The sequence below is a fragment of the Mesorhizobium sp. 113-1-2 genome, from assembly GCF_016756475.1.
GTDB classification, from domain to species: Bacteria; Pseudomonadota; Alphaproteobacteria; order Rhizobiales; family Rhizobiaceae; genus Mesorhizobium; species Mesorhizobium loti_C.
Genome location: NZ_AP023242.1, coordinates 1,079,189 through 1,299,040, shown reverse-complemented (window position 1 = coordinate 1,299,040; position 219,852 = coordinate 1,079,189). Strand labels below are relative to the sequence as shown.

Below are 219,852 nucleotides of genomic sequence, written 5' to 3'. Positions count from 1 at the left end.
CCCATCTTCTTGTGGTCATAGCCGGCCGAGCCGCCGCTGGCGAAGGCATCGTCGAGCCAGAAACCATGCTTCTCGGAGATGGCGTTGGCGGTGTCGGAGAAGGTCGCCGTGCCCTTGTCGGCGGCGACGACGAAATAGGGATCGTCCTGGTCGCGCCTGACGACGCCGGCCGGCGGAATGACACCGTCGAGGCCGATATTGTCAGTGATCGACAAAAGGCTGGAGACGAAGTTCTTGTAGGCCGAGGTGCCGGCCTCGAAGATGGCGTCGCGGCTTCCGCCCGTCGGCAGACGCTTGGGAAAGAAGCCGCCCTTGGCGCCGACCGGCACGATGACGGCGTTCTTGACCTGCTGCGCCTTGACCAGGCCGAGCACCTCGGTGCGGTAGTCCTGGGCGCGGTCCGACCAGCGCAGGCCGCCGCGCGCCACCGGGCCGAAGCGCAGGTGCACGCCCTCGACCTCGGAACCGTAGACGAAGATCTCGCGCCATGGCCGTGGCGCCGGCAGTCCCTCGATCGCCTGCGATTCGAGCTTGATCGCCAGCGACTGGCCCTTCTCGTTCGTATCGGCAACGAAATGATTGGTGCGCAGCGAGGCTTCGATCAGATTGAGGTAGCGGCGGATGATGGTGTCGTCGTCGATGTTGGGCACATCCTCCAACGCGTCCTTGATCTTGGCCTTGAGGTGCTTTGCCGCCACCACGCCCTCGGTCTGCGCCGTCGGCCCAAGCCTTGCGATGAACAGCGCATGCAGGCCGCGCGCGATCTCGGGATAGCGGTTGAGCGCCGCGGCGATGAAATCCTGGCTTTGCGGAATGCCGACCTGCTGCAGGTAGCGGCCATAGGCGCGCAGGATGGTGATTTCGCCGGACCACAGGCCGGCGGTCTGGGCAAGGCCATTATAGCCGTCATTGTCGACGTCGCCGCGCCAGACAGCGAGGAATGCGTCCTCGAACAGCGCCCCATGATCGCTAAGGTCGATCGGCTTGCCGTAGGCGTTCTCAAGCTCCATGTCGTGGATGAAGACCATGCCGGACGGACCGTCGCCGACCTCGAAAGTGCGCTCGCTGATGACACGGAAGCCGATGTTTTCCAGCACCGGCACACGCCGCGACAGTGCCACCGGGCTGCCATGGTGATAGATCTTCAGCGCCGCCTGGTGCGGCTTCTGCTCGGCATGGCGGTAATAGTCGATGGCGATCGGATTCTCGGCGCTGATTTTTGCAATGCGCCCGGCATCGGCCAGCGCCACCGCGGCGCTGAACGTATCGCGATAGCTTTCCGGCAGCCTTGCGGCGATGGCCTTCAACGCCTGGTCACCGCCGTCGGCATCCGCCGCGTCGGAAAGGGCGTCCTCCCAGGTGCGCACGATGTCGCGGATCGCCGCTTCGATCGTCGCCTGCTCGACCTTCGGCGTCTTGCCACCGGAGCGGCCGATGATGAAATGCACGCGCGCCAGCCCGCCTTCGGGGAAGGCCGGGTAATAGGCCGACAGCCGGCCCTCGAACACGGTTTTCAGATAGGCGCCGATCTTCTCGCGCACGACGCTGTCGTAGCGGTCGCGCGGCACGAAGACGAGGATCGAGACGAAGCGGTCGAACTGATCAGCGCGCACCAGCGCCCGCACACGAGGCCGCTCGACCAGGCCGAGAATGGCCGCGGCATGCTTGCGCAGGATCGGCACCGGCACCTGGAACAGTTCGTCGCGCGGATAGCTTTCCAGCACGTTGATCAGCGCCTTGCCGGAATGGTCGTGCCGGTCGAAGCCCGACTTGGCGATGATGGTCTCGGCCTTGGAGCGCAGATACGGGATCTTCATCACCGAGCGCGTGTAGGCGGTCGAGGTGAACAGGCCGACGATGCGCAGTTCGCCAGCAAGCGCGCCCTTCGGGGTATAGGTCTTGACGCCGATGTAATCGAGATAGATGCGCCTATGCACGGAAGACTTGGCATTGGCCTTGGTGACGATCAGCGGCTCCGGTCCATGCAGGAAGGCGCGAATCTCAGGCGTCGTCGTCACCGCTTCGGTGCCGCGCCGCAGCACCAGCACATCGGGATCGGAGAGGATGCCGAGGCCGGGCTTGTCGGCGCGCTCCAGATTGCCGCTTTCCTCGCCGCCTGAGTATTTGAACTCGCGCATGCCGAGGAAGGTGAAATTGTCGTCGCGCAGCCACTCCAGGAAGGCGATCGCCTCGGCGACGCTCTTCTTGTCGAGCGGCACCGGCGAATAGCGGAATTCCGAGATCGCCTGGTCGAGGCGGGCGAGCATCGGCTTCCAGTCGTTGACGGCGGCGTGCACCTGGCCGAGCATCTTGCGCAATCGCTCGGTCAGAGCGTTCGCCGCCTCCGCCGTCAGCCGCGGTATATGGACGTGGATGACGCTCAGCCGGTCGTGATTGCTGTCGTCCCTGGCGAAATTGCCGTCGCCGAGGATTTCCTCGACGCCGTTCTTGCCGTGGCGGACGGTGATGACCGGGTGGGTGACCAGGGTCGGTTCGCCTGATGTCTCGGTGATCTCGCCCAGGATGGAATCGAACAGGAACGGCATGTTGTCGTTGACGACGGTGATGACCGTGACCGGCCGACCCTCGCGAACGACGCCCGAATCGGTCTCGACGGCAACGACGCACTCACCCTTCTTGTGGCCGGCGACTGCCTGGCCGGCAAGTTCGGCGGCACGTGCGAGGTCGGCCGCCTCATAGGCGGCGATGTCTTCGGCCGGCGCGCGGGCGAGCAGGTAATCGGCAAGCCTGGCTGGCCTTTCCTCGGTCTTTGCCGCTGATGAGGCTTTTTTCTTCGGCTTCGCTGCGGATTTCACGCTGGCCATGACGCTATTCCCTCCCGTCGAATGCTTTTACGACTATCGTAGCAGATGACCGCTGTTTGGCGACAAAGGTTTGACGGCTTGCCAAGAATTATCCGAATTCGGCGGCAAGCCACCGCCCAAAGAGGAGAAACGCCCCATGACCGGCAAAATCACCGCACTCGATCTGGCCTCGGGAGAGTTGAGCGAGGCGACGAAAACCTATTTCGCCAAATGCGAGGAGAAGCTCGGCCTCGTTCCCAACGTGCTCCAGGCCTATGCCTTCGACGACAAGAAGCTGCGCGCCTTCACCGACATGTACAACGACCTGATGCTGGGCGAATCAGGCCTGTCGAAGCTGGAGCGCGAGATGATCGCGGTCGCCGTCTCTTCGATCAACCATTGCTACTACTGCCTGACCGCGCATGGCGCCGCGGTGCGCCAGCTGTCCGGCGACCCGGCGCTCGGCGAGATGATGGTGATGAATTTCCGCGCCGCCGATCTCTCGCCGAGGCAGGCCGCGATGCTCGAATTCGCCGTCAAGCTGACCGAGGAGCCGGCCAAGATCGTCGAGGCCGACCGGGCGGCGCTTCGCAAAGCAGGCTTCAGCGACCGCGACATCTGGGACATCGCCTCGACCGCGGCCTTCTTCAACATGTCGAACCGGGTGGCGGCGGCGATCGACATGCGGCCGAACGACGAATACCACGCCATGGCGCGATAGCGGATCCCATCGAATGGCCCGTCGCGCTGCACATTAGCGACAACGCATTCTCGTTGCTTCTCCGCCGGTTTGGTCCGATGATCGGCAGGCGGCATGACCGCATGCCGGTTCGATGCCGCTCATCAAGGGAGGAGAACATGGCGAAGTTTCTCTATGTCTATCATGGCTCCGGCAAGATGCCGACGAGCGAAGCCGAGCGAAAGGCGATGACCGACGCCTGGACAGGCTGGTTTGGAAAGCTCGGTTCGGCCGTTGTCGACCCAGGCAATCCGGTCGGAATGTCGAAGACCGTCCTGCCTGGCGGCAAGATAGAAAACAACGGCGGCAGCAACCCGACCGGCGGCTATTCGATCATCGAGGCCAAAGATATCAACGACGCCGCCGAGAAGGCCAAAGGCTGTCCGATGCTGGCCATGCCGAACTGCAACGTCGAGATCGCACCGATCATCAATATGATGGGCTAACGTCGCCTCAGGATCGCGCCGCGATAGCCGCCGCGGCACCGGCCATCGTCGTGGCGCTGATCCGGTTGGCGATCTTCATGGCGCGCTTGCTTTTCAACAGCTTGCGCGCCTGCGAGGCGGCGAGCACCCAGGCGAGATCGATGGCGATCAGCACCACGGCCATGGTCGCCGTCAGTTCGACCCAGCCGACGATGCTGACCGAAGCGAGGTCGATGATGGTCGGCAGCAGCGCCAGGTAGAACATCATGATCTTGGGATTGCCGAGCGTCACCGCCATGCCGGCGAAGAACAGTTTTATCGCCGAATCCTCGCGCGGCATCTCGCCCTCTTTGGCATCGACAGGCGCTGTCCACATCTTCCAGGCAAGGTAAGCGAGATAGGCGACGCCCACCCATTTCACGACAACAAAGGCGAGGTGAAAAGTCTGCGCCACCACAGCCAGTCCGAACACCGCCAGCGATAGCCAGATGCCCTCGCCGATCCACATGGCGAGCAGGAACGGAAACACATCGCGAAAACCCTTCGAGATGACGCGTGCGACGAGTGCGGCGATCGACGGGCCGGGCGAACCGGCGGCGACGAACAAAGCGGCGGCGAAGATCAGGAGCGAGGTGAGGTGCATGGCACTGCCTTCCAAGCGGTTGAAGGGCGGACGATATCCGATCGACATCACCGCTTGCAACGTCGGCGGCAGCAGATCCCGGACCGGCTCCGCATTCGGCCCATGCCCTTGACTGCCATGCCTGACTTGCAGTCAGGTTGATCTTGCCCTGCAGGCGGAGGAGGAGTTTTCGTGGTTGTGCAAAGTTGGCGCAAGGTCGTTCGACGGCTCTCCATTCTGGCTGTCCTGGTAGCCAGCATGGCGCTAAACGGAGCGCCCCAAGCCGTAGCATCGTCGAGGAAGCCGCCGAAATATGATCACGTCGTTGTCGTGATCATGGAGAACCACAGCTTTGAGCAGATTTCACTGGCGAGACGAGCTGCTCCCTATTTGAACAAGTTGGCAAAAGGCGGCGCGCTGTTCGATCGATCCTATGGAGTTGCTCATCCCAGCCAGCCCAATTACTTCGCGCTGTTCAGCGGCTTGACACAGAACGTCCATGACGATGGCATGCACGCCTTTGCTGCGCCGAACCTGGCCGCTCGTCTTCGGGCTCACGGCAAGACATTTACGGGCTACGTCGAAGCCGGATCGCCGCGAAAACATAATCCGTGGGAATCGTTTGCCGACGCGAAGGGATCTGAGAAGTCTCTTGCCCACCTCCCTCGCGACTACGAGAAGCTACCATCCGTCAGTTTCGTGATCCCCAATCTCGAAAATGACATGCATGACGGCACAATAGAGACGGCTGACACTTGGTTGAGAACTCACCTTGGAGGCTACGCCGCCTGGTCGAAGAAAAACAACAGCCTTTTGGTAGTGACCTTCGATGAAGACGACTACCATACAGAGAACCATATATTCACTGTATTCTACGGATCCGGAATCGAATCAGGACGTTACTCGGAAAGGATCGATCACTATTCGGTCTTGCGAACCATTGAAGACATAGAGAGCATACCCCCCTTGGGCACCAGTGTCATCAGAAGGGTGATCGCAAGTGGCTGGAGCCGACGGTAATTTCGCGCTGGACATGTCACAAGCACCGATCGCCGGCGTCGTCGCTCCTCCCCATCGTCTCGACAATCGGTCGGCTCCAAACACGTTGGAAAGCCATCATTCGTTTGAAGCCATTGGCACCCTTGCAGTCCTCATTGGCTACGGCTAGAAGGGCCGCCGCGAAACAATCTCGAGCTTCACTTTGCCTCAGTAACCGCCGGTCTCGTCAACTCCCCCGACACACCTGATGGCGCCGCACTCGCGGTGCCTGTTTTATGTTCATGTGTTCCTCTGGGCGGCGGTTCGAGACCGGTTTGGCACCGCTGAACCGCTGTCGCGCGCTTTCCGCCAGCGACACCTGACTTCAAGAATCTCCGCAGCCTACCGCCACGCCGCGCCCGCAGGGGCATCTCGATCGTGCCGACCTGATGAACTTCCCGATGGGAAGGGCTTACCGGCATGTCTTCTACTGTGCGCATCCACTGGGCGATCACGCCTCAAATCGCACCGCAACCCCTGATCAACTGCAATCGCTGCGGCGGTGTGAAGGCCTATCGCTGCAGCGGCAAATTCCGCGTCAACGCCAACGGCAAGCGCATTGACGTCTGGCTGATCTACCGCTGCGTCACCTGCGACAATTCCTGGAATTTCGGCATTTTCGAACGCAGCAACCGCCGCGACATCGAACCGGCGCTGCTTCAGGCGCTCGAAAGCAACGATCCGGGGCTGGCGCGGCGCCATGCCTTCGACATCGTCGCTCTGCGCAACCAGGTGGGGCGTGTCGAGGAGTTTCCCGATGTCGCCGTGCACAAGCGGTTGCTCGACGGTGCCAGGCAAAGCGCGGCGGTTCTGGAACTCCGGCTTGGGTTGGAAATGCCGACATCACTCCGGCTCGACCGTCTGCTTGCCAATGAACTCGGCATTGCGCGCTCGCGGCTCCAGGCGCTGGAGGAGCGGCGCCTGCTGGTCGTCGATCCGGACGGCGCCAAAGCCTTGCGCAAGCCGGCCCGCGCGGGAACAACAATCCACGTCGCCCTGGCCGGCGAGCCGGACCACGAAGCGATCATCCGCGCGGCCGGCGGATGAACGAAAGAGGGCGGAGCACTTGATGCTCCGCCCTCTCAGAAATCGTCAGAAGAAAAATTACGCCGCGCCGACCGCCTTGGCCGACTTCTCGAAACGCTTGCGCTCGTTCGGATCGAGGTAGAGCTTGCGCAGGCGGATGGTCTTCGGCGTCACCTCGACCAGTTCGTCGTCCTGGATCCAGGCCAGCGCGCGTTCCAGCGTCATGCGGATCGGCGGGGTGAGCTTGACCGCCTCGTCCTTGCCGGCGGCGCGGATGTTGGTCAGCTTCTTGCCCTTCAGCACGTTCACTTCGAGGTCGTTGTCCCTGGAGTGGATGCCGATGATCATGCCCTGATAGACCTTGACGCCCGGATCGATGACCATCGGGCCGCGATCTTCCAGGTTCCACATGGCATAGGCGACGGATTCGCCCTGCTCGTTGGAAATCAAAACGCCGTTGGTACGGCCGGGCAACTCGCCCTTGTAGGGCTCATAGGCATGGAACAGCCGGTTCATCACGGCGGTGCCGCGCGTGTCGGTCAGCAGCTCCGACTGGTAGCCGATCAGGCCGCGCGTCGGCGCGTGGAAGACGATGCGCTGGCGGTTGCCGCCGGAAGGGCGCAGTTCGACCATCTCGGCCTTGCGCTCCGACATCTTCTGCACGACGACGCCGGCATGTTCCTCGTCGACGTCGATGACGACTTCCTCGACCGGCTCCAGCAATTCGCCGTTCTCGCCCTTCTGCATAACGACGCGCGGACGCGACACGGCGATTTCAAAGCCTTCGCGGCGCATCGTCTCGATCAGCACGGCCAGCTGCAATTCGCCGCGGCCGGAGACGAAGAACGAATCCTTGTCGGGCGATTCCTCGATCTTCAGCGCGACATTGCCTTCGGCCTCGCGCAGCAGGCGGTCGCGGATGACACGACTGGTCACCTTGTCGCCTTCGGTGCCGGCGAGCGGGCTGTCATTGACCAGGAAGGACATGGTCACGGTCGGCGGATCGATCGGCTGCGCATGCAGCGCCTCGGTCACCGCCAGATCGCAGAACGTGTCGGCGACGGTGCCCTTCGACAGGCCGGCGATGGCGACGATGTCACCCGCCTGGGCTTCCTCGATCGGTTGGCGCTCGAGGCCACGGAAAGCCAGTATCTTCGAGATGCGGCCGGTTTCGATCTGGGTGCCGTCATGGTGCAGCACCTTGACCGCCTGGTTGGCCTTCAGCGTGCCGGATTCGATGCGGCCGGTGATGATACGGCCGAGGAACGGGTTGGCTTCCAGGATGGTGCCGATCATGCGGAACGGGCCGGGATGGACGGTCGGCGCCGGCACATGCTTGATGACGAGGTCGAACAGCGGCGCCAGCTGCTGGTCCTTCGGGCCTTCCGGATTCTCGGAGACCCAGCCGTCGCGGCCCGAACCGTAGAGGATCGGGAAGTCGAGCTGCTCATCGGTGGCGTCGAGCGCGGCAAACAGATCGAACACCTCGTTGACGACCTCGACATGACGGGCGTCCGGGCGATCGATCTTGTTGATGACGACGATCGGCTTCAGCCCGACCTTGAGCGCCTTGCCGACGACGAATTTGGTCTGCGGCATCGGGCCCTCGGCGGCATCGACCAGCACGATGGCCGAATCCACCATCGAAAGGATGCGCTCGACCTCGCCGCCGAAATCGGCGTGGCCGGGGGTGTCGACGATGTTGATGCGGGTATCCTTCCAGTCGACCGAGGTCGCCTTGGCCAGGATGGTGATGCCGCGTTCCTTTTCGAGGTCGTTGGAATCCATGGCGCGCTCGGCGACGCGCTGATTGTCGCGGAAGGAGCCGGACTGCTTCAAAAGCTGGTCGACAAGGGTGGTCTTTCCATGGTCGACGTGCGCGATGATCGCGATATTACGGAGTTTCATGTTCTGGGTCTCGGAAGCGTTGCAGGCAGCAGGCCAAAGGCGCTGCCTCTTTCGGTTGCGCGGCTCATACAGGGTTTTTCGCAGTTGCGAAAGGGGAAGCGCGACACCAAATACTCATCAAATCTTAAGCATCTGCGTGTGAGATGATTTTGTTAACCAAGGCGGGAACCTTTTGAGGGCCCGGGCAGTTCGACCGTCATGACCGATAAACTCAACCGATTTTGGCCGCTCATCGCTTCGGTGGCCTTTGCCTTGCTGCTGGCGGCCAACGCCGCGCAGTCGGCTGCCGCGACCCAGAAAGGCGCGCGCGCTGTTGCGCAGTCTGACACCCAGACCGCCGAACAGGCCTTTGCCGATGCGCCTGACGGCGTTGACCCGATGGTGACGGGACCGGTCAGCGCCGCCTTCAAGCAGCGCCAAGCCGCTGCCAACTGCGACAGCGCGGTGTGGCCGAACATTCCGATAGTCTGCTACCCCGACTGACGATTGCCAGCGCTTACGCCGATCGCACCGGATCGAGAGTGACCTTGTAGAGTTCGTTGTCGTCGCGATCCATCAGCCGCACGGTCATCTGTTCGCTGGCGCCGCTGATATCCACCAGCCCAAAGAACTGCAGGCCCGCCGATGGCGGCAGGTTCTGTCCCTGTTCGGCGGTCGGCGCCTTGATGAATTTCAGCTCCGGACCGAAGGTCATGTCGAGATCGTTGGGGCCGAAGGTGCCGGCGTGGATCGGGCCGGAGACGAATTCCCAGAAGGGGTTGAAATCCTGGAACTGCGCCTTGTCTGGGTTGTAGTAGTGCGCGGCCGTATAGTGCACGTCGGCGGTGAGCCACACCGTGTTGGTGACGCCGGCAGTCTTGATGAAGCGCAGCACGTCGGCGAATTCCATCTCGCGGCCCTTCGGCTTGCCATTGTCGTTGTTGCTGACGGCTTCGAAGCCGACCTTCTTCGCCGCGTCGTCCCAGACCACGAGGCTGAGCGGCATGTCGGCGGCGATGATCTTCCAGGTCGCCTTGGAGTTGGCCAGTTCCCGCTTCAGCCACTTCGACTGCTCCTCGCCGATCATGCGCGACTGCGGTGTGAGGGTTTCCTGCAGGTTCGGGCCGTTCGGGCCGCGATAGGAGCGCATGTCGAGGAAGAAGACGTCGAGCAGCGGCCCGTGCGAGATCTTGCGGTAGACCCGGCCCGGTTCCGCCGGCTCGTAACGGATGGTGGTCATCTCGTGGAAGGCGCGCGCCGCCCGCGCCGCCAGCACGTGGATGGATTTTTCCTTGTAGCGGTCGTCCTTGCCAAGGTCCTTCGAGTCCGACCAGTTGTTGAGCACTTCGTGGTCGTCCCACTGGTAGAAGGTCGGGCAGATGGCGCTGAGTTCCAGCACGTTCTTGTCCATCATGTTGTACTTCCACTGGTCGCGGTATTCGTCCAGCGTCTCGGCAACCTTGCGTTTGCCGTCGATGAGCACGACGTTCTTCCACTTGCCGCCTCCGGGCAGGTCGACCTCGTCCTTCATGGCGCCGTCGGCATAGATGGTGTCGCCCGAATGCAGGAAGAAGTCCGGCGTGTGCTTGGCGATGGTGGCGTAGGTTTTCATGCCGATCTCATCGATGCCCCAGCCCTGGCCGGCGGTATCGCCCGACCAGGCGAACTTGACATCGCGCTTCGAGGCCGGCGCTGTGCGGAAGCGGCCGACGATCGGCTCGGAGACGGCGTTGACGTCGGCGAGATCGGCCGCAACCATGCGATAGAAGATGTCCTGATCGGAGGCGAGATCGGTGAGCAGCCGCTTCACCGTGTAGTCGCTGGCAGGCGAGGTATCGAGCGGCGCCAGACGCGTCGCATTGGCAAAGCTTTCCGCCGACGAGACCTCGAACATGACGCGCGCCGGACGATCCGTGCGCGTCCACACCATGCCGCTGGAGGCATCGACGTCGCCGGACTGGACGCCATGGGTGAAGGCCGGACGCTGGCTCGCGCGGGAATAGTAGGGCAAGGCGAGGCCCGAGGCGCCGAGGAGACCGGCAGCGCTCGCGGAGGTGACAAAGGCGCGGCGGGTCATCGAAAGCTTGTTCATGGCTGTCTCCTGGATGGCTTTGAACGTCGCCATCAAGGTCCGGCCTCAATGTTTCAGCCGCATCTCGGAACCATGAAGTTTTGATAACAGTGAACAGGCCAGGCAGCCTCGCAACAAAACCGGGCGGCTTGGTCGTCAGGCCACCCGGTTTGAGGTTTGGATATTGCAATCGGCAGCGAAGGTGTGTCGAGATTCAGGTCAGGCCGAGTCGAAAACGGTGGTTTCCGAGAACCGGAGCGGAGCGTACTCAAAGTACGTGAGCACCGGAAGCGCAGGAAATCACCGTTTGCAGGCCGGCATCACCTGAATATCGGCGCGCCTTAAGCGGCCTGCGGTTCCGGATCGAAAGCCGGCCGGCTGGTGTTGATCAGCAACGAGATACAGGCCGCCGCGATGGCCGTCATGCCGGCGATCAGGAAGGCCAACTCGTAATTGCCCTGCAGCTCGCGCATGGTGCCGCCGAAGGCAGCCGCTGCCGCGGCACCAACTTGGTGGCCGGCAACGATCCAGCCGAACACGATCGGCCCGCTGCGGTCGCCGAACGCCTCGTTGGCGAGCCGCAGCGTTGGCGGCACGGTGGCGATCCAGTCGAGGCCGTAGAGCACGGCGAAAATGATCAGGCTGGTCGCCGAGAAGCCGGAATAGGGCAGGTAGATCAGCGACAGGCCGCGAATGGCATAGTAGACGCCGAGCAGCTTGCGCGGGTCGAAACGGTCGGTGAGCCAGCCCGACAGCGTCGTGCCGATCAGGTCGAAGATGCCCATCATCGACAGCAGGCCGGCGGCCTGCACCTCGCCGATGCCCATGTCGCCGCAAAAGGCGATGAGATGCGTGCCGACCAGCCCGTTGGTGGTGAACCCGCAGACGAAGAAGGTAGCGAACAAGTACCAGAACACCCGTGTGCCGGCGGCGCGGCGCAGCGTGTTGAGCGTATGCGCCAGGAAATTACCTTGCGAGGCGGGCGATGTCGGCGGCACGTCATCGGCCTCGGCGCCATAGCGCACCATGCCGATCGAGGCCGGCCGCTCCGGCACCAGCAGCCAGACCAGCGGTATCATTGCCGCCGTGGCGACCGCGACTGCAACGGCAACCGGCTGCCAGCCGCCCGATTGCGCCAAAGCGGCTATCAACGGCAGGAACACCAGCATGCCCGACGCACTTGAGGCCGACATCAATCCCATCACCAGGCCACGATTGGTCTTGAACCAACGATTGACGATGGTAGCGCCAAGCACGCTGGCGACCGCGCCGGAGCCGATGCCGGAGAAGACGCCCCAGGTGATGAAGAGATGCCAGGGCTTGGTCATCAGCAGGCTGAGCGCCGTCGAACCCGACATGACCAGCAGCGAGGCAAGCAGCGTGCGACGCAGACCGATTCTTTCCATCAGCGCGGCGGCGAACGGGCCGGTCAGGCCATAGAGCAGGATGCCAACGCCGGCGGCCAGCGAGATGACGTCGCGCCGCCAGCCAAAACTGTTTTCCAGCGGCAACATCATGACCGAGGGTGCGGAACGAAGCCCGGCCGCAACCAGCAGGCAGAGAAAGATGACGCCGACCACGACGAAAGCGTAGCGCTGGCCAAACGGACGGGATTGAGCTATCATGTTACTTACCGGTACGTTGCAAGATGGGAGCCTGTATACGTACCGATCGGTAACATTGTCAATCGAGTCCCATGATGCCAACTGACAAAAATATTGAACTAACCATCAGCGACGGTCATGCATCGGCGCCGCCGAAGGCTGCCAAGAAGATCCTCGACGTGGCGTATGACCTTTTCTACCGGCGCGGTATCAGGGCGATCGGCGTCGACGAGATCGTCAAACGGGCCGGCGTCACCAAGCCCAGCCTCTATCGCAGCTTCCCTTCCAAGGACGAGTTGGCCGCTTCCTATCTTCGGCAATACGATCGTGAATATTGGGAACGTTTCGACGAGGCGGTCAAAGCCCATCCGGGCGACCCGCGCGCGCAGATCAAGGCTTTCCTGACCCGCATCGGCAAGCGCACGCAAGTGGCGGACTATCGCGGCTGCGGCATGACCAACGCGGCGGTCGAATATCCCGACCACAGCCATCCGGCCCGCGTGGTGAGCGAAGCCAACAAGCAGGAGCTGCGCCGCAGGCTGCGCGCCATGGCCGCCGCGATGGGGGCGCAGGACCCCGACACGCTGGGCGACGGACTGCTGCTCCTCATCGAAGGCGCCTATATCAGCGGCCAGCTGTTCGGCCTCGGCGGTCCGGCACAGTCGGTCGCCCGCAACGCCGATCTGCTGATCGAAGCGAGCTTGAAGAAATAGCGATTGGCGGTACGCTGCTCCGGCCCGAACCGGAGGTGCCCGCCATGCGTGCCGTTCTGATCCCGCTTACCCTCGCCGGTCTCTGCCAGGCAGCCCATGCCGGCGACATATCGAGCGCCTACACCGATCTCGACTCGAAGAAGGATTGCGTGACCTATGCGCAGGCCGATGAGGGCGATGGCGACTGGGCCGATCTCGCCTGTTCGGGCTATCGCGGCTACCCTGTGCTGATCGCCTATGACGACGCCCGCGAATCGCTGTTCTACGGTTTTCCGCCGGGCGGAGACATGACGTCCGTCTGGGAGAGTTTTTCAGGCTTCAATTCGTCCGGAGCCAAGGTCGAATGGCGCATCGAAACCAATGGCGACAAGGCCGTGCCCTTCGCGGTCATCCACCGCCGCACGATCAGCAATGGCGAGGATCAGAACAAATCAACGGATGTGCTGCTCGTCGCCAAGGTCGGCCAGATGGACGCGCGCGAAAGCTGCACCGTCGGCCTTGTCCTGGCCACCGGCAACCCGCAAGCCAACGACCAGGCGCGAAAACTCGCCGACGAGAAGGCGCGCACCTTTACCTGCGGCAAGGACCGGCACACCGTCATCGGCAACGTGCCGGCTTTCGGCCGGGTCGATAACTGACTATTTGCTCTTCTTCGCCCGTTCGATCGCGTCGACGATCATCTTCTTGGCATATTTGGAATCGTGCCAGCCTTCGATCTTGACCCATTTGCCGGGCTCGAGATCCTTGTAGTGCTCGAAGAAGTGCTGCACCTGCTGGCGGGTGATCTCGGGCAGGTGCGTGTATTCGGTGACGTTCTCGTAGCGCAGCGTCAGCTTGGGCGACGGCACGGCGATGACCTTCTCGTCCTGGCCGGCATTGTCTTCCATCACCAGCACGCCGATCGGCCTGACATTGATGACGCAGCCCGGCACAAGGGCGCGCGTGTTGCAGACCAGCACGTCGATCGGATCGCCATCGCCCGACAGCGTGTGCGGCACGAAGCCGTAATTGCCGGGATAGCGCATCGAGGTGTGCAGGAAGCGGTCGACGAACAGCGTGCCGGCCTCCTTGTCCATCTCATACTTGATCGGCTCGCCGCCGATCGGCACTTCGATGATGACGTTGACGTCTTCAGGCGGATTCTTTCCGGTGGCTATGGCTTCAATGCGCATGGATTTGTCCCTCTCTCGGTTGGGAGGAGATAGCGGGCGGCGCAGAATGGTGCAATGCGGCGAATGGTGCTCGCGCACGTCAGTCGAGACGCGATGGCATCCAACGCGTTCAATCATTAGCACAAGATGTTTCAGCGGCGTGATTTCACGGGGATGCGCACCGCGTACCGGCCTAGCTTTCCACGATCATCTCCGGGCAATCATTCCCAGACGAAGGCGACCTTCTTCAGCGCTTTCTGCTCGAAGATCTCGACACCCTCGGCAACGTCGCGGCCGCCGGCGCCGGCATAGAAGGCCAGCGCGTTCTGGTTGTCTTCCAGCGCCCACACCACCATGCCTTTCAGGCCATGGTCGGCCAGACGCGCCCTGGCTGCCGAAAACAGCCGCCGGCCAAGACCGATGCCCTGATATTCCGGGCGCAGGTACAGTTCGTAGATCTCGCCTTGCTGCTTGAGTTCCCGGGCGCGGTTCTTGCCGATCGTCGCATAGCCGGCGATCGTGCCGCCGATTTCGACGACTAGAACGGTGGCGGCGCGGCGAATCGCATTCGCCCACCAGTCGGCGCCGCGGCGGTTGATCATCGACGTCAGCGTACGATGCGGAATGATGCCGGAATAGGCGCCGCGCCAGGCTTCCAAGTGCACTTCGGCAATGGCGCCTGCATCGCGCGGGTCGGCTTTCCGGATGTCGATCGTCAGCGTATTCATGATTTGTTAACCATAAACCCGCGTCGCCCGATTGCAAGAGTCCGGGCGGCCCGCCGGCCGCTTTCTCACAGCCGATCCTGACATTGCTGACATCGGGCAAAAGCCGTCCGGAAACAGGCCGGATCGGCAAAATGGTGTCTACCAGCAGGCTCTCAGATTTCGACCAGATGGTCGTCTAGCTCGTTGGTGTCGCCCGAGGTGACCGGGAAATGCTCGGCCAGCACCGCCCCCACCTGCTCGATCGCCTTGACGAAACCATCGGCAAGCCGGTCGTCGCCGGCGTGCGCCGTGAGGTCACGCACCACGCCATCCCAAACATGCTGGCCGACCTTGGCGTCGATGCCGGAATCGGCGACCACCTCGGCATAGCGTTCGACGATCGAGACGAAGACCAGCACGCCGGTGCGCGCCGTCGTGCGGTGGACGTTGCGGGCGAGGAACTGCTTGACCGCGTTGGCGTGCGCCGCCTGATAGCGCAGCCGCCGTGGCACCATGTGGATGCGCAGGCCGGGAACCGCCCACAACAGGACCAGCACGCAGGCCAGCGCCAGCAATTGGGCGATGACGAAATGCGGCAGGCGGATGGTGAGCCACCAGGCTTCCAGCCCATAGGCGACGGCGAGGCTGACGACCAGCATGCCCAGCGTCGCCATCAAGGCGGCGGGGGCGAAATAACCGTTGCTGGCATGCGCGACGACGCAGTAGATCTCGCCGTCGGTTTTGGTTTCCGCGGCGCGGATCGCATCGGCGATGCGTTCGTGATCTTCGGGACTGATCGGTCGTGTTGCCATTGTCTCACCAGCTTCCTGAAGAACCACCACCACCGGACGAACCGCCGCCGCCCGAGAAACCGCCGCCGCTGCTGCTCGACCCGGACGACCAGCTGCTGCCGGAACTCCCCGAAGACCAGCCGCTGCTTGACGACCCCGATGTCCAGCCGCTGGAACCCGACGACGATCCGCTTGGCCCCCGGCCGTAGCGAAACGTCATGCCCAGCCATTTGTATACGCCCGGTGACAGTTTTGTGCCGAACATCGGCGGCAGGAACGCCATCGCCAGGCCACCGAAGAACATCGTCGCCCACAGGATCAGGAAGATCACGACAATCGGGTCCACTGGGTTGCTGTTGTCGGCGGGATTGCGCTTGCCGCGCGCTTCGAGCTCCTCCGGATTGCCGTCCAGCACCATCACCATATCGTCGACGGCCTTGGAGATGCCGCCGGAGAAATCGCCTGCGCGGAACGCCGGCACCATGTCGTTTTCGATGATCAGCTTGGTGTGCAGGTCGGTCAGCGTGCCTTCCAGCCCATAGCCGACCTCAATGCGCATCTTGCGGTCGTTCTTGGCCACCAGCAAAAGCACGCCGTTGTTCTCACCCGCCTGGCCGAGCTTCCAGAAGCGGAACAGCCGGTTGGCGTAGGGTTCAATCTCCTCGCCGTCGAGGCTGGGGATCGTCGCGACGACGATCTGGTCGGAGCCCTTTTTCTCGAAATCCGCGAGTTTTTGCGTCAGCGCAGCCTTGGTCCCGGCATCGATGATGCCGGCATTGTCGACGACACGGCCGGTCAGTGCCGGCAACTCGGCGGCGAAAACCGCGAAGCAGGACAAAAGCAGCGCCAGCGCCGACAAGACAGCATGGATCACCGGGTTAAAATGGCCGGGCCTCGAAGGGTTGATGGTGCGTGTCGTCATGCCGTCACCAGCTTCCCGAGGAGCCGCCACCGCCGGACGAACCGCCGCCGCCGGAAAAGCCACCACCGCCGCCACCTGAAGACCAGCCACCGCCGGAACTGCCCGAGGACCAGCCGCCACTAGAGGAGCGCCGGCCAGGCTCGAAGGTCATGCCGAGCCAGCGATAGCGCCCTGGGCCGAGCTTCTGGCCGAAGATCGGCGGCAGGATGGAGGCCGCGATGCCGCCGAAGAAGATGACCGCCCAGATGCCGATGAACACCGCGAAGAACAGATTATCGGTATTGAACGGTGCTTTCTGGTTGCGCTCGCCGCGCGCCACCAATTCCTCAGGATTGCCTTCCAGCACCATGACCATGTCGTCGACGGCCTTCGAGATGCCGCCGGAGAAATCGCCGGCGCGGAAGGCCGGCACCATGTCGTTTTCGATGATCAGCTTGGTGTGCAGGTCGGTCAGCGTGCCTTCCAGACCATAGCCGACCTCGATGCGCATCTTGTGGTCGTTCGGCACGACCAGCAGCAACACGCCATTGTTCTCCTTGGCCTGGCCAAGCTTCCAGAAACGGAACAGCCGGTTGGCGTAGGGTTCGATCTCCTCGCCGCCGAGGCTGGGGATGGTCGCGACGACGATCTGGTCGGAACCCTTGGTCTCAAAGGCGGCAAGCTTTTGCGTCAGCGCCGCCCTGGTCCCGGCATCGATGATGCCGGCATTGTCGACGACACGGCCGGTGAGGGCGGGAAGGTCGGCGGCGATGGCGGCTAGGGGGAGGAAAAGGAGGCCGGCAAGAAGGCAAAGAAGGGTGAGGTAAGCGCGAGGCCCCCCTCTCTGTCCTGCCGGACATCTCCCCCTCAAGGGGGGAGATTGGACGTCACGCCGGCCTTCGCCAATCACCGACGCAGAAGGATGAGCGACGCGTTCGAAACTGCCAATCTCCCCCCTTGAGGGGGAGATGTCCGGCAGGACAGAGGGGGGTGTTTGCACGCCAGCGGTCCGTCTTGTGGCAAAGAGACACTCAGCCGATTTCGCGAAATTACCCGCCCTGCTTCGTGCCGAAATCGACCTTCGGCGGCTGCATCTTGTCTTCGTCGACGGTGAAATTGGCGAAGGGTTCGTTGCTGCGGAACCAGAAGGTCGCCCACAGCACGGACGGGAACGTCTTCAACGTCAGATTATAATCCCTGACAGCCTGGATGTAGTCTCGCCGCGCCACCGCGATGCGGTTCTCGGTGCCCTCGAGCTGGGCCTGCAGCGCGAGAAAGTTCTGGTTGGCCTTGAGGTCGGGGTAGGCCTCCGATACCGCGATCAGCCGCGACAGCGCACTGGTCAGCCCGGCCTGGGCATCCTGGAACTTCTTGAGGGCTTCGGGATCCTTCAGCGTTTCCGGCGTCACCGTGATCTGCGTCGCCTTGGCGCGCGCCTCGACCACCGCGTCGAGCGTGTCCTTTTCATGCGAAGCATAGCCTTTGACCGTCTCGACCAGATTGGGGATGAGGTCGGCGCGGCGCTGATACTGGTTCAGCACCTCGCTCCAGGCCGCCTTGGCGTTTTCCTCCGCCGTCGGGATCGTGTTGTAGCCGCAGCCGGCAAGCAACGGCAGCACGATTGCCATCATCAGGAAGGCGGGCAGCGTGCGGAGTGATGGTCGAGCAAGGCGCTGGGCAAGCATGATGGGGTCCCTCGGTAGAAGTTGCATGCGAAGCATTACCACAATCAGCGCGCAAGAAAACGGCCACGGGCGGCAACCGCCGGCCCGGAACGCCCCGCGCCGCGCAAGGCCCTGTGATTGGCCGCACGAACGCGATAAGGTCCGGTCAAAACGGGACATCATCCATGGCAGGGCGCCAGGACAGCGACAGGGAATCACGCCGCATCCTCGAGCGCGTCGCGCAAGAGACCGATCCGGCCGGCACCTCCTTCGTGGCACGGACGACGAAAGGCGTGCGCGACCATGTCGCCGCCGCCGACGCCGACCGCGCGGATCCGATCGAAGTCTGGGGAACGCGCATTGGCAGGATACTAGGCCTGCTTCTGGCGCTGGGCCTGATGGTCTGGCTTGTGCTTTTCCTCACCCGGGGCAGCTAGGAATCAAAAAACAATGAGCGCCGAAAAACCCGACGCGCCGCGTGCGGTCATCGTCATTTCCAGCCATGTCGCCCGTGGCTCGGTCGGCAACCGTGCCGCCGTCTTCGCCCTGGAGACGCTGGGCTTTCCGGTCTGGGCCGTACCCACGGTCATCCTGCCCTGGCATCCCGGCCATGGGCGGGCGACGCGCATCGTGCCGCCACTCGACCAGTTCAAGGCGCTGATGGCCGATCTCGAGCGCGCGCCATGGCTGGGCGAGGTCGGCGCCGTGCTGTCGGGCTATCTCGGCGAAGCCGGCCAGGCCGAGGCCGTCGCTTCGCTGGTCGCCACGGTCAAGGCCAGGACGCCGGACGCCGTCTACATCTGCGATCCGGTCATGGGCGATTCCGGCGGTCTCTATGTGCCCGAGCCCACCGCCGCCGCCATGCGCGACCGGCTGATGCCGATCGCCGACATCGCCACGCCCAACCGCTACGAGCTGGAATGGATGGCCGGCGCGCCGCTGCCCGACCTGAAATCGGTGATTTCGGCAGCACTTCATGCCGGGCCGTCGACGATGCTGGTCACCTCGGCACAGTCGATGATGACCGGCGGCACCGGCAACCTGCTGCTCGACGGCACCCAGGCGCTGCTCGCCGAGCACCGGCTGATCGACAAGCCGCCGAACGGCCTGGGCGACCTGACGGCGGCCGTCTACCTCGCCCGCATCCTCTCCGGCCAGCCGCCAATCAAGGCGCTGCAGTCGACCACGGCGGCGGTCTACGAAATCCTGGCGCGCACGGCCAAACGCGGCGGCGACGAACTGCAGCTCGAAACCGACGCACAGAGCCTGTCGCACCCGATGGCCATGGTGCAGCTGCGCCACCTCACACATCCGGGGCGGGACCGCCGGGCGTGATCTCTGAGGTCGCGCTTGTCGGCGCCGACGGCTGCAAGGCCGGCTGGATCGCGGTGCGGCGCAACCCCGGTTCGACACCCTCGGTCGAAATCTTCGCCAGTTTCGCGGCACTGGTTTCGGCAGTACCGGACGATGCGGTTGTCGCCGTCGACATGCCAATCGGCCTGCCCGAATTTTCCAGCAAAGGCGGACGCGGACCGGAAGCGCTGGTCAGGCCGCTGCTCGGGGCGCGCCAGTCCAGCGTCTTTTCGATCCCGTCGCGCGCCGCGCTTTATGCCGATACCGATGACTTCACCACGGTCGAAGCCTGGTATGCCGCGCATCGCAGGGCAAGCGAGGTGGCCAGGGCCACATCCGACCCGCCGCGCGGCGTTTCGATCCAGGCCTTCGGCATCTTTTCGAAAATCCGCGAAATCGACGCCTTGCTGATCGCGCGGCCCGATCTGCGCGGCCGAATCTTCGAATCGCATCCGGAAGTCGCCTTCTGCCGCCTGAATGGCGATCAGGCGATGCAGTTGCCGAAAAAGATCAAGGGCGCCGTCAATCCGGCCGGCATGGCGGAGCGCAAGACGCTGCTGTGCCGGCACGGCTATGTCATGGACTTCCTCGACCAGCCCCCGCCCCGCGGCGCGGCCGCCGACGATTTCCTCGATGCGGCCGTCATGATGCTGATCGCCGGCCGAATCGCCAGCGGCAAGGCCAGGCCGTTTCCGGATCCGCCGCTCACTGACGGTTTTGGCATACCGGTCGCCATCTGGGCATGACAATATTGGCGGACGTCCCGCTTATGCGCATGGCATTTATAGCTAGCCCCCACAATTCTGCATTGCTCGCGACAGGCTTTTACCGTTAGAGCCTTCTCGACCGCAAAGAGCTGCCGCCTCCAACCCCGGAAAGGCCTTAGCCGCCCATGCCTCATCTCCCCGACCATCTCCTCGCCGGCTACCGCAATTTCATGAATGGCCGCTACCTCACCGAGAGCGGCCGCTATCGCGAGCTCGCCCGCGAGGGGCAGGCCCCGGAGACGATGATCGTCGCCTGTTGCGACTCCCGCTCGGCCCCCGAAGCGATCTTCGACGCCGGGCCAGGTGAACTCTTTGTGCTGCGCAATGTCGGCAATCTGGTGCCGCCCTACGAGCCGGATGGCGAGTTCCATTCGACCTCGGCGGCGCTCGAATTCGCGGTACAGAGCCTGAAGGTCAAGAACATCGTCGTCATGGGCCACGGCCGCTGCGGCGGCATTCGCGCCGCGCTCGACCCCAATGCCGCGCCGCTGTCCCCCGGCGACTTCATCGGCAAATGGATGAGCCTGATCGCTCCGGCTGCCGAAACGGTCTCTTCCAGCACCTTCATGACAGCAACGGAGCGCCAGACAGCACTCGAGCGCATCTCGATCCGCTATTCCATCGCCAACCTCAGGACCTTCCCCTGCGTCTCCATCCTCGAGGGCAAGGGGCGGCTGTCGCTGCATGGAGCCTGGTTCGACATTTCGACCGGCGAACTCTGGGTGATGAACAAGGAGACCGGCGATTTCGAGCGGCCGGTGCTGGAATGAACTGTAAGGCGCGCCATGTGATGAACGTCCGCTCGGTCGTTTTCACGGCGGCCGCCCTGCTGATCGCGATTGTTGCCGCCCGCGCCGATGATGGCGCCGTCATCAGCCGCTGGTATTCGGCGCTGCTGGTCGCCGACCGCACCGAACTCGCCGACCTGCTTGCCGACGACGTCCGCATCAAGCTCGATGACCTCGGCATCGTCCAGAGCAAGCAGGAATTCATCGCCTCGCTCGATGAATGGAAAGGCGCGGTTGCAGGCGCCGCGATCCGGCACCGCATCGAGAAGAGCGAGGGCGGCGTCACCACGGTGATCGCCTGCTACGACTTCCCCGACAATGACATGCTGATGCAGGAAACCTTCGCGGTGACCGACAACCGCATCACCGCCAGCTCGCAAGCGGCCATCGCCGAAAACTGCGAAGCCTATTGAGGCGTATCGGCCAACTGCCATATTGCGGGCCTGCGGCCTGCGCCCTACATCGGTGACATCCCTCCTTGATGCCCAGCGAAAGACCCTCCATGCCCTCTCCGAAAGCCGTCAACCTCGCCGCTCATCCGCTGACCACGTGGCAGGGGCCGCTCGGCCTGCCCGACTTTGCCCATATCGGCGACGACGATTTCTCCCCGGTCTTCGACGCAGCGCTGAAAGCGCATGAGGTCGAGATCGAGGCGATCGCCGGCAACAAGGATGCAGCGACCATCGAGAACACGCTTGAGGCGCTGGAACTCGGCGGCGAAGCGCTCGATCATGTCTCGTCGATCTTCTGGTGTCGGGCCGGCGCCTACACCAACGACGCGATCCAGGCGCTGGAGCGCGACATTTCGCCAAAGATATCGAGACACTTCTCGGCAATCTCGATGAACGAGAAACTCTTTGCCCGCATCGACGACCTCTACCAGCGCCGCGAGAGCCTTGGCCTCGACGCCGAGACCTTGCGGGTGCTGGAGAAGACCTGGAAAGGTTTCGTCCGCTCCGGCGCCAAGCTCGATGCCGAGGGCAAGAAGCGGCTGGCCAAGATCAATGAGGAACTGTCCTCGCTCGGCACGACTTTCGGCCAGAATGTGCTGGCCGACGAGCGCGACTGGGCGCTGTTCCTCGACGTATCAGACCTTGCCGGCCTACCGGATTTCCTGAAAAGTTCGATGGCCGAGGCCGCCGAGATGCGCGGCCAGAAGGGGCGCTACGCCGTCACTTTGTCGCGCTCGATCTACGAGCCGTTCTCGACCTTCTCTGAACGCCGCGACCTGCGAGAGATCGCCTTCAAAGCCTTCACCATGCGCGGCCAGAATGGCGGCGCTTCCGACAACACGTCAGTCGTGCGCGACATGCTGAAACTGCGCGCCGAAAAGGCCAAGCTGCTCGGCTACGCCTCCTTCGCCGCGCTGAAGCTCGACGACACCATGGCGAAGACGCCGAAGGCGGTGCACGACCTGCTCGATCCGGTCTGGGAAAAAGCGCTGGAGAAGGCCGCAGCCGACCAGAAGGAGTTGGAGCGGCTGGCAACGGAGGCCGGCAGCAACGAAAAATTCGCCGCCTGGGACTGGCGCTTCTACCAGGAAAAGCTGCGCGCGGAAAAATTCGCTTTCGACGAGGCGGAGCTGAAACCCTATCTGCAGCTCGACCGCGTCATCGACGCCTGCTTCGATGTCGCGACAAAACTCTTCGGCATCACCTTCGAGGAGAAGAAGGGCATCGTCGCCTGGCACCCCGACGCGCGTGTCTTCGTGGTGAAAAACGCCGATGGCAGCGAGCGCGGCCTGTTCCTCGCCGATTATTTCGCGCGGCCCTCGAAGCGTTCCGGCGCCTGGATGAGCGCGCTGAAGTCCGGTTATAAGCTTGGCCACGGCTCGAAGCCGGTGATCTACAACATCATGAACTTCGCCAAGCCGCCGGCCGGCGAGCCGGCACTGCTGTCGGTCGACGAGGCGAAGACGCTGTTCCACGAATTCGGCCATGCGCTGCACGGCATGCTGACCGACGTCACCTGGCCGTCAGTGTCCGGGACTTCGGTCAGCCGCGATTTCGTCGAACTGCCCTCGCAGCTCTACGAACACTGGCTAACCGTCCCGGCTGTGCTGGAAAAACATGCGCTGCATGTCAAGACCGGCAAGCCGATGCCAAAGGCGCTGCTCGACAAGATGCTGGCCACGCGCACCTTCGGCGCCGGCTTCGCCACGGTCGAATTCACGTCTTCCGCCTTGATGGACATGGCCTATCACGCCCGGCCCGATGCCCCACAGGAACCGCTTCGTTTCGAAGCCGAAACGCTCGATAAGCTCGACATGCCCGACACCATCGCGATGCGCCACCGCACCCCGCATTTCGGCCATGTCTTCTCGGGCGACGGCTATTCGGCCGGCTACTATTCCTACATGTGGTCGGAAGTGCTGGACGCGGATGCCTTCGCCGCCTTCGAGGAGACCGGCGATCCCTTCAACCCGGCACTGGCCGAACGGCTGAGGAAGAACATCTACGCCGCCGGCGGCTCGAAGGACCCGGAAGAGCTCTACACCGCATTTCGCGGCAAGATGCCGTCGCCGGAAGCAATGATGGTGAAGCGCGGGCTGGTGTAGCGCCAGCCTTTCCCTTCTCCCCCTGTGGGAGAAGGTGGATCGGCGCGCAGCGGCGAGACGGATGAGGGGTGTTCCAGCGGAGTGAGGCGTTGGCGAGGAAAGCAGTCATGGCTTTGCGAGCGATGGCGCCAAGCTGGAACACCCCTCATCCGACCTCGCTTCGCGAGGCCACCTTCTCCCACAAGGGGAGAAGGAAGAACCCTACACCTTCCACGGATCCGCCACCCTTGGCCACACCGGCCGCGTCAGCTTCCTGTAGTCCGTCACCGCCGGATTACTAGGATACGAACTCGGCGCGGAGACATAGATGATTTCCGCCGCGATCGGTTCGAAGCCGGCATAAAAATGGTTGGTCGATTTGATCAGCAAGATATCCTTGCTCATCGGATCGACGCCGATATTGGAGAAAATGTCCGGCTCGAAGGTCTGCGTACGGTTGGTGTTGAGGATGATGTCGACCTCGGTGCCTTCGATCCGGATGAGTGCGGTCGGCCCGAGCGTCACCCGGCTCGGCCCGAAACTCTGCCAGCCCTCGACGACGGCCTTCAGCACCTTGACGCGCGCGTCGATCGGCTCGCCAGCCAATGGCCCGGCTTTACCGCCAAAGCGCAGATCGATGACGGCTCCCTCGCCCGCCGCCTGACAGAAGGTCACGGCGATCGGATCCCAGATCGTCGCCACGCCGACATTGTTCAGGCCACGTTCCAGCATGGCGCGCAGCACGACCGTACCGTCGCCGGCAACGCCGCCGCCGGGATTGTCCCAGATGTCGGCTAGCACCACCGGCTTGCCCGGATTTTCGGCGCGAACAGCCAAGGCGCGATCTATGCCGTCCTCGGTGCTCAGCATCGTCATCGCCGTCTTTTCGCGCAAGGCATAGAGCTCGCGTCCCAGCCGCTCCGCCAGCGCGTCACCCTTGGCCTTGTCATTGTCGGTGACGACAAGGATGCGCGTGCCCATTTCCGGCACGTCGGCGGCCATGAAGCCGTGGACGACGGAGACCGACAGCACGCCGTCCTTGCCGTGCAGCGCTTTGATGCGGTCGACGAAGGAGCGCATCGGCTCGCGGCTGGTCGGCAGCACCTGGATCATGCGGCAGTCGAAGGTCGAGATGACAGGTTTGATCTCACCGCGCGCGGCGGCCAGCCCCAGCTCGACGACATGCTCGCCGCGTTCGTAGAAATCAGTGTGCGGGAATTCAAGGAAGTAGGCCATGATATCGGACGCCGCCACGCGCTTTGGCGTCAGATGGCTGTGCGGGTCGAACTCGGAAGCGACCACCACATCCGGTCCGACGATTGCCCGCACACGTTCCAGCAGATCGCCCTCGCAATCGTCATAGCCTTGCGCCACCATGGCACCATGCAAGCCGAGGATAACCGCATCGACCGGCAGCGCCGCCTCGAGCTGGCCGAGAATCTCGTCGCGCAGCGCCTCGAAGGTCTGGCGCTGCACCAGACCGCCGGGCTCGGCCCATGTGGCGGTGCCTTCGATCACGGTCAGGCTTTCTTTCGCCGCACGCCGCCGCAAGGCGACGATCGGCGAGGAGCACAGCGTCGGCGTGTCCGGATGCTTGCCCGGCCCGGCATAGAACGCCATCTCGAACGAGGCCCGGTCGGTCGGCACCGGCGAGAAGGTGTTGGTTTCCGTCGCCAGCGAGGCGGTGAAGATGCGCATACAAGCTCCGTGGAATGCTAAGTCTATTTGACGGCCCCGAGCGCCAGGCCTCGGACCAGGTAGCGCTGCAGCCAGATGAACAGGATCGCCACCGGCAAGGTCGCCAGCAGCGTCGCCGCCATGACGTGATGCCACTCGATCGTGTAGCGGCCGGCGACCAGGGAAAAGACCTGGATCGGCAGCGTGTAGCTTTCCTGGCTGCGCAGCATGGTCAGCGCCACGACGAATTCGTTCCAGGCGTTGATGAAGGTGAAGATCGCCGTCACCGCGATCGCCGGCAGGCAGAGTGGCAGGAACACTTTGCGCAGCGTCAGCCAGCGGCCGGCGCCCTCCATCCAGGCGGCTTCCTCGAGATCGCGCGGAATGGTGTCGAAATAGCTCTGCAGCATCCACACGGTGAAGGCGACGTTGAAGGCCATGTAGATGAAGCCGAGCGCCGTGGTCGATTCGACCAGCCCCCAGGCGGCCATCAGCCGGAACAGGCCGAGCACCAAGACGATCGGCGAGATCATCTGCGAGATCAGCAGGAACTGGCGGAAGGCGCCATAGCCGGCAAAGCGAAAGCGCGACATGGCGTAGGCAGCGGGAACGGAGATGAGGATGGCGCCGACCGTGGCGATGACCGAGACATAAAGCGAATTGGCCAGCGCCTGGCCGAAGCCCGTCGCCACCCACATGTCGGAGAAGTTGGACCAGCGGAACTCGCTCGGCCACCATGTCGGCGACAGCACCTCCTGCCGTGGTTTGACCGCGGTCAGGAACATCACCGCGAAGGGAAAGAGCGTCACCACGATCAGCGGCGCCAAAAGCAGCCAGGCGATGACGGTGCGCTTGAGCTTGCTGGTCATGCGCGCTGCTCCCGCATCGCCAACCGCACATAGATCATGGTGAAGACCAGCAATATGGCGAACATCACCAAGGACACCGCGGAGGCTTCGCCGAGTTTGCCGATGCGGAAAGCGAGCTTGTAGAGGTGGGTGACCAATATGTCGGTCGAGTTGGCCGGGCCGCCCTGCGTCATCACCCAGATGATCGGGAACGAATTGAAGACGTAAATGGTGTTGAGCACGATGGCGATGTTGATGAACGGTTTTAAGAGCGGAAAGGTGATCTCGCGGAACTGCTGCAGCGGCGTCGCCCCTTCGAGCGCCGCCGCCTCGTAGAGATCGTCGGGGATCGACGACAGGCCGCCGAGGAAGATCGTTGTCGTGAACGGCACCGTCACCAATATGCCGATCAGCACCTGCATCGGGAACGCAGTCTCGGCGCTGGCCAGCCACTGGATGTTGTGATCAATCAGGCCAAGCCCGAGCAGCGCCGAATTCAGCATGCCGCTTTCGCCGCTGAGTGCCCAGCGCCAGACCACCGCCGTCATGGTCAGCGACACCGCCCAGGGCAGCATGATGATGACGCGGGCGATGCCGCGGCCATAGAAATCGGTGTTGAGGATCATCGCCACCGGCACCGACAGCAGCAGCGCGCCGCCGACCACCAGCACGGTCCACAGGCCGGTGCGCCAGAGTGCAGCGACGAAGTCGGGATCGGCTGCGAGTGTCGCGAAATTGGTGAGCCCACTGAACTCGCGCAACTGGCCGAAGCGGTTGACGTCATGCGTCGAAATCTGGATCAGGTCCCAGACCGGCCAGAAGATGACGACCGCCGCCAGGAACAGGCTGGGCAAGGTCAGGAGATAGGGCAGGAAACGATTTTGCATCGGCTGACCTGGCTGGCGAATCCAAAATTCGCAACGGCAAGATGTGGCGCGCCCCGCCTGAGTCTGGGGCGCGCCACGGGGCGCAGGGAGATACGCCCTATTTCTTCAGCACGGCATTGGCCTTGGCCGCCGCGTCCTTCAGGCCTGCCTCGGGGTCGCCGCCGAGATAGATCTTCTGCATGGCGTCGGACGTGATCTGGGCGACTTCTTCCCAGCCCGGAATGACCGGCGCGAAGCGGGCGTCGGGCAACAGCGCGGTGAAGGCGGCGAGATCAGCATTGTTGACGTAATAATCCATCTTGGCCTCTTCCTTGTTCACAGGCAGGAAGCCTTCGCCTTGCGTGAACTTGGCGCGCTGCTCCGTGGTGAACAGGAAGTCCATCAGCTTCCAGGCCTCATCCTTGTTCTTGGAGTTCTTGAACATGATCATGGAATCGGTGACGCCATAGGTTCCGCGCGCGCCGGTCGGGCCGGCCGGAATGGCGGCGACGCCATATTTCAGGGTCGGGGCCTCATCCTTGATCTGGTTGGACAGGAAGGGCGCGGTGATCATCATGCCGACCTTGCCCTGCTTGAACAGGTTCTGCACATCCTCGCGGTTGTTGGAGGTGACGCCGGGCTCGGTCAGCCCCTCGTCGATCATCGACTTGTAGAGCTTGGCGGCTTCCAACGCGCCCGGCGTGCCGAGGCCCGACGTGCCGTCCTTGTTGAGGATCTCCGTGCCTTGCGACCACATGGCGTAGTAATAATAGACGTCGGTCTCGATCTCCTTGCCCTGCAGGCCAAAGCCGAATGCGCCGGTTCCCAGCGCCTTGATCTTGCGCGCATCGTCCTGCAACTCGATCCAGGTTGCCGGCGGCTTGGCGATACCGGCCTTCTCGAACAGCTCCTTGTTGTAATACATGGCGCGCGCCGAGGCGGCGATCGGCAGGCCGTAGGTCTTGCCGCCCATGATCGAGGGCGACAGGAAGGTGTCGATGAAGCGGCCTTTGAATTCCGGCGTGATGTAGCCGTCGAGCGGCTCGGCGACATCCTGCTGGACGAAGTCGATCAGCCAGCGTGTGCCGATGATCGACAGATCCGCATTGGTGCCGGCGGTGATGTCCGTGGTCAGTTTCTGCAAAAGCACATCCCACGGCACCACTTCGAACTTGACCGTAATGCCGGGGTTCTTCGCCTCGAACTCCTTCTTGACCGCTTCGAAATACGGACCGGTCTTGGCGCTGTATTCGGCGACGGTGACGCGCACTTCACCTGCATTCGCCTGCGCCGCGAGGGCCAGCATGCTCATTCCGGCCATCAGGCCGACAGTCCATTTGGCAAGGCTCATCTGATCTCTCCCATTGTTCCGTGCATTTGCGCTCCTTGTGCCGATGGCTGGCACAAGATTTATGTGACTTTCCTACATTATCGAGGAATTCAGCGCATGCAAGCGGATTATCATGTTGCTTAATTACATTCCTTTCAGTAGCCTGCCGGCATCTGCCAGACCTGCGGGAGGAGCAAGCGCCGTGGTTTCGAAAGCCGAATTCGAAGGCCGCACTGTCGTCGTCACCGGTGCCGGCGGCGGCCTCGGCTCGGCGATCGTCGCGTTGCTGGCGGGCAGGGGCGCCCGGGTGGTCGGCTGCGACCAGTCGCAGGAGGCGGTGGCAAGCCCGCACCTTGCCTCGCGCCACGTCTTCAACCTTCTCGACCGGGCTTCGATCGAGGCAGGGATCGCCGCCGTGCTGGACAAGGACGGCGCGCCCGACATCCTGATCAACAATGCCGGCTGGACGCGCGCCGAGACGATTTCCGCGCTCAATGCCGACAGAATAGAGCACGAGCTCGACCTCAATCTGACCGGTGTGATGACATTCGCCGACCCTATCGCCAAGGCGATGGCCGCGCGCGGGTCAGGCAGCGTCGTCTTCATCTCCTCCGTCAACGCCATCGCGCATTTCGGCAATCCGGCCTATGCCGCGGCCAAGGCCGGCATCAACGCCTATGCCAAGGCGATCGCCGTCGAGCTTGGCCGCAGCGGCGTGCGCGCCAATGTCGTCTGCCCCGGATCGATCCGCACCGCCGCCTGGGACCATCGCCTCGCCAAGGACCCGGAAATCCTCGGCAAGCTCAAGCGGCTCTATCCGCTCGGCCGCATCGTCAATGCCTCTGAAGTGGCCGAAGCCGTGGCTTTCCTTGCCTCGGAGCGCGCATCGGGCGTAACAGGCGTGGTGATGCCCGTGGATGCGGGGCTGACCGCCGGCTGCCTGCCGTTCATCGACGACATATTGGGAGCGTGACCATGACCGACGTCCTGTTTCGCAACCTGTCGAAATCCTTCGGCCAACACAGGATCCTCGAGAACATCGATCTCGATATCAAGACTGGCGAATTCGTGGTGCTGGTCGGCCCGTCTGGCTGCGGCAAATCCACCTTGTTGCGCATGCTGGCCGGCCTGGAGACGATCAGCTCGGGCGATCTTCTCATCGGCGGCACACGCGCCAACGATTTGCCGCCGCAGCAGCGCAACATCGCCATGGTGTTCCAGTCCTATGCGCTGTTCCCGCATTTGAAGGCCTCGGACAATATCGGCTTCGGCCCGAAGATCCGTGGCGAGAGCCGCGCCGCGATCGACGACAAGGTCAAGAAGGCCTCAGGCGTGCTCAACCTCTTCTCCTATCTCGACCGTTATCCGCGTCAGCTCTCGGGCGGCCAGCGCCAGCGTGTCGCCATGGGCCGCGCCATCGTGCGCGAGCCGTCGGTGTTCCTGTTCGACGAGCCGCTCAGCAATCTCGACGCGCAATTGCGCGTGCAGATGCGCACCGAGATCAAGGCGCTGCACCAGCGGCTGAAATCGACCATCGTCTATGTCACCCACGACCAGATCGAGGCCATGACCATGGCCGACCGCATCGTCGTGATGGATCGCGGCCGAATCCAGCAGGTCGGAGCACCACTCGAACTCTATGACAAGCCGGCCAACAAGTTCGTCGCCGGCTTCCTCGGCTCGCCATCGATGAGCTTTGTCTCCGGGGCCCTCAAGACAACGCCCCAGAAAAGCTGGTTCGAATCGGCGGGTGGCGGGCGGCTTGCGCTTGCCGGCAAGGCAGCATCCGCGGGCAATGCGGTAGAGGCCGGCATTCGGCCCGAGCATTTCATCATCGGTGAAGCCGCCGACGCCATGGCGCTCAAGGTGGATGTCGTCGAGCCGACTGGCTCCGAAACCCATGTCTATGGCGCGATCGGCGCGGATACTGTACGCGCCGTGTTCCGCGATCGGGTACCGGTCAGGCCAGGTGACCTGCTGCCGGTCTCGGTCGATCCCGGCAACATCCATCTGTTCGACAAAGCGACGGGCCTGCCGCTATAAGGCCTACCCCTGCGAAGGCAATGGCATGAAGACGAAGCGACAAACATGATGACGAAAACACGGGCATGAAGACGCCGGCCGACATCATCACGCGGCTGCAGCTGATGTCGCAGGACGGCACCAAATCGGACCGCCGGCTGGCGAGCCTTGTGCTCTCCGATCTCGATTTCGCTTCCAAGGCGGCGATCTCCGAGATTGCCGCGCGCGTCGGTGTCAGCGAACCGACGGTGACCCGCTTCTGCCGCAATCTCGGCTGCGAGGGGCTGCGCGACTTCAAATTCTATCTGGCGCAGGCCATCGCCATCGGCGGCCAGTATCTGTCGCCCGAGCCGCTGAGCCGCGACGCGCGTGAGCAGCGCATCGCCTCGGCCATCACCGAAGCCGCGATCTCGGCCATCCAGCGCGCCAGCGAGAACCTCGACATGACGACGCTGGTCGCCGTCGCCGAGCGGCTTGCGACGTCGGGCAATGTGCTGTGCATCGGTTCCGGCGGCATCTCCTCGATGATGGCGACGGAGATGCAGAACCGGCTGTTCCGGCTCGGCCTGCCGGTGCTGGCGCAGATCGACGGCCAGTTGCAGCGCATGTACGCCGCCGTCGCCACTCCGGACACAACCGTGGTCGCTTTTTCGGTGTCCGGCTATGCCCGCTCGGTCATCGAGGCGGTGCAGGTCGCCCAGCAATACGGCGCCACCACGGTCGCCATCACCGCACCCGATTCGGCGCTGGCCAAGGCCGCAGACACGGTCATCCATTTGCAGCCGCTCGAGGACGGCAACATCTACAAGCCGACATCGTCGCGCTACGCGCTGCTGGCAATCGTCGACATGATCGTGACATCGGTTGCCGAGACGCGCGGCCCGAAGGTGCTGGAGAATTTGCGCCGCATCAAGCAGAGCGTGAACACGCTGAAGGTTGATGATCCACGGCTGCCGCTGGGGGATTGAGTGCGACCGGGGTGATTGCGCCGAGCTAAGGCCCCCTCGGCAAACCGGGCTTCGGGCCGAGCGCCTCAACCCGCGGCGCCAGCGCCTCCGGATCACCCGCGACATGCAGCGTCTTGAGCCGCGCCGTGCCACCCGCGACCACCGAAACAGCCGACGCCGGCACACCCAGCGCCTTGGCGACCAACTTCTCCAGCGCTTGATTGGCGGCGCCGTTCTCCGGCACGGCACGGACCCGCGCCTTGAAATGGCTTCGCCCGTCCGCCGATGTTTCGACGCCTTCCAACCTGTCCACGGAAGATTTTGGCGTCAGCCGCACGAACAGATCGATGCCGTTCTCGCGGGTACGAAAGCATGAACTGGCGGCGGAGCTCACATCGGGCCGATGCCAAACAGCGGCTGGACGGTGTAATTCAAGAACACGCTGATGAATGTTAGCGCCAGCAGCAGGACGATCGGCGAGATATCGACCCCGCCGAGATCGGGCAGGAACCGGCGGATCGGCCGTAACGCCGGCTCGGTCAGCCGATATAGCATGGTACCGATCGAATTGACGGCCTGGTTGCGCGAATTGACAACGTTGAACGCGTAGAGCCAGGAGAAGATGGCCGCGCCGATTATGATCCACCAATAGATGTTGATTGCGGTATGCAGCGTGTAAAAAACTGCGATCATCTCTTGCTCCTTGCGAATGCGCGACATGTAGCCACTGCCGGCCCGACCGGCAAGGGCCGGCCATGTTCCGCACGGCAGGCGGCGATTGGTGAGGGGGAAATTTCGGCAAAACGCCGCCTTGACAGAAATCCGCCGCGCCCGATAAATGCGCCATCCGTTGGACGGGGCTGTAGCTCAGCTGGGAGAGCGCGTCGTTCGCAATGACGAGGTCAGGAGTTCGATCCTCCTCAGCTCCACCATCGGATCATCTCGAAGTTTTGGTTGTCTCTGACAGATAGGGCCGCCCGCGCACAGGGCAAGGCGTGCTCGATTGGCACCGCATCCTGACGCCTGTTCATTGATCTTGTCGCGCGCGCTACCCAATTCCCGGGCACGACAGGTTCACTCGGCAGTATCCTCCTTGTGGTGCCGTCCCTGTTCCTCGACCGCTTTCAACCGCACGACTGAAACCGAACAAAAGGCCCGCGCCACGACTTTGGTCGAGACGCTGCCAAGGTGCCGGCGAATTGCCGAGGAAGACCGGGCACCGACGACGATATGTCCGACGTCGTTGTGCTCGGCATAGTTGAGGATCGCATCGGCGGGGCTGACAGCCTCCAGCACGTGATAGCTGATGCGGTCCTCCGGCATATGCAGCGGATGCGCCCAGTCCTTCAATGCCACGAGCCGCTTCACGTAGGCCGAGCTTCCTGATTCGTCAGTCGCCGGCGTGTCGCCGATGATCTCGGTCTTCAGCACAGTCACGCAGGCCAGCCAGGAATCCTCCCTCGACGCTAGCACACGCGCGGTTTCATTCAGTACCTCGCGTGCCAGCGCATCGCTTCCGTTGGCCAGATCGACGGCGGCGAGGACAATTGATGGCCCAGCTTGCCCCCTCGGACCTGCCGGTCTTCCCACAAGCGATTTGTCGTCCACCTTGCGAAACAGATTGGCGATCGCGGCCCACATCCCCTTCTCCGGGCGCGCGCGCCCCTTGGCCACCACGACCTGGTCGGGGTTCCGGAGATCGGAGAGGACATGCGCCGCCTCGCTATATCGCCGAGACCTGTCCACCTCCATGCACCGCAGGATGATGGCCTCCAGCCAGCGTGGGATGGCGTCGTTGATGTCTCGCGGCGGCCTGGGGGCATGATAAAGCCTGCGCTTCATGCCGGCGAAAGTCGCCGGACGTCCGAACGGCTCTTCGCCGGTAGCCAGTTGATAGAGGATGCAGCCCAGCGCAAACAGGTCGCTTGCCGGATCGGATCTCTCGCCGAGCACCTGTTCAGGTGAGATATAGGCGGCGGTGCCCATCGGCACGGAGCTTTCCGCGCCGAGAAGATCGGGGAGCTCCGCGTGCCGGGCGAGCCCGAAGTCGAGCAGCACCACGCCGCGCGTGGCAAGGATGATGTTCTCGGGCTTGAGATCGAGGTGAACCACCTTCTGCCGATGCAGGGCGGCGAGCGCCTTGGCGATCTCGACCCCGAACCTTGTCACCTCGTCCGCTGGCCGTGGCGCATTGCCGATCTCGTCCGCCAGGCTCCTCCCGGTCACGAACTCCATCGCTATGTAGGGAACGTCGGCGAGGCTGCCGGATGCGGCGAAGCGCGGAACATGCGGCCCCGTCAGGCGCTTGAGGATCAGCTCTTCCGTCTCGAAGCCGAGAATGACGGAAACATCGGCACCCGGATCGAGAAAGGGGATTTTCAGCACAAGCGGGAAATCAAACCGCGGATTGGTCGCCCGCCAGACTCCCGCCATGCCACCGGACGGAAGCCTTTCCACCAACTCGAAACCATCGATCTCCGTCCCTGCTTCAAAGCGCTGCATCGATCGTCTCCAGCAAAACTAGCGGCCGATCTTCAACCGCATGCCGAGCCACGCCGGCAGACCGGCGACCTTGATCTTGCGTTCCGTCTCTTCGTGATCATAGGGAACCCGCACCATGGTGACCTCGCGTCGATCCGTATCGACAACAGCAAAGCACGCCGCCGGATTGCCGTCGCGGGGTTGGCCGACCGCGCCGACGATCACCACATGCCGCGCAAGAGCGGACAAAGGCGCCGCCACATTGTCCAACGGCTGAAAATGGATCGGCCGGCGGCCGGGCAGCGCATAGTAGACGGCTGGCATGTGGGTGTGGCCGCAGAAAATGAAACGAGCGTCGCTTGAAGACAGGCAGCGTTCCGCCGCGTCGACGTCGCGTATGTAAAGCCATTTTGCCGGCCGCTCCGCGCTGGCGTGCACATACAGTCGGTCTTCGGATTGCAGCGAAAGTGGCAGCCGCGCCAGGAAATCGAAATGCGCTGGTGCGAGGCGCTCGCGGGTCCACTGGACGGCGAACCGTGCGTTCTCGGTCATGTCGGTCCGGTTCAGCACCACGGCCTCGTCGTGGTTGCCAAGAACGCAAAGCGCGCCCTGAGCAATCAGGCCAGCAGCTTTCTCGACCACATGGACGGGATCAGGCCCATAACCAACCAGGTCGCCCAAGAGTACCAGCTGGTCTGGCCCAACCTTGTGCACAGCATCGAGCACCGCGTCTAGCGCCTCACGATTGGCATGGATGTCGGACAGGATCGCGACGCGCATTCGACATAATTCCGACGACGGGCAACCATCGCAAGGCACTTGCCACGAATGATTTGATCCGGCTCAGTATCACCATGCTCGCCGCCAGGCTGGAAAACCAGACCCCGGCCACGAGGCTGCCCACCTATTGCACATTGCGGACGATCCAGGCCAAGAGGCCTTTGTCTATGCGAGGGATGCCGGCGCGCTGCCTGATCAACTCGGCGGCATACTCTTCCCGTGACTGCCTGGATACGAACCCCTGTTCGACCGCCGTCTTATAGGCCGCCCGCAAGGCATGAAAATCCTTCGTACACAGAAGCGGTCTTGAATCCCCTTTTCCCATATGGATCAATCTTACGACGGACGTGGGTAGCCCCAGCCCTCGACCAACCCTAGCGTCATCACGACGCGAAACCTTTGACTTGAATCAAGCTCGGCCAGCCGGGGAGGCGGTAATGTCCTGCATCAACCGTCGCTCTGTGGAGGGCAGGCGTCTGGTGGCTTCATGCGCTACGGCGTTTGCCGCCGCGATCGCACGATATTTCGTGCGGCAACGTCCATCGAATCAGGATCAATGGTTCTGCGCCTGGCGCATTGAGCAAAGGGGCGTCAATTGGACTTATGGCGATGGCCGCTGCCGGAATCGGCGCTATTTTTTTTGAAAGCCATCCCATTAGACTGGCGTTCTCAAATCAGTTTTTTCTGTGTGTTGTGACAAGGCGTTTCGGCGGGGGCGACCGAAGGCGCTATATGGATTCCTGAGTCGAAATGAAGAATTCGCCTGTGAAAGCAAAGACGTGTCCATTCGCGAGAACCTCGCTGCAAATCTCAGACGGCTCTGCAAGGACCATGCCTCCGTTAGCGCGGTATGCCGTGAGTTGGGTATCAACCGCACGCAGTTCGAGCGTTACCTGCAGGGGCAGACCGTACCGAACAAGGCCACTGCCAAGCTGATCTGCGACTACTTCCGCATCGACGAAGCGGAACTCTACCAGGACCCTGGTGCCCCCGAGCCCAGGGACCCCGGCCTGCCGCCGATTTCCGAAAGCCTGTTCAACCAGATGATCCGCCCACCCGCGCCATCGATCGCGGGCGGCACCTATTTCACCTACTTTTCGATCCCGGCCCGTTCCGACCTCTTGATGCGGTCGGTGACCTTCGTGCGGCGCGAAGCCGAACTGGTCACATTCCGCCGGGTGACCGGATGGTCAGAGCGCCGTGGCTCCACATGGGCGCGGGCGCGCGGCAACCACTATGGCGTGGCGATCTCGCGCCTGAACTGGATCTATTTCAGCGGCGTCAACCGACGCCAGACCGGCGAACCCTCGCTGATCTCCGTGCAGTGGGCGCCCATCTCCGAACCGGTGCTGATGGGCAAGGCCATGCTTCTGACCGAGGCTGGACCGGCATTCGTATCGGTCATCATGCGGCAGGATATGTCCGGTATCCGGCCACGACATGCGATCCGCATGGCGCATGTCATCAAGCTTGACGATCCGAGCATCGATCAGCTCGTCGTCAGCCTTGCCCGGGACGGGTTGGGCTAGCTGTCCGGTTACGCTAAATAAGAATAAGAATATCCCGAAAAAGCGTATGCTAGCGACTGCCTACTCCATATCTGAGCAAAATCGATATTTTAGACTTTAACGCCAAGAAAGATATTTTAGACCACGTTGTCTTTACTACAATTTTAACAAACCATTAACTCTTTCGACCTTACCTTTCTTCACGCAGATCCCGCTGTGGGGATCTTTCAACAGATCCCACTGGGGGGTCGGGAAAGGGACGAAAATGGCCAAAAAAGTGAACAATGCCCCGAAGCTGACGGTCGCCGCAGGCACGCAGACCGTCTTCTTCTCGCAGGGCATGCACTACAACAAGCGCTGAAGTCGTTCGGCGCCGATCGGCTCTTCGCTTGTCGGCGCCTCACATTCGCAAACGGCATTCAGCAACATGAAAATGCGCTCTTCAAAAACGCTTGTTTTCTATCCCGGGACCAACAAGGTCACGGCCTGCAACTTCCTGACCAGAAGCGTCTTCGAATGCAGCCCCGAGGTGATCGGCCTTCTTGCATCCTGGGACGAATGGGCCTCCACAGCGGAAATCGCACGCACCCACGGATGGTCGAAATCCGACCTCAATGCCGTCGTCCCGCAGTTGCTTGATTTTTCCGCACTGGTCACCGCCGGTTCGCCGCTGGCCGAACAGGAAACGAAATTCTCAGGACAGTGGAACTGGGGCATCCCGACCGCGCTGATGCATTTCTGCGTCCAGGACTCGGAGTTCATGACCATTGAACAGGCCGAGGCACGCCAGATCGAACGCGCCGGTCACGTCGCTCAGCCCGACCTCCTGCTCAAGAACGCCACGGGTGCCATCCGGCTGCCGAACGCACTCGACGACAACGAACTTCTGAGCCTGATGGCGCGGCGCCGCACCAACCGCACCGCGGCCGCGCCCACCATCACCGCGCAGCAGCTTTCCGACTGCCTGTTCGCCGGCATGGGTATCACCGGCGAAACCAGCAACTGCGTCGGGGCCCTGCCGCTTGGCATGACCCCTTCGGGCGGCGCGCGGAACCCCTATGAGGCCTATGTGGTTGCGCTTGGCGTCGAGGGTCTGGAGCCCGGCGTCTATCATTATTCGGCCGCCGATCACGACCTCGGCAGGATCTCGGCCAACCATCTGCCGAAGATATCCGAGCTGGTCGGCGGGCAGGAATGGGCTGACGCCATGCCGTGCCTGATCCTGCTTTGCGCCAGGCTCGACCGCACCATGTGGAAATATGAGGATGCCAACGCCTATCGCGTCGTGCTGATCGAGGCCGGCCATATCGGTCAGAACATGATGCTGGCGGCGACCAGGCATGGCCTGTCGGCCTGCCCGACGGCAGCGCTCAGCCATTCGGCGATCAAGCGCCTTCTCGGCCTCGACCGCCTCACCGATGCACCCATCTACGCGTTGACACTCTCGACCCCGGAACCAAGCCCGCATTCGGCGGGTCAGTCGATTAATTAGCCGTTTTATTATGTCTGTTGTAGCCGGTACGCGTTCCCTGAGTTCCACCCAGATGACAGGAGAGGCACGTGGCAAATCAGTCCCTACGTCAGTCAGAGATCGATAGCCTTCAATACATCGCGACGATGAGCAATGAGCTGGTGCAGATGGCTGAAGCAAGCCGTTTTCCCATGATCTCTTATCTGCTCGGCATGGCCTATGCCGAAGCCTTCGATGTCCTGCGCGGCGCGCGGCCGGCAAGGCATGCCCAGCTCAGCGGCAACCCGATGCATTCCAAGCCGAAGGAAAACCACGCTCAGCCAAGGAGGGCGTAGCGGATGCAGCCGTCAGCCATGTGCGCGCCGGCGGGCTCTTCGCCGAACCGGTGGGAGACGCTGTGTGCGCTGCAAAGCCTGTTGCCGCTCCTGAAAAAGGCCGCCGCCGACCTTGACCGGCCCGACATGGTCTACTGGTTCGCGCAGGCCGACGCCGGGCTTGCCAACATCATCAGGGGCCGGCCATCCGATGCCGAGGCGATCCCCGCCTTGATCGCCCGCAGCCCGCAAATGGACTTTATGCATAAAGATTTGAGGGGGCCCCACCAATGAACATGATCGCACCCATCAGGAGCGCCGACGCCAGGGACAGCGTCTTTGGCCGGCTCCAGGCCCTGATCGCCAGCCGGCCGGCATCGCCGGATGCCGCACGCGTCGAGGCCCGGCAACTGATTTCCCTGGCGATGGCCGACACCTGGCAGGCCGACAGCCTGTGGGGCGCGGCGGACGCCTTTCACGCCCATTTCGATTTCATGATGCAGACCATTGGGATCGATGGCGCCGACGATCCGAACCTCAGGATCCTGCGCACGAAATGCCGCTTCTACCTGGAGCAGGTCGAAGCCCTGTGCCAGTCAATGAGCCACTGACTGCGGTTCTTACGGAGGTCGCACGCTACCAGTATTTGGTCGCGCCAAGCCCTTGCTCTAATTCCGCAAATTGAACACGAACGGCGCCGTGCGGCTGACGCGCGCGCCGAGTTCCGGCGGCGGTGCCGGCACCGTTGCGCCCTGCAGCACGGCGAGCGCGGCGCGGTCGAGGTCAGGATCGCCCGAAGAACGGGCCACGCGGGCCGACATCACCCTGCCGGATGCATCCACCGTGAAGGTCACGTTCACATTGCCCTGCGCGCCCCTGGATTTCGCGGCACTTGGATAACGCTTGTGCCGATTGATCCATACCGTCAGCCGGGATTCCCACTTGGCCGGGCTGACGCCTGAAACCCCGGCCGCCGATTTCGGCGCGGCCGCCCTGGCCGCCGGCTTTGTCTCGGCGCTTGCGGTGGCAACGGTCTTTGCCGGCTCGGCCTCTTCCTTCTTTGGCCGCGGCTTGGGCTTTTCGACCGGCTTTTTCGCCTTGGCCTGGACCGGTTTCTTTTCCTTGGGCTCCTCAACCGGCTTTGGCTGCGGCAGCGGAACGACGACCTCTGGCGTCAGGGCCTCGGCGATGTCGGGAATGACCGCATCCGGCGGCGGCTGGCCGACCGGTTCGGCCTCGGCTGTCTCGGTCGGCTCGGTCTTGTCGGGCGGCACCGTTTCCGGTTGCTCGACGGTCGGCTCGGCCTGTTCGGCGACTTTCTCGGGCTTGGCCTCAGTGACCTTTTCGGTCTCCTCGACGGGTTTGGTCTGGTCGGGCATCGCCGCATCCAGCATCGCGGCCTGTACGGGCACCGCCGGCGTCACCACCATCGGCGCCATTTCGATCACCGGGGCCGGCGGCGGCCCGCCATCCATCTCGATCGGACTGAAGCTCTGCACCGCATAGGCGACCGCGACATGGGCGCCAAGCACCAGCACCGCCGCACCCGTCCACAAGCCAAGATCGCGCCAGCCGAAGCGCGACAACTGCATCGTGGGCAAGGCGGCGGACTGTCTCATGGCGCGGCCGTTCCCGCTGGAGCGGGTGCCGGTGCATCGGCCGCGGGCGCCGTCTCCAGCCCGACCAGTGCGATCTTCAGATAGCCGGCGCCGCGCAGCAGGTTCATCGCCTCCATCAGGTCGCCATAGGCGACCGCCTTGTCGGCGCGCAGGAAGATTCGCGTCTGCTTGTCGCCCTTGGTCTTGGCTTCCAGCGTCGCCGCGAAGGCCGGACGCGGCACGCTGTCGTTGCCGATCGCCAGCGTAAGATCATCCTTCAAGGTCAGGAACAGCGGCGTTTCGGGCCGGGGCGCCGGCGTCGCGGTCGAGCCCGGCAAGTCGACATTGACGTCCACCGTCGCCAGCGGTGCGGCGACCATGAAGATGATCAGCAGCACTAGGATGACGTCGATGAAGGGCGTGACGTTGATCTCGTGGCTCTCCTCGAGATCGTCGTCCATGGTCTGTCGGATTCTGCTTCCCATGGCGTCGCTACTCCGCCGCCAGCGCCGTCGCCGGCGCGACCGTGCGGAAATCCAGGTCACGGCTGACCAGCCTCTCGACGCCCGCCGAGGCATCGGCGAGTATCTGCCGGTAGCCGGCAATCGAGCGGGCGAAGACGTTGTAGATGACGACGGCCGGGATCGCCGCGACAAGACCCATCGCAGTGGCCAGCAGCGCTTCGGCGATGCCGGGCGCGACCACGGCCAGATTGGTGGTCTGCGCCTGCGAAATGCCGATGAAGGCGTTCATGATGCCCCAAACCGTGCCGAACAGGCCGACGAAGGGTGCCGTGGAACCGATCGTCGCCAGCATGCCGGTGCCGCGTGACATGCGCCGCGACGCTGCCGCCTCGATGCGCGACAGGCGCGAAGAGACCCTTTCCTTCAGCCCGTCGCCACCGACATGGTCGAGCGCCCCGGCCGAAAGCGCGGTCTCTTCCTCGGCCGCCCGCACCAGAAGCGCGCCGGGGCCGCCGCTACGGTCGAGCGCGCGGCTGGCCTGCTTCAAGGTGGCGGCCTCGCCGATCGCGCGGACGGCACGGCTGATGCGCAGCTTGCCGCCGAAAATCTCCAGCGATTTGGCCAGCCATATCGTCCAGGTGACAAGCGAGGCGAAGGCCAGTCCGACCATCACCGCTTTCACGATGATGTCGGCGGCCATGAACATGCCCCATGGCGACAGATCGTGCGGCAGGCTCAGCTCCATCGCCCCCGCGGGCGCGGCCCCGGTCGGTGCCGCCGGCGCCATGGTGGCCGGTGCTGCAGCCGCCGGTGTGGCAGGCGCTGGTGTGGCAGGCGCTGGTGTAGAGGGTGCCGGTGCGACAGGCGCTGGTGCGAGTGGAGCAGCAGGTGCCATCGCTGTGGGCGCGGCGGGTGCCTCGACTGCCGGGGCAGCGCCAGCCGGCTGTTCCTGGGCCGTGGCGCTGCCGCCTGCCAGGATGACGGATGCGACCAACGCCGCCAACAAACTGGTTCTAGACAACAGCTTCTTCCTTGTTCTGACAGCGGCCAGCCGCTTTCCGTTTCCTGCCGCCTACTGCACATAGCCGACGGGTTGGCCGGTGACGGGATGCGCGAACACGCCCATCTCCACGCCGAAAATGCCTTTCAGCACGTCGCCCCGCATGATTTCGCCCGGTGTGCCGCGGGTCAGCAGCTTGCCGTCCTTCAGCGCGATCAGCTCGTCGCAATAGCGCGCCGCCATGTTGGGATCGTGCAGCACGACGACGACGCACAGGTCGCGTTTGCGGCTGAGTTCCTTGACCAGCCCCAGCACCTCGACCTGATGGGCGATGTCGAGTGCTGAGATCGGCTCGTCGAGCAACATGACGCCGGCATTCTGCGCCACCAGCATGGCAAGCCAGGCGCGCTGGCGCTCGCCGCCGGACAATTCATCGACCAGCCGGTCGGCAAAACCGTCCATGTCGGTCAGCGCAAGCGCCTCCTCGACATGGCGCCTGTCTTCCGCGCTGAAGCGGCCGAGCGCGCCATGCCAGGGATAGCGCCCGAGCGTCGCCAGTTCGCGCACGGTGAGGCCGGTTGCGGCCGGCGTCGTCTGCGGCAGATAGGCGAGCGCGCGGGCGAGCTCACGGGCGCCCCATTGCGGCAGCGGCCGTTTGGCGAAAGTGATGGCGCCCGAGCTTGCCGGCTGCTGGCGGGCCAAAAGCTTGATCAGCGTCGACTTGCCCGAACCATTGTGACCGATCAGCCCGTAGACGCGCGAGCGTTGCAGTTCGAGCGAAACCGGACCGAGCAGCGTCCGCTCGCCGACGGCAAACCGCACCGCGTCGATATGAAAGGCCGTCTCGGCTCCAGCCACGGTCATGGTTCTTCTCCGGTGCGGCCGCCCGCATTTCCAATTTCTGGCCTCGGCGGTCCGATGCCCGGTTGACTATGAAACATGACCTTACTAGTCAACATTGAAGATGACTGCAACAATCAACAAATCGTCGTGGCAGTCAATATCGCGGCGAAATTCGCAAAGGCGGGGGCGCAGCGGATGATCACTGGACGGGAACCGATCTGGCGGAGTGAACCTGTGCGCAAGGGCCTGCTGATCGCAACGACACGCCGCTGATCGAGACGCCGCAGTCGATCTCGGTGATCACCCAGGACTAGATCGAGGCGCAGGCGATTGACAATCTCGGCGGCGTCCTGCGCTACACGCCCGGCGCCACCGGCGATCTCTACGGCACCGACAATCGCGGCCTCGGCCTGCTACTGCGCGGCATTTCGAACGCCAATGAACCTAAAATCAGCTTTTGCTCTTATGTGCGGGTTTCAAGGCTTGGATGCAGGAACTATCAGAATTCAGGACATTTCAGTTTCGGCAATGTCTAGGGGTCGGCGAGAGGTTTCCACCTGCGATAGAATAGCTGGCATCAAACGGCACATGCTGCCGCGTGGCATGCCTCGCCCCAAAGCCCGCCAGCGGAGCCAGCGGGCTTGAGTATGAGGTGTCCATATCAGGGTCAGCTTAGAAACGTCGCCGATGCCGCCAACCTGACAGTCGCGCTATCAGTCGTCACCCCCGCCACCCCCGCCACCGTCTCCACCACCGCCACCGCCGCCGTTGTCGCCCCCTGTATGGTCGCCGTCATGGTGGTCACTGCCGTCATGACCGGAGTTCTCAGCCTGATCGTCGTCACCCTGTTGCTGGCCGGCGGTGACACTGTCGTCGCTCTGGTCGCCGTTGCTGGCTTCGCTTTCGACCGCATTATCGTCGTTCTGTTCGCCGGTGCTGGCATCCTGGCTTTCATGATTGGATACGATGGCAGTCGCTGGACCACCGTGATCGGAGACCTGATTTGCGAATGCATTCGCCGTCACGAGAACGCCTAGAACACCGACCGAGGACGCTAATAGCAAGGGAAACGTTTTCATCGATTCCTCCAATATAGCTTCCCACCCCACCGTGACCGAATCGATTTATTGGCCAGCGTATATTACCACTCACTTAAGTGCAGAGAAGCAATTTTAGCGACAGCTAAAGCTGAGAGTGCATGTCGCGAGCGAGCTCGGGCCCAGCGGGTACCGCTGGCAAGGCTCGCACCAGGACCCGATCCATGCCGACGGCGTCTATCGGCGGCTTCATGACGCCCAGCATCTGGTATCGGCGCATTGAACGATTATGGTTGGTCGAAAACAGGGAACCATCGATGATCAGGGCAACACCCTTCGACTACCCCTATGACGGCAGGCTGGTGGCCGAAAACACCGCACTTGTCGTCATCGACCTGCAGCAGGATTTCCTGTCGACCACGGGCTACTTCGCCCGAAAGGGATATGACCCCTCGCCGCTGCGGGCGATCCTGCCGACGGTGAACCGGCTGATATCAGCCGCGCGCAGGGCCGGGGTGAGGATCATCCACACCAGGCAGGGCTATCGCGCCGACATGGCCGACATGACGCCTTACGAGAAATGGCGCCGCAAGCGCTCCGATCTCGACGGCACCGATGTATTGCTGCGCTCGGGCGCGGGGTTCCAGATCGTCCCGGAGATCGATGTCGCGCCCGATGACATCATCGTCGACAAGACCTGCAACAGCGCCTTCACCTATACGGATTTCGAGCTCGTGCTGCGCGCGCAAGGCATCACGCATCTGATGTTTTCCGGCTGCACGACCGACGTTTGCGTCCACACCACGCTGCGCGAGGCCTGCGACCGCAATTTCCAGTGCCTGACGATCTCGGATGCCTGCGCCAGCGGCGACAGACAAGCCCACGAGGCGGCGCTTCACATGGTGACGGTCGAGGACGGTGTCTTCGGCGTGTTAGCCGATTCAGCCGCCGTCATCGACGGCCTGTCGCGGCTTGGCGGCAGGCGTCACGCGGACGATTGATCGGCTTCAGCCTGCTGCCAGCGTCTCCAGCCCGGAGCGAGGCGCATAGGCCCCCGGCTGGAAGGCATCCTGTTCGCGGCGCGCCAGCGAATTGCGCAGCAGGGCGATCGTTTCGCGGCCGACTGTCGCGATCTCGCGCGGCGTGTCAACGCCGACGATCATGAACTCATCGATCCCGAGCCCGGCATAGGCAAGCAGCGACAAAGCGACCTGGGCCGGCGGCCCGGACAGGTCGACCGCCTTGTGGCCGGCGGCCGAAGCGCCTGGGTGAATCCGCACCGGAAGCGCGAAGCGCAGCTTGCCGGCCCGGCCATGTTCGGCCGCGGCGCCACGCACCCGCTCCATCAGCTGCCGGACCTCGTCGATCGAGCCCGGCGCCAGTTCGAAGACATCGGCATGCCGGCCGGCCACTTTCAGCGCCGTTCCAGACTGTCCACCCATGCGGATGGTCAGGTCCGCGCCGTGCGGGCCTTTGCGCGGCACGTAACCGCCCTTGATGCTGTAGAAGGCGCCTTCGTGATCGAAAGGCCGGTCGTTCGACCACAGCCGCTTCAAAAGCACCAGATATTCGTCGATGCGCTGCCAGATGACGCCATGCCCGACCGGCCGTGTCTCGGCGTCGTCGTCGTTCAACGGCTCGCTGATCATCCTGAGCGCCAGCCGTCCGCCGCTCTCCCTGTCGATCGACGCCAACTGGCGCGCAGCCACCGTCGGGTCGATCACGCCGGCCCAATGGGTCAAAACGACTTCCAGTGACGCGGTGCGATTGAGCACCTGGGCACCAAGATCCATATTGGTCAGCAGCCCGGCCGGATCGTCGACGACGATCTTCTGGAAGCCGCCATCCTCGATCAGCCCGAGCTTGGTCGCGGTCTCGGCGAAGTCGTAGAAGAAGGGAACGGCGGCATCGGCGGTCTTGCCGGGGACATGGGTGAATTCGATCGGCATTGTCATCTCCTCCATCGCTGGAATCATGGATGCGGTGAAATTCGAAACACGGCCGCGCGCAAACGCACCGGGATCCGGTTCATTCAACTCCGATTGCCTTGATACAGCGGGGCAACTAACCCCTGTCGATCCTGTGCCTTAGGGAATGAGGCCCAGAACGACGGCCCCGGTGAACACGAACGCAAGGGCAAAGACGAGATAGGCGAACGCTCCGGCATAGGCCGGGCGAAAGGTCTGGGCATTGGCCAGCCTCTGGCCGCTGCTGTCAGTCTGAGCGTTCTGGATATAGGACATATCGACCTCCGTCTCGCTGGTTAATCTATAAAACTTGTAGACTTTGTCGATTGCTATTTTTGAGCGATAGGCAGAATAATTTTCTCATTTTTGATGTTAAATTGGTCACCAATTGCTGGGATCGCCTGTCGCGCGATCGATCGGCGGGCCATTGGCCTTGCTCTCAGGCGCGGCCGAATGGACCTATGTCCTTGTTTCCGCTGCACCCAATTCGCCCATTGGCTGCCTGGTGCGGGCGCGATAGCATCACCCAACAAGCAAAAAGCGAAATGGGTCGAACAGGGGAACAAAATGGGCGAAAGACTGGCCGGCAAGGTCGCCATCATCTCGGGCGGCGCGACGGGTATGGGCGGGGCAGCCTCGGAACTGTTCGCGGCGGAAGGCGCCAAGGTAGCGATCATCGACCGCAACGGCGATGCGGCCGCCGCCACCGCAGCGGCGATCCGCGCGCGCGGACACACAGCCGAGCATTTCGTCGCCGACGTATCCGACGAAGCGCAGGTTCAGGCGGCGGTGAAGGGCGCGGCGGAAAAACTCGGGCCGGTCACGGTGCTGTTCAACCATGCCGGCACCATCGTGATAAAGCCATTCCTGGAGACGACGGTGCAGGAATGGGACTGGCTGCATGCCGTCAATGTCCGCTCGATGTTCCTGATGACGCGTGCCGTGCTGCCCGGCATGATCGCGGCCGGCGGCGGCTCGATCGTCTGCACCTCGTCGATCTCGGCGGTGGCGGCGACACCGAACGAGGTGCTCTACGACACCACCAAGGGCGCCTGCCACATGTTCGCCCGCGCCATCGCGGTGGAGTTCCGCGACCGCAACATCCGCTGCAACGCCGTCTGCCCCGGCTTCATCCGCACGCCACACGGCCTGCGCGAGGTCGCCGATTTGGGCAAGCTCGGTGTCGATGTGTCAGATGCCGCGCTGGCGGCGCAGCAGGGGCGCATCGGCGAGCCGGAAGAGGTGGCGAAGGCGGCGCTGTATTTGGCGAGCGACGAGTCCAGCTTCGTCAACGGCGCGCATCTGTTCGTGGACAATGGCTTTACGGCGATGTGAGGCCTTTTCCTCGCCCCCACGGGAGTGGGGGAGAGGTGGCTCGGCGAAGCCGAGACGGAGAGGGGGATGGCGCAATCCTGTCCGAGAGTAGATTTCAAGAAATCCCTTCCAACCGTCGGCGCCGGCCCCCTCTCCGACCGCTTCGCGGCCACCTCTCCCCCGCCCATGGCGGGGGCGAGGAAGCCCAAGCCCTCTACCGCTCTTCCCTACGAAACGGCTTCAACAACGCCGACGGCGCCACCGCGTTGCGCGACATCACCGCCATCGCAACGATGGTAAAGATGAAGGGCAGCATCAGGAACGCTTCGTAAGGGATATGCCCGAGCCCGCTCGCCTGCATGCGCAATTGCAAGGCATCGACGAAGGCGAACAGCAGCGCGGCACCCGCCGAGCGCCACGGATCCCAGCGGCCGAACACGACCAGCGCGATAGCCACCCAGCCGCGACCGGAGACGACGCCGAAGGTGAAGGCGTTGAACTGTGCCATCGACAGGAAGGCGCCGGCCAGTCCCATCAGCGCACCGCCGAGGATGACGGCCTGGAAGCGTGTGGCAATGACGCTGACGCCGGCGGAGTCCGCTGCGCGCGGGTTCTCGCCGACCATGCGCACCGACAGGCCCCAGGGCGTGCGGTAAAGCACGAAGGCGGCGAGCGGGATGGCCAGGATCGCCATGTAGACCAGCGCGAACTGGTTGAACACAGCCGGCCCGAGCACCGGAATGTCGGACAGGATGGGTATCGGCAGCGTCTGAAAACCCTTGATGCTCGGCGGCACCGATTGCTGGCCGAAGATCAACCGGTAGAGGAAATAGGCAAGGCCCGACGAAAACAGCGTGACGCCGATGCCGCAGACATGCTGGCTCAGGCCCAGCGCCACCGTGAACAGCGCATGCAGCGCGCCCATCAGCATGCCGGTCAGCACCGCCACCAGCACGCCGAGCCACAGGCTGCCGCTGAGGCTGGTGGCGGTGAAGCCGGTCATGGCGCAGAGCAGCATGATGCCTTCGATGCCGAGATTGAGTACGCCTGCCCGCTCGGAAAACATCTCGCCCAGCGTGGCGAAGGCCAGCGGCGTGGCGATGCGGATGATGGCGGCCAGGAAACCAACCTGGAAGATCTGTTCGAACACCACGCTCATGATGCTGGTCCAACGCGGCGGATGCGATAGGCGGTGAACAGCAGCGCGACCAGCATGGCGAGCAGTGCGGTGCCCTGGATGACGTCGCTGAGGAAAGCCGGCACGCCGGTCGCCCGCGACATCGCCTCGGCGCCGGTCATCACGGCGGCAAGGAAGATCGCCGCCGGCACGACACCGAGCGGATTGAGTCGCGCCAGCATGGCGACGACGATGCCGGAATAGCCGTAGCCCGGCGAAATGTCGCTCATCACCTGGAAATGCACGCCGCCGACTTCGCCGACGCCGGCAAGCCCCGCCAGCGCGCCGGACAGCAGCGCGGTCGAGAGCAGCACACGCTCGACGTGGATGCCGCCATAGCGGGCGGCTTCCGGATTTTCGCCGGTGACCCTGATCCTGAAGCCGAGCGTCGTGCGCGCGATCAGGAACCAGATCAACGGTGCGGCGATCAGCGCCACGATGACGCCGAGATGCAGTCGCGTGCCTTCGATCAGCACCGGGAAATTGGCCGAATCCTCGATCGGCGGCGAGATCGGATAGCCGCTGAAACTATCTTTCCACGGCCCCTCGATCAGCGCCATCAGCGCATAGTAGATGACCGAGTTGAGCAGCAGCGAACTGACGACATCGTCGACTTTGAATTTGACCCGCAGCGTCGCCGGCACCAGCGCAACGGCGGCACCGGCAGTTGCACCCGCCACGGCCATCAACAGCATGGCGAGCAGCCCCGGCATTGGTATGGCGCCGACAAAACAGCTGGCGACCGCACCGGCCAGCAATTGCCCCTCGGCGCCGATGTTCCAGAATTTTGCGCGGAAGGCGACGGCGACCGCCAGCCCGGTGAAGATCATCGGTGCGGCGCGCACCAGCGTTTCAGTGATTGCGTAGCTGTCGCCGAGCGAAGCCGTGAACATCACGCCGTAGGATTCGAGCACGCCCGCACCCGCCAGCGCGATCAGGCCGCTGCACAGCACAAGCGTCGCCGCGATCGCCACCAACGGCAAAGCGAGATTGAACCAAGTCGGCGTCGAGGTGCGGACTTCCAGGCGAAACATCAACCGTGCCCCTCCGCCCCGGTCATCAGCAGGCCGAGCCGCGCGATCGTCGCGTCAGTGCTGTCGAGCGTGCCGACGATGCGGCCCTCATACATCACCGCGATCCGGTCGCAGAGCACCAGCAGCTCTTCCAGATCCTCGCCGATGACGATGATGCCGCAGCCGTTGGCCCGCATGTCGAGGAACTTTTCATGGATGAAACGGGCGGCACCGATGTCGAGGCCGCGCGTCGGCTGCGAAACGATCAGCACCTTCGGATCGAAGGCGAGCTCGCGCGCCAAAAGCGCCTTCTGCAGGTTGCCGCCCGACAGCGCCCCGGCACGCGTCATCGGCCCGGGACATCTGATATCATAGGCCTTGATCTGTTCTTCGGCAAAGGCGCGGATCGCATCGGGCTTGAGCAGGCCTTTGCTACTGAAGGCGGCGGTGCCAATGCGCGGCAGCACCATGGAATCGGCGAGCGGCAAATTGGTCACCAGACCCGTCGTCATGCGGTCTTCCGGGATACGGCCGAGACCAAGCGCCTGCACCTCGCGCGGCGAGAACCGCGTGACCTTCTGGCCGGCGATCGTCATCCGGCCGGCATCGGGCGCACGCACGCCGGAGATAACCTCCGCCAGCGCCCGCTGGCCATTGCCCGACACGCCGGCAATGCCGAGGATTTCGCCGGCACGGACGGCAAGCGAGACGTCGCGCAGCACCATGCCCGCATGCTTTGACGTGGAAATGCCGTCGAGCGTCAGCACCGCCGCCCCTGGTGTCGATGGCCCCCTTGCCGGCGGTACGATCTCGTGGCCGCACATCAGCTCAGCCATGGCGGCCGACGTCGTGTTGGCCGGATCGGCGACGCGGCCGGCGACGCGGCCAAGCCGCAGCACCGTGCAGCGATGCGTCAGCGCACGCACCTCGTTGAGCTTGTGCGAGATGAAGATGATGCCGAGGCCCTGGGCCGCCATCGAGCGCAGTGCCGAGAACAGACCGTCGACCTCGCTCGGCGCCAACACCGCCGTCGGCTCGTCGAGTATCAGGAGCTTCGCGCCGCGAAACAACGCCTTGACGATTTCGAGCCGCTGCTGCTCGCCGACCGACAGCGCCGAGACCGCCAGGTCGGGATCGAGCGTCAGCCCATGCTGGCGGCCGATTTCAGCCAGCCGCGCCAGCCCGCCGGCGCGATCGATCCGTCCCGATTTGCCCGGGATGCCGATCAGCAGGTTTTCCAGCACGGTGAGCCGTGGCGCCAGATGAAAATGCTGGTGCACCATGCCGATGCCGGCGGCCAGCGCATCGGCCGAACTGGTGATCCGCACCTTCTTGCCCTGGATGAGTATCTCACCGGCATCCGGCGCATAGGCGCCGAACAACACGTTCATCAGCGTCGTCTTGCCGGCGCCGTTCTCGCCCAGCAGGCCGAGGATTTCACCGGGCGCGACGCTGAGGTCAACAGCCTCGTTCGCCTTGACGGCGCCAAAGCTCTTGGTGATGCCACGCATTTCGATGAGTGGGGCGGGCGTCGGCAAGGGGGCATTTCCCGTTGAGAGGTGGCGTTGAAGCAGCTCCTCACCCTCCCCCTTGTGGGGAGGGTCGGCTCGCACTCGCAGCGAAGCGGAGATTGCGAGACGGGGTGGGGGTGCGGCGCTGAAGACCCCCACCCCGATCCGCTTCGCGGATCGACCCTCCCCACAAGGGGGAGGGTAAAGAACTCAATCCGAAACCGGCGTGTTCTCATCCACGTCGACGCGGAAATTGCCCTCAAGAATCTCGGCCTTCTTCTTCTCGACCAGATCCTTGACCTCCGCAGGCAGCGTCTTGTCGAACTTGTGGTAGGGGGCGAGATAGGAGCCACCCTTGGCCATGCGCGAGAAATCGCCATAGTCCTGCGCGGTGTAGACGCCGGCCTTGACCAGCTTGATCGCCTGTTCGACCGTTGGGTACATGTCCCACACCGGGCCGGTGATGACCGTGTCGGGGCCGAGGCTCGACTGGTCCGACATGTTGGAGATGGCGAGGATCTTCTTCTCGACCGCCGCCTCGATGACGCCGAAGCGCTCGGCATAGATGACGTCGACGCCGGCGTCGATCTGCGCGACCGCGGCTTCCTTGGCCTTCGGCGGATCGAAGAAGGAACCGATGAAGGCGACCTTCTTCTTGACGTTCGGATTGACCTCCTTGGCGCCGGCGAAGAAGGCGTTGACCAGACGGTTCACTTCCGGAATGCCCATCGCCGCGACCGCACCAACCGTGCCCGACTTCGACATCTTGCCGGCGATCATGCCGGAGAGGTAGGCGGGCTCATGGATCCAGTTGTCGAAGACGCCGAAATTGGGTTCCGCCGGCCCAGCGCCGGAGCCGAACAGGAAGGCGGTCTTCGGGAACTGCTTGGCCGTGCGGCGCGATTCACGCTCGGCGGCGAAGGCATCGCCCAGCACCAGCTGATAGCCGCCTTGCGCATATTCGCGCATGACGCGGCTGAAGTCGGCGGTCTGCACCTTCTCGGACCATTTGTAGTCGATGCCGAGTTCCTTCTGCGCCTTCTGCAAGGCGACATGGATCTGGTTGTCCCATGGCTCCTCTATCGGCGTGGCGAAGATCGCCGCCACTTTCAGCTTCTTGTCCTTGGCGAAAGCCGCGCCCGGCAGCATCGCGGCAGCCAGGCCAAGCGCGCCGAGCTCCAGCACGTTGCGCCGCGAAATCCCTTCGCGTGTCGACGAAAATTTGTTCTTCCGGTTTTCCATTGCATTCCCCTCTGTTCGACAGCCGTGTCGAGCCGGCTGTTCCTAGAAATGTCAGACGGGGAACTATGGAACGGGTGTGGACTTTTGTCCACATGGTCAAATTTGGTGGACCTGATCAGATCTCCGATCTGGCCAACCAAGAAAGGGTCTTTGCTCAGGCCCGTTCGAGCGCGATGGCGATGCCCTGGCCGACGCCGATGCACATCGTCGCCAGCGCATAGCGGCCGCCGCGCTCACGAAGCTCCAGCGCCGCCGTGCCGGAGATACGCGCGCCCGACATGCCCAAGGGATGGCCGAGTGCGATGGCGCCGCCATTCGGGTTGACGTGCTCAGCATCCTCGGCAATGCCGAGCTGGCGCAACACGGCGATGCCTTGCGAGGCGAAGGCTTCGTTGAGCTCGATGACGTCGAACTGTTGCGGCGTCAGGCCAAGCCGCGCGCACAGTTTTTGCGTCGCCGGCGCCGGGCCGATCCCCATGATGCGCGGCGCAACGCCGGCGGCAGCGCCACCGAGAATGCGGGCGATCGGCGTCAGGCCGTATGTCTTCACCGCCGCTTCCGAAGCAACGATCAGCGCCGCCGCGCCGTCATTGACGCCGGAGGCATTGCCGGCGGTCACCGTGCCACCTTGCCGGAACGGCGTCGGCAATTTGGCCAGCGCCTCCACCGTGGTGCCGGCCCGGGGATGCTCGTCTTTCGAAACCACCACCGCATCGCCCTTGCGTTGCGGGATGGTCACCGCGGTGATCTCCTTCGCCAGCCTGCCATTGGCCTGTGCTGCGACCGCCTTGTCCTGGCTGCGCACCGCGAAAGCGTCCTGGTCTGCGCGCGAGACGGAAAAATCCTCGGCGACATTCTCGCCGGTTTCGGGCATCGAATCGACGCCGTACTGCTTTTTCATCAGGGGATTGACGAAGCGCCAGCCAATGGTGGTGTCGTAGATCTCGGCATTGCGCGAAAACGCCGTGTCGGCCTTGGGCATGACAAAGGGCGCCCGGCTCATCGATTCGACGCCGCCGGCAATCATCAGCTCCGCCTCGCCGGCCTTGATGGCGCGCGCGGCGATGGTCAGCGCATCCATGCCCGACCCGCACAGCCGGTTGACGGTCGAACCCGGGATTTCCTTCGGCAGGCCGGCCAGGAGCAGCGCCATACGCGCCACGTTGCGGTTGTCCTCGCCGGCCTGGTTGGCGCAGCCATAGACGACGTCGTCCACCGCCTGCCAGTCGATGCCGGCATTGCGCTCGACCAAAGCCTTCAGCGGGATAGCGCCGAGATCGTCCGCGCGCACCGAAGACAGCGAACCGCCGAAGCGGCCGATCGGCGTGCGGATATAGTCGCAAATATAGGCCTCGGCCATGTCATGCAGCCTTTGCTTTTCCGGTTCCCTCATGCGCCGCCTTGGTGCGGGCCTGCAGGTCGCGCAATGTATTGAGTTCGAGTTCGCTTGGCGCCGGTGTTTCGTCAAGCGCCTCGGCGAACTTAACCACCCAGCCACAGCTCTCCTGCACCTGCTGGCGGGTGACGCCGGGATGCAGCGACACGACGGTGAATTCCTTGGTCACCGGATCCGGCTTCCAGATGGCAAGGTCGGTGATCAGCAGCGTCGGACCGGCGGTGTCGATGCCAAGCCGCTGGCGGTGATCGCCGCCCTCGCCATGGCCGAAGGAGGTGAAGAAGTCGATCTTTTCGACCATGCCGCGCTTGGTCTGCGCCATGGTGATGTAGATCTCCTTCGACGAGGTCGCGATCTCCGGTGCGCCGCCGCCGCCGGGCAGCCTGGTCTTGGGATGGAAATAGTCGCCGATCACCGTGGTGTTGATGTTGCCGAACTTGTCGAGTTGTGCCGCGCCGAGGAAGCCGATCGAGATGCGGCCGCCCTGCAGCCAGTAGCGGAACATTTCCGGCACCGCGACGGTGGTGACGGCGGTCTCGCACAATTCGCCATCGCCGATCGACAGCGGCAGCACGTCGGGCGCCGTGCCGATCGTTCCGCTCTCATAGATCAGCGTGATGTCGGGCGCATGCGTCAGCCGCGCCACATTGCAGGCGGCGGACGGCGCGCCAATGCCGACGAAGCAGACATCGTCATTCCGCAGCGCGCGGCTGGCGGCGATGGTCATCATCTCGTTGGGGGTGAAGCCCAAAGGGTTCTGATTGTCGCTCATGCCGCTTTCCTCAGATGGTCGACCCGGGCCGCGAAGTCATCGGCGTTCTTCTCAATGACATTCGCCTGAATCCAGGTCAGGAATTTTTCGCGGTCGGCGGCGATCTCGTCCCATTCGAGATAGGCGGCGTTGTCGCGCGCATAATAGCCATGCGCGTAGGACGGGTGCGAACCGCCCGGCACGACGGAGATCGCCGCGATCGTCCAGCGCGGCAGCACGGTCAGATTGGGGTGCAGATCGTCGAAATTGTCGACCACTTCCTCGACCGTCACCACGGCGCGCTTGGCCGCCAGCACGGCTTCCTTCTGGATGCCGATAATGCCCTCGACCAGCACATTGCCTTTTTTGTCGGCCTTCTGCGCATGGATGAAGGTGACATCGGGCCGGATCGAAGGCACGGCCGCCAGCACCTCGCCGGTGAACGGACATGTGACCGACTTGATGTTGGGATTGACCGTGGCAAGGCCAGCGCCGCGATAACCGCGGAACACGGCGCAGGGCAGTCCGGCCGCGCCAGCCTCATAGGCATTGGCCATGCCGGCATGGCTGTGCTCCTCGACCTCGATCGACCGGGGAAAACCGTTCTCTATGGCATCGCGCGCGCGCCGCAGCAGGCCGACGCCGGGATTGCCGACATAGGAGAAGATGATTTTCTTCGCCATGCCCATGCCGATCATCTGGTCGTAGATCAGGTCCGGCGTCATGCGGATCAGGGTCAGGTCGCGAAACCCCTGGCGGATCGCCTCATGCGCTGCCGCCGTCGGGATCAGATGGGTGAAGCCTTCGAAAGCGACGGCGTCGCCATTGTTCAAATTCTCGGCCACGGCCTGTTTGAGCGGCAGGAACTTGACCATCGATCGGGCTCCGGATTCAAAAAGTTCGTATTGCGAACATTTGTTTTACATAGGATACTTTCTAAGCTATCCTATGGTGCGGAGTCAATCCTGGCGACGATACCGTTTTGGCGGAGGTGAAATGGACGAAGAGGCTGCTTCCCGTGACCATGTCGGCTCGCTGGAGCGCGGCCTTGCCGTGATGGAGATCCTCGCCCGCCACTCCTCCGGCATGACTCTGACCGAAATGGCCGAGGAGGCCGGCCTGACCCGTGCCGGCGCCCGCCGCTTCCTGCTGACGCTTGTCGCATCAGGCTATGCCACTCAGGACGGCCGTATGTTCTCGCTGTCGCCGCGCCTGCTGACCGTCGCCCGCACATGGCTCGGCGGCGGCTCGCTGTGGAGCTTCGCCGCGCCGATCATGCGGACCGTTGCGGCACAACTGAACGAGGCCTGCTCGGCGGCGATCCTGTCGGGTCAGGATGTCGTCTATGTCGCCCGCATTCCCGGCCGCCGCATCCTCAGCGTGTCGCTCGATATCGGCACCAGACTGCCGGCCTATTGCACCTCGATGGGCCGCATGCTGCTCGCCGGCCTGGCGCCAGAGGACCTCGACAAATTCCTGCGCCAGGCGACCATCGAGAAACGGACGCCGAAGACGATCACCGACATCAGGCCGCTGGCCGAGGCCATCGGCAAGGCGAAGGCGAACGGCTTTGTGATCGTCGACGAGGAACTGGAGCTTGGACTGCGCTCCATCGCCGTGCCGATCCGCGACCGCGCTGGCAGCACGGTCGCGGCCATCAACGTCTCGACCCAGTCGGCGCGATTTTCGGTCGCGGAGATGGAACGGGAAATCCTGCCGGCGTTGCTTGAGGCCAGGCAGCGCATCGAGGATTTCTTCGTGGTCTAGGTCGCTTCTCGCGACCTCAATGCTTGATGCGATCCCGCATCGCGTACCACAGCATGCCCAGCACATAGAGCGGTCCGCGTAGCGCCGTGCCGCCGGGGAATGGCATCGGGGTCAGCGTCGAGAACAGATCGAGCCGTGAAGCATCCCCGGCAATCGCTTCGGCCAAAAGCTTGCCCGAGAGCGTCGACAGGATGACGCCCTTGCCGGAATAGCCGTGCGCGAAATAGACCTCGCCATAGTGCCCGACATGCGGCAGCCTGGATGTCGTCACCGACACCAGCCCGCCCCAGGCGTGATCGATGCGGCAACCCTTGAGCTGCGGAAACGTCGCTTCCATGTGCGGCCGCACGAAGCCGGCAATATCGGCCGGCGGCGATGGCGTGTAGCGCTCGCCGCCACCGAACAGCAGCCGCCCATCCGCCGACATGCGGTAGTAATTGACGACGAAGCGTGTGTCCGACACCGCGACATTGGCCGGGATGACGTTGCGTTTGCCCTCCAGCGGCTCGGTGGCGACGATGTAGTTGCCGACCGGCATGATGCGGCTGTTGACGCGCGGCTCCAGCCCATGCAGCAGCGCGTCGCCCGCCAACACGATATGCTTGGCCCGCACCGAACCCTTGGCCGTCGAGACCCGTATCGAAGGCTCGCGCTCCAGCTTCACCGCCACCGAATTCTCGTGGATGACGACGCCGGCGGCCGCGGCTGCGCGGGCAAGGCCGAGTGTGTAGTTCAGCGGATGCATGTGGCCGCCAAGCGGCTCGTACATAGCGCCACGATAGGGCGTGTCGACCTTGGCGCGTGCGTCCGCGGCCGACAGGATCTCGACGTCACGGAATTTCATCACGCTCTCGAGGCACTTTGCTTCGTCCTCGAGGTCTTTAAGATCGGAGCCGTTGACCGCGCCGACCAGATGGCCGGTGAGTCTCAGGTCGCAATCGATGGCATGGCGCTCGATGATGCCGAGCACCAGGCCGCGTGCTTCGAAGGCAAGGTCGAACAGCACCTTCGCCCGCTCCGGCCCGTAGAGCTTGACCAGGCCCTTGGCGCCCTTGCGCAGGCCGGGGATCATCTGGCCGCCATTGCGCCCCGAGGCCCCCCAGCCGATCTTGCCGCCTTCGAGCAGCACCACCTTCAGGCCGCGCTCGGCGGCGTGCAGGGCGGCGGACAGGCCGGTGCAGCCGCCGCCGACGACGACCAGGTCGGCTTCGACATCGCCGTCAAGCGCCGGATGGTCCGGCGCCGGATTGGCGGTGGCGACATAGTAGGATTTGCCGATATCGAGACCGGAATTGAAACCCGTTGAAGATGCCATGATCACACCTTCAGCAGCAAATGATCGCGTTCCCAGCTCGTCACCACGCTCTGGAACAGGTCGAGCTCGACGCTCTTGACGCGCAGATAGGTCTGGAAGAAATCCTCGCCGAGCAGCTTGCGCATCGGCTCGCAAGCCGTGAAGCGGTCGAGCGCCTCCTCCATGGTTTTCGGCAGCGTGCTCTTGATCTTGTAGGCATTGCCCGTGGCTTCCGCCGAGCGCGCCAGTTTCTGCTCGACGCCGAGATAGCCGGCAAGCAGCGATCCGGCGATCGCCAGATAGGGATTGGAATCCGCGCCCGGCAGTCGGTTCTCCACACGTCGCGCCGAGCGGCCACCGGCCGGCACGCGCAGGCCACAGGAGCGGTTGTCGTGCGACCATTCGATGTTGGCCGGCGCGCTGTGGTTCGGCCTTATACGGCGGAACGAATTCACGTTGGGCGCGAACAGCGGCATGATCTCCGGCACGTATTTCTGCAGGCCGCCGATAAAATGGCCGAACATCTCGGTGTCGGCGTCGTCGGCGCTGGCAAACAGCGCGTTGCCCGCCTCATCGATGACAGACATGTGCAGGTGCATCGAGCTTCCCGCCTGCGCCGCGATCGGCTTGGCCATGAAGGTGGCGTGCATGCCGCATTGCTGCGCGGCCTGGCGCGTCAGCCGCTTGAACAAAAGCACCTGGTCGGCCAGCGGCAGCGCATCGCCATGCAGGAGATTGATCTCCAGCTGCGCCGTGCCCGATTCATGGATCAGCGTGTCGAGCGGCAGCCCGGCGGCCGCGGCATAATCATAGACGCGCCTGATCACCGGCTCGAATTCTTCCAGCGCCGCCATGTCATAGGGATGCTGCACGCCCTCGGCGCGGCCATTGGCGCCGACCGGCGCGGTCAGCGGCTTGTCCGGATCGGGGTTGGGCGCGGTGAGATAGAATTCGACCTCCGGCGCCACCACCGCACGCCAGCCGCGCTGGCGGTAGAGATCGAGCACGGCGCGCAGCACATGGCGCGGCGAGGCCATCCACGGCCTGCCGTCCATGTGGAAAGCGTCGGCGAAAACATAGGCCTTCCCCGCCCCGGCGCCCGGCGCCAGGCACAGCGTCGAGACGTCAGGCACCATGCGCATATCCGGGTCCGAATAGGCAAAGCCCTCGTCGATCGAGCCGGAATAGCGGCCATCGATGCTGACCAGGAAGGCGCTGCTCGGCAAATAGAGCGCGTGGTCTTCCAGCGCCTTGAGGAATTTGGCGGCCGGCAACGCCTTGCCGCGCAGCACGCCGTTCATGTCGGGCACCAGGCATTCGACCTCGTTGATTCCGTGCTGGGCCAGCCAGGCTTTGGGATCGTTGGTCGCGGTGTTCGTGTTCTTATCGAGCATTTCGTTCAAGTCCGTATCAGAGAGAGTATGGCTTGCGCGGCCACGTCCGTTCCGGGTTTCAGCGCCATCTGGGCTGCATTGTCCCTCAGGCGGGCGCGCATGGCGTCGTCGGCCAACAGGCCGAGAATGGCTCTCTCCAATACTCCTTCGGTCCAGCCGTCACGGCCGATATGGTCGCCGGTGCCGGTCTCTTCGGCGCGGCGCGCATTGTCGTGACCGTCCCAGCAATAGGGCATGATCAGCGACGGCACGCCGAAGCGCAGCGCCTCGCAAAAGCTGTTGTTGCCGCCATGGTGGATGAACAGGTCGGACTTCGCCACCACGGAGGGCTGTGGAAACCAGGCGTCGAGATAGACATTGTCGGGAACCGCCCGATAGGCATCGCGCAGGCCGCCGACATTGACAATGAAGCGCGCCGGCAGCCTGTCGAAAACGGCAAGCATGCGCTCGATCAGCCCGACATCCATGGCGCCAAGGCTGCCGAAAGCGACATAGACCAGCGGCCCCTTGTTGCGCGGAAACACCGGCACCTCGAACGGCCCTTCCGAGCGCACACAACCTTCGAGATAGACGAAGCGTTCGGGGTCGAGTGGCTCGGCGCGCTCGCGCCGCACGATCGCCGGCGTCAGCAGCAGGTTGAGGTCGGGCGAGCTTTCGAGGAACAGGCCCTTGGGTAATGGTGCCAGGCCGGCATCCCCGCGAAAACGGTTGAAGCGGTCATGCGCCGGCGCCGAGGCAGAGAGATAGCGGGCCTCGAACGCCCCGCGTTGCGGATCGTCGGCAGCCATCCCTGAGAGGTAGGGCGGTACTTCCGCGTCGGGCAACTCGGTCTCGGCGCAGGAGACGACGCGCACCCAGGGGCAGCCGGCGGCGGCGATCGCCGGGAACATGATGACATTGTCGAGCACCACCGCGTCCGGCTTCAGTCGCGCCAGCAATTGGCGCAGCGGCGCCTCGGCATTGACCGCCGTGTCGACGATCGCCTGCCAGGTCGGCGCGACATAGGTTTCGAGCTGGTCGATCGGGCTGAGCCTAAAATGCGGCAGGTGCCGGCGCACGAAGGCCTGCCAGTAGCTCTGGCGCTCGCTGTCGCTCAGCGGCTCGTCGGTCGGCAGCTGGTATTCCTGGAAACCGTAGTCGGCAAAGACGCCGGAGAAACCGGCATGGCAGATGAAGACGGGCCGGGCGCCCCGCGCCCGCAAGGCCTGCGCGATGCCGACGCAATTCAACGCGGCGCCGAAGCTGGCTTCGGGAAACAGCGCGATGGTCGGGCTGGCTTTGCGCGTCAATTAATCCTCTTCATTCCGGCCGGCTGATCATGCCGAACAGGGCGGGCGCCCCGCGGCTCGCCGCTTGCGGTCGCTGGTTGCGGGAGAGCCGCAGGTGGATGCGAAGCAGATCGGCAGCCACCTCATACTGCCGGCTTTCGAGATGGTCGAGTATGTTCAGATGTTCCAGCAAGGATTGCCGCAGCCGGAAGACATTGACGCCGGCATAGATGCCCGGCAGCCGGCGCAGGCGGAGATGATCCGCCAGCGCGTCGGCGATGAAACGGTTGGCGCAGCCCTCGGCGATCATGCCGTGGAAATCCATGTCCAGCCGCTGGAACTCGCGCGTGTCGAACGCGGCATCCGGCAGTGCCGACAAAGCGTCCATGCCCTGGCGCAACGCGGCCGCCCGCGCGCCGTCCAGCCGGAAGCCCGGCGTCAGGATCGCCGCCGGCTCCAGCAGCAAGCGGAATTCATAGCTTTCGCCTTGCGCCTCGGGATCATCGGGCGTGCGCCGGAAAAGCCAGGACTGGCCGGGCGCACGGTCCAGCAGATTCTCTTCGGTCAGTTTATTAAGTGCCTTTAGTACCGTCTTGCGCTCGGCACTGTACCGCCGCATCAGCCCGGCGGCGGTCACCGTCTGGTCCAGCCTGCGCGCCGAGCGGTCGCGCAGGATCGCCTCGGCGAGTTCGTCTTCCTCCGCGCTGGGAAGCTCGGTGGCAATGGCCGGCTGCGCGGCGAGGTCGATCGCCAGGTGATAACCGGTATCGGCCTCCCAGCGCACGACGCCGCGCTCCGCCAGCAGGCTGAGCGCGGCCCGCACCGGCGTGCGCGAGACATTGCACAGCGAGGCGATCTGCTGTTCGGGCAGGCGCGCGCCAGGTTCGAAGCCGCGCTGGCGCGCCACATCCAGGATGCGCTGCGCCAGATCGAGATGGTTGGTGCGAGGTCGTCGGGCTGCGGCTTGCATATGTGGTCTCGGTGGGCGGACGTGGCCGTTAAGGTTTGACCGATCGGCCTCGCGGACGCAATCGGCCAGATTCCTCGGTCGCCCAGATTCCTGGGTCGCTCGACAAATTATGGATTGACGTACTTTTTTCTGCAATAGTACTGTCTGCGCAATCGGCGAGAAAAAGACCGAGGGAACAGGATCGAAGGCAGCGGCATCAGTCGCGCCGGTCCAGCACAGAATTCGACGATCAACCGGAATGGGAGTCTGCCATGACCGCTACCAGCCCGCGGCGCCGTGCGCTCAAGCTATCTTCAATCGCTCTCGGCCTTGCCCTGACGCTGTCTGCGCCGGCGATGGCCGCCGGCCTCGTCATTTCCAACTGGGACGGCTACATGGCGCCCGATGCCATGGCCGCGTTCAAGACCGCGACCGGCGTCTCCGGCGAAGTGGTGGTGCACGCCACCAATGAGGAGATCATGGGCAAGCTGATTGCCGCCGGCGGCAAGGGCTATGACGTTGTCTTCGTCTCCTCGCCCTTCGCCGAGGTGCTGAACAAGCTCGGCCTGACCGAGCCGGTGGACCACGCCAAGATCCCCAATCTCGCCAACCTCTACCCGGAAGCGACCAAACTGCCGCACGATGTCGGCAACAACTTCTCCGTGCCCTACACCTGGGGCACGACCGGCCTCTGCTACCGCTCGGACCTCGTCAAGACGGCGCCGACGAGCTGGAGCGACCTGCTCGCGCCTTCCGACGCACTGAAGGGCAAGACCACCATGCTGGCGACCGATCGCTGGCTGCTGGCCGCCGGCCAGCTCGACAAGGGCTTTTCCGTCAACGAGACCGATCCGGCCAAGATGGCCGAGGTCAAGGACCTGCTGATTTCGGCCAAGAAGACCCTGCTCGCCTATGACGACACCACCTTCTATTCCAAGCTGGTGTCCGGCGAGGCGCTGATGGTGCAGGCCTGGGACGGCTGGTGCAATTACGGCATCGCCGAGAAGCCGGAGATCAAATACGTCATCCCGAAGGAAGGCTCGGACCTCTGGGTCGACACGATGGTGGTGATGAAGGCGTCCGAGCACAAGGACGACGCCTTCAAGTTCATCAACTTCATGCTCGACGCCAAGAACCACGCCTGGGCGGCACAGAACATCGACTACAAGGTGCCGAACAAGCCGGCGATGGAAAGCCTGCCGGCCGATTTCCTGGCCAAATTCCCCAACATGGCGATGCCTGTGGCCGACCTCGTCAAGTTCGAACAGCTACGTGACGTCGGCGAAGCCCAGCGCGACTATTCCAAGATCGTCAGCGAGATCAAGGCCGCGCAGTAAGGACTGTTCCAACGGCATCCTGGAATTAAGCTTGCGTTCCGTGTCGCCCCCCTCTGGCCTGCCGGCCATCTCCCCCTCAAGGGGGGAGATTGGCTGTGGCATCGCCTTCGCTAACCTCCAATGCTTGAGGATGACCGCAACGCCAAAGCTGCTAATCTCCCCCCTTGAGGGGGGTGAGGCGTGGTCCGCGCAGCGGACGGAAAGCCAATTGCTTGGCTTTCCGAATGACGAACGCCCGGAGCGAAAGCGAAGGGCCGGGCCCGGCAGGGCAGAGGGGGGTGCCGCTTGACGCGACCATCCCGCTCTTCCCTCCTGATGGCCCCGGCGCTGGTCTGGTTGACCGCGCTGATGGTGGTGCCGTGTGCGCTGGTGCTCGCGCTCGCCTTCTTTCGGCGCGGCATCTATGGCGGCATCGACTACACCTTCACGCTGGAGAATTTCGGGCTGGTCTTCGACCCGCTCTATGCCGGCATCTTCCTCAAATCGGCACGCATCGCCGGCACCGCCACCTTGATCGCGGTGGTGATCGGCTATGCCGCCGCCTACGCCATCGCGGCGGCACCGCGCCGGTGGCAGCCGGTGTTCCTGTTCTTCGCCGTGCTGCCGTTCTGGTCCAACTACCTGATCCGCACCTATGCCTGGATCGTGCTGCTCAACCGCGAGGGCCTGATCACGCAGTTGCTGCGCTGGGTCGGCTATACCGGCGAGCCGCCCTCGATGCTCTACACCGAAGGCGCCGTCATCGCCGGCCTGGTCTACAACTATCTGCCCTTCGTCATCCTCGCCTGCTACGCGCCGCTGTCGCGCCTCAACCCCGAACTGGCCGAAGCCTCGCGCGACCTCGGCGCTTCCGCCGCCACCACATTCCGCCGTGTCATCCTGCCGCTGACCGTGCCCGGCATCGCCGCCGGCGCGGTCTTCGTCTTCGTATTGTCGATCGGCAATTTCGTCACCCCGGCGCTGCTCGGCGGCGGCCGCTTCCAGATGATCGGCAATCTCGTCTACGACCAGTTCCTGACCGCCAATGACTGGCCGTTCGGCGCGGCGCTCGCCATGGCGCTGATCGCCATCATGCTGCTGGTGCTGATGGCACAGGCGCTCGCCGCCGATCGCGCCGCGGGGCGTGCGGCTGAGGCCAAAGGCGATGCCGATGGCTGAGCGCTCCCCTGCCACGCGGCGCACGCTTTGGCTGGTGCTCGGCCTCGTCTTCGCCTTCCTCTACATCCCGATCGCCGTGCTGGTCGCACTGTCTTTCAATGAAGGCGGCTTGCCCACGGCATGGTCGGGCTTTTCGCTGAAATGGTATGTCTCGCTCGCCCACAATTCCGCGATCCTGTCCGCCGCGCTCAACACGCTGATCGTGGCGCTGGTCTCGACCGCAATCGCCACCTTGCTCGGCACGTTGCTGGCGATCGGCGTCGAGATGCGCCGGCAATATGGCAAGGGCCTCGAAGCCCTGATCTTCGCGCCGATGATCATCCCCGACATCGTGCTGGCGATCGCATTGCTGTCGTTCTTTTCCATGCTCAACCTGACCATGGGCCTGCACACCATCATCCTTGCCCATGTCGTCTTCAACCTCGCCTTCGTCTGCTCGGTGGTGCGCGCCCGGCTGAAGAGTTTCGACTGGTCGATCGTCGAGGCCTCCGCCGATCTCGGCGCCTCCGCGCTCACCACCTTCCGGCGGGTGACCTTACCGGTGATCCTCCCGGCGGTGATTGCCGGCGCCCTGCTTGCCTTCACGCTGTCGGTCGACGAGTTCATCATCGCCTTCTTCACATCAGGCGCCGGCCGCGCCTCGACCACGCTGCCGATGCAGATCTACGCTATGATCCGCTTCGGCATCACGCCGGAGATCAACGCGCTGGCGACCATCGTCATGGCGGTCTCGATCACCGCGCTGACCCTGTCGCAGCGGCTCAACCGGGGGATCATCGGCCAATGAGCGAACCGCGCACGCTGCTGGCCATCGATCATGTGTCGAAGACTTTCGGCCGGGTCACCGCCGTCGATGGCATCTCGCTCGATATCCGCGAGAACGAGTTCTTCGCGCTGCTCGGCCCCTCCGGCTGCGGCAAGACCACGCTCTTGCGCATGCTGGCCGGCTTCGAGACGCCGAACGACGGCCGCATCCTGCTCGACGGCAAGGACATCGCCAAAGCCCCGCCCAACAAGCGGCCGGTCAATCTGATGTTCCAGTCCTACGCGCTGTTCCCGCATATGAGCGTGCGCGCCAATGTCTCCTACGGCCTGGAAATGGAACGTCTGCCGGCTAAGGAAATCCGCTCCCGCGTCGACGCCATCCTGGCGACCACAGAACTCGTCCCTTTCGCCGACCGCAAGCCGGAGCAATTGTCGGGCGGCCAGAAGCAGCGCGTCGCCTTGGCACGTGCCCTGGTCAAACGGCCCCGGCTGCTGCTGCTCGACGAACCGCTTGGCGCGCTCGACAAGAAGCTGCGCGGCGCCATGCAGCTTGAGCTGAAGCGCCTGCAGCATGAGGTCGGCATCACCTTCATCATCGTCACCCACGACCAGGAAGAATCGCTTGTGATGGCCGACCGCATGGCGGTGCTGAAAGACGGCAAGCTGCTGCAATGCGACACGCCACACGCGGTCTACGAGCATCCGGCCGACCGTTTCGTCGCCGACTTCATCGGCGTCATGAATTTCATACCGGGCAAGGCGTCGGCCGATGGTGTGGTGGCCGCGAATGGCGCGCGCATTGCCGGCAAGGTCCCCGCAGCGCTGACACCTGGCGCATCGGCGGTCGCCTCGGTGCGGCCCGAACGCATCCGGCTGTTTCCCGAGGCTCAGACCGCCAACCGCACGACCGGCACGGTCGAGGCGTTGGCCTATCAAGGGCTGGACCTGCAGCTGCATGTCCGCACGCCCTTGTCGCCCAAACCGTTCCTGGTGCGCGTCACTGCCGATGCCGCCGACCGCAGGCCGGTTTCGTCAGGCGACAAGGTCGAACTCGGCTGGGATGCCGCCGATGTCAGAATTTTCGCAGAATAGGAGAAGCCTGATGGCGCAGAAGACGATCGCGTTTTTTCCAGAAGCCGCTTACGGCCCGGCGCTCAATTCCGTCGGCATCGCGCAAGCCGTCGAGGCGCGCGGCCACAAGGCCGTGTTCCTGTCCGATCCCGGCTTCGTCGAGGTCTACCGAGGCTACGGTTTCGAGGCGCATCCGGTGAACCTCTCCGAACCGATGCCGCCCGAGCAGATGGCGAAGTTCTGGGAGGATTTCATCAACGGCCACATCCCTAACTTCCGCAAATCGCCCTACGACCAGGTCGACAACTACGTGAAGGATTGCTGGACGGCGATCGTCGACAGCGCCAAATGGGCGCAGAAGGATTTGCCGCGCGTGCTGGCCGCCATCAAGCCTGATGTCATCTGCGTCGACAACGTCATCCTGTTCCCGGCCATCAAACAGTTCGGCAAGCCGTGGGTGCGCGTTATCTCCTGCTCGGAAAACGAGATCGAGGACGAGGACATCCCGCCGCATCTCTCCGGCTGCGGCGAGAACGACCATGCCGGGCATCAGCGCTATCGCGATCATTTCAACGCGGTGATCAAGCCGATCCATGACGACTTCAACACCTTCCTGAAGGCCAACAACGAGGCGCCCTATCCGATCGGCCAGTTCTTCGAGGCCTCGCCCCATCTGAACCTGCTGCTTTATCCCGAGGCGGCGAAATTCAAGCGCCGCCATCCGCTCGACCCGGCGAAATTCCAGTATCTCGAAGGCTGCGTGCGGCAAGAGAAGCCTTATGCGGTACCGACCTTCGCGAAAAACAATGACGGGCCGCTGCTCTATGTCTCCTTCGGCAGCCTCGGTGCCGGCGATGTCGAGCTGTTGAAGCGCATCATCGCCACGCTAGACAAGACGCGCTACCGCGCGCTGGTCAATGTCGGCGGCTACAAGGATCAGTACACGGATGTGCCCGGCAACGTCATCGTCGAGAGCTGGTTCCCGCAGCCTTCGGTGATCCCACAGGTCGATGCGGTGATCCACCATGGCGGCAACAACTCGTTCACCGAGTGCCTCTATTTCGGCAAGCCCGCCATCATCATGCCCTATGTCTGGGACGGCCACGACAACGCCACCCGGGTCGAGGAAACCGGCCACGGCTTCGGCATGCCGCGCTACGACTGGACCGATGCCGAGCTGGTCGCCAAGATCGAGACCTGCCTGACCGACCCGAAGATGAAGGCGAAGCTGGCGAAGACCTCGGCGCAGATGCATGCGCAGAACGGGCAGGAGAAGGCCGCGGGTTTGCTGGAGGCGTTGCTGTGAGCACGATGTTTGAGATGTCGAGCCAAGGCACCCCCCTCTGGCCTGCCGGCCATCTCCCCCTCAAGGGGGGAGATTGGATGTCGCGACCGCTTTCGCCGATTTCCAACGCTGAAAAAGGGGCGCCGAAACCAAAGCTGCCAATCTCCCCCCTTGAGGGGGAGATGGCCGGCAGGACAGAGGGGGGCCTCGTAGGGCGGCAACAGATCGGAGTTGAGCATCATGATCATGGAGCACGTCCATGACCTCGTCTGCCCCGCACCTCCACCAGGCTTCCATCCGCACCGATCTCGTCGACTGGGGCGCCCAGCCCGACGCGCTCGATGGCGCCTCGCATTCCACCGGCAAGCTTGTGCACAAAGGTCCGAACAACCAGCCGGAATCCGGTATCTGGGTGTGCACGCCGGGCCGCTGGCGGCTCTCGATCCCGCGTGACGAATTGTGCCATTTCGTCGCCGGCCGCGCGACCTACCGGTCGGATGTCGGCGAAGTGATAGAAGTGTCGGCTGGGACCGTGGTCATGTTCCCCGCCGGCTGGACGGGCGAGTGCACGGTGCATGAGACCATGCGCAACGTCTACATGCTGGCCTGACCGAGGAACTGATATGCCGACACCGCACTGGCCAAAGGCCTCAATCGTGGAACTGGACGACTGGGGCGCGGGCAGCAACACGCTTGCCGGCGCGCCGCGCGCCTCCGGCAAGATCCTGTCGCAGAATCCGGACGGGTCGAGCGAATGCGGCCTGTGGTCCTGCACGCCGGGCACCCGCAAGGTCACCTTCGGCGCCGACGAGTTCTGCCACTTCCTGTCGGGTCACGGCAGCTATGTCCACGAGAACGGCGAAGAGATTCCGGTCGAGGCCGGCACGCTCGTGTTCTTCCCCGCCGGCTGGACCGGCATCTCCATCATCACGCAAACGCTGACCAAAGCCTTCATGTGCCGGTGAGCACTTTTTCAAGGAAATCGATATGACCACGCCCATCATGCAATCGCCGCTCGCCATCACTGATCTCGTCGACTGGGGCGTCATCCCGACCATGATCGAGGGTGAGTCGCACACTTCGGGCAAGCTGCTCTACAAGGGACCGGAAGGTCGTTCCGAATGCGGTCTGTGGGTCTGCACCCCCGGCAAATGGCACTGCCACGTCACGCGTGACGAGTTCTGCCACTTCCTCGAAGGCCGCTGCACCTATGTGCACGAATCCGGTGAAGTCATCGAGATCGAGCCCGACACGGCGGCCTTCTTCCCACAGGACTGGAAAGGCGTCTGCACCGTCCATGAGACCATCAAGAAGGTCTACATGATCCGCTGAGCCTTTCCGATAATTCTACCCTGCCGGACACCTGACGCGGCTTTCTGCGCTTCCGGTGCTCACGGACTAAATGTCCGCTGCGCTCCGGTTCTCGAAAGCCACGCCATCTGCCTCGGCAGGGCGAATTCTCAAAAAGGCTCCCCACGTGGAGGAGGACGAAAATGCATTTCTCCCCTGACCGGCCGACCTTCTTCGTCAATCCGGACTACCGGCCGATGGCCGGTGCAAACAAAGCAGTGATCGATCCGGCAACGCTGGAGACTGTCGGCGCCATCGCCGCGGCCAGTGATGGCGAAATCGAAGCCGTGCTCGCCGCCGCGACCAATGCGCAAGCTACCTGGAAAAAGCTCGACGCCAAGAGCCGGGCAAAGCATCTGCACGCCGTCGCCAATGCCATCGAGGCGGCGGATTTCACCCGTTGCGCCGAACTGATGGTACGCGAGATGGGCAAGCCCTATCCGGAAGCCATCGGCGAGATCGCCAATTGCGCGCCGATCTTCCGCTACTATGCCGAGATGGCGCGCGACGATGCCGGCAAGGTCGCCGGCACGACGCAGGCCGGCTCGTTCCAATATGCGCGCTACGAGCCCTACGGCGTCTCCGTCCACATCATGCCCTACAATTTTCCGATCCTGCTGATGTGCTGGACGGTCGCCGCCTCGCTCGCCGCCGGCAATGCCTGCATCATCAAGCCGGCCGAGGCGACGACGCTGTCGACACTGGAGTACATGACCGTGTTCCGTCCGCTGCCGGAAGGCCTGGTCTCCTGCCTGCCCGGCGCGGCCGCGACCGCCCAGGCGCTGATCGCTTCCGATCGCACCCACGCGGTTGCCTTCACCGGCTCGGTCGCCGCCGGCAAGGCGGTAGCAGTGGCCTGCGCGGAACGCATGAAGCCTTGCGTCATCGAGGCCGGCGGCAGCGATCCGCTGATCATCAGCGAACACGCCCCGCTCGACGTCGCGGCGGCCGGCAGCGTCACCGCCGCCTTCCACCTCACCGGCCAGGTCTGCACCTCGGCCGAGCGCTTCTTCGTCGTCGACGCCGTGCATGACCGCTTCGTCGAATTGTTCGCCGAAAGGACACGCGCGCTGCGCATCGGCAACGGCATGGACAAGACCGAGATCGGCCCGCTGGTCAGCGAGGCGGCTCGCGCCAAGGTCATGCACTTGGTCGATGACGCCATTCGCAACGGCGCCAAGGCGGTCACCGGCGGGCGCATCCCGCCGGCGCACAACACCGGCTGGTTCTACGAGCCGACGATCCTAACCGGTGTCACGCCTGACATGGCTATCGTGCGCGAAGAGTGTTTTGGCCCGGTCGCCGCCATCTGCCGTGTCAAGGATTTCGACGAGGCGATCCGGCTTGCCAATGACAGCCCGTTCGGGCTCGGCGCCTCGGTGTTCACCACGGACCTGGCCGAAGCGCATGAGGCGGCCGAGCGGCTCGAGGCCGGCATGGTCTGGGTCAACAACCCGCTGATCGACAATGACGCCTTGCCCTTCGGCGGCTGGAAGGCGTCAGGACTCGGCCGCGAACTCGGACGCCAAGGCCTTGACGCCTTCCGTCGCTCGAAAATGGTCATCATCGACCACAAGCCGGCGATCCAGGACTGGTGGTATCCCTACCCCGACAGCTGGTTCCGCGAGACCGGCGGCCGCAAGCACGTGTGAGGAGATGCAGCGCGGTCTCGCCGCGCTGCTCAAAAGGCTTATGCCTCGACGCGCGGATTCGACAATCGCCCTCACCTTCAGCGGGCGTTTGATCAGTCCGTCGCCTCGACCTCCCAGGAGCCGGTCTCGGCCATTCGCTTCAGCAGCGGGGCCGGCTTGAACACGTCCTTGCCGGTCCGCTGGTGCCAGTAGTCGAGCCGCTCGACGATCTTTGCCGCCCCTTCCAGGCCGGCCCAGAACATCGGCCCGCCCTTGCCGATCGGAAAACCGTAGCCATTGACCCAGACGACATCGATGTCGGAGGCGCGGGCCGCGATCTTCTCCTCGAGGATTTTCGCCCCCTCATTGACCAGGGGATAGAGCGTACGCTCTATGATTTCGTCAGCGCTGATCGCACGCGGCGCGATGCCGCGCTCGGCGGCCTTTTCACGGATCAGCGCGTCGACCTCAGGATCGGGAACGCCCGCCCGTGCGCCAGCCTCATAGAGATAGAAGCCCCGGCCGGTCTTCTGGCCGAAACGGCCCTGTTCGCACAGCGTGTCGGCGATGACGGCCGTCAGGCCGCGCGCCTTGCGGTTGCGCCAGCCAATGTCGAGGCCGGCCAGATCGCCCATCTGGAACGGCCCCATCGGCCAGCCGAAATCGGTGAAGGCCTTGTCGATCTGGCCGGGTGTCGCGCCCTCCAGCAGCAGCGCTTCCGATTCCGAACCGCGCGCTGCCAGCATGCGGTTGCCGACGAAGCCGTGGCAGACCCCGACGACGACCGCCACCTTGCCGATCCGCCGCGCGAGATCGACCACGGTCGCCAGAGCATCCGGCGCTGTCTTGTCGGCCCGCACGATCTCCAGCAGCTTCATGACATTGGCCGGTGAGAAGAAATGCAGGCCGAGCACATCCTGCGGCCGCGAGATCGAGGCGGCGATCTCATTGATGTCGAGATAGGAAGTGTTGGTGGCAAGGATCGCACCGGGCCTGGCCACGGTGTCGAGCTTGCCGAACACCTCCTTCTTGACCGCCATGTCCTCGAACACCGCCTCGATGATCAGGTCGCACTCGGCGAGATCGGCATAGTCGGTCGAGCCCTTGAACTGCGCGAGCCGCTGACGCTTGGCATCTTCGGTCAGGGAGCCGCGCGAAACGGAGACGGCATAGTTCTTCTCGATCGTGCCCAGCCCGCGCTGCAGCGCTTCCGCGCTGGTTTCCAGCAAGGTGACCAAAAAACCGCCATTGGCGAACGCCATGGCGATGCCGCCGCCCATCGTGCCGGCGCCGATCACACCGACGCGTGCGATCCTGCGCTTAAGTGTATCCTTGCCGGGAAGTTTTGCCGCCTCACGTTCGGCGAAGAACAGATGGCGCTGCGCGCGCGACTGGTCGCTGGCGACCAGTTTGACGAATAGCGCGCGCTCCGCCGCCAGCGCTTCGTCGAAGGGCAGCGTGAGGGCGTTGCGAACCGCTTGCGCGCAGGCGATCGGTGCCTCCAGCCCGCGCGCCTTTTTGGCGAGCTCCGCCGCCTCGGCATCGAAAGCCGCGAGGTCGGTTTCCCCAAGCTCGTCATTGCGATCGCGTACAGGCGTGAAAGGACCACCCTTGCGGGCGATTTCGCGGGCAAAGTTCACGGCGTGCGTGGTCAGATCACCTTCGAAGACGGCATCGACGAGCCCGGCGGCATGCGCTTCGGTCGCGCCGATCGGCGTGCCGGAAACGATCATCCTCAGCGCCTTCAGCGCGCCGACAAGACGCGGCAGCCGCACCGTGCCGCCGCCGCCCGGCAGCAGGCCAAGTTTCACCTCCGGCAGGCCGAGCTTGGCGCCGGCATCGGCAACGCGGAAATGACAGCCGAGCGCCAGTTCCAGCCCGCCGCCGAGCGCCGTGCCGTGGATGGCGGCGACTGTCGGCTTGGCGATGGTCTCGAGCGTCACGATCAGGGCGCGCAGGTCCGGCTGCTGCACCGGCTTGCCGAATTCCGTGATGTCGGCGCCGGCGACAAAGGTCCGGCCGGCACAAGCGATGATGATGGCCGTGACCGAGGCATCGTCGCGCAAGGCAACCAGCGCCTGCATCAGCGGCTCGCGGACATGGAAGCTCAGCGCGTTGACCGGCGGGTTGTCGATGGTGACGATGGCGACGCCATTGTCGTTCACGACACTAACGGAACTGGACAAGCGGAACCCTCCCGAGGCGAACTGCGATCGCGGAAGGGTTTACTAGGGCGCGCCGCGAATGGGAACCCGCTGTTGGGCTGGCCTAACGATTGTCCGGGAGCTCGGCGTCGACGTGATCCTTCACGCTACCGCACCGCCTTCTCGCCACCCGCCGCCGTTATCACCCCGACGATAATCAGTCCCGTCAGCAGCAGCCGCACGCCGGCGCTGACGCCGAACGTGTTGAGCATGGTCAAAAGCAGCACCAGAAACAGCGCCGCGCCCCAGACGCCGGGCACGTTGGCCTTGCCGCCGGCGACCGACGTGCCGCCGATGACCACGACGGCGATCGAGGCGAGCAGGTATTCATTGCCGATATCGACATTGGCGCCCCTGAAATAGCCGGCGAGCAGCGCGCCATCGATGCCGCCGAGCGCGCCCGACAGCGTGTAGGTGAGGAAGCGGATGCGGCCGACATTGACGCCGGCGAGCCAGGCGGCGCGTATGTTCTGGCCGATCGCCAGCACCGAGCGGCCATAGATCATGCGCTGCAAGGCGATGGCCGCGCCGATTGTGAACAGCACGGTGAGGATCGCCAGCACCGGAATGCCCAGCACCTGCCAATTGGTGAAATCGGCAAAGCCCGGCGGCGGCTTGATCTGCAGTCCACGGCCATAGCTGATGTCGATCGACTGGATGATGAAGCTCGCCGACAAAGTGGCGATGATCGGTGGAATGCGCAGCGCCCAGATCAACAGGTAATTGACCGCGCCGATCGCCGCGCCGCAGGCAAGCGCAGCCAGCAGCCCGACCACGATCATGGAATCGCTGCCGGCCATCACCTTCATGGCCACCGCACTGGCGAGCCCGATATTGGCCGGCAGCGACAGGTCGACATTGCCCGGGCCAAGCGTGATGACGAACATCTGGCCAACACCGACGATGACGGTGAACACGGCAAGCGACAATGCCGCCGTGACCATACCGCCGGCGCCATAGCCGCCGGTGAAGGCGATCGTCGCCAGCCACACGACAAGCGCGCCGAGGAACGACCATATCCAGGGTTTGCCGGCCAGCGATCTAACCAGAATCATCGCTCACCTCTCCCTGCGGCTGATCAGCACCCGCGCCGCCAGAACGATGATGAGGATGGCGCCATTGGCGGCCACCTGCCAGTCGGGCGGAATGTGCATGAAGGTGAGCAGCGGCGACGCGGCCAGCGCCAGTGTCAGCGCGCCGATCACCGCGCCGATCGGCGACACTCGGCCGCCGACGAATTCGCCGCCGCCGAGGATGACGCCGGCGATCGAAAGCAGCGTATAGCCATTGCCGATATTGGCATCGGCCGAGGTGGTGATGCCGATCAGCGCCATGCCCGACAGCACGCCGAACAGCCCGGCCAGCGCGAACAGCACGATCTTGGTCTTCAGCAGCGACCAGCCGGCGCGCTTGAGTGCGGCCGGATTGCCGCCGGAGCCGCGCAAGATCACGCCATAGGAGGTGCGCATCAGGCCGAAATGGACGACGAGCCCGATCAGCAGCGCCGCTATGATCGGGAAGGGAATGAGAGGTGGCTTGAAGGACATGATCGCCAGCAGCCAGTCCGGCGCCTTGCCGCCGGGCTTGGGCAGGACGAGGATCGCCAGCCCCTGCCACACGAAACTCATGCCGAGCGTGACGACGATCGACGGCAGATTGCGCAGATGGATCAGCGCGCCAAGCAGCGCATAGATGCCGATCGATCCGAGCAGGATGGCGACGCCGATGAGCGGCGCGTCCTTCAGCCAGGTCGCGGTGACGCAGCCAACGAAACCGACGAAGGTGCCGATCGACAGGTCGAGCTCATTGCCTGCAATGACGAACATCTGCGCGATCGTCGCCAGCGCGATGGGGATCGCCAAGTTCAGCATCAGGCTGAAGCCGAAATAGCTGATGGCGCGCGGGTTGAGCCAGGCGATGGCGGCGAGCACCAATGCCAGCGACAGCGCCGGCAGCAGCCCGCGCAGCAGGCGGGCACGGGCCAGCGCGCCACGCTCGGCGGAACTCCTGGCAGTGGTGTCGAGACTGGCGGCGGTCATGTCAGGCCGCGTCGCCGAACGAGGACTGGATGATCTTCTCTTCCGTCAATTCGTCGCGGCCCAGATTGGCGACGATGCGGCCGTTCTTGAAGACATAGACATGGTCGCAATTGTCGAGCTCTTCGGTTTCCGTCGTGTACCAGAGGAAGGTGCGGCCGCGGCCAGCCTCCTCGCGCACGAGGTCGTAGACTTCCAGCTTGGTGCCGATATCGACGCCGCGCATCGGATCGTCCATCAACACGATCTGGGCATCGGAGCCGAGCGCGCGGGCAAACAGCGCCTTCTGCTGGTTGCCGCCCGACAGCGAAAAAATGTTGTTGTTCATGTCGGGCGTGCGGATGCCGATTTTCTTCTGCCAGGTCTCAGCAAGTTCGGCCTCGCGCCGCGGCGAAATCAACAGCCCGTTGCGCAGGCGCGCCAGCGAACGGATGCCGATATTTTGTGCGATCGACCATTGCGGGAAGATGCCATCCGACTGGCGGTCGCCGGCCACCAGCGCCACCGGCGCGGTCACCTCGATGCCGGTCCTGGCGCGCGAGGCGGCAGCGAAGATCGCCAGCAACAGGTCGGTCTGGCCGTGTCCCGCCAGCCCGGCAAGGCCGATGATCTCGCCGGTGCGGGCGACAAGGTCAGCGCCGTCCTTCTGCGCGGCGGGACGCGCCCGCACCCGCAACGGGCCGGCTGCCGGCTTGGCGGCGGCAATCTCGGCGGCGATCTTCTGGCGCGCTTCCGCGCCGCCCATCGCCGTCACCAGCCGGTCGCGGTCGAAGGCATTTGCCGCATCGGCGACGACCACCTTGCCGTCGCGCATCACCACGATGCGGTCGGCGTTTTTCAGCACCTCGCCCAGCACATGCGAGATCAGGATGCAGCTTTTGCCGCCGGCAATGAAACGGCGCACGAAGGCCAGCAACTGACCTGATGTATGCGCGTCAAGCGACGAGGTCGGCTCGTCGAGAATGACGAGGTCGAGCCGATCCTGCGTCACCGTAAAGGCGCGCGCCACCTCGACCATCTGGCGCCGGCCGATGGAGAGATCGCCGACAATGTCCCAGGCCGAGATGCCATGATCCGGAAAGATCTCGTCCAGCTTGGCGGTGATCAGTGCTGCCGCCTTGCGCCGCCAGCCGAAGCCCGAGAGCGAGGCGTGGTTGATGCGGGTGTTTTCGGCGACGCTGAGATTGGGGCACAGCGACAGTTCCTGGAACACGCAGCGTATGCCGAGTTTCTGCGCCCGCGACACCGAGTAGTTGTCCTCGCTGCCGCCATGCACGCCGATCTTGCCGCTGTCGGGCGTGAGCGTGCCCGCCACCATGTGCATCAGCGTCGATTTGCCGGCGCCATTGTGGCCGACCAGGCCGACGCATTCGCCGGGCCGGACATGGAAATCCACCCCGCCCAGCGCGCGAACGGCGCCGAAATGTTTTTCGGCGCCGTTCAGTCTGATGATGTCAGCGTTCCCTTCAGGCATGCCTAGAGATATCCGCGCGATGGTACGAAGGGCAACACTGGCGCGACATTCACTTGATATTGGCCTTGATCGCCGCGAGGGCGTCTTCCTGCGTGTATTCGTGCGTGGCGACCCCGCCTTCCTTGATCTTCGGCAGGGCCGCCTCGAAGTCGTCCTGGGTGAAGGCGAGATACGGCACCAGCAGGTCGTGCGGAATGTCCTTGCGGCCATCGAGCACCTGTTGTGCAACCCAGAAGGCGAGCGACGACACGCCGGGCGCGATCGAAGCCGACCAGGTCTTGTAGCCGTCCTTGTCCTTCTGTTCCTTCCACCACTTCAGCTCGTCCTGCCGGTTGCCCATGATGATGGTCGGGCGCGGCTTGCCAGCGGCGGCGAAAGCCTGTGCGGCGCCATAGCCGTCACCGCCCTGGTCGACGATGCCGACGACATCGGGCAATGAGGGCAGGATGGTCGCGACCGCTTTCTGCGCCGTCGTCTGGTCCCAGTCGCCGGTCACCGAGCCGACGATCTTGAATTCGGGATGGGCGGCGACGCCTTCGAGGATGCCGGCATGGATGGCATCGTCGATCGACGTGCCGGCCAGGCCGCGGATTTCCAAAAGGTTCCCGCCCTTCGGCTGGAATTTGGCCATCTGCTCGACTTCCTGCTTGCCCATATCCTTGAAGTCGACGACGACGCGGTAGGCGCAGGGCTCGGTGACGGTGCCGTCGAAGGAGACGACGACGATGCCGGCATCGCAGGCCTGCTTGATGGCGCCGTTGAGCGCATCCGGCGAGGCGGCGTTGATGACGATGGCGTCATAGCCCTGCAGGATCAGGTTCTGCACCTGAGCCGCCTGCGTCGGCACTTCCTTGTCGGCGGTGGTGAAGATGTCGGCCGCGCCGACGACCTTGTCTTCGACCGCCTTCTTGGTGACGATGCCATAGCTGTCGAGCATCGCCTGCCGCCACGAATTGCCGGCGTAATTGTTGGAGAATGCGATCTTCTTGCCGCTGGTGTCGGCAAGCGCTGTGCCCGAGGCCAACATAGCCGTCAGCGCACCCAGAACGAGCAGTTTCTTCATATGATTTCCTCCCAAAGTTGCTAGTTTCGCCTGATGATCGTTATGCCCAGTCCCTGTTTTTTATCTATTGTCAGACAAATTCAGACGAACCGCAAGCTGTCAACTGCAAAGCTTGTCATGCCTTCGATCAACTTGCGGTGCGATGATTGAAAAAGCCGCCGGCCCATGGTCTAGGAGCACGACAGGAGGCCAATTGATGGCAGTAACGCCGACCGTTGCCATAGGCGCGCCCGGGATACCGGCACGCTGGACATCAAGCGCCAAGAGTGGCGTCGGCACCGCGTTTTCAGCCAAGAGCCCGCTCTGGTTCACGATCAGTCACGGCATCTTGAACGAGATCTACTATCCGCGTCTCGACAGTGCCTGCACGCGTGACATGGAGCTGATCGTCACCGGCCCCGGCGGCTATTTCTCGGAAGAGAAGCGCGACGCCGCGCACGCTGTAGCGCCTTTCGAGGACGGCGTGCCGGGCTACAGGCTGACCAACACCGCGACAGACGGCGCCTACCGTATCGAAAAGCGCATCATTACGGATCCGAAACGGCCTGTCCTGCTGCAAGAGATTGCATTCGTACCGCTGAAAGGCTCAGCGACCGACTACCATGTCTACGCGCTGCTTGCGCCGCACCTCGTCAACGCCGGCATGGGCAACACGGCCTGGGCCGGCGAACACAAGGGCCAGCGCATGCTCTTCGCCACAGGGCGCGGCGTCTCGCTGGCGCTGGTTTCCTCGCTGCCCTGGAAAGCCTGTTCGGCCGGCTATGTCGGCTTCTCCGACGGCTGGCAGCAATTGCAGAACGGCGGTGCGCTCGATCCTTCCTGCCAGCGGGCGGAAGACGGCAATGTCGCGCTGACCGGCGAGATCGGCTTCTCGGCCGACAAAACCACGGCCTTGCTGGCGCTTGGCTTCGGCGCGTCGCCGGAAGCAGCCGCCGACCTGGCGCTGGCCAGTCTCAAGCAGGGTTTCGACGCCGCCGCGCAAACCTATGTCGAGAACTGGCGGACATTTCAGGGCGGGCTCGAGAAGCTCGATCGCCACACCGCCTCCGGGCTGAACACCTATCGTGTGAGCACGGCGGTTCTGGCCTTGCATCTGTCGGTCACAAGACCCGGCGCTGCCGTTGCCAGCCTGTCGATCCCCTGGGGCTTCAACAAGGGCGACGACGATCTCGGCGGGTACCACCTGGTCTGGCCGCGCGACCTGGTCGAGACCGCCGGCGGTTTCCTCGCCGCCGGCGACGGCAAGCAGGCGCTGCAGATCCTGACCTATCTGCGCTCGATCCAGCAGCCGGACGGCCACTGGCCGCAGAATGTCTGGTCAAACGGCACCCCCTATTGGCCCGGCATCCAGATGGATGAATGCGCCTTTCCGCTGCTTCTGGCCGACACCTTGCGTCGCGCCGACCATCTGCCGCGCGCAAAACTCGCTGATTTCCTGGCCATGATCGAAAGCGCGGCCTCCTATATCGTGCGCAACGGCCCCGTCACCGGCGAGGATCGCTGGGAGGAAGACGCCGGATACAGCCCGTTCACGCTCGCTGTCGAGATCGCCGCACTGCTTGCCGCCGCCGACATGCTGGATGTCTTCGGAAAGAATGAGCCGGCAAACTATTTGCGCGAAACCGCCGATTGCTGGAACGATCAGGTCGAACGCTGGACCTATGTCACCGGCACTCAACTCTGCATCGATGCAGGCGTCGGAGGTTACTATGTCCGCATCGCGCCGCCGGACGATGCCGGCGTCGCTGCGCCGAAGGACGGCTTCGTGCCGATCAAGAACCGGCCGCCGGGCGACACCGACAAACCGGCGGAAGCCATAATCAGCCCCGACGCTTTGGCCCTGGTCCGCTTTGGCCTCAGGGCGGCCGACGATCCGCGCATCGTCGATACGGTCAAGGCCGTCGATGCCCTCTTGCGTTGCGATCTGCCGCAAGGCCCGGTCTGGTACCGTTACACCAGTGACGGCTATGGCGAGCACGAGGATGGCACGCCTTTCGACGGCACCGGCCGGGGACGCGCCTGGCCCCTGCTCACCGGCGAGCGGGCGCATTACGAACTTGCCGCCGGCCGCAAGGACAAGGCCTCGGAGCTGCTCGATACCTTCGAGCGCTCGGCGGGTATAGGCGGGCTGCTGCCGGAACAGGTCTGGGACAGCCCGGATGTGCCGGATCGCGAGCTGTGGCTGGGCAAACCGTCCGGCAGCGCCATGCCGCTGGTCTGGGCGCATGCCGAGCACATCAAGCTGTTGCGATCGCTGCGCGACGGCGCGGTCTTCGACATGCCGCCGCAAGGCGTCGAGCGCTACATCAAGGGCAAGACAAGCTCGCCGCTCAGAATATGGCGCTTCAACAACAAGATCCGCTCCATCCCCGCCGGCAAGGTTTTGCGCGTCGAACTTTCGGCGCCCGGCGTTGTCCATTGGAGCAGTGACAATTGGCTGACGATCCAGGACCACAAGACCGGGGAAAGCGCTTTCGGCGTCCATCTGGTCGACCTGCCGGTCGCCGGACTGGTAGCGGGAAGCACCCTCGTCTTCACATTTTTCTGGCCCGATGCGATGCGTTGGGAGAATGTCGACTTCAGCGTCGGCATTGACGCATCATGATTAAGCGGGGCCGATAGATTTGTTCTTTCCTCAAACAATCGGGACGAAACCATGCAGATCGGAATGATGGGACTGGGCCGGATGGGCGCCAACATGGTGCGCCGCCTGATGCGCGACGGCCATGAATGCGTCGTCTACGACATCAACCCCGCAAGCGTCGCGGCCCTGGTGACCGACGGCGCCCTGGGGGCGGCATCCCTGACGGAATTCGTCGGCAAGCTCGCCAAGCCGCGCTGTGTGTGGCTGATGCTGCCGGCGGCGATCACCGGCAAGATCATGGATCAGGTCGCGGACTTGATGGAGCCTGGCGATATTGTCATCGACGGCGGCAATTCCTACTATCACGACGCCGTCGACCAGGCCGCGAAACTGGCCAGCAAGGGTATCCATCTAGTCGATGTCGGCACCAGCGGTGGTGTCTGGGGCCTGGAGCGCGGCTACTGCCTGATGATCGGCGGTCCCGACGTGGCGGTGCAGCACCTCGATTCGGTCTTCGCCACGCTGGCGCCGGGCGCCGATGCCGGCGCGCCGACCCCGGACAAGGCCGCAGGCACCGCGCCCTTCGGCTATCTGCATTGCGGACCGAGCGGCGCCGGCCACTTCGTCAAGATGGTTCACAACGGCATCGAATATGGCGTCATGGCCGCCTACGCCGAAGGCATGAACATCCTGAAGTCGGCCAATGCCGGCAAGCGGCAGCGCACCGCGGACGCCGAGACCAGCCCGCTGGAAAACCCGCAATATTACCAGTTCGACATCGACCTTCCCCAGGTGGCCGAGGTCTGGCGCCATGGCAGCGTCATTGGCTCCTGGCTGCTCGATCTCACCGCCGGCGCGCTGAAGAGCGATCCGGGCCTGGCGCAGTTTGGCGGCCGGGTCTCGGATTCGGGCGAAGGCCGCTGGACGCTGAAAGCGGCGATCGACACCGGCGTGCCGGCGCCGGTGCTGTCCTCGGCGCTGTTCGACCGTTTCTCCTCGCAAGGCGAATCCGAATTCGCCGACAAGCTGTTGTCCGCCATGCGCTATGCCTTTGGCGGCCATGTCGAGAAGCCGAAGGCCGGCAAGTGACGCCGAAGCGGGAGACGCACGCATGAGCCAGGAACGGTCCGACACGCTGGTGCTCTTTGGAGCCACCGGCGACCTCGCCCACAAGAAGATATTTCCGGCACTTTACCAGATGGTCGCCAAAGGCACGCTCACCGAACCGGTGATCGGTGTCGCCTTCGACGCCTGGGATTTGAAGCAGTTACAGGACTGCGCCCGCGACGGCATCGTCAATGCGCTAGGCAAGATCGACGAAAAGGTGTTCGCCAAGTTCGCCTCGCTGCTGCGCTATGTCAGCGGCGACTATCGCGATCCGGCCACGTTCGAGAAGCTGAAGGCCGCGCTCGGCAGTGCCCGGCGGCCGCTGCACTACATGGCAGTGCCGCCGACCATGTTCGAGACGGTCGTGCAAGGGTTGGAACAGTCGGGCACCGCGCATGGCGCGCGGCTGATGGTGGAAAAGCCCTTCGGCCACGATCTGCAATCGGCACGCTGGCTGAACCGGGTGCTGCATCTGGTGTTCGACGAACAGTCGATCTTCCGCATCGACCACTATCTCGGCAAGGAAGCGATCCAGAACCTGCTCTATTTCCGCTTCGCCAATTCCTTTCTGGAGCCGATCTGGAACCGCAACTACGTCGAGAGCGTGCAGATCACCATGGCCGAGGATTTCGGCATCGAGGGTCGCGGCAAGTTCTATGACGATGTCGGCTGCATCCGGGACGTCATCGAGAACCATCTGCTCAACATCCTGTTGCTACTGGCCATGGAGCCACCGGTCGGCCGCTCCGCCGACGATTTGATCGACGAGAAGGTCCAGGTGCTGAGGGCAATCCGGACGCTGACCAAAGACGATGTCGTGCGCGGCCAGTTCACCGGCTATCTCGCCGAGCCCGGCGTCAAGCCGAACTCGCCGGTCGAGACCTTCGCGGCGGTGCGCTTCTTCGTCGACACCTGGCGCTGGCAGGACGTGCCGTTCTTTATCCGCGCCGGCAAGAACATGCCGGTGCATGTCACCGAGGTGGTGGTGCGGCTGAAGCGCCCGCCGCTCGACGTCTTCGACCCGATCAAGCCCGCCGACCAGAATTACGTGCGTTTCCGCATCGACCCGCAGGTGGTGATCGCCATCGGCGCGCAGCGCAAAGCGCCGGGCGACGACATGGTCGGCGAGCAGGTGGAACTGACGGCGCTTGACGACAGCAAGGCCGACATGCCGCCTTATGAAAGGCTGATCGGCGACGCCATGAACGGCAATGGCCAGCTCTTCACCCGCCAGGACGCGGCGGAGCTCGCCTGGCGCATTGTCGGGCCGGTGCTCGGCGACACCACGCCGCCGCATCTCTACGAGCCGAAGACATGGGGACCGGCGGACGCCATGGCCGGCTTCGGACCGCCCAATGGCTGGATCGACCCGGTGGCATGAGGGAGGGAACGCGATGGCCAAGGCAGTGAAGCCAACAGCACCCGAGCCGGTCGTGCTGGCGATCGACATTGGCGGCTCGCATGTCAAGATCCTGACCAGTGCCGGCGGCGCCGAGCGCCGGGACGATTCCGGCCCCGATCTGACGCCGCAGCAGATGATCGACAAGGTGAAGAAGCTCGCCGAGGGCCTGTCCTACGACGTCATCTCGATGGGCTATCCCGGTCCAGTGCGTCACAACAAGCCAGTGCTCGACCCGATGAACCTCGGCAAGGGTTGGGCCGGCTTCGACTTCGCCGCGCAGTTCGGCAAGCCGGTCAAGGTGGTCAATGATGCATTGATGCAGGCCATCGGCAGTTATGAAGGCGGGCGCATGCTGTTCCTCGGCCTCGGAACCGGCCTCGGCGCGGCGATGATCGCCGACCATGTAGGCCTGCCCATGGAACTCGCCCACCTGCCTTACAAGAAGACCAAGAGCTTCGAGGATTATGTCGGTGAGCGCGGCCTGGAAAGGCGCGGCAAGAAGAAATGGCGCGAATCTGTCTTCGACATCGTCAACCGGCTCCGCGCCGCCCTGCAGCCAGACTATGTCGTCATTGGCGGCGGCAATGTCGACAAGCTCGACGAGTTACCGGCCGACTCCAGGCGCGGTGACAACACACGCGCCTTCGAAGGCGGATTTCGTCTGTGGCGAGACAAGGCCCTGATCGTCTGATATTATTACAGTTTAGTATAGTTGTTCAAAATAACGTGTGTCGCCGCGCTTAATCATTGCGTTGCGCAGATTTGCCGACTAGGAATTTTGCGCACTGTCCGGCGTGCTCCGCGGAACACGCTAAAGACGCTTCAGCATTTTTTGTTTTTTGTGCCTCGTCCTTTCGAAAACGCTCCCGATTTTCGAGGCCGTGCACCATAGACGGAGGAAACATTGACCGACGATAGCAACGACGCTCGTATCGACCTTCTCGAACTGACCGCCCACATCGTGTCCGCTTACGTTGAGAAGAACCGCCTGCCCGCCTCCGGTCTGGCCGACCTTATCGCCAGCGTCGCCACCTCGATCGCCGGGCTTGGCAAGCCGGCCGTGCCGGTGGCGGCACCCCTGGTTCCCGCCGTCAACCCGAAGAAGTCGGTGACGCCGGATTTCATCATCTGTCTCGAGGACGGCAAGAAGTTCAAATCGCTGAAGCGCCATCTGGGCGTGCATTTCGGCCTGACGCCGGACGCCTACCGCGCCAAATGGGGCCTGCCGGCGGACTATCCGATGGTTGCCCCCAACTACGCGGCCTCGCGCTCGCAACTGGCGAAGTCGATCGGCCTCGGCCGCAAGGCCGTCGAAGTGGCGCCTGTCAAGGCCAAGGGCCGCAAGGCCAAGGTCGCGGCCTGAGCAAATCAGTCCTGAGCCAATATTTAGGACGACTGGAGCAGAAGCCTGCCGGCGAAACCGCCTTGGCAGGCTTCGTGTTTTTGTGGCTTGGATGAACCGGACAGGTTCTTTGAGGGGGAAGCCATGAACTACACCAGGATGGTGATCGAGAAGGAAGCGCCGGAGGAATACGGCTACGACCGTATCCGCTACAATCTCTCCGAAAGCTCGATCGCCGACCAGAAGCTCTCCGACATCGGCCTGTCACTGCCTGATCTAACGCTGTTCTATGGCGAGCATCGCGGCGACAAGGACTTGCGCGCGCTGATCGCGGCGCAGGATGCCAGCATCTCGCCTGACGATGTGCTGGTCACCGCCGGTGCCGCCGGCGCGCTGTTCATCATCTCGACATCGCTTTTGTCGGCGAGCGACCACCTCGTCGTCATCAGGCCCAACTACGCCACCAACATCGAAACCCCAAGGGCGATCGGCTGCGCCATCAGCTTCGTCGACCTCGCCTTCGAGGACGGCTTTGCCATCGACGTCGAGGCCGTCAAGGGGGCGATGCGGCCGAACACTCGGCTGATCAGCGTCACCTGTCCGCACAACCCGACCGGCACGATGATGGGCCAAGCCGATCTCGACGCGCTGGTGGCGCTCGCGGAGAGCGGCAACTGCCATTTGCTGGTCGACGAGACCTATCGCGACCTCTCCTATGGCAGGCGCCTGCCATCGGCTGCCTCACTCAGCAAGAAGGCGATCAGCGTCTCGTCGCTGTCGAAAGCCTTCGGCATTCCCGGCATCCGCATCGGCTGGCTGATCACCAGGGATGCAGCGCTTCAGGAGACGTTCCTCGCCGCCAAGGAGCAGATCGGAATCTGTGGCAGCGTCATCGACGAGGGCATTGCGCGCGGCGTTCTGGAGCGCCGGGAAGCCTTCTTGGGCGTGCTGCTGCCCGAAATGGCCAAGCGCCGCGACATCGTCCAGGCCTGGATCGACCGCGAGCCGCTGGTTGACTGGGTGCGACCCGAAGGCGGTGTCGTCGGCTTCCCCCGCCTCAATGTCGAACCCGGCTTCGACCTCGACCGGTTCTATCTGAACCTGCTGGAAAACCACGGCACCTATGTCGGGCCCGGCCACTGGTTCGAAATGGAAAAGCGCTTCTTCCGTGTCGGCTTCGGCTGGCCGACGGAAGCCGAATTGAGGGGCGGGCTCGAGGCAATCTCGGCTGCGCTGCGGCAGTAACTTCCTCGTGCGATGGACGCAACAGGCTGAGAATCCCTTGATCCAGTGCTGATTTTAGCACACATGCCGGATCGAACTTTGCTAGACGTTCCATTGGTCGGACCAGCGCCCATCCGGGAAGTGCCCCGACGGCCAATGCTATCGCAATGGGGCCTTGATCCGTGACATCAGCACAAACTTCGCCGGAGCAGCGCTACGCTGCCTTCCGGCACAAAGCCTTCCTCAGCTACTGGACGGCGCGCTTTCTCACCACTTTCGCCACCATGATCGTCTCTGTCGCCGTCGGCTGGCAGATCTATGATTTGACGCGCGATCCCTTCGACCTCGGCATCGTCGGCATCGTCCAGTTCCTGCCGTCCCTGCTTCTGGTGCTGGTCACCGGCGTCGTCGCCGACCGCTTCGGTCGCCGGCTGATCATGGCGCTGTCGACGGTGGTCGAAGCATGCTGCGCGCTCGTTCTGCTGTACTTCACGCTGCATGGCCTTGTCAGTCCACTGCCGATCTTCGTCGTTCTGGCGCTGTTCGGCATGGCGCGCGCTTTTTACGGACCAGCCTCGTCGTCGCTGTTTGCCAATCTGGTGCCACCGGAAGATTTCGGCAACGCGATTGCGTGGAACTCGTCCGCCTGGCAGACGGCGACGATCATCGGCCCGGTCGCCGGCGGCCTGCTCTACGGCGTTTCGCCGGAGGCTGCATACGCCGTCGCCTCTGTGCTGATGTTGGTGGCCGGCCTGCTGATCTTCACCATTCCCAAGCCTGCCCAGCAGACTGCAACCGACAAGCCGACGATGGAAACGCTGTTTGCCGGCTTCCGCTACATCTGGAGCGAGAAGATCGTGCTCGGCGCCATCTCGCTCGATCTCTTCGCCGTGCTTTTGTCCGGCGCCTCGGCGCTGCTGCCGGTCTATGCGCGAGATATTCTTGAACTCGGCCCCTGGGGACTTGGCCTATTGCGCTCAGCGCCTGGCATCGGCGCCATCTGCGTCGCCGTCTGGCTCGCCGGGCATCCGCTCCGCGACAATGCCGGAAAGATCATGCTCGGCTTTGTCGCGGCATTCGGCGCCTTCACCGTGCTGTTTGGCCTGTCGACCGTCACCTGGCTGTCGATCGTCGCATTGGCCCTCCTCGGCGCCACCGACATGTTCAGCGTCTATATCAGGGAGACGCTGATCCAGCTGTGGACGCCGGACGAGGTGCGCGGCCGCGTCAACGCCGTCAACCAGGTCTTCGTCGGCGCCTCCAACGAAGTCGGCGAATTCCGTGCCGGCACCATGGCGGCGCTGATCGGTACGGTTCCGGCCGTGGTGATCGGCGGCATCGGCGCCGTCGCGGTCGCCGGGCTGTGGGCGTATCTGTTCCCGGCGCTGCGCAAGGTGCGTCACCTCAACGGGCGAAACTGACGCTCAGCAAGATTACGCTGTCACAGGAGCTGCCATGATTACCTGTCACCTGAAATATGTCATCGATCCGTACAAGCTTGCCGAGTTTGAAGAGTATGGCCGTCGCTGGATCGGTCTGGTCAATCGTCTCGGCGGAAACCATCATGGCTATTTCCTTCCGAGCGAAGGAGCGAACAATATCGCCTATGCCATGTTCAGCTTTCCGAACCTTGCCGACTACGAGGACTATCGCAAGCGGATGGCTGCCGACCCGGAATGCCAGGAAGTATTTGAGACGGAAAAGCGCAATCGCAGCATTCTCAGCTATGAGCGCAGCTTCATGCGGCCGGTGCTCGAACCCTAGGGAAATTGCAGGATAGGGGCTACCGCACCGGCCTGCCGAACACCATGCGCAAAAATTCGTCCAGCCAGCGCTTCAGATGCATGTCCCAGATCAGCCGGCCGCCGAGGTGATCGCGGCCGGGCTGCGCGCCCGGCAATTCGAAGCGGTGCGCGCCGCGCACCACCCAGCGCTGCATCATCACCCGGGTCAGTTCGCCATGGAACTGGATGCCCCAGGCATTGTCGCCGTAGCGGAAGGCCTGGTTTGGATAGGTATCGGCCGTCGCCAGTAGCGTTGCATCCCTCGGCAACGAAAAGCCCTCGCGGTGGAACTGGTAGACCATTTCGGGCCAGTGCATGAGTTTCCGGCCGGCCTCGGTCGCTTTCAGCGGATACCAGCCGATCTCGACCAGCCCTTCGCCGTGACCCTCGACCTTGCCGCCGAGATGGTTGACCAGCATCTGCGCGCCGAGGCAGATGCCGAGGCATGGCCGGTTCTCCCGGAGCGGGACTTCCAGCCAGTTGGTCTCGCGGCGGACGAACTCGTCCTCGTCATTGGCGCTCATCGGCCCGCCGAACACCACCGTGCCGGCATGGCCGTCCAGCGTCTTCGGCAAGGCGTCGCCAAGCGGCGGCCGGCGGATGTCGAGCTCGAAGCCCTCTTCGATGAGCATGTGGCCGACGCGTCCTGGGCTCGAATTCTCCTGATGCAGCACGATCAGGATTTTTGGCTTCGAGCTCATTGCGCGCGGCATCGTCAGGCGAGATCCCGTCTATTCGTCGCTGGATGTTCCACGGGCGCCCGGCGCGTGCGCCGCCGCCTTGCGGCGCGCCTCGACCCGGTCGTGACGCTCGACGCCTATCAGTTCGGCGACACGCCACACCGTATTGTCCTCGAGCTCGTGCAACTCGCCATCGGCATAGACGATCTCCCACATCAGGCCGATGAAGGCCTTACGCCCGTCCACGTCGAGATGGCGCTTGAGCACGCTGGTGAAGGCATAGAGATCGATCGCCTCATTGTCGGCCCGCTCGCCGGCGGCGACCAGCGCTTCGAGTTCGGCGCCGCTGATCGAGTAGCTCTCGGAGAGCACCGCCTTGAACCGTTCCCACTCGACATCCTGGCGTACGCCGTCGGCGTTCATCACATGGTAGAGCAGCGCTGAAGCCGCGACGCGCGGATCGTCCGTGCTGGCCTGCGCGCCGGGTCCGGCGGGCAAATCCCTGAGAAACGACAGAACGCGTTCGAACATCAATCCATTCCCCAACGGCCCAAGGGCCGGCCCAATATCAAAACAGCCGGAACCGGCGCGGCGACTTTTCCGCTTCCTCGTCCGGATCGACGCCCGGATCGTCCGGCAGCCGCGCCAGTTCTTCCGCCGGCTCGACCGCCTCGGCATCGGCCGGCACCGCCGCGAAAGCAGCCGCCGTGACCGGCGTGACCTGGTCTTCGCTTCTATCGGTTCCCTTGCCCGCTGTCTCGCTGGCCGGCGCGACATGGTCGACCGCGTCGATCGACTTCTCACTGGCCGGCTTCGCCAACGCTTCAATGACCGGCACTGTGGTCTCAGGCGAATCGTCGCGGCTGTCGATCAACTGGCCAAGCCGCTCCATCGGCGCGCGCCATTCGAAGGCGTCGAGTCGTCCGGTGACCGGCGACACCGGCGCCCAGCGCTCCGACACGACGCCATCGGCGACCCAGGCCGGATCACGCGGCGCCCGCACCGCCTTGGACAGCAGCTGCCGCACCTTGCCCTGATCGCCGGTCTCGGCCTCCTCGATGTCGGCCAGCAGCAGATAGGCGCCTTCGCGGCGGTCCATCCGGATCGCCGCCTCGGCCTCGCGGCGGGCGGTCGAAAAGTCCTGCGCGTCGAGCGCGGCACGCGCCACGGTCATCGACGATTCGGCGTGGTTCTTCTTTATCTCCTGCAGCTTCTTCGCCCGGTTGAGGCGGTCGAGCACCGCGTCGCCCGGCCTTGCGTGGGTATAGAGCTCGGCGATCTCCGGATGCGGCTCGGCCCTCCACGCTGTCTCCAGAACCTTGGAGCCCTTGCGCACATCGTTCTGCTTGAACAGTGCGGCGGCGGCGGTAACGGCGGCCGGGGCGAAATCCGGCCGCAGCTTGTTGGCCTCGAGTGCCGCTGTCCTGGCAGCGGTGGGATCGCTATCGGCAAGCGACTGTGCCTTGGCGGTCAACAGCACGGCGCGACGGCGGTTGGCGGCGTCGCGTTCGATCTGCCGCGTCGACTTCTGCGCATCGACCAGTTTCAACGCCCCATCCCAATCGCCGCGGGCGGTCAATTCCTCCAGCGTCGATTCGGCCGCCCAGGCCAGTTGCGGCGCAACGGCGGCGGCACGACCGGCATAGTGCCGGGCAGCATTGCGGTCGCCCAGCCGTTCGGCTTCGAGATAAAGCCCGCGCAGGCCGAGCAGCCGCATTTCGGGATCGTCGAGCATGCTCTCGAACTTTTGCCGCGCGCCTTCATGATCGCCTTCGAGCAGCGACGCCTGCGCCTCGAGCAGATGGATCAGCGGTTCCTGGTCGGAGCGGATCAGCTTGGCTGCTTCCTTGGTCTTCTTGCGGGCCAGCGCGCCGTCGCCGGCGCCGGCGGCGATCATGCCGGTCGACAGCGCCTGATAGCCACGGTCGCGGCGGCGCACGCGGAAATAGCGCGAGATGGTGTAGGGGCTGTTCCACAGCGACCTGATCAGCCACCACAGGATCATCACGGCGGCGACGACGGCAACGACCGCAACCGCCGCGACCATCAGGCTGACCTGGTACTGGTAGCCGTTGAAGGTGACGACCATGTCGCCCGGCCGGTCGGCCAGCCAGGCAAAGCCGAGCCCAAGCGCGAAGACGACGATGAGGAAGGCGAGCAGGCGGATCATCGTTTTGCCCTCATGCCTTCATCGCGCCGGAGATCAGCGCGTCGACCTGGGTTTCGACCTCGATGCGCGCCTTGAGTTTGCCGGCAAAGTCGGCGCCGGCGGCCTTCACGGCCTCAGGTAGCGAATTATATTCGCCGAGCGCCTTGGCATAGTCGCCCTGGGTGACCGCCACCTCCATGCGCGCCACGGTTTCCGGCGCGCCGGGACCCTCGACGGCGCCGATCGGCCGGACCTTGACCAGCGATTCGGCGCTCGACATCAGGTTCTGCAGAAAGCCGGCATTCTCATCGACCGGCGTTGCAGCGGCGACCATGGCATTGGCGGCGGCATCCATCTGCGCGGCGATCTCGGTACGGGTCGGAACGCCCTTTTCGGCATAGGGCCGCAAGGTCGCGATCTCCGGCGCGTTGGGTGAGATCGCGGCCAGCGTGTCGAGTTCGGCCGAGAATGGCGCACCGCGTTCGAGCGCCGACTTTAAGGCGGACGCGGCAATGGCGAGCGCGATCTTCGGCTGTCCCGCCGCTGCCTCGACCTTGCCCGAAAGCTGCGACACCGACTGTTCCAGCGCGGCGAGCCGGCCGTCCTGCGCTTTCGCCGCCTCGCCCGCCGATTTCACCAGCGCGTCGAGATCCGCCAATTTTGCGTTGAGCGGGCCAAGATCGACCGGCGCCGCGCTGCCGGCCTTGCCGAGGGCGGCGACCGCGGTCTCGATCTGCTTGACCTTGTCACCAAGGGCGGCAAGGCCGGCATTGTCGCCCGCGCCACCCTGTTCGACCGCCGATTTCAACGCCGCGATATCGGCCTTTACTTGCTCCAGTCCCGAGGAAAGCCCGACCACCTTGGCCGCTGCATCATTGTTGCCGCCGGTTTCCTTCAAGCCGGCGATTTCGCTCTTCAGCGAAGCGATCTCGCCATTGACGCCGTCGAGCGAGACACCGGCGCCGGAACCCGGCGCGCCGAGCAGCCCGGCAAATTGCAGGCCACCGGCGCCGGCGAGCGCAATGACACCACCGATGATGCCGGCGGCAATACCGTTGAGCCCGCCACGCTTTGCCACAGCCGGTGTCGGCGCCATCTTTTCGTCCCGTGTCCCAGTTTTTGCCTTGCCGTCGTCGGTGTGCTTGGCCGACACATCCTCGAAATTGTAGTCGGAGGCGGCAGTGCGATCGGCTGGCGTATCCGAGCCGGGATAGGGCAGCTCGGGCTCAACGGCCTTGGCCTCCGCGGACGGCTCGGTCCCGGCCTGCCCAGGGGCAGCATCGGCATGCTCCCAGGGTTCGAGATCGGTCTGGTCGGCATGCACCGGCTCTTCGGGAACCTCCGGCTGCGAGGCATCAGCGGTTTCCTCGGCCTTCGCCTCGTCGGTCTGGGCCGCATCCTTGGCGGCATCCTCGTCGGCGATTCGGGAGACGGCACCAGGTTCGAGATCGATGGTCACCGGCTCGCGGCGGCTTTTCGAGTGTCGCATCTTCGGCGTCTTGACCATGCCTGGGCTCCGCAAAATTCGCTTCGTCTCAACGCCTGCCGGCGCGTGATGGTTCAGAAAGGGTCTAGCACATCACCAAGCGGTGAAAAGGGGCGGTGTGATGACGCGGCTCAGGGCATCACGCGCAAAAGCGCCAGCAGTGCCTCCTCGTCGGGCTGCGGCGCAACGTGGATTGCTTTGCCGGGGCTGTCGCCGAAAGGAGCGGCTATGCGCGCGGAAAGCGCGAAAACCTGTGTCTTTTCAAAGGCTCCTTGCAGGGCAGGCCGTTTGGCCAGGAGTTGCATGGCAGCGGCGGCCTTGGCCGAATAGAGCAGCACCGCATCGACCGGCTGGCTGGACAGCAGCGCAAGGATGGTCTCGTCGGAATACGGCACGGGCAACGTGTCATACGTCTCCACGGCCCGGACCTGGACTCCGGCAGCTTCCAGCCTCTGCTCGAACACCGGAAACCGCACGCGTCCGCAGAGATAGGTGATTGCCTTGCCGGGAAGCGCCATCGCGATGCTGTCGGCCAGCGCGTCGGCATCGCCCGAGCCTTCAAGGACCGAAGAGAACCCCTTCTTGCGCGCCGCTTCGGCGGTCCTGGCGCCCACGGCATGGCAAGGTAGGGCGGCAAGCGCCGCGATGACCTCGTTTGAGGCATGACGCACGGCGTTGGCGCTGGTGACGGCGACCGCGATGGCATCGCCGGTGACGAACTCCGCATCGACAGGCAAAGCCACCGTTTCGGTCAGCGGCAGAACGATCGGCTGAAAGCCTGTCTCCTGAAGCCGCCGCGCCGTGCGCGAGGCGCCCGGTTCCGGTCTGGTCACCAGGACGCGAAGCATGTTCAGAGCCAGCCGTCGAAGAATTTTTCACCGGCCTTGGCCCGCACCGACCGTGCGGCTTCATCGCCGATGCGGGTGGCATCCTGCGCCGATCCCTGCAGCTCGACCGTGTGCGACTGCCTGCCGTCGGGCGAGATGATCAGCCCGGCGAAGGAGAGCTTTCCGGCCTCGACCGAGGCATAGCCGGCGATAGGCGTGCGGCAGGAGCCGTCGAGCGCCGCCAGGAAGGCGCGTTCGCAGGCGAGCGCATGTCCGGTCGGCACATCGTGGATGGCTGCAAGCATCTTTTCAGCAGCGCGGTCGCCGATCCGGGTCTCGATGCCGATCGCGCCCTGGCCGGGTGCGGGCGGAAAGATGTCGAGCGGCATCAGATCGGTGGCGACATGCTCCAGGCCCAGCCGCTTCAGCCCGGCATAGGCGAGGATGGTGCCGGCGGCGACGCCTTCGTCAAGCTTGCGCAGCCGCGTCTGCACATTGCCGCGGAACATCACCACGTCGAGATCCGGCCGCATGCGGCGGATCAGCGCTTGCCGCCTGAGCGACGACGAGCCGATCTTCGCCCCGCGCGGCAGTTCGGCGATGGTCTTCGCCGCCTTGCCGACAAAAGCATCGCGCGCATCCTCGCGCGGCAGGAAGGCCGAGAGCTCCAGGCCGTCCGGCAGTTGCGTCGGCATATCCTTCGACGAATGCACGGCGATGTCGATCGCGCCCGCCAGCAGTGCTTCCTCGATCTCCTTGGTGAACAGGCCCTTGCCGCCGGCTTCCGACAGCGGCCGATCCTGGATGCGGTCGCCGCTGGTCGAGATGACGACCACCTCGAACGCTTCCGCCGGCAGGCCATGCGCGGCCATCAGCCGCGCCTGTGTCTCATGCGCTTGCGCCAAGGCCAGCGGGCTGCCGCGTGTTCCGATTTTCAAGGTTGTTTGCATGGCGCGCCGTCCGTGATAACCCCCGGCCGGAGCATTTTGCAGCCAAGTGGAGCCACTTGGCGTCGCGGAAATGCGGCCGAAATAACCGAGGCCTTTTCGGGCTTTCTCCTAACGGGGAAAGGCCCGATAAACAATCTCTTGGGATAGCGACGAATTGATCCGTGTTCTGGGCATTGAGACGAGTTGCGACGAGACCGCCGCCAGTGTCGTGGCGCTCGAAGGCGATGCCGCGCCGAAAATCCTGTCCAACATCGTGCTTTCCCAGATCGAGGAGCATGCCGCCTTCGGCGGGGTCGTGCCCGAGATCGCCGCGCGCGCCCATGTCGAGGCGCTGGACGGCATAGTCGAGGCCGCTCTTGCCGATTCGGGCACGGCCCTAGCCGATATCGATGCGATCGCCGCCACCGCCGGCCCCGGCCTGGTCGGCGGCCTGATCGTCGGGCTGATGACAGCCAAGGCGATCGCCGCGGCAGCCGGCAAGCCGTTGATCGCCGTCAACCACCTCGAAGGCCATGCCTTGACCGCGCGGCTGACCGACGGGCTCGAATTCCCCTATCTGCTGCTGCTGGTCTCCGGCGGTCACACGCAGATCTTGGCGGTGCGCGGCGTCGGCGACTATCAGCGCTGGGCCACCACCATCGACGACGCGCTCGGCGAAGCCTTCGACAAGACCGCCAAGATGCTCGGCCTGCCCTATCCCGGCGGCCCGAATGTCGAGAAGGCGGCACAGAAGGGCGACGACAAGCGCTTCGCCTTTCCTCGCCCCATGAAGGGCTCGGCGCAGCCCGATTTCTCCTTCTCCGGCTTGAAGACCGCCGTGCGCCAGGCGGCGACAGCGATCGAGCCCTTGAGCGACCAGGACGTCGCCGACATCTGCGCCTCATTCCAGGCGGCGGTGGCCGATGCGCTGGCTGACCGCGTCTCCCGCGCGCTGGCACGATTCAGCCAGACATTCCCCGGCACGAAGAACCCGGCTCTGGTCGTTGCCGGCGGCGTCGCCGCCAACCGCACCATCAAGGCGACGCTGGAACGCCTCTGCACTGACGCCGGCTTCACCTTCGTCGCGCCGCCGCTCAAACTGTGCACCGACAACGCCGCGATGATCGCCTGGGCCGGCATCGAACGGCTGCGCGAAGGCATGGCGCAGGAGAACGGCTTCGATTTCGTGCCGCGCTCGCGCTGGCCGCTCGACAGCATCTCGGCACCGATGGTTGGTTCCGGCCGGCGCGGAGCCAAGGCATGACTGATGAAGCCATGAGCGGCCAAGACGTCGGCAATCCCGGGAAAGGTAGCTGGCGCGTCACCGTGCTCGGCGGCGGCGCCTGGGGCACAGCGCTGGCCCTGGCCATGCTGCGCGCCGGCCATGCGGTGCGCCTGTTCGCGCGCGACCCGGAAACCGTGGCCGCGATCGGCCGCGGCGAGAATCCGCGCTACCTGCCCGGCATCGCCATTGCACCCGGCATCGAGGCGACATCCGACATTGCGGCGGCGCTCTCCGGGGCCGATTGCGTGCTGGCGGTGACGCCGGCGCAGTCGCTGCGGGCGACACTGGCGGCAGCGAAGGATCATATGCCTGACGGCATCCCGCTCGTTCTCTGCGCCAAGGGCATCGAGCGCGACACCGGCGCCTTGCTGTCGGCCATCGCTAGCGAAATCCTGCCGCGAAACCCGGTCGCCGCGCTCTCCGGCCCAAGTTTTGCCACCGATGTCGCCCGCGGCCTGCCGACGGCGGTGGTGGTCGCCGCCGGCGACGAGACCCTGGCGGCGGACCTTGCCGCCCGCTTTTCCGCCGAGAATCTGCGCTGCTATTCGAGCGACGACCTGATCGGCGTCGAGATCGGCGGCGCTTTGAAGAACGTCTTTGCCATTGCCGCCGGTGCCGTCACCGGCGCCGGGCTCGGCGCCAGCGCCCAGGCCGCCATGGTGACGCGCGGCTTCGTCGAACTGCGCCGCATCGGTGCGGCCTTCGGCGCCAGGCCAGAGACCCTGATGGGGCTTTCCGGCCTTGGCGACCTGCTGCTGACCTGCTCATCCGCCCAATCGCGCAATTTCGCCTACGGGCTGGCGCTCGGGCAAGGCAAGGCGCTTGCCGGACTGCCGCTGGCCGAGGGCGTGCCGACGGCAGCGATCGCCGCCCGCATCGCCGCCGAACGTGGCATCGACGCACCGATCATCACCGCCGTCGCGGCCATTCTGGACGGCGCCATCACCATCCGCCAGGCCGTGACGGCCCTGATGACTCGGCCGCTGAAGACCGAAACCAACGATTGATCCCCTCGACCTCGATCCCAAGAACCAGGAGAAGACCATGCTGTTTGCTTTTGTTTGCAAGGACAAGCCGGGAAGCCTGCAGATACGCCTCGACACGCGGCCCGTGCATGTCGCCTTTCTCGAAGAGCTGAATGCGCAGAAGAAACTGGCCTTTGCCGGTCCGTTCCTCGATGCCGATGGCAAGCCCAATGGCAGCCTCGTAGTCGTCGAGGCGCCGGATCTGGCCGCCGCACAGGCCTTGTCGGCCGCAGACCCCTATGCCAAGGCCGGACTGTTCGAAAGCGTCGAAATCCGCCAGTGGAACTGGACGTTCAACAAGCCGGCGGCTAGTTAATCCAGTCGCCGCACCTGGATCGCAAGGAGGAGAAAACATGAACTACTGGCTGTTCAAATCCGAACCCTCGGTTTTCTCCTTCGAGGCGTTGAAGGCCAAGGGCAAGGCCGGCACGCAGTGGGACGGCGTGCGCAACTACGCCGCCCGCAACAATATGAAGGCCATGCAGATCGGCGATCTCGGTTTCTTCTACCATTCCAATGAGGGGCTCAACATCGTCGGCATCGCTGAGGTCTGCGCGCTGGCCCACCCCGACACCACCTCCGACGATCCGCGCTGGGAATGCGTCGACATCCGGGCGGTTCGCGATGTGCCGAACCCGCCGACGCTGGAACAGGTAAAAGCCAATCCGAAGCTTGCCGACATGGCGCTGGTGCGGCTTGGGCGGCTTTCCGTGCAGCCGGTCACCCCGGCCGAATGGAAGGAAGTCTGCCGCATGGGCGGCCTGACGCCTGCTCCGTGACGGCCCTCACCCCGCACAGCGCCAAGCAGTTTATCCTCGACAACACGGCGCTTATGGCGCCGCCGCACGTGCCTGAGATTCTGCTGCATCTGGCCGATGAAGCCCACGATCTTTGGCAGCGGACCGAGGACGAACTGGTGGAGATCGGCCTGCCGCCGCCCTTCTGGGCCTTTGCCTGGGCCGGCGGCCAGGGCCTCGCCCGCTATGTCCTGGACAATCCCGACACGGTGCGGGGCAAGCGCGTGCTCGACTTTGCCTCGGGTTCCGGCCTCGTCGCCATCGCTGCCGCCAAGGCTGGTGCGGCCGGGGTGATCGCCGCCGACATCGACCCGTTCTGCGCCACCGCGATCCGCCTCAACAGCGAGGCCAATGGCGTCGGCATCGACTTCCTCGCCAGCGACTGCATCGGCACCGATGCGGGCTGGGACGTGGTGCTCGCCGGTGATGTTTTCTACGACAAATCCTTCGCCGACCGCCTGATGCCGTGGTTTGCGACGCTCAAGGCGCGTGGCGCCGAGATCTTCGTCGGCGATCCCGGCCGGTCCTATATGCCCAAGACAGGGCTGGAGCCGCTTGCGGTCTATGAGGTGGAAGTCACGCGGGCGCTGGAGGATTCCCTGGTCAAGCGCACCACCGTCTGGCGCTTTGCTTGACGCCATCGCCGAAGCGCTTGATACAACGTGCATCGGGCAATTCCAGGAAAAGTGCTTAGCGGTTTTCCCACGGGAATTGCGTCAAAACAAAAAGATGTCACATGGCCTGCGTCAGGAGGGGGAAGCTCATGGATTTTTCAGCAGTGAACTGGCTGGCGGTCATCGCCGCCGCCGTCGTGGCTTGGCTGTTCGGCGCCGCCTGGTACATGGGGTTGAGCAAGCCTTGGCTGAAGGCCGCCAAGCTCGATCCGGCGACGATGAAGAAATCGCCGCTGCCTTTCGTCATCAGCTTCATCGCCGAACTGGTCATGGCTTACATCATGGCGCTGGTTGTCGGCGCGATGACCGGTGGTGAGCCGACATTGCTTGCCGGGCTTGTCTTCGGCTTCGTGCTTTGGCTGGGTTTCGTCGCCACGACGCTGTCGGTCAACCATCGCTACGAGAATTTCGGCTGGGGCCTGACCCTCATCGATGGCGGCCATTGGCTCGGCGTCTTGCTGATCATCGGTGCTGTGATCGGCTGGTTCGGCGCCGCGGCAAGCTGAGACGGGCGCGTTGACGATGGCGGATGAGCAGGGATTTCCACGCGACCTGGTGTTCACCCGGATCTGTCACGTCAAGCAGGGCTATGACGACCGGCGCCGCCATATTGTCCGCGAATTCGAGCGGCGCGGCGTGCCGGTCTATTTTTACACGGACTGGGACCGGCCCGATATCACCCCGGAGATCCGCAACGAGCTGGTCGCGCCCGCCTTTACCCACCCGCCAGCCGTCTCGCTGGCGCTGAAACATGTCGGCATCTGGCGTGATTTCCTCGAGACCGACCTGCCCTATTGCCTGGTCTTCGAGGATGACGTCTTCCTCGCCCGCGACTTCGTCGCCAAGTTCCGGCGGGGGCTTGCCGAACTCGGCAGCCCTGCGCGCAAGGCCGTCATCTATCTCGGCAATGGCAGCAACTACTACACACCGAGCTGGAAATTGCGGAAGGGCCAGAGGCTTTACCCGGCACTGCATGCCAGATGCACCGATTCCTATCTCATCACCCGCCCGGTCGCCGAAGCCCGCTGCGCCTGGATCGAGCAGAACAAGATATACACCTCGATCGACCACCAGGTCGAACAGATGGACGAGAAGCTCGGCATTGAGATGCTGTGGTTCGAACGTCCGATTGTCGAACAAGGCAGCGAAAACGGCGCGTTTCAGACGTCCATTTCCGCGAAAAACTATCCGCGTTTGTACAAAAGCCTGAAATGGAAATGGAAGAAATACACCCGCATGATCTTCGGCCACAACGCCCGGTCGTGACCGGAAGATCGGACCTGGCGCAGCCGGCTCATGCCTCCGTGCCGTGGGTCTTTGCCGCCTCCTCGAGAAGCCATTCGCGAAACGCGACGATGCGCGCGTCGTCCTTTGCGGTTTCCGGATAGACCAGGAAATAGGCGAACTCCGGCGCGACCTTGATGCCGAGCTCGAAGGGGCGGACGAGACGCCCTTGCGACAAATCGTTGGCGACCATGGCGAAGTCAGCCAGCGCCACGGCATTGCCGTCGAGTGCCGCCTGCGTGGCGTCGGTCGAAGAGCCGAAGACGAGGGTGCGGCTGTCGTCGAAATCGTCGACGCCGGCCGCCTGCATCCACATGCGCCAGTTCGGCCAGGTGACGCCTTGCCGCGACCATTCGATATGCGCGAGCGTGTGCCGGAAAAGGTCGCGCGGTTCATTGAGCGGCGGGCCAGAAGCAAGCAGGGCCGGGCTGCACACCGGAATGATGATGTTGTCGAACAGCCGGTGCGCGCAAAGCCCCGGATATTTGCCGGTGCCGAAGCGGATGCCGATATCGACGTCGTCGCGCTCGAAATCCCTGACATCGTAGGTGATGTCGAAGCGCAGCTCGATGCCCGGCCTTTGATGGCGAAAATCGTCGATGCGCCGCATCAGCCATTTCGTCGCGAACTGCGCGTCGAGCGTCACTTTCAAGAGCGCCGTGCCGCGCGTCGTCTTGCGAGCCCGCGACACCGCCCGGTTGAGCAGGTCGAGCGCGTCGATCGAGGCCTCGAACAGCACGTTTCCCGCTTCCGTCAGCCGCATGGTGCGGCTGGTGCGCGTGAACAGCACCAGGTCGAGCTGATCCTCGATCTCCTTGACCTGGTGGCTGACCGCGGCCGGCGTCAGCCCAAGCTCGTCGGCGGCGCGGGTGAAATTGAGGTGACGCGCTGCCGCCTCGAAGGTCCTCAATGCGCGGGTTCCGGGCAGGAGGCGAGACATCCGGTCTCCAAATAAAACTTGATGATCTGAAAAGAACTACTCGTTTCCCGTTTATTTTTCAATCCGGCATGATTGCAGCATCGAGATACCTTCAAACCAGATTTGACATCTGGAGAAACCGGATAAAGCCATGACCGACCTCGCTCTGAAATCCCACACCGCCCTCAAATCCCGCTCCGGCATCGCACCCTGGCTGCACGCCGCAATCGATTGGCTGCGTCAGGCGCGGGTCGCCGCCCGGCTTCCGCACGAGTCTGTTGAGGGTCTCTCCGAGAGCCAGTTGCGCGACATCGGCGCCGAACGCCGGGATATCGCACAGGTGATGGACCGGGAACTCCGCGAAATCGGCCTGCTGGGCACGGGTTGGCAGAAACCGGGCAGGAGATAGGGGAATAAGGCGGTAGGGCAATAGGGAAAGTCAGGACGCCGGAAGACACTCGCTACTGCCCTACTGCACTACCTCACCACCCTCACCACCGTCCGGTCCGACAGCAGCGGTAAGAGCCGCGCCATGGTGCGCGCGGTCACCGCGACACAGCCTTGCGTCGGCGTGAAGCCTGGGCGTGCCAGGTGGAAGAAGATGGCGCTGCCGCGCCCGCGGCGACGCGGCGAAATGTTCCAGTCGAGCACCAGGCAGGCATCGTAGAGCCGGTCGTCGCGCCGCATGCGCTCATGGCTGGCGCCATAGGGGATCCTGACCGGCCTGTTGTAGTTGCGGTCGTCCGGCACCTCGCACCAGCCGAGATCGGGCCCGATCGGGGTCATCGCCAGCCGGGTCCTGCGGCCACCGGCAAACTGATCTCCCCGAAAGTAACCCGACAGGATCCGCATCGCGCCAAGCGGCGTGGCGCCATCACCCTCGCGCTTGTCGGCCGAGATGCCACCGCGCCCCAGCGCGCAGGCAAACACCATTTTTCCGGCCTGCAGCAGGCCCTGTGTTGGATGGCCGGGCCTTGCCCGCACGGTCAGCACACGCAGCCGTTTTGGCAAAATTGCGCCGGCTGCATTGCGATCGCGTTTTTTCTTGTATGATCGTGCCACGGAACAAATCACTGTGATCGGCTATTGTGTCGGCCAGCTTCCGCATAAATACGCAGCGGTCAAATGAATTCACTTTTCAAAACAACGGATTGATCCATGACTTCACGCACCATCCTAATCGTCGACGACGACGACGACCTGCGCGGCACACTGGTCGAGCAACTCGCCCTCTATGAGGAATTCGACGTGCTGCAGGAAGCGACTGCGGCAAAAGGCGTCACCGCCGCGCGCGGCGGCCTCATCGACCTGCTCATCATGGATGTCGGCCTGCCCGACATGGATGGCCGCGAGGCCGTCAAGATCCTGCGCAAGGGCGGCTACAAGGCGCCGATCATCATGCTGACCGGCCACGACACCGATTCGGACACGATTCTGGGTCTCGAGGCCGGCGCCAACGACTATGTCACGAAGCCGTTCCGCTTCGCGGTGCTGCTGGCGCGTATCCGCGCTCAGTTGCGCCAGCACGAGCAGAGCGAGGACGCCACCTTCTCGGTCGGTCCCTACACCTTCAAGCCTAGCCAGAAGCTGCTCATCGACCCGCGCGGCGGCAAGGTGCGGCTGACGGAGAAGGAAGCCTCGATCATCAAATATCTCTACCGCGCCGACCAGAAGGTGGTGACGCGCGACGTGCTGCTGGAGGAGGTCTGGGGCTACAATTCCGGCGTCACCACGCACACGCTGGAAACCCATGTCTACCGGCTGCGCCAGAAGATCGAGCGCGATCCTTCCAATGCGGAAATTCTTGTGACAGAAAGCGGTGGCTACAAGCTGGTTCCTTAAACATTTCACTATCCAATTAGCAATTCCAGGAAAAGTGTGGGCGGTTTTCCGTCCGGAATTGCGTAAAACTAAATGGATAGAGCGGTCTGGGCGGGCCGCTTTCGGGTGCGATCCTGTTGGAGGGTATTCAGGATCTGCTCGTGAAGGAGGGATTGGACTGACCGTTCGGGGACGCAGCTAGAGATGGCGTTGGATGACGACATCCGCATCCTGTCCGCCGTGAGCCTCTTCCAGGGTTTCACGCAGGAACAGCTGCGCCTGCTCGCCTTCGGCGCCGAGAACACCCTGCTGCAGGCCAACCACAAGCTTTACCGCGAGGACGACGAGGCCGATTCGGCCTACGTCGTGGTCAGCGGACGCATCGTGCTCTATCGCGAGCAGGGCGGCGAGCGCATTCCCATCGGCAGCGCCGGCCCCGGCACCATCCTGAGCGAACTGGCATTGATCGCCGACACCAACCGGCTGACCAGCGCGTCGGCCGAAATCGACTCGGAAGTGATCCGGCTCAGCCGCAAGATGTTCCGTCGCATCCTGGAGGAATATCCCGAAGTCGCGGTGAAACTGCACGAGCGCATTTCCGAGGAATTCCAGGCCATGATCCGCCGCATCGAGAAACTGGCGCCGCGGTTTTCCGGCTGAGGAGAGCGAGGCGGACATGACCTTTCAGCTTGTTCGCGCCACCGAAAACGACCTGCCCTTCATCATGGCCACCGAACGGCGCGAGGGCTACGGCGCGTTCGTTGGCGTTGGGACGAGCCGCGCCATCGCCAAGCCTTTGCCGACGGTGCGCACGCCTATTTCGTAGGGACCGAACGTTCCGTGCCGAACGGCTTCGTGATCCTGCGCGGTTGGGCTTCTGCCGAACGTGTGACATTGGTCAAGCGCATAGCCGTCGTCGCGCCGGGGCAAGGCCAGGGCCGAGCGCTGCTCGCGGCGGCGGTTGAGCGGGTCTTTGTCGAGACCGACGCCTACCGGCTCTGCATCGGCCTCTTTCCGGACAATCATCGCGCACGGCGCGCCTATGAGGCCGTTGGATTCACAGCCGAGGGCGTTGCGCGAGGCAGTGCGTTCTTCAACGGCGTGCATCGCGACGAACTGGTCATGGCGCAACTGCGGCCGGAGTGGGAAAAGCGCCGGTCCGGATAATCAATCGAGATCGAACCGCGCAATCACAGGCACATGGTCCGACGGTCGATCCCAGCCGCGCGCCGCCCGCAGGATCTCGTAGCCGGCGAAATCAGACACCAGGTTGGGTGACGACCAGACATGGTCGAGCCGCCGGCCGCGATTGGACAGCTCCCAATCCTGCGCGCGATAACTCCACCAAGTGTAGAGCTTCTGATCTATCGGCACATTGAGCCGCATCAGGTCGACCCAGTTGCCGGCGAGCCGCATCGCCTCGAAGTTTTCGGTCTCGACGGGTGTGTGGCTGACGACGTTGAGCAATTGTTTGTGCGACCAGACGTCGTGCTCGAGCGGCGCGATGTTGAGGTCGCCGACCAGCACCGAGGCGGACACCTCGCTATGCTCGGCGCGGATGGCGTTCATCTCGGCGACGAAATCGAGCTTGTGCTTGAATTTCTTGTTGATTTCGGGATCGGGTTCGTCGCCGCCAGCCGGCACGTAGAAATTGTGCAGCAGGATCGTCTTGCCGCCGGCCCGTACCGTCACCGACAGATGCCGGCTGTCCTCGATCTCGCAGAAGCGTCGCTTTTCGACCACCTCGATCGGCCGCCGCGCCACCGTCGCGACGCCGTGATAGCCCTTCTGGCCATGGAAGGCGATGTGTTGGTAGCCGAGCCTGCGGAATGCCTTTTCGGGAAACAGCTCATCGGGAACTTTCGTTTCCTGCAGGCAGAGCACATCGGGGGCGTACTCGTCGAGCAGGCGCTCGACGATCGGCATGCGCAGGCGAACGGAGTTGATATTCCAGGTGGCAATCGAAAAGGGCATTCGCAATCCAGGACAGCGTGTGTCCGGCCAGACCGCTGGGCTCTGGCGGAGAAGACGCCTATTGACGGAGTCAGTCCCGGGAACCTGCCAGCCGAAGGCTGCAAATACAAGCCGGGCCGCGCTCGGCGAGTCGCGGCCCATTACTTTCCACAGCTATTGGAGCGATCGGTCTACCGCGTCTTGGTGTTCAGCTCTCGGTTGGCCGTATAGTCGATGGCGAAGGTGTCGGGCGCGAAGCTGACGCCTTCCTTGGTGTTGAAGATCATCACCGTGGTGTCCTTGCCCTGTGCGTCGGTGATCGTCCACTGGCGCAGATCATAGGTTTTCGGATCGAACATCATGGTGATCATCGCATTGCCGAACACCGACTTGTCGGCGAGCTTGATAGTGGTGAGGTCGTCTTCTTCCTTGACGCTCTTGACGCGGTCGCCGGAGAGGTCGATGCGGTCGTCGAGCAGCAATTTCAGCGGCGTCTTCGACAGCGGATAAAGATCGGAGGTCTTCATTTTCTTGTTGAGGATGACCACCGACTTGCCGTCCGAAATCACCTTGAAATTCGATGACCCGTCATAGTTGAAGCGGATCTTGCCCGGCCGCTCGAGGAAGAACTTGCCGCCGGTCTGCTCGCCCTTGGGGCCGAACTGCACGAATTCGCCGCTCATCGATTTGACCGAGGAAAAATGGTCGGCGATCTTCTGCGCGGCGGCAGGCACGGCGGCCTGCGCCGAGGCCAGCAACTCGAAGCCGGGCACTACATTGAGGGCGGTGGCCCCCGCTGCGACAAGGCCGAGGCCAAGCAGCTGGCGGCGGGTGGGAGCAAAATCGCTGAGTGCGGAAAGATCGTTCTTCATGTCGGTCACTCGCTTGGTGGTTCCTGTATCTGTCGCTGTGGTGAACCCCCAGTTGGGCTGAAGTTTGGCGGTAGCGCGGCGCTGCTTCGCCTCAACGCGCCAGAGGGTTCAAAGTTGCCGTGAACTCCCCGCCATCAAAATTTGTCGTCTTCGGTCGGCACCAGGATCTCGCGTTTTCCGGCATGGTTGGCCGGGCCGACAATGCCTTCCTTTTCCATCTTTTCGATGATCGAGGCGGCGCGGTTGTAGCCGATGCCGAGACGACGCTGGATATAGCTGGTCGAGGCCTTTCCGTCGCGCAGCACCACGGCCACCGCCTGGTCGTAGGGATCGTCGGAATCGTCCAGATTGCTGTTGCCGCCACCCCCGCCGGAGCCGCCCTTGCCGGACGGTTCGTCATCATCCTCGTCATCATCCTCGGTGATGGCGTCGAGATATTCGGGCACGCCCTGCAGCTTCAGATGCCCGACGATCTTCTCGACCTCGTCGTCAGAAACGAAGGGCCCGTGCACGCGCTGGATGCGCCCGCCGCCGGCCATGTAGAGCATGTCGCCCATGCCGAGCAGCTGCTCGGCGCCCTGCTCGCCCAGAATGGTGCGGCTGTCGATCTTCGACGTCACCTGGAAGGAGATGCGGGTCGGGAAGTTGGCCTTGATGGTGCCGGTGATGACATCGACCGACGGACGCTGCGTCGCCATGATGACGTGGATGCCGGCGGCACGCGCCATCTGCGCCAGGCGCTGCACCGCGCCTTCGATGTCCTTGCCGGCGACCATCATCAGGTCGGCCATTTCGTCGATGATGACGACGATGTAGGGCATCGGCTCGAGGTCGAGATTCTCCGTCTCGTAGATCGCCTCGCCTGTCTGACGGTCGAAGCCGGTCTGTACCGTGCGCGAAATCTTCTCGCCTTTTTTCTCGGCCAGCTGAACGCGAGCGTTGAAGCCGTCGATGTTGCGGACGCCGACTTTGGACATCTTGCGGTAGCGGTCCTCCATCTCGCGCACGGTCCATTTCAGCGCCACCACCGCCTTCTTCGGATCGGTGACGACGGGCGTCAAAAGATGCGGGATGCCGTCATAGACGGACAATTCCAGCATCTTCGGGTCGATCATGATCAGCCGGCATTCCTGCGGCGTCAGCTTGTAGAGCAGCGACAGGATCATGGTGTTGATGGCGACGGATTTACCGGAGCCGGTGGTGCCGGCGACCAGCACGTGCGGCATCTTGGCGATGTCGACGATGACCGCTTCGCCATTGATGCTCTTGCCCAGCGCCAGCGCCAGCTTGGACTTGGTCGTCTCGAAATCGCGGCTGGCCAATATCTCCCGGAGGTAGACGGTTTCGCGCTTGGCATTCGGCAGTTCGATGCCTATCGCGTTGCGGCCGGGAACCACGGCGACGCGGCAAGCGATAGCGCTCATCGAGCGGGCGATGTCGTCGGACAGGCCGATGACGCGCGACGATTTGATGCCGGGCGCCGGTTCCAGCTCATAAAGGGTGACCACCGGACCGGGTCGCACGGCGATGATCTCGCCCTTGACACCGAAATCCTCCAGCACGCCCTCGAGCAGGCGCGCATTCTGCTCCAGCGCATCCTTCGACAGGCTTGCGTCCTTGGCGACGTTCTTCGGTTCGGACAGGAAATGCAGCGACGGCATTTCGAACGTGTCCGAGCCGATCAGCGAGGTCTGCGCCTCGCGCTGGACGCGCGCGCCCGGGGCCGGGCGCGGCGCCGGCGCTTCGACGCGGGTTGCGGCGTCGGAGCGGAACTGCTGCACCTTGGCCGTGGGGGCCCCACGGCGCTGGGTGACGGGCTCGTCGTCGAAATCCACGTCGTCGCGGTCGAAGATATCGTCATCGTCCGGATCGACGGATACGCTGCGGTCATTGACCATGGCGGCGAAGAATTCCGGTTCGACGCGAGCGCGGCCGTCCGGGCTCATCCGCTGTTCGGCGAATTCGGCCGATTCGACCCGTTCGGCGGCGCGCCGCCAAGCGGTGGAGCGCGGCTCCATCTCCGGCTCGTACTCATCGCGTTCCTGCCTGCGGCGCACGGCGCGGCGATGCATCCACGCGCGCAGCGACAGCCACCAATGGGTGATGGCGCCGAGCGCTAGTATGCCCTCGTCGCCCTCATCCTCGTCATTGTCGAACAGCAGATCGTCCTCGCGCGGGTCCGCGGCGGCCGGCTCCTCCATCACGGCGAAGCCGTTCTTGCGCCCGATCAGCGCCGAGCCATAGGCGAACAGCCAGAGCGTCGGCGCCGCCAGCAAGACGGCGAACACGCTGGCGATCAGCCCGGTTGGATAGCCACCGATGAGCACGCCGGGAATCTTGAGCACCATGTCACCGAACACGCCGCCGAGGCCGGTGGGCAGCGGCCATGTCTTGGGCGGCACGATGCAACCGGCGATCGCGGCGGCGAGCAGCGCGAAACCGAACCAGAACAGTCCGCGCTTGGGCAGCCTGTCGACGCCGCGCGCCGAAAACAAGAGATACCCCCAGATCACAGCCGGAACCAGCGCCGCAACCGCGGCGAGGCCGAAGAACTGCATGGCAAGGTCGGAGAACACGGCACCCGCATAGCCCATGGCGTTGGTGACGGTGTTGCTGGTGGCGTGCGAGAAGCTTGGATCGGCGACGTTCCAGGTGGCGAGGCTGGCGACCCCGAAGGCTACAGCCAGGAACAGGCCGGCGCCGACCAGCCGGCCGACCTGGCGCCGTGCGAAAGCCTGGATGCCGTGCCCCGTATCGGTCAGCGCGAGCGGTGCTGAAGCCCCTGAACGCATGCTCTTCCCCGTCAGTGATTGCCTGGCCGCAGCACATGACGCACTCCGGCAGATTCGGATGCCAGACTATCGGTGGGAAGGTTAAGGGCGCATTAACTATAAGAGGTTGAGATCATCAAACCCCGTCACTTCAGGTTGAAGCGGAAGCGGACAGGGCGTGCAGCGTCGCCGTGCGACCACCAAGGTGGATAGAGGCATGCAATCTGTCTTCCTTCGCGTGGCGGCTCTCGCCTGGGCAGGGCTTAGCCTCGTGCTCGCCCTGCATTGGTTTATCGACCTCGGCATGGTGGGCTTTCCTGATGGCTACATCACGCCCTTCGCGCGGGCGACCGGCCCACTCCTGCACCTGCTTGCCTTCGCCTGTTTGATACAGGGCCTGTATTTTCTGTACAGAACTCTCTTCGGCAAGGGATTTGGGGTACTGGGCCTGGGCCTGCAAATTCTGATTGCGGCCGTCCTGACGGTGGCGCCGGCGTTGATTGTCTGGAATTGCCCCCATTCACAGACCTGCAGCAATGCCTATGAGGCGCTGACAAACACCATGATGGATGACGGGATCGGTGGATAGACCCGCCGGTCGGGCCAGGGAACCCTGCTGTCTTCGCTAACGCTGCTTTGACCAAACGAGGCAATGGCGGGCACCAAGGCCCGCCATCATCCGCTCGTTCATGGACATCAGTCAGGCCATCCGGCCGCCCGTCTCACGCATCAGTTCGCGCCGCCGAGCATATGGACGTTGGCGCAGAACTCGGCGTGCGGCTTGCTCATCGCCGCATCCTGGCATTCCTTCTTCATTGCTTCCTGCTTTTCCATCGGCATGGCCATGAAGGCGGCCTTGAATTCCGCCATCGGCTTCATGGTTTTCATGCTGGAATCGGTGAAGAACGGCGCCATATTGTCCGGCTCATCGAGTGCACCGGCAAATGCAACGCCGCTGACCATGGAAAGAGCAAGTGCCCCGAGGCAAATGTTCTTGAAGTTCATGAGGAGTTCCTTCCCTGTGTTTTTACACACGAGCGTCATAACGACGATCGCATCCACAGTTCGGAGCCAGGGCGGTCGATGTTTCCTCGAAAAGCGTCCTCACACGAACGTGACGGCGCAAAGTTGATCTCAATCAGGATGATTTTGCCAAAAAAAGAGGCCCGGATCGCTCCGGGCCTCAATGCGTGAGCCTCTTTCGAGAACGTCACGACGGGATCTTTGGAGCAATTCCAAGGAAAGCCAAATTGCGGGTTTCCTGGAATTGCGTGAAGGAATAATGGGGCCGGCGGGAGGAGGGTTCCGCCGGCCCCGTTGGCGAGGCTGGCCTTACGGCACCACTTCGCCATGCTGGGAGATATCGAGGCCTTCGACCTCTTCCTGGGTCGTCGGACGCAGGCCGACCAGCGCCTTGACGATGTAGAGGATCACGAAGGTAGCAATCGCGGTCCACAGGATGGTGAAGACGATGCCGTAGAGCTGGGTGACCACCGAGCCGCCCTTGCCGAGCGCGTTGATCGCCGGGTCGGCGAGCGCACCGGTGAGCAGCGCACCGATGATGCCGCCGACGCCGTGCACGCCGAAGGCATCGAGCGAGTCGTCATAGCCGAACATATGCTTCACCTTGACAGCCGAGATGTAGCAGAGCACGCCGGCGACGATGCCGATGATGAAGGCGCCTGTCGGGTTGACGAAGCCGGAAGCCGGCGTCACCGCGACGAGGCCGGCGACGGCACCCGAGATGATGCCGAGCACCGAGGGCTTCTTGGCGACGATCCATTCCGCGAACATCCAGGCGAGCGCGGCGGCAGCGGTGGCGACCTGCGTGTTCATCATCGCAGCGCCGGCAAGACCGTCGGCCGCCAGTTCCGAACCGGCGTTGAAGCCGAACCAGCCGACCCACAGCAGCGAAGCGCCGATCACCGAATAGACCAGGTTGTGCGGCGCCATGTTGGTGGTGCCGTAGCCTTCGCGCTTGCCCAGAACCAGCGCGCAGACCAGACCCGCGACACCGGCGTTGATGTGGACGACCGTACCGCCGGCGAAGTCGAGCACGCCAGCCGTGCCGAGGAAGCCGCCGCCCCAGACCCAATGCGCGATCGGGCAATAGACCACGATCAGCCACAACGCCATGAACAGCAGCAGCGCCGAGAACTTCATGCGCTCGGCGAAGGCACCGGCGATGAGGGCAGGCGTGATGATGGCGAAGGTCATCTGGAACATCGAGAAGACGAATTCAGGAATGTTCGAGACCCCAGGCAGCCAGAGCGTCGAGACCGTGATGCCGTGATGGAAGAATTTCGAGAAGCCGCCGAGATAGGCATTCATGCCGCCGCCGTCGGAGAAGGCGAGCGAATAGCCGAACATGAACCACAGCACCGTCACCAGGCAGGTGATGGCAAAGCTCTGCATGATGGTGGCGAGCACGTTCTTCTTGCGCACCATGCCGCCGTAGAACAGCGCCAGGCCCGGGATGGTCATCATCAGCACCAGCGCCGTCGAGGTCAGCATCCAGGCGGTGTTGCCGGTGTCGAGCACCGGGGTGGGAGCGGCGGCCGGCGCGGCAGCGGCAGCGGCCGGAGCTGCTTCCTGCGCGAAGGCGGCGACGCTGCCCAATGCTGCGAGAGCAAGCGAGCCCAGAAGGGCCGCCCGTCCCGTCGTCTTCAAGGTGGAAGAAATATTCATTGAACTCTCCATTGGAATACGTGTTCGCCGCTCAGAGCGCGTCGGTGTCTGTTTCGCCGGTGCGGATGCGCACCGCCTGATCGATGCCGAAAACGAAGATCTTGCCGTCGCCGATCTGGCCGGTCTTGGCCGCGGCGGTGATGGCTTCGACGGCCTTGTCGACCGTGTCGGCACTGACCGCGACCTCGATCTTGATCTTCGGCAGGAAACTGACCGCGTATTCCGCTCCGCGATAGATTTCCGTATGTCCCTTCTGACGCCCGTAGCCTTTGACTTCGGTGACGGTCAGGCCCTGGATGCCGACGGCGGTAAGCGCTTCGCGCACCTCGTCCAGCTTGAACGGCTTGATGATTGCCATCACGATTTTCATAAGGTTTCACCCTTTGCTGTTGCGGTCCCCCGCGTTTGCACGACTTCACCGATCCCAAAGAGCCGGAGAGTGCCCACAAGGATTCAAGCTCCGTGCCAAGTGCCGAAGCAGCATGTTAACCTGTTGTAAACAAAGGGAATGGAGCGATTGGAGGCAGCAGGTGCCAATGCCTGCGGCACGTCATATGCTCAAAAATTATGCAATTTTTCGATTTTGCCTAATTTGCCGGCTTTGAGCACGATCCCGAAAGCCGAGCCCGGTTTTCTCGGACAAGCGCTTTTCGTTTATCCAGAGATCCTGCTCAAACAAGACTCGCAATGCTCAACGCTTGAGCCGGATCAACCCTTCCTGCGCCATCGAGGCGATCAACGTGCCGTCACGCGCGTAAAGCGTGCCGCGGCTGAAGCCGCGCGATCCCGAGCTTGACGGGCTGTCCTGCGCATAGAGCAGCCAGCCGTCGAGCGAATGCGGCCGGTGGAACCACATCGAATGGTCGAGGCTCGCCGCCTGGATGTCGGGATCGAACAGGCCGCGCCCATGCGCGAAGGTCGAGGTGTCCAATAGCGTCATGTCGGAGAGATAGGCGAGCAGCACCGACTGCAGCGCGCGATCGTCGGGAACCGGCCCGGCAAGGCGGATCCAGACATTCTGCCGAGGCGGCAGCTTGTCGCGGCTTTCATAATGCTGGAGATTGACCGGCCTGAGCTCCAGCGGCCGCTCGCGCGCCCAGAAGCGGCGCACCGCCTCCGGCACGCGCTCGGCCCTTTCGAGCAGCTGCCGCTGCGTCTGCAGCCCTTCCGGCGGCGGCACGTCATCGGGCAGCGCGAACTGGTGTTCCAGTCCCTTCTCATCGACCTGGAACGAGGCTTCGAGCGAAAAGATCGCCTGTCCGTGCTGGATCGCCAGCACGCGGCGGGTGGTGAAGGAGCCGCCGTCGCGTATGCGGTCGACCTCGTAGACGATGGGCACCCTGATGTCGCCCGGCCGCATGAAATAGCCGTGCAGCGAATGCACGAAGCGGTCCGGCTCCACCGTCCGTTGCGCCGCCACCAGCGCCTGGGCGATCGTCTGGCCGCCGAACACGCGCTGCCACTCCACCTGGGGGCTGCGACCACGATACAGATTGTGTTCCAGCCTCTCGAGGTCGAGAATGCGCAGAAGCTCGTCGATCGCCGCCGTCATGTTTTGTGACCTCGCCGCAAAATTGCTATGGCGGTTTCCGACAGGAAGAACGAGCCGTCAAGGGCGCCAGCCACGGCCGGCGCGCAAGGAGCTAAGACGATGGAACGCAAGGCGGACGCCAAGACCAGATCCGGGCTCGATGTTCTCGTCGCCGGCGCCGGCTATGTCGGGCTGGCCACCGCCGTCTCGCTGAAACAGGCGCGGCCCCATTTGGCGGTGGCACTGGTCGATGCCGCGCCTGCCGGCGCCTGGCAACGGGACGGTCGTGCCTCGGCCATCGCGGCGGCCGCCTGCCGCATGCTCGACCAGCTCGGCGTCTGGGCCGAGATCGCGCCGCAGGCGCAGGCGATCACCGAGATGATCATCACCGATTCGCGCAGCGCCGATCCGGTGCGCCCGGTGTTCCTGACCTTCGGCGGCGAGGTGGCGCCGGGCGAGCCCTTCGCGCATATGGTCGCCAACAAGTCCTTGAACGGTGCCTTGCGGACCCGGGCCGAAAAGCTCGGCATCGACATCATCGAAGGCGTGGCGGTGCAGGGTTTCGAGACCAATGGTGCCGGCATATCGGTGCATCTGGCCGACGGGGCCGCGCTGACGGCGCGGCTGCTGGTCGCCGCCGACGGCGTCAACTCGAAGCTGCGCGACATGGCCGGCATCAAGACGGTGAAATGGGAATATGGCCAGTCCGGCATCGTCTGCACCGTGGCGCATGAACGCCCGCACAATGGCCGCGCCGAAGAGCACTTCTTGCCGGCCGGCCCCTTCGCCACGCTGCCGCTGAAACCCGACGAGGACGGCACCAACCGCTCCTCGATCGTCTGGGTCGAACGCGCGGAAGATGCCAAAGCGCTGGTGGAAGGCGACGATCTCGTCTTCGAGCATGAACTCGAACAGCGCTTCGGCCTGAAGCTCGGCGAAATCCGCGTTGCCGACAAGCCGCGCGCATGGCCGCTCGGCCTCACCATCGCGCGCGCCTTCGTCGCGCCACGCGTGGCGCTTGCCGGCGATGCCGCCCACGGGATTCACCCGATCGCCGGCCAGGGCCTCAACCTCGGCTTCAAGGACGTCGCGGCACTTGCCGAGGTCATCGTCGAGGCCGACCGGCTCGGCCAGGATATCGGCGCTCTCGACGTGCTCGAGCGCTACCAGCAATGGCGCCGCTTCGACACGGTGCAGATGGGGATCACGACGGATGTGCTGAACCGGCTGTTCTCCAACGACATCGCCCCGCTGCGCGCCGTCCGCGACATTGGCCTCGGCCTCGTCGAGCGCATGCCGCGCCTGAAGGCGTTTTTCATCCGCCAGGCGTCGGGACTGTCGGCCGGCACGCCACGGCTGCTGAAGGGCGAAGCGATCTGACTGTCTCACGCACACGCCAGGGTGTGTTGAGATTCAGGTCAGGCCGAGTCGAAAACGATGGCTTACGAGAACCGGAGCGGAGCGTACTTAAGTACGTGAGCACCGGAAGCGCAGGAAGCCGTCGTTTGCAGGCCAGCCTCACCTGAATATCAGCACACCCTCAATTTACCTCGAAACCTAGCTTTTGCCGCAGCCGCAGCATGCGCTGGTCGGCGATCTCAAGGCGCTTCTCGCCGCCCTGGGCAGCGCGGTTGACCATCTGCAGCAGGTCGTTGCGCTCGGCGACATCCAGACGCTCGCGCAGGAACGGTGCCAGCTTGTCGATGACGACGGTGGTGTCGTCGATCTGCGAGGCCGCCCATTTGGCGTAGATCACCGCCTCGTCGGTCTTCTTCTTGTCGGCGATCTCGGAAATGACCGCGCGGATGACGGCCTCGCGCTGCGGCAGGATGGGCCCATTCTCGGAGACGATCGATGTGATCAGCGTCGCCGCGGCGACCACCGGGTCGTCGATCGCCGTCAGTGGCGATAGCGCCGCCTGCTTGCGCAGCTTCTTGCGCCTGATGTTGCCTTGCACGCGCCCGACGACGTCGGCGACCTCGCGCGCAGCGTCGTTCATGGCCTTCATCCGGTACCACCAGAACGCCGCCGCTCCGAGCACGCCAAGGACAGCAATCAGGAAAGGCATGTCGAAATCCCCCAGGAACCCGCGCGACGATAAGAGAACTGTCGCCTTGCTTCAACACGCGAGAGTTGACCCCGGCCAAGAAATTCAATTTGCGGCTGGTGACGCTTTGGCGATTAAACAAGCCGATCTGCCGCCCCAACCGCCAAAGCCAGATGCCATCTATGACCCCGGTATGTCGTAGATCGCCCGCACCTCGATCGTGCCGATCTCGGCCAGCGGAATGCCGGCGGCGATGTCCAGCGCTTCGTCGAGATTGTCGGCCTCGACCATGACGAAACCGAGCAGCTGTTCCTTGGTTTCGGCGAACGGGCCGTCGGTGACAAGGCGCTTGCCCTCGCGCCGCCGCACCGACTTCGACGTCCTCACCGATTGCAGCGCCTGCGCGATGATCAGCTTGCCCTCCTGGTCCAGGGACCTGTCATAAGCCAGTGAATCCGCGTCGAGCTTGGCCCCGCGCTCCGCGGTCAATGCGTAGAGGTCTTTTTCCTCGCCATAGACCAGGCAGACATATTTCATTGCGACCTCCCCTGCTGCGGCGAACCATAAGATGCGATAACGAGCGTGTCAGCCTTGCCTTCGACCGCCGCCGCATGGTCAAGAAGGCATGCCGCGACCCCGATGATGGCAACAGCCGCAAGCAGCCGGCCGAAGACGGGCGCCGGCGGATCCATCCAGAAGTCTTCCTGTCGCCCGGCCTTGTTGCCCGGGCTCTTCCACAATGCGAAAAACAGATTGTCCATGTGAACCTCCATCCGGCCACAATCTCGTGGCCGCCCGCAGGACGGCTGGGCCGGGTGGGAGTCGACATTTTTTGTCCGAATATTTTTTCAGGAAAGCCCGGTTATTTTTTCCGGAAGGCATGAGCCATCATCGTGCGCCCTCATCGTGCCGTGGTCCAAACAGCGCAGTGGTCTTCGCGCCCACCCGCGCTATAGTTGACCGGATGCCACTCAGGCCAAGTTCAAGACAACCAAGGAGGACTTCATGGACCGCACCGCAACCGCCGTCTGGAAAGGCAATCTGAAAGAAGGCAAGGGCACGCTCGACAGCCAGAGCGGGACGCTCAAAGGCACGCCCTATTCGTTCAAGGCGCGTTTCGAGGATGAAAGCGGCAAATCCGGCACCAATCCGGAAGAGCTGATCGCGGCCGCGCACGCCGGCTGCTACGCCATGCAGCTTTCGCACTTCCTGGCCGAGAACGGCACGCCCGCCGCCGAGCTCGACGCCAAGGCCGTGGTGACGCTGGTTCCGGGCACCGGCATCACCGGCAGCGCGATCACGCTGGTCGGCAAGGTGCCCGGCATCGATGCGGCGAAATTCAAGGAACTGGCCGAGAAGGCCAAGGCCGAATGCCCGGTCTCCAAGGCGCTTGGCGCCATCAAGGTGTCGCTCGACGCGAAGCTGGGGTGATCGGCGTTTCTATCTGAAGGGCAGCGATCCTTCGCCCCCCTCTCTGCCCTACCGGGCATCTCCCCCTCAAGGGGGGAGATCAGATGTCATGCCGGCTTTCGCAAATCACCAACGTTGCAAGAGAAGCGCCAGCGCTGGAACTGCCAATCTCCGCCCTTGAGGGGGTTGAGGAAAGGTCCGCGAAGCGGACGGAAAGCCAATTGCTTGGCTTTTCGAACGACGAACGTCCGGCAGGACAGAGAGGGGGGCCTCGCGCCGCCGTCTCCGTTGACTGTTAAGCCCCCAGCGCGTCGAGCCGGGCGCGCAGAGCGGCGACTTCCTGCTCCAGCGCCTCCACTCTCGCCTGCAGGTCAGAGTGAGGCGTGGCCGGCGCGCTGCGCTGGACCGATAGGGCCGCAACGTCCACGGCTCCTGCGAGAAGATGCACGTAGCGGTCCTCGCGCTGGCCTGGCCCGCGCGGGATTTCCTGGATCAGCGGCGGCCGGCGGCCGATCAGCATGTCGAGTTCAGCGCGCAGATCTTCGATCGTCGAAAACCGCGCCATGCGTTCGCTACGCGCCAGGAGTTCATGCGCCGTTTGCGGCCCGCGCAGCAAGAGCAGGCCGATCAAGGCGGTCTGCGGCGTGGTCAGCGAGAAGCGCTGCGCCATCTGATGCTCATAGCGCTCGACGCGCGAGCCGAACATCTGCCGCACCAGCCCCTTCTGCTCGAGCAGCTTCAGTCCGCGGTGCACCTCTGTCTGCTCCAGCGCCATGACAGGCTCGCGCGCCGTCTTCTGGTTGGCGGCGGCAAGGGCTGCATTGAGCGTCAGCGGGTAGACGTCAGGCGTCAGCTCCTTCTTCTCGATCAGGCAACCGAGCACGCGGGCTTCGACGGGATTGAGGATGGGAAGGTCTTCGCTCATGAAAGTTGTTCAGCCTCCTGACGATAAAACACGGTTGCAAGGGCATGTTTGCGCGCCTGGCGGGCATCATCCCTCACCGGAGCGGCAAGGTTCATTGCGTGATGACCATATCGCGCTTCGAGATAGCGCGCGATGGCGGTCGGGATGAGACCGGACCCCATCTCCCGCGTCCGGCTTTTCCGCTCGATCAGGCCGCGGATTTCCTTTGCTGCCGGCACCGGCACGGCCGTCTGGTCGAGGCATTCGCCGAGGTTCATCGGCGGCAGGCCGGCAGAGCCGCGCTGTTCCATCCAGTCCAGGGCCACCAATGGCCGGATCAAATAGAACAGCTTCTTCAGTTTCACCTCGCCGGAAAAACTGCCGATCTTGGCGACATGCGAGCGCGGACGATGACCGCATTGCCGCCGAGCGCCAGGAGCAAGGCCTTGCGCAAATCCCAACCACCGGCATCGATCTCGCCTTCAATCGGAAACTCGATGACGTCGCGCGGCTGTTGCAGGACGAGGTGATCCGACACGCGCCTGATATAGACAAAGCGGCAGTCATAGTCGCTGTCCGGAGACGGAAAACCCCAGGCGCGACTGCCGCTTTCGATGGCGAACAGGATTTTTACACCCTGGCTTCGCACCAGATCGAGGCGTTCGCGGAGGGCCCCGACGGCGTCCGGCGAAAAGTCAGCGGGTAGTTTCGGCGTCAGACTCGGCGCTCCACCATCATCTTCTTGATCTCCGCAGCCGCGTCGCCGAAGGCGCGCAAAAAGGAAAAGCGATCGCGGTTAGACTCGACGCTCCACCATCATCTTCTTGATCTCCGCGATCGCCTTGGCCGGGTTGAGGCCTTTGGGGCAGGTCTGGGCGCAGTTCATGATGGTGTGGCAGCGATAGAGCCGGAACGGGTCTTCGAGATTGTCGAGCCGCTCGCCCTTGGCCTCGTCGCGGCTGTCGATCAGCCAGCGATAGGCCTGCAAGAGCGTCGCCGGGCCGAGATAGCGGTCGCCGTTCCACCAGTAGCTCGGGCACGAGGTGGAGCAGCAGGCGCACAATATGCACTCGTAGAGCCCGTCGAGCTTCTCGCGGTCTTCGTGGCTCTGCAGCCATTCCTTGGCCGGCTGTGGCGACACCGTCTTCAGCCACGGCTCGATCGAGGCATGCTGGGCGTAGAAATTGGTGAGGTCGGGCACCAGGTCCTTGACCACCTGCATATGCGGCAGCGGATAGACTTTCACGGCGCCGGAAATGTCGTCGCAGCCCTTGGTGCAGGCCAGCGTGTTGGAGCCGTCGATGTTCATGGCGCAGGATCCGCAAATGCCTTCGCGGCAGGAGCGGCGCAAGGTCAGCGTCGGGTCGATCTTGTTCTTGATCCACAGCAGCGCGTCGAGCACCATCGGCCCGCAATCGTCCATGTCGACGAAATAGGTGTCGATGCGCGGGTTCTCGTCATCGTCCGGCGACCAGCGGTAGATGCGGTATTCCCGCAGATTGGTGGCGCCTTCCGGCTTCGGCCAGGTCTTGCCCTGCTGGATCTTCGAATTCTTGGGGAGCGTCAGTTCGACCATTACCTCAGGTCCTTTCGGATGACGAGCTTCAGCCCGGACCAGATTTCATTGACGGCGGCGACCTTGACGTCGACGAGGTCGCGTTTCAGCGCTTCGGTGCGCACGACGCCTTCGGTGACGTCGGTCGGCACTTTCGATGCCTTCTTCGGCCAGGACACCCAGACCATGCCGTTGCGCTTGATCGCCGCCTCGACATCGCCGAGGCGATCCTCGATCTCGGCGCGCTGCCGGGTGAAGGCATGAACGGCGTCGTATTTCAAAACAGCCCCTGAAATGGCAGACCAATCGGCCAGCCGATCGACTTCGGCAAAAGCCACGGCGTCAGTCAGGTCGTCGAGTTCCGGCGGCAGCGCGATGAAGGCGGCAGTCATGCCGTCCTTCAGGCCAAGCTTGGCCGGAAGGGGCGTGCCGGAATATCCCGAGGCCGCCGGTGTCATGGTCAGTACACCCTGGCCTTGGGCGCGATCTTGGCCGGGTTGATACCGCCGTCGGCTTCCTTCCGCAGCAGTTCGGTGTGCACCGGCCGATAGCTGAGCGCCACCTCGCCGGCCTCGTTGAGCCGCGCCAGCGTGTGCTTGCGCCAGGTCGCGTCGTCACGCGCCGAGAAGTCCTCGCGGGCGTGCGCGCCACGGCTTTCCTTGCGCGCAGCGGCGCCATGGACGGTGGTGATGGCGTTGGCCATCAGGTTTTCCAGTTCCAGCGTCTCGACCAGGTCGGAGTTCCAGATCATCGAGCGGTCGAACACTTTTATGTCCTTGAGTTCACCCCAGATCTGCGAGATGCGCTTGCAGCCATTGTCCAGCGATTCCTGGGTGCGGAACACCGCCGCGTCCTCTTGCATCGCCTTCTGCATCTTCTCCCGCAACACCGCCGTCGGGGTCGAGCCGTTGGCGTGGCGCAGCCGGTCGAAGCGATCCATGATCTTTTCGACCGAGGCCTCGTTGGGCGAAGGGATTGCCGATTTGCGGTCGATGACCTGGCCGGCGCGGATCGCCGCCGCGCGACCGAACACGACAAGATCGATCAGCGAGTTCGAGCCCAGCCGGTTGGCGCCGTGCACCGAGGCGCAGCCGGCCTCGCCGACAGCCATCAGCCCGGGCGACACCTGGTCCGGGTTCTTGGCCGTCGGATTGAGCACCTCGCCCCAGTAGTTGGTCGGCACGCCGCCCATATTGTAGTGCACCGTCGGCAGCACCGGGATCGGCTCCTTGGTCAGGTCGACGCCGGCGAAGATCTTGGCCGATTCCGAAATGCCCGGCAGCCTTTCGTGCAAGACGGCCGGGTCGAGATGGTCGAGATGCAGGAAGATGTGGTCCTTCTTCGGGCCGACGCCGCGGCCCTCGCGGATCTCCAGCGTCATGCAGCGCGACACCACATCGCGTGAGGCAAGGTCCTTGGCCGACGGCGCGTAGCGCTCCATGAAGCGCTCGCCCTCGGAATTGACGAGATAGCCGCCCTCGCCGCGCGCGCCCTCGGTGATCAGGCAGCCGGCACCGTAGATGCCGGTCGGGTGGAACTGGACGAACTCCATGTCCTGCAGCGCAAACCCGGCCCGCGCCGCCATGCCGCCGCCGTCGCCGGTGCAGGTGTGCGCCGAGGTCGCCGAAAAATAGGCGCGGCCATAGCCGCCCGTCGCCAGCACCACCATCTTGGCCGAGAAGCGGTGAATGGTGCCGTCGTCGAGGTTCCAGGCGACGACGCCGGTACAGGTGCCGTCCGGCTCCATGATCAGGTCGAGCGCGAAATACTCGATGAAGAACTGCGCGTTGTGCTTCAGCGACTGGCCGTAGAGCGTATGCAGCATGGCATGGCCGGTGCGGTCGGCGGCGGCGCATGTGCGCTGTACGGGCGGGCCTTCGCCGAAATTCATCATCATGCCGCCGAACGGCCGCTGATAGATCTTGCCCTCTTCGGTGCGCGAGAACGGCACGCCGTAATGTTCGAGCTCGTAGACGGCGGCTGGCGCCTGCTGGACCATGTATTCCTGTGCGTCGATGTCGCCCAGCCAGTCCGAACCCTTGACGGTGTCGAAGAGGTGCCATTGCCAGTTGTCGGGGCCCATATTGGCAAGCGAAGCGGCAATACCGCCTTGCGCCGCAACGGTGTGAGAGCGGGTCGGGAACACCTTGGTGATGCAGGCCGTGCGCAGGCCCTGCTCGGCCATGCCGAGCGTGGCGCGCAGGCCGGCGCCGCCGGCGCCTACGACCACCACGTCGAACTTGTGGTCGACAAAAGTATAGCCTGCCGTGTTGGCTGATTTCGCGTCTTTGGCCAACTCAGCCTCCAAATGCCAGCTTGAGCAGGGCGAAGATCGAGGCGACGCCGACCGCTACAGTAAAAAATGTATTGAGCGCGATCAGCGCCAGCTTGACGCCTTCGCCATGCACGTAATCCTCGATGATCACCTGCATGCCGAGCCGCATATGGATGAGCCCGGAGACCAGCACGAGCGCCAGCACCAGAGCCACGAACGGATTGGCAAGCGCTGCCCGCACTTCCGTATAGCCGGCGCCGTTGAGCGCGATCAGGAACCCGACGAAGAACAGTGTCAGTGGGATATTGGCGATGGCTGTCAGGCGCTGACGCCAGAAATGGCCCGTGCCCTCACGGGCGGAACCAAGACCGCGGACTTTCGCCAGCGGCGTGCGCATGTCGGTGTTGTTCTTGCCGCTCATGATCAGGCTCCCCGCGCCATGTAGCCGGCGACCCAGATCAGCAGCGTGAGCAGGATCGAGCCGACCAGCGTCGCCCAGGCGATCTTCGAGGCGGTGTGCTTTTCGAGACCGGTGCCGGTATCCCAGACCAGGTGGCGCACGCCGCCCAGCATGTGGTGCATCAGCGCCCAGGTGTAGCCGAACAGGATCAGCCGGCCGAGCCAGGTGCCGAAGGCCCAGTTGACCCAGTCAAAGGTTGCTTGCGAGCTCGCCGCCGCCATCAGCCAGACCGCGATCAGCAGCGTACCGAAATAAAGCGCCCCGCCGGTGATGCGATGGATGATCGACATCGTCATCGTGATCGGCGGCCGGTAGATCGTCAGGTGCGGCGAGAGCGGCCGTTCACGTCTGGCGAATTCGCGGGTGGCTGGTGATTTGCTCATGGCTCCCCCAGGTTCGGCGTCTCTGGAGCCTCAGGTGGGAATGCGGCATTGCCGCTTCCGGTTGCGACTTCGGACAGGCGGTTTCTAATGCTCTTTTTGCACCGCGTCAAAGCCAGAAAATCGTTTTGAAAACGTCATTTAGTCTGACAAAAAGGCAGGCTCGGGCTTCAATCGATTAGGGCTTGGCGACCCGAAGCCGGCTCGATATCGCTGGCAGCATACGCCGCCCATTAGCCGTGCAGCCTATCGTTTGCAGGTCTGCGGCGTCGAGCCCCTCTTCATCACCAGCGCCTCACGCCCGTCGATCACAATTGCGTCATGCGTGGCGGCCTCCTGGTAGCGGCTGGACTGGTTGGCGGGCGACGCCGCGAACTCCTCTGTCGCGCCGTCGGGCCCGACCACACGCAACGCCGTGCCGAGATTTTGGATGGTGATCATGCCGTTGTTGCCGCATCTGTAGGTGGCCGTGCCTATGCCGGATCGCGGCGCGGTAAGGTCGGTGGTGATCTTGGTTGCCGGTGCTGGAGGCGCGGATGCCGGGGGCGCGGCTGCTGCGATGGGCGGCTGAGCCGGTGCAGGCGAGACGGCATTGGCCGCCTTCGGCGCGCCATCCTGCGGCACACAGGCGGCAACGAGAGCGAGCAACGGGAAAACGGACACCCAAACCGTCCGGCGTAACGCCATATGCTGTCCTCCCGCGCGGCAGACTAGCCACGATGCTACGCCAAGATCAAGGTTGCCCCAACGCCACCTTTTGAATCCATTCGATGCCGGCCGCGATGGTGCGTCCAAGCATGGCCGAATGATGGCCGACGGTTTTCCCTCCAGTCGGAAATTAACCATGTTTACCGAGACATCGCCGCGCAGCGCGCCGGCCTCTTAACAAAGGTTAAGAAAAGGTTAATTTCTGATTCGAGGAGGCTCCTCGAAAAGGAAGACACCATGCGTTCGAACTCTGGCAGATCGCGCCTAGCGGCGCTCATCCTGGCGGCCACGGTCGCCAGCCAGGCGGCACCCGCACTTGCCGGGGATCGCCATCAGGATCGCGTCTACGCTGATTCTTTCGGCAATCTCGTCATCGACAGCGCCGCCGGCTACAAGCGCATCATCGTCGGCGAAGGCAAGCTGGCCAAACAGCTGTCCGACTACACCAGCGCCGGCCAGCCCAAGGTGATCTACCAGAACGAGTCCGACGAGATATCAGGCGGCGGCGATTGCTACCGGCCGCCGGTCTTCGTCAAGGGCCGCAGCTACATGTACGGGCTTTCCGACGGCGAAATGCCGGAACTCAGCCCCTGCCGCTAAAGTTGATGGCGATCGCGTTGGACGGCCACTCGCCTCCCGGCCCGGCTGAAGCGCGTACGCAGTCGCGCCCGGCATTCTTCGCCAGATAAAGCGCCTCATCCGCGCGCCGCATGAGATCGGCAATGGTTTCACTGGGATGAAGTTCGGCGATCCCGAAACTCGCGGTGCAGCGATTGTCCGGCGGCAGGCCGTCGATGGGCAGCGTGCCGAACGCGCTGCGCGTGCCCTCGGCGAACAGCCGGGCGGCGGCAAGGTTGGCCCCCGGCAGGATGACGGCGAATTCCTCGCCGCCGATACGGCCGGCGACATGGTGCCTGGCGGCCGCCCCGCGCAGGAAACCGGCAAAAGTCTCGATCACGCGGTCGCCGGAGGCATGGCCGAAACTGTCGTTGATACTCTTGAAATGATCGAGATCGGCGATGACCAGCGCGACCGGCACAGCTTGCCGGACGGCGCTAAGCACGGCCTGTTCGGCCTGACGCGTGAAAGCACCGCGATTGAGCAGTCCCGAAAGCGTATCGGTCTCCGACTTCGACGTCACATCGGCCAACACCTCGCGCACCAGGATGGCCAGGATGAGCAACGCCAGCGCCAGGCCGAAGACGGTGCCGAGCGACTGCGACACTAGCGCGTAGCCACTTTGCAGATAGGCCTGCGGATTGGCGCCCCAACCGCCGAGCGCATGGGCGATGAACGGCTTTGAGGCGAATTGCACACCGCTGGCGGCCAGCACCGCCATCAGGATGCGATCGAGCCGGCCACGCCTTTGCCTGGACGACCAGACGATGGCCAACCCGACGAATTGCATGACGGCATAGGGAAGCTGGTAGGCCATCATGCGGGCCAGCGACTGGCGCGGCAGATCCTGGACGAAATATACGGCGATGGTGGCGGCGACCAGGAAGAACAGCATCGGCGGCCATGGCGTCGCGATGCGGTATTTGCGGGCGAGCCCGACATTGAAGGCCATGGTGGCACCAAGGAAGACAGCGAAGGCGGCGACCACCGCCGGCCGGGCATCCGTAAAGGCGGGAATGCTGAATTCGATGGCGAAATAAACCATGCCCAGGAGATAGCCGGACGCCAGCCAGCGCGCCGGGGCCCGGCCGACATCGTGGAACGCGACCGCCATGAAGGATGCCGCCAGCAGGCCGGCAACCGACAGATTGATCAGCAGGATGAAGTTCGCGCCGCTCATCTCTTTCGCACCCCGTGCCGCAGCTAAACATCGACGGGCGAAAAAGACGTTAACGTGGGCTGGAAAGCCCGGTGTCAGGCGGTCTTGGACTGTTCCAGCACGAACAGCGTTTCGGGCCGTTCGTAGGACAGGCGCACGCTGTCGCGGCCGTTCTTCTTGGCCTTGTAAAGCGCCTCGTCGGCACGGCGCATCAAGGGCTGCAGCGCTTCCTCGCCGCTGCGGGCTGCCACGCCGAAACTGGCGGTGACCTTGGTGCCGGGAGGAAGCCCATCGACGCCGCCTGCCGAATAGAGCGTGCGCACGGCCTCCGCGAACAATCGTGCGGCGGCGAGATCGCTCAGCGGCAAAAGTACTGCGAACTCCTCGCCGCCGATGCGTCCGGCAGCGCCGCGCGCGCCGGTGGCCGCTCGCAGCTTGGCGGCGAAGTCGGCGATCACCCGGTCGCCGGCGGCATGCCCGTGCACGTCGTTGAGTGCCTTGAAGTGATCGAGGTCGGCCAGGACCAGCGCGACCGGAAACTTGGCCGCCGCGCAACGCTGCAACAGGAACTCGGCGCGCTCCTCGAAGCCGCGCCGATTGAGCAGGCCCGACAGCGGATCGGTATATGTCTCGGCCTTCAGCGCCTTCATGACGTCGAGCGCCGCGGCGCTGAACAGGCAAAGCGCGATCAGAAGCGACAAAAGCGCATGCGACAGCAGCGCCGTCGTCCAGTAGGACGAGCTATAGAATCCGTCATAGCTGGTGAACGGCCCGTGCGCGATGACGACGACAAGCGTGCGCACGAAGAAGTTGAGGCCCGACAGCAGCGACAGCACGAACAGGATTTTCTCGGTCGGGCCGTTGTTGCGCACCGGCCTGAGTTCGGCGCCGACCAGAAGGCTGAGTCCGCCGAAGGCAAAATTCATCGCCAGGATACGCCAGGTGAGATCCGGCGCGACGAACAGGAACCAGCAGAACGAGGCCAGCCCGCCACCGGCCAGCACGCCGATCCCCACATAAGGCACCTTGCGGCCACAGCGGGCGACGATGGCGCCCGACAGGCAGCAGCCGGCGATGGCGAAGCAGATGTTGGACACCAGCTTGGTCAGCGCCATGCCGATGGGCAAGGTGAAATACTGGAACAGAAAGCCGGGCGCCGAAACACAATAGCTGAGCGCCAGCACGGCCAGATAGGGCCGGTGGCGCTGATAGGTCCATAGCACGAGGAAGGCCGCGCCGAGGGCCAGCGCGATCGTCGGATTGAGCAGCGCTATCAACAGGCCAGTGTCCAAAGGACGGTGACTTCCCCTCGCTTTACGTCACGGAAGAGCTTAGGGCGCAAGCCCAAACAAGCGGTTAAGCCCGAGCGGATATGCGCACCGCGCGAATGAAAAAAGACCCCGGAAGCGCAAGGCGATCCGGGGTCTGGCAGGCGTCAGAACGTGTAAACCGCTGTTATTTCCAGTCGCGGATGTCGACGAAGTGGCCGGCGATCGCCGCCGCCGCCGCCATGGCCGGCGACACCAGATGGGTGCGGCCCTTGAAGCCTTGCCTGCCCTCGAAATTGCGGTTCGAGGTCGAGGCGCAGCGCTCGTGCGGCTTCAGCCGGTCGTCGTTCATGGCCAGGCACATCGAGCAGCCAGGCTCACGCCAGTCGAAGCCGGCGGCGCGGAAGATCTTGTCGAGACCCTCGGCTTCCGCCTGTTCCTTGACCAGGCCGGAGCCCGGCACGATCATAGCGTTGACATGCGGGCTGACGGTCTTGCCCTCGATCACCTTGGCGGCGGCGCGCAGATCCTCGATGCGGCCATTGGTGCAGGAGCCGATGAAGACGCGGTCGAGCGTGATGTCGGTGATCTTGGTGCCCGGCGTCAGGCCCATATAGTCGAGCGCGCGGATCTTTGAGGTGCGCTTGTTCTCGTCGGTGATCTCTTCCGGATTGGGAACGACGCCCTGCACCGAAACCACGTCCTCGGGCGAGGAGCCCCAGGAGACGATCGGCGGCAGCTTGGCCGCGTCGAGCACGATCACCTTGTCGAAATGCGCGCCTTCGTCGGACTGCAGCGTCTTCCAGTATTCGAGCGCGGCATCCCAGGCAGCACCCTTCGGCGCACGCGGCTTGTCCTTGACATAGGCGAAGGTGGTCTCGTCGGCCGCGATCAGGCCGGCGCGCGCGCCGCCCTCGATCGACATGTTGCAGATCGTCATGCGGCCTTCCATCGACAGCGAGCGGATCGCCTCGCCGGCATATTCGATGACATAGCCGGTGCCGCCGGCGGTGCCGATCTCGCCGATGATGGCCAGGATGATGTCCTTGGCGGTGACGCCTTCCGGCAACTGGCCGTCGACGCGCACCAGCATGTTCTTGGCCTTGCGCTGGATCAGCGTCTGCGTCGCCAGCACATGCTCGACTTCCGACGTACCGATGCCGTGCGCCAGCGCGCCGAAGGCGCCATGCGTCGAGGTATGGCTGTCGCCGCAGACGATGGTCATGCCGGGCAGCGTAAAGCCCTGCTCCGGGCCGATGATGTGGACGATGCCCTGGCGGATATCGTTCTCGGAATAATACTCGACGCCGAAATCCTTGGCATTCTTGGCCAGCGCCTCGACCTGGATGCGGCTTTCCTCGTTCTTGATGCCGAACTTGCGCTCGGGCGAGGTCGAGACATTGTGATCGACCACGGCCAGCGTCTTTTCCGGATGCCGGACCTTGCGGCCGCTCAGGCGCAGGCCTTCGAAGGCCTGCGGGCTGGTCACTTCATGGACGAGGTGGCGGTCGATATAGAGCAGGCAGGTGCCATCGTCCTGGCGATCGACGACGTGGTCGTCGAAGATCTTGTCGTAGAGGGTGCGCGGTGCGCTCATGTGCGTAAATCCGTCGATATGAGAATGGGAAGAGTGTAACGCCGCAGGGCCCGGCGAAAGCGGCCTAGCTAAGTCGGCTGGTCAGCGCGCCGCAGACGCGCGCGGAGAAGCGCGACGGCAGGCGTTTTCTGTCCTGCAGCACGAACCCCTTGTAGGCCGGATCGCCAAAAAGCTCTTCCATGGCGTGGCTCATACCAATGTTTTGGCTTTTCGGCAATTGCGGCGTGGTGGGGCGGGCTCCCTTCTCCCCTTGTGCGAGAAGGTGGATCGGCGCGCAGCGCCGAGACGGTTGAGGGGTGGGTGACGGAGTGCCGTCGGCGCCAAGCTGGAGCACCCCTCATCCGACCTCGCTTCGCGAGGCCACCTTCTCCCACAAGGGGAGAAGGGAAGAACGCACCATTCACATCACCTCGAACACGAACGTCTTCACCAGCGCATCCGGTTCGGCGATGGCGTAACACCTGAACCACGGGCTTTGCTCGACCAGACGCCATTTGCCTGCCTGCTCCAGCTCGTCGAAAACGCCCTGGAAACCACCGCTTTCAAACACCTGGTCGCGCACGGTGAAGATGGCGTGGCCGCCGTTTTTCGTGATGCGCACCAGCTCGTGCAGGCCCGACGCCGGCGCGTGGCTGATGGTGAAGACGCCAGTCGAGAAGAAGGCGCGGAAATGCCCGTCCGGCCATGGCAGCGGCCCACCCAGCATCGCCTGTTTCAGCTCGCTATAGGCGTTACGGCTGCCGGCGATCTCGAGCATGTCGTCCGACAGATCCAGCCCAGCAATATCGCCATAGCCCAGCGCCTTGAGCGACGGTCCCGACAGGCCGGTGCCGCAGCCGGCGTCGAGCAGCGGCCCTTCGCCAGCCGGAACATAGCGCGCCACCCAGGCAGTGATCAGGAACGGCAGGAGATAGCCGAGCGAGGCGGTCTCGCTGTCATAGGTCGCCGCCCAGGCGGCATAGGCCTGCGCCAGCGTTTCCGGCGTGTCGACGCCATAGACGGAATCCAGCGCCGCATTGGCCTTGTCCACATTCATGAGACCTCCCCCTGTGCCGGCAGAATCGTAACCCTGTCTTTGCCGAAAAACTATTCCTCGTGCTGGCGGCGCAGGCGCCGCTCCAGCGCCCTGAGCGCCAGCGACAGGCCGACGGTCAGGATGAGATAGATATAGGCAACGATCGAATAGGTCTCGAAGAAGCGGAACGAGCCGGCGGCATAGACCTTGCCCATCTGGGTGATGTCGGCGACGCCGAGCACCGAGACCAGCGAGGAATCCTTGACCAGAGCGACGAAATCATTGCCGAGCGGCGGCAATATGGTGCGGATCGCCTGCGGAAACACGATCAGCCGGAAGCGTTGCGAGCGGCTCAGCCCAAGCGCCTTTGCCGCCTCGATCTGGCCTTTCTCGACCGCCTGGATGCCGGCGCGGAAGACTTCCGAGATGAAGGCCGAATAGCCGATGGTCAGCGCCATGATGGCGCGCCACAACAGCGAAACGTCGCGCACCAGGAGCTCGCCGAAATAGCCCGCGCTTTGCAGCGGCGCTGTCAGCACATTCCAGGCTGCGACAAAGGCCGGCGCGCCCGCAAAGGCGATCCAGAACAACAGCACCAGTATCGGCACGCCGCGGATGATCTCGACATAGAAGCGGGCGATCTGGCGCAGCCACTGCGAGCCCGACAGGCCCATCAGCGCAATGCCGAGACCGATGACCGATGCCAGGGCGAAAGCGATCACGGTGACGAGGACGGTGATACCGATGCCCTTGGCGACCGTGGCGAAGACCTGGGCATAGAGATCGCTGGCCGCGATAAACAAGGCCGCCGCCAATGCAAGCACCGCGGCAACGGCAAGCCACCAGGGGAATTCGGCTTTGGTGGAGGAGGACGAAGGCGGTGCCATCAGGCGTGCCCGGAGAGGAGGACATTTCGAAAGTAAGGTGCCAAGGCACCTGTCCTGCCGGACATCTCCCCCGCAAGGGGGCAGATTGGCAGCGTCGTCAACGGCACTCTTCTTACAAGGTTGATGATTGGCGAAAGCGGAAGAAACAGCCGATCTCCCCCTTTGCGGGGGAGATGCCCGGCAGGGCAGAGGGGGGTGTTCAAGCGCAAAGTCAGCGGGAAATCACTGCCCCATCTTGTAATCAAGGAACCACTTCTTGTTCAGCGCATCGAGCGTCCCGTCCGCCTTCAGTGCCGCGATCGCGGCGTTGACGGGCTTTACCAGGTCCGATCCCTTCGGGAAAATGAACCCAAAATCCTCGGTGCCGAGCGGGCCGCCGATGAGCTTGAGCTTGCCCTCGGATGCATCGACATAGCCCTTGCCGGCGGTGCCGTCGGTCAGCACGACATCGACGTCGCCCGCCTTAAGCGCCTGCACGGTCGCGCCAAAAGTCTCGAACAGTTTGATGCGCGGGTTCTGCTCATTGCCGTCGAGCACGCTGTAGACGGCGGTGTAGAAAGGCGTCGTACCAGGCTGCGCGCCGATCAACCCGTCCTTGAAGGCACCAAAAGTCTTGGCGTCGGTGAAGCGGCTTTCGTCGCCGCGCACCAGCATGAACTGCTCCGAACGCATATAGGGGTCGGAGAAATCGACCTTCTCCTTGCGGTCGTCCTTGATGGTGATGCCGGTCATGCCGATGTTGTACTGGTTGTCGGAAACCGCCTGGATCATCGCGTCCCAGGAGGTGTTCTGGTACTCGACCTTGAAATTCAGCCGCTTGGCGATTTCGTTCATCGCGTCATATTCCCAGCCGATCTGTTTCCCCGTCTTGGGATCGATGAACTGCAGCGGCGGATAAGCGTTTTCGGTGACCACCACCACTTTCTTGCCACCGAGATCGGGCAGCGCCTGCGCGAAGGCGGCAACGGGCGCCAGCACAAGGGCAAGCAGGCCGGCCAGCAGCAGTTTCGACTTGGTCATGACACACTCCCGAAAATTGAAAGCGCCCGGATGGGCCTACAGGAAAATCCGGCGCCGACTTTAGCTTTCCGCATGCGTCATGCAAGACGGTCCGCTGCGTCAGCGTGCGCGAAAAGGGATTCCAATGCCCTCAATCCAGGGATTTCCGGATGATCTGCTTATCTCGAGCCAGAGATCAACGCTTCCGCATCCGCCGAGGCGTCTTCCGCCACAGCGTTGCGCAGACCGGCAACCAGCTGGGTGAGTGTCGCGTGCAGAGCCTTCGCTTCGCCCGGCTCAAGTGGCACGCTGCAGGCAAGGGCTGCGGACACATCCTTGATGCGCGCGCGCAGCGCCTGGCCATTGGCCGTCGGCTCGACCAGCACGCGGCGCTCATCGGCGGCATCGCGGCGGCGGGTGAGGAGGCCGCCCGCTTCCATCCGCTTGAGCAGCGGCGTCAGCGTCGCGGAATCCAGGCCCAGTGCCTCGCCAAGCGCGCCCACAGTGCTCGGCGCATGCTCCCACAGCGCCAGCATGACCAGATATTGCGGATAGGTCAGGCCGAGCGGATCGAGCAACGGCCGGTAGAGCTTGGTCATCAGCCCGCTCGCCGAATAGAGCGCGAAGCAGAGCTGCTGATCAAGTCGCGGAACCTTCACCGTCCCGGCGGTCTCCGCCGGGACGTCGCTGGCGCTCTTTGTGGTCTTTCCCGTCATGCCGCCTTTACCGAAAGCGCCACCTCGACATTGCCCCGGATGGCGTTCGAATAGGGGCAGATCTTGTGTGCTTCCGATACAAGCGCTTCCGCCGCCGCCTGATCAAGGCCTTTCGTTTCCGCAGCGAGCGCGACGCCAAGCTTGAAGCCCTCGCCATGGGGAAGCAGGCTGACGGTCGAGCTTACCCCGGCATCCGTGAGCGGCAGCTTCTGCTTGCGCGCGACGAAGCGGATCGCGCTTTCGAAGCAGGCGGCGTAGCCGATGGCGAAAAGCTGCTCGGGATTGGTGGCGCCACCTGGCCCGCCGAGCTCCTTGGGCAAAGCCAGATCGACCTTGAGCAGGCCGTCGCTGGTCTCGCCATGGCCGGCGCGACCGCCGGTGACGTGAGCCTGTGCGGTGTAGAGTGCCATATCTTATCTCCAATTATACTGTGCACGATTATTTAGTACACAAGATAATATGCCGTCAACACCGACGTCCGATTTCGGAGGCTGAAAGCGTTCACAGTCTGGTGAAACGAAAAAAGGCGGCCGAAGCCGCCTTTTTGAATGGGATTCCGAAAGCTTATTCGGCCGGGGTCGCCTCAGCAGCGGCCTTGGCTGCCTCGGCCTCGGCGGCCGCCTTCTTCTCGGCGGCTTCCTTGGCGGCCGTCTCGGCGGCCAGCGCCTGGGCGGCGGCAACCTTCTCGGCCTCGATGCGGGCCTTCTCGGCGTTCAGCGCATCGCGCTCCTCATCGTTGAGCTTGCGGGCGCGCACGCCGGTGTTTTCCGAAATACGGGCCGACTTGCCGCGACGATCGCGCAGGTAATAGAGCTTGGCGCGACGCACCTTGCCGCGGCGGACGATCTCGACGCCCTCGACCATCGGCGAGAACACCGGGAACACGCGCTCGACGCCTTCGCCGTAGGAGATCTTGCGGACGGTGAAATTTTCCTGGAAGCCGGAACCGGCGCGGGCGATGACGACGCCCTCATAGGCCTGGACGCGGGTGCGGGTGCCTTCGGTCACGCGGACCTGGACGCGCACGGTGTCGCCGGGCTGGAATTCGGGAAGCTTGCGCTTGGCTTCGATCTTGGCGGCCTGCTCGGCCTCGAGCTGACGGATGAGATCCATCTTGGGTAATCCACTTCTTGTTCTTCCGACAGTCAGAGCGTCCGACACTCACCTTGCAGTTCCATTGACCGCTCGGCTATGCCCTTTGTTCGAGAACATCAGGCAGGGGCGACTACACCGTCATTGTTGACGGGTCCGGCAGATTCTTCTTCCGGTTCGGCGGCGACATACAGCTATTTCAGCGCTTTGTCACGCCCGCGCACGAGTCTTTTTTGCCGGCATGGCACCATCGTAATCGCTTCGTGCCGGGTTGCGCCGCTCTCCGGGGCTTTCTAAGCCTGACATAACACGGTTTTTGAGCAGCGGCATTCCATGTCTGTCCTCGACGCCATCCTGCTTTTCCTGGCGGGCTTCCTGTCCGGCGCCGCCAATGCGGTCGCCGGCGGCGGCACGTTCATCACTTTCGGCGCCATGACATTGGTCGGTGTGCCGCCGATCGTCGCCAACGCCACGTCATCGGTCACGCAATTCCCGGGCTATATCACCTCGACGCTCGCCTACTGGACCGACATCCGCCACTTCTGGCGCGGTGCCCTGCTGCTTTGCGCCATATCGGCGATTGGCGCACTGGCCGGCGCGCTGATTCTTCTGGCGCTGTCCAACCCGTCCTTTCGCGTCCTGGTGCCGTGGCTGCTTTTGGGCGCAACCGCCCTGTTTGCGGCCGGGCCGTGGCTGAAGCCGGCGCCGAAACCCGGCCATGAGGCAGCCGTCGGCTCGCTCGCCGGTTCGCTGGCGCAGTTCGTCACCGCCATCTATGGCGGCTTCTTCGGCGCCGGCATGGGCGTGATGATGCTGGCGACGCTCGGCCTGACACAGGCCGGCGACTACCACCGGCTGAACGCGCTGAAGAACATGCTGGCCGTGGTCATCGCGGCGGTCGCCATCATCGTCTTCGTCTCGGGCGGCGTTGTCGCCTGGCCGCAGGCTGTTATCATGATCCCGGGCGGCGCGCTCGGCGGCTATGCCGGTGTGTGGATCGCCAAACGCGTGCCGCAGAGCGTCGTACGCGGCTTCGTCGTCGCGGTTGGCCTGTTCCTGGCGTTTTATTACTTCGGCAAGGGGTGAGCGACGAGCAGATCCGGCCGTCTCTCCCTGGTCAGCCGCTCCGACTGCTCCCGCCGCCATGCCGCGATCTTCTTGTGATTGCCGGAGATCAGCACCTCGGGAATCTCCCTGCCCTCGAACTCCTGCGGTCGCGTGTAGTGGGGATGTTCGAGCAGGCCGTTTTCGAAACTCTCTTCCTCGCCGGACACGGCATTGCCCATGACGCCGGGCAACAGCCGCACCACCGCGTCGAGCAGCACCAGCGCTGCCGGTTCGCCGCCGGAGAGGATGAAATCGCCGATCGAGACTTCCTCTAACCCCCGCGCTTCGATCAGCCGCTGGTCGACGCCCTCGAAGCGGCCGCACAGGATGACCGCGCCCGGCCCGGCGGCGAGTTCGCGCACGCGCGCCTGGGTTAGCGGTTTGCCGCGCGGGCTCATCAGAAGGCGCGGACGCGTATCGCCCGGCGGCGAGGCGTGGTCGATAGCCCTGGCCAGCACATCGGCGCGCATCACCATGCCGGCGCCGCCGCCGGCCGGCGTGTCATCGACGGTGCGGTGCTTGTCGGTGGCGAAATCGCGGATCTGGATCGCTGCAAGCGACCATGTGCCGGCCTCGAGCGCGCGGCCCGCCAGCGACAGGCCGAGCGCGCCCGGAAACATCTCGGGATAGAGCGTCAGTACCGAGGCGGCAAAACTCACCGGTTGCCCCCGGCGTCGCGCGGACCGCGCGGCCTGCCCTTCGGATCGAAGTCCTCCTCGCGCGGCGCCTCGCCGTCCTCGTCCTCGACCAGTCCGGCCGCTACCGGATCGACGCGGACGAAGCCTTCGGCGATCGACACATCAGGCACGGCGGCCTGGGTGAACGGGATCAGCACGCCCTTGCGGCTGGCAAGCGTCACGTCGAGGATGTCGCCGCCGCCGAAATTATGCACCGCGACGACCTTGCCGAGCGCGGCCCCGGTATCGTCCCGAACCTCCAGTCCAACGAGGTCGGCATGGTAGAATTCATCCTCCTCGCCATCGTCCGGCAGCATCGAGCGGTCGACGAACAGTTCGGTACCGGCGAGCGCTTCGGCCGCATTGCGGTCGCTGATGCCTTTGAAGCGCACCACGACGACGGTGTTGGCCGGTCTGATGTCCGTGATCTGGAAGGCGCGGCCGTCCCTGGCATAGAGCGGCCCATAATCGGCCAGCGCCATCGGATCGCCGGTGAAGGTTTTCACCCGGAGTTCGCCCTTGATGCCATGGGCGGCGCCGATCACGGCCATCTGGACAGGGTTTTGCGGCTTGCTCATGGCGAAATATCCTTTGGCCTGCTCTAGCCCCAGCCCGGCGTCATTTCAATGATCGCCCCTTGTCATTTCAATGACGGGCTCTTCACCGCTTCCTAACCCGAACACCCCAAAATGCCGCCATGCAGGAATTCCTCATCCCGGCGAAACCCGATCTCCAGGCGGCGCGCGAAAGCTGGCTGAAGATGCTCGCGCGTGAACGTCGCCTGTCGCCCGCAACCGTCGAGGCCTATGAGCGCGACACGCGCCAGTTCCTGCATTTCCTCACCGGCCATTGCGGCGGCTCGCCCGGCATTTCCGACATCGCCAATCTGCGCCCGGCCGATCTGCGCGGCTTCCTCGCCGCCCGCCGCAACGCCGGCGCCGGCGCCCGCACGCTGGGCCGAGGCTTGGCCGGCATCCGCTCGCTGTTGCGTTTTCTCGAACGGCGAGGTCTCGCCAATGCGGCTGGTGCCGCGGCACTCCGCGCTCCGCGCCAACCCAAATCGTTGCCAAAACCGCTGACGGCGAGCGACGCCAAACAGGTCGTATCGGTGGAAGGCCAACTGGCCGAAGAGCCCTGGATCGCCGCCCGCAACGCCGCCGTGCTGACGCTGCTCTATGGCTCCGGCCTGCGCATTTCCGAGGCACTCGGTCTCGCCGGCGCCGATCTGGCCTCAGAAAGCGACACGGTGCTGCGTGTCACCGGCAAGGGCGGCAAGACGCGGCTGGTGCCGGTGCTGCCGGTGGCGCTTCGGGCCATCGCCGAATACCGCCGGCTCTGCCCCTACCATCTCGACCCCAAGGGCCTGCTGTTTCGCGGCGCGCGCGGCGGCCCGCTCAACCCGGCCATCATCCAGCGCGACATGGCCAAACTGCGCTCGGCGCTGAACCTGCCCGACACTGCGACGCCGCACGCGCTGCGCCATTCCTTCGCCACGCATCTGCTCGGCCGTGGCGGCGATCTGCGCACCATCCAGGAACTGCTCGGCCACGCCAGCCTGTCGACGACGCAGATCTACACCGGCGTCGACACCGCAAGGCTGCTCGAAATCTACGAATCGGCCCATCCGAGGGCGTGAAACCTTCAATTTCGTGACGCCAATTAACCGTTTTGCCGCTTTTCGGTCCTAGGAATAGGATCATGAAACGCGTCATTGCCATCGCCGACCGCGCAGCTTCCATCTCGCTGAAGCTGCTTGTCGCGCTCAACGTGCTGTTTTTCCTGTCATTCCTTGCCGTCCTGCTGTTCGCGGCAGGCAGGGCGCATGCGGAAGTCCCGACCTGCGCCGGCGCCGACATGCTGTCGGCCCTGCAGAAGAGCAACCCTGCCACTTACAGCAAGATCGAGGCGGAAGCCGCCGCGACGCTGAATGGCAAGGGCCTGTTGTGGAAGCTGGAGAAACCGGGCGAACAGCCATCCTACCTCTTTGGCACCATGCACATGACCGACCCGCGCGTCACCACGTTGCCTCCGGACGCACAGAAGGCCTTTGACGCCGCCGGCACCCTCATCATCGAAACCACCGATGTGCTCGACAAGCAGAAGATGATGACGGCGATGCTGAAAGAGCCGGACCTGATGATGTTCACCGACTCCACCACGCTGTCGTCCTTGCTGACGCCGGACGAAGCGGCGGCGATGAATGCAGCACTCGACGCGCGCGGCATTCCGCCGGCAACGGTCGCCAAGATGAAGCCGTGGATGCTGTCGGCGATGATGGCGCTTCCGGCCTGCGAACTCGCCCGCCAGTCCGGCGGAGCGTCGGTGCTCGACGTCAAGCTGGCCGAGAGCGCCAAGGCTGCCGGCAAGCCGGTCGAAGGTCTGGAAACGGCCGAGAGCCAGCTGCGCGCCATGGCCTCGTTGCCGCTCGCCTTCCACATGAAGGGCCTGGTCGACACGCTGAAGCTCGGCGACAAGGTCAACGACATCAACGAGACCATGATCGTGCTCTACCAGCGCGGCGACACCGGCATGTTTTGGCCGCTGTTCCGCGTCGCCATGCCGGAGGAGCAGAACGACGCCTCGGGCTATGCCGCCTTCGAGGAAACCATGATCACCAGCCGCAACAAGGTCATGGTCGATCACGCCGAACCGATCCTGGCCAAAGGCAATGCCTTCATGGCGGTCGGCGCGCTGCACCTTCCCGGCCCCGAGGGACTGGTCGAGGATTTTCGCAAGGCCGGCTACACCGTCACCGCCGTTGGGCTTTAGCCGCTATTTGATCAAGACCTGAGCCAGCATCGCCGGAACGACGATGCGGTGAAACGGCATGATGACGGCGAGATAGGTCCGCCCGAACAGATTGTGCGTCTTCACGATCGTCGACGCGGCCACTTCCTGCCGGCCCGCGCCGAGGTCGCTCACCTCCACCAGGAGGCGGAAATCGAGATGCCGGTCGTCCAGCCCGAGGACGACCCTGCCGGGCGCCTGGCTGATGAGCGGAAATATGCCGATCCTGCTTTCCGGCGGTGCGTCGGGGTCAGCCCCGCCTTTCAGCCCAAATGGCCTGACAGCGAGGTTGCGCAGCGCCGTAAGCCGGCCGACCCACAGCGGGGTTCGCCCCAGGGCGCGCTCGGCCGCGCCAATGGCGGTCAGGGCAAGACCATCGGTTGTCAGCACGTAGCGGTCGGCGAACTGAGCGCCGGCAAGAACGCTTTCGGGATCAGGAAAAGTCTGTGCAGTGGGGGTCATATCGGCAAATCCCTCGCAACCAACGATAGCATCGGTTGGTTTGGAACACTGCGTGGCGAAACGCCGCCAGCCCGGAGAGGACTGGTCGAGGATTTTCGTAAAGCCGGCTATACTGTCACCGCCGTCAATTGAGTCGGATGGCGGTGGGGGGCCCAAACGCCGCGTTTTCGGCGCTTTCCTTCCCTAGCGTGAAACCCATTCAACGGTTGCGCGTTGATGGCTGTTGATTGATCATTTTCATCCACGGAGGACACTTTTATGGCGAATCCATCGAACGACACTCCCAGGCCAAGCGGCGGGGGCGGCAGCCCCTGGCTGATTGCGCTGGTCGTCGTTATCCTGGCGATTGTCGCGTATTATGTTTTCGGCAGAAGCGGCGAGCATCCGGCACCCGCCGAACCGCCAGCGGCCAGCACGCCGGCCCCTGCGCCCGCGCCCGCTCCGGCACCCGAGCCAGCACCGGCTCCTGCGCCAGCTCCGGCCCCTGCGCCAGCACCCGCGCCTGCTCCGGCACCAGCGCCTGCTCCCGCTCCGGCGCCTGCACCGGCCAACTGATCGGCCCGGCACCAGATACCAACGGCCCGCTGAAAGGCGGGCCGTTTTGTTTTGAGGCGATAGCGCCTGAAAGGCCTTTCCAGAAACTCGCTCCGGTGAGTCAGCTGGTGTGATTTGCGAGAACCGGAGCGCAGCGGACATTCAGGTCCGTGAGCAGCGCATGACCCCGAAAATCGGTCCGATTTTCGGAAAGGATCATGCGTCAGTCAAAAGTGTCACAGCGTCCTTTGCGCGTCCAAGAGGGCGCGCGGCGCTGTGAGAAGCGCAGAAACCCGCACCAGATGGCCGCCGGAGTAGAGTTTATGAAAGGCCTTTAGATATGGATGGGCTTGAAGAAAGTGGCCAGCGCCGCTTCCTTCACCGCTTCCGACATCGTCGGATGCGCGTGGCAGGTGCGGGCGAGGTCTTCCGACGAGCCGCCGAACTCCATCAGCACCGCCGCCTCGTGGATCATCTCGCCGGCGCCGAAGCCGACAATGTGCACGCCGAGCATACGGTCGCTGACCTTGTCGGCGAGGATCTTCACGAAACCGTCCGTGTGCAGCATGGCGCGCGCGCGGCCATTGGCGCTGAACGGGAATTTTCCGATCTTGTAGTCGATGCCGGCCTTCTTCAGCTCTTCCTCGGTCTTGCCGACCGAGGCGATTTCCGGGCTGGTGTAGACGACACTCGGGATAACCTCGTAGTTCACATGGCCGGCCTGGCCGGCGATGGTTTCGGCCACCGCCACGCCCTCGTCCTCGGCCTTGTGCGCCAGCATCGGCCCGGCGATGACATCGCCGATGGCATAGATGCCGGGAACGTTGGTCTTGAGATGCCCGTCGGTCTTGACCCGGCCGCGCTCGTCGACGTCGACGCCGGCTTCTTTCAGCCCGAGACTGTCGGAAAAAGCGCGGCGGCCGGTGGCGATCAGCACGACATCGGCGGCGATGGTCTCGGCGGCGCCACCCTTCACCGGCTCGAAGGTGACGGTGGCACCCTTCTTGGCCTTGGCGACACCGGTGACCTTGGCGCCGAGCTTGAACTCGAAGCCTTGCTTGGAGAGCAGCCGCTGGAATTGCTTGGAGACCTCGCCGTCCATGCCGCCGAGGATCGTGTCGAGGAACTCGACGACGGTGACCTTGGCGCCGAGCCGCGCCCACACCGAGCCGAGCTCGAGCCCGATGACGCCGCCGCCGACCACCACGAGGTGGCCCGGAACCTTGTCCAGCGACAGCGCGCCGGTCGACGACACGATGATTTTCTCGTCGAAATCGACCTTGACGCCGGGAATGCCGGCGACATCGGAACCGGTGGCGATGACGATATTCCCGGTCTCGATCTCCTCGACCTTGCCGTCCTCGGAGGTGACCGAGACCTTGCCCGCCGCGACCACCTTGCCGGTGCCGCGGAAGCTGTCGATCTTGTTCTTCTTGAACAGGAAGGCGACGCCGTTGACGTTGGACGCCACCGTCGCATCCTTGTGTGCCATCATCTTCTTGAGGTTGAGCTTGGGTGCCGCGATCTCGACGCCCAGCGTGTCGAAGGAATGGCCGGCCTCGGCGAACATTTCGGAGGCATGGAGCAGCGCCTTGGACGGGATGCAGCCGATGTTGAGGCAAGTGCCGCCGAAGGTCGCGTTCTTCTCGACCACCGCGACCTTCAGCCCAAGCTGTGCCGCCTTGATGGCGCAGACATAGCCGCCGGGTCCAGATCCGATGATAACGACGTCATAAGCCATGTTTGTTTCCCTTTGCTTGGCGCTCAGCGGCCGCCGCTGACATTCAGGATCGCGCCTGTCGTATAGGATGCGGCGTCGGATAGAAGATAGAGAATCGCTGCCGCGACTTCATCCGCGGTGCCCGCCCTTTTCATCGGCAGCGAGTCCTGGATCAGCGCCACCCGATCCGGCTGTCCGCCGGAGGCGTGGATATCGGTGTCGATAATGCCCGGCCGCACCGCGTTGACGCGGATGCCTTCCAGCGCCACCTCGCGGGCAAGCCCGATGGTGAACGTGTCGATGGCGCCCTTGGAGGCGGCATAGTCGACGTAATTGTCGGGCGCGCCCAGCACCGCCGCCGCCGACGAGATGTTGACGATCGCTCCGCCCTTGCCACCATGGCGCGTCGACATGCGCTTGACCGCTTCGCGGGCGCAGAGGATGGAACCGACGACATTGATGCGCATCATGCGCTCCAGCCGTGCCGCGCTCATCTCGTCGACACGCGCCTTGGCGTCGACGATACCGGCATTGTTGACGAAGGCGTCTAGCCGGCCCCAGGTGCGGTCCACCGCTTCGAAGATGGCCAGGATGTCGGCCTCGCTGCCGACATCACCCTTGACGGCAAAAGCGTCGCCGCCGGCAGCCTTGATCTCGGCAACCAGCGCGTCGGCCGCCGCCTGGTTCGAGGCATAGTTGATTGCAACGCGATAGCCCGCCTTGGACCCCTGCCGGCAGACCGCGGCGCCAATGCCGCGACTGCCGCCGGTGACCAACAGCACCTTTTGCGTCTCGCTCATTCCTGGCATCCCTTCAGCGTAAACACATCCGACGGCACTTTTGAGAATCCGCTGCCACCATAGGCCAGCGAATGCCGCAATGACGGCCCAAGATCGGGAAAGATCAGTGTCTTCGGCGCATCGACACCTTCGGCCGGCAACAGCCCGATCGCGCCCTTTTCATCCGACGTATAGATCACACCGTTCCACAGCGTGCAGGCGGCAAGTTCGCCGCCGGTGACGTCGCCCTCGGGGCATTTGTACATCAAGGAACCGTTCGGCCGCGCTTCACCCGAGCTCCACATCACAATGCCGTTCAGCACCACATTGTTGTCGAGGATCATGCGGTAACTGTTGGTGACAACAGCTGAGGTCCCGGTCGGCGTAAAGTCGATCTCGCTGCCACTCTGCGCGTCACCATAGACGGCGAGTTCGATCGGGCAGGCGGCATAAGCGGCAGAGTTGGTAAACAAGATCGCCAGCAATCCAGCGAGACATCGGATGGTGGGCGACATTGCGCTTTGCATCGCGGTGCCCTACTGGCTCTCGCGGCCATCGGCGTTTTCCAGAACGCCAAAATCGGTCATCAGCAGCAGCGGCTCGCCGGCCGCGTCCAGCCCCCAGAACGATGGATAGAATCCGTCGCCCCAGCCGCTCCAGAACATGGCGATGTTGAGCGGGTTGCCGGCAACCGGATGATGCATGACGAACCTGTCCTGGTTGGGCGCGAATTCGGCCGCCAGCACGTCGTCATAGTAATTCTGCTCGGCCTTGAGCTTGTCCTGCTCACCCGACATCAGCGCCATCGCCGTTTTGTCCATGAACGAGCCAAGGCCGGCATCGACGGGATAGCCGAAGATCTCGTCGCCCTTCAAGGTCGACGCATCCTGGCCGGGCACTGTCGCCAGTTCCCAGCGAACCGGCGTGCCGGGCTTGAAGCGCAGCACCGAAATCGCGACGCGGCCCTGGGCTTCCAGCAGCGAAACCGGGTAGCGCCCCGGTTTGACCCTACGGCTCAAGGCCGGCATCTCGGTATCGCTGATCAGAGGATCGCACGCGATGATTTCACCGGTCGGCAATTCGAGTTCGCCGATCGGAGTGACGGTGATCTTCCGCTCTTCCAGTTGAGCATCGCTCAAAGCGAAAATGCCAAGATTGCTGCTCGCCTGCGAAGGGTCCCATTGGGCTGCCGTCGCCAGCGACGGAACGACGGCGGCGGCCAGGCCAATAGACCGCAGGACGCCACCGGCTCGCCGGCCCAGGCTGTAACCGAACCGCTCCAGCCAGCCGCTCATCGGGGGTCAGCCTTGCTCACAGATCAAGCACCAGCCGTTCCGGATCCTCAAGGCTTTCCTTGACGCGCACCAGGAAGGTCACGGCTTCCTTGCCGTCTACGATGCGGTGGTCGTAGCTCAGCGCCAGATACATCATCGGCCGGATGACGATCTGGCCGCCGACCACGACCGGCCGGTCCTGGATCTTGTGCATGCCCAGAATGCCGGACTGCGGCGCGTTGAGGATCGGCGTCGACATCAGCGAGCCATAGACGCCGCCATTGGAAATCGTGAACGTGCCGCCCTGCATGTCGGCGACCGACAGCTTGCCGTCACGCGCGGCGATGCCCAGCCGGCCGATCTCCTTCTCGATCTCGGCGATCGACATCTGGTCGGCATCGCGCACGACCGGCACGACGAGGCCCTTCTCGGTGCCGACGGCGACGCCGACATGAGCGAAATTCTTGTAGATGATGTCGGTGCCGTCGATCTCGGCATTGACCGCCGGGATTTCCTTCAGCGCGTGGGTGACGGCCTTGGTGAAGAAGCCCATGAAGCCGAGCTTCACGCCGTGCTTCTTCTCGAACACGTCCTTATACTTGGTCCGCAGCGCCATAACGGCTGACATGTCGACCTCGTTGAAGGTGGTCAGCATGGCGGCGGTCGACTGCGCTTCCTTCAGCCGGCGCGCGATGGTCTGGCGCAATTTGGTCATGCGCACGCGTTCTTCGCGCGAGGCATCGTCGCCCGAGGACGGCGCGCGAACGGCAATCGGTGCAGGTGCCGGAGCCGCCTTCGGTGTCTCGGCCGGCTGCGACGGCGCGCCCTTGGCGATGGCGTCGAGCACGTCGCCCTTGAGCACCTGGCCGCGCTTGCCCGAACCGGACAGCTGGTCGACCGACAGATTGTTCTCGGCGATCAGTTTTGCGGCGGCCGGCGCCGGCGGCATGCTGCGCGGCTCGACCGCGCCGGCATCGCCGGCGACCTTGGCGGTCTCGGCCGCGGCCTGCTTGCCGGTCGTCGCCGCATCCGGCGACGAGGCCTGCGACACCGCCTGCGGCTTGGTCGCCGGAGCAGAGCCACCTGCCGAGATCGAGCCCAACAAAGCGCCGACAGCGACCGTCTCGCCCTCCTTGGCGACGATTTCGCCCAGCGTGCCGGCGGCGGCCGCAGGCACCTCCACCGTCACCTTGTCGGTTTCGAGTTCGACCAGCGGCTCGTCGACGGCAATGGCATCGCCGACCTTCTTGAACCATTTGCCGATGGTCGCCTCGGTGACGGATTCGCCGAGAGTGGGGACGCGGATTTCGGTAGCCATTGTGCCTGTCCGTTTCTTTCGTTCTGTTATTCGCCCAATTCTGCTTTATTCGCCAAGCGCGTCTTCGAGCAAGGCGGCGAGCTGGGCAAGGTGCTTGGACATCAAGCCGGTCGCCGGCGACGCGGCCGCCGGGCGGCCGGTGTAGCGCACCCGCTGATGCTTGGCGTCGATATGCGCCAGCACCCATTCCAGATACGGGTCGATGAACGACCAGGCGCCCATGTTCTTGGGCTCCTCCTGGCACCACACCATCTCGGCGTTGCGGAAACGTGACAGTTCGGTGATCAGCGCCTTGGCCGGGAATGGATAGAGCTGTTCGACGCGCAAGAGATAAATGTCGTTAATGCCGCGCTTCTCGCGCTCTTCATAGAGGTCGTAATAGACCTTGCCCGAGCACAGCACGACGCGGCGGATCTTGCTGTCCTTGGTGAGCTTGATCGCCTGGTTGGGCAACAGCTGGGCGTCGTCCCACAACAGCCGGTGGAACGAGCTTTCGCCCGAGATTTCCGGCAGTGTCGACACCGCCCGCTTGTGGCGCAGCAGCGACTTCGGCGTCATCAGGATCAGCGGCTTGCGGAAGTCGCGCTTCAGTTGCCGCCGCAAGATGTGGAAGTAGTTGGCCGGCGTGGTGCAGTTTGCCACCTGCATATTGTCTTCGGCGCAAAGCTGCAGGAAGCGCTCGAGCCTTGCCGAGGAATGTTCCGGACCCTGGCCTTCATAGCCATGCGGCAGAAGACAGACGAGGCCCGACATTCTGAGCCACTTGCGCTCGCCCGACGAGATGAACTGGTCGAACACCACCTGGGCGCCGTTGGCGAAGTCGCCGAACTGCGCTTCCCACAAGGTCAGCGCCTTCGGCTCGGCGAGGCTGTAGCCATATTCGAAGCCCAGCACCGCCTCTTCCGACAGCATCGAGTTGATGACTTCGTAGCCAGCCTGTGCCGCCGACAGATTGTTGAGCGGGATGTAGCGGGTTTCGTCGCGCTGGTCGTAGAGCACGGAATGGCGCTGCGAGAAGGTACCGCGCTCGGAATCCTGGCCCGACAGGCGGATCGGGTTGCCGTCAAGCAGGATGGCGCCGAAGGCCAAGGCCTCGGCCGTCGACCAGTCGATGCCTTCGCCGGACTCGATCGCCTCGCGGCGGTTTTCGAGGAAGCGGATGATGGTCTTGTGCGCCTCGAAACCCTTCGGCACCTCGGTCAGCTTCTTGCCGATTTCCTTCAGCGTCTTGACCGGCACGGCGGTTTTGCCGCGCCTCTGTTCGTCCTGGTTGTCGGCCGTGCGCAGGCCCGACCAGGCGCCATCCAGCCAGTCGGCCTTGTTGGGCTTGTAGGCCTGGCCGACTTCCCATTCCTGCTCCAGATGCGCGCGCCAGTCGGCCTTCATCTGGTCGAGCTCGGCCTGGGTGATGTGGCCCTCGGCGATCAGCCGGTCGCCATAGATCTGCACCGTCGTCTTGTGGGTGCGGATGTTGCGGTACATGATCGGCTGGGTGAAGGCCGGTTCGTCGCCCTCATTGTGGCCGAAGCGGCGATAGCAGAACATGTCCACGACCACCGGCTTGTGGAACTTCATGCGGAATTCGATCGCCACCTTGGTGGCATGCACCACGGCTTCCGGGTCGTCGCCATTGACGTGGAAGATCGGCGCCTCGATCATCTTGGCGACGTCGGACGGATAGGGCGACGAGCGCGAGAAGCGCGGATTGGTGGTGAAGCCGATCTGGTTGTTGATGATGAAATGCAGCGTGCCGGCGACGCGGTGGCCGCGCAGGCCCGACAGGCCGAGGATTTCGGCGATCACGCCCTGGCCGGCGAAGGCGGCGTCGCCATGCAGGAGCAGCGGCAGCACCTTGGCCCGCTCCTCCAGCGGCACGATCTCCTCGCGGCCGCGGCCGAACAGATAGTCCTGCTTGGCGCGTGCCTTGCCCATCACCACCGGATCGACGATTTCCAGGTGCGAGGGGTTGGCGGTCAGCGATAGATGCACCTTGTTGCCGTCGAACTCGCGGTCCGACGAAGCGCCGAGATGATACTTCACGTCGCCCGAGCCTTCGACCTCGTCGGGGGCGGCCGAGCCGCCCTTGAACTCGTGGAAGATGGCGCGGTGAGGCTTCGCCATGACTTGGCTCAGCACGTTGAGGCGGCCGCGATGCGCCATGCCGAGCACGATCTCCTTCATGCCGAGCTGGCCGCCGCGCTTGACGATCTGCTCCAGCGCCGGGATCAGCGCCTCGCCGCCGTCGAGGCCGAAGCGCTTGGTGCCCTTGTACTTGACGTCGATGAACTGCTCGAAGCCCTCCGCCTCGACCAGCTTCTGCAGGATCGCCTTCTTGCCGGTGTTGGTGAAGGAGATCTCCTTGTCGGCACCCTCGATGCGCGCCTGGATCCAGGCCTTCTCCTCGGGATCGGAGATGTGCATGAACTCGACGCCCAGCGTCGAGCAATAGGTGCGGGTGAGTATCTCCAGCATCTGCCGGATGGTGCCGAATTCGAGGCCGAGCACGTTGTCGAGGAAGATCGGCCGGTCATAATCGGCTGCAGTGAAGCCGTAATTCTCCGGCGACAATTCATTGTAGTCCTCGAGCGGCTTGGCGATGCCGAGCGGGTCGAGATTGGCGTGCAGATGGCCACGCATGCGGTAGGCGCGGATCATCATGATGGCGCGCACCGAATCGCGTGTCGCCTGGTGCACGTCGGCGTCCGACAAGACAACGCCGTTGGTAACCGCCTTGTCCTTGACCTTCTTCTCCAGGTGCTTCTCGACGATGCCCCAATTGCCGTCGAGCGCCGACACCAGTTCGCCATTGGCCTGCAGCGGCCAGGAAGGTTTTGCCCAGGAAGCGCCCTTGGCATTCCTGCGCACATCGCCGGCATCGTCCTTCAGTCCGGCGAAGAATTCCTGCCACTCGGGATTGACCGAGGCGGGATCGTCCTCATAGGCGGCATAGAGCGCGTCGATATAATCGGCATTGCCGCCATAGAGGAACGAGGTGAGCGAAAATTGGTCGTTGGCCTGATCTTGTCTTGCCATGTCGTTTCAGCGGAGCCGCGCTCCGTCTCCTGTTGGAGCGAATAGGGAGTAGCGAATAGCGAGTAGGGATTTCCCGTGCTCGCCCCGTTACTCTTTCTCCCTATTCGCTATTCACTACTCGCTACCCACTTTAACCCTTGATCGCCTCGACCAAGGTCGTGCCCAGCCGTGCCGGCGAGGGCGATACTTTTATCCCGGCCGATTCCATCGCCGCGATCTTGTCCTCGGCGCCGCCCTTGCCGCCGGAGATGACCGCGCCCGCGTGGCCCATGGTGCGGCCGGCCGGCGCCGTGCGCCCGGCGATGAAGCCGGCCATCGGCTTCTTGCGGCCACGTTTGGCTTCGTCCTTGAGGAACTGCGCGGCGTCTTCCTCGGCCGAACCGCCGATCTCGCCGATCATGATGATCGACTTGGTCTCGTCGTCGGCGAGGAACATCTCGAGCACGTCGATGAACTCGGTGCCCTTGACGGGGTCGCCGCCAATGCCGACGGCGGTGGTCTGGCCGAGGCCGACATTGGTGGTCTGGAACACAGCCTCATAGGTAAGTGTTCCCGAGCGCGAAACAACACCGACCGAGCCCTTGCGGAAGATGTTTCCGGGCATGATGCCGATCTTGCATTCGTCGGGGGTGAGCACGCCCGGGCAGTTCGGGCCGATCAGCCGCGAGGTCGAGCGGTCGAGCCGCGCCTTGACCTTGATCATGTCCATCACCGGAATGCCCTCGGTGATGCAGATGATCAGCGGGATTTCCGCCTCGATCGCTTCCAGGATCGCTTCGGCGGCACCCGCCGGCGGCACGTAGACGACCGAGGCATTGGCGCCGGTCTTTTCCTTGCCCTCGGCGACGGTGGCGAAGATCGGCAGGCTTTCGCCCTTCGACCCGGTCCAGGTCTCGCCGCCCTTCTTGGGATGGATGCCGCCCACCATCTTGGTGCCGTGATAGGCCAGCGCCTGTTCGGTGTGGAACGTGCCGGTCTTGCCGGTCAGGCCCTGCACCAGCACCTTGGTGTTCTTGTCGACGAGAATGGACATCGGAGCCCTTTTCTAAAGACTGTTGATCGAGGAAGGCGAGACGCGCCGGTAGACGCCGCTCACCATGTCTTGCCAGCCATCGCTGCCGGCGGGTTTGAAATGCAGTCGCATGCGGTAGGTGTCGGCATCGTCAAAAATATACGTCACGCGTGCGGAGCCGCGCGGCGACGACCGTTCCAGAACCAGTTCATTGCCGCTCCATGTGCCTGTGGCCGGCGAGGCCGGCACGAAGCCCATCGAATCGAACTGATGCATGGTGACGACGCTGTTCGGCTGGTCGAAGCCGAACACATTGTGCGCACCGAAGGAAATCGTGCCGTCGCGGCGCTGGCGATAGCGCTGCACCACGAACAGGCCGCCGAACTGTGCCTCTGCCAGCACCTCCGAAGTCGCTTGGCCGCCATCAGCCCATTGTGTGTCCGCCACTTCTTCCTCGCCGCGCCACGCGCCGGCCAGCGCCAGCAGGCGCTGGTGATCGGCGGAAAGTGAGGAGAAGGAGGCAGCGTTCATCGGTCAGAGCCGCTTCAGGTCGGTGACGGTCAGATCGCTCTTGGCGTTGCCGGTGTTGAGCGTCGTCGCCGGCTCGAACATCAGCACCACCGGCTCGGCGGTCAGCGAACGCGGCCGGTGCTCGACACCGCGCGGCACGACGATGAAGTCGCCCTCGCCGAGTTCGACCGGACCATCGCGGAAATCGATGGCGATCCTGCCCCGCAGCACGAGGAAGGCTTCGTCCTCATTGTCATGCGCGTGCCAGTCGAAAGCCTCGCCGAACTTGGCGACCTTCGCCTGGCTGTCATTGACGTCGCCGGCGATATGCGGATCGAAGACCTTCTTGATCTTCGCGTCCGCCACCTCGACGAGGTTTATCTTGCGCGGAGGCATCCGCTCAGCCCTTCACCGCCGCCACGATCTTCTTGGCTGCGTCGTCGAGATCATCGGCCGAGACGACGTTGAGGCCGCTGTCGTTGATGATCTTCTTGCCGAGCTCGGCATTGGTGCCTTCGAGGCGTACCACCAGCGGCACTTTCAGGCCGACTTCCTTGACCGCGGCGATGACGCCCTCGGCAATGATGTCGCACTTCATGATGCCGCCGAAGATGTTGATCAGTATGCCTTTGACCGCCGGATCCTTGGTGATGATCTTGAACGCAGCCGTCACTTTTTCCTTCGACGCGCCGCCGCCGACATCGAGGAAGTTGGCGGGTTCCGCGCCATAGAGCTTGATGATGTCCATCGTCGCCATGGCGAGGCCGGCGCCGTTGACCATGCAGCCGATATTGCCGTCGAGCGCGACATAGGCGAGGTCGTATTTCGACGCCTCGATTTCCTTCTCGTCCTCTTCAGTGGTGTCGCGCAGTTCGAGCACGTCGGGGTGGCGGAACAGCGCGTTGTTGTCGAACGATACCTTGGCGTCGAGCACGCGCAGCCGGCCGTTCTTCATGACGATCAGCGGGTTGACCTCGAGCAGGCTCATGTCCTTCTCGACGAAGGCCTTGTAAAGGATCGGGAACAGCGTGCCGCCGTCCTTGGCCGCGTCGCCGTCGAGCTTGAGCGCGCCGTTGAGCGCCTTGACGTCATCCGCCGTCACACCCTTTTCCGGGTCGATGGCGACGGTGATGATCTTTTCCGGCGTGTCATGGGCGACCGCCTCGATGTCCATGCCGCCTTCAGTCGAGACGACGAAGGCGATGCGGCCGACCGAACGGTCGACCAGGATCGACAGATAGAGCTCTCGCTCGATGTCGGCGCCGTCTTCGATATAGAGCCGGTTGACCTGCTTGCCGGCCGGGCCGGTCTGCTTGGTCACCAGCGTGTGACCGAGCATCTCGTTGGCGTTGGCGACGACGTCGGCGACCGACTTCGCCAGCCGCACGCCACCCTTGGCGTCGGGGCCGAGCTCCTTGAACTTGCCCTTGCCGCGGCCGCCGGCATGGATCTGGCTCTTCACCACATAGAGCGGGCCGGGCAGCGCCTTGGCTGCGGCTTCCGCCTCGCTTGCCTTGAACACCGGCACGCCTTCGGCCACCGGCGCGCCAAAGCTCTTCAGCAGCGCCTTGCCCTGATATTCATGGATGTTCATCGGGAACTATCTCCAGGTCTTTTGCCGGGGTTGTCTTTTGGCTGGGGTTACTTCGAGGCGAGCTGCGGTGCGATCTTGACGCAGGCCTCGGTCAAGCCCTGCACCGTCGCCACCGAACTTTCGAACATCTTCTGTTCGGTCTTGTTGAGGTCGATCTCGATGATGCGCTCGACACCGCCGGCGCCGATCACCACGGGAACGCCGACATAAGTGCCCTTGACGCCATACTGGCCGGAGAGGTGCGCGGCACAAGGCAGGACGCGCTTCTTGTCCTTGAGATAGGCTTCGGCCATCTGGATCGCCGAGGCGGCCGGCGCGTAGTAGGCCGAGCCGGTCTTGAGCAGGCCGACGATCTCGGCGCCGCCGTCGCGGGTGCGCTGCACGATCTGGTCGAGCTTCTCCTTCGAGGTCCAGCCCATCTTGACGAGGTCGGGCAGCGGAATGCCCGAGACCGTGGAATAGCGGATCATCGGCACCATGGAATCGCCGTGGCCGCCGAGCACGAATGCAGTGACGTCCTCGACCGAGACCTTGAATTCCTCGGCCAGGAAATAGCGGAAGCGTGCGCTGTCGAGCACGCCGGCCATGCCGACGACATGGGTCTTGGGCAGGCCGGAAAACTTCTGCAGCGCCCATACCATGGCGTCGAGCGGGTTGGTGATGCAGATGACGAAGGCCTTGGGCGCGTACTTCTTCAGACCGGCGCCGACCTGCTCCATGACCTTGAGATTGATGCCGAGCAGGTCGTCGCGGCTCATGCCCGGCTTGCGCGGCACGCCGGCGGTGACGATGCAGACATCGGCGCCCTCGATGCCGGCATAGTCGTTGACGCCGGTCAGCCGGGAGTCGAAACCATCGACCGGCGACGACTGCGCGATATCGAGCCCCTTGCCTTGCGGAATACCCTCGGCGATATCGAACAGAACCACGTCGCCGAGGTCCTTGAGGCCGATCATGTGGGCCAGCGTGCCGCCGATCATGCCCGAGCCGATAAGCGCTATCTTGTTGCGTGCCATGTGAGGATATTTTCCCTTTGTCTGTTACGGTGCCCCAAGTCTTTAGTGACTTGATGACGGCATCGAGGAAGAGGCCGGAATGCTGCGGAAACCCGTGAGATTTCGCCGCACCCAATAGCCCCGGTGCAAGATAAATTCAAACGATTATTTTGGAGTGAGCATTTTCAATCGGTTAGACGGTTTGGGATTTACGTAAACGTCAAAGTTCGTAAGCCGACTTGGGAGAAAGTACACCATGAAGGTGGAGATCATAAGACTTGAAGCCGGCGATGACGCCCTTGTGATGCGGGTTGCCGAGGATGTGTTCGACGAGCCGGTCAGGCCGGATCGATTGACAACCTATCTCAGGCAACCCGGCCATTTTATGATCGTCGCGTTGGCTGACGGTCTGGTTGTCGGGCAATGCGCGGCGGTGATCCACCGCCATCCCGACAAGGTTGCGGAACTCTACATCGACGAGGTCGGCGTATCGCCCGCCTTCCAACGCCAGGGTATCGCGCGCAGAATGCTCGACGCGATGTTCGCGATCAGCAGGGAGCATGGCTGCGAAGAGGCCTGGGTCGGCACCGAGCCCGACAACGTCCCGGCCCGCGCGCTTTATGAGTCGCGCGATTCGGTGGCCGAGCCGTTCGTGATGTACGTTTACAGGCTCTAGACCATGCAGATGGGTCGCTGTGCGGCCACGACAACAAGGAGGTTAGCCATGGCCGAAACAGAACCTCTCATTCTGCGCCGCTGGTCGTCCGTCATCCGCACACGGGATCGCGCTGCCTATGCCGCCTATGTCGGGAGGACAGGGGGGCTCGATTACGCGGCCACGACAGGCAATCGCGGCTTCCAGATGCTTATGCGTGATCGTGGCGACGACACGACGGAGATCGTGACCTTGAGCTGGTGGACATCAATGGATGCCGTGCGAGGTTTTGCCGGCGACGCACCGGAACTGGCCCGCTACTACCCTGAAGATGATCGCTATCTCCTGGAGAAATCCGAATTCGTCGATCACTACACAGTTGTTGCCGGCAGTTTGCCAACCGCCTGAAGGGTTCAAGCCGTGGCGACGGGAGGCTCGCCGTGCCGGCCTTCCGGTTTGTTCGCCTTCGCTTTCCGCCGTTCCGCCCAGTCCTCCAGCCAGTCGCGGCTCTGCATCTCGATCAGGCGGGAGGCCGTGCGTTCGAACTCGAACACTTCGACGCCGCGCTTGGCCACATAGAGCTCTTGCGGCGCGGCCTCGGCGCTCACCACCAGGCGCACATGGTGGTCGTAGAGCGTGTCGATCAGCAGGATGAAGCGTTTGGCTTCGTTGCGCTTGCCTTCGCCCAGCACCGGCACGTGATCGATGAAGACCGTCGAGAAACGCCCGGCGATGGCCAGGAAATCGCGCGCGCCGAGCGGTTTTTCGCAGAGATCGGCGAAGGAAAACCGGGCCGCGTTGCCGGCGGCGGCAGGCACCACAACATGCCGTCCCTTCAGCGTCAGCGACGTCGCTTCTGTCGGCGCGCCGCGCGTCATCGTCCGCCAGGCCTCGTCGAGCGCCCGGTCGGCCGCTTCATCGACCGGCGTGACATAGACCGGCGTGCGGTCGAGCTTTTCCAGCCGGTAATCCTTGTCGCTGTCGAGCGACAGCACCTGAGCATGCCGTTCCAGGATGCCGATGAACGGCAGGAACAGCTGGCGATTGAGCCCGTCGCGGTAAAGATTTTCCGGCGCCACGTTCGAGGTGGCGACCAGTACGACGCCATTGGCAAACAGCGCCGAAAACAGCCTGGACAGGATCATCGCGTCGGCAATGTCGGTGACCGAAAATTCGTCGAAGCACAGCACCCAGGCCTGTTCGGCCAGCGCCTTGGCCACCGGCGGGATCGGATCGTCCTCTTTGACGTCGCCATTCTTGCGCGCCTGCCGGTGCTTCTGGATACGGTCCTGCACATCGGCCATGAAGTCGTTGAAATGCACGCGGCGCTTGCGACGGACCGGCAGCAGCTCGAAGAACATGTCCATCAGCATGGTCTTGCCGCGGCCGACACCGCCATGGATGTAGAGACCCCTGACGATCTCCCGCGTCTCGCGCTTACGGGCAAACAGCCAGCCCAGCGCACTCGATTTGTGCGCCAGCCGCTTGGCCGAGATTTCATCGGTCAGCCGGTCGAGCGCGGCGGCGATGCGTTCCTGCGCCAAGTCGCGTTCGACCGCGCCGGTTTCCACCAGATGGTCGTAGCGCTGCCTGACGGTCGCATGGGTCTGGAGGCCGTCACGCAGATGCATAGGTCACGTCGTTTGTTCAGAGCAGGACGCTCCGGGGGAACTAGATGTGTCGAGATTCAGGTCAGGCCGAGCCGAGAATGGCGGCTTTCGAGAACCGGAGCGGAGCGTACTTAAAGTACGTGAGCACCGGAAGCGCAGAAAACCGCCGTTCGCAGGCCGGCATCACCTGAATATCGGCATATCTAGCCTACCTTGTAAGCGAGATCGGCTGACCGTTGGAAGTCTGGCCGTCGAATTTCGAGCCGCCCGAGGAATAGAGCCGCGCCAGCGAACCGCCATTCTCATCGTAGAGCGTCAGCTGCTTGCCGGCGACGTTCCAGGACTTGATGCCGTCGATCGGCGCCGGGCAATGCAGCGGCCCGGCACGGAAGCCGGCGCCGAACTTGGTCTGCGGTGTCGCAATCTTGCAGGTCTGGCCGGAAACGCTGGCGTTCCAGACGCCGGCGACGGCAGCCGCGCTGAGATCCGAGGCGCCGGCGGGTGCCGCGCCGTCAGGCGGCAGGGACGCAACCTGTGTGTTTGCCGGTGCGGTCGGGAATTGCGACGGGTCGGTGGTGCCGGGCGAGGCCGGCGGCGGCAGCTGGTTGGAACTCACCTGGCCGGCCGGAGCCGCAGGCAGTGGCGCGGGCTGCTGGTCGTCCATCGACGAGAAGCGTGTGGTCGAGCAGCCACTCGCAACGAGCGCCGCCAGCGATACGGCCACCAGACCGCTTTTCGAAAAATTCATTACAACCTCCGTCGGAGCCGGCTGGGGGGATGCCGTCCGCGCAATATCACCCTCCACCAAGATGGAGAAGGTGGCGAAATTTCAACCCGATATGGTTAAAATAGGGTTTGCGGCAAGATTGTTGCAAATTTATCGCAATCAAAGGCGCGCTCGTCGGTCATCGAAGGCGCCCCTAACGCGGCTCGAACCGGTAGAGCGGCCGCGAAATCGGCATTGGGGGCCGCAGCAGGTCGGCGCATCGGCGGTCCAGCCTAAGCGCCAGCTCATGAGAGCGCCGCACTGCCGTCTTCCAATCGCCGGTCGTTTTCAGCAAGGCCAACGCATCCGCAGGACGGTCGGCTGCGATCATGAGATCGGCCGCAACGATGCGATCCTCTGGCGCGATGGCTTCGCCGGCCTTCAGTCTGCCGGCCAATCCGACCCACTGTTCCCAAGGTAAGGCCGCTGTGAGCAGTTTCGGGCGAGGTGGCGGTTTGGCCACATTGCCTTGCATGAAGGAGGCCAACGTCGACCGGGCCAACGCCCTGTCGATGAACGACTCTGCCGTTTCGCCCATTTCAAAGATTAGGGCGTGACGCAGGTTATCCTCCCGGTCGCGGTGACCTAGAACATGATCGATCCCGTCGAGCATGGCCGTCGTAACAGCATCGGGATCGTTGACCGGGTCGAGCTGCTTTCCGGCAATCTGCGCGTTAAGCGCAGCTGCCACCGTGGTGCCGAGGCGCAGGTCGCCGGTCTGGTTGACGAGAGGCAGCAAGATCGCGGCCTGAGGAGCATAGTCGATCAGCCGCCCGATCTGTCGGATAGCCGGCCCCATGCCGTTTTGACGGTCGAGCGCCTGCACTTCGGCTGGCTGTTTGGAGATATCGAACGAAGGGCGAAGATCGGCTGAGTAAAGAGCATTGCGGATAAACCCCGTGCGATTGCCTTTGTGGGGTGGAAGCTTGTCGAGGTACGCGACGTAGTCGGAGAGGTCGTCCTTGACCGCCCGCATCTCGAGAGCCAGCGGCCAAACGCCTGCATTTTCGGCCCTTTGGGCGAACTGAGACTTTGCCTCGTCATCGAGAACGGACAGCGCGTCCGCAATTGCTTTGGCGGCGTCTAACGCCTGGTAAAGATCCAACGTCTGCAAGTGACCCAGTTCGCCCAGCAGCCAATCGCCGCCATCCTCGATGACCAGCACGCGCAAGGCAGGTAGCCCAAGCTGAGGCAAAATCGACTTCGCATTGGGCTGCGGCTGCATGCCGGCAATCATCGCCGCCCGGTCCGCTGTTTTGGCATAGGCGAGCCTCAGTTCGGCAATGCGCTGCGGCGGATGGCTACGTTTTTCCAAGTTAGCCAGAAGCGCCGAGCCCTCGGCATGGCTGAGATCGCCATAGCGTATCTTCAGATACGCGGCGTCGTCCCCGTACCGATCGCGCCAGAAATTCGGGAACTGCGCCGGTTCGGCCAGCAGAAAATCGGCCGCCGCCATGATGGCTGGTGCGTGGCTGCAGGCGCCGGGCTTGTCTTGCCGTGTCTGCGCCGCAGCCATCGACGACATCGACGCGATTGCGATGATCACAAGAATTGCCAGCCGCCGCATGGTGAACCCTCATTCCGCCTGCCGATGGTACACCGAAAGTTGTGGCCGTCACAGCGCGCAGCCTGTTGCCCCAGGCGCCGCGACCTTGGAATTCCGCAAGGCAATGCTTGCGCCAACCGGCACAGAACCTATGTCAAGGAGCCGAAACCGCTGGAGCGCAGACCTTGGCCGCCAGAAAGAAAGCCGCCAACCGCTATTACAGCGGTCCGTCCAGCGACCATTTCGATGGCACTCTGTTCTTCAATCCCGGCGGCCGGATGCCCGGCCGCTTCACCGATCTCATGAAATGGCAGTTCAACGGCCAGCGCGCGAGATGGCCGGCAACCAGTCCGAGCCCCTTTCCGCAGGCAAGGCCAGCCGCGCGGGTCGAAGGTTGCGATCTGACCGTGACCATGGTCGGTCACTCCACCCTGCTGATCCAGACGGCCGGACTGAACATCCTCACCGATCCGGTCTGGTCGCAACGCACCTCGCCGTTTTCCTTCGCCGGACCAAAACGCGTCAATCCGCCAGGCATCGCCTTCGACGATCTGCCGCCGATCGACCTCGTTCTGGTCAGCCACAACCACTATGACCATCTCGACCTTGCCACGCTGAAGCGGCTGAAGGAAAAGCACGATCCGCTGGTGGTGACGCCGCTCGGCAACGATGTGCTGATCGGCGAGGCGGTTCCAGACATGCAGCTGGCGGCGCATGATTGGGGCGATAGGGTCGACATCGCTGACCGCACCGCGATCCACATCGAGCCGACGCATCACTGGTCGGCGCGCGGTGCCCGCGACCGCCGCATGGCGCTGTGGGCCGGCTTCGTCATCGAGACGCCGAGCGGCAAAATCTATTTCGCCGGCGATACCGGCTTCCATGACGGCATCAACTACCGGCTGATGGCCGACAAACATGGCGGCTTCCGCTTTGCCATCCTGCCGATCGGCGCCTACGAGCCGCGCTGGTTCATGGCGCCGCAGCACCAGAATCCGCAAGAAGCGGTGCAAGGCATGAAGCTGTGCAATGCCGCCTTCGCCGCCGGATGCCACTGGGGCACGTTTCAGCTCACCGACGAACCGATGGACGAGCCGTCCCGCAAACTGACCGAGGCGCTCGAGGCAGAGGGCCTGCCGCCGGAACGTTTTCGCGCCTTGCTGCCCGGTGAGGTCTGGAAGGTACCGGAGGTCGAGCACGGCTGAAGTCCGCATTGGCCATTTACGGCACGGTCATTTTCGCCGATGGTCCGGCCAGCAAAAAAGGGGACCTCAAATGAAATCGATCCTTGCAGCACTGATGGCACTGGCAATCTCGGCGCCGGCGGCTTTCGCGGGTGACATCGCCGATCGCGCCGCCGAGGCCGAAAAGGCGCTGCAAGCAGGCGATGGCGCCGGCGCGCTGGAGAAATTCCGCGGCGCCGAGGAGGCGTTGTGGCAAGCGATGCCGCTCGCCGTGCAGAACGTCAAACAGGTCGATTCGGCCGGCGGCTTCGGCATCTACAGCGAGCGTGCCAATCACATCTACAAGCCCGGCGAGAAGGTCGTGCTCTACATGGAACCGGTCGGCTATGGCTATGGCTCGGACGGCCTCGGCAACAGCCAGATCGCGCTTTCCGTCGACCTCACCGTGCTTTCCGACACGGGCGAAGCCCTGGGCACTTTCGAGAAGATCGGCAGCGTTCAGGTCGCTTCCCGCTCGCACAACCGCGAACTCTTCTTCAAGCTCGACCTGTCCCTCGATGGCCTGCCGGCGGGGAAATATAAGTGCGACTTCCTCATGCATGACCAGAATTCGACCAAGACGGCGCCGTTCAGCACCGACATCGAGATCGCCGGCTAGTTTTTGACACTTGTGCCAGCCGGCGGGAACCCAAGCGCGACAGAAGCGTTTTCCTGCAGCTTCAAAATCTATCGGCTTGCGAGGCATTCCCATGATCAAATGGATCATCATCCTGCTCATCGTCGCCGCCGCGGCGAGCCTGCTCGGCATGCCGGCGCTGGCCGGAGCCGCGGCCACCGGCGCGCGCATCCTTATCGGCATCGTTCTCGTCATCTTCCTGCTGGTGGTGCTGGGCATCTTCGCTGTGACCTAAGTCCGGCGTCTCCGCCGTGACCAAGTCCGGCACCTTCGCCGTGACTGAACACGCCTGCGCACTGGTAATTCCCGCCCGTTTCCGCCATATAGCGCCAAACGGACACGGAATTTCGCGGAGCAATGGCAAGCACTGCCCCTTTCGCCAAGATGAACGGCATCGGCAACGAGATCATCGTCGCCGATATGCGCGGCCGTGCCGATCAGGTGACGGCGGCCGCCGCACTTGCGCTGAACGCAGATGCCGCGACCCGCTTCGACCAGATCATGGCGATCCATGATGCGAAGACACCGGGCACTGCCTATTATGTCGACATCCTGAATTCCGACGGCACCAGTGCGCAGGCCTGCGGCAACGGCATGCGCTGCGTGGTGCAGGCGCTCGCCGCCGAGACCGGCCAGAAGACTTTCACCTTCGAGACCCGTGCCGGCATCCTCAACGCCCGCGAACATGCCGACGGCACGATCTCGGTCGACATGGGTATCCCGCATTTCGGCTGGCAGGAGATTCCGCTGGCCGAAGAATTCCGCGACACCCGCATGATCGAACTGCAGATCGGCCCGATCGACGCGCCGGTGCTGCATTCGCCCTCCGCCGTCTCGATGGGCAATCCGCATGCCATCTTCTGGGTCGACCGTGACGTCTGGTCCTATGAGCTCGAACGCTTCGGTCCGCTGCTCGAAAACCACCCGATCTTCCCTGAACGCGCCAACATCACCATCGCCCAGGTGACGTCGCCCGAAAGCATGATCATCCGCACCTGGGAGCGCGGCGCCGGCTTGACCAAAGCCTGCGGCTCCGCGGCCTGCGCATCGGTGGTGGCTGCGGCCCGCACCAGGCGCACCGGACGCAGCGCCAGCCTGCTGACCCCCGGCGGCGGCACGCTGCATGTCGAATGGCGCGACGACGACCACGTCATCCTGACCGGTGCGGCCGAATGGGAATTTTCCGGCAATTTCGATCCTTCGACCGGCACCTGGGCCCGCGACACCGAAAGCGCGGCCTGATGTCGGTTGCTCTGTCCAAGAGCCCGGATTTCGACGGCTCCCTTTCCGAGGCCCCCAGCCGCATTGACGTGGTGACCTTCGGTTGCCGGCTGAACACCTATGAATCCGAAGTGATGCGGCGCGAGGCCGAAAGTGCCGGGCTCGGCGCGCTGCAAGGCGGCGCCGTGATCTTCAACACCTGCGCCGTCACCGGCGAGGCGGTGCGCCAGGCCAAACAGGCGATCCGCAAGGCGCGCCGCGACAACCCTGGGGCGCGCATCATCGTCACCGGCTGCGCCGCCCAGACCGAACCTGAAAAATTCGCCGCCATGGACGAGGTCGATCTTGTGCTTGGCAATGAGGAGAAGCTGAAGGCGCATTCGTATCGCGCGTTGCCGGATTTCGGCGTCAACGACACCGAGAAGGCGCGCGTCAACGACATCTTTTCAGTGCGCGAGACCGCCGGCCATATGATCGACGCCATCGAGGGCCGCGCCCGCGCCTTCGTTCAGGTGCAGAATGGCTGCGACCACCGCTGTACCTTCTGCATCATTCCCTATGGCCGCGGCAATTCTCGCTCGGTGCCGATGGGCGCTGTGGTCGAGCAGGTCAAGCGGCTGGCCGGCAACGGCTATGCCGAGATCGTGCTGACCGGCGTCGACATGACGTCTTTTGGCGCCGACCTGCCGGGCGCGCCCAAGCTCGGCAAATTGGTCAAGACCATCCTGAAACAGGTGCCCGATGTGAAGCGCCTGCGGCTATCCTCGATCGATTCCATCGAGGCCGACGACGACTTGCTCGATGCCATCGCCACCGAATCCAGGCTGATGCCGCATCTGCATCTGTCGCTGCAGTCGGGCGACGACATGATCCTGAAGCGGATGAAGCGAAGGCATCTGCGCGACCAGTCGATCCGCTTCTGCGAGGACGTGCGCAAATTGCGGCCCGCAATCGTCTTCGGCGCCGACATCATCGCCGGCTTCCCGACCGAGACCGACGCCATGTTCGAGAACTCGATAAAGATCGTCGAGGAATGTGGCCTGACCCATCTCCACGTCTTCCCGTTTTCACCGCGCGAAGGCACGCCTGCCGCGCGCATGCCGCAGGTCCGCCGCGAACTGGTCAAGCAGCGCGCCGCCCGGCTGCGCGCCGCCGGCGAAGCCGCGTACCGGCGCCATCTCTCCCCGCTGACCGGCACCCGGCAATCGATCCTGATCGAGCGCGACGGCCTTGGCCGCACCGAAGGATTTACGCTTGCCGCGCTCGGCACCGGCGCGCCTGGCGAGATCGTCGAAGCGACAATTACTGGCCACGATGGTATCAGGCTGAACGCAGCCCCGCTTGCCGCACGCGCCGCCTGAGAAACGCAAAGCATGGCTGGTTTTTTCAAGAAGATATTTTCGTTCGGCAAGAAAGAGGTTGTCGAGGAGCGCGTCGACGAGACCGCCCCGCTGCCACCCATCAAATGGGACCAGCTCGATGCGCTGAAACCGGCGGCCGAGCAGGTCGTTCCCGAGTTTCTAAAGCGCGACGGGCCCCTGCCCGAGGCGGAACTTGCGCCGATAGCGCCGACCGAGCCAGAACCAGCCCCTCACCCTCCCCTCGATGGGGAGAGTCGCCACGAAGTGGCGGGGAGGGGTGACAGCGCCGACGCTGGCGCCAGTCACCCCCAAGCTGCGCTTGGGACCTCCCCCATCGAGGGGGAGGTAAAGAGCGCGCCGACGCCTGTCGAAGAGCCAGCACCCGAGCCCGCACCAACCATTCCGACTGAGCCGGAGCCGGCCGTTCCGTCTGAACCGGAACTGCTGCCTGAGCCGGCGCCGGTCGAGGAACCAGCACCCGCGCCACAGCCTCCGGAGCCCCCGGCGCCGGAGGAAATTCCGCTTCCCCCCGCCGCCCCGGGGCCCGCTCCCGAACCGCAGCCGCAGGAAGTCCCTGCTCCGGCGCCAGCCGAGCCGGAAATTGCGCCGTCGCGTCCGGAAAGGCAGCCCGAACCGGCGCCGATCGAAGTGCCAGCGCCGCCTGCCGAGATTCCGGTCGAGACGCCAGCACCGGTCGAGGTGCCGCCACCGGCTGCACCTTCCGCACAGCCAACTTCGGATGTTAGCGCCGCCCCTCAAGCGCCGACGCCTCCTCTTGCGAACATCAAAGAAATAGCGCCGCTCGCTGAAGCCGCGCCGATGCCCCACCCTCCCCTCGATGGGGAGGGTCGACGCGAAGCGTCGGGGTGGGGTGATGGCGCCGACGCCGGCGCCAGTCACCCCCACCCCCGAGCTGCGCTCGGGACCTCCCCCATCGAGGGGGAGGTAAAGCGCACGCCGGTCGAAGCTGCGCCCCCGGCGGTCGAGCCGCGGCCTGTCATCGCCAAGGTAGCACCGGTCCCACCCCAACCCCTGCCCGAACCAAAACCCGCGCCCGGCAAGGTGACCGTCGCCAAAAAGGTCGAGCAGAAGGCCGAGCCGGTGAAGGCGCCGGAGCCGGCGCCGCGGCGCTCCTGGTTCCAGCGCATGCGGGACGGGCTTGCCCGTTCGTCGCGCGAACTCACCGGCAACATCGCCGGCGTCTTCACCAAGCGCAAGCTCGACGAAGAGACGCTGCAGGACCTGGAAGACGTGCTGATCCGCGCCGATCTCGGCATGGAGACAGCGCTTCGTATCACCGACGCGCTGGCCGCCAGCCGCTACGGCAAGGACGTCTCCGATACGGATGTCCGTACCGTCATGGCGGCCGAGGTGGAGAAGGTGCTGACCCCCGTCGCCCGGCCGCTGGAGCTCGATCTCTCGCACAAGCCGCATGTCATCCTGGTGGTCGGCGTCAACGGCACTGGCAAGACCACCACCATCGGCAAGCTGGCGGCAAAACTGACCGATGGCGGCCTGTCGGTGATGCTCGCCGCCGGCGACACCTTCCGCGCCGCCGCGATCGAGCAATTGAAGATCTGGGGCGAGCGGACGAAATCGCCGGTCATAGCCTCCAAGCTCGGCGCCGATGCCGCCGGCCTCGCTTACGACGCCTTCGAACGGGCAAAAGAAGCCGGCTCCGACGTGCTGATCATCGACACCGCCGGCCGGCTGCAGAACAAGACCGAGCTGATGGCGGAACTGGAAAAAATCGTCCGCGTGCTCGGCAAGCTCGATCCGGAAGCGCCGCACACCGTGCTGCAGACGGTCGACGCCACCACCGGCCAGAACGCGCTCAACCAGGTCGAGATCTTCCGCAACATCGCTGGCGTCAACGGCCTGGTGATGACCAAGCTGGACGGCACGGCGCGCGGCGGTATTCTGGTGGCGATCGCGGCAAAGCACAAACTGCCGGTCTATTTCATCGGCGTCGGCGAACAGGTCGACGACCTCGAACCTTTCTCCGCAAGCGAATTCGCCAGGGCGATCGCTGGAGTGGCGTAACGGCAGGATCCCTTTTCAACGGGATCGTGCGTAAGAAGGAAGATCATGAACCCACCCATTCTCGAACGCGATCCGTCCGACCCGCAGAAAGAGAAGAAGGAAGGCGTCAATCCCGTGCTCAAGCTGGTGCTGGAGCTCGGGCCGCTGTTGGTCTTCTTCTTCGCCAATGCGCGCGGCGAGTGGCTGGTGCAGAAATTCCCTGTTTTGGGCGAATTCGGCGGTCCGATCTTCGTCGCCACCGGCCTGTTCATGGCCGCCACGGCCATCGCGCTGATCGCTTCATGGCTGCTGACGCGCACGCTGCCGATCATGCCGATGGTGTCGGGCGTCGTCGTCTTCATCTTCGGCGCGCTGACGCTCTATCTGCAGGACGACATCTTCATCAAGATGAAGCCGACCATCGTCAACACGCTGTTCGGCGGCGTGCTGCTCGGCGGCCTGTTCTTCGGCAGGTCGCTGCTCGGCTATGTCTTCGATTCGGCCTTCAAGCTCGATGCCGAAGGCTGGCGCAAACTCACCTTCCGCTGGGGCCTGTTCTTTATCTTCCTGGCCGTCGTCAACGAAGTGGTGTGGCGCAATTTTTCCACCGATGCCTGGGTTACCTTCAAGGTCTGGGGCATCATGCCGATCACGCTTCTGTTCACCTTCAGCCAGATGCCGCTGATCCTGCATCATTCGTTGGACGACAAGGCGAGCGGGGAAGAAAAGCCCGGCAAATAGGGGCCGGAAAATAAGGGGGAGAGCCATGGAATTCGTGACCTCGCGCGAGGAATTGCGGACGATCTACAAGACGCCCCGGCCCACCGACGGCTCGATCCGCAAGGAATTGAAGGCGCTTGACGGCCATTGCCGCTCCTTCATCGGCAAGAGCCCGTTCGTGCTGATCGGTTCTTCCGACGGCGAAGGCAATGCCGATGTGACGCCCAAGGGCGACAAACCCGGTTTCGCCGCCATTCTCGACGACAGGACCATCGCCATCCCCGACCGGCCCGGCAACAACCGGCTGGATACGTTGGAGAACATCCTGCGCAATCCCTCGGTCGGCCTGCTTTTCCTCATCCCCGGCATGAACGAGACGCTGCGCGTCAATGGCGATGCCCGCATCACCGTCGATGCCGGTTTGCGCGAACGCCTCGCCGTCGATGGCAAGGAGCCGCAAAGCGTCGTCGTGGTTACGGTCAAGGCGGCCTACATGCATTGCGCCAAGGCCTTCATGCGCTCCGATCTGTGGAAGCCGGACACCTGGTACGACCGCTCGACGCTGCCGACGCTCGGCCAGATCCTGCGCGACCAGCTGGTGGTTGCCGAGTCGGCCGATGCGACCGACCGCTGGCTCGACGAGGAATACAAGCAGACGATGTGGTAGGTTTTACGGACGACGATTCGTCCTGACTGGCCCCATACCTTGCCGAATCTCCTTGCCATCTCCGGTAGCCTGCGCGCGGCCTCTACCAATTCGGCACTGGTCGCGGCACTGGCGCGCAACGCGCCGGCCGGCTGCCGCGTCAGCGTCTATGACGGACTCGGCCGGCTGCCGATCTTCAACCCCGACGACGAGGGCGAGCGGACGCCGCGCGAAGCGGCGGACCTGATCGACGCCGTCACCAGTGCCGACGGCGTCATCGTCTCCTGTCCCGAATATGCCCATGGCGTGCCGGGCGGGCTGAAGAACGCGCTCGACTGGCTGGTCTCGCGCGACGCCGCCGTCGCCAAACCGGCCATGCTGGTCCACGCCTCGCCGCGTTCGCTGTTCGCCCGCGCCGCTTTGGCCGAGATCATGCGGACGATGTCGTTTGCGATGTATGATGGCGGGCTGGAGATCGCCCTGCTGGGGAAGAAGCCGGCGGAGGTGGAGGCTATTTTGGCTGAGCCGGGAAATGTGCTGGCGATGCGCGACGCGGTGCACGGTTTCGCGGAGTTCATTCGGACGCGCTGACCGGCGGTCGCTCTTCCTTCTCCCCTTGTGGGAGAAGGTGGCCTCGCGAAGCGAGGTCGGATGAGGGGTGCTCCAGCTTGGCGCCGACAGCACTCCGTCACCCACCCCTCAACCGTCTCGGCGCTGCGCGCCGATCCACCTTCTCCCGCAGGGGGAGAAGGGAAGAGCTACCCCTTCCGCAGCGTCTCGACATCGGTCTTGCCGACATACCAGTCGCGGGCGTTGACCTCTTCGAAAACCACCCAGACATCGTTATTGCCGAGCCCGGTGGCGTCCATGATGGCCGCCGTGACTTTCTTGGCGATGTCAGCCTTCTTGCCTGCCGGATCGGCGGCGATCACTTCCTTGACGATGCGGATGTTGACGAATGGCATGACGTCCTCCCCTTCAAATAGCTAACGCCGCTGGGAGACCGTTTCGAAATTCGCTCTGGCGAGTCATATGATGGTGGTTTCGAGAACCGGAGCGCAGCGGACATTTGGGTCCGTGAGCACCGGAAGCGCAGAAAACGCCTTCAGATGGCCGCCAGAGTAGAATTTCCAAACGGTCTCACTCAAAAAGTCTTGGCCCCGTTCACCATCAACCGCACCGAATAGAGCGAGGTGGTGCCGGCGATGTAGAGGCAGTTCAGCTTGGCGCCGCCGAACACGCAATTGGCGGTCACCTCCGGCACCTTGACCTTGCCGATCAGCGTGCCGTCCGGATCGTAGCAATGGATGCCGTCGGCGGCACTCGTCCAGATGCGTCCATCGGCGTCGAGCCGGAAGCCGTCGAACAGGCCGGCGGTGCAGTCGGCGAAGACCTTGCCGCCCGACACCTTCTTGCCGTGCTTGCCGATGTTGAACACCCGCATATGCGCCGGGTTCTCAGCGCCATGCGTGCGGCCGGTATCGACGACATAGAGCAGGCTTTCATCGACCGAGAAGGCAAGCCCGTTCGGCCTGACCATGTCGGTGATGACGGCCTCGACTTCGCCGGTGTCGGGATCGACCCGGTAGACATAGCAGGCGCCGATCTCGCTCTCGGCCTTGTCGCCCTCATAGTCGGTGTCGATGCCGTAGGTCGGGTCGGTGAACCAGATCGAGCCGTCGGACTTCACCACCACGTCGTTGGGCGAGTTCAGCCGCTTGCCCTTCCATTTGGCGGCGATCGTGGTGACCGAGCCGTCATATTCGGTGCGGCTGACGCGGCGCCCCGAATGCTCGCAAGTGACCAGCCGGCCCTGCCGGTCGACGGTGTTGCCGTTGGAGTTGCCCGACGGCTGCCGGAAGACGCTGACGCTGCCGTCCGTCTCGTCATAACGCAGCATGCGGTTGTTCGGGATGTCGGACCAGACGACGTAGCGCCCGGCGGCGAACCAGGCCGGCCCTTCCGCCCAGCGGCATCCGGTGAACAGCTTGTCCACCTGCGCGTTGCCGTTGAACAGCCGCGCGAAGCGCGGGTCGAGAATTTCGTAATAATCTGCGGCCGCCATGCATTTCCTCCCGGCATCATGTGAAACCGGATCAAGCCAGCCCGCGATCGATCTGGCAAGACGGAGCCGTCGCAATTTGTATGACAAAACGGAGAGGACCGGGTCCGGCCCGTGGCCACGCGCCTTAGGACTCGATTAACCGGCTATGCGCTGCGCGCAATGGTGCATTGCAACATCTTCTTTTTGCAATGCACCATTCCTATGTCATGTTCCGTATTGACCAAGGGAGGAAGAAACCCGCCGCCAGAATGCGGCACGAAAGGACCCTTGCTATGATCTTCAACGATCTCATGACCCGCGCTCGCAGCAGCATCGCCAAGCGCAAGCACTACAACCGCCTCGTCGCCGAAATCGACAGCTTCACCAGTCGCGACCTGGCCGACATGCGCGCCGACCGCTCGGAAATGCTCTACCAGATCCACAAGCAGATCTACGGCTGAGTATTCGGTCGACCAATCACGTTCGTCATCCTTGGGCGTAGCGACGCAAAGCGGAGCGAAGACCCAAGGATCCATGCCGTGATCTTCGAGCGCCGCAGCGGTGCAGAATTTCTGTCTACCGCTGTACGCAACGCCTATTCTGATCTGAAGTATCCTTTGACCGACGTCCCGGCATGGATTCCTTGGGCTGGGGAGCAGCTCCAGGGGTCTGCGCCGCGTCGCTTCGCCCTAGAATGACGAAGGCGAGATAGCGCCGTCAGTTCGGTGCGGCTAATGCCTTGTCGATCTGCGGCAGCAGCAGATCCCGCGCCGACTCCGCCGTCAGCGGGCCGACATGCTTGTAAGCAATCTTACCGTCCTTGCCGATGACGAAGGTTTCCGGCACGCCATAGACGCCCCAGTCGATCGCCGCGCGGCCGGCTTCGTCGACGCCGATCGCCTGGAACGGATTGCCGAGGTCGCCGAGGAACCGGCGGGCGTTTTCCGGCTGGTCCTTGTAGTTCAGCGCCGCCATCACGAACCGCTTGTCCTGCGCCAGCGCCAAGAGCACAGGATGCTCTTCGCGGCATGGCGCGCACCATGACGCAAACACGTTGACCAGCGTGACCTTGCCGGCGAACGCCTTGGAATCGAGCCCCGGCAGGTTTGAGCCGTCCAGCGCGGGCAGATTGGTCTGCGGTGCCGGCAGCCCGATCAGCGCCGAAGGCACTTCCGAGACATCGCGTCCCGACAAAAGCTGCGACAGGAACAGGCCGGCGAGGCCGAGGAAGACCAGCAGCGGCAACAGCACGAACAGGCGGCGGCTGGGTGGCGGCGTTTCGGTTTCGCTGCTCATGGCTTCTCCGCCTTGTCGGAACGCCGCCGCACGCCCGCCGCTTCGAGTTCGGCAAGCTCGCGCTTGCGCGCCCGCTGGTCGAACAGGATCCAGCCGATCAGCCCGGCCAGCACGATTGCCGTGATGCCATAGGCTGCGGTGACATAAACGGCGTGCGCGCTCATTTCCAGATCCGGGCTTTCACGGCGAATTCATAGCCTCAGCTTCTGCTCGCCGCAATGAACCGCCTCTGCGGCAGATTTGCGGTTTTCGGGGTTCACAGTCATTGGGACCGCAAAACACCGGACATACTTTTGATGCGCATGAACTGGCACGTCAGCGACAACCTGACAGCACCTTCGCAGGTGAGCAGGATTTTGCCCGCGTCATCCCACATCTTGATTGCACTCCAGCCATGGTTCTCGAATTTGCGAAGGCTGATTGTTTCGACCGCGATGAATTCAAGTCCGAAAGACGCGGCGTTGAACTCTCCCCATTTGGTGGGCGGCCGGTATGGAAGGACGGTCGAGATAAAAGCCAAGTGCATGCTGGGTCCGTCGCGGCCCATCATCGCCGACGTGATCTCGACAGACGACAGATCGGGATAGTTGCCGTAGATGGTCTGCAGAAAGATCGGATTTTCAATACGCAGCGGCCACATCAATCCGTTCCATGCCGCAGCGCCAGCGCCGCCGAGACCGGCCCCAGCACGGCAAGAAACAGCGTCAGCGCGGCAAGAATGAGGAAGGGCTGCAGGAACGGATCGGGATTGGCCGTCGCCCCATAGCTCGCCGAAACGCCGAAGATCAGCACCGGTATGGTCAGCGGCAGCACCAGCACCGAGATCAACAGCCCGCCGCGCGGCAGCGCCACCGCCACCGCGGCACCCGCGGCACCGATGAAGGTGATCGCCGGTGTGCCGACCAGCAGGGTCAGCGCGGTTGCGCCGATGGCGAGCGGCTCCATGTTCATGAACAGGCCGAGCAGGGGCGCGGCGACGACCAGCGGCAGCACGCTGCCCGCCCAATGCGCCAGGCATTTCACCAATACGGTCAGCGCCAGCATATGCCGGTCATTGCCGAGCACCAGCAGATCGAGCGAGCCGTCCTCGCGATCGGCCTGGAACAGCCGGTCGAGCCCGAGCAGGCAGGAAAGCAGCGCGCCGATCCACAAGATCGCCGGGCCGATGCGGGCCAGCAGCTTCAGGTCCGGCCCGACTCCGAAGGGGATGGTGGCGATGACGGCGAGGAAGAAGATGACGCCGGTCAACGCCCCGCCGCCGGCGCGGATGTTGAGGCGGATGTCACGCAGGAGGAGGGCTAGCATGATTTGAGATGCCTGCGCCCAGGCACCCCCCTCTGGCCTGCCGGCCATCTCCCCCGCAAGGGGGGAGATTGGCAGCCCATGCGCCTCGCCAGCCTTCGAACGTTGGAGATTGGCGAAGGCCGAGACAACATCCGATCTCCCCCCTTGCGGGGGAGATGTCCGGCAGGACAGAGGGGGGTGCCTCGCACCGTCATCAATCCGTTTCCCCCATCACCAGCGCCTGTGCCCCCTCCAACCCCAGCGGCAAATGCGTCGCCGCGACAATCATCCCACCTCCGGCGCAGTGCCCCGCCATCAGCCCGGCGAACCGCGCCTCGGAAGCCTTGTCCAACCCCGCCGTCGGCTCGTCGAGCAGCCACAGCGGCCGGTGGCTGACCAAAAGCTTGGCGATCGCCGCGCGCCGCCGCTGCCCGGTCGAGAGATAGCCGAACGGCAGATGGCCGATGCCAATCAACCCAACCGTGTCCAGCGCCTCTTCGACATCCGAATGGCCACTGCCATTGAAGTCGCGCCAGAAGCGCAGGTTTTCCGTGACACTCAGCGCCGTCTTCATCGCATTCTGGTGGCCGAGATAATGGCAGGCCGAGGCGATCGACGGAAACGCCTCACCACCGCCTTCGAGCAGCAGCCGGCCTTCCGCCTTCGGCAGCAGCCCGGCGATGATCCTGAGCAAGGTTGATTTGCCCGATCCGTTCGGCCCGGTGACGACCAGCGCCTGGCCGTCGTCCAGCGCAAAACCAATGCCGGAAAAAACCGCCTCGCCGCCACGTTCGCCGCCCAGATTTTCGGCGATAAGCCGCATCCCTCGCCTGCCCTGAAAACAATGTTTCGCGAGCGCTGCCGCATCGCACAAATTTGCTTTTTGACTGTCTAGAACTATTCCAGAAAATTCTCTATATGCGGTGCATCCGTGCCAGCGGTCGGCGCGGGAACAGAATTAGCGCCGAACCAGCGCACGCGCCGCCTTGAACGGCTCGGGTTGCTTGGGAACGGACAGCGGAAATGGCCGTACCCGCACCTTTGCGCGTGATTGCATGCCATCGGCGTCCGTTCCCTTTCAGGCTGAACAGACAAGGACGGATCGCACGTGTCAAAATCCCTCGATAGTTTCAATTGCCGTCGCACGCTGACCGCGGGCGGCACCGAGTATACCTATTTCGACCTCATCGAGGCCGAGAAGAACGGCCTCACCGGCATTGCCCAGCTGCCCTATTCGATGAAGGTGCTGCTGGAGAACCTGCTGCGCAACGAGGACGGCCGCTCCGTCACCAAGGAATCGATCCAGGCGGTGGCTGGCTGGCTGACCGACAAGGGCACTGCCGGCGTCGAGATCGCCTATCGCCCGGCCCGCGTGCTGATGCAGGATTTCACCGGCGTTCCGGCCGTCGTCGACCTTGCCGCCATGCGCGACGCCATGGCTTCGCTCGGCGGCGGCCCGCAGAAGATCAACCCGCTGGTGCCGGTCGACCTGGTCATCGACCATTCCGTCATCGTCGACGAATTCGGCACGCCGATGGCCTTCGCCCGCAATGTCGAGCTCGAATATGAGCGCAACGAAGAACGCTACAAATTCCTGAAATGGGGCCAGCAGGCGTTCCGCAACTTCCGCGTCGTGCCGCCCGGCACCGGCATCTGCCACCAGGTCAACCTCGAATATCTCGGCCAGGTCGTGTGGACCAACACCGAGGATGGCGAAACCACAGCCTATCCCGACACCTGCGTCGGCACCGATTCGCACACCACCATGATCAACGGTCTTGGCGTGCTCGGCTGGGGCGTCGGCGGCATCGAGGCCGAGGCGGCCATGCTCGGCCAGCCGGTTTCCATGCTGCTGCCCGAGGTGATCGGCTTCCGCCTCACCGGCAAGCTCAAGGAGGGCGTCACCGCTACCGACCTGGTGCTCACCGTCACCCAGATGCTGCGCAAGAAGGGCGTCGTCGGCAAGTTCGTCGAGTTTTTCGGCCCGGGCCTGTCCAACATGACGCTCGCCGACCGCGCCACCATCGGCAACATGGCGCCGGAATATGGTGCCACCTGCGGCTTCTTCCCGGTCGATTCGGAAACCATCCGCTACCTGACAATGTCCGGCCGCGAGGAAAGCCGCATCGCGCTGGTCGAAGCCTATTCCAAAGCGCAAGGCATGTGGCGCGAGGCCGGCTCCGCCGACCCGGTCTTCACCGACCTGCTCGAACTCGAGCTTGGCAGCGTCGTGCCGTCGATGGCCGGCCCCAAGCGCCCCGAGGGCCGCGTCGCGCTGGAAGGCATTCCGGCCGGCTTCGCCAAGGCGATGGAGACCGAATACAAGAAGGCCGCCGAAATCTCCAAGCGCTACGCTGTCGAAGGCACCGACCATGATCTCGGCCATGGCGACGTCGTCATCGCCGCCATCACCTCCTGCACCAACACCTCGAACCCGAGCGTGCTGATCGGCGCCGGCCTGTTGGCCCGCAACGCCAACCGCCTCGGCCTCAAGCAGAAGCCGTGGGTGAAGACCTCGCTCGCCCCCGGCAGCCAGGTGGTCGCCGAATATCTGGAAAAGTCCGGCCTGCAGAAGGAGCTCGACCAGATCGGCTTCAACCTGGTCGGCTTCGGCTGCACCACCTGCATCGGCAATTCCGGCCCGCTGCCGGCGCCGATCTCCAAGACCATCAACGACAAGGGATTGATTGCCGCCGCCGTGCTCTCCGGCAACCGCAATTTCGAAGGCCGCGTCTCGCCCGACGTGCAGGCCAACTATCTGGCGTCGCCGCCCCTGGTCGTCGCCCATGCATTAGCCGGCACGGTCACCAAGGATCTCACCACCGAGCCACTCGGCGAGGACAAGAACGGCAATCCGGTCTACCTCAAGGATATCTGGCCGAGCTCGGCCGAGATCCAGGAGTTCATCGAGAAGAACGTCACCCGCGAGCTGTTTGCCCGCAAATATGCCGACGTCTTCAAGGGTGACGAGCACTGGCAGAAGGTGCAGGCGCCGGAAGGCCAGACCTATGCCTGGGACGACAATTCGACCTATGTGCAGAACCCGCCCTATTTCGCCGGGATGACAGCAGGGTTCGGCAAGATCGGCGACATCAAGGGCGCCCGCGTGCTCGGCCTGTTCGGCGACAAGATCACCACCGACCACATCTCGCCGGCGGGTTCGATCAAGGCCGCCTCGCCGGCCGGCAAATACCTCACCGACCACGGCGTCGGCGTGGCCGACTTCAACCAGTACGGCACGCGGCGCGGCAATCATGAGGTGATGATGCGCGGCACCTTCGCCAACATCCGCATCCGCAACCACATGCTGGGCGAGAACGGCCGCGAGGGCGGCTACACCATCCACTACCCGTCGAAGGAAGAGGAATCGATCTACGACGCGGCGATGGAGTACAAGAAGGAAGGCGTGCCGCTGGTCATCTTCGCCGGTGTCGAATACGGCAACGGCTCGTCGCGCGACTGGGCGGCCAAGGGCACGAACCTGCTTGGTGTCCGCGCCGTCATCGCCCAGTCCTTCGAGCGCATCCACCGCTCCAACCTGGTCGGCATGGGCGTCATCCCCTTCGTCTTCGAGGAAGGCACGTCCTGGGCTTCGCTCAACCTCAAGGGCGACGAACTGGTCGAGATCGACGGCCTGAGCGCCATCAAGCCGCGCCAGACGATGACCGCCAAGGTCACCTATGGTGACGGCACGGTGAAGAACGTGCCGATCATCTGCCGCATCGATACGCTGGACGAGCTCGACTACTTCAAGAACGGCGGCATCTTGCAGTACGTGCTGCGCGATCTGGCGGCATAGTCGCAAGGGAATAGGGCAGTAAGGGAGCAGGCAAGGAAGTCATCTCCCTACTGCCCTACTGCCCTACTGCCCTACTGCCCTACTGCCCTACTGCCCTTCGGCGCCCCAAACCGCGCCGTCGCCGCCAGCAGCACGCCCAACATCAGCGCGTTGAAGATGTGCCACAGGAAGTGCGTGCCGAGCGGAAAGCTGGCGCAGACCATCGGGTCGATCATCCGGCAGATGGCGGACACCACGAAGATCGCCGACCCCGCCAGATTGTACCAGCCGGCCCGGTTGCCGCTGACTGCTACCCAGACACCGAAGAAGGCGAGCGCCAGGAATGGCGGCAGATAGCTTGTCGTACCGTTCGACGCCTGGCGCAGCCAGTCCGGCACGGCGAAAGTAATCGCCCCGGCCACCGCATAGAAGACGACGAAGACCGCGGTTGCCTTGCCCCATTCCATGCCGAGGAAACGGCGCAGATTGAACAGCGTATAGGCCAGCGTGAAGCCGGCAATCGGCAGGATATCGGCCCAGATCGTGCCCTTGGTGGCAAAGGTATGGAAGATCGTCGAGCCGATGCCGATCGCCACCACCCACCAGGCCAGCACCTCGGCGAAGGTGCCGGCCTTGCATCGGCGTACTTCCCGCACACCCCACAATCCCGCGGCAATGAAAGCGAGGTTGGTCAAAGCATTAGCCGGCTCGGCCCAAAGTCCAGGACCGGTCCGCTCGCAATAAAGATCGACAGGGGTCAGGAGAGTTTGCCACATGGTGATGATGCCGCTCCCGAATCGAACCACGTCGTGAAATGCAGTGCCTCTCCTATTGCGACCTTACCTGTGGCCACAATGGCAAAATTTCACCGCAACGTGACTTCCCGTTGACTTCCGCTTCTGCCACATATTTCAGACAATCAGAACAAAGCCGGCGCCACCGGCGGGAATTGGAATGGTCATGGCCTGGCGAAGATCACTTTGGCTGGCAGCCTTTGCGCTGGCCTTCTCGGCTTTTGCCGGTGCCGGCCATGCCGCCGAGTCCGAAAGAATCCAGGCCGAAAAATCCCAGCCCGACAAGCCGCTCGGCGTGGTCGAACTGTTCACCAGCCAGGGCTGCAGTTCCTGTCCGCCCGCCGATGCCTTCTTCGCCGAACTTGCCACCAAGGAAGACATTGTCGCGCTCTCCTATCACGTCGACTATTGGGACTATCTCGGCTGGAAGGACACGCTGAGCCGCAAGGAAAACACTGAACGGCAATATGACTACATGCGCGCCTTCGGCAGCCGCTCCGTCTATACGCCACAGGCGGTCCTCAATGGCCGCGTCCACGTCAACGGCGCCAATCGCGGCGAGGTCGACGGCGCGCTCGCCCGCATGGCCAGAGGCGGCGAAGGCATTCGGGTCCCTATCAAGGTCAGCCGCACCAGCGACCGCGTCATCATCGATGCCGGCGATGCCGGCGCCGGCCCCAACGACGCCCATGTCGTCATCGTCTATTTCGATGCGCCACAGACGGTCAAAATCGCCCAGGGCGAGAACTCCGGCCGCAAGATGACCTACTGGAACGCGGTGACCGGCATCCAGACCGCCGGCATGTGGCACGGCAAGGCGCAACGCTATGAATTGCCGTTGAGCGAGATCACCAAGAAGGGCGGCTGCGCCGTGCTTTTGCAGTCGGTCGGCAAGGACGGCATGCCAGGCCCCATCCTCGGCGCCGCCTTCATCCACAAGCCCTGACGGAATTTGTCGGAAACAACCCTGCTTTCGTCATCCTGGGGCGAAGCAGGAGCGAAGCTCCGTCGCGGAGACCCCGGGATCAATGCCGTGACACTTGCTGCATGTAAAAGCGGTCCAGGATCAAGCGTTTCTCTCGACTGGGCCTGGCCGACGGCAACCTTGTGCGACCGCTTATCCTGGACCGCCGCGTACGTCGGCTGATGTCGCGGCATGGATCCCAGGGTCTGCGCGCCGCTTCGCGTCGCTCCCCCTGGGATGACGACGGCTCGGGCATGAAAAAACCGACGTCAGCTTGCTTCTGACGCCGGTCATTTAGGTTTGGGATCGTCGCACCCGATTCTTCCGAGGAAAAACCGAGGTTGGTTCGATCCGACGCAGACCCGTGGGCGGGGGGCTTGGGGTTTACGAGCCGGTGCCGGACCGAACCGTCTCAGGCAACGCCGGTAAATTCGTCGGACATTGGGGCATGAGCGCGGATAAAAAATGGCGAGAATGTGGCGAAGCATCACCAATTCCAACAGGCTGCGTTACAAAAGTGACTGGACGCATCAAAAACGGCGCGCCGCCGCCTCTCGTCACCGGCTCTTGCAATTGCAGCGCGAAGGGGCCAATTTTGGTTGGCAAAGATTCATTTTGAAGGATCGAGGCATGACTGACGACAGCGGCGGGATGGGGGATGGTGACGCATCCGCAATATTGATCCCGCTGCATGAGGCGCGCAGTGCACGCCTCGACCAGCCGGTGCGCTTCGACCGGCGTGAACTGGACCAGATCCTCAGGCTCTACGGGCGCATGGTCGCCGCCAATGAATGGCGCGACTACGCCATCGATCATCTGACCGACAGGGCGGTGTTTTCCGTCTTCCGCCGCGCCAGCGAAGTACCGCTGTTCCAGATCGTCAAGGATCCGAAACTGGCCCGCAAGCAGGGCGCCTTCGCCGTCATCGCCGCCGGCGGCCGCATCCTCAAACGCGGCCAGGAGCTTGGCCGCGTGCTTGGCGTCTTCGACAGCAAGCTGAGGGTGGTTGAGGCGTGAAGGGGAACTGGGGAATTGAAGAACTGGGGAATTGAAGAATTGAGGAACTGAGGAACTGAGGAACTGAGGAACTGAGGAACTGAGGAACTGAGGAACTAGGCGCTAAACGCCTGATATTAAATCATTTTTCTTCAGTTCTTCAATTCCTCAGCTCTTCAATTCCTCTTCATTTCCCTCCCCGAAACTTCCGCTCCGGCAGCGAATCGGGATCGGGCGGCAGTGACGCACCGCCATTCAGCGACAGCTGCATGAACACCGTGTCCAGCCAGCGCCCGTGCTTGTAGCCGGAGCCTTCGAGCCGCCCTGAAGGGCGAAAGCCGAGTTTTTCGTGCAGTTTGACCGAGGCGCTGTCGGGATGGCCGTCGCCGATCACCGCGATGATCTGGCGGAAGCCCGCCGCCTCGGCCGCCGCGATCAGGCTCTGCATCAGCATGAGGCCGACGCCCTGGCCCTTGGCTTCAGGCGCGACATAGACCGAATCCTCGACGATGAAGCGGTAGGCCGGGCGAGGCCGGAAGGCGCCGGCATAGGCATAGCCGAGCACGGCGCCATCCTTTTCAGCCACCAGATAGGGAAAGCCCCCGGCGGTGAGAGCGTCGAATCGCGTGCCCATTTCGGCGCGGCTGGGCGGCTCCAACTCGTAGCTCGCCGTGCCATGTGTCACCGCGTCGGCATAGATTTCGGTGATGGTGTCGAGGTCGGCGGCATTGGCCGCCCGAATCACGATATTGCTCATTCTTTATGCAAGCCTTCCATGTGCCTGCGATAACAGCAAAGACCGGCGCAAAAGAAAAGGGCGGCCGTTAGGCCGCCCCTTCCAAACCCGATGGTCCAGTTCAGACCATGACGCGAAGCCTTAGCGGCGATCGCCCATGAACTGCAGCAGGAACATGAACAGGTTGATGAAGTCGAGGTAGAGCCTCAGCGCGCCCATGATGGCCTTGCGGCCGGCGACATCGGAAGCGTCACCCTCGAAATACATCTCCTTGATCTTCTGCGTGTCGTAGGCGGTGAGGCCGGCGAAGACCAGCACGCCGATCGCCGAAACGGCGAAGGACAGAGCCGACGAGTGCAGGAAGAGGTTGATTAGCGACGCGATGATGATGCCGAACACGCCCATGATCAGGAACGAACCCATCGCCGTCAGGTCGCGCTTGGTCGTGTAGCCGAACAGCGACAGCGCACCGAAGGCGGCGGCGGTGGCAAAGAAGGTCTGCGAGATGCTGGCTGGGGTGTAGATCAGGAAGATCGACGACAGCGACAGGCCGACGAGGCCGGCATAGACCCAGAAGGTGGTCTGCGCCGCAGCAACGCTCATCGACTGGACGCGGAACGATAGGAACATCACAGCAGCCAGCGGGGCAAAGATCACCACCCACTTCAGCGGCGAACCGAAGATCGCAACGCCGAAGGAGGTCAACATCTCGCCAGTCGGCAGCGTTGCGACAGCCGAGGCCGGATCGGTGGTGGTGGCCAGCATGATCGTGCCGACGGCGGCAAGGCCGGTGATCAGGAGGCCAAGCCCCATCAGATTGTAGACCTTGATCATATAGGCGCGCAGACCCTGATCGATGTCGGCGCGGACGCCGGGCACCGCCGACGTCTGATAGTTGCGAATGGGATCAGCCATTGGAATCCTCTATTGCTTCTGCCCCGTCCGGTGTCGGGCCTCTTGCGGACCCAGGCGCCGCTGGCAGGGCTCCAGCATGCCTGTGGCGAAATATGATGGTTATTCGCGTCAAGAACAAGACCGTAACCGGATGTAACGGTTCGTGAGAGGCCGAAAGGCCGATTCCCGGGCTTTCCAACCGGCATCCTTACCAAGATTTAATCCGGGATGGCCGCTCCGGCCCTGGAATTACAGCTCGCGCAGCACCGGTGCAGCCTTGTGGCCGAGCACCCGCCAGGTGCCGGCGAGGCCGATGCCGACGGTGATCACCAGCGCAAAGACGATGGTCGCCACCGCCACCTGCGGCATGAAATGCGATGGCAGCGTCATGATGCGGGCGACAATGTACCAGGCCGCGATGCCGCCGGCGGCCAGCGCGAAGATGGCGGTGGCCAGTCCGATCAGCATGTATTCGAGAGAAAATGCCGTGATCAGCGTTCGCCTGGTGGCGCCCAGCGTCTTCAGCACCACCGCGTCGTGGATGCGCGCCCGGTTGCCGGCGGCGAGGGCGCCGGCCAGCACCAGTACCGAAGCAATCAGCGCCACGCCCGCCGCTGCCCGAATCGCCGTGCCGAGCTGGCCGACCAGCCGGTTGACGACATCGAGCGCGTCCTTGACGCGCACCGTCGTCACCGCCGGGAAGGCGCGGGTGACGGCATTGAGGATGCGCGCGTCGTCGGCCGTGGTGGCACTCTTTTCGGTCAGCGTCGCCATCCAGCCATGCGGGGCGCCGGTGAATGTGTTGGGCGAGAACACCATGACGAAATTGATGCCCATCGTTTCCCATTGCACCTGGCGGAAATTGGCGATCCTGGCCGTGACGTTGCGGCCGAGCACATTGACGGTGACAGTGTCGCCGAGCTTCAGCCCGATTTCCTTGCCTTCTTGCGCCGAGAACGAAACCAGCGGCTCGCCGGTATAATTTTCCGGCCACCATTTGCCCTCCGTCAGCGTCGCGTTTTCCGGCTGCCTGGCATCATAGGTCAGGCCGCGATCGCCTTTCAGCACCCAGGCGCCTTCGGCCGGCACCTTGACCTTGTCGACATCGACGCCGTTGAGCGCCATCACCCGGCCGCGCAGCATCGGCACCTTGGCCAGCGTCCCCTTTGGCGCCTCCTTGCCGATCAATGCGGAGAACGCATCGACATCGCTGCCCTGGATGTCGACGAAGAAGAAGTTCGGCGCCCGCTCCGGCAGGCTGCCGGAGATTTGTTGCCGCAGATTCCCGTCGATCAGCGCCAGCGTCACCAGCAGCGTCAGCCCGAGCCCCAGCGACAGCACCACCGAGGGCGTCAGGGCGCCCGGCCGGTGGATGTTGCCGACGGCGAGCCTGAGCGCCACGAAGCGCACGCGCGGGCTTTTCCTTGCCGCCCACTGCACCAGCGCGCCGACCAGCCGCAGCACCAGGAAGGCGAAGATGGTGGCGCCGACGAAGATCGAGGCGATGCGATGGTCGCCCGAAAACAGGATGGCGAGTGCCGCCAGGATGAGCGCAATGCCGATGGCCGATGCGACATAGACGGGGCGCGGCAGGCCACGGCCCTCCAGCCCCATCTCCCGGAACAGTGCTGTCGCCGGCACGTCGCGGGCGCGGCCGAGCGGCAAAAGCGCGAAGGCCAGCGTCACCAGCAGGCCGAACAGCGCCGCCATGGCGAGAGCGCCGGGATAGAAGCCGCCCTCCGCTGGCACCGGGATGACGGATTGGAGGGCGGCACTCGCCACGAACGGCATCAGCGCGCCGAGCACGAGACCGAGCACGATGCCGAGGGCGGCGATGATCAGGATCTGCACGAGATAGACGGCAAAGACGAAGCCGCCGGAAGCGCCCAGGCTCTTGAAGGTGGCGATGACGCCGCGCTTGCCGTCGAGATAGGCGCGCACCGCATTAGCGACGCCGACCCCGCCGACCACCAGCGCCGTCAGCCCAACCAGCGTCAGGAATTGCGAGAAGCGTTCGATGTTGGATGAGAGCGCCGGGGCTGCATTGCTTCGCGTGCGGATCGACCAGCCGGCCTCGGGAAAATCTTTCGCCGCCTGGTCCTGGATGGCCTTGAGCCGCGCCTCGTCGGCGCCGGCGGGCAGCCGGACCTTGTAGGCATTTTCGACCAGGCTGCCCGGCTGCACCAGTCCGGTCGCCGCCAGTGCCTCGGTCGAGATCATCAGCCTTGGCGCGAAGCCGAAACCGTCGGACACAGCATCCGGCTCGGTGACCAACCTGGCGCGCAGTTCGAAGGTGGCGGTGCCGAGCTTCAGCCGGTCGCCGAGCTTGAGATGCAGCCGTTCGAACAACAGATCGGGCGCCGCCGCGCCGAAAACGCCGAATTCCTCGCCGAACAGCTCCTGCTTCGACAGCTTCGGTTCGGTTTCCAGCGCGCCATAGAGCGGATAGGCTTCTTCGACCGCCTTGGCCTCGACCAGCGCCTGGTCCGAGCCGTCGGCAAGCCGCGCCATAGAGCGCATGCTGGCGGTGCGCGAAACGGTGCCCAGCCCGTCGAGGAAACCGCGCTCGGCCTGGCTGGCGTCACGCTGATTGATCTGGAAGCGGAGGTCGCCGCCAAGCAGCGTCTGGCCCTGGTCGGCAACACCGGCACTGATCGAACGGGCAACCGAATTGACGCCGCCGATCGCCGCGACACCGAGTGCGATGCAGGCAAGGAAGATCAGGAAGCCGGACAGGCCGCCGCGCATTTCGCGCAGCGAGAAGCGGACAGCGAGCTTCAGCGTCTGCGCCAGCGGCATCAGGCGGTGACCTTCAACGGTGCCGGCGCCTCGATCCGGCCCGAGCGCATCGACACCTGGCGCGAGCAGCGCGCTGCAAGCGCGGGATCGTGGGTGACCAGCACCAGCGTCATGCCGCGCTCGGCCGCCTTGGCGAACAGGAGGTCGGCAACCTGCCGACCCGTCGCCTGGTCGAGATTGCCGGTCGGCTCGTCGGCGATGAGGATGCGCGGCGCCGGCGCCAGCGCCCGGGCGATCGCCACGCGCTGCTGCTCGCCGCCGGAGAGCTCGCCGGGATAATGTGTGACGCGGTCGCTCAGGCCGACCGCCGCCAATTCGCGCGCCGCCACCGAAAACGGATCGGCATGGCCGGCCAGCTCCAGCGGCACCGCGACATTTTCGAGCGCCGTCATGTTGGGGATGAGGTGGAAGGACTGGAACACGATGCCAATGTTTCGGCCACGAAACGAAGCAATCTGGTCCTCGCTTCTGCCGTTGAGGAGCTCGCCGGCGATTCGTACCGTACCCGAATCGACCCTTTCCAGTCCTGCCAGCACCATCAGCAAGGTCGACTTGCCGGACCCTGAAGGACCGACGATGCCGGTCGCCTCGCCACGCGCCACGTCTAGGCTGACGCCCTTCAGCACGTGGACGGACGAGGCGCCTTCGCCGAGCGTCAGAGATACGTCTTTCAGCGCGATGACGGCTTCTGTCAAAATGAAAGCGTCCTATATCAGGGATGAAGGCTCTGCTTGCCGGAAGCCGTCGCCCGGAAGAATGTTTTTGTCATATGGGGCCTGCCGCATGTCTTTCAAACGCCAGATAGCCGCAGGGCTCATCCTTTTCCTCGCCCTTTGCAGCGCCATTTCGTCGGTACAGGCCGAGCCCTTCAAGATCGTCGGCTTCGGTGACAGCCTGATGGCGGGCTTCGGCCTCGGGCCCGGCGAGGGTTTTACCGACAAGCTCCAGGCAGCCCTGCGCGCCAAGGGCCATGACGTGGCCGTCGCCAATGCCGGCGTTTCCGGCGACACCACCAGCGGCGGCCTGGCGCGGCTCGACTGGTCGGTGCCGGACGGCACCCAGCTGGTCATCCTCGAACTCGGCGCCAATGACATGCTGCGCGGCGTCTCGCCCGATATCACCAGGAAGAACCTCGACGAGATGCTGGGCAAGCTCAAACAGCGCAAGATCGCCGTGCTTCTGGCAGGCATGCGCGCCGCGCCCAATCTCGGCGCCGACTACCAAAACGCCTTCGACGCCATCTTTCCCGACCTGGCGAAGACATACGGTCTCACGCTCTATCCGTTCTTCCTCGACGGCGTCGCCGGCCAGCCCGGCCTGCAGCTCGAGGACGGCCTGCACCCGAACGCCAAGGGGGTCGACCGGATGGTCGAGCGCATCCTGCCGACGGTCGAAAAGGCCATTGCGGCGGTGCCTGGAGGTTCGTGAGGCCGGATAAAATGCCTTCCCTAGCGGAAACTTTTAACAAAGCGTGTGACTAATAAACCTCTTGCTCCGTTCGACTATCGATGATTCGCTATAGGTGACAGTTCGATTCGAGGAAGGGAGGCTCTTCATGCCGCGTCTTTTCACCGCCCTCGAAATTCCGCGTGACGCCGCCCTTTCGCTGTCCCTGCTCCGGGGCGGCCTGCCCGGGGCGCGCTGGATCGATGTCGAAAACTACCATCTGACACTGCGCTTCATCGGCGATGTCGAAGGTCATGTCGCCGACGAGATCGCCAACGCGCTCGACCGGGTCCACCGGCCCTCCTTCTCGCTGACCTTGTCAGGCGTCGGTGCTTTCGGCCAGAAAAAGCCGCACGCTGTCTGGGCCGGCGCCTCCGCCTCGCCCGATCTGGCAGCGCTTCAGGGCGAGATCGAGCGCATTTGCCAGCGGCTCGGCATTCCCGCCGATCCGCGCAAGTTCATGCCGCATGTAACCCTTGCGCGGCTGCGCAATTCGAGCCCGCTGGACGTCGCCCAATATCTGTCGGCGCGCGGCAATTTCTCGACGCTACCCTTCCGCATCGGCCGCTTCGTCCTGATGTCGTCGCGCGATTCGGTTGGCGGCGGCCCCTATATCGTCGAGGAAGCCTGGCCGCTGTCGGGCACAGACGCCCGCGCCGCCAGCCGTGTCGCCAGCGCCTCCGACGCTTCGCGGATCATGCGGTAGACCTCGGCAAAAGCCTCCGGCCCGTCATAATAGGGATCGGGCACGTCGCGCGCCTGCCCGTGCGCGAACTCCAGGAACAGCTGCACCCGGTCCTGCCCGGGCGCCAGCGCTTTGAGGTCGGCGACATTCGAGCGGTCCATGCCGAGGATCAGGTCGAAACGCGAGAAATCCTCCGGCCTGACCTTGCGTGCCCTCTGCCCGGAAATGTCGATGCCGTGACGCAGGGCAATCGCGATCGAGCGTGGATCAGGGGGTGAGCCGACCTCCCAGCCGCTGGTGGCGGCAGAGTCCAGCAGCATGTCGCGCCCGCGTTCCGCCAACACGGTGCGAAACACGCCTTCGGCCAATGGCGAGCGGCAGATGTTGCCGAGGCAGACGAAGAGTATGGAATTTATCGGCTTTATGCTCATGCGATATGCGCCGTTTGTGCATTTGTGACCCCAAAACCGCAAAGCACTTTTGGGCGACTTGCATTATGGTGAGGGTCAAATTCGAGATAGCACGGGAAATCATCATGACGAGAGAAAAACTCAGCAAGGACGCCATCAACGCCGCCCTTGCCGAACTCGGCGGCTGGTCGCTGGCCACGGACGGTGCCTCGATCAGGCGCAGCTTCGTGTTCAAGAATTTTTCCGAAGCCTTCGCCTTCATGACCCGCGTCGCGCTGGCAGCCGAAAAGATGGACCATCACCCCGACTGGTCAAACGTCTACAAGACCGTGGAGGTGACGCTGAACACCCATGACGCCGGCGGCGTCACGGCGCTCGACATCGCGCTGGCCAAGAAGATGAACCGCTATTTCGGCGACTGAGTGTACGCTTGGCCGTTAGCGGCGACCCAAATTGGCACCCGCATCTTGCAGCCGGGTTCACCTTTCACCACATTTTCCCTCGCGAGGCATGCGCCAGGATGCGCATGAGACCCGCAAGGAGTGATTGATGGCGCAACAACCCGGTTTTGATTTCTTTGGCTTTGGCGACAAGCTTGGCGGCGAAAGCGAAGTGCGCGAAAAATTCTGGCGCACGGCCAAGAAGGCCGCACGGCAGATCCCGTTCATGGAAGAGGTCGTCGCCGCCTACTACTGCGCCATGGACAAGAACACGCCGCTGCGCGCCAAGGGCATATTGGTGGCGGCACTCGGCTATTTCGTCCTGCCCTTTGACCTCATCCCCGACTTCATATTCGGCCTCGGTTTCACCGACGACATCGCCGTGCTGACCGCCGCGATCACCGCCGTCAGCGCCCATATTACACCGGCGCATCGTCAGGCCGCCAAGGACGCCATCGCCGACAAGGGCTGAGCGTCTTCACGTGGCGCGCGCCCTGTGGGCAGAGGCGTTTGGAGGCCAGCTGAAAAGTCAAACTCTTGCCGCTTTCGTGGCCTCCAAGTCGCCGAAGGGACGTTGCGCCGGCCGCTGAAGCGGCGGTGGCGCGGGAATGGCGGCGGTTTCCTGGGGTGAGCGTCCTTTTGTTGAGGGAAATTCACCGTTTGGTAACCCAGATTAAATCAAAATGAAGCGACGGCAGGACGCCATGCGGCCCGCCTCCGCACCATTTGGAATACGGGAAAGACAATGCGCGGATTGATAGCACTCGTTTCGAGCCTGGTCCTGGCGGCCTCGGCGGCGCCGGCACTGGCGCAGCAGGCGACCAAGATCGGCCAGCACAATGCCTGGGGCACTTACAGCTACCAGGCATCGGGCGGCAAGGTCTGCTACGTGCTCACCGTGCCGACCGACAAGCAGCCGCCGACGCTCGACCATGGCGACATGTTCTTCTTCGTCAGCCAGCGGCCCGGCCAGCAGGTGTCCTACGAGCCACAATTCATCGCCGGTTACAATTTTCAGGAAGGCTCCAAGGCCACCGTCACCATCGACAAGAAGTCCTTCTCGATGTTCACGAAAGGCAAGTCGGCCTGGGTCGAGAATGCCGCCGAGGAACCGGTGCTGATCGCCGCCATGAAGACCGGCACCGACATGAAGGTGACGGCGAAGTCCGGCCGCGGCAATCCCACATCCTATGTCTTCTCGCTGAAGGGCATTTCGGCCGCGCTGTCGTCGATCGCCAAGTGCAAGTAAGCACAAGCCGCATTTGAACCCGAAGGCCGGGCCACAAGCCCGGCCTTTTTGTTGTCAGGTCTGGACCGGTTACGGCGCTGCCTCCGCTCGCCGCCGTCGGATCGCCTCCGCGATGAACACCCGCGACAGCGCGTGATAGAGCGGCTCGTGCGAGATCATGCGTGCGGTGCCGTAGCCCAGCATCGAGGCCAGCATCAGCGCGATGACATTGTCGTGATTGCCGGTCATCTCCAGGATGATGACGAAAGCCGTCATCGGCGCCTGCACGACGCCGGCGAAATAGCCCGCCATGCCGAGCAGCGCGGCGGCACCCGCGCTGGCGCCGAACAGCAGGCCGAGCGAACTGCCGATGCCGGCGCCGACCGCGAGCGATGGTGCGAAAATGCCGCCGGGAATGCCGGAAACCATCGACAGCAGCCCAGCGAGGAATTTTTCCACGAAGAAGAACCATGGCAGCGGCGTGCCCTCGACGGCGCCGCGCGCCTGCGCATAGCCGGTGCCGAAGGTCAGCCCGCCCGAGGCAATGCCGATCACCGCCACGCCAAGCCCGCAGACAGCAGCCACCAGCAGCGCACGCGCCAAGGGCTGCTGCGTGCGCCACCGCCGGATCCGCCGCGTGGTCTTCAGCGCCAGCAGCGAGAACAGCGCGCCGAAGCCGCCGCCGATGATGCCGCAGCCAAGCACCAGCGGCCAGTCGGCGCCAAAGGCGATTGTCTCCTTCGAGACGCCGAAATAGGTGTAGTTGCCGAGCAGCCCGAGCGAGGCGAGGCCGGCCAGGATCACCGCCGTCAGCACCAGCCCGTTGGTGCGCGCCTCGTAGGTGCGGCCCATCTCCTCGATGGCGAAGACGATGCCGGCCAGCGGCGTGTTGAAGGCGGCGGCGATGCCGGCGGCCGAGCCGGCCAGGATCAGGCCCCGCGCCTGCGCCATGCCGCCCCAGCGCGCCGCCTGCAGCATCAGCGAGGCGCCGACCTGCACGGTCGGGCCCTCGCGGCCGATCGAAGCGCCGCAGAACAGGCCGACGACGGTGAGCGCGATCTTGCCCGCCGCCAGCCGCAGCGACAGAAGGTGGCTGCGATCAGCGTCGTCACGCAAATGGCGCGCGGCGATCGCCTGCGGAATGCCGCTGCCTTGCGAGCCCGGGAAAAAGGCGTGGGCGAGCCACGCGCACAGCACGAAACCCAGCGGCGTGACCATGAGCGGCAGATAGAAGCGCCGGCCGCCGCCGTCGCCGATCATCATGTGGAACAGCGCCTGCGCCTTGTCGGCCAGCACCGCGAACAGCACGCTGATGACGCCGATCGACAACGCGCCGGCCCAGAACACCAGCCGCGGCTGCCAGACGCGCCGTGAGCCCAGCATGGCGCGCGAACGCCGCAGCATGGGGTATTTTCGCGATGTGCCGGCCATGTCCGTCCTCGTAATCGAAGCCCAGCCCTAGCATGAACGTGACGTCGATCAAGCCTGTCGGATAAAGCCGCTGTCACGCGATCCCTTGAAGAAGGAGCACCCGCCAAACGTCTGCGGTCGCAGCTGTTGAAGATGCGCGGGCTGTTTGGAGGCTGTTCCTGGACGCGGCCCGAGGGCTGGCGCCAGCGGCAGTGATCTGCGCGCAGAATGCTCCCGCCGGCTCTTGCAGGCGGGAGCGGTCTCTACAGATCCAGGTTTCACATGGCCATTTTTTCACATTCGGCCTGGGCCTTCTTGGTCGACGTATCGATCATGTAGGCTTTGCCCTTGGCGTCGGTGATCATCATCATGCAATGCTTGATCGGCTTTGCCATCTTCATCATCTCTGCGCCCATCTTTGCGTCCGGCATCATGGTGCCCATGTGTCCATCGGGCATGATTGCCATCACCTCCCCGCCTTTCATCATGGTCATTGTGCCCATTGCGTCTTCGGCAAAGGCCTGCGAGGCGGACAAGCCGACGAGGCCGGCAATGACAGCGAGCTTGATCGAGTTCATTCTGCGTACTCCCATTTTGCAAGGGCGTGGTTGCCCCCTTCAGCCTTCGAAGGCGGCAAGGGAATCGTTACGTCAACACGACTATGTGATCGGCTCCCGCGTGGCGGGAAGATTGGGTGCAAGGCTGCCAGTCGGTCGTAGCGAGCTGTTGTCGTGCGACAAACTGGTTGGTCCGATGAACTCTCGGTTCAAACGCCAGAGACCGTCTGTCGATCAGGACATTCGCGATCGAAACATTGCCGGCCCACTCGGGGTTGTGTTCGCCACCGCATGACTCCGCCCTCAACCTGTGCTATGCGCCGCGCTTCAGTTCCCGGCACGATGGATGAAATCGGCCGCAAACAGCTTATATCAGTGCGACCATGACCCTTTCCTTCGACCTCACCACTGAGGGTGCCCGCGACGCGTTGCGCGCCCGCGCCACGCCCGAGAAGCCGTCGCTGATCGGCCTGACCCGCGCCGAGCTCGCGGAGGCGCTGGTCGCGTCCGGCATCGTGCCGGAGCGCCAGGCAAAGATGCGTGCGCAGCAGCTCTGGCACTGGATGTATGTGCGCGGCGTCTCCGACTTTGCCGGCATGTTCAACATCTCCAAGGATCTGCGCGCCGAGCTCGACAGGCATTTTACCGTCGCCCGGCCCGAAATCGTCGAGGAGCAGATTTCTTCCGACGGTACCCGCAAATGGCTGTTCCGCTTTCCGCCGCGCGGCGCCGGCCGGCCGGTGGAGATCGAGACCGTCTATATTCCCGAGGAAGGCCGCGGCACGCTCTGCATCTCCTCGCAGGTCGGCTGCACGCTGACCTGCTCGTTCTGCCACACCGGCACGCAGAAACTGGTGCGCAACCTGACCGCCGAGGAAATACTGGCGCAATTGCTCACAGCCCGCGACCGGCTCGGCGATTTCCCCGACCGCGACACGCCGGACGGTGCCATCGTCCCGGCCGAGGGCCGCAAGGTGTCCAACATCGTCATGATGGGCATGGGCGAGCCGCTGTACAATTTCGAGGCGGTGAAGAAGGCGCTGCTGATCGCGTCCGACGGCGACGGGCTTTCCTTGTCGAAAAGACGCATCACGCTGTCGACCTCCGGCGTCGTGCCTGAGATTTTCCGCACTGGCGAGGAAATCGGCGTCATGCTGGCGATCTCGCTGCATGCCACCAATGACGATCTGCGCGACTTGCTGGTGCCGATCAACAAGAAGTATCCGCTGAAGGAACTGATCGCCGCCTGCCGCGCCTATCCCGGCCTGTCGAACGCCAAGCGCATCACTTTCGAATATGTGATGCTGAAGGACGTCAACGATTCCATCGTGGACGCCAAGGGCCTGATCAAGCTGCTCAAGGGCATTCCGGCTAAGATCAATCTGATCCCGTTCAACCCGTGGCCGGGCACCAACTACCAGTGCTCGGACTGGGAGACGATCGAGAAATTCGCCGATTACATCAACAATGCCGGCTATGCCTCGCCGATCCGCACGCCGCGCGGCCGCGACATCCTCGCTGCTTGCGGCCAGCTGAAGTCGGAATCCGAGCGCATGCGAAAAGTGGACCGGCTGGCGCTGGAAGCCATGATGATCGCGGGGCACGGCGAGGCGTGAGCCGTCTCGTCGCCGGACTCAAACGCATCGCCATCATAGCAGTCGGTTATATCGCCGGCGTGCTGACCTCTATCCTGGTGCCTGTGCTGTTGATCACGCTTCTGGAAGGGATCGAATATGGCAACTGGTCCATGGTTTTCACCTTCGACTGGCTGGGTTCCTTCCCGCTCGCCGTGCTGACCGTGGCGCTCTGCGCGCTGCTGATCGTCGGCCCGGCGATCCTGGTCGCCGAATGGCTTTCGCTGCGGGGATGGTTCTATTTCGCGGTCACGGGGGCGATCACCTCGATCGCCTTTGGCGTTCTTGTCCCGGGCTCGGCCGGAGGGTTTGTTTTCAATCCGGGATTTCTCGGCTTTCTGGCCACGGCCGGCACCGTCGCCGGTTCGGTCTACTGGCTCCTGGCTGGGCGCAGGTCCGGCCGTCTTGTGAAGCGAGACCCCTGATGGGCCGCTTCGTTTCCTATCTCGTGCGCTTTGCCATGATCCTGTTCGGTTATGCCGTCGCCTCGCTGGCGGCGAGCGCCTTCCTCAACGTCCTGTTCCTGGCCTCGCTGGGCTACACGCCTGACCACACGCACCCGACGGCGACGGCTTCGCTGTATTTCTCGATTCCCTTCGTCGCCCTGTTCGTCGCTTATTTCGCCTTCCTGCCTTCGGTGATCGTCATCCTGCTTGCCGAAATCCTCGGCCGGCGCGACTGGCTGTACTATGCGCTGGCTGGCGCGGTGGTGGCGGCCGTCTTCCTCGGCCTGGTCGATCACGCGCCCGATTCCACCTTCGCGGTCACCGACACCAGCGCCATGATGGCGGTGATCGGCGGCGGCATGGTCGGCGGCATCTTCTACTGGCTGAGCGCCGGGCGCTGGGCCGGAAGCTGGTGGAAGGACGAGGTCAGACCATGACCCCGAAAAGTGGAAGCCGGTTTTCTCGGACAAACGGTTTCCGTTTTGTCCTGAGATCATGGTAAAACGAAAAGACCCTATTTCGCCTGGGCCGTCAGGATCTTGAGCGCGAAGGCCGAGAACACGCCGGCGAAAAGATAGTCGACCACCCGCGTGACGCGCGGGCTGGCCTTCATCGCCGCGGAGAATTTCTCCGCCGCCAGCACCATCGGCGCCGTCACCGGGATCGACAGTACGATGAACATCGAGCCCAGGAAGAACAGCTTTCCCGGCGCGTGCGGATCATGCGCGGAAACGAACTGCGGCAGGAAGGTCATGAAGAACAGGATGATCTTCGGGTTGAGCAAATTGACGCCAAGCCCCGCCGCCCAGCTGCGCAACAGCGAGATTTGCGGGCCTGTCTTCTTCTCCGGCGAAAACGCCGAGCCCTTGGCGATCGCCTGCCAGGCCAGGAAGACGAGATAGCCGGCGCCAAAAATCTTCAGCACGAAGAAGGCCATCGGCGAGGCGACGATCAGCGCCGAGACGCCGACCACCACCAGCGTGGTGTGGATCAGCGTGCCGCACAGCGCGCCGGCCATCGAGGCAAAGCCGGTGGCACGCCCCTGGCTCAGCGTACGCGAAACAAACAAGGTCATGTCAGGCCCGGGCGTGATCGCCAGGATGACCGTGGCGATGGCGAACTGGATCAGCGTGGCGGTGTCGGGAATGAAGGACATGGAGGGCTCCGGGGAACGCGCGAGCCTATACAGGATGTGCTGCGTCGGCGCCAGATGAAGCGGTGATCCAGCTCCGCAATCGCTTAGGCAACTGCTGGTTCCGCTTAGGGCAGAGACCCCTCATTGTCGAAGTCGTCAAGAGCGGGCGAGACGAGCGCGTCAGCCGGCGGCAGCCAGCACCCTGACAGGTCCCTCGAGGGTGGGTGGACCATCCTGGGGGTCGAGCCCCGCGATCAACAAGATCTGATCGATCGGCTTGGGGCGGCCGAGGAAATAGCCTTGCGCCTCGTTGCAGCCTTCGACCTGCAGGATGGTGAGCTGGACATGGGTCTCGACGCCTTCGGCGAGCACGGGAATGTCGAGGCTGCGCCCCAACGTCAGCACGGCGCGGATGATCGCCTTGGCCTGCGGACTGCGCTCGACATCGGCCATGAAGGAGCGGTCGAGCTTGATCTTGTCGAACGGGAACGAGCGCAGCGTGTCGAGCGAGGAATAGCCGGTGCCGAAATCGTCGATCGCGATCGTCACGCCCAGCGCCTTGATCTGGCGCAGCACGTGCAGTGTGCGAACCTTGTCGGCGACGATCGTCGATTCGGTCAACTCAAGCTCGAGACGCTTCGGCGACAGGCCGGTCTCGATCAGGATCTGATGGACGAGCGTGGCGAGATCGGCATGGGCGAACTGCACCGGCGACAGATTGACCGCGATCTTGTGGCCATTGTCCCAGGAGGCCGCCTGGCGGCATGCGGTGCGCAGCACCCATTCGCCGATCGCCAGGATGGAGCCGTTCTCCTCGGCGATCGGAATGAATTCGGCGGGCGGGACCATGCCATGCACGGGGTGAGTCCAGCGCAGCAACGCCTCATAGCCGCAGGTGGCGCCGGTCGCAACCGAGGTCTGCACCTGATAGTGCAGCGAGAGTTCGCCGCGGTCGATCGCCAGGCGAAGGTCGGTGGCGAGTGCCCGGCGCGCCCGCGCCGTCTCGTCCATGACCGATTCGTAGAAGCAGACGGCCCGCGTCACGTCGTTCTTGGCCCGGTACATGGCCAGGTCCGCATTGCTGACCAGCCTCTCCCGGTCGGCCCCGTCGCGCGGAAAGACGGCGACGCCGATGCTGGCGCCGGTGACGGTCTCGAAATCGTCGATCCGCAACGGCTCGAACAAGGATTTTTCCAGCCGCGACACCAGGCCGAGCAGCTCGTTCTGGTCCTTGAAGCGCTTGATGGCGGCAAATTCGTCGCCGCCGAGCCGGGCGACGAACTCGCCGTCGCCGGCCAGTTTCGCCAGCCTGCGGGCAATGATCTTGAGCGCCTGGTCGCCGGCCGCGTGTCCCCTGAGGTCGTTGATTTCCTTGAAACGGTCGAGGTCGATAACGATGACGGCGGTCTTCGTGTCCTTATCCTCGTGCGCCCGCTCGATCTCATGGTCGAGGCGGTCGTTGAAGGAGACCCGGTTGGCAAGGCCGGTGAGCGAGTCGTTCAGCGCCAGATGCTGCAGCCGCTCGAAACTCTCGAGCCGGCCACGCTCGTCGATCAGATAGCTGGCGAAGCCGGTGGCCGCGACGATCAGGCCGACGACCGCAACCGCGACGGCCATCGCTTCGAGAATATCGGGATTGGTGCCCGTGGTGATGAAGGAGAGCGGCGTCACCGCCACCGCCGCCATCGCCGTGAAATGCAGGCCGACGATCGCCAGCACCAGAAGCCCGATGCCGAGATAGTGCGACCAGCGGCGCGGCCGCCGCACCGCCTGGCCGATCGCCACGGCGGAGAATGCCATCGCGATCAGCACCGAAGCGACGACGTAGCGGGCGTCCCATTCGACGATGCCGGCCACGTGATAGGCCATCATGCCGGTATAGTGCATGGCCGAGATCGCCAGGCCGACGGCACAGCCGCCCCATTCCGACGCCAGGCCACGACCTTTGTCGAGCGCAAGGCCGAAGCCCGCCCCGGTTCCGACCATGGCGATGACCAGGGATATCATGGTGAGCGCCGGATCGAAGGTGATCGGCGCACCGGGCTGATAGGCCAGCATGGCGATGAAATGCGTGCACCAGATCGAGGACCCTGCGGCGACCGCGGTCAGGAACAGCCATCCCCGCATCTGCACGCCGACGGTTTTCCTCGCGCGATCCAGGAGACCGATCGTTACCCAGCAGCCGGTGACGCACATCAGCGCCGCCAGCAGGACAAGCCACAGATTATGCTCCGTGACGATGCATGATATAACGCGCATCAAGAATGGTCCAAGCCTGAGGACACCCGCAATGAGCAGGCAAAAGCTGCATCGACCGGTTGCAAGGCCGCCGCAGCTCTGTCTCACTGGTTTAGCGGCAGGACATGAAAACTTGCTTAAATCCTGGGCAGAAATGCAGCCCATGATTGTAGCAGGTTGTTTCCCCGAGGGCATGATCCCGAACCGAAGGACCGGGCCGGTGAAAGGTGGGAACCGGTTTTCACGGACAGATGGTTTCGGTTTGTCCAGAGAGCACGCCCCAACAAGAGAGGGATCGCCGCCTGCCGCGCGCTGGATCAGCAGACTGGCGCCGCGCGTGCTTGCTCGCTTTGCCGTTCCTGCTAAAAGGCGCTCCGACAAGCCGTGACGCCCATGCCCCAGGCGTCCGCCATCGACGGAGCAGAAATGTCCAAGACCAAAGACGTCAAGAAGGTCGTGCTCGCCTATTCCGGCGGCCTCGACACATCCATCATTCTGAAATGGCTGCAGACCGAACTCGGTGCCGAAGTCGTCACCTTCACCGCCGATCTCGGCCAAGGCGGCGAGCTGGAGCCGGCGCGCCAGAAAGCCGAGATGATGGGAATCAAGGACATCCGCATCGTTGATGTGCGCGAGGAATTCGTTGCCGACTTCGTCTTCCCGATGTTCCGCGCCAACACCGTCTATGAAGGCACCTATCTGCTGGGAACCTCGATCGCGCGGCCGCTGATCTCCAAGCACCTCGTCGAGATCGCCAAGGAGACCGGCGCCGACGCGATTGCGCACGGCGCCACCGGCAAGGGCAACGACCAGGTCCGCTTCGAACTGTCGGCCTATGCGCTGAACCCCGACATCAAGGTCATCGCGCCGTGGCGCGACTGGTCGTTCAAGTCGCGCACCGACCTGATCAACTTCGCCGAGCAGCACCAGATCCCGGTGGCCAAGGACAAGAGGGGCGAGGCGCCGTTCTCGGTCGACGCCAACCTGCTGCACTCCTCTTCCGAGGGCAAGGTGCTGGAAGACCCGTGGAGCGAGCCGCCGGAATTCGTCCACCAGCGCACCGTCTCGCCGATGGACGCGCCGGACAAGGTCACCGAGATCGAGATCGAGTTCCTGAAGGGCGATCCGATCGCGCTCAACGGCAAGAAGCTGTCGCCGGCAACGATGCTGGCCGCGCTCAACGATCTCGGCCGCGACAATGGCATCGGCCGGCTCGACCTTGTCGAGAACCGCTTCGTCGGCATGAAGTCGCGCGGCGTCTACGAAACGCCCGGCGGCGCCATCCTGATCGTGGCGCACCGCGCCATCGAATCGATCACGCTCGACCGTGGTGCCGCGCATCTCAAGGACGAGTTCATGCCACGCTACGCCGAGCTCATCTACAACGGCTTCTGGTTCTCGCCCGAGCGCCTGATGCTGCAGGCGATGATCGACAAGAGCCAGGAAGACGTCGAAGGCACGGTGCGGCTGAAGCTCTACAAGGGCAACGTCATGGTCACCGGCCGCAAGTCGAAAAAGACCCTCTATTCCGACGCGCTGGTCACCTTCGAGGACGATCGCGGCGCGTACGACCAGAAGGACGCCGCCGGCTTCATCCGCCTCAATGCGCTGAGGCTGCGCACGCTGGCCGCACGCAACCGCAAGGGCTGATATCCAGACAGCAGCCAAACGCTATCAATCATACCTAAGAAACCCGACGGAGACGTCGGGTTTTTATTTGGGTCTTCTAATATAAGAAAAATGAAGGCGCCTGAACTCGGTTCCTGTTTGACCTTTTGGCGGCATCATCTAAGTTCACTTGTGGGTTTAGGGGGTTTGACAGTGAAGAATAGTATTTCTCTTCTGCTTGGCGTGGTCGTCGTCTTGGTGGTGTGCCAGTCCTCGCAGGCAGGCGCGAAGCGTGACCCGAAGGCGGATATGAACGAATGTATCGCCTCCGCCCGCACGCGGGACCTTACGTTCAAGCATGACATGGCTTTGTTCATGGGCGTCTCGCAGGAGCGCATGCCGGCTTTGTTTTGCCAGCGCCTCGCCGATGGGATACGCAGCGGCCGCATCAGCTATTCCGACATAAACAACCTGCAGCTCGACCAGCCGACCGAGATCTGGATGGTTCTCAAGGGCAAGCCGAAAGCGGCTGCGCCCACCCAAGCCCAGGCGCCGCGGTCGCCCAACTTCCGTAACTGCAGCGGTATTGACGGCACTTTTCAGGTTCCCGCTTCCCAGAAATGCCCGTTGAGCGGCTACGCGCATTATTGAGAGTCATGTGCCCAGGGGCTCGACCACTCATAGAATCGGTTTCCTGCCCGCTTTGGCCGTCCTGGCGAGTTTGGTTGTTGCCAAAGCCGACGACTATGATCCCGCCTCGCTCGACCTTGCCGCGCTGATCGAGTGCAGGGCCGACCTGTCGGCTTATACTGGCTATGCCCTTTGGCTGGCCGGTGATCCCGGCGCGGCCAGCACGCTGGGCTGGAAAGAGGTGCCGTCAGGCAATGCCTTCCTGCGGCAGTATCAACTGCCCGCCCCTGCCCATGTCTTCGGCCGCGAGACGGAGACAATCGTCTTCACCGCGACAGGGCCGATGGCCGTGCTTGAGGGCATTGCCGCGCCCGACCTCGCCCGGCAGCTCGACGTCCCGGCAATGGTCTCGTCGCCGGATAAATTCCTTGGCGAGAAGGTTGTGGCCGAAAGCACCGAGGACACCGGCGGCGTCAGCCTTGCCACGCACATCACGCTCAATGTCTCGACCGTCGATTCCCATCCCGGCAAGACGCTGGCCGGCTGCTCCTACGCGATTGACGTTGGCGATTAGCGGGCAACATCAATGACTTCGTCATCAACTCTGAGAAATGGCGGCGTCCCTTAGTCTTGCATTTAGGGTAACGATGATCTTTCGCATGACGGCAGCGATTGCCACCATCGGCTTTTTTCCGTTGGTGACGAGGCGTTTGTAGAAGGGTGCGAATTCGCCCTTTCCAGCTGCGGCGCGCAGGGCCGGCATGAACAGTGCGGTTCTAACATCAGGGCGTCCGCCACGGATTTTGCGGTAGCCTTGCTTTTGTCCGCTGTCGTTTGGGTGTGGTGCAAGGCCAGCAAGGGCTGCAGCTTTGCGGCGTGTCATGGAGCCGAGTTCGGGCAGGATAGCCAAGAGCTTGGCCGCCACGATCGGGCCGAGACTGTCCATGGCCGTGCAGATGGCGGCTCGATGCTTAAGGGCGCTGCTGTTGGCGATCAGTTCGCGGATCTCGGCATCGATGATTTGGAGTTGGCGCTCGACGACTTTGATCACGGCCTCGAAAGAGGTCGCGAGCTTGCGGCCGCCAGGTGCCTTGGCACGGTTCTTCTCTGCGACCTTGATGGTGATGAGTTCCTGGCGGCGGCGAACCAGCGCGCGCAGGCTGGTCTCATCGGCATCGGGCGCCTGCCAAAGGGACAGTTTTGCCCAGCGTTCACGACCGTAGGCTCTCAACATCGCGGCATCGATGGCATCGCTCTTGCCGTGCGTACCGAAGGAGCGGATGTAGCTCTTGACCTTGAGCGTGTCGGCGCGATGGCAGGCAATGCCGGCGCGCAGGCACTCTTCGAGCAGTAGGCTTTCATGGCCGCCTGTCGGCTCGCACACGACAAGGTCGATGTGTTTGTAGCTCTTCAGGAAAGCACGGACAGCTCTGCGCTGATTGAGGATGGTGCCGGTGGTAGTCCCGTCGGCGGCGGTGACGGTGTCCTTGGCGATGTCGAAGCCGAGGCACATTTGCGGTTGTTGGTGCAAGAAGGCCATGCTGGTGGTATCCTTGTCGGGCTTCGGATTGTTTGCGGGCGTGGCGCGAGCCAGCGGCCAATCAACTCTCCAAGCGATGGCGGACAAAGACGGCAGGGACCATGATGACGTCGGGTGTTACCCGGTCCTAAGGGCGGTCGCCTGCCGCCGGGACTGCTGGCTGTGATGGGCCGCAGTCCCGGCCGCCAAACTACCCGATCCTTCTCAAACAATCCTATGGCGGAGCAAGGAGCGAAGCGACGCAGCGCAGACCATAGGATCCATGCCGCGACTTCGAAGCGTCGCTACGGTGCAGAATTCTGCTCCGCTGCACGCTTCGATTAACGTCACGGAATGGATTCCAGGGTCTCCGCGACGCCGCTCCGCGGCTGCTACGCCCAGGGATGACGACGTTGGGGAGGCTTCGACCTATCCCGGACATCAGCAATGCTCCCATCAACAAAAAAGCCCGGCGCATGGCCGGGCTTTTCGTCGAACAGAGGGTTCAATCAGCCGCCGTCGATCGCGTCGGCGATGCGGGCGATGGCCTGCTGATAGACGCTTGCGGAATTCCAGCCGGCAATCGCGCCCATATTCGCGCTCGCGCTCGCGCCGGCCCGCCAGCCATGGCCCTTGAGGAAGTTGGCGGTGGAAGCCAGCGCTGTCGCCTTGTCGCGCAGATTTCCGCTGCCGACTGCATATTTCAAGACATTTCCAGGCAGGAACTGCGTATGGCCAACCTCGCCATGCATGGCGCCGACCGACGAGGCGGTCAACGCGCCGCGATCGACCAGCTTCAGGGCGGCGATGGCATGCGGGTGAAAATAGTCCGGGCGGCGGCAATCATAGGCAAGCGTCAAAATGGCGGAGACCGTATTCTGGTTGCCCATGGAAGCACCGAAGCCGGTCTCCATGCCCCAGATGGCAAGCAGCACACCCGGCGACACGCCGTAGTTCTGTTCGATCTGGCTGAACAGCGCCGCGTTCGACTTCTTCAGCGCACGGCCCTTGGAAATGATCGCGGCCCCGCCGCGACGCTTCATGAAATCGTCCACCGAGCCGCTGAAGGCCTTGTGGATGGCGCGGTCGGCCGAGATCGTCCTGGTTGCATAGGTGGCGCCGGCCAGTGCGGCCAGACCCTTCGAACCGACACCTTCGGACTTGGCGTCCGCGGCAAAATCCTGTTTCCAGGCATCGAAGCCGGCACCGGTCTTGCCGCAACTGGGCGCCGCCTGTGCACCCGCCGCCAGCCCAAGCACAGCCACCACCGCTGCCGCTAAAATCCTACCCTTGGCAAGAAATGCCATGTTGTTCTCCTGGTTGCCTGATTCACGTCCCATCTGCGAATTTGCCAGCGAAACGCGCATTTGTCACCGTCTGCGCCGCAATGCTGGCGAATGCCGGGCAATTTGCCTACGATCAAGTGATTATTGTGGCGGGGTCGAAATAGCCATGAGACCTGCGGCGGCGAAGAGGTCGCAAGACAGGTGGCCACCCAGCTTGCGGCGAAATAGCTTCGAGACATGCGGAACGCCGGCCGGCGATTGGCGTTAGGCACTGCCGCCGCACACTTATATGCTGGCTCTGATGGTTTGAGACCGACATGAAACTCTTCGACTGCCCGCATTGCGGCCACCGTCTCTACTTCGAGAACGCGCAGTGCCTGAATTGCTCAAGCCTCGTGCTTTACGATCCCGAACATGCCCGCTTTGCCCTGTCGGGTGTCGACGGAATCTTCCAGTGCACCAATGCCGATGAATGCGCCTGCAACTGGATGGCTGAACCGGGACATGGGTTTTGCCGTGCCTGCGGGCTGAACCAGCTGATCCCTGATCTCTCCGTCGACGGCAACCGCCGCCGCTGGATCCGGGTCGAGGCGGCGAAGAAGCGCGCCATCTATTCGCTGCTCGCCTTTGGCCTGCCGGTGGCGCCCAAGCAGAACTCGACGGACGAGGTGGGCCTCGCCTTCGACTTCCTCGCCGACCCGATCGGCGGCGGCCCTGGCGGCGAACGCATCCTCACCGGCCATGACAACGGCCTGATCACGCTCAATGTCGCCGAGGCCGATTCCGCCGAGCGCGAGAAGCGCCGCATCGAGATGGGGGAGAATTATCGAACGCTGCTCGGCCATTTCCGTCACGAACTCGGCCATTACTATTGGGACCGCCTGATCCGCGACAATCCGCAAAGGCTGGACGCTTTCCGCGCTCTGTTCGGCGACGACCGCGCCGATTACGAACAGGCGCTGAAGGCCTATTACGCCAACGGTGCTGCGCCCGACTGGCAGCAAAACCACATCTCGGCCTATGCCACCTCGCACCCCTGGGAGGACTGGGCCGAGACCTGGGCCCACCATCTGCACATCACCGACACGCTGGAGATGGTCCATGCGCTGAACTTTCCGCTCGGCCGGCTGGAGACGGTGGAAGCCAACGAGTTGCCCAGAGGCGACACCGGCGGCGAACTGCAGGCTGCCCCTTCGGAGCCCGCCACCGCACCGGAGCCCTTCGAAAAGATCCTTGCCCGCTGGCTGGTACTGTCGGAGGCTTCCAACTCGATCAACCGCTGCATGGGCCTGCCCGACCTCTATCCCTTCGTCATTTCGGACGTGACGGCGCGAAAACTGGCCTTCGTTCACGAGCTTTTGACCGGCCTGCCGAAAGCCGCGCGAACAAATCGTGAGTTGGCGCCGGCGTTTTAGCCGGAACGCATGCGCCGCTGCCCCGTTCTCGCCCCCGAGGGACCATGAAAACGGAGAGAAAACCATGAAATCCCTATTGTTTCCCGCAATCGCCGGGATGATGACCGTGATGTCGGGTGCCGCATTTGCCGACACCGCCGTCTCGGCCGTCACCGATCTCAACGTGCGCGCCGGCCCCGGGCCGCAATATCCTGTCATCGGCGTGCTCGCCGCTGGCCAGTCGGCGACGCTCAATGGCTGCATCGAAAACAGCAAATGGTGCACCATTGCCGAAGCCGGCGGCCAGGGCTGGGTCTATTCCGACTATGTGACGGCCGATTTCAGCGGCAGCCGGGTAATCCTGACGCAGCGCCCGCATGGCTCCAGCGTGGCAATCGTCTCTCCGCCGGAAGACATCGGCAATTATTCGACCGACTATACCGGGGCGATTGTCGGCGGCGAGCCGGCCGAGGACGTCTTTCCCCCGCCTCCGGCCGAAGTCCGCACCTATGTCGACACGCATCGTCTCGATCCCGTCTATCTCGACGGCGAGGTGGTGACCGGCGCGACCTTGCCCGACACCGTCGAGTTGCGCGAAATTCCTGACTACAACTACCGCTATGTCTATGTGAACGGTCAGCCTGCGCTGATCGATCCGCAGACACGGCGCATCATGTACGTGGTGCGTTGATTGAAGCCAGCGGTCGCGATCGCGGCAACGGGTTGCCTATATTGGAAAGCGCCAATCACCAAAGGTGGCTGTCCAGCCGATAGATGGGTAACACTTTAAACCGGATACATGGGTAACAGTTCTCCCCCTATGCGTCCGTCGCAGCGCCAAGCGGTTTGGTTGGCGCGGCGCTGCGACGGACAAGCTTCATGCGCCTGGTGTCGATGATGCCGAGCGGATGAGCATGGAAGCTGAGCATCCATTCGCCGTCTTCGGTCTCTGCGGCGGCGACCGCTTCGCCGGCCAGTGTTTGCGAGACATAGACGAAGCCGCCATTCCACTTGATCTCGCCATTGTGGCGCACACGGCGCACCGCCGCCTCGTCCGGATAATCGGGCTCGGGCGGCGTTCTTGGCATGGCGCGCCGTGAGGGGCGGTAATGCTGGGCTGGGGTGTCCATGGCCAGTGCCTCATGCGGGCGTTCCTCATTGTAGCTGCGCCGGAAGGCCTCGAAGGCTTGGCCCTGGGCTGTTCTGTCGACCGCGGGTTCCTTAGCCATCGGCAGCATGGTCAGATGAAAGCGCTCATGGCGTCCGTTCTGCTGCGGCTTGCCGGGCGCAATCCGCTCCAGCGTGATGCCAAGCTTGATGAAGCGCGCCGCAAGCGGCGTCAGACCCGTGACGCCGGGCGATGCGAAGGGTGGGCCATTGTCGCTTCTGAAGCGATCCGGCAGCCCATGCTCTTCAAACAGCCGCTCGAACACCGGCCAGGCCTCGGCGTCCGCCGTCGAACCCGTCGCTTCCAGCGCCAGAAGGTAGCGGCTCGATGCATCCATCACCGTCAACGGCTCACAACGCCACCCGTCACGGGTCCGGAACCAGCCCTTGTGGTCCCCGGTCCACACCGCGTTCGGCTCTGAAGCTTTCGGCCATGGACCATTGCCTGCCGCCTTCCAGCGCCTGCGCTTACGCCCCACAAGTCCATGCCGCTTCAGAATCTCACCGGCCGTCGAGACCGCAGGCCAGCCGCAGCAGGGCTCCGCACGCTTGAGCCTGGCCATGATCTTCTTGGGTCCCCACAACGGGTGGACCTCCTTCATAGCCACGATCCGCTCCACCACATCCCAAGGCGTCGCCCGGCCGTGATTGAGCGGCGCTCGCGGCCGATCGTGCAAACCTTCCGGGCCAAACTCCCGATAACGCCCAAGCCATTTGTAGCCGCTCTTGCGCGAGATGCCGTAACCCGCACAAAGCGCACTCATCGTCTCCTCACCCGCAAGGCAATCCACAACAAACCGTAGCCGCTCGTCCATGATGCCAGTCTCTCGCCAAACCATCGCCGGTCCTCCGGCGGACAAGAAAACTGTCACCCATGCTATCGGTCCATTCTGTTACCTATCTATCCGGTTCGGACATGGCACCTTTCCTCTCCCTCGTCGATCGGGGGAGAGGAAAGGCAGGGCGATGAGGGGCGGCGCCGAAGTTCCGGAAGGGCGACGAGCGGATTTAACCCTATCGCGCCGAACGAGGACCATTGCGCGTAAAAGGCTGCATTCCCGCCGCTCAGGGTCGCGGCCGAGCTTTCGGATGCCAAAGCGCCGCCTGATTGCGGCGCAAGGAACGGGCGCGACTCGGCCCTTGTCTTGACTCCACGGCCGATTTCCTGTCTACACGCCTCGAATTCCGCGACGAGTATCCCTCCGAGCAAGCCGACCAGGACGCCGAAGCCTCTTTGAGGTGGGTGCTGTAAAGAGATCCTGGAGGCCAACACCCGGCAGCGCAATGCGCCCCCGGGTGCTTTTTGGTTTTGGGCTTTGCTTTTGATTGGACAGTTGGCGCGAACGCATTACCTCTCGGGCACCATCCGGGTGCCAGGGAAAAGGAAACAGTATGTTTGAATCGCTACAGGAACGTCTTGGTTCGATCCTGAACGGCCTCACCGGCCGCGGCGCGCTGTCGGAGGCTGATGTCTCTGCGGCGCTGCGCGAGGTGCGCCGTGCGCTGCTCGAGGCCGACGTGGCGCTGGAAGTGGTGCGCTCCTTCACCGACAAGGTGCGCGAAAAGGCCGTCGGCGCCGCGGTGCTGAAGTCGATCAAGCCTGGCCAGATGGTCGTCAAGATCGTCCATGACGAGCTGGTCGACATGCTGGGCGCCGAAGGCGTCGCCGTCGACCTCAACGCGCCGGCCCCCGTCGTTATCATGATGGTCGGCCTGCAGGGCTCCGGCAAGACGACCACTTCGGCCAAGATCGCCAAGCGGCTTTCCGAGCGTCAGAACAAGAAGGTCCTGATGGCCTCGCTCGACACGCGGCGGCCTGCCGCGCAGGAGCAGCTGCGCCAGCTCGGCGAGCAGACCAAGGTCGCTACGCTGCCGATCATTGCTGGCCAGAACCCGGTCGACATCGCCAAGCGCGCCGTCCAGGCGGCCAAGCTCGGCGGCCATGACGTCGTCATCCTCGACACCGCCGGCCGCACCCATATCGACGAGCCGCTGATGGTCGAGATGGCCGACATCAAGAAGGTGTCGAGCCCGCACGAAATCCTGCTGGTCGCGGATTCGCTGACTGGCCAGGACGCGGTCAATCTGGCCAAGAGCTTCGACGAACGCGTCGGCATCACCGGTCTTGTGCTGACCCGCATGGACGGCGACGGCCGTGGCGGTGCGGCGCTTTCGATGCGCGCCGTCACCGGCAAGCCGATCAAGCTGATCGGCACCGGCGAAAAGATGGACGGGCTGGAGGAGTTCCACCCCAAGCGCATCGCCGACCGCATCCTCGGCATGGGCGACATCGTCAGCCTCGTCGAGAAGGCCGCGGAAAACATCGACGCCGAGCAGGCGGCGGCGATGGCCAAGAAGATGCAGTCGGGCAAGTTCGACCTGAACGACCTCGCCCAGCAGCTTCAGCAGATGTCGAAAATGGGCGGCATGGGCGGCATCATGGGCATGATGCCCGGCATGGGCAAGATGAAGGACCAGATGGCCGCCGCCGGCCTCGACGACAAGATGTTCGGCCGCCAGCTCGCCATCATCTCCTCGATGACCAAGGCCGAGCGCGCCAATCCCGACATTCTCAAACACTCGCGCAAGAAGCGCATCGCCGCCGGCTCCGGCACCGACGCCGCCGAGATCAACAAGCTCTTGAAGATGCATCGCGGCATGGCCGACATGATGAAGGCGATGGGCGGCAAGGGCAAAGGCGGCGGCCTCATGCGCGGCATGATGGGCGGCCTTGCATCGAAAATGGGCCTTGGCGGCATGATGCCCGGCGGGATGGGCGGCATGGGTGGCATGCCCGATCTCTCCAAGATGGACCCCAAGCAGCTCGAAGCCTTGCAGAAGCAGGCTCAGGCCGCCGGCCTCGGTGGCATGAAGGGCTTGCCCGGCGGCCTTCCCGGCGGCGGTGGCCTGCCCGGCCTGCCCGGCGGCATGAAACTTCCGGGGCTTCCCGGCCTCGGCGGCGGCGGACTGCCAGGTCTCGGCAAGAAGAAGTGAGGACGCTATGAACGAAGAAAAGGACATGGCCGACGCCCGCACCATCCTGGCCGGCTACCGCGCCTCGATCGACAACATCGATGCCGCCCTCATCCACATGCTGGCCGAGCGCTTCCGCTGCACCAAGGCGGTGGGCGTGCTGAAGGCCGAGCACGGCCTGCCGCCGGCCGACCCGGCGCGCGAGCAACAGCAGATCGCCCGTCTTCGCCAGCTGGCCAAGGATGCGCATCTCGACCCCGATTTCGCGGAAAAATTCCTCAACTTCGTCGTCCGCGAAGTGATCCGCCACCACGAACAGATCGCCGCTGCCAACGGCGTGATGAAAACCGGCTGACCCAACCAGCCTTCAACCACTCAACGAAATCAGAGCTTTTAGGAGAAAAGAAAATGGCACTGAAGATCAGACTGGCCCGTGCGGGCTCGAAGAAGCGTCCTTACTACCACGTCGTCGTCGCCGACGCCCGTTCGCCGCGCGACGGCCGGTTCATCGAGTCGCTCGGCTCGTGGAACCCGCTGCTGCCGAAGGACGGCGAGCGCGTCAAGGTCGACGCCGACCGCGTCAAGCACTGGCTGTCGCACGGCGCCCAGCCGACCGACCGCGTGCTGCGCTTCCTTGACGAGGCCGGCCTTGCCAAGCGCGACGCCCGCTCCAACCCGAAGAAGGCCGAGCCGGGCAAGAAGGCGCAGGAACGCGCCGCCCTGCTGAAGAAGGCGCAGGAAGACGCCGCCGCCGCCGTTGCGGCCGCTTCCGCGGCACCCGCCGAAGCCGCCACGGCCGAATAATATCGCTTCATCGCAACGACAAAACGGCGGGCCAGTGCCCGCCGTTTTGCTATTGTCCGACAGTGCCACGGCATTGAGGCTGATAGGAGCGGATGAGCAAACAGGCAGTCACGGAAGAAATCCTGTCCGGCGGTGTTTCCGGAACGCTGTTGCGATGCGCTGACACCAAAACGGGCGTCGTCGTGCTGAGCGGATCCAGCGGCCGTGTCGATGTCGGCCGCGCCCGGCTGTTTGCCCGACAAGGGGCGTCCACGCTCGCGCTCCAGTGGTTTGGCGGCGAAGGCCAAGTGCCTGGAATCTGTGAAATCCCCTTGGAGACGTTTTTCGCCGCGGCCGACTGTCTTGTCGGGTTGGGATGCCGCCGCATCGTCTATGTCGGAACCTCGAAAGGTGCCGAGGCATCCCTGCTCGCGGCGGTTCACGACCCGCGCATCGATGCCGTGGTAGCGATCAGCCCGACATCGGTGGTTTGGGGCAATATCGGTCCGGGCCGCGACGGCGCCAGCTGGCCCGAACGATCGTCATGGATGCTGAAGGGGGTTCCGCTCCCGTTCGTTCCGACCGAACCGAATTGGGACGCGAGCTACGTCGATGGCCTTGTGTCCTACAGGGGGCTTTTCCAGCACTGCCTGACAAGCTTCAAACAGGAAGCCGACAGGGCCGCCATTCCCGTCGAGCTTATCTCAGCGGAGATTGTGCTGGTCGCGGGCAGCGATGATGCGCTGTGGCCATCCCTGGATTTTGCGGAATTGATTGTCCGGCGTCGAAAGCAGGCCGGAAAGGCCACGCGCCTCGTTTCAAGCCCTGATGCCGGCCACCGCATTCTCCTGCCGGGCGAGACCACGCCGCGGTCCGCGTCGCACGCCCATGGCGGCAATGATCATGCCGATGCGCGTCTCGGCCGCGACGCTTGGGACTTGATCCGGAACCTGCTGTAGGGTGTTTTCAAACGAAGACGGCGGGCCAGACGCCCGCCGTCTTGCTGTTTTCGCTGCTGGTCGCCGCTCAATAACCACTCGGGCAGCGGTCGACATAGACCCGCCCATGGCGGTCGCGATACCGGCACTGGCCGCTTTCGCTGGCATGGCCGATCAGCGCCCCAGCCACGGCACCGACAGCGCCTCCGACGACCGCGCCTTGCACCGGATCACCGGCGACCGCGGCACCGACCGCCGCGCCACCCAGTCCACCGATAGCTGCGCCTTTTTCCGTCTGCGAACACGCGCCCAATGCCATCGTCAGCACCAGAATGGTCATGATTTTCTTCATTTTTGTTCCTCTCACAGGGGGATCGCCATCGCTCCGCCAAGTGCTTAACTCGCGGACGGCCAATTTGATCCAAGAGAGGATGAAGATCTTGGCGCCGCTCGCTCGGGCGACTTCCGGCGAGCGGCTGTGTCCAGTCGGATCATGCCTCGGTGTTGCGCTTCAGATTGGCGAGGCCGACCTCGAAATCCCGGCCGATCAGCGTGTCGAAATTCATGAACAGGCCCATAAGCTTGGCGATGAAGGGCCGGCTGCCGCGCATGGACCAGCTCACGGCGGTGTTCTCGCCCGATGGCGTCAAGGTGAAGTCGACACTGTTGCTGGCGCGGAACGGCTTCTCGAAATCGAGCTTGAGCGCGACCAGCGAGGACGGCACCGAATTGACGATCTCCATGCGCCCCTTGCCGGCCTTGCCATTGCCTTCCCAGGCATAGACGGCGCCCTTGCCGCTCTGCGCGCCGGAAAGCGTGCGCTTCATGTTGGGGTCGAGCTTTTCGTAAGGCGACCACTCGGGCCAGCGGCTGAAATCGTTGATCAGCGGGAAGATCGCCTCCGGCGGCGCCTTGATGCTGGCGGTGCGGGTAGTGACGAAATCATTAGGCCGTGTCGCGGCATAGATGAGGACGGCGGCGATGATGACGACCAGGATGATGAGGATGGTGCTGAACATCTTTCTCTCCCTGAAAAACTATCGGCCGAACGGGATCAGCGCACGTACCTTGGGGTCGCGCAGATAGAGGCCGCCCCACAGGATGATGCCGAGATAGACACCGAACAGCGTGTGCGAGAACAGCGGGCTGTCGATGCGTACCTTGGTGGCGATGGCGCCGCCCATATAGGCGGTGAGCAGGATGGCGCCGAGCACGGAGGTGCGCGGCCATGCATAGAGCGCCGTCGAGACCAGGCCGATGACGCCGAGCATGCGTGCGACATTCGGATCTGCCGGCCAGCCGAGCGGCACCATCGTCTGGGTGACGATGTCGAGCGGCGGCAGCTTGATGGCGCCGTCGAAGATCATGAACAGCACGATGATGCCGCTGAGCACGCGGCCGGTCCACAGGGCACCGGACGAAACGGGCACGGTATGAGAAATGGTCATTGGTCTTCCTCCGGGTGTTTCGGGTTCAAGCGCCGGCCTTCTTGGAAAAGGTCGATCCAAGGACGCGCGGCGGGACGACGACCCGACACGCCACGGGATTCTTTTTGCTGTCCGATGCAGCAGTCCACGCCGCGGCACCGGGACCGCGCTTCGTTCAAAGCGCCTTGAGATAGGCCTCCAGGCGTGCGTAGCTCGCCATGACCATCTGGCCGAAGCCCATCTTCACCGCCATGTCGCGGGCAGCGATCGAGTTGGCGTGGATATTGGCCACGATCCGCGTCCTGCCGCCGACATCCTCGAACAGGATAGTCGTCACCATCTGCGCCGGCGGCAAGCTGTCCTGCCATTGGGCGCGATCGAGCGGCGCATCGCGATAGACAATGCGTTCCGGCGGGGCGATTTCGAGATAGACGCTGTTGGTCGGATATTCGCTGCCATCGGCAAAGCGCATGGTCAGGCGCCATTCGCCGCCCGGCCTCACATCCATCTCGCAGACCGGGTAGGTCGATCCTTCCGGCCCCCAGAACCGCACCAGATGATAGGGATCGGTAAACAGTTTGAACATCAGCGCACGCGGCGCATCGAACGTCCTGGTGATGACGATAACAGGGTCATTGGATGGAAGTTCTATCGATTGATCCGCCACTTTTCTTGCCCTCGTTGATTGACCCTGCCGGCTTCAATTATGGCTGCCGTCGGGATCCCCTTTCTGCAAAGCCTGCAGATAGGTTTCGAGCCGATCGAACCGCCCGTCCCACAGCATGCGATAGGATTCCAGCCATGCGTCGATCTCGCGCAATGGCTCCGGCTGCAGGCGACGCGGCCGGAACTGCGCGTCGCGACCGCGTGCCACCAGACCGGCACGCTCCAGCACCTTGAGATGCTTCGACACCGCGGGACCGCTCATGGCGAAAGGTTCGGCCAGCTCGGTCACCGAAGCCTCACCGAGCGACAGTCTTGCCAGAATGGCGCGCCGCGTCGGATCAGCAAGCGCCGCGAGAGTTAGGCTGAGGCTGTCGCTCGTCATTGCTTATCAAACCAAATGGTTATGTAACCTTTTGGTTCTATACGAGGCAGCAGGCGACGCGTCAAGAGCCCATGGCGAGAAGGCTATGATTGCGCCGTAGGCTCAGCCGCCAACGACATGATCATCATGGTCCGCGCGAACATGCCGGACTATCGGCGGACACCCGGCACGGATATTGAGAAAGCGTGCAATTAGCCGAGGGAAGACAATGACCGGCGAGACCGATCTGCAAACATTGTTGGCATCGATGACGCCGGAATTGCTCGACGGCATCTATGTCTTCGCCACGCTGGCAACTGGGATTTCCCAGCCGAAGAACCTAGAACCCGTGATGGTGTTTCGCGAGCGCGAGGGCACGACGCTGATCGTGACCGAGGAAGCAGCAAAGGCAGCCGGACTGACCGCCTCGTTCCGTTGCCGGATGATAACGCTGAACATCCATTCCTCGCTGGAAGCAGTCGGCTTCCTCGCCGCCATCACCACGCGGCTGGCCAGCGCTGGCATGGGCGTCAATCCGGTCTCGGCGTTCTACCACGATCACCTGTTCGTCCCGGCGGAGCGGGCGGAGCAGGCAATGGTCTTGTTGCGTGGACTGGCGGCAGAGAACGGACGGGTTGAGTAAGACGTCAGCGCCTGCGGACATACAGAATATCCGGCAGGCCTTCCTCGTTGGTCGTGCCGTCGCCGAACGACTCGGCGCGAAAACCATGGTGCTCATAGAAGCGCCTGGCGCCGCTGTTGGCTTGGAAGCAATGGAGTTTCGTGACCGACAGCGCAACGGTCGCGTCCATCAGCAACCGGCTGCCGATGCCTTGCCCCGTCCAGGCCGGGTCGAGATAGAGCTGTTCCACCCAATCGCCGCTGACGGCAATGAAGCCGACTATCTCCTTGCCGGCCTCGGCGACCGTCACCTGCTGCCGAGGCAGCACGATATCCCTGATGAAGGCAAGGTCCTCGGCCGGCGTGTGGATGACCGGCATCCAGTCAAACGAGCCAAGTGCTGCCCGCATGAGTCTAGCGATAGCAGCGGCGTTAGAACCGATGGCCGGGCGCAGCGTGACTTTGGCGGGATCGCTCATGGTCGTTTCACATCAGAGGCCTGTGCTGCCCCTCATCCCCGTGCCGGCATGCCGGCCCTTCGCTATCGCTCCGGGCGTTCGTCGTTCGGAAAGCCAAGCAATTGGCTTTCCGTCCGCTTCGCGGAGCACTTCTCACCCCCGTAAACGGGGAGAAGGAAGAAGCGCCCCCAGCCGAAGGCCGAGCCCGCGACCGCGGGCCGACCCGGCGCCCTCGCGGAGGGCCCGCCGCGGCAGCGGCGATACGGCCCGTGAGCGAAAAAGAACCGCCGTCAGGCCGCCTTCTTCTTCGGCTGGATCAGGCCGCGCTCGACCAGAAGCTCGGCGATCTGCACCGCGTTGAGCGCCGCGCCCTTGCGCAGATTGTCGGAGACGACCCACATCGACAGGCCGTTGTCGACAGTCGAATCCTCGCGGATGCGCGAGATGAAGGTGGCATCCTCGCCGGCCGATTCCAGCGGCGTGATGTAGCCGCCGTCCTCGCGCTTGTCCAAGACCTGGCAGCCGGGAGCGTCACGCAGGATATCGCGCGCCTCATCGGCGGTGATCGGCTTTTCGAACTCGATGTTGACCGCTTCGGAATGGCCGATGAACACCGGCACGCGCACGCAGGTTGCCGTCAGCTTGATCTTGGGGTCGAGCATCTTCTTGGTCTCGGCGACCATCTTCCACTCTTCCTTGGTGAAGCCGTCGTCGAGGAAGACGTCGATATGCGGAATGACGTTGAAGGCGATGCGCTTGGTGAACTTCTTGACGTCGACCTGGTCGGCGACGAACACCGCGCGGGTCTGCGTGAACAGCTCGTCCATGCCTTCCTTGCCGGCGCCCGACACCGACTGGTAGGTGGCGACGACGACGCGCTTGATGGTGGCGAAATCGTGCAGCGGCTTCAGCGCCACGACCAGCTGCGCCGTCGAGCAGTTCGGGTTGGCGATGATGTTCTTGCGCGTGAACAGCGAGATCGCGTCCGGGTTCACTTCCGGCACGATCAGCGGCACGTCCTGGTCGTAGCGGAAGGCCGACGAATTATCGATGACGACGCAGCCCTGCTTGCCGATCTTGGGCGACCATTCCTTGGAGACATTCCCGCCGGCCGACATGATGCAGATGTCGGTGTCGGAAAAATCATACTGATCCAGCGTCCGGACCTTCAGCGTGCGGTCGCCGAACGACACTTCCGTGCCCTGGCTGCGCCGCGACGCCAGCGCCACGACTTCGCTTACCGGAAAGCCGCGCTCTTCCAGTATGTTGAGCATTTCCCGGCCCACATTGCCCGTGGCGCCGACGACTGCAACCTTGAAACTCATAAAGATCTCCTGTCCCTCTCCGCTTGGTTTGTTGGAGAAAACCCGCCGGCCAATGCGGGTTCCGTCCCCCGGGCCGAACCCGGGAGAGGGTGGTTAGGCCAAGGGAATCACACCGTTTTGGTGGTGGTTTTGGCCATGGTTTTGCTGGAACGGACGGACGCGTCCAAGCGCCCGGCCCAATGCTTTACATTGTGGCTGGGGGCGTCAAATGCAAGAAGAGCCATCAAAAGGCCGCGCATCGAAAAACGATCCCGTTCGAAGCGGGCTTTTACGCGGTTTGCGGCAGGAGTCAATTGGCGGTGCGTCGCATGGCCTTCATGGCGCGCCCTGTACAAGAGCGCCCGCAGGAAGTACGAACGGCCAAGATTGTTTGGCTGGCGCGGCGCCAGCCCCGGCTCGTGCTCCATGATGAGCGCAGACCCCTGAATTCCGAAAGAGCGAGATGTCCAACTTTGAAGGTATCGTCCCGGCGCTGGCACAGGCGCTGGAAAAACGCGGCTATTCCGAACTGACGCCGGTGCAGAAGGCGGTGCTGGAACTCGGCCAGGCCGATGCGCTGGTCTCAGCGCAGACCGGCTCGGGCAAGACCGTGGCCTTCGGCCTTGCCATGGCGCCGACGCTGCTCGACGGCGCGGAGCGCTTCGGCGCGGCCACGGCGCCGCTGGCATTGGCGGTGGCGCCGACGCGCGAGCTGGCGCTGCAGGTGACGCGCGAACTGGAATGGCTCTACGAGCCGACCGGCGCCGCCGTGGCGTCCTGCGTCGGCGGCATGGATATGCGCACCGAGCGGCGCGCGCTGGAACGCGGCGCCCATATCGTCGTCGGCACGCCCGGCCGCCTGCGCGACCACATCACGCGAAACTCGCTCGACATGTCGGCGCTCAAGGCCGTGGTGCTCGACGAGGCCGACGAGATGCTCGATCTCGGCTTTCGCGAAGACCTGGAATTCATCCTCGATGCCGCACCGGCCGAACGCCGCACGCTGATGTTCTCGGCCACCGTGCCGCGCTCCATCGCCACGCTCGCCCAGGGCTACCAGCGCGATGCCGTGCGCATCTCCGCCGCCGGCGAGGAAAAGCAGCATCTCGACATCGAATACCGGGCGCTCAACGTCGCCCAGGCCGACCGCGAGAACGCCATCATCAACGTGCTGCGCTTCTATGAGGCCAAGAACGCGCTGGTGTTCTGCAACACGCGCGCCGCCGTCAACCATCTGACCGCGCGCTTCAACAACCGCAATTTTTCCGTTGTCGCGCTTTCGGGCGAGCTCAGCCAGAACGAGCGCAGCCATGCGCTGCAGGCGATGCGCGACGGCCGCGCAAAGGTCTGCATCGCCACCGATGTCGCGGCGCGCGGCATCGACCTGCCCAACCTCGAACTGGTCATCCACGCCGACCTGCCGACCAATCCCGAAACGCTGCTGCACCGCAGCGGCCGCACCGGCCGCGCCGGGCGCAAGGGCGTCAGCGCGCTCATCGTGCCGGGCAGCGCCCGCAGGCGCACCGAGCGGCTGTTGCAGAACGCCGGCCTCAAGGCGACATGGGCCAGCCCGCCCTCGGCCGACGATGTGATCCGCCGCGACGACGAGCGTATTCTCGCCGACCCGGCTTTCGACGAGCCGGTGAAGGAGGATGAGCGCGGTTTCATCGACGCGCTGCTCACCAAACATGGCGCCGAACAGGTTGCGGCCGCCTTTGTGCGCCAATGCCGTGCCAGCCGCTCGGCGCCCGAGGATCTCATGGACGTCGCACCCTTCACGCCCTCGCGTGAAGGATTGGCGCGTGAAAGACCGGCGGGTGAAAAGTTCGCGCAGCGCGACGAAGCGCCGAGCCGCCGCGACGATTTCGGCGCCAGCGTCTGGTTCTCGCTGTCGGTCGGGCGGCGGCAGAACGCCGAGCCGCGCTGGCTGATCCCGATGCTGTGCCGCACCGGCAGCATCTCGAAGCGCGAGATCGGCGCCATCAAGATGCAGCCGGAAGAAACCTTCGTGCAGATCGCCGAGGACTGGGCCGACCGTTTTCTCGCCGCCATCGGGCCCGACCGCAAATTGCAGGGCAACATCGTGGTGAAGCGGCTGGACGGCCAGCCGGACCTGTCGCGCGCCGGCTATCAGCCGCCGAGCCCCGACAAGAAGCCGCATCGCGGCAAGGCGCCGTTCGACCCGAATGCGCCGAAGCGGAAGTTCGAGAAGCGTCCATCGGCCTCGGCCGACCAGCGCCCGGCCGCCGCGCATGAGGCAAAGCCATGGGCGAAGAAGCCGGGTAAGCCGAAATTCGACAATGCCGGCCCGCCGAAACACAAGAAGGCGAAGCGGCCCTCCTAGTCTAAATCTACAGGCGGCGGGACGCGCTGTCCTTCAGGCCGGCCTTGATGGCGGCCCAGCTTGCCGAAGCCGGTGTCGGCCGGTGGTTTTGGGCGATGCGCTCCACCAGCGACGAGCGCCAGGCATGGTCGTCGGCCATCCTGCGGATCGCCGCGTACCAGCCCTGCTGGTCTTCGGAATCGATCGCCGGCATCAGCCCGCCGCTCGCCTCGACCAGCGACGGTGTGGTCGAGACGATGACCGGAACGCCGAAATCGAGACATTCCGAGGCGCCGTAGCCCCAGCCCTCTATATGCGAGGGAAAGACGCCGAACGTGGCGCTGCGGTAATATTGGATGAGCTGCTCGTCGCTGACCAGTCCGGTGAATGTGACCGACTGGAAGAGCTCGGGATGCGCCTTGAGATAGGCGCGCAGCGGCTCGATCATCCAGCCCCAGCGCCCGGCGCAGACAAGCCTTGGCAGCTTGACGCCCTCTTCCCGTGCCTGCTGCCAGATCCGCGCCAGCAATATGTGGTTCTTGCGCACTTCGATGGTCGAGCAGTAGAGCACGAACGGCTCGCCGGCCTCGATGCGCGCGGTCGCGCCCATGCGCGATGCCGTCTCGTGCAGGATGGAAGGCATCGGAAAACGGTACACCACCGGCGCGCCGACGCCGGCCTTGCGCATATATTCGCTCAGCGTCGCGCCGACCTCGTCGGAGGCGCAGAATGCCGGCGCACCGGCGCGCACCAGTTGCTCGAGATCGGAGCCGAAACGGCGCTCGCCGGCGCTCGAGCCGAGCAGGTCAGGGCGCAATGCCGGGATGATATCGTGGCACAGGAAGGCAAGCTTGCCGGCGCCGCCCGAAACGGCGGACCGGTCTTCCTGGGTCAGGATGTGATGGCTGATCAGCACAAGGCCTGGCTCCGTCTCGACCGGCCGGGCTGGGGCATCTTCTCGCAAGCCAAAGCGGATCCGCGCCCGCTGGTACAGGCGATAGGCGCGGATCAACAGCCGCGTCGCCTGCCAGGCGATCCCCATGCCGCCATTGGTCACCGTCCTGGCCAGATGGCGGTCCGCGTCACGCTTGTCCCAGGGCTGTTGCCGCACCGCCTCGAAAGCCCGCGACAGCGCCGCGCGTCTCCCCGGCCACCGCTTGACACGATGCGGTGAAATCCCGCCCGCCGCGACATGGTCCTGTTCGAAAGGCGCGAGCGGCCGGAACCGGCCTTCCCCGGGCCTGAACGCCACCACCTCCACAGCCGGGTCGGGATCCGCCAAAGCCGCGTTGACGAGAAAGCTCTCAACCCGCGGAATGCCAGCCAGGCCCTTGCCGGGCGGCCAGAACATCAGGCCTGTGGCATCGACGGCCACTGCAGGGGCCAGCCTCGGCGGCCTTGCGACCTGCCCATCCGCGGTCGCGGCGCTGGCATCGGATTGCTCGACTGTCATGGTCTGCTTTGGCGAAGACGGCTGTACCTGAAGCCTTATGCTCGATTTGCCGCTAAGATGGTAGCCATGTCGCACGGCCTTGCCCGCGGGCTCGGCCTTGTGTCACACCTTGGCGGGGACGTGGCGATAAAAGGGGGGTGGGTGATGCGTGGCGAAGTGCTTCACTATGACGAGGATCAGGGTTTCGGCTTCATCACCGGAGCCGACGGCAACCGCTACACATTCACCCGCGAGAACCTTCGCCGGCAAACCGCGATGCCCAGGGGCACGGCGGTCGAGTTCCAGGCCGGCGGCGGCCAGGCGCGTGACGTTTTCGCGATCGCCGCCCAGGCGGCAAGCCCCGCCGCCGACGCCGGCACCAGCGCCGCACCGGCTCAAGCCGCCCCCGCACCGGCGGCCGTCGCACCGCAGGCGCAGCATTTCGGCCGGGCCGCCGAGCCGGCCGAGCCCACCGATCTCTGGTCCTATTTCTGGCGTGGGGTGACCCAGAACTATTTCAATTTCGCCGGCCGCGCCCGGCGCAAGGAATATTGGGGCTATTGCCTGTTCTGGACTGTTGCGTTGCTGGTGATCATCGGCATCGGCGTTTTCGCCGATGTCGAGATCGGCAATTTCGACAACGCCGAGGTGCCAGCGATGACGGTCGGGCTTTTCGGCATGTTCCTGCTGGCCACCTTCCTGCCCAGCCTCGGCATGATCGTGCGCCGCCTGCACGACCTCGGCCTGACCGGCTGGCTCTGCCTGCTGATCCTGATCCCGACCTTCGGCAGCCTGATCATCCTGGTCTTCGCGCTGATCCCGACACAGGGCCGCGAAAACCAGTGGGGACCGGTGCCGGCGGGCGTCATCATTTAGCCTGGCGTGCATATTGCAATCATGAACAACCCTGGGTAGTATTTGCGCATCCATCACAAGGGGGGAGCATGCGCGGCACAGTCTATCACTACGACGGGGACCAGGATTTCGGTTACATCAATGGGGTCGACGGCAAGCGCTATATGTTTGTCCGTAGCGATCTAAGCCATGAGGTGACCCTCGTCAGGGGCATTCTTGTAGAATTCCAGCCCGACGACGGGACGGCTCGCAATATAGCCGCTGTGCCCTCAACCACGCCGTCGTCAGGCACCGGCCGGCCACCGCAGCCTGGCCAGCTTGCCGAAAAGCGGACCGCCACTTCCACAGGACTGTGGGCCTACTTCGGCCGCACGGTGAGCGTGAACTATTTCAATTTCAACGGACGCGCCCGCCGCAAGGAATTCTGGGCCTTTTTTCTATGCTTTATCCTTGTGCAGTTAGCGCTTTTTGGCTTCGGGATACTCGTCAATCTGGCCATCAACGGCTTCGGCATCAACGCGGGCAAGAGCTCGATAGGATTCCTACCTGCCCTTATCTTCACATTGGCATTCGGCCTGTCGTGGATTGCGCTTGTCGTGCGGCGTCTTCACGACATCGGCCTGAGCGGCTGGCTTGTCCTGCTCTGCTTCATCCCAGGCATTGGCGAAGCGGCCTTGCTGGTCTTCGGGTTGATTCAGTCTCAGGTGGGCGAAAACCCCTGGGGCCCGGTGCCAGCAGGGGTCAAGGTTTAGAGGTCAGCCTCGAGGAAACGAGAATGTTTCCCGCTCGAAACTGCATAAAAACAAGCGGTTAAGTCACCTCCAAAAGAGCCGTCACTCAGCCGGGCACCGTCATGGCAGCAAATTCCTCTTGCAATATAGTCCGCGCACAGATAGTCTGTGCACAGATCAAATGGTCGATCGGCCAGGATGAACGGAGCCAAGACAATGTGGAGCAATGAGTATACCGCGATTTCCTCCCTTCCCGCAGCAGCCATCTGGAACGCGCTGAAGGCTTTGCATGAAGGCCGCCTGACCTATGAGGGCTCCGACACTTTCGTGCTGCACGGGCCGTTCGCCAAGGGCACCCGTGTCTCGGTGACGCCGGTTGGGCAAGACACGTTCGAATCGACCATCGTCGATCTCGTCGATAACGCCACCTATGCCGACGAGACCTCGTTCGGTGACACGAAATTGCTGTTTCGGCATACGCTGGTGCCGGTCGAAGGCGGCACGAAGGTGACCCATCGGCTCGAAATATCAGGCCCCTCGGCCGCCGAGGTCGGGCCGGAGCTCGGCCCGCAGATCAGCGGCGATTTCGACACCTCGATGGCGAGGCTTTTCGAGCAGGCGAAGGAGTTGGCGAACGGTGGCTGATGGACAGGATTTGAACACGCGCTTCAGCGGACCTTCGGAGAGCCCCGGCTTGTTGCTCTGGCGAACCACCATGCGCTGGCAGCGCCTCATGACAGCGGCGCTGGCGCCGCTCGACCTGACGCATGTCCAGTTCGTGCTCTTGGCCTCGGCCATGTGGCTCGGCCGCAATGGCGAGCCGCCCAACCAAGTGCAGCTCGCCGCCCAGGCCGGCGCCGAAGTGAAGATGACGTCGGACGTCGTCGCGCGGCTGGAAGCGAAAGGACTGATCGCACGGGAAGCCGACCCCAGGGATTCCCGCGCCAAGGTGATCCGCATCACGCCGACAGGGACGGCCGCCGCGCAGCGCGCCATCGTCGCCGTCGAGGCCGCCGACGCAGCCTTCTTCGAGCCGGTGGACGAAGCGCAACTCGTTGGCTTGCTGCGCCAGCTGGCCGGCGAGATACGCTGAGTGGGTCCGCCCCGGAATTATCCCAGGAACTTGGCGATGATCGCGTCGCCCATCGCAACGGTGCCGACCTCGGTCATGCCGGCGGACAAAATATCCTTGGTGCGCAGGCCCTGGTCGAGCACTGCGGCGATGGCGCCTTCCAGCCTGTCGGCTTCATCGACCATGCCGAAGGAATAGCGTAGGCACATGGCGAAGGAAGCGATCATGGCAATCGGATTGGCGATGCCCTTGCCGGCAATGTCGGGCGCCGAGCCGTGCACCGGCTCGTAGAGCGCCTTGCGCTTCTTGGTCTTGACGTCGGGCGCGCCCAGCGAAGCCGACGGCAGCATGCCGATCGAGCCGGTCAGCATGGCGGCGATGTCGGACAGCATGTCGCCGAACAGATTGTCGGTGACGATGACGTCGAACTGCTTGGGCCAGCGCACCAGCTGCATGCCGCCGGCATCGGCCAGCATGTGGTCGAGCTTGACGTCGGAATAGCGCGCCTTGTGGGTCTGGGTGACGACCTCGTTCCACAGAACACCCGACTTCATGACGTTGCGCTTTTCCATCGAGGTGACGTGGTTCTTGCGGGTGCGCGCCAACTCGAAGGCGACGCCCGAAATGCGCTCGATCTCGAACGTGTCGTAGACCTGCGTGTCGATGCCGCGCTTCTGGCCGTTGCCGAGATCGATGATCTGCTTGGGCTCGCCGAAATAGACGCCGCCGGTCAGCTCGCGCACGATGAGGATGTCGAGGCCTTCGACCACCTCCTGCTTGAGCGAGGAGGACGCCGCCAGCGCCGGATAGCAGATGGCCGGGCGCAGATTGGCGAACAGCTCCATGTCCTTGCGCAGCCGCAGCAGGCCGGCCTCGGGGCGCACCTCGTAAGGCACGGCATCCCATTTCGGCCCGCCGACCGCGCCGAACAGCACCGCGTCCGCCGCCATCGCCTTTGCCATGTCGGCATCGGAGATCGCCGCACCGTGCGCGTCGTAGGCGCAACCGCCAACCAGGCCCTCGTCCGTGACGAAACCGCTAGAGAGCTTCTCGTTCATGGCCGATATCAGCTTCTTGACCTCGGCCATGGCCTCGGGGCCGATGCCGTCGCCGGGGAGCAGGAAAAGATGCTTCGTTGCCATGGAGAAAACCGTCCCAGAAAAGAATTTGAACCGGCGCTTTGCTAAACGCCAAGCGGCCGGCGCGCAAGGGGACGAGCGCCGAGATCCTTCACACCCCCCTCTGCCCTGCCGGGCATCTCCCCCGCAAGGGGGGAGATCGGATGTACTTCGGGCTTCGCCAATCGACGGGTTGGAGGAAGGGCGGGACAACGAAACTGCCAATCTCCCCCCTTGCGGGGGAGATGTCCGGCAAGACAGAGGGGGGTGCTGTCCCGCCAGCGTCGGAAGAGTCCTGTGGCGGCCCGCCTACCGATGCGAGAGAATGTTGACCAGCCTGCCCAGGGGATCGCGCACATAGAAGCGCCTGACGCCCCAGGGTTCGTCGGCCGGCCCATATTCGATGGCGAAGCCGGCGGCCTTCATGCCTTCGAGCGCAGCCTCGACATCGTCGACCTCGATCGAGAGATCCGGCACCGGCGTGCCGGAGCCGCCTTGCGCCATGAAGGAGATCTGCACCTGCATCTCTTCCCCGGAGCCGTAGGTGGCGATCCAGCCCTGATCCATCAGCACGTCGAGGCCAAGCACGTCATGGTAGAAGCGTCTGGCGGCCGCCGTATCCTGCGTCTCGATATTGGCCACGATGCGCCGGACCGTCATGGCTTTGGCTCCTCATGCCGTCCGCCGCAGCGCCGTCACTTCGATCTCAATCTTCATTTCAGGTTTGTTGAGCTGGCAGACGATCATCGTCGCCGCCGGCCTGATGTCGCCGAACGTCTCGCCGAGGATCGGGAAGACCACATCCACGAAGGCCTGGTCGGTGATGTAGTAATGCGCCCGCACCACATCGGCCATTTCGAAGCCACCGTCAGCCAGCGCCTTGGCGATCGTCGCCAGGCAATTGCGCGTCTGCGCCTCGACGCTGTCCGGCATCGTCATGGTGGCATAGTCATAGCCGGTCGTGCCTGAGACAAAACACCAGTCGCCTTGCACCACGGCGCGCGAATAGCCGGCGGTCTTTTCGAAGGGCGAACCGGTGGAGATGAGTTTGCGCATGGGAAGCCTCGTTGGGTTTGCTGAGTGGTCGTCTAGCAGAGGAGAGTGGTCCGGTCGTGGGCCAAGCCAGGCGAACTGTTATCCCGGAAGCGAAGCGCAAACCTCGGAGATTGGCTGAAGCATTCCTTCTGTCGTCATCAACTCTGAGAAATGGCGGCGTCCCTTAGTCTTGCATTTAGGGTAACGATGATCTTTCGCATGACGGCAGCGATTGCCACCATCGGCTTTTTTCCGTTGGTGACGAGGCGTTTGTAGAAGGGTGCGAATTCGCCCTTTCCAGCTGCGGCGCGCAGGGCCGGCATGAACAGTGCGGTTCTAACATCAGGGCGTCCGCCACGGATTTTGCGGTAGCCTTGCTTTTGTCCGCTGTCGTTTGGGTGTGGTGCAAGGCCAGCAAGGGCTGCAGCTTTGCGGCGTGTCATGGAGCCGAGTTCGGGCAGGATAGCCAAGAGCTTGGCCGCCACGATCGGGCCGAGACTGTCCATGGCCGTGCAGATGGCGGCTCGATGCTTAAGGGCGCTGCTGTTGGCGATCAGTTCGCGGATCTCGGCATCGATGATTTGGAGTTGGCGCTCGACGACTTTGATCACGGCCTCGAAAGAGGTCGCGAGCTTGCGGCCGCCAGGTGCCTTGGCACGGTTCTTCTCTGCGACCTTGATGGTGATGAGTTCCTGGCGGCGGCGAACCAGCGCGCGCAGGCTGGTCTCATCGGCATCGGGCGCCTGCCAAAGGGACAGTTTTGCCCAGCGTTCACGACCGTAGGCTCTCAACATCGCGGCATCGATGGCATCGCTCTTGCCGTGCGTACCGAAGGAGCGGATGTAGCTCTTGACCTTGAGCGTGTCGGCGCGATGGCAGGCAATGCCGGCGCGCAGGCACTCTTCGAGCAGTAGGCTTTCATGGCCGCCTGTCGGCTCGCACACGACAAGGTCGATGTGTTTGTAGCTCTTCAGGAAAGCACGGACAGCTCTGCGCTGATTGAGGATGGTGCCGGTGGTAGTCCCGTCGGCGGCGGTGACGGTGTCCTTGGCGATGTCGAAGCCGAGGCACATTTGCGGTTGTTGGTGCAAGAAGGCCATGCTGGTGGTATCCTTGTCGGGCTTCGGATTGTTTGCGGGCGTGGCGCGAGCCAGCGGCCAATCAACTCTCCAAGCGATGGCGGACAAAGACGGCAGGGACCATGATGACGTCGGGTGTTACCCGGTCCTAAGGGCGGTCGCCTGCCGCCGGGACTGCTGGCTGTGATGGGCCGCAGTCCCGGCCGCCAAACTACCCGATCCTTCTCAAACAATCCTATGGCGAAGCAAGGAGCGTAGCGACGCAGCGCAGACCATAGGATCCATGCCGGGACTCGGAAGCTGTCGCCACGGTCCAGAATTCTGCACCGTTGCTTCCCGTGAGCAAGGTCGCGGCATGGATCCTCGGGTCTCCGCGACGCCGCTACGCGGCTGCTTCGCCCGTGGATGACGAAAGCGCAGGGGCTGCGTGGGCCGCTCTAATTCGCCGACCCCTGCGCGTCATCGAGCGCCTTCTTGATATCGTCCGGCCAGTCCTTCAGTGGCGGCCAGGCCGCTGGCTGGCCATCGTCGCCGCGCCGCGAGAAATAGACCGTGTGCTTGGCTGGGTCGACCGCCATGAAGCCGTCATTGCCTCCGCAATCATGCGGCACGCAGCCGGTGGCGTAGAAGGCGCCGGAGGCCGTCTTTTCGGTGCCACCGCCGACCAGCAGGCTGGTCGCCATGTCGGGCATGGTGTCGCCGAGCAGCGCCTTGGCCGCTTTGTAGACAGCCTCGTTGTGGAAGGCATCGATGATGTTCTCATACTTCGCCGGATCGACATCCTTCCAGTCGGTGCCGGGTTCCGGCGTATAGGCGAGGTTGCCGGAGGTCGTCAGGCCTTCGGTCGGCGACCATTGCAGCGTCGCCTTTGTCTCGCCCGGCAGCAGATAAGGCACGAAATAGATGGCGTCGTCGGCGATGGCGGCCGGCGGCGCGCCGCATTCGTCCTGTTCGACCGTGGTGGTCTTGATCTCGCCGTCCTTCGGCTTCCAGACGATGACCTTGGCCGGGCCGCATTGATTGCCGCCGTCGCCGACATCGACCAGCGCCACGTTGACGTCGCCGATCTTCACGATCTTGTCGAAGAAGACATCGTAATTGCTGGCCAGCTGTTTGCCGTCATAGGCGAGCACTTTCTCACCATCCTGCTCCGGCTGGGTGATGGTCAACTGGCCGCCCTCGAACGCTATCGGCGCCTGCTTGTCATCGTCGGCGGGCGCCGCGTCGCTGGTGCTCGACTCTCCCTGGTCGGTCGCTGGCTGGTCGGCCGGCTTCTGGGCTGCTGCGGGCGTCTGTGTCTGCGCAAAGGCACTGGCTATGGGCACCAGCAACAAGGCCAGCCCGCAAACGCCGGCAAGAAGCGAACGTGCCATGACTGTCCCTCCCTTCAGTCGCCGCCAAACCCGGCCTGAAAGGGCCGGGCCTATATTCGGATGGTGCTGTTCAGGCCCAGGGGCGCTGTTCGGCGTTGCGCTTCTCGAACGAGGCGATGGCGCCGGCCTTCTCCATGGTCAGGCCGATATCGTCGAGGCCGTTGAGCATGCAGTGCCGCTTGAAATCGTCGAGGTCGAACTTGACCACGCCGCCATCGGGGCCACGGATTTCCTTGGCCTCGAGGTCGATCGACAAAGTGGCGTTGGAGCCGCGCGAGGCGTCATCCATCAGCTTCTCGAGATCCTCGGGGCTGACGGTGATCGGCAGCACGCCGTTCTTGAAGCAGTTGTTGTAGAAAATGTCGGCGAACGAGGTCGAGATGACGCAGCGTATGCCGAAATCGAGCAGCGCCCACGGCGCGTGCTCGCGGCTCGAGCCGCAGCCGAAATTGTCGCCGGCGACCAGGATCTGCGCCTTGCGGTAGGCCGGCTTGTTGAGCACGAAATCCGGGTTTTCCGAACCGTCGTCATTGTAGCGCATTTCGGCGAACAGGCCGGTGCCGAGGCCGGTGCGCTTGATCGTCTTGAGATAATCCTTCGGGATGATCATGTCGGTGTCGACATTGACGATCGGCATCGGAGCGGCGACGCCGGTGAGCTTGGTGAATTTTTCCATGGCTTTGGCCCGTGTTTTCGTTGCGGGAGATTTGCTGAAGCTCCGTTTACACAAAGCCGAGGGCAAATAAAAGGCAACTGTTCGTGCGCATTGGCACAACAGCCACCCCACAAAGCGGCTTCGAATTCGCTGGCCGATGGTGCAGTCTGCCGGCATGGCTGAAAATTCCCATGTCCTCTACGCAAGCGAACCCGCGCTCAATGTCGCAGAATTCCGCAAGGTGCTGGTGGAATCCGGCCTCGGCGAGACACGGCCCGTCGATGATCCCGCCAGACTGCAGGCGATGCTGTCCGGCGCCAATCTTGTGCTGACCGCGCGCCTCGACATCGAAGGCAAGCCGCTGATCGGCGTGGCGCGCGCCGTCACCGACTTTGCCTGGGTCTGCTACATCTCCGAGCTCGCCGTCTCGCAATCAGCGCAGGGGCTCGGCATCGGCAAGGGCCTGATGGGCGAGGCGCGGCGGCAGCTCGGGCCATCGGTCGCCATCAGCCTGATCTCCATGCCCGACGCCGTCGGCTTTTACGAACGCATCGGCATGAAACGCATGGCCGACGCCTTCTGGTTCTCCCGCAAGGGCTGATTCTTTCTCCTGCGACGGCATCCGGTTGCCGATGGTGTGCGATCTTGCCACTTGACATGCAACCAAATGGTTGCATATTAAAGCCATGAGCATGGATGACGTCTTTCGCGCCCTGGCCGACCCGACACGCCGGCAATTGCTGGACAAACTCCATGCCCGGAATGGGCAGACGCTGAACGCGCTGTGCGCGGAGATGGACATGACGCGCCAGGCGGTGACCAAGCACCTGGCGATCCTGGAGGAGGCCAACCTCGTCACCACGCTGCGCCGGGGACGCGAGAAGCAGCACTACCTCAACCCGGTTCCGATCAACGAGATCGCCGAGCGCTGGATCGGCAAATTCGAGCGCCATCGGCTGAATGCATTGAGTGATCTGAAGAAACGCCTCGAAAGGGAAGACTGATGAGCAACAGCTTTGTTTACGTGACCTACATCCGCACCACGGCCGAAAAACTCTGGGAGGCGCTGACCGACCCGGAATTCAACCGGCAGTTCTTCCTCTGCTCCTACCAGGAGAGCGAGTGGAAGGTCGGTTCCAGCTGGAAACTGATCTTCCCCGACGGCCGCGTTGCCGACTCGGGCGAGATCCTCGAGATCGACCCACCGCGACGCCTCGTCATCAAATGGCGCAATGAATGGATGCCGGAGGTCAAGGAAGACGGCTACACGCGCTGCACCTTCGCCATAGAACAGGATGGCGAGTTGATGAAGCTTGCCGTCACCCACGAGGCCGACGGCCCGCACCGGCTGATCCCGAATGTCAGCAAGGGCTGGCCGCTTGTGCTGGCCAGCCTCAAGAGCCTGCTCGAGACCGGCAAGGGTTTCGAGCGCCCGCCATCAAAGGGATGAAGGATCGTTTCGATATCGAAACAAACTCGATCGGAGGCATCCATGATGCACTTTCCCAGAGTGCAAAGCATGACCAATGGCGAGACGATCATGGCATCCGCCGAGATCGAAGCACCAGCGGAACGCATTTTTCGCGCGCTGGTCACGAGCGAGATAGAGCAATGGTGGGGGTCCGCCGACACCTACCGGCTGGCCGACTGGTCAGCCGATCTTCGTGTCGGCGGCCATTGGACCGTCACTGTCCGCACAGCTAACGGCAACGACCTGCCGGCCGGCGGCGAATTCCTCGAGATCGAGGCACCACGCCGGATCGTGCAGACGCGGGCCTATGCTTGGGATCACGCGACGCTTGGCCGGCGGCAAACCACGGTCGCCTGGCTGCTGCAGCCGATCACCGGGGGTACGAGTCTTACCATCTGCCATGGCGGTTTTGCTGGGCTCAGCGCTGCGGCGGCTGAACATGCCGAGGGTTGGGGCCGGGTGCTGGCCTGGCTGCAGGACTATGTCGAGGCCGGGAGGCTGGTCACGGCCTGAGCAGCGGGTCGGCCTTGACCCACGTCTCATCTGGTCCACATCCCATGCATGGAAATGCGGGGATGTTTCATAGGCACGGCCGGCTGGGGAATTCCAACGCGATACAAGGAAGACTTGCCGCAACCCGGCTCACATCTCGAACGCTATGCCCAGCGCTTCCCGATCGTCGAGATCGACACGTCTTTCTACAAGCCGCATCGCCGCGAGACCTATGAACGCTGGGCAAGCTCCGTGCCGGAGCCCTTCCGCTTTGCCGTCAAGACGCCGAAGACAATGACCCATGAGCATCGTCTGGCGGATTGCGATGCGCTGGCCGAAATGTTTCTCCAGCAGGTCGAAGGTCTTGGCGAAAAACTGAGCGTGCTTCTGGTGCAGCTGCCGCCGAGCTTGGCCTTCGAGGCGGACGTCGCGAGCGGTTTCTTCGATATGCTGAGCAAGCGAACAAAGGTCCGGCTGGCATGCGAACCGCGCCATCCGAGCTGGTTCGAAGTGGAGGCGGAAGCGCTTCTGGCCGGCCGCCAGATCGCGCGTGTTGCCGCCGACCCGGCTCCGGTCCCGGCTGCGGCGGTGCCGGGCGGCTGGCCCGGCCTCGCCTATTTCCGCTGGCATGGCATGCCGCGCGTCTATTACTCGGAATATGAAGCCGAAGCGCTCGACCGAATAGGGCAGCAAGTGCGAGCCGCGGCCGCGTCGGCCGCAGAGGTTTGGGGTATCTTCGACAACACGGCTGCCGGTCACGCGCTTGGCAATGCTCTCAAGGTTGATGCGGTGATACCCCGAACTTCGTCATTCTAGGGCGGAGCAAGGAGCAAAGCGACGCGGCGCAGACCCTAGAATCCATGCCGCGACGTCGATGTGTCGCGACGGATCAGAACTGTTGGGACAACGCGCGGGCGTTTCATTCTGCACCGCTGGCGCCCTACGGCAGCGGTAACGGCATGGATTCCAGGGTCTCCGCGACGGAGCTTCGCTCCTGCTCCGCCCTGGAATGACGAAGAAACTGGGACGCCTTGGCAAATACCGAAGGTCGTAGCCCGTCTTGCTCAAATCACGTTCAATTCCCGAAACGCCCTTCCTTCGGCTACCCGCCCATACCCGAACGCAGAGCAATCGATCGTCCGATACCCGCCATGCACCAAGAACTCCGCCAGCGCTTTGCCCACCGCCGGCGCCTGCTGCAGGCCGTGGCCGGAAAACCCATTGGCGAAGATGAAATTGCCGAGCTCGGGGTGCGGCCCGATCACCGCGTTCTGGTCGAGCGTGTTGTAGTCGTAGTGGCCGGCCCAGGCGCGGGTCGCCTTGATGGCCTCAAAGGCCGGGATGCGGGTTGCCAGCACCGGCCATATCACCTCTTCGAACAGCGGCCAGTCGACCTCGAAATCGGTGGGGTCGGCCGGGCCATCGCCCTCTTCCGGTTCGGCGCCGCCGGTGAGGTAGACCGAGCCTTCCGGGCGCACATAGATGCCGGAAGGGTCGACCAGCAGCGGCATGTCGGCATATTTCTCGCGCGCCTCGAAAACGAAGACGTTGCGCTTGCGCGGCTCGACCGGCAGCGCCAGCCCAGCGAGGGCGGCGACCTTGCCGGCGTTCGGCCCGGCGGCGTTGACGACGATGCCGGCCTCCAGCGTCTCGCCATTGTCGAGGGAGACGCCGGTGACGCGGTTGCCGTCGCGCGCAACAGCGGTGACCGAAGCGGTGATGAAATCGATCTTCTTGTCGCGCAACGCCTTGCGGAACAGCGTCAGCATCGCATGCGCGTCGAACCAGCCCTCGCCGCTCCGGCCATAGGCGCCGGCGGAAATGCCCTCGGCCGACAGCCAGGGGAAGCGCCGCGTCAGCTGCTCGGCGTCCTCGAGCACGATGTCGGCGCCTTCGGCGACCTGCGCGTCATGGTTTGCCTTGAGGACCGGCAGCCCGGTTTCTCCGGCGAGGATCAGATAGCCACCCTCGCGGAACCCGATATCGGCATCGGTGCCGAATTCTTCCTTCAGTCGCCGGAACAGCTTTAGCGTGAATTGCGACAGGCGGATGTTTTCGGGAATCGAGAATTGCTGGCGGATCGAGGCCATGGACAGCGTCGTTGCCGCATGCGCGAATTGCGGATCGCGCTCGATGAGCGCGATCGAGCCGGAAAACCCTTCCTCGCGCAGATAGTAGGCGATCGAGGACCCGACGATGGCCCCGCCGATGATGACGATGTCGTAGCGCATTTTTCCGGCTCCAGCTTCCAGAGCATGATCCCGAAAAGTGGGTACCGGTTTTCGGATAAGATCATGCTCAGCTTGATAAAGGCAAAGTGATCTCGAAGCGCGTGCCGCGCTCGCTGTCAACCAGCCGGATCATACCATCATGCGCTTTCAGGAGGGCCAGCACGATGCCGAGGCCCATGCCGGTGCCGCCGGTGGCGCGCCGCGTGGTGAAGAACGGCTCGAAGATGCGCGACCGGTTGCTCGGCGAAATACCGTCGCCATCGTCGCCGACCAGCACCGTCGCCTTGCCGCCGGCGCTTGAGGCAGCGATCGAAACCAGCGTCGCGCCATGCCTGGCGGAATTGTCGATGAGGTTGGCAAGCACGATTGCCGCGTTCTCGGCCGAGATGCGCAAGGCGAGATCGCCGCCCGCCTCGACGCGAACCGCCAGCCTGGTGTCGACGGGCAGCTGTGCCAGCGCGGCACCGATCGAGGTGCTTTCGCCGCTGGGGGCGAGGTTTTCGGCCTTGGCCAGATCGAGCAGGCGCCGGACCAGCAGATTGAGCCGTCCGGCATCGGTGACGATATTGTTTGAAAAACGCCGCCGCTCCTCATCGTCCATCGCACTGCCTGAATCGCGCAGCAATTCCGCCGCGCCCTGGATCGCCGTCAGCGGCGATTTGAGCTCGTGCGAGACATGGGTGGCGAAGGTCTGGATCGAGTCCGAGCGCGCCTGCAGCTTTTCCGCCATGTCGAGGAAGGCGGCGGACAGCTCGGCCATTTCATAGGTGCCATGGTGGTCGAGCGGCCGGATCGCGTCGCGCTCGCCGGCGGCGATGCGCTGCGTGCGGTCGATCAGCGCATAGATCGGCCGGCTGACCGTGCGCAGAAAGACCAGGCCGATGAGCAACGTGCCGCCGAGAATGGCGATCGCCGCCAGGGTCACCTTGCCGCGCTCGCCATAGAGATGCTTGATGATGTTGTTGGGCGTGCGCGAGACATAGACCACGCCGGCGACCCGGCCATCGACGGCCACCGGCAAGGCGACGAAGACCCGCACCTTGGTGCCGCGGCTGACCGAATAGAGCGGTGGCGTCGGCTGGTCGGGAATGCGTAGGCGCAGCGCGCTGGCATAGCGGCCGCCAAGCGCGGTGCGCACCTCATCGGCCTCGGCAAGCGACTGCCCGACCTCGCCGCGCCCGGCGATGACGACGCCCCGGGGGTCGAGCAGCCGGAAGCCGGCCAGCGTGGTTTTCTGTGTCGCGTCGAGAATGCCGGACAGGCGCGTGCCGATCGCGGCGAAGACGGGATCGACGGTGGCGGCGACCGCCGCGGGACGAGTGGGAAGCACGTAATCGGAGGCGAGATCGAGGCGCGGCTCAATCGGCCGGTACGGTCCGTCGGGATTGACGCTTCGGCTGGCGCTGCCATCGGCTTGCGGCATCGGCGCGCCAAGCTTGTCCGGCGCAATGCCGGCGTCGCGCACCTCCTGCGCATAAATTGCAGCGATGGCCGCCCCTTGCGCGATCAACTCCGCCTCGGTCTGGCGGATCAGCTGGTTCTCGTAGAGGCGGAAGAAGAACAGGCCGACCAGCGGCAGCGCCATCACCAGGATCAGGATGGCGACGACGACCGTGGCAAGCCTTGGCCGCCATTTGCGGCCGATCCATTTGTTGCTCAGCCGCATCGGCCGAGCCGGAAGCCCACGCCATGCACGGTCTCGATGACTTCCTGGCAACCCACCGCCGCCAGCTTGGCGCGGATGTTTCTGATGTGGCTGTCGACGGTGCGGTCGGCGACGTGGATTTTTCCGGCATAGGCATTGGCCATCACCGCATCGCGGTCGAGCACATAAGTCGGCCGCGCCAGAAAGCCTTTCAGGATCGAGAACTCGATCCCGGTCAGCGCAAGCGGCTTGCCGTCGAAGGCGGCCGCGTGGCTGGCCGGCGCCAAAGTGAGCTTGCCATGCGCGAACTGCCTGTCGTCGGCCGGTTCGCGCGCTGCCGGGCGGGCGCGGCGCAAGATGACGTTGAC

The 219,852-nt window shown here is 63.8% G+C and carries 236 protein-coding genes, 1 tRNA gene and 1 pseudogene (2 of these 238 only partly in view); 105 read left to right on the top strand and 133 right to left on the bottom strand.

What is annotated here, in order from left to right; genetic code table 11:
- Positions 1–2,825 carry the 5' portion of an NAD-glutamate dehydrogenase gene (locus JN279_RS06195; protein WP_096451434.1) on the bottom strand. It extends 1,966 nt beyond the left edge of the window, so only the first 2,825 of its 4,791 coding nucleotides appear in the window; the start codon lies at positions 2,823–2,825; the stop codon falls past the left edge of the window.
- 136 nt (positions 2,826–2,961) lie between these two features.
- Between JN279_RS06195 and JN279_RS06190 the strand changes: the two genes are divergently transcribed.
- Positions 2,962–3,525 (top strand): peroxidase-related enzyme, encoded by a 564-nt coding sequence (locus JN279_RS06190; protein ID WP_096451436.1) that lies wholly within the window; start codon positions 2,962–2,964, stop codon positions 3,523–3,525.
- A gap of 137 nt (positions 3,526–3,662) precedes the next feature.
- The gene (locus JN279_RS06185; RefSeq protein WP_096451438.1) at positions 3,663–3,989 is read left to right on the top strand and encodes a hypothetical protein; all 327 of its coding nucleotides are present in this window, start codon (positions 3,663–3,665) and stop codon (positions 3,987–3,989) included.
- A gap of 7 nt (positions 3,990–3,996) precedes the next feature.
- Here the strand turns inward: JN279_RS06185 and JN279_RS06180 are convergent, their stop codons facing one another.
- Positions 3,997–4,611 carry a LysE family translocator gene (locus JN279_RS06180; protein WP_096458118.1) on the bottom strand — a complete coding sequence of 205 codons (615 nt, stop codon included), beginning with the start codon at positions 4,609–4,611 and terminating at the stop codon, positions 3,997–3,999.
- A gap of 171 nt (positions 4,612–4,782) precedes the next feature.
- Here JN279_RS06180 and JN279_RS06175 point away from each other — a divergent pair, with 171 nt between their 5' ends.
- Both JN279_RS06175 and JN279_RS06170 read left to right on the top strand, forming a co-directional pair.
- Complete coding sequence (locus tag JN279_RS06175) at positions 4,783–5,610, top strand: alkaline phosphatase family protein (protein WP_244734427.1); 828 nt, start codon at positions 4,783–4,785, stop codon at positions 5,608–5,610.
- A 438-nt stretch (positions 5,611–6,048) separates the two neighbouring features.
- Positions 6,049–6,675 carry a DUF1062 domain-containing protein gene (locus JN279_RS06170; protein WP_202352308.1) on the top strand — a complete coding sequence of 209 codons (627 nt, stop codon included), beginning with the start codon at positions 6,049–6,051 and terminating at the stop codon, positions 6,673–6,675.
- 57 nt (positions 6,676–6,732) lie between these two features.
- Here the strand turns inward: JN279_RS06170 and typA are convergent, their stop codons facing one another.
- Entirely contained in the window at positions 6,733–8,562 is a 1,830-nt protein-coding gene (gene typA / locus JN279_RS06165; protein WP_095204316.1) for a translational GTPase TypA, read from the bottom strand.
- A 198-nt stretch (positions 8,563–8,760) separates the two neighbouring features.
- Here typA and JN279_RS06160 point away from each other — a divergent pair, with 198 nt between their 5' ends.
- Entirely contained in the window at positions 8,761–9,045 is a 285-nt protein-coding gene (locus JN279_RS06160; protein ID WP_202352307.1) for a hypothetical protein, read from the top strand.
- 13 nt (positions 9,046–9,058) lie between these two features.
- Here JN279_RS06160 and JN279_RS06155 read toward each other — a convergent pair whose 3' ends face one another.
- Both JN279_RS06155 and JN279_RS06150 read right to left on the bottom strand, forming a co-directional pair.
- Positions 9,059–10,633 (bottom strand): alkaline phosphatase D family protein, encoded by a 1,575-nt coding sequence (locus tag JN279_RS06155; protein ID WP_202352306.1) that lies wholly within the window; start codon positions 10,631–10,633, stop codon positions 9,059–9,061.
- Between the two features lie 320 nt (positions 10,634–10,953).
- The gene (locus tag JN279_RS06150; protein ID WP_096451444.1) at positions 10,954–12,237 is read right to left on the bottom strand and encodes an MFS transporter; all 1,284 of its coding nucleotides are present in this window, start codon (positions 12,235–12,237) and stop codon (positions 10,954–10,956) included.
- Positions 12,238–12,311: 74 nt separating this feature from the next.
- Here JN279_RS06150 and JN279_RS06145 point away from each other — a divergent pair, with 74 nt between their 5' ends.
- Complete coding sequence (locus tag JN279_RS06145; RefSeq protein ID WP_202352305.1) at positions 12,312–12,929, top strand: TetR/AcrR family transcriptional regulator; 618 nt, start codon at positions 12,312–12,314, stop codon at positions 12,927–12,929.
- Positions 12,930–12,973: 44 nt separating this feature from the next.
- Positions 12,974–13,567, top strand: a complete 594-nt coding sequence (locus tag JN279_RS06140; protein WP_202352304.1) for a hypothetical protein — start codon at positions 12,974–12,976, stop codon at positions 13,565–13,567.
- Here the strand turns inward: JN279_RS06140 and ppa are convergent, their stop codons facing one another.
- The 6 genes from ppa to JN279_RS06110 form a co-directional block, all read right to left on the bottom strand.
- Entirely contained in the window at positions 13,568–14,101 is a 534-nt protein-coding gene (gene ppa, locus JN279_RS06135) for an inorganic diphosphatase (RefSeq protein WP_096451448.1), read from the bottom strand. It lies immediately after the preceding gene.
- A gap of 200 nt (positions 14,102–14,301) precedes the next feature.
- Positions 14,302–14,808 (bottom strand): GNAT family N-acetyltransferase, encoded by a 507-nt coding sequence (locus tag JN279_RS06130; protein WP_010912199.1) that lies wholly within the window; start codon positions 14,806–14,808, stop codon positions 14,302–14,304.
- A gap of 152 nt (positions 14,809–14,960) precedes the next feature.
- Positions 14,961–15,599 (bottom strand): TPM domain-containing protein, encoded by a 639-nt coding sequence (locus JN279_RS06125; RefSeq protein ID WP_202352303.1) that lies wholly within the window; start codon positions 15,597–15,599, stop codon positions 14,961–14,963.
- A 4-nt stretch (positions 15,600–15,603) separates the two neighbouring features.
- Entirely contained in the window at positions 15,604–16,500 is an 897-nt protein-coding gene (locus JN279_RS06120; RefSeq protein WP_202352302.1) for a TPM domain-containing protein, read from the bottom strand.
- A 4-nt stretch (positions 16,501–16,504) separates the two neighbouring features.
- A complete protein-coding gene (locus tag JN279_RS06115) occupies positions 16,505–17,350 on the bottom strand; it encodes a TPM domain-containing protein (protein ID WP_202352301.1) in 846 nt (281 codons plus the stop codon).
- Between the two features lie 178 nt (positions 17,351–17,528).
- Entirely contained in the window at positions 17,529–18,164 is a 636-nt protein-coding gene (locus tag JN279_RS06110) for a LemA family protein (protein ID WP_202352300.1), read from the bottom strand.
- Between the two features lie 164 nt (positions 18,165–18,328).
- Here JN279_RS06110 and JN279_RS06105 point away from each other — a divergent pair, with 164 nt between their 5' ends.
- The 6 genes from JN279_RS06105 to JN279_RS06080 all read left to right on the top strand — a co-directional run bounded on the left by JN279_RS06105 (position 18,329) and on the right by JN279_RS06080 (position 23,608).
- The gene (locus JN279_RS06105) at positions 18,329–18,580 is read left to right on the top strand and encodes a hypothetical protein (RefSeq protein WP_202352299.1); all 252 of its coding nucleotides are present in this window, start codon (positions 18,329–18,331) and stop codon (positions 18,578–18,580) included.
- A gap of 13 nt (positions 18,581–18,593) precedes the next feature.
- On the top strand, positions 18,594–19,478 hold the full coding sequence (gene pdxY, locus JN279_RS06100) for a pyridoxal kinase PdxY (protein WP_096451460.1): 885 nt from the start codon (positions 18,594–18,596) through the stop codon (positions 19,476–19,478).
- Positions 19,475–20,242: a DUF429 domain-containing protein gene (locus JN279_RS06095; RefSeq protein ID WP_202352298.1), complete on the top strand. Its 768-nt coding sequence runs from the start codon at positions 19,475–19,477 to the stop codon at positions 20,240–20,242. Before pdxY ends, JN279_RS06095 begins: the two co-directional genes overlap by 4 nt.
- Before the next feature lie 146 nt (positions 20,243–20,388).
- Positions 20,389–21,033: a carbonic anhydrase gene (locus JN279_RS06090; protein ID WP_095204325.1), complete on the top strand. Its 645-nt coding sequence runs from the start codon at positions 20,389–20,391 to the stop codon at positions 21,031–21,033.
- Positions 21,030–21,464, top strand: a complete 435-nt coding sequence (locus JN279_RS06085; protein WP_202352297.1) for a nuclear transport factor 2 family protein — start codon at positions 21,030–21,032, stop codon at positions 21,462–21,464. Before JN279_RS06090 ends, JN279_RS06085 begins: the two co-directional genes overlap by 4 nt.
- Positions 21,465–21,553: 89 nt before the next feature.
- Complete coding sequence (locus tag JN279_RS06080) at positions 21,554–23,608, top strand: M3 family metallopeptidase (protein ID WP_202352296.1); 2,055 nt, start codon at positions 21,554–21,556, stop codon at positions 23,606–23,608.
- 201 nt (positions 23,609–23,809) lie between these two features.
- Here the strand turns inward: JN279_RS06080 and JN279_RS06075 are convergent, their stop codons facing one another.
- From JN279_RS06075 to JN279_RS06060, 4 genes are all read right to left on the bottom strand, one after another.
- On the bottom strand, positions 23,810–25,285 hold the full coding sequence (locus tag JN279_RS06075; protein WP_202352295.1) for a M81 family metallopeptidase: 1,476 nt from the start codon (positions 25,283–25,285) through the stop codon (positions 23,810–23,812).
- A 23-nt stretch (positions 25,286–25,308) separates the two neighbouring features.
- Positions 25,309–26,133 carry a carbohydrate ABC transporter permease gene (locus tag JN279_RS06070; protein ID WP_202352294.1) on the bottom strand — a complete coding sequence of 275 codons (825 nt, stop codon included), beginning with the start codon at positions 26,131–26,133 and terminating at the stop codon, positions 25,309–25,311.
- The gene (locus tag JN279_RS06065) at positions 26,130–26,999 is read right to left on the bottom strand and encodes a carbohydrate ABC transporter permease (protein WP_202352293.1); all 870 of its coding nucleotides are present in this window, start codon (positions 26,997–26,999) and stop codon (positions 26,130–26,132) included. Before JN279_RS06065 ends, JN279_RS06070 begins: the two co-directional genes overlap by 4 nt.
- A 97-nt stretch (positions 27,000–27,096) precedes the next feature.
- Positions 27,097–28,329 (bottom strand): ABC transporter substrate-binding protein, encoded by a 1,233-nt coding sequence (locus tag JN279_RS06060; RefSeq protein ID WP_202352292.1) that lies wholly within the window; start codon positions 28,327–28,329, stop codon positions 27,097–27,099.
- A 181-nt stretch (positions 28,330–28,510) separates the two neighbouring features.
- Here JN279_RS06060 and JN279_RS06055 point away from each other — a divergent pair, with 181 nt between their 5' ends.
- The 3 genes from JN279_RS06055 (at position 28,511) to JN279_RS06045 (ending at position 31,298) form a co-directional block, all read left to right on the top strand.
- Positions 28,511–29,281 (top strand): SDR family NAD(P)-dependent oxidoreductase, encoded by a 771-nt coding sequence (locus JN279_RS06055; RefSeq protein WP_202352291.1) that lies wholly within the window; start codon positions 28,511–28,513, stop codon positions 29,279–29,281.
- A 2-nt stretch (positions 29,282–29,283) separates the two neighbouring features.
- Positions 29,284–30,351 carry an ABC transporter ATP-binding protein gene (locus JN279_RS06050; RefSeq protein WP_202352290.1) on the top strand — a complete coding sequence of 356 codons (1,068 nt, stop codon included), beginning with the start codon at positions 29,284–29,286 and terminating at the stop codon, positions 30,349–30,351.
- A 65-nt stretch (positions 30,352–30,416) separates the two neighbouring features.
- On the top strand, positions 30,417–31,298 hold the full coding sequence (locus JN279_RS06045; protein ID WP_095204334.1) for a MurR/RpiR family transcriptional regulator: 882 nt from the start codon (positions 30,417–30,419) through the stop codon (positions 31,296–31,298).
- 25 nt (positions 31,299–31,323) lie between these two features.
- On the opposite strand, the gene JN279_RS06040 is transcribed toward JN279_RS06045, so the two are convergent.
- The gene (locus JN279_RS06040) at positions 31,324–31,671 is read right to left on the bottom strand and encodes a DUF167 family protein (RefSeq protein ID WP_202352289.1); all 348 of its coding nucleotides are present in this window, start codon (positions 31,669–31,671) and stop codon (positions 31,324–31,326) included.
- Positions 31,668–31,970 (bottom strand): YggT family protein, encoded by a 303-nt coding sequence (locus tag JN279_RS06035; RefSeq protein ID WP_096458128.1) that lies wholly within the window; start codon positions 31,968–31,970, stop codon positions 31,668–31,670. Before JN279_RS06035 ends, JN279_RS06040 begins: the two co-directional genes overlap by 4 nt.
- 163 nt (positions 31,971–32,133) lie before the next feature.
- On the opposite strand from JN279_RS06035, the gene JN279_RS06030 reads away from it, so the two are divergent.
- Positions 32,134–32,209: transfer RNA gene (locus JN279_RS06030), tRNA-Ala, on the top strand.
- Positions 32,210–32,351: 142 nt separating this feature from the next.
- On the opposite strand, the gene JN279_RS06025 is transcribed toward JN279_RS06030, so the two are convergent.
- Both JN279_RS06025 and JN279_RS06020 read right to left on the bottom strand, forming a co-directional pair.
- Positions 32,352–33,779, bottom strand: coding sequence for a bifunctional serine/threonine-protein kinase/universal stress protein (locus tag JN279_RS06025; protein ID WP_202352288.1), 1,428 nt, complete (start codon positions 33,777–33,779; stop codon positions 32,352–32,354).
- A gap of 18 nt (positions 33,780–33,797) precedes the next feature.
- Complete coding sequence (locus JN279_RS06020; RefSeq protein WP_096451484.1) at positions 33,798–34,538, bottom strand: metallophosphoesterase family protein; 741 nt, start codon at positions 34,536–34,538, stop codon at positions 33,798–33,800.
- A gap of 779 nt (positions 34,539–35,317) precedes the next feature.
- Between JN279_RS06020 and JN279_RS06015 the strand changes: the two genes are divergently transcribed.
- The 5 genes from JN279_RS06015 to JN279_RS05995 all read left to right on the top strand — a co-directional run bounded on the left by JN279_RS06015 (position 35,318) and on the right by JN279_RS05995 (position 38,442).
- On the top strand, positions 35,318–36,067 hold the full coding sequence (locus tag JN279_RS06015) for a helix-turn-helix domain-containing protein (RefSeq protein ID WP_096451488.1): 750 nt from the start codon (positions 35,318–35,320) through the stop codon (positions 36,065–36,067).
- 412 nt (positions 36,068–36,479) lie between these two features.
- A complete protein-coding gene (locus JN279_RS06010; RefSeq protein ID WP_244734426.1) occupies positions 36,480–37,538 on the top strand; it encodes a SagB/ThcOx family dehydrogenase in 1,059 nt (352 codons plus the stop codon).
- A 68-nt stretch (positions 37,539–37,606) separates the two neighbouring features.
- The gene (locus JN279_RS06005) at positions 37,607–37,852 is read left to right on the top strand and encodes a hypothetical protein (RefSeq protein ID WP_096451492.1); all 246 of its coding nucleotides are present in this window, start codon (positions 37,607–37,609) and stop codon (positions 37,850–37,852) included.
- A gap of 3 nt (positions 37,853–37,855) precedes the next feature.
- Positions 37,856–38,125, top strand: a complete 270-nt coding sequence (locus JN279_RS06000; protein ID WP_202352286.1) for a hypothetical protein — start codon at positions 37,856–37,858, stop codon at positions 38,123–38,125.
- Positions 38,122–38,442 carry a hypothetical protein gene (locus tag JN279_RS05995; protein ID WP_202352285.1) on the top strand — a complete coding sequence of 107 codons (321 nt, stop codon included), beginning with the start codon at positions 38,122–38,124 and terminating at the stop codon, positions 38,440–38,442. Before JN279_RS06000 ends, JN279_RS05995 begins: the two co-directional genes overlap by 4 nt.
- A 57-nt stretch (positions 38,443–38,499) precedes the next feature.
- Here the strand turns inward: JN279_RS05995 and JN279_RS05990 are convergent, their stop codons facing one another.
- From JN279_RS05990 to JN279_RS05975, 4 genes are read right to left on the bottom strand one after another with little or no spacing between them, the layout of a single operon-like run.
- Positions 38,500–39,450: a TonB family protein gene (locus JN279_RS05990; RefSeq protein ID WP_202352284.1), complete on the bottom strand. Its 951-nt coding sequence runs from the start codon at positions 39,448–39,450 to the stop codon at positions 38,500–38,502.
- On the bottom strand, positions 39,447–39,914 hold the full coding sequence (gene exbD, locus JN279_RS05985) for a TonB system transport protein ExbD (RefSeq protein ID WP_202352283.1): 468 nt from the start codon (positions 39,912–39,914) through the stop codon (positions 39,447–39,449). Before exbD ends, JN279_RS05990 begins: the two co-directional genes overlap by 4 nt.
- Positions 39,915–39,921: 7 nt before the next feature.
- Complete coding sequence (gene exbB / locus JN279_RS05980) at positions 39,922–40,914, bottom strand: tonB-system energizer ExbB (RefSeq protein WP_202352282.1); 993 nt, start codon at positions 40,912–40,914, stop codon at positions 39,922–39,924.
- 51 nt (positions 40,915–40,965) lie between these two features.
- Positions 40,966–41,757 carry an ATP-binding cassette domain-containing protein gene (locus JN279_RS05975; protein ID WP_115140035.1) on the bottom strand — a complete coding sequence of 264 codons (792 nt, stop codon included), beginning with the start codon at positions 41,755–41,757 and terminating at the stop codon, positions 40,966–40,968.
- Between the two features lie 75 nt (positions 41,758–41,832).
- On the opposite strand from JN279_RS05975, the gene JN279_RS05970 reads away from it, so the two are divergent.
- Positions 41,833–42,009: a hypothetical protein gene (locus JN279_RS05970; protein ID WP_202352281.1), complete on the top strand. Its 177-nt coding sequence runs from the start codon at positions 41,833–41,835 to the stop codon at positions 42,007–42,009.
- Positions 42,010–42,449: 440 nt separating this feature from the next.
- Here JN279_RS05970 and JN279_RS05965 read toward each other — a convergent pair whose 3' ends face one another.
- Positions 42,450–42,815: a hypothetical protein gene (locus JN279_RS05965; protein WP_202352280.1), complete on the bottom strand. Its 366-nt coding sequence runs from the start codon at positions 42,813–42,815 to the stop codon at positions 42,450–42,452.
- Between the two features lie 275 nt (positions 42,816–43,090).
- Here JN279_RS05965 and JN279_RS05960 point away from each other — a divergent pair, with 275 nt between their 5' ends.
- A complete protein-coding gene (locus tag JN279_RS05960; protein ID WP_202352279.1) occupies positions 43,091–43,774 on the top strand; it encodes a cysteine hydrolase family protein in 684 nt (227 codons plus the stop codon).
- 6 nt (positions 43,775–43,780) lie between these two features.
- Here JN279_RS05960 and JN279_RS05955 read toward each other — a convergent pair whose 3' ends face one another.
- Complete coding sequence (locus JN279_RS05955; RefSeq protein ID WP_202352278.1) at positions 43,781–44,722, bottom strand: LLM class flavin-dependent oxidoreductase; 942 nt, start codon at positions 44,720–44,722, stop codon at positions 43,781–43,783.
- A gap of 138 nt (positions 44,723–44,860) precedes the next feature.
- Positions 44,861–45,016 (bottom strand): hypothetical protein, encoded by a 156-nt coding sequence (locus tag JN279_RS05950; RefSeq protein ID WP_010912229.1) that lies wholly within the window; start codon positions 45,014–45,016, stop codon positions 44,861–44,863.
- Between the two features lie 291 nt (positions 45,017–45,307).
- Between JN279_RS05950 and JN279_RS05945 the strand changes: the two genes are divergently transcribed.
- Positions 45,308–46,075, top strand: coding sequence for an SDR family NAD(P)-dependent oxidoreductase (locus JN279_RS05945; RefSeq protein ID WP_202352277.1), 768 nt, complete (start codon positions 45,308–45,310; stop codon positions 46,073–46,075).
- 193 nt (positions 46,076–46,268) lie between these two features.
- Here the strand turns inward: JN279_RS05945 and JN279_RS05940 are convergent, their stop codons facing one another.
- From JN279_RS05940 to JN279_RS05910, 7 genes are all read right to left on the bottom strand, one after another.
- Positions 46,269–47,213, bottom strand: coding sequence for an ABC transporter permease (locus JN279_RS05940; RefSeq protein WP_202352276.1), 945 nt, complete (start codon positions 47,211–47,213; stop codon positions 46,269–46,271).
- The gene (locus tag JN279_RS05935) at positions 47,210–48,265 is read right to left on the bottom strand and encodes an ABC transporter permease (RefSeq protein ID WP_202352275.1); all 1,056 of its coding nucleotides are present in this window, start codon (positions 48,263–48,265) and stop codon (positions 47,210–47,212) included. The genes JN279_RS05940 and JN279_RS05935 overlap by 4 nt, the downstream gene beginning before the upstream one ends.
- The gene (locus JN279_RS05930; protein WP_202353655.1) at positions 48,265–49,755 is read right to left on the bottom strand and encodes an ABC transporter ATP-binding protein; all 1,491 of its coding nucleotides are present in this window, start codon (positions 49,753–49,755) and stop codon (positions 48,265–48,267) included. The genes JN279_RS05935 and JN279_RS05930 overlap by 1 nt, the downstream gene beginning before the upstream one ends.
- Before the next feature lie 210 nt (positions 49,756–49,965).
- Positions 49,966–50,997: a BMP family protein gene (locus tag JN279_RS05925; RefSeq protein WP_096451516.1), complete on the bottom strand. Its 1,032-nt coding sequence runs from the start codon at positions 50,995–50,997 to the stop codon at positions 49,966–49,968.
- Positions 50,998–51,151: 154 nt separating this feature from the next.
- Entirely contained in the window at positions 51,152–52,357 is a 1,206-nt protein-coding gene (pcaF, locus tag JN279_RS05920) for a 3-oxoadipyl-CoA thiolase (protein ID WP_202353654.1), read from the bottom strand.
- 1 nt (position 52,358) lies between these two features.
- On the bottom strand, positions 52,359–53,165 hold the full coding sequence (locus JN279_RS05915; RefSeq protein ID WP_202352274.1) for a CoA-transferase subunit beta: 807 nt from the start codon (positions 53,163–53,165) through the stop codon (positions 52,359–52,361).
- Positions 53,162–54,019, bottom strand: coding sequence for a CoA transferase subunit A (locus JN279_RS05910; protein ID WP_202352273.1), 858 nt, complete (start codon positions 54,017–54,019; stop codon positions 53,162–53,164). Before JN279_RS05910 ends, JN279_RS05915 begins: the two co-directional genes overlap by 4 nt.
- Positions 54,020–54,140: 121 nt before the next feature.
- On the opposite strand from JN279_RS05910, the gene JN279_RS05905 reads away from it, so the two are divergent.
- Positions 54,141–54,911, top strand: a complete 771-nt coding sequence (locus tag JN279_RS05905) for an IclR family transcriptional regulator (RefSeq protein WP_202352272.1) — start codon at positions 54,141–54,143, stop codon at positions 54,909–54,911.
- A 16-nt stretch (positions 54,912–54,927) separates the two neighbouring features.
- Here JN279_RS05905 and JN279_RS05900 read toward each other — a convergent pair whose 3' ends face one another.
- Genes JN279_RS05900 through JN279_RS05885 form a run of 4 tightly spaced genes read right to left on the bottom strand, consistent with a single transcriptional unit; the run spans position 54,928 to position 59,837 of the window.
- Positions 54,928–56,226, bottom strand: coding sequence for an NAD(P)/FAD-dependent oxidoreductase (locus JN279_RS05900; RefSeq protein WP_202352271.1), 1,299 nt, complete (start codon positions 56,224–56,226; stop codon positions 54,928–54,930).
- A 2-nt stretch (positions 56,227–56,228) separates the two neighbouring features.
- Positions 56,229–57,599 carry a glutamine synthetase family protein gene (locus JN279_RS05895; protein WP_202352270.1) on the bottom strand — a complete coding sequence of 457 codons (1,371 nt, stop codon included), beginning with the start codon at positions 57,597–57,599 and terminating at the stop codon, positions 56,229–56,231.
- A 5-nt stretch (positions 57,600–57,604) separates the two neighbouring features.
- Positions 57,605–58,888, bottom strand: a complete 1,284-nt coding sequence (locus tag JN279_RS05890) for a glycosyltransferase (protein ID WP_202352269.1) — start codon at positions 58,886–58,888, stop codon at positions 57,605–57,607.
- Positions 58,889–58,898: 10 nt separating this feature from the next.
- Positions 58,899–59,837 (bottom strand): GntR family transcriptional regulator, encoded by a 939-nt coding sequence (locus JN279_RS05885; protein ID WP_202352268.1) that lies wholly within the window; start codon positions 59,835–59,837, stop codon positions 58,899–58,901.
- A gap of 251 nt (positions 59,838–60,088) precedes the next feature.
- On the opposite strand from JN279_RS05885, the gene JN279_RS05880 reads away from it, so the two are divergent.
- The 9 genes from JN279_RS05880 (at position 60,089) to JN279_RS05840 (ending at position 68,434) form a co-directional block, all read left to right on the top strand.
- Positions 60,089–61,153 carry a polyamine ABC transporter substrate-binding protein gene (locus JN279_RS05880; RefSeq protein ID WP_202352267.1) on the top strand — a complete coding sequence of 355 codons (1,065 nt, stop codon included), beginning with the start codon at positions 60,089–60,091 and terminating at the stop codon, positions 61,151–61,153.
- Between the two features lie 315 nt (positions 61,154–61,468).
- The gene (locus JN279_RS05875) at positions 61,469–62,311 is read left to right on the top strand and encodes an ABC transporter permease (RefSeq protein ID WP_202353653.1); all 843 of its coding nucleotides are present in this window, start codon (positions 61,469–61,471) and stop codon (positions 62,309–62,311) included.
- Positions 62,304–63,098 carry an ABC transporter permease gene (locus JN279_RS05870; RefSeq protein WP_202352266.1) on the top strand — a complete coding sequence of 265 codons (795 nt, stop codon included), beginning with the start codon at positions 62,304–62,306 and terminating at the stop codon, positions 63,096–63,098. The genes JN279_RS05875 and JN279_RS05870 overlap by 8 nt, the downstream gene beginning before the upstream one ends.
- Positions 63,095–64,168 carry an ABC transporter ATP-binding protein gene (locus tag JN279_RS05865; protein ID WP_202352265.1) on the top strand — a complete coding sequence of 358 codons (1,074 nt, stop codon included), beginning with the start codon at positions 63,095–63,097 and terminating at the stop codon, positions 64,166–64,168. The genes JN279_RS05870 and JN279_RS05865 overlap by 4 nt, the downstream gene beginning before the upstream one ends.
- A 10-nt stretch (positions 64,169–64,178) precedes the next feature.
- Entirely contained in the window at positions 64,179–65,453 is a 1,275-nt protein-coding gene (locus tag JN279_RS05860) for a glycosyltransferase (RefSeq protein ID WP_202352264.1), read from the top strand.
- Between the two features lie 238 nt (positions 65,454–65,691).
- Positions 65,692–66,042 carry a cupin domain-containing protein gene (locus JN279_RS05855; protein WP_202352263.1) on the top strand — a complete coding sequence of 117 codons (351 nt, stop codon included), beginning with the start codon at positions 65,692–65,694 and terminating at the stop codon, positions 66,040–66,042.
- A gap of 13 nt (positions 66,043–66,055) precedes the next feature.
- Positions 66,056–66,397 carry a cupin domain-containing protein gene (locus JN279_RS05850; protein ID WP_096451544.1) on the top strand — a complete coding sequence of 114 codons (342 nt, stop codon included), beginning with the start codon at positions 66,056–66,058 and terminating at the stop codon, positions 66,395–66,397.
- 22 nt (positions 66,398–66,419) lie between these two features.
- Positions 66,420–66,764, top strand: a complete 345-nt coding sequence (locus tag JN279_RS05845) for a cupin domain-containing protein (protein ID WP_027059488.1) — start codon at positions 66,420–66,422, stop codon at positions 66,762–66,764.
- A gap of 161 nt (positions 66,765–66,925) precedes the next feature.
- Positions 66,926–68,434, top strand: a complete 1,509-nt coding sequence (locus JN279_RS05840; RefSeq protein WP_202352262.1) for an aldehyde dehydrogenase family protein — start codon at positions 66,926–66,928, stop codon at positions 68,432–68,434.
- Between the two features lie 92 nt (positions 68,435–68,526).
- Here JN279_RS05840 and JN279_RS05835 read toward each other — a convergent pair whose 3' ends face one another.
- The 5 genes from JN279_RS05835 to JN279_RS05815 all read right to left on the bottom strand — a co-directional run bounded on the left by JN279_RS05835 (position 68,527) and on the right by JN279_RS05815 (position 75,190).
- Complete coding sequence (locus JN279_RS05835; protein ID WP_096451550.1) at positions 68,527–70,599, bottom strand: 3-hydroxyacyl-CoA dehydrogenase NAD-binding domain-containing protein; 2,073 nt, start codon at positions 70,597–70,599, stop codon at positions 68,527–68,529.
- Positions 70,600–70,724: 125 nt separating this feature from the next.
- Complete coding sequence (locus JN279_RS05830) at positions 70,725–71,672, bottom strand: ABC transporter permease (protein ID WP_096451552.1); 948 nt, start codon at positions 71,670–71,672, stop codon at positions 70,725–70,727.
- Positions 71,673–71,675: 3 nt separating this feature from the next.
- Positions 71,676–72,656, bottom strand: a complete 981-nt coding sequence (locus tag JN279_RS05825; RefSeq protein WP_096451554.1) for an ABC transporter permease — start codon at positions 72,654–72,656, stop codon at positions 71,676–71,678.
- A gap of 1 nt (position 72,657) precedes the next feature.
- Entirely contained in the window at positions 72,658–74,127 is a 1,470-nt protein-coding gene (locus JN279_RS05820) for a sugar ABC transporter ATP-binding protein (RefSeq protein WP_096451556.1), read from the bottom strand.
- A 49-nt stretch (positions 74,128–74,176) separates the two neighbouring features.
- Entirely contained in the window at positions 74,177–75,190 is a 1,014-nt protein-coding gene (locus tag JN279_RS05815; RefSeq protein WP_096451559.1) for an ABC transporter substrate-binding protein, read from the bottom strand.
- A gap of 196 nt (positions 75,191–75,386) precedes the next feature.
- Here JN279_RS05815 and JN279_RS05810 point away from each other — a divergent pair, with 196 nt between their 5' ends.
- The 8 genes from JN279_RS05810 (at position 75,387) to JN279_RS05775 (ending at position 84,613) form a co-directional block, all read left to right on the top strand.
- Positions 75,387–77,795 carry a glucan 1,4-alpha-glucosidase gene (locus JN279_RS05810; protein WP_202352261.1) on the top strand — a complete coding sequence of 803 codons (2,409 nt, stop codon included), beginning with the start codon at positions 75,387–75,389 and terminating at the stop codon, positions 77,793–77,795.
- 51 nt (positions 77,796–77,846) lie between these two features.
- Positions 77,847–78,863, top strand: coding sequence for a phosphogluconate dehydrogenase (NAD(+)-dependent, decarboxylating) (gene gnd / locus JN279_RS05805; protein ID WP_202352260.1), 1,017 nt, complete (start codon positions 77,847–77,849; stop codon positions 78,861–78,863).
- Between the two features lie 22 nt (positions 78,864–78,885).
- Positions 78,886–80,262: a glucose-6-phosphate dehydrogenase gene (zwf, locus tag JN279_RS05800; protein ID WP_202352259.1), complete on the top strand. Its 1,377-nt coding sequence runs from the start codon at positions 78,886–78,888 to the stop codon at positions 80,260–80,262.
- A gap of 13 nt (positions 80,263–80,275) precedes the next feature.
- Positions 80,276–80,974 carry an ROK family protein gene (locus JN279_RS05795; protein ID WP_202352258.1) on the top strand — a complete coding sequence of 233 codons (699 nt, stop codon included), beginning with the start codon at positions 80,276–80,278 and terminating at the stop codon, positions 80,972–80,974.
- Between the two features lie 213 nt (positions 80,975–81,187).
- On the top strand, positions 81,188–81,646 hold the full coding sequence (locus tag JN279_RS05790; protein WP_202352257.1) for a MucR family transcriptional regulator: 459 nt from the start codon (positions 81,188–81,190) through the stop codon (positions 81,644–81,646).
- A 123-nt stretch (positions 81,647–81,769) separates the two neighbouring features.
- Positions 81,770–82,870: an aminotransferase class I/II-fold pyridoxal phosphate-dependent enzyme gene (locus tag JN279_RS05785; RefSeq protein ID WP_202352256.1), complete on the top strand. Its 1,101-nt coding sequence runs from the start codon at positions 81,770–81,772 to the stop codon at positions 82,868–82,870.
- Between the two features lie 161 nt (positions 82,871–83,031).
- Positions 83,032–84,270 (top strand): MFS transporter, encoded by a 1,239-nt coding sequence (locus JN279_RS05780; RefSeq protein ID WP_096451574.1) that lies wholly within the window; start codon positions 83,032–83,034, stop codon positions 84,268–84,270.
- A 34-nt stretch (positions 84,271–84,304) separates the two neighbouring features.
- Complete coding sequence (locus JN279_RS05775; RefSeq protein WP_202352255.1) at positions 84,305–84,613, top strand: NIPSNAP family protein; 309 nt, start codon at positions 84,305–84,307, stop codon at positions 84,611–84,613.
- A gap of 19 nt (positions 84,614–84,632) precedes the next feature.
- Here the strand turns inward: JN279_RS05775 and JN279_RS05770 are convergent, their stop codons facing one another.
- The 6 genes from JN279_RS05770 to hemC form a co-directional block, all read right to left on the bottom strand.
- Positions 84,633–85,346 carry a glutamine amidotransferase gene (locus JN279_RS05770; RefSeq protein ID WP_202352254.1) on the bottom strand — a complete coding sequence of 238 codons (714 nt, stop codon included), beginning with the start codon at positions 85,344–85,346 and terminating at the stop codon, positions 84,633–84,635.
- Between the two features lie 18 nt (positions 85,347–85,364).
- Positions 85,365–85,844, bottom strand: coding sequence for a tellurite resistance TerB family protein (locus JN279_RS05765; protein ID WP_202352253.1), 480 nt, complete (start codon positions 85,842–85,844; stop codon positions 85,365–85,367).
- A 37-nt stretch (positions 85,845–85,881) separates the two neighbouring features.
- Positions 85,882–87,483, bottom strand: a complete 1,602-nt coding sequence (locus tag JN279_RS05760) for a heme biosynthesis protein HemY (RefSeq protein WP_202352252.1) — start codon at positions 87,481–87,483, stop codon at positions 85,882–85,884.
- A gap of 10 nt (positions 87,484–87,493) precedes the next feature.
- Entirely contained in the window at positions 87,494–88,969 is a 1,476-nt protein-coding gene (locus tag JN279_RS05755; protein WP_202352251.1) for a COG4223 family protein, read from the bottom strand.
- A 110-nt stretch (positions 88,970–89,079) separates the two neighbouring features.
- A complete protein-coding gene (locus tag JN279_RS05750; RefSeq protein WP_202352250.1) occupies positions 89,080–89,796 on the bottom strand; it encodes a uroporphyrinogen-III synthase in 717 nt (238 codons plus the stop codon).
- A 2-nt stretch (positions 89,797–89,798) separates the two neighbouring features.
- On the bottom strand, positions 89,799–90,725 hold the full coding sequence (gene hemC, locus JN279_RS05745) for a hydroxymethylbilane synthase (RefSeq protein WP_202352249.1): 927 nt from the start codon (positions 90,723–90,725) through the stop codon (positions 89,799–89,801).
- A gap of 157 nt (positions 90,726–90,882) precedes the next feature.
- On the opposite strand from hemC, the gene tsaD reads away from it, so the two are divergent.
- The 7 genes from tsaD (at position 90,883) to JN279_RS05710 (ending at position 95,751) form a co-directional block, all read left to right on the top strand.
- Positions 90,883–91,968 (top strand): tRNA (adenosine(37)-N6)-threonylcarbamoyltransferase complex transferase subunit TsaD, encoded by a 1,086-nt coding sequence (gene tsaD, locus JN279_RS05740; RefSeq protein WP_202353652.1) that lies wholly within the window; start codon positions 90,883–90,885, stop codon positions 91,966–91,968.
- Entirely contained in the window at positions 91,965–92,996 is a 1,032-nt protein-coding gene (locus JN279_RS05735) for an NAD(P)H-dependent glycerol-3-phosphate dehydrogenase (RefSeq protein WP_202352248.1), read from the top strand. The genes tsaD and JN279_RS05735 overlap by 4 nt, the downstream gene beginning before the upstream one ends.
- A gap of 37 nt (positions 92,997–93,033) precedes the next feature.
- Positions 93,034–93,330 carry a YciI-like protein gene (locus tag JN279_RS05730; RefSeq protein ID WP_202352247.1) on the top strand — a complete coding sequence of 99 codons (297 nt, stop codon included), beginning with the start codon at positions 93,034–93,036 and terminating at the stop codon, positions 93,328–93,330.
- A 37-nt stretch (positions 93,331–93,367) separates the two neighbouring features.
- Entirely contained in the window at positions 93,368–93,793 is a 426-nt protein-coding gene (locus tag JN279_RS05725) for an EVE domain-containing protein (RefSeq protein WP_202352246.1), read from the top strand.
- Positions 93,748–94,446 carry a class I SAM-dependent methyltransferase gene (locus tag JN279_RS05720; RefSeq protein WP_202352245.1) on the top strand — a complete coding sequence of 233 codons (699 nt, stop codon included), beginning with the start codon at positions 93,748–93,750 and terminating at the stop codon, positions 94,444–94,446. Before JN279_RS05725 ends, JN279_RS05720 begins: the two co-directional genes overlap by 46 nt.
- Positions 94,447–94,574: 128 nt before the next feature.
- A complete protein-coding gene (locus JN279_RS05715; RefSeq protein ID WP_096451598.1) occupies positions 94,575–94,991 on the top strand; it encodes a DUF1761 domain-containing protein in 417 nt (138 codons plus the stop codon).
- 16 nt (positions 94,992–95,007) lie between these two features.
- Positions 95,008–95,751, top strand: a complete 744-nt coding sequence (locus tag JN279_RS05710) for a glycosyltransferase family 25 protein (protein ID WP_096451600.1) — start codon at positions 95,008–95,010, stop codon at positions 95,749–95,751.
- A gap of 28 nt (positions 95,752–95,779) precedes the next feature.
- Here the strand turns inward: JN279_RS05710 and gcvA are convergent, their stop codons facing one another.
- The gene (gcvA, locus tag JN279_RS05705) at positions 95,780–96,709 is read right to left on the bottom strand and encodes a transcriptional regulator GcvA (RefSeq protein ID WP_096451602.1); all 930 of its coding nucleotides are present in this window, start codon (positions 96,707–96,709) and stop codon (positions 95,780–95,782) included.
- Between the two features lie 130 nt (positions 96,710–96,839).
- Here gcvA and JN279_RS05700 point away from each other — a divergent pair, with 130 nt between their 5' ends.
- On the top strand, positions 96,840–97,097 hold the full coding sequence (locus tag JN279_RS05700; protein ID WP_096451604.1) for a hypothetical protein: 258 nt from the start codon (positions 96,840–96,842) through the stop codon (positions 97,095–97,097).
- Positions 97,098–97,165: 68 nt separating this feature from the next.
- On the opposite strand, the gene JN279_RS05695 is transcribed toward JN279_RS05700, so the two are convergent.
- The gene (locus tag JN279_RS05695; protein WP_244734425.1) at positions 97,166–97,762 is read right to left on the bottom strand and encodes a L,D-transpeptidase family protein; all 597 of its coding nucleotides are present in this window, start codon (positions 97,760–97,762) and stop codon (positions 97,166–97,168) included.
- Positions 97,763–97,846: 84 nt separating this feature from the next.
- Here JN279_RS05695 and JN279_RS05690 point away from each other — a divergent pair, with 84 nt between their 5' ends.
- From JN279_RS05690 to JN279_RS05680, 4 genes and pseudogenes are all read left to right on the top strand, one after another.
- On the top strand, positions 97,847–98,530 hold the full coding sequence (locus JN279_RS05690) for a response regulator transcription factor (RefSeq protein ID WP_010912284.1): 684 nt from the start codon (positions 97,847–97,849) through the stop codon (positions 98,528–98,530).
- Positions 98,531–98,713: 183 nt separating this feature from the next.
- Positions 98,714–99,169 carry a Crp/Fnr family transcriptional regulator gene (locus JN279_RS05685; RefSeq protein WP_202352244.1) on the top strand — a complete coding sequence of 152 codons (456 nt, stop codon included), beginning with the start codon at positions 98,714–98,716 and terminating at the stop codon, positions 99,167–99,169.
- Between the two features lie 16 nt (positions 99,170–99,185).
- Positions 99,186–99,335, top strand: a complete 150-nt coding sequence (locus tag JN279_RS38135) for a hypothetical protein (protein WP_244734424.1) — start codon at positions 99,186–99,188, stop codon at positions 99,333–99,335.
- Positions 99,336–99,337: 2 nt separating this feature from the next.
- Positions 99,338–99,676 (top strand): annotated as a pseudogene (locus tag JN279_RS05680) (GNAT family N-acetyltransferase); the annotation flags it as partial.
- Here JN279_RS05680 and JN279_RS05675 read toward each other — a convergent pair.
- The 3 genes from JN279_RS05675 to JN279_RS05665 form a co-directional block, all read right to left on the bottom strand.
- Complete coding sequence (locus JN279_RS05675) at positions 99,677–100,483, bottom strand: exodeoxyribonuclease III (RefSeq protein ID WP_202352243.1); 807 nt, start codon at positions 100,481–100,483, stop codon at positions 99,677–99,679.
- Between the two features lie 170 nt (positions 100,484–100,653).
- On the bottom strand, positions 100,654–101,334 hold the full coding sequence (locus JN279_RS05670; protein WP_096451614.1) for an outer membrane lipoprotein carrier protein LolA: 681 nt from the start codon (positions 101,332–101,334) through the stop codon (positions 100,654–100,656).
- Positions 101,335–101,468: 134 nt separating this feature from the next.
- The gene (locus tag JN279_RS05665; protein ID WP_202352242.1) at positions 101,469–104,126 is read right to left on the bottom strand and encodes a DNA translocase FtsK; all 2,658 of its coding nucleotides are present in this window, start codon (positions 104,124–104,126) and stop codon (positions 101,469–101,471) included.
- Between the two features lie 196 nt (positions 104,127–104,322).
- Here JN279_RS05665 and JN279_RS05660 point away from each other — a divergent pair, with 196 nt between their 5' ends.
- Complete coding sequence (locus tag JN279_RS05660; protein ID WP_202352241.1) at positions 104,323–104,694, top strand: hypothetical protein; 372 nt, start codon at positions 104,323–104,325, stop codon at positions 104,692–104,694.
- Between the two features lie 140 nt (positions 104,695–104,834).
- Here JN279_RS05660 and JN279_RS05655 read toward each other — a convergent pair whose 3' ends face one another.
- From JN279_RS05655 to tesB, 4 genes are all read right to left on the bottom strand, one after another.
- The gene (locus JN279_RS05655) at positions 104,835–105,110 is read right to left on the bottom strand and encodes a hypothetical protein (RefSeq protein ID WP_096451620.1); all 276 of its coding nucleotides are present in this window, start codon (positions 105,108–105,110) and stop codon (positions 104,835–104,837) included.
- Positions 105,111–105,437: 327 nt separating this feature from the next.
- Complete coding sequence (locus JN279_RS05650; protein WP_010912290.1) at positions 105,438–106,793, bottom strand: ammonium transporter; 1,356 nt, start codon at positions 106,791–106,793, stop codon at positions 105,438–105,440.
- A gap of 31 nt (positions 106,794–106,824) precedes the next feature.
- Positions 106,825–107,163 carry a P-II family nitrogen regulator gene (locus tag JN279_RS05645; RefSeq protein ID WP_010912291.1) on the bottom strand — a complete coding sequence of 113 codons (339 nt, stop codon included), beginning with the start codon at positions 107,161–107,163 and terminating at the stop codon, positions 106,825–106,827.
- A gap of 321 nt (positions 107,164–107,484) precedes the next feature.
- Complete coding sequence (tesB, locus tag JN279_RS05640; RefSeq protein WP_095202728.1) at positions 107,485–108,345, bottom strand: acyl-CoA thioesterase II; 861 nt, start codon at positions 108,343–108,345, stop codon at positions 107,485–107,487.
- 99 nt (positions 108,346–108,444) lie between these two features.
- Here tesB and JN279_RS05635 point away from each other — a divergent pair, with 99 nt between their 5' ends.
- The gene (locus JN279_RS05635; RefSeq protein ID WP_096451622.1) at positions 108,445–109,704 is read left to right on the top strand and encodes a ubiquinone biosynthesis hydroxylase; all 1,260 of its coding nucleotides are present in this window, start codon (positions 108,445–108,447) and stop codon (positions 109,702–109,704) included.
- Positions 109,705–109,864: 160 nt separating this feature from the next.
- Here JN279_RS05635 and JN279_RS05630 read toward each other — a convergent pair whose 3' ends face one another.
- The 3 genes from JN279_RS05630 to JN279_RS05620 all read right to left on the bottom strand — a co-directional run bounded on the left by JN279_RS05630 (position 109,865) and on the right by JN279_RS05620 (position 111,132).
- Positions 109,865–110,392 (bottom strand): hypothetical protein, encoded by a 528-nt coding sequence (locus JN279_RS05630; protein WP_202352240.1) that lies wholly within the window; start codon positions 110,390–110,392, stop codon positions 109,865–109,867.
- A 159-nt stretch (positions 110,393–110,551) separates the two neighbouring features.
- Complete coding sequence (locus JN279_RS05625) at positions 110,552–110,908, bottom strand: YciI family protein (protein ID WP_202352239.1); 357 nt, start codon at positions 110,906–110,908, stop codon at positions 110,552–110,554.
- Entirely contained in the window at positions 110,905–111,132 is a 228-nt protein-coding gene (locus JN279_RS05620; protein WP_096451628.1) for a hypothetical protein, read from the bottom strand. Before JN279_RS05620 ends, JN279_RS05625 begins: the two co-directional genes overlap by 4 nt.
- Positions 111,133–111,376: 244 nt before the next feature.
- Here JN279_RS05620 and JN279_RS05615 point away from each other — a divergent pair, with 244 nt between their 5' ends.
- Complete coding sequence (locus tag JN279_RS05615) at positions 111,377–111,802, top strand: OsmC family protein (protein WP_069090493.1); 426 nt, start codon at positions 111,377–111,379, stop codon at positions 111,800–111,802.
- A gap of 274 nt (positions 111,803–112,076) precedes the next feature.
- On the opposite strand, the gene JN279_RS05610 is transcribed toward JN279_RS05615, so the two are convergent.
- The 9 genes from JN279_RS05610 to JN279_RS05570 form a co-directional block, all read right to left on the bottom strand.
- Positions 112,077–112,706, bottom strand: a complete 630-nt coding sequence (locus JN279_RS05610) for a YceH family protein (RefSeq protein WP_202352238.1) — start codon at positions 112,704–112,706, stop codon at positions 112,077–112,079.
- Positions 112,703–112,996, bottom strand: a complete 294-nt coding sequence (locus tag JN279_RS38660) for a hypothetical protein (RefSeq protein ID WP_274608711.1) — start codon at positions 112,994–112,996, stop codon at positions 112,703–112,705. The genes JN279_RS05610 and JN279_RS38660 overlap by 4 nt, the downstream gene beginning before the upstream one ends.
- Before the next feature lie 50 nt (positions 112,997–113,046).
- Entirely contained in the window at positions 113,047–113,334 is a 288-nt protein-coding gene (locus JN279_RS38655; protein ID WP_274608662.1) for a nucleotidyltransferase domain-containing protein, read from the bottom strand.
- 147 nt (positions 113,335–113,481) lie between these two features.
- Positions 113,482–114,261: a succinate dehydrogenase iron-sulfur subunit gene (locus JN279_RS05595; RefSeq protein WP_010912301.1), complete on the bottom strand. Its 780-nt coding sequence runs from the start codon at positions 114,259–114,261 to the stop codon at positions 113,482–113,484.
- Positions 114,261–114,698 carry a DUF3052 family protein gene (locus JN279_RS05590; protein ID WP_096451634.1) on the bottom strand — a complete coding sequence of 146 codons (438 nt, stop codon included), beginning with the start codon at positions 114,696–114,698 and terminating at the stop codon, positions 114,261–114,263. The genes JN279_RS05595 and JN279_RS05590 overlap by 1 nt, the downstream gene beginning before the upstream one ends.
- A gap of 2 nt (positions 114,699–114,700) precedes the next feature.
- A complete protein-coding gene (gene sdhA / locus JN279_RS05585) occupies positions 114,701–116,536 on the bottom strand; it encodes a succinate dehydrogenase flavoprotein subunit (protein ID WP_096451636.1) in 1,836 nt (611 codons plus the stop codon).
- A gap of 1 nt (position 116,537) precedes the next feature.
- Positions 116,538–116,936, bottom strand: a complete 399-nt coding sequence (gene sdhD, locus JN279_RS05580) for a succinate dehydrogenase, hydrophobic membrane anchor protein (RefSeq protein WP_096451638.1) — start codon at positions 116,934–116,936, stop codon at positions 116,538–116,540.
- 2 nt (positions 116,937–116,938) lie between these two features.
- Positions 116,939–117,358: a succinate dehydrogenase, cytochrome b556 subunit gene (sdhC, locus tag JN279_RS05575; protein WP_202352236.1), complete on the bottom strand. Its 420-nt coding sequence runs from the start codon at positions 117,356–117,358 to the stop codon at positions 116,939–116,941.
- A gap of 243 nt (positions 117,359–117,601) precedes the next feature.
- Positions 117,602–118,042: a hypothetical protein gene (locus JN279_RS05570; protein ID WP_096451642.1), complete on the bottom strand. Its 441-nt coding sequence runs from the start codon at positions 118,040–118,042 to the stop codon at positions 117,602–117,604.
- 258 nt (positions 118,043–118,300) lie between these two features.
- Here JN279_RS05570 and JN279_RS05565 point away from each other — a divergent pair, with 258 nt between their 5' ends.
- Positions 118,301–118,663 carry a hypothetical protein gene (locus JN279_RS05565; protein ID WP_202352235.1) on the top strand — a complete coding sequence of 121 codons (363 nt, stop codon included), beginning with the start codon at positions 118,301–118,303 and terminating at the stop codon, positions 118,661–118,663.
- On the opposite strand, the gene JN279_RS05560 is transcribed toward JN279_RS05565, so the two are convergent.
- The 9 genes from JN279_RS05560 to rplS form a co-directional block, all read right to left on the bottom strand.
- On the bottom strand, positions 118,647–119,861 hold the full coding sequence (locus tag JN279_RS05560) for a GGDEF domain-containing protein (protein WP_202352234.1): 1,215 nt from the start codon (positions 119,859–119,861) through the stop codon (positions 118,647–118,649). The genes JN279_RS05565 and JN279_RS05560 overlap by 17 nt on opposite strands.
- A gap of 74 nt (positions 119,862–119,935) precedes the next feature.
- On the bottom strand, positions 119,936–121,132 hold the full coding sequence (locus JN279_RS05555; RefSeq protein ID WP_202352233.1) for a GGDEF domain-containing protein: 1,197 nt from the start codon (positions 121,130–121,132) through the stop codon (positions 119,936–119,938).
- Between the two features lie 163 nt (positions 121,133–121,295).
- On the bottom strand, positions 121,296–122,705 hold the full coding sequence (gene leuC, locus JN279_RS05550; RefSeq protein ID WP_202352232.1) for a 3-isopropylmalate dehydratase large subunit: 1,410 nt from the start codon (positions 122,703–122,705) through the stop codon (positions 121,296–121,298).
- Positions 122,706–123,105: 400 nt separating this feature from the next.
- Positions 123,106–123,741: a class I SAM-dependent DNA methyltransferase gene (locus tag JN279_RS05545; RefSeq protein WP_096451652.1), complete on the bottom strand. Its 636-nt coding sequence runs from the start codon at positions 123,739–123,741 to the stop codon at positions 123,106–123,108.
- A gap of 50 nt (positions 123,742–123,791) precedes the next feature.
- Complete coding sequence (locus JN279_RS05540) at positions 123,792–124,607, bottom strand: amino acid ABC transporter permease (protein WP_096451654.1); 816 nt, start codon at positions 124,605–124,607, stop codon at positions 123,792–123,794.
- A 222-nt stretch (positions 124,608–124,829) separates the two neighbouring features.
- The gene (locus tag JN279_RS05535; RefSeq protein ID WP_096451656.1) at positions 124,830–125,627 is read right to left on the bottom strand and encodes a transporter substrate-binding domain-containing protein; all 798 of its coding nucleotides are present in this window, start codon (positions 125,625–125,627) and stop codon (positions 124,830–124,832) included.
- Positions 125,628–125,785: 158 nt separating this feature from the next.
- Positions 125,786–126,322 carry a MarR family winged helix-turn-helix transcriptional regulator gene (locus tag JN279_RS05530; protein ID WP_202352231.1) on the bottom strand — a complete coding sequence of 179 codons (537 nt, stop codon included), beginning with the start codon at positions 126,320–126,322 and terminating at the stop codon, positions 125,786–125,788.
- On the bottom strand, positions 126,319–126,732 hold the full coding sequence (locus JN279_RS05525; RefSeq protein ID WP_096451660.1) for an organic hydroperoxide resistance protein: 414 nt from the start codon (positions 126,730–126,732) through the stop codon (positions 126,319–126,321). The genes JN279_RS05530 and JN279_RS05525 overlap by 4 nt, the downstream gene beginning before the upstream one ends.
- 154 nt (positions 126,733–126,886) lie before the next feature.
- Positions 126,887–127,435 carry a 50S ribosomal protein L19 gene (gene rplS / locus JN279_RS05520; RefSeq protein ID WP_096451662.1) on the bottom strand — a complete coding sequence of 183 codons (549 nt, stop codon included), beginning with the start codon at positions 127,433–127,435 and terminating at the stop codon, positions 126,887–126,889.
- A gap of 312 nt (positions 127,436–127,747) precedes the next feature.
- Between rplS and JN279_RS05515 the strand changes: the two genes are divergently transcribed.
- Entirely contained in the window at positions 127,748–128,500 is a 753-nt protein-coding gene (locus JN279_RS05515; RefSeq protein ID WP_202352230.1) for a sulfite exporter TauE/SafE family protein, read from the top strand.
- Here JN279_RS05515 and trmD read toward each other — a convergent pair.
- Positions 128,482–129,180, bottom strand: coding sequence for a tRNA (guanosine(37)-N1)-methyltransferase TrmD (trmD, locus tag JN279_RS05510; RefSeq protein ID WP_096451666.1), 699 nt, complete (start codon positions 129,178–129,180; stop codon positions 128,482–128,484). The two genes, JN279_RS05515 and trmD, sit on opposite strands and share 19 nt — an antisense overlap.
- On the bottom strand, positions 129,177–129,776 hold the full coding sequence (gene rimM, locus JN279_RS05505) for a ribosome maturation factor RimM (RefSeq protein WP_202352229.1): 600 nt from the start codon (positions 129,774–129,776) through the stop codon (positions 129,177–129,179). The genes trmD and rimM overlap by 4 nt, the downstream gene beginning before the upstream one ends.
- A gap of 119 nt (positions 129,777–129,895) precedes the next feature.
- On the opposite strand from rimM, the gene JN279_RS05500 reads away from it, so the two are divergent.
- Together JN279_RS05500 and JN279_RS05495 are read left to right on the top strand one after the other, a co-directional pair.
- On the top strand, positions 129,896–130,834 hold the full coding sequence (locus tag JN279_RS05500) for a tyrosine recombinase XerC (RefSeq protein ID WP_096451670.1): 939 nt from the start codon (positions 129,896–129,898) through the stop codon (positions 130,832–130,834).
- A gap of 62 nt (positions 130,835–130,896) precedes the next feature.
- A complete protein-coding gene (locus JN279_RS05495; protein ID WP_096451672.1) occupies positions 130,897–131,967 on the top strand; it encodes a TraB/GumN family protein in 1,071 nt (356 codons plus the stop codon).
- Between the two features lie 3 nt (positions 131,968–131,970).
- On the opposite strand, the gene JN279_RS05490 is transcribed toward JN279_RS05495, so the two are convergent.
- From JN279_RS05490 to mdh, 12 genes are all read right to left on the bottom strand, one after another.
- Positions 131,971–132,447, bottom strand: a complete 477-nt coding sequence (locus JN279_RS05490) for a DUF2867 domain-containing protein (RefSeq protein ID WP_096451674.1) — start codon at positions 132,445–132,447, stop codon at positions 131,971–131,973.
- 868 nt (positions 132,448–133,315) lie between these two features.
- Complete coding sequence (gene lpdA, locus JN279_RS05485) at positions 133,316–134,722, bottom strand: dihydrolipoyl dehydrogenase (protein ID WP_096451679.1); 1,407 nt, start codon at positions 134,720–134,722, stop codon at positions 133,316–133,318.
- 23 nt (positions 134,723–134,745) lie between these two features.
- The gene (locus JN279_RS05480) at positions 134,746–135,501 is read right to left on the bottom strand and encodes an SDR family oxidoreductase (RefSeq protein WP_096451681.1); all 756 of its coding nucleotides are present in this window, start codon (positions 135,499–135,501) and stop codon (positions 134,746–134,748) included.
- Positions 135,498–135,995, bottom strand: a complete 498-nt coding sequence (locus JN279_RS05475) for a hypothetical protein (protein WP_244730675.1) — start codon at positions 135,993–135,995, stop codon at positions 135,498–135,500. Before JN279_RS05475 ends, JN279_RS05480 begins: the two co-directional genes overlap by 4 nt.
- 21 nt (positions 135,996–136,016) lie before the next feature.
- Entirely contained in the window at positions 136,017–136,775 is a 759-nt protein-coding gene (locus JN279_RS05470) for a DUF4241 domain-containing protein (RefSeq protein WP_096451685.1), read from the bottom strand.
- 16 nt (positions 136,776–136,791) lie between these two features.
- Positions 136,792–138,072 (bottom strand): 2-oxoglutarate dehydrogenase complex dihydrolipoyllysine-residue succinyltransferase, encoded by a 1,281-nt coding sequence (gene odhB / locus JN279_RS05465; protein WP_096451687.1) that lies wholly within the window; start codon positions 138,070–138,072, stop codon positions 136,792–136,794.
- Positions 138,073–138,117: 45 nt separating this feature from the next.
- The gene (locus JN279_RS05460) at positions 138,118–141,105 is read right to left on the bottom strand and encodes a 2-oxoglutarate dehydrogenase E1 component (protein ID WP_096451689.1); all 2,988 of its coding nucleotides are present in this window, start codon (positions 141,103–141,105) and stop codon (positions 138,118–138,120) included.
- A 130-nt stretch (positions 141,106–141,235) separates the two neighbouring features.
- Positions 141,236–142,138, bottom strand: a complete 903-nt coding sequence (sucD, locus tag JN279_RS05455; RefSeq protein WP_096451691.1) for a succinate--CoA ligase subunit alpha — start codon at positions 142,136–142,138, stop codon at positions 141,236–141,238.
- Between the two features lie 12 nt (positions 142,139–142,150).
- The gene (locus JN279_RS05450; RefSeq protein ID WP_096451693.1) at positions 142,151–142,648 is read right to left on the bottom strand and encodes a DUF1579 family protein; all 498 of its coding nucleotides are present in this window, start codon (positions 142,646–142,648) and stop codon (positions 142,151–142,153) included.
- A 3-nt stretch (positions 142,649–142,651) separates the two neighbouring features.
- Complete coding sequence (locus JN279_RS05445) at positions 142,652–143,023, bottom strand: cupin domain-containing protein (protein ID WP_096451695.1); 372 nt, start codon at positions 143,021–143,023, stop codon at positions 142,652–142,654.
- 4 nt (positions 143,024–143,027) lie between these two features.
- Complete coding sequence (gene sucC, locus JN279_RS05440; RefSeq protein WP_202352228.1) at positions 143,028–144,221, bottom strand: ADP-forming succinate--CoA ligase subunit beta; 1,194 nt, start codon at positions 144,219–144,221, stop codon at positions 143,028–143,030.
- Positions 144,222–144,268: 47 nt separating this feature from the next.
- A complete protein-coding gene (mdh, locus tag JN279_RS05435; protein ID WP_096451699.1) occupies positions 144,269–145,237 on the bottom strand; it encodes a malate dehydrogenase in 969 nt (322 codons plus the stop codon).
- 235 nt (positions 145,238–145,472) lie between these two features.
- Here mdh and JN279_RS05430 point away from each other — a divergent pair, with 235 nt between their 5' ends.
- Together JN279_RS05430 and JN279_RS05425 are read left to right on the top strand one after the other, a co-directional pair.
- Entirely contained in the window at positions 145,473–145,892 is a 420-nt protein-coding gene (locus JN279_RS05430; RefSeq protein WP_202352227.1) for a GNAT family N-acetyltransferase, read from the top strand.
- Between the two features lie 48 nt (positions 145,893–145,940).
- Positions 145,941–146,279: a hypothetical protein gene (locus JN279_RS05425; protein WP_202352226.1), complete on the top strand. Its 339-nt coding sequence runs from the start codon at positions 145,941–145,943 to the stop codon at positions 146,277–146,279.
- A gap of 5 nt (positions 146,280–146,284) precedes the next feature.
- Here the strand turns inward: JN279_RS05425 and zapE are convergent, their stop codons facing one another.
- The 3 genes from zapE to JN279_RS05410 all read right to left on the bottom strand — a co-directional run bounded on the left by zapE (position 146,285) and on the right by JN279_RS05410 (position 149,814).
- Complete coding sequence (zapE, locus tag JN279_RS05420; protein WP_202352225.1) at positions 146,285–147,502, bottom strand: cell division protein ZapE; 1,218 nt, start codon at positions 147,500–147,502, stop codon at positions 146,285–146,287.
- Between the two features lie 187 nt (positions 147,503–147,689).
- Positions 147,690–148,229 carry a protease inhibitor Inh/omp19 family protein gene (locus JN279_RS05415; RefSeq protein WP_202352224.1) on the bottom strand — a complete coding sequence of 180 codons (540 nt, stop codon included), beginning with the start codon at positions 148,227–148,229 and terminating at the stop codon, positions 147,690–147,692.
- Between the two features lie 172 nt (positions 148,230–148,401).
- Complete coding sequence (locus JN279_RS05410) at positions 148,402–149,814, bottom strand: hypothetical protein (protein ID WP_202352223.1); 1,413 nt, start codon at positions 149,812–149,814, stop codon at positions 148,402–148,404.
- A 164-nt stretch (positions 149,815–149,978) separates the two neighbouring features.
- On the opposite strand from JN279_RS05410, the gene JN279_RS05405 reads away from it, so the two are divergent.
- From JN279_RS05405 to JN279_RS05365, 9 genes are all read left to right on the top strand, one after another.
- Positions 149,979–150,998, top strand: coding sequence for an MBL fold metallo-hydrolase (locus JN279_RS05405; protein WP_202352222.1), 1,020 nt, complete (start codon positions 149,979–149,981; stop codon positions 150,996–150,998).
- Positions 150,999–151,068: 70 nt separating this feature from the next.
- Positions 151,069–151,635 carry a hypothetical protein gene (locus JN279_RS05400; protein WP_202352221.1) on the top strand — a complete coding sequence of 189 codons (567 nt, stop codon included), beginning with the start codon at positions 151,069–151,071 and terminating at the stop codon, positions 151,633–151,635.
- A 91-nt stretch (positions 151,636–151,726) separates the two neighbouring features.
- Positions 151,727–151,888, top strand: coding sequence for a DUF1328 family protein (locus JN279_RS05395; RefSeq protein WP_010912345.1), 162 nt, complete (start codon positions 151,727–151,729; stop codon positions 151,886–151,888).
- A gap of 122 nt (positions 151,889–152,010) precedes the next feature.
- Entirely contained in the window at positions 152,011–152,895 is an 885-nt protein-coding gene (gene dapF / locus JN279_RS05390; RefSeq protein WP_202352220.1) for a diaminopimelate epimerase, read from the top strand.
- Complete coding sequence (gene mtaB, locus JN279_RS05385; protein WP_202352219.1) at positions 152,895–154,235, top strand: tRNA (N(6)-L-threonylcarbamoyladenosine(37)-C(2))-methylthiotransferase MtaB; 1,341 nt, start codon at positions 152,895–152,897, stop codon at positions 154,233–154,235. Before dapF ends, mtaB begins: the two co-directional genes overlap by 1 nt.
- A gap of 12 nt (positions 154,236–154,247) precedes the next feature.
- The gene (ftsY, locus tag JN279_RS05380) at positions 154,248–156,278 is read left to right on the top strand and encodes a signal recognition particle-docking protein FtsY (protein ID WP_202352218.1); all 2,031 of its coding nucleotides are present in this window, start codon (positions 154,248–154,250) and stop codon (positions 156,276–156,278) included.
- A 45-nt stretch (positions 156,279–156,323) separates the two neighbouring features.
- Positions 156,324–156,998 (top strand): septation protein A, encoded by a 675-nt coding sequence (locus JN279_RS05375; RefSeq protein ID WP_202352217.1) that lies wholly within the window; start codon positions 156,324–156,326, stop codon positions 156,996–156,998.
- A gap of 25 nt (positions 156,999–157,023) precedes the next feature.
- A complete protein-coding gene (locus JN279_RS05370; protein WP_202352216.1) occupies positions 157,024–157,644 on the top strand; it encodes a pyridoxamine 5'-phosphate oxidase family protein in 621 nt (206 codons plus the stop codon).
- Between the two features lie 39 nt (positions 157,645–157,683).
- A complete protein-coding gene (locus JN279_RS05365; RefSeq protein WP_202352215.1) occupies positions 157,684–158,214 on the top strand; it encodes an NADPH-dependent FMN reductase in 531 nt (176 codons plus the stop codon).
- 167 nt (positions 158,215–158,381) lie between these two features.
- Here the strand turns inward: JN279_RS05365 and JN279_RS05360 are convergent, their stop codons facing one another.
- The gene (locus JN279_RS05360) at positions 158,382–158,588 is read right to left on the bottom strand and encodes a tautomerase family protein (protein ID WP_202352214.1); all 207 of its coding nucleotides are present in this window, start codon (positions 158,586–158,588) and stop codon (positions 158,382–158,384) included.
- A 179-nt stretch (positions 158,589–158,767) separates the two neighbouring features.
- Entirely contained in the window at positions 158,768–159,688 is a 921-nt protein-coding gene (locus JN279_RS05355) for an SMP-30/gluconolactonase/LRE family protein (protein WP_096451723.1), read from the bottom strand.
- A 272-nt stretch (positions 159,689–159,960) separates the two neighbouring features.
- Between JN279_RS05355 and JN279_RS05350 the strand changes: the two genes are divergently transcribed.
- Complete coding sequence (locus JN279_RS05350; RefSeq protein ID WP_095202681.1) at positions 159,961–160,128, top strand: hypothetical protein; 168 nt, start codon at positions 159,961–159,963, stop codon at positions 160,126–160,128.
- Positions 160,129–160,384: 256 nt separating this feature from the next.
- On the opposite strand, the gene JN279_RS05345 is transcribed toward JN279_RS05350, so the two are convergent.
- From JN279_RS05345 to ccmA, 5 genes are all read right to left on the bottom strand, one after another.
- Positions 160,385–160,963, bottom strand: coding sequence for a DsbE family thiol:disulfide interchange protein (locus JN279_RS05345; RefSeq protein WP_202352213.1), 579 nt, complete (start codon positions 160,961–160,963; stop codon positions 160,385–160,387).
- Positions 160,960–161,127: a heme exporter protein CcmD gene (gene ccmD, locus JN279_RS05340; protein WP_202352212.1), complete on the bottom strand. Its 168-nt coding sequence runs from the start codon at positions 161,125–161,127 to the stop codon at positions 160,960–160,962. Before ccmD ends, JN279_RS05345 begins: the two co-directional genes overlap by 4 nt.
- Before the next feature lie 98 nt (positions 161,128–161,225).
- The gene (locus JN279_RS05335) at positions 161,226–161,603 is read right to left on the bottom strand and encodes an Imm50 family immunity protein (protein ID WP_202352211.1); all 378 of its coding nucleotides are present in this window, start codon (positions 161,601–161,603) and stop codon (positions 161,226–161,228) included.
- Positions 161,603–162,268, bottom strand: coding sequence for a heme exporter protein CcmB (ccmB, locus tag JN279_RS05330; RefSeq protein ID WP_202352210.1), 666 nt, complete (start codon positions 162,266–162,268; stop codon positions 161,603–161,605). The genes JN279_RS05335 and ccmB overlap by 1 nt, the downstream gene beginning before the upstream one ends.
- A gap of 193 nt (positions 162,269–162,461) precedes the next feature.
- The gene (ccmA, locus tag JN279_RS05325; protein WP_202352209.1) at positions 162,462–163,070 is read right to left on the bottom strand and encodes a heme ABC exporter ATP-binding protein CcmA; all 609 of its coding nucleotides are present in this window, start codon (positions 163,068–163,070) and stop codon (positions 162,462–162,464) included.
- Between the two features lie 285 nt (positions 163,071–163,355).
- Here ccmA and acnA point away from each other — a divergent pair, with 285 nt between their 5' ends.
- Positions 163,356–166,046, top strand: a complete 2,691-nt coding sequence (gene acnA / locus JN279_RS05320; RefSeq protein ID WP_202352208.1) for an aconitate hydratase AcnA — start codon at positions 163,356–163,358, stop codon at positions 166,044–166,046.
- A gap of 71 nt (positions 166,047–166,117) precedes the next feature.
- Here acnA and JN279_RS05315 read toward each other — a convergent pair whose 3' ends face one another.
- Positions 166,118–166,801: a ceramidase domain-containing protein gene (locus tag JN279_RS05315; RefSeq protein ID WP_202352207.1), complete on the bottom strand. Its 684-nt coding sequence runs from the start codon at positions 166,799–166,801 to the stop codon at positions 166,118–166,120.
- 178 nt (positions 166,802–166,979) lie between these two features.
- On the opposite strand from JN279_RS05315, the gene JN279_RS05310 reads away from it, so the two are divergent.
- Both JN279_RS05310 and JN279_RS05305 read left to right on the top strand, forming a co-directional pair.
- Positions 166,980–167,765, top strand: coding sequence for a DUF1223 domain-containing protein (locus tag JN279_RS05310; RefSeq protein WP_096451733.1), 786 nt, complete (start codon positions 166,980–166,982; stop codon positions 167,763–167,765).
- 648 nt (positions 167,766–168,413) lie between these two features.
- A complete protein-coding gene (locus tag JN279_RS05305) occupies positions 168,414–168,800 on the top strand; it encodes a DUF2794 domain-containing protein (protein ID WP_044551033.1) in 387 nt (128 codons plus the stop codon).
- Between the two features lie 166 nt (positions 168,801–168,966).
- Here JN279_RS05305 and JN279_RS05300 read toward each other — a convergent pair whose 3' ends face one another.
- The 4 genes from JN279_RS05300 to JN279_RS05285 form a co-directional block, all read right to left on the bottom strand.
- The gene (locus JN279_RS05300) at positions 168,967–169,536 is read right to left on the bottom strand and encodes a GNAT family N-acetyltransferase (RefSeq protein WP_096451735.1); all 570 of its coding nucleotides are present in this window, start codon (positions 169,534–169,536) and stop codon (positions 168,967–168,969) included.
- Between the two features lie 120 nt (positions 169,537–169,656).
- Positions 169,657–170,430, bottom strand: coding sequence for a Bax inhibitor-1/YccA family protein (locus JN279_RS05295; protein ID WP_096451737.1), 774 nt, complete (start codon positions 170,428–170,430; stop codon positions 169,657–169,659).
- Between the two features lie 228 nt (positions 170,431–170,658).
- Complete coding sequence (locus JN279_RS05290; RefSeq protein WP_202352206.1) at positions 170,659–173,208, bottom strand: ABC transporter permease; 2,550 nt, start codon at positions 173,206–173,208, stop codon at positions 170,659–170,661.
- On the bottom strand, positions 173,208–173,903 hold the full coding sequence (locus JN279_RS05285; protein ID WP_096451741.1) for an ABC transporter ATP-binding protein: 696 nt from the start codon (positions 173,901–173,903) through the stop codon (positions 173,208–173,210). Before JN279_RS05285 ends, JN279_RS05290 begins: the two co-directional genes overlap by 1 nt.
- An 88-nt stretch (positions 173,904–173,991) precedes the next feature.
- Here JN279_RS05285 and JN279_RS05280 point away from each other — a divergent pair, with 88 nt between their 5' ends.
- Complete coding sequence (locus JN279_RS05280) at positions 173,992–174,636, top strand: arylesterase (protein ID WP_096451743.1); 645 nt, start codon at positions 173,992–173,994, stop codon at positions 174,634–174,636.
- A gap of 127 nt (positions 174,637–174,763) precedes the next feature.
- Complete coding sequence (thpR, locus tag JN279_RS05275; RefSeq protein WP_096451745.1) at positions 174,764–175,360, top strand: RNA 2',3'-cyclic phosphodiesterase; 597 nt, start codon at positions 174,764–174,766, stop codon at positions 175,358–175,360.
- Here thpR and JN279_RS05270 read toward each other — a convergent pair.
- Positions 175,264–175,770: a low molecular weight protein-tyrosine-phosphatase gene (locus JN279_RS05270; protein ID WP_096451747.1), complete on the bottom strand. Its 507-nt coding sequence runs from the start codon at positions 175,768–175,770 to the stop codon at positions 175,264–175,266. The two genes, thpR and JN279_RS05270, sit on opposite strands and share 97 nt — an antisense overlap.
- A gap of 104 nt (positions 175,771–175,874) precedes the next feature.
- Between JN279_RS05270 and JN279_RS05265 the strand changes: the two genes are divergently transcribed.
- The 3 genes from JN279_RS05265 to JN279_RS05255 all read left to right on the top strand — a co-directional run bounded on the left by JN279_RS05265 (position 175,875) and on the right by JN279_RS05255 (position 177,438).
- Positions 175,875–176,171, top strand: a complete 297-nt coding sequence (locus JN279_RS05265; RefSeq protein WP_096458152.1) for a 4a-hydroxytetrahydrobiopterin dehydratase — start codon at positions 175,875–175,877, stop codon at positions 176,169–176,171.
- A 127-nt stretch (positions 176,172–176,298) separates the two neighbouring features.
- The gene (locus JN279_RS05260) at positions 176,299–176,661 is read left to right on the top strand and encodes a YkvA family protein (RefSeq protein WP_096451749.1); all 363 of its coding nucleotides are present in this window, start codon (positions 176,299–176,301) and stop codon (positions 176,659–176,661) included.
- 273 nt (positions 176,662–176,934) lie between these two features.
- Positions 176,935–177,438 carry an invasion associated locus B family protein gene (locus JN279_RS05255; protein ID WP_096451751.1) on the top strand — a complete coding sequence of 168 codons (504 nt, stop codon included), beginning with the start codon at positions 176,935–176,937 and terminating at the stop codon, positions 177,436–177,438.
- Positions 177,439–177,507: 69 nt separating this feature from the next.
- Here JN279_RS05255 and JN279_RS05250 read toward each other — a convergent pair whose 3' ends face one another.
- Together JN279_RS05250 and JN279_RS05245 are read right to left on the bottom strand one after the other, a co-directional pair.
- Positions 177,508–178,848: a chloride channel protein gene (locus JN279_RS05250; RefSeq protein ID WP_096451753.1), complete on the bottom strand. Its 1,341-nt coding sequence runs from the start codon at positions 178,846–178,848 to the stop codon at positions 177,508–177,510.
- A gap of 257 nt (positions 178,849–179,105) precedes the next feature.
- Positions 179,106–179,405 carry a hypothetical protein gene (locus JN279_RS05245; protein WP_096451755.1) on the bottom strand — a complete coding sequence of 100 codons (300 nt, stop codon included), beginning with the start codon at positions 179,403–179,405 and terminating at the stop codon, positions 179,106–179,108.
- A gap of 362 nt (positions 179,406–179,767) precedes the next feature.
- Here JN279_RS05245 and rlmN point away from each other — a divergent pair, with 362 nt between their 5' ends.
- Genes rlmN through JN279_RS05230 form a run of 3 tightly spaced genes read left to right on the top strand, consistent with a single transcriptional unit; the run spans position 179,768 to position 181,901 of the window.
- Entirely contained in the window at positions 179,768–181,000 is a 1,233-nt protein-coding gene (gene rlmN / locus JN279_RS05240) for a 23S rRNA (adenine(2503)-C(2))-methyltransferase RlmN (protein ID WP_096451757.1), read from the top strand.
- Positions 180,997–181,443 carry a hypothetical protein gene (locus JN279_RS05235; RefSeq protein WP_096451759.1) on the top strand — a complete coding sequence of 149 codons (447 nt, stop codon included), beginning with the start codon at positions 180,997–180,999 and terminating at the stop codon, positions 181,441–181,443. Before rlmN ends, JN279_RS05235 begins: the two co-directional genes overlap by 4 nt.
- Positions 181,443–181,901, top strand: a complete 459-nt coding sequence (locus JN279_RS05230) for a hypothetical protein (protein ID WP_096451761.1) — start codon at positions 181,443–181,445, stop codon at positions 181,899–181,901. The genes JN279_RS05235 and JN279_RS05230 overlap by 1 nt, the downstream gene beginning before the upstream one ends.
- Before the next feature lie 77 nt (positions 181,902–181,978).
- Here JN279_RS05230 and JN279_RS05225 read toward each other — a convergent pair whose 3' ends face one another.
- Together JN279_RS05225 and JN279_RS05220 are read right to left on the bottom strand one after the other, a co-directional pair.
- Complete coding sequence (locus JN279_RS05225; protein WP_096451763.1) at positions 181,979–182,620, bottom strand: LysE family translocator; 642 nt, start codon at positions 182,618–182,620, stop codon at positions 181,979–181,981.
- A 159-nt stretch (positions 182,621–182,779) separates the two neighbouring features.
- Positions 182,780–184,858 carry a putative bifunctional diguanylate cyclase/phosphodiesterase gene (locus tag JN279_RS05220; protein ID WP_244734420.1) on the bottom strand — a complete coding sequence of 693 codons (2,079 nt, stop codon included), beginning with the start codon at positions 184,856–184,858 and terminating at the stop codon, positions 182,780–182,782.
- 405 nt (positions 184,859–185,263) lie between these two features.
- Here JN279_RS05220 and JN279_RS05215 point away from each other — a divergent pair, with 405 nt between their 5' ends.
- The 3 genes from JN279_RS05215 (at position 185,264) to JN279_RS05205 (ending at position 187,649) form a co-directional block, all read left to right on the top strand.
- Positions 185,264–186,487 carry an argininosuccinate synthase gene (locus tag JN279_RS05215; RefSeq protein WP_096451767.1) on the top strand — a complete coding sequence of 408 codons (1,224 nt, stop codon included), beginning with the start codon at positions 185,264–185,266 and terminating at the stop codon, positions 186,485–186,487.
- A 171-nt stretch (positions 186,488–186,658) separates the two neighbouring features.
- On the top strand, positions 186,659–187,096 hold the full coding sequence (locus JN279_RS05210) for a hypothetical protein (RefSeq protein WP_096458155.1): 438 nt from the start codon (positions 186,659–186,661) through the stop codon (positions 187,094–187,096).
- Between the two features lie 70 nt (positions 187,097–187,166).
- On the top strand, positions 187,167–187,649 hold the full coding sequence (locus JN279_RS05205) for a hypothetical protein (RefSeq protein ID WP_244734418.1): 483 nt from the start codon (positions 187,167–187,169) through the stop codon (positions 187,647–187,649).
- Between the two features lie 24 nt (positions 187,650–187,673).
- Here JN279_RS05205 and JN279_RS05200 read toward each other — a convergent pair whose 3' ends face one another.
- Positions 187,674–188,615: an IS110 family transposase gene (locus JN279_RS05200; RefSeq protein ID WP_096447894.1), complete on the bottom strand. Its 942-nt coding sequence runs from the start codon at positions 188,613–188,615 to the stop codon at positions 187,674–187,676.
- Between the two features lie 488 nt (positions 188,616–189,103).
- Positions 189,104–189,901, bottom strand: a complete 798-nt coding sequence (locus JN279_RS05195; RefSeq protein WP_096458158.1) for a lytic murein transglycosylase — start codon at positions 189,899–189,901, stop codon at positions 189,104–189,106.
- A gap of 296 nt (positions 189,902–190,197) precedes the next feature.
- On the opposite strand from JN279_RS05195, the gene JN279_RS05190 reads away from it, so the two are divergent.
- Together JN279_RS05190 and JN279_RS05185 are read left to right on the top strand one after the other, a co-directional pair.
- Positions 190,198–191,295, top strand: a complete 1,098-nt coding sequence (locus tag JN279_RS05190) for a zinc-binding metallopeptidase family protein (protein WP_202352204.1) — start codon at positions 190,198–190,200, stop codon at positions 191,293–191,295.
- Between the two features lie 64 nt (positions 191,296–191,359).
- Entirely contained in the window at positions 191,360–191,965 is a 606-nt protein-coding gene (locus JN279_RS05185; protein WP_202352203.1) for a DUF1236 domain-containing protein, read from the top strand.
- Between the two features lie 127 nt (positions 191,966–192,092).
- On the opposite strand, the gene JN279_RS05180 is transcribed toward JN279_RS05185, so the two are convergent.
- Entirely contained in the window at positions 192,093–193,280 is a 1,188-nt protein-coding gene (locus JN279_RS05180; RefSeq protein WP_096445643.1) for an integrase core domain-containing protein, read from the bottom strand.
- 553 nt (positions 193,281–193,833) lie between these two features.
- Here JN279_RS05180 and ffh point away from each other — a divergent pair.
- The 4 genes from ffh (at position 193,834) to JN279_RS05160 (ending at position 197,156) form a co-directional block, all read left to right on the top strand.
- Entirely contained in the window at positions 193,834–195,435 is a 1,602-nt protein-coding gene (gene ffh, locus JN279_RS05175) for a signal recognition particle protein (RefSeq protein ID WP_202352202.1), read from the top strand.
- 7 nt (positions 195,436–195,442) lie between these two features.
- Positions 195,443–195,769 (top strand): chorismate mutase, encoded by a 327-nt coding sequence (locus tag JN279_RS05170; protein WP_096451779.1) that lies wholly within the window; start codon positions 195,443–195,445, stop codon positions 195,767–195,769.
- Positions 195,770–195,822: 53 nt separating this feature from the next.
- Positions 195,823–196,218, top strand: coding sequence for a 30S ribosomal protein S16 (gene rpsP / locus JN279_RS05165; protein WP_202352201.1), 396 nt, complete (start codon positions 195,823–195,825; stop codon positions 196,216–196,218).
- A 92-nt stretch (positions 196,219–196,310) separates the two neighbouring features.
- Positions 196,311–197,156 carry an acyl-CoA thioester hydrolase/BAAT C-terminal domain-containing protein gene (locus JN279_RS05160; protein WP_202352200.1) on the top strand — a complete coding sequence of 282 codons (846 nt, stop codon included), beginning with the start codon at positions 196,311–196,313 and terminating at the stop codon, positions 197,154–197,156.
- A gap of 67 nt (positions 197,157–197,223) precedes the next feature.
- On the opposite strand, the gene JN279_RS05155 is transcribed toward JN279_RS05160, so the two are convergent.
- The 5 genes from JN279_RS05155 to JN279_RS05135 all read right to left on the bottom strand — a co-directional run bounded on the left by JN279_RS05155 (position 197,224) and on the right by JN279_RS05135 (position 199,610).
- Entirely contained in the window at positions 197,224–197,487 is a 264-nt protein-coding gene (locus JN279_RS05155) for a YMGG-like glycine zipper-containing protein (RefSeq protein ID WP_019862099.1), read from the bottom strand.
- Between the two features lie 139 nt (positions 197,488–197,626).
- Entirely contained in the window at positions 197,627–198,154 is a 528-nt protein-coding gene (locus tag JN279_RS05150; protein WP_202352199.1) for an SRPBCC family protein, read from the bottom strand.
- Positions 198,155–198,172: 18 nt separating this feature from the next.
- Complete coding sequence (locus tag JN279_RS05145; RefSeq protein ID WP_202352198.1) at positions 198,173–198,583, bottom strand: DoxX family protein; 411 nt, start codon at positions 198,581–198,583, stop codon at positions 198,173–198,175.
- Between the two features lie 154 nt (positions 198,584–198,737).
- Positions 198,738–199,229, bottom strand: coding sequence for an SRPBCC domain-containing protein (locus JN279_RS05140; RefSeq protein WP_202352197.1), 492 nt, complete (start codon positions 199,227–199,229; stop codon positions 198,738–198,740).
- 33 nt (positions 199,230–199,262) lie between these two features.
- Positions 199,263–199,610, bottom strand: coding sequence for an ArsR/SmtB family transcription factor (locus JN279_RS05135; protein WP_202352196.1), 348 nt, complete (start codon positions 199,608–199,610; stop codon positions 199,263–199,265).
- Positions 199,611–199,818: 208 nt separating this feature from the next.
- Between JN279_RS05135 and JN279_RS05130 the strand changes: the two genes are divergently transcribed.
- Positions 199,819–200,232 (top strand): ACT domain-containing protein, encoded by a 414-nt coding sequence (locus JN279_RS05130; protein WP_202352195.1) that lies wholly within the window; start codon positions 199,819–199,821, stop codon positions 200,230–200,232.
- Between the two features lie 4 nt (positions 200,233–200,236).
- On the opposite strand, the gene JN279_RS05125 is transcribed toward JN279_RS05130, so the two are convergent.
- The 3 genes from JN279_RS05125 to JN279_RS05115 form a co-directional block, all read right to left on the bottom strand.
- Positions 200,237–200,689, bottom strand: a complete 453-nt coding sequence (locus tag JN279_RS05125; RefSeq protein WP_202352194.1) for a GNAT family N-acetyltransferase — start codon at positions 200,687–200,689, stop codon at positions 200,237–200,239.
- A gap of 269 nt (positions 200,690–200,958) precedes the next feature.
- Entirely contained in the window at positions 200,959–201,993 is a 1,035-nt protein-coding gene (locus JN279_RS05120) for an aspartate-semialdehyde dehydrogenase (protein WP_056574440.1), read from the bottom strand.
- 107 nt (positions 201,994–202,100) lie between these two features.
- Positions 202,101–202,400 carry a hypothetical protein gene (locus JN279_RS05115; RefSeq protein ID WP_202352193.1) on the bottom strand — a complete coding sequence of 100 codons (300 nt, stop codon included), beginning with the start codon at positions 202,398–202,400 and terminating at the stop codon, positions 202,101–202,103.
- Positions 202,401–202,435: 35 nt separating this feature from the next.
- Between JN279_RS05115 and JN279_RS05110 the strand changes: the two genes are divergently transcribed.
- Positions 202,436–204,316, top strand: coding sequence for a DEAD/DEAH box helicase (locus tag JN279_RS05110; RefSeq protein WP_202352192.1), 1,881 nt, complete (start codon positions 202,436–202,438; stop codon positions 204,314–204,316).
- Positions 204,317–204,323: 7 nt separating this feature from the next.
- Here JN279_RS05110 and JN279_RS05105 read toward each other — a convergent pair whose 3' ends face one another.
- Complete coding sequence (locus tag JN279_RS05105; protein WP_202352191.1) at positions 204,324–205,748, bottom strand: glycosyltransferase; 1,425 nt, start codon at positions 205,746–205,748, stop codon at positions 204,324–204,326.
- 144 nt (positions 205,749–205,892) lie between these two features.
- Here JN279_RS05105 and JN279_RS05100 point away from each other — a divergent pair, with 144 nt between their 5' ends.
- The 4 genes from JN279_RS05100 to JN279_RS05085 all read left to right on the top strand — a co-directional run bounded on the left by JN279_RS05100 (position 205,893) and on the right by JN279_RS05085 (position 208,406).
- A complete protein-coding gene (locus JN279_RS05100; protein WP_202352190.1) occupies positions 205,893–206,603 on the top strand; it encodes a DUF805 domain-containing protein in 711 nt (236 codons plus the stop codon).
- Between the two features lie 68 nt (positions 206,604–206,671).
- Positions 206,672–207,334: a DUF805 domain-containing protein gene (locus JN279_RS05095; RefSeq protein ID WP_096451803.1), complete on the top strand. Its 663-nt coding sequence runs from the start codon at positions 206,672–206,674 to the stop codon at positions 207,332–207,334.
- A 195-nt stretch (positions 207,335–207,529) separates the two neighbouring features.
- Complete coding sequence (locus tag JN279_RS05090) at positions 207,530–207,958, top strand: polyketide cyclase (RefSeq protein ID WP_096458166.1); 429 nt, start codon at positions 207,530–207,532, stop codon at positions 207,956–207,958.
- A 49-nt stretch (positions 207,959–208,007) separates the two neighbouring features.
- Positions 208,008–208,406 (top strand): MarR family winged helix-turn-helix transcriptional regulator, encoded by a 399-nt coding sequence (locus tag JN279_RS05085; RefSeq protein WP_244734416.1) that lies wholly within the window; start codon positions 208,008–208,010, stop codon positions 208,404–208,406.
- 17 nt (positions 208,407–208,423) lie between these two features.
- Here JN279_RS05085 and leuB read toward each other — a convergent pair whose 3' ends face one another.
- From leuB to leuD, 6 genes are all read right to left on the bottom strand, one after another.
- Positions 208,424–209,527 (bottom strand): 3-isopropylmalate dehydrogenase, encoded by a 1,104-nt coding sequence (leuB, locus tag JN279_RS05080; protein WP_096451807.1) that lies wholly within the window; start codon positions 209,525–209,527, stop codon positions 208,424–208,426.
- A gap of 285 nt (positions 209,528–209,812) precedes the next feature.
- Positions 209,813–210,163: a VOC family protein gene (locus JN279_RS05075; RefSeq protein WP_202352189.1), complete on the bottom strand. Its 351-nt coding sequence runs from the start codon at positions 210,161–210,163 to the stop codon at positions 209,813–209,815.
- Between the two features lie 12 nt (positions 210,164–210,175).
- Positions 210,176–210,559 (bottom strand): RidA family protein, encoded by a 384-nt coding sequence (locus tag JN279_RS05070; RefSeq protein WP_202352188.1) that lies wholly within the window; start codon positions 210,557–210,559, stop codon positions 210,176–210,178.
- 137 nt (positions 210,560–210,696) lie between these two features.
- On the bottom strand, positions 210,697–211,638 hold the full coding sequence (locus JN279_RS05065; protein ID WP_096447894.1) for an IS110 family transposase: 942 nt from the start codon (positions 211,636–211,638) through the stop codon (positions 210,697–210,699).
- A 416-nt stretch (positions 211,639–212,054) separates the two neighbouring features.
- Positions 212,055–212,990 carry a hypothetical protein gene (locus JN279_RS05060; RefSeq protein ID WP_202352187.1) on the bottom strand — a complete coding sequence of 312 codons (936 nt, stop codon included), beginning with the start codon at positions 212,988–212,990 and terminating at the stop codon, positions 212,055–212,057.
- Positions 212,991–213,060: 70 nt separating this feature from the next.
- The gene (gene leuD / locus JN279_RS05055) at positions 213,061–213,666 is read right to left on the bottom strand and encodes a 3-isopropylmalate dehydratase small subunit (protein ID WP_096451815.1); all 606 of its coding nucleotides are present in this window, start codon (positions 213,664–213,666) and stop codon (positions 213,061–213,063) included.
- A gap of 154 nt (positions 213,667–213,820) precedes the next feature.
- Between leuD and JN279_RS05050 the strand changes: the two genes are divergently transcribed.
- The 5 genes from JN279_RS05050 to JN279_RS05030 all read left to right on the top strand — a co-directional run bounded on the left by JN279_RS05050 (position 213,821) and on the right by JN279_RS05030 (position 216,424).
- Positions 213,821–214,246 carry a GNAT family N-acetyltransferase gene (locus JN279_RS05050; protein ID WP_202352186.1) on the top strand — a complete coding sequence of 142 codons (426 nt, stop codon included), beginning with the start codon at positions 213,821–213,823 and terminating at the stop codon, positions 214,244–214,246.
- A 91-nt stretch (positions 214,247–214,337) separates the two neighbouring features.
- Positions 214,338–214,649, top strand: coding sequence for an ArsR/SmtB family transcription factor (locus JN279_RS05045; RefSeq protein ID WP_202353648.1), 312 nt, complete (start codon positions 214,338–214,340; stop codon positions 214,647–214,649).
- Positions 214,649–215,095, top strand: coding sequence for an SRPBCC family protein (locus JN279_RS05040; protein ID WP_202352185.1), 447 nt, complete (start codon positions 214,649–214,651; stop codon positions 215,093–215,095). Before JN279_RS05045 ends, JN279_RS05040 begins: the two co-directional genes overlap by 1 nt.
- Positions 215,096–215,137: 42 nt before the next feature.
- Positions 215,138–215,629 (top strand): SRPBCC family protein, encoded by a 492-nt coding sequence (locus JN279_RS05035; protein ID WP_202352184.1) that lies wholly within the window; start codon positions 215,138–215,140, stop codon positions 215,627–215,629.
- Positions 215,630–215,677: 48 nt separating this feature from the next.
- Positions 215,678–216,424: a DUF72 domain-containing protein gene (locus tag JN279_RS05030; protein ID WP_202352183.1), complete on the top strand. Its 747-nt coding sequence runs from the start codon at positions 215,678–215,680 to the stop codon at positions 216,422–216,424.
- A gap of 248 nt (positions 216,425–216,672) precedes the next feature.
- Here the strand turns inward: JN279_RS05030 and JN279_RS05025 are convergent, their stop codons facing one another.
- The 3 genes from JN279_RS05025 to JN279_RS05015 form a co-directional block, all read right to left on the bottom strand.
- The gene (locus JN279_RS05025; RefSeq protein ID WP_202352182.1) at positions 216,673–217,839 is read right to left on the bottom strand and encodes an NAD(P)/FAD-dependent oxidoreductase; all 1,167 of its coding nucleotides are present in this window, start codon (positions 217,837–217,839) and stop codon (positions 216,673–216,675) included.
- A 67-nt stretch (positions 217,840–217,906) separates the two neighbouring features.
- A complete protein-coding gene (locus JN279_RS05020; protein WP_202352181.1) occupies positions 217,907–219,505 on the bottom strand; it encodes an ATP-binding protein in 1,599 nt (532 codons plus the stop codon).
- On the bottom strand, positions 219,496–219,852 hold the 3' portion of the coding sequence (locus JN279_RS05015; protein WP_202352180.1) for a response regulator transcription factor. The gene runs 336 nt beyond the window's last position; 357 of the gene's 693 nt are visible here — the last part of the coding sequence; the start codon falls outside the window, past its right edge — the gene reads right to left on this strand; it ends in the stop codon at positions 219,496–219,498. The genes JN279_RS05020 and JN279_RS05015 overlap by 10 nt, the downstream gene beginning before the upstream one ends.

Excerpts from the sequence above, each read along its gene's own strand:
- JN279_RS06190 (WP_096451436.1), top strand. The coding sequence starts at position 2,962 with ATGACCGGCAAAATCACCGCACTCGATCTGGCCTCGGGAGAGTTGAGC.
- JN279_RS06185 (WP_096451438.1), top strand. The coding sequence starts at position 3,663 with ATGGCGAAGTTTCTCTATGTCTATCATGGCTCCGGCAAGATGCCGACG.
- JN279_RS06180 (WP_096458118.1), bottom strand. The coding sequence starts at position 4,611 with ATGCACCTCACCTCGCTCCTGATCTTCGCCGCCGCTTTGTTCGTCGCC.
- JN279_RS06170 (WP_202352308.1), top strand. The coding sequence starts at position 6,049 with ATGTCTTCTACTGTGCGCATCCACTGGGCGATCACGCCTCAAATCGCA.
- typA (WP_095204316.1), bottom strand. The coding sequence starts at position 8,562 with ATGAAACTCCGTAATATCGCGATCATCGCGCACGTCGACCATGGAAAG.
- JN279_RS06160 (WP_202352307.1), top strand. The coding sequence starts at position 8,761 with ATGACCGATAAACTCAACCGATTTTGGCCGCTCATCGCTTCGGTGGCC.
- JN279_RS06155 (WP_202352306.1), bottom strand. The coding sequence starts at position 10,633 with ATGAACAAGCTTTCGATGACCCGCCGCGCCTTTGTCACCTCCGCGAGC.
- JN279_RS06150 (WP_096451444.1), bottom strand. The coding sequence starts at position 12,237 with ATGATAGCTCAATCCCGTCCGTTTGGCCAGCGCTACGCTTTCGTCGTG.
- JN279_RS06145 (WP_202352305.1), top strand. The coding sequence starts at position 12,312 with ATGCCAACTGACAAAAATATTGAACTAACCATCAGCGACGGTCATGCA.
- JN279_RS06140 (WP_202352304.1), top strand. The coding sequence starts at position 12,974 with ATGCGTGCCGTTCTGATCCCGCTTACCCTCGCCGGTCTCTGCCAGGCA.
- ppa (WP_096451448.1), bottom strand. The coding sequence starts at position 14,101 with ATGCGCATTGAAGCCATAGCCACCGGAAAGAATCCGCCTGAAGACGTC.
- JN279_RS06130 (WP_010912199.1), bottom strand. The coding sequence starts at position 14,808 with ATGAATACGCTGACGATCGACATCCGGAAAGCCGACCCGCGCGATGCA.
- JN279_RS06125 (WP_202352303.1), bottom strand. The coding sequence starts at position 15,599 with ATGGCAACACGACCGATCAGTCCCGAAGATCACGAACGCATCGCCGAT.
- JN279_RS06120 (WP_202352302.1), bottom strand. The coding sequence starts at position 16,500 with ATGACGACACGCACCATCAACCCTTCGAGGCCCGGCCATTTTAACCCG.
- JN279_RS06110 (WP_202352300.1), bottom strand. The coding sequence starts at position 18,164 with ATGCTTGCCCAGCGCCTTGCTCGACCATCACTCCGCACGCTGCCCGCC.
- JN279_RS06105 (WP_202352299.1), top strand. The coding sequence starts at position 18,329 with ATGGCAGGGCGCCAGGACAGCGACAGGGAATCACGCCGCATCCTCGAG.
- pdxY (WP_096451460.1), top strand. The coding sequence starts at position 18,594 with ATGAGCGCCGAAAAACCCGACGCGCCGCGTGCGGTCATCGTCATTTCC.
- JN279_RS06090 (WP_095204325.1), top strand. The coding sequence starts at position 20,389 with ATGCCTCATCTCCCCGACCATCTCCTCGCCGGCTACCGCAATTTCATG.
- JN279_RS06085 (WP_202352297.1), top strand. The coding sequence starts at position 21,030 with ATGAACTGTAAGGCGCGCCATGTGATGAACGTCCGCTCGGTCGTTTTC.
- JN279_RS06080 (WP_202352296.1), top strand. The coding sequence starts at position 21,554 with ATGCCCTCTCCGAAAGCCGTCAACCTCGCCGCTCATCCGCTGACCACG.
- JN279_RS06075 (WP_202352295.1), bottom strand. The coding sequence starts at position 25,285 with ATGCGCATCTTCACCGCCTCGCTGGCGACGGAAACCAACACCTTCTCG.
- JN279_RS06070 (WP_202352294.1), bottom strand. The coding sequence starts at position 26,133 with ATGACCAGCAAGCTCAAGCGCACCGTCATCGCCTGGCTGCTTTTGGCG.
- JN279_RS06065 (WP_202352293.1), bottom strand. The coding sequence starts at position 26,999 with ATGCAAAATCGTTTCCTGCCCTATCTCCTGACCTTGCCCAGCCTGTTC.
- JN279_RS06060 (WP_202352292.1), bottom strand. The coding sequence starts at position 28,329 with ATGAGCCTTGCCAAATGGACTGTCGGCCTGATGGCCGGAATGAGCATG.
- JN279_RS06050 (WP_202352290.1), top strand. The coding sequence starts at position 29,284 with ATGACCGACGTCCTGTTTCGCAACCTGTCGAAATCCTTCGGCCAACAC.
- JN279_RS06045 (WP_095204334.1), top strand. The coding sequence starts at position 30,417 with ATGAAGACGCCGGCCGACATCATCACGCGGCTGCAGCTGATGTCGCAG.
- JN279_RS06035 (WP_096458128.1), bottom strand. The coding sequence starts at position 31,970 with ATGATCGCAGTTTTTTACACGCTGCATACCGCAATCAACATCTATTGG.
- JN279_RS06025 (WP_202352288.1), bottom strand. The coding sequence starts at position 33,779 with ATGCAGCGCTTTGAAGCAGGGACGGAGATCGATGGTTTCGAGTTGGTG.
- JN279_RS06020 (WP_096451484.1), bottom strand. The coding sequence starts at position 34,538 with ATGCGCGTCGCGATCCTGTCCGACATCCATGCCAATCGTGAGGCGCTA.
- JN279_RS06010 (WP_244734426.1), top strand. The coding sequence starts at position 36,480 with ATGCGCTCTTCAAAAACGCTTGTTTTCTATCCCGGGACCAACAAGGTC.
- JN279_RS06000 (WP_202352286.1), top strand. The coding sequence starts at position 37,856 with ATGCAGCCGTCAGCCATGTGCGCGCCGGCGGGCTCTTCGCCGAACCGG.
- JN279_RS05995 (WP_202352285.1), top strand. The coding sequence starts at position 38,122 with ATGAACATGATCGCACCCATCAGGAGCGCCGACGCCAGGGACAGCGTC.
- JN279_RS05990 (WP_202352284.1), bottom strand. The coding sequence starts at position 39,450 with ATGAGACAGTCCGCCGCCTTGCCCACGATGCAGTTGTCGCGCTTCGGC.
- exbD (WP_202352283.1), bottom strand. The coding sequence starts at position 39,914 with ATGGGAAGCAGAATCCGACAGACCATGGACGACGATCTCGAGGAGAGC.
- JN279_RS05975 (WP_115140035.1), bottom strand. The coding sequence starts at position 41,757 with ATGACCGTGGCTGGAGCCGAGACGGCCTTTCATATCGACGCGGTGCGG.
- JN279_RS05970 (WP_202352281.1), top strand. The coding sequence starts at position 41,833 with ATGACCTTACTAGTCAACATTGAAGATGACTGCAACAATCAACAAATC.
- JN279_RS05965 (WP_202352280.1), bottom strand. The coding sequence starts at position 42,815 with ATGAAAACGTTTCCCTTGCTATTAGCGTCCTCGGTCGGTGTTCTAGGC.
- JN279_RS05960 (WP_202352279.1), top strand. The coding sequence starts at position 43,091 with ATGATCAGGGCAACACCCTTCGACTACCCCTATGACGGCAGGCTGGTG.
- JN279_RS05955 (WP_202352278.1), bottom strand. The coding sequence starts at position 44,722 with ATGCCGATCGAATTCACCCATGTCCCCGGCAAGACCGCCGATGCCGCC.
- JN279_RS05950 (WP_010912229.1), bottom strand. The coding sequence starts at position 45,016 with ATGTCCTATATCCAGAACGCTCAGACTGACAGCAGCGGCCAGAGGCTG.
- JN279_RS05945 (WP_202352277.1), top strand. The coding sequence starts at position 45,308 with ATGGGCGAAAGACTGGCCGGCAAGGTCGCCATCATCTCGGGCGGCGCG.
- JN279_RS05940 (WP_202352276.1), bottom strand. The coding sequence starts at position 47,213 with ATGAGCGTGGTGTTCGAACAGATCTTCCAGGTTGGTTTCCTGGCCGCC.
- JN279_RS05935 (WP_202352275.1), bottom strand. The coding sequence starts at position 48,265 with ATGTTTCGCCTGGAAGTCCGCACCTCGACGCCGACTTGGTTCAATCTC.
- JN279_RS05930 (WP_202353655.1), bottom strand. The coding sequence starts at position 49,755 with ATGCGTGGCATCACCAAGAGCTTTGGCGCCGTCAAGGCGAACGAGGCT.
- JN279_RS05925 (WP_096451516.1), bottom strand. The coding sequence starts at position 50,997 with ATGGAAAACCGGAAGAACAAATTTTCGTCGACACGCGAAGGGATTTCG.
- pcaF (WP_202353654.1), bottom strand. The coding sequence starts at position 52,357 with ATGGCCGAGGCCTATATTTGCGACTATATCCGCACGCCGATCGGCCGC.
- JN279_RS05915 (WP_202352274.1), bottom strand. The coding sequence starts at position 53,165 with ATGAGCGACAATCAGAACCCTTTGGGCTTCACCCCCAACGAGATGATG.
- JN279_RS05910 (WP_202352273.1), bottom strand. The coding sequence starts at position 54,019 with ATGGTCAAGTTCCTGCCGCTCAAACAGGCCGTGGCCGAGAATTTGAAC.
- JN279_RS05905 (WP_202352272.1), top strand. The coding sequence starts at position 54,141 with ATGGACGAAGAGGCTGCTTCCCGTGACCATGTCGGCTCGCTGGAGCGC.
- JN279_RS05900 (WP_202352271.1), bottom strand. The coding sequence starts at position 56,226 with ATGGCATCTTCAACGGGTTTCAATTCCGGTCTCGATATCGGCAAATCC.
- JN279_RS05895 (WP_202352270.1), bottom strand. The coding sequence starts at position 57,599 with ATGCTCGATAAGAACACGAACACCGCGACCAACGATCCCAAAGCCTGG.
- JN279_RS05885 (WP_202352268.1), bottom strand. The coding sequence starts at position 59,837 with ATGCAAGCCGCAGCCCGACGACCTCGCACCAACCATCTCGATCTGGCG.
- JN279_RS05880 (WP_202352267.1), top strand. The coding sequence starts at position 60,089 with ATGACCGCTACCAGCCCGCGGCGCCGTGCGCTCAAGCTATCTTCAATC.
- JN279_RS05875 (WP_202353653.1), top strand. The coding sequence starts at position 61,469 with ATGGCCCCGGCGCTGGTCTGGTTGACCGCGCTGATGGTGGTGCCGTGT.
- JN279_RS05870 (WP_202352266.1), top strand. The coding sequence starts at position 62,304 with ATGGCTGAGCGCTCCCCTGCCACGCGGCGCACGCTTTGGCTGGTGCTC.
- JN279_RS05865 (WP_202352265.1), top strand. The coding sequence starts at position 63,095 with ATGAGCGAACCGCGCACGCTGCTGGCCATCGATCATGTGTCGAAGACT.
- JN279_RS05860 (WP_202352264.1), top strand. The coding sequence starts at position 64,179 with ATGGCGCAGAAGACGATCGCGTTTTTTCCAGAAGCCGCTTACGGCCCG.
- JN279_RS05855 (WP_202352263.1), top strand. The coding sequence starts at position 65,692 with ATGACCTCGTCTGCCCCGCACCTCCACCAGGCTTCCATCCGCACCGAT.
- JN279_RS05850 (WP_096451544.1), top strand. The coding sequence starts at position 66,056 with ATGCCGACACCGCACTGGCCAAAGGCCTCAATCGTGGAACTGGACGAC.
- JN279_RS05845 (WP_027059488.1), top strand. The coding sequence starts at position 66,420 with ATGACCACGCCCATCATGCAATCGCCGCTCGCCATCACTGATCTCGTC.
- JN279_RS05840 (WP_202352262.1), top strand. The coding sequence starts at position 66,926 with ATGCATTTCTCCCCTGACCGGCCGACCTTCTTCGTCAATCCGGACTAC.
- JN279_RS05830 (WP_096451552.1), bottom strand. The coding sequence starts at position 71,672 with ATGATTCTGGTTAGATCGCTGGCCGGCAAACCCTGGATATGGTCGTTC.
- JN279_RS05825 (WP_096451554.1), bottom strand. The coding sequence starts at position 72,656 with ATGACCGCCGCCAGTCTCGACACCACTGCCAGGAGTTCCGCCGAGCGT.
- JN279_RS05820 (WP_096451556.1), bottom strand. The coding sequence starts at position 74,127 with ATGCCTGAAGGGAACGCTGACATCATCAGACTGAACGGCGCCGAAAAA.
- JN279_RS05815 (WP_096451559.1), bottom strand. The coding sequence starts at position 75,190 with ATGAAGAAACTGCTCGTTCTGGGTGCGCTGACGGCTATGTTGGCCTCG.
- JN279_RS05810 (WP_202352261.1), top strand. The coding sequence starts at position 75,387 with ATGGCAGTAACGCCGACCGTTGCCATAGGCGCGCCCGGGATACCGGCA.
- gnd (WP_202352260.1), top strand. The coding sequence starts at position 77,847 with ATGCAGATCGGAATGATGGGACTGGGCCGGATGGGCGCCAACATGGTG.
- zwf (WP_202352259.1), top strand. The coding sequence starts at position 78,886 with ATGAGCCAGGAACGGTCCGACACGCTGGTGCTCTTTGGAGCCACCGGC.
- JN279_RS05795 (WP_202352258.1), top strand. The coding sequence starts at position 80,276 with ATGGCCAAGGCAGTGAAGCCAACAGCACCCGAGCCGGTCGTGCTGGCG.
- JN279_RS05785 (WP_202352256.1), top strand. The coding sequence starts at position 81,770 with ATGAACTACACCAGGATGGTGATCGAGAAGGAAGCGCCGGAGGAATAC.
- JN279_RS05775 (WP_202352255.1), top strand. The coding sequence starts at position 84,305 with ATGATTACCTGTCACCTGAAATATGTCATCGATCCGTACAAGCTTGCC.
- JN279_RS05770 (WP_202352254.1), bottom strand. The coding sequence starts at position 85,346 with ATGCCGCGCGCAATGAGCTCGAAGCCAAAAATCCTGATCGTGCTGCAT.
- JN279_RS05765 (WP_202352253.1), bottom strand. The coding sequence starts at position 85,844 with ATGTTCGAACGCGTTCTGTCGTTTCTCAGGGATTTGCCCGCCGGACCC.
- JN279_RS05760 (WP_202352252.1), bottom strand. The coding sequence starts at position 87,483 with ATGATCCGCCTGCTCGCCTTCCTCATCGTCGTCTTCGCGCTTGGGCTC.
- JN279_RS05755 (WP_202352251.1), bottom strand. The coding sequence starts at position 88,969 with ATGGTCAAGACGCCGAAGATGCGACACTCGAAAAGCCGCCGCGAGCCG.
- JN279_RS05750 (WP_202352250.1), bottom strand. The coding sequence starts at position 89,796 with ATGCTTCGCGTCCTGGTGACCAGACCGGAACCGGGCGCCTCGCGCACG.
- hemC (WP_202352249.1), bottom strand. The coding sequence starts at position 90,725 with ATGCAAACAACCTTGAAAATCGGAACACGCGGCAGCCCGCTGGCCTTG.
- JN279_RS05735 (WP_202352248.1), top strand. The coding sequence starts at position 91,965 with ATGACTGATGAAGCCATGAGCGGCCAAGACGTCGGCAATCCCGGGAAA.
- JN279_RS05730 (WP_202352247.1), top strand. The coding sequence starts at position 93,034 with ATGCTGTTTGCTTTTGTTTGCAAGGACAAGCCGGGAAGCCTGCAGATA.
- JN279_RS05725 (WP_202352246.1), top strand. The coding sequence starts at position 93,368 with ATGAACTACTGGCTGTTCAAATCCGAACCCTCGGTTTTCTCCTTCGAG.
- JN279_RS05720 (WP_202352245.1), top strand. The coding sequence starts at position 93,748 with ATGGAAGGAAGTCTGCCGCATGGGCGGCCTGACGCCTGCTCCGTGACG.
- JN279_RS05715 (WP_096451598.1), top strand. The coding sequence starts at position 94,575 with ATGGATTTTTCAGCAGTGAACTGGCTGGCGGTCATCGCCGCCGCCGTC.
- JN279_RS05710 (WP_096451600.1), top strand. The coding sequence starts at position 95,008 with ATGGCGGATGAGCAGGGATTTCCACGCGACCTGGTGTTCACCCGGATC.
- gcvA (WP_096451602.1), bottom strand. The coding sequence starts at position 96,709 with ATGTCTCGCCTCCTGCCCGGAACCCGCGCATTGAGGACCTTCGAGGCG.
- JN279_RS05700 (WP_096451604.1), top strand. The coding sequence starts at position 96,840 with ATGACCGACCTCGCTCTGAAATCCCACACCGCCCTCAAATCCCGCTCC.
- JN279_RS05690 (WP_010912284.1), top strand. The coding sequence starts at position 97,847 with ATGACTTCACGCACCATCCTAATCGTCGACGACGACGACGACCTGCGC.
- JN279_RS05685 (WP_202352244.1), top strand. The coding sequence starts at position 98,714 with ATGGCGTTGGATGACGACATCCGCATCCTGTCCGCCGTGAGCCTCTTC.
- JN279_RS38135 (WP_244734424.1), top strand. The coding sequence starts at position 99,186 with ATGACCTTTCAGCTTGTTCGCGCCACCGAAAACGACCTGCCCTTCATC.
- JN279_RS05675 (WP_202352243.1), bottom strand. The coding sequence starts at position 100,483 with ATGCCCTTTTCGATTGCCACCTGGAATATCAACTCCGTTCGCCTGCGC.
- JN279_RS05670 (WP_096451614.1), bottom strand. The coding sequence starts at position 101,334 with ATGAAGAACGATCTTTCCGCACTCAGCGATTTTGCTCCCACCCGCCGC.
- JN279_RS05665 (WP_202352242.1), bottom strand. The coding sequence starts at position 104,126 with ATGCGTTCAGGGGCTTCAGCACCGCTCGCGCTGACCGATACGGGGCAC.
- JN279_RS05660 (WP_202352241.1), top strand. The coding sequence starts at position 104,323 with ATGCAATCTGTCTTCCTTCGCGTGGCGGCTCTCGCCTGGGCAGGGCTT.
- JN279_RS05655 (WP_096451620.1), bottom strand. The coding sequence starts at position 105,110 with ATGAACTTCAAGAACATTTGCCTCGGGGCACTTGCTCTTTCCATGGTC.
- JN279_RS05650 (WP_010912290.1), bottom strand. The coding sequence starts at position 106,793 with ATGAATATTTCTTCCACCTTGAAGACGACGGGACGGGCGGCCCTTCTG.
- JN279_RS05645 (WP_010912291.1), bottom strand. The coding sequence starts at position 107,163 with ATGAAAATCGTGATGGCAATCATCAAGCCGTTCAAGCTGGACGAGGTG.
- tesB (WP_095202728.1), bottom strand. The coding sequence starts at position 108,345 with ATGACGGCGGCGATCGACGAGCTTCTGCGCATTCTCGACCTCGAGAGG.
- JN279_RS05635 (WP_096451622.1), top strand. The coding sequence starts at position 108,445 with ATGGAACGCAAGGCGGACGCCAAGACCAGATCCGGGCTCGATGTTCTC.
- JN279_RS05630 (WP_202352240.1), bottom strand. The coding sequence starts at position 110,392 with ATGCCTTTCCTGATTGCTGTCCTTGGCGTGCTCGGAGCGGCGGCGTTC.
- JN279_RS05625 (WP_202352239.1), bottom strand. The coding sequence starts at position 110,908 with ATGAAATATGTCTGCCTGGTCTATGGCGAGGAAAAAGACCTCTACGCA.
- JN279_RS05620 (WP_096451628.1), bottom strand. The coding sequence starts at position 111,132 with ATGGACAATCTGTTTTTCGCATTGTGGAAGAGCCCGGGCAACAAGGCC.
- JN279_RS05615 (WP_069090493.1), top strand. The coding sequence starts at position 111,377 with ATGGACCGCACCGCAACCGCCGTCTGGAAAGGCAATCTGAAAGAAGGC.
- JN279_RS05610 (WP_202352238.1), bottom strand. The coding sequence starts at position 112,706 with ATGAGCGAAGACCTTCCCATCCTCAATCCCGTCGAAGCCCGCGTGCTC.
- JN279_RS38660 (WP_274608711.1), bottom strand. The coding sequence starts at position 112,996 with ATGGAACAGCGCGGCTCTGCCGGCCTGCCGCCGATGAACCTCGGCGAA.
- JN279_RS05595 (WP_010912301.1), bottom strand. The coding sequence starts at position 114,261 with ATGGTCGAACTGACGCTCCCCAAGAATTCGAAGATCCAGCAGGGCAAG.
- JN279_RS05590 (WP_096451634.1), bottom strand. The coding sequence starts at position 114,698 with ATGACACCGGCGGCCTCGGGATATTCCGGCACGCCCCTTCCGGCCAAG.
- sdhD (WP_096451638.1), bottom strand. The coding sequence starts at position 116,936 with ATGAGCGGCAAGAACAACACCGACATGCGCACGCCGCTGGCGAAAGTC.
- sdhC (WP_202352236.1), bottom strand. The coding sequence starts at position 117,358 with ATGAGCAAATCACCAGCCACCCGCGAATTCGCCAGACGTGAACGGCCG.
- JN279_RS05570 (WP_096451642.1), bottom strand. The coding sequence starts at position 118,042 with ATGGCGTTACGCCGGACGGTTTGGGTGTCCGTTTTCCCGTTGCTCGCT.
- JN279_RS05565 (WP_202352235.1), top strand. The coding sequence starts at position 118,301 with ATGCGTTCGAACTCTGGCAGATCGCGCCTAGCGGCGCTCATCCTGGCG.
- JN279_RS05560 (WP_202352234.1), bottom strand. The coding sequence starts at position 119,861 with ATGAGCGGCGCGAACTTCATCCTGCTGATCAATCTGTCGGTTGCCGGC.
- leuC (WP_202352232.1), bottom strand. The coding sequence starts at position 122,705 with ATGAGCGCACCGCGCACCCTCTACGACAAGATCTTCGACGACCACGTC.
- JN279_RS05545 (WP_096451652.1), bottom strand. The coding sequence starts at position 123,741 with ATGAATGTGGACAAGGCCAATGCGGCGCTGGATTCCGTCTATGGCGTC.
- JN279_RS05540 (WP_096451654.1), bottom strand. The coding sequence starts at position 124,607 with ATGGCACCGCCTTCGTCCTCCTCCACCAAAGCCGAATTCCCCTGGTGG.
- JN279_RS05535 (WP_096451656.1), bottom strand. The coding sequence starts at position 125,627 with ATGACCAAGTCGAAACTGCTGCTGGCCGGCCTGCTTGCCCTTGTGCTG.
- JN279_RS05530 (WP_202352231.1), bottom strand. The coding sequence starts at position 126,322 with ATGACGGGAAAGACCACAAAGAGCGCCAGCGACGTCCCGGCGGAGACC.
- JN279_RS05525 (WP_096451660.1), bottom strand. The coding sequence starts at position 126,732 with ATGGCACTCTACACCGCACAGGCTCACGTCACCGGCGGTCGCGCCGGC.
- rplS (WP_096451662.1), bottom strand. The coding sequence starts at position 127,435 with ATGGATCTCATCCGTCAGCTCGAGGCCGAGCAGGCCGCCAAGATCGAA.
- JN279_RS05515 (WP_202352230.1), top strand. The coding sequence starts at position 127,748 with ATGTCTGTCCTCGACGCCATCCTGCTTTTCCTGGCGGGCTTCCTGTCC.
- rimM (WP_202352229.1), bottom strand. The coding sequence starts at position 129,776 with ATGAGCAAGCCGCAAAACCCTGTCCAGATGGCCGTGATCGGCGCCGCC.
- JN279_RS05500 (WP_096451670.1), top strand. The coding sequence starts at position 129,896 with ATGCAGGAATTCCTCATCCCGGCGAAACCCGATCTCCAGGCGGCGCGC.
- JN279_RS05495 (WP_096451672.1), top strand. The coding sequence starts at position 130,897 with ATGAAACGCGTCATTGCCATCGCCGACCGCGCAGCTTCCATCTCGCTG.
- JN279_RS05490 (WP_096451674.1), bottom strand. The coding sequence starts at position 132,447 with ATGACCCCCACTGCACAGACTTTTCCTGATCCCGAAAGCGTTCTTGCC.
- lpdA (WP_096451679.1), bottom strand. The coding sequence starts at position 134,722 with ATGGCTTATGACGTCGTTATCATCGGATCTGGACCCGGCGGCTATGTC.
- JN279_RS05480 (WP_096451681.1), bottom strand. The coding sequence starts at position 135,501 with ATGAGCGAGACGCAAAAGGTGCTGTTGGTCACCGGCGGCAGTCGCGGC.
- JN279_RS05475 (WP_244730675.1), bottom strand. The coding sequence starts at position 135,995 with ATGTCGCCCACCATCCGATGTCTCGCTGGATTGCTGGCGATCTTGTTT.
- JN279_RS05470 (WP_096451685.1), bottom strand. The coding sequence starts at position 136,775 with ATGAGCGGCTGGCTGGAGCGGTTCGGTTACAGCCTGGGCCGGCGAGCC.
- odhB (WP_096451687.1), bottom strand. The coding sequence starts at position 138,072 with ATGGCTACCGAAATCCGCGTCCCCACTCTCGGCGAATCCGTCACCGAG.
- JN279_RS05460 (WP_096451689.1), bottom strand. The coding sequence starts at position 141,105 with ATGGCAAGACAAGATCAGGCCAACGACCAATTTTCGCTCACCTCGTTC.
- sucD (WP_096451691.1), bottom strand. The coding sequence starts at position 142,138 with ATGTCCATTCTCGTCGACAAGAACACCAAGGTGCTGGTGCAGGGCCTG.
- JN279_RS05450 (WP_096451693.1), bottom strand. The coding sequence starts at position 142,648 with ATGAACGCTGCCTCCTTCTCCTCACTTTCCGCCGATCACCAGCGCCTG.
- JN279_RS05445 (WP_096451695.1), bottom strand. The coding sequence starts at position 143,023 with ATGCCTCCGCGCAAGATAAACCTCGTCGAGGTGGCGGACGCGAAGATC.
- sucC (WP_202352228.1), bottom strand. The coding sequence starts at position 144,221 with ATGAACATCCATGAATATCAGGGCAAGGCGCTGCTGAAGAGCTTTGGC.
- mdh (WP_096451699.1), bottom strand. The coding sequence starts at position 145,237 with ATGGCACGCAACAAGATAGCGCTTATCGGCTCGGGCATGATCGGCGGC.
- JN279_RS05430 (WP_202352227.1), top strand. The coding sequence starts at position 145,473 with ATGAAGGTGGAGATCATAAGACTTGAAGCCGGCGATGACGCCCTTGTG.
- JN279_RS05425 (WP_202352226.1), top strand. The coding sequence starts at position 145,941 with ATGGCCGAAACAGAACCTCTCATTCTGCGCCGCTGGTCGTCCGTCATC.
- zapE (WP_202352225.1), bottom strand. The coding sequence starts at position 147,502 with ATGCATCTGCGTGACGGCCTCCAGACCCATGCGACCGTCAGGCAGCGC.
- JN279_RS05415 (WP_202352224.1), bottom strand. The coding sequence starts at position 148,229 with ATGAATTTTTCGAAAAGCGGTCTGGTGGCCGTATCGCTGGCGGCGCTC.
- JN279_RS05410 (WP_202352223.1), bottom strand. The coding sequence starts at position 149,814 with ATGCGGCGGCTGGCAATTCTTGTGATCATCGCAATCGCGTCGATGTCG.
- JN279_RS05400 (WP_202352221.1), top strand. The coding sequence starts at position 151,069 with ATGAAATCGATCCTTGCAGCACTGATGGCACTGGCAATCTCGGCGCCG.
- JN279_RS05395 (WP_010912345.1), top strand. The coding sequence starts at position 151,727 with ATGATCAAATGGATCATCATCCTGCTCATCGTCGCCGCCGCGGCGAGC.
- dapF (WP_202352220.1), top strand. The coding sequence starts at position 152,011 with ATGGCAAGCACTGCCCCTTTCGCCAAGATGAACGGCATCGGCAACGAG.
- mtaB (WP_202352219.1), top strand. The coding sequence starts at position 152,895 with ATGTCGGTTGCTCTGTCCAAGAGCCCGGATTTCGACGGCTCCCTTTCC.
- ftsY (WP_202352218.1), top strand. The coding sequence starts at position 154,248 with ATGGCTGGTTTTTTCAAGAAGATATTTTCGTTCGGCAAGAAAGAGGTT.
- JN279_RS05375 (WP_202352217.1), top strand. The coding sequence starts at position 156,324 with ATGAACCCACCCATTCTCGAACGCGATCCGTCCGACCCGCAGAAAGAG.
- JN279_RS05370 (WP_202352216.1), top strand. The coding sequence starts at position 157,024 with ATGGAATTCGTGACCTCGCGCGAGGAATTGCGGACGATCTACAAGACG.
- JN279_RS05360 (WP_202352214.1), bottom strand. The coding sequence starts at position 158,588 with ATGCCATTCGTCAACATCCGCATCGTCAAGGAAGTGATCGCCGCCGAT.
- JN279_RS05355 (WP_096451723.1), bottom strand. The coding sequence starts at position 159,688 with ATGGCGGCCGCAGATTATTACGAAATTCTCGACCCGCGCTTCGCGCGG.
- JN279_RS05350 (WP_095202681.1), top strand. The coding sequence starts at position 159,961 with ATGATCTTCAACGATCTCATGACCCGCGCTCGCAGCAGCATCGCCAAG.
- JN279_RS05345 (WP_202352213.1), bottom strand. The coding sequence starts at position 160,963 with ATGAGCAGCGAAACCGAAACGCCGCCACCCAGCCGCCGCCTGTTCGTG.
- ccmD (WP_202352212.1), bottom strand. The coding sequence starts at position 161,127 with ATGAGCGCGCACGCCGTTTATGTCACCGCAGCCTATGGCATCACGGCA.
- JN279_RS05335 (WP_202352211.1), bottom strand. The coding sequence starts at position 161,603 with ATGTGGCCGCTGCGTATTGAAAATCCGATCTTTCTGCAGACCATCTAC.
- ccmB (WP_202352210.1), bottom strand. The coding sequence starts at position 162,268 with ATGCTAGCCCTCCTCCTGCGTGACATCCGCCTCAACATCCGCGCCGGC.
- ccmA (WP_202352209.1), bottom strand. The coding sequence starts at position 163,070 with ATGCGGCTTATCGCCGAAAATCTGGGCGGCGAACGTGGCGGCGAGGCG.
- JN279_RS05315 (WP_202352207.1), bottom strand. The coding sequence starts at position 166,801 with ATGTGGCAAACTCTCCTGACCCCTGTCGATCTTTATTGCGAGCGGACC.
- JN279_RS05310 (WP_096451733.1), top strand. The coding sequence starts at position 166,980 with ATGGTCATGGCCTGGCGAAGATCACTTTGGCTGGCAGCCTTTGCGCTG.
- JN279_RS05305 (WP_044551033.1), top strand. The coding sequence starts at position 168,414 with ATGACTGACGACAGCGGCGGGATGGGGGATGGTGACGCATCCGCAATA.
- JN279_RS05300 (WP_096451735.1), bottom strand. The coding sequence starts at position 169,536 with ATGAGCAATATCGTGATTCGGGCGGCCAATGCCGCCGACCTCGACACC.
- JN279_RS05295 (WP_096451737.1), bottom strand. The coding sequence starts at position 170,430 with ATGGCTGATCCCATTCGCAACTATCAGACGTCGGCGGTGCCCGGCGTC.
- JN279_RS05290 (WP_202352206.1), bottom strand. The coding sequence starts at position 173,208 with ATGCCGCTGGCGCAGACGCTGAAGCTCGCTGTCCGCTTCTCGCTGCGC.
- JN279_RS05280 (WP_096451743.1), top strand. The coding sequence starts at position 173,992 with ATGTCTTTCAAACGCCAGATAGCCGCAGGGCTCATCCTTTTCCTCGCC.
- thpR (WP_096451745.1), top strand. The coding sequence starts at position 174,764 with ATGCCGCGTCTTTTCACCGCCCTCGAAATTCCGCGTGACGCCGCCCTT.
- JN279_RS05270 (WP_096451747.1), bottom strand. The coding sequence starts at position 175,770 with ATGAGCATAAAGCCGATAAATTCCATACTCTTCGTCTGCCTCGGCAAC.
- JN279_RS05265 (WP_096458152.1), top strand. The coding sequence starts at position 175,875 with ATGACGAGAGAAAAACTCAGCAAGGACGCCATCAACGCCGCCCTTGCC.
- JN279_RS05260 (WP_096451749.1), top strand. The coding sequence starts at position 176,299 with ATGGCGCAACAACCCGGTTTTGATTTCTTTGGCTTTGGCGACAAGCTT.
- JN279_RS05255 (WP_096451751.1), top strand. The coding sequence starts at position 176,935 with ATGCGCGGATTGATAGCACTCGTTTCGAGCCTGGTCCTGGCGGCCTCG.
- JN279_RS05250 (WP_096451753.1), bottom strand. The coding sequence starts at position 178,848 with ATGGCCGGCACATCGCGAAAATACCCCATGCTGCGGCGTTCGCGCGCC.
- JN279_RS05245 (WP_096451755.1), bottom strand. The coding sequence starts at position 179,405 with ATGAACTCGATCAAGCTCGCTGTCATTGCCGGCCTCGTCGGCTTGTCC.
- rlmN (WP_096451757.1), top strand. The coding sequence starts at position 179,768 with ATGACCCTTTCCTTCGACCTCACCACTGAGGGTGCCCGCGACGCGTTG.
- JN279_RS05230 (WP_096451761.1), top strand. The coding sequence starts at position 181,443 with ATGGGCCGCTTCGTTTCCTATCTCGTGCGCTTTGCCATGATCCTGTTC.
- JN279_RS05225 (WP_096451763.1), bottom strand. The coding sequence starts at position 182,620 with ATGTCCTTCATTCCCGACACCGCCACGCTGATCCAGTTCGCCATCGCC.
- JN279_RS05220 (WP_244734420.1), bottom strand. The coding sequence starts at position 184,858 with ATGCGCGTTATATCATGCATCGTCACGGAGCATAATCTGTGGCTTGTC.
- JN279_RS05215 (WP_096451767.1), top strand. The coding sequence starts at position 185,264 with ATGTCCAAGACCAAAGACGTCAAGAAGGTCGTGCTCGCCTATTCCGGC.
- JN279_RS05200 (WP_096447894.1), bottom strand. The coding sequence starts at position 188,615 with ATGGCCTTCTTGCACCAACAACCGCAAATGTGCCTCGGCTTCGACATC.
- JN279_RS05195 (WP_096458158.1), bottom strand. The coding sequence starts at position 189,901 with ATGGCATTTCTTGCCAAGGGTAGGATTTTAGCGGCAGCGGTGGTGGCT.
- JN279_RS05190 (WP_202352204.1), top strand. The coding sequence starts at position 190,198 with ATGAAACTCTTCGACTGCCCGCATTGCGGCCACCGTCTCTACTTCGAG.
- JN279_RS05185 (WP_202352203.1), top strand. The coding sequence starts at position 191,360 with ATGAAATCCCTATTGTTTCCCGCAATCGCCGGGATGATGACCGTGATG.
- JN279_RS05180 (WP_096445643.1), bottom strand. The coding sequence starts at position 193,280 with ATGGTTTGGCGAGAGACTGGCATCATGGACGAGCGGCTACGGTTTGTT.
- ffh (WP_202352202.1), top strand. The coding sequence starts at position 193,834 with ATGTTTGAATCGCTACAGGAACGTCTTGGTTCGATCCTGAACGGCCTC.
- JN279_RS05170 (WP_096451779.1), top strand. The coding sequence starts at position 195,443 with ATGAACGAAGAAAAGGACATGGCCGACGCCCGCACCATCCTGGCCGGC.
- rpsP (WP_202352201.1), top strand. The coding sequence starts at position 195,823 with ATGGCACTGAAGATCAGACTGGCCCGTGCGGGCTCGAAGAAGCGTCCT.
- JN279_RS05160 (WP_202352200.1), top strand. The coding sequence starts at position 196,311 with ATGAGCAAACAGGCAGTCACGGAAGAAATCCTGTCCGGCGGTGTTTCC.
- JN279_RS05155 (WP_019862099.1), bottom strand. The coding sequence starts at position 197,487 with ATGAAGAAAATCATGACCATTCTGGTGCTGACGATGGCATTGGGCGCG.
- JN279_RS05150 (WP_202352199.1), bottom strand. The coding sequence starts at position 198,154 with ATGTTCAGCACCATCCTCATCATCCTGGTCGTCATCATCGCCGCCGTC.
- JN279_RS05145 (WP_202352198.1), bottom strand. The coding sequence starts at position 198,583 with ATGACCATTTCTCATACCGTGCCCGTTTCGTCCGGTGCCCTGTGGACC.
- JN279_RS05135 (WP_202352196.1), bottom strand. The coding sequence starts at position 199,610 with ATGACGAGCGACAGCCTCAGCCTAACTCTCGCGGCGCTTGCTGATCCG.
- JN279_RS05130 (WP_202352195.1), top strand. The coding sequence starts at position 199,819 with ATGACCGGCGAGACCGATCTGCAAACATTGTTGGCATCGATGACGCCG.
- JN279_RS05125 (WP_202352194.1), bottom strand. The coding sequence starts at position 200,689 with ATGAGCGATCCCGCCAAAGTCACGCTGCGCCCGGCCATCGGTTCTAAC.
- JN279_RS05120 (WP_056574440.1), bottom strand. The coding sequence starts at position 201,993 with ATGAGTTTCAAGGTTGCAGTCGTCGGCGCCACGGGCAATGTGGGCCGG.
- JN279_RS05115 (WP_202352193.1), bottom strand. The coding sequence starts at position 202,400 with ATGGAGCACGAGCCGGGGCTGGCGCCGCGCCAGCCAAACAATCTTGGC.
- JN279_RS05110 (WP_202352192.1), top strand. The coding sequence starts at position 202,436 with ATGTCCAACTTTGAAGGTATCGTCCCGGCGCTGGCACAGGCGCTGGAA.
- JN279_RS05105 (WP_202352191.1), bottom strand. The coding sequence starts at position 205,748 with ATGACAGTCGAGCAATCCGATGCCAGCGCCGCGACCGCGGATGGGCAG.
- JN279_RS05100 (WP_202352190.1), top strand. The coding sequence starts at position 205,893 with ATGCGTGGCGAAGTGCTTCACTATGACGAGGATCAGGGTTTCGGCTTC.
- JN279_RS05095 (WP_096451803.1), top strand. The coding sequence starts at position 206,672 with ATGCGCGGCACAGTCTATCACTACGACGGGGACCAGGATTTCGGTTAC.
- JN279_RS05090 (WP_096458166.1), top strand. The coding sequence starts at position 207,530 with ATGTGGAGCAATGAGTATACCGCGATTTCCTCCCTTCCCGCAGCAGCC.
- leuB (WP_096451807.1), bottom strand. The coding sequence starts at position 209,527 with ATGGCAACGAAGCATCTTTTCCTGCTCCCCGGCGACGGCATCGGCCCC.
- JN279_RS05075 (WP_202352189.1), bottom strand. The coding sequence starts at position 210,163 with ATGACGGTCCGGCGCATCGTGGCCAATATCGAGACGCAGGATACGGCG.
- JN279_RS05070 (WP_202352188.1), bottom strand. The coding sequence starts at position 210,559 with ATGCGCAAACTCATCTCCACCGGTTCGCCCTTCGAAAAGACCGCCGGC.
- JN279_RS05065 (WP_096447894.1), bottom strand. The coding sequence starts at position 211,638 with ATGGCCTTCTTGCACCAACAACCGCAAATGTGCCTCGGCTTCGACATC.
- JN279_RS05060 (WP_202352187.1), bottom strand. The coding sequence starts at position 212,990 with ATGGCACGTTCGCTTCTTGCCGGCGTTTGCGGGCTGGCCTTGTTGCTG.
- leuD (WP_096451815.1), bottom strand. The coding sequence starts at position 213,666 with ATGGAAAAATTCACCAAGCTCACCGGCGTCGCCGCTCCGATGCCGATC.
- JN279_RS05050 (WP_202352186.1), top strand. The coding sequence starts at position 213,821 with ATGGCTGAAAATTCCCATGTCCTCTACGCAAGCGAACCCGCGCTCAAT.
- JN279_RS05045 (WP_202353648.1), top strand. The coding sequence starts at position 214,338 with ATGGATGACGTCTTTCGCGCCCTGGCCGACCCGACACGCCGGCAATTG.
- JN279_RS05040 (WP_202352185.1), top strand. The coding sequence starts at position 214,649 with ATGAGCAACAGCTTTGTTTACGTGACCTACATCCGCACCACGGCCGAA.
- JN279_RS05035 (WP_202352184.1), top strand. The coding sequence starts at position 215,138 with ATGATGCACTTTCCCAGAGTGCAAAGCATGACCAATGGCGAGACGATC.
- JN279_RS05030 (WP_202352183.1), top strand. The coding sequence starts at position 215,678 with ATGGAAATGCGGGGATGTTTCATAGGCACGGCCGGCTGGGGAATTCCA.
- JN279_RS05025 (WP_202352182.1), bottom strand. The coding sequence starts at position 217,839 with ATGCGCTACGACATCGTCATCATCGGCGGGGCCATCGTCGGGTCCTCG.
- JN279_RS05020 (WP_202352181.1), bottom strand. The coding sequence starts at position 219,505 with ATGCGGCTGAGCAACAAATGGATCGGCCGCAAATGGCGGCCAAGGCTT.